The organism is Nocardioides sp. S5-5 (assembly GCF_054954065.1).
Map to the genome: position 1 here is coordinate 1,917,294 of NZ_CP199913.1, position 228,764 is coordinate 2,146,057.

The 228,764-nt window shown below is 70.2% G+C and carries 196 protein-coding genes, 1 other RNA gene, 6 pseudogenes and 5 riboswitches (2 of these 208 cut by a window edge); of the genes and pseudogenes, 101 read left to right on the forward strand and 102 right to left on the reverse strand.

What is annotated here, in order from left to right; translation table 11 throughout:
• The 4 genes from ACUP6Y_RS09070 to ACUP6Y_RS09085 form a co-directional block, all read left to right on the forward strand.
• On the forward strand, positions 1-159 hold the 3' end of the coding sequence (locus ACUP6Y_RS09070; protein WP_462555506.1) for an SAM-dependent methyltransferase. It extends 588 nt beyond the left edge of the window; only the last 159 of its 747 coding nucleotides appear in the window; the start codon falls outside the window, past its left edge; it ends in the stop codon at positions 157-159.
• A complete protein-coding gene (locus tag ACUP6Y_RS09075; RefSeq protein ID WP_462555507.1) occupies positions 146-508 on the forward strand; it encodes a hypothetical protein in 363 nt (120 codons plus the stop codon). The genes ACUP6Y_RS09070 and ACUP6Y_RS09075 overlap by 14 nt, the downstream gene beginning before the upstream one ends.
• 97 nt (positions 509-605) lie before the next feature.
• On the forward strand, positions 606-1,997 hold the full coding sequence (locus ACUP6Y_RS09080) for a cobyric acid synthase (protein ID WP_462555508.1): 1,392 nt from the start codon (positions 606-608) through the stop codon (positions 1,995-1,997).
• Complete coding sequence (locus ACUP6Y_RS09085) at positions 1,994-2,728, forward strand: cobalt-precorrin-6A reductase (protein WP_462555509.1); 735 nt, start codon at positions 1,994-1,996, stop codon at positions 2,726-2,728. The genes ACUP6Y_RS09080 and ACUP6Y_RS09085 overlap by 4 nt, the downstream gene beginning before the upstream one ends.
• Here the strand turns inward: ACUP6Y_RS09085 and ACUP6Y_RS09090 are convergent.
• The gene (locus tag ACUP6Y_RS09090) at positions 2,706-3,557 is read right to left on the reverse strand and encodes an NAD(P)H-binding protein (RefSeq protein ID WP_462555510.1); all 852 of its coding nucleotides are present in this window, start codon (positions 3,555-3,557) and stop codon (positions 2,706-2,708) included. The two genes, ACUP6Y_RS09085 and ACUP6Y_RS09090, sit on opposite strands and share 23 nt — an antisense overlap.
• Positions 3,558-3,663: 106 nt before the next feature.
• On the opposite strand from ACUP6Y_RS09090, the gene ACUP6Y_RS09095 reads away from it, so the two are divergent.
• Entirely contained in the window at positions 3,664-4,029 is a 366-nt protein-coding gene (locus ACUP6Y_RS09095) for a winged helix-turn-helix transcriptional regulator (protein WP_462555511.1), read from the forward strand.
• Here ACUP6Y_RS09095 and ACUP6Y_RS09100 read toward each other — a convergent pair.
• The 3 genes from ACUP6Y_RS09100 to ACUP6Y_RS09110 are packed head-to-tail and all read right to left on the reverse strand — an operon-like array spanning position 4,016 to position 5,975.
• Positions 4,016-4,921 carry a cobalamin biosynthesis protein gene (locus ACUP6Y_RS09100; RefSeq protein WP_462556675.1) on the reverse strand — a complete coding sequence of 302 codons (906 nt, stop codon included), beginning with the start codon at positions 4,919-4,921 and terminating at the stop codon, positions 4,016-4,018. The two genes, ACUP6Y_RS09095 and ACUP6Y_RS09100, sit on opposite strands and share 14 nt — an antisense overlap.
• Positions 4,918-5,739, reverse strand: coding sequence for a CbtA family protein (locus ACUP6Y_RS09105; RefSeq protein ID WP_462555512.1), 822 nt, complete (start codon positions 5,737-5,739; stop codon positions 4,918-4,920). Before ACUP6Y_RS09105 ends, ACUP6Y_RS09100 begins: the two co-directional genes overlap by 4 nt.
• Before the next feature lie 14 nt (positions 5,740-5,753).
• Positions 5,754-5,975, reverse strand: coding sequence for a CbtB domain-containing protein (locus ACUP6Y_RS09110; protein WP_462555513.1), 222 nt, complete (start codon positions 5,973-5,975; stop codon positions 5,754-5,756).
• Between the two features lie 304 nt (positions 5,976-6,279).
• Here ACUP6Y_RS09110 and ACUP6Y_RS09115 point away from each other — a divergent pair, with 304 nt between their 5' ends.
• A complete protein-coding gene (locus ACUP6Y_RS09115; RefSeq protein ID WP_462555514.1) occupies positions 6,280-6,897 on the forward strand; it encodes a hypothetical protein in 618 nt (205 codons plus the stop codon).
• Complete coding sequence (locus tag ACUP6Y_RS09120; protein WP_462555515.1) at positions 6,894-18,062, forward strand: carboxypeptidase regulatory-like domain-containing protein; 11,169 nt, start codon at positions 6,894-6,896, stop codon at positions 18,060-18,062. The genes ACUP6Y_RS09115 and ACUP6Y_RS09120 overlap by 4 nt, the downstream gene beginning before the upstream one ends.
• Here the strand turns inward: ACUP6Y_RS09120 and cobC are convergent.
• Genes cobC through ACUP6Y_RS09170 form a run of 10 tightly spaced genes read right to left on the reverse strand, consistent with a single transcriptional unit; the run spans position 18,055 to position 28,618 of the window.
• Complete coding sequence (cobC, locus tag ACUP6Y_RS09125; protein ID WP_462555516.1) at positions 18,055-19,074, reverse strand: Rv2231c family pyridoxal phosphate-dependent protein CobC; 1,020 nt, start codon at positions 19,072-19,074, stop codon at positions 18,055-18,057. The two genes, ACUP6Y_RS09120 and cobC, sit on opposite strands and share 8 nt — an antisense overlap.
• Positions 19,067-20,404, reverse strand: coding sequence for a cobyrinate a,c-diamide synthase (locus ACUP6Y_RS09130; RefSeq protein WP_462555517.1), 1,338 nt, complete (start codon positions 20,402-20,404; stop codon positions 19,067-19,069). Before ACUP6Y_RS09130 ends, cobC begins: the two co-directional genes overlap by 8 nt.
• On the reverse strand, positions 20,401-21,006 hold the full coding sequence (gene cobO / locus ACUP6Y_RS09135; protein ID WP_462555518.1) for a cob(I)yrinic acid a,c-diamide adenosyltransferase: 606 nt from the start codon (positions 21,004-21,006) through the stop codon (positions 20,401-20,403). Before cobO ends, ACUP6Y_RS09130 begins: the two co-directional genes overlap by 4 nt.
• Entirely contained in the window at positions 20,999-21,643 is a 645-nt protein-coding gene (bluB, locus tag ACUP6Y_RS09140; protein WP_462555519.1) for a 5,6-dimethylbenzimidazole synthase, read from the reverse strand. Before bluB ends, cobO begins: the two co-directional genes overlap by 8 nt.
• Positions 21,640-23,625: a VWA domain-containing protein gene (locus tag ACUP6Y_RS09145; protein ID WP_462555520.1), complete on the reverse strand. Its 1,986-nt coding sequence runs from the start codon at positions 23,623-23,625 to the stop codon at positions 21,640-21,642. Before ACUP6Y_RS09145 ends, bluB begins: the two co-directional genes overlap by 4 nt.
• Complete coding sequence (cobM, locus tag ACUP6Y_RS09150) at positions 23,622-24,380, reverse strand: precorrin-4 C(11)-methyltransferase (RefSeq protein WP_462555521.1); 759 nt, start codon at positions 24,378-24,380, stop codon at positions 23,622-23,624. Before cobM ends, ACUP6Y_RS09145 begins: the two co-directional genes overlap by 4 nt.
• Positions 24,377-25,570, reverse strand: coding sequence for a precorrin-6y C5,15-methyltransferase (decarboxylating) subunit CbiE (gene cbiE / locus ACUP6Y_RS09155; RefSeq protein ID WP_462555522.1), 1,194 nt, complete (start codon positions 25,568-25,570; stop codon positions 24,377-24,379). The genes cobM and cbiE overlap by 4 nt, the downstream gene beginning before the upstream one ends.
• Positions 25,570-27,123, reverse strand: a complete 1,554-nt coding sequence (cobJ, locus tag ACUP6Y_RS09160; RefSeq protein ID WP_462555523.1) for a precorrin-3B C(17)-methyltransferase — start codon at positions 27,121-27,123, stop codon at positions 25,570-25,572. Before cobJ ends, cbiE begins: the two co-directional genes overlap by 1 nt.
• Positions 27,120-27,785: a precorrin-8X methylmutase gene (locus ACUP6Y_RS09165; RefSeq protein ID WP_462555524.1), complete on the reverse strand. Its 666-nt coding sequence runs from the start codon at positions 27,783-27,785 to the stop codon at positions 27,120-27,122. The genes cobJ and ACUP6Y_RS09165 overlap by 4 nt, the downstream gene beginning before the upstream one ends.
• Positions 27,782-28,618, reverse strand: a complete 837-nt coding sequence (locus tag ACUP6Y_RS09170; RefSeq protein ID WP_462555525.1) for a nitrite reductase — start codon at positions 28,616-28,618, stop codon at positions 27,782-27,784. The genes ACUP6Y_RS09165 and ACUP6Y_RS09170 overlap by 4 nt, the downstream gene beginning before the upstream one ends.
• Positions 28,619-28,686: 68 nt before the next feature.
• Positions 28,687-28,855, reverse strand: a riboswitch (cobalamin riboswitch).
• Between the two features lie 36 nt (positions 28,856-28,891).
• Here ACUP6Y_RS09170 and ACUP6Y_RS09175 point away from each other — a divergent pair.
• Genes ACUP6Y_RS09175 through ACUP6Y_RS09185 form a run of 3 tightly spaced genes read left to right on the forward strand, consistent with a single transcriptional unit; the run spans position 28,892 to position 31,939 of the window.
• The gene (locus tag ACUP6Y_RS09175) at positions 28,892-30,013 is read left to right on the forward strand and encodes a Nif3-like dinuclear metal center hexameric protein (RefSeq protein ID WP_462555526.1); all 1,122 of its coding nucleotides are present in this window, start codon (positions 28,892-28,894) and stop codon (positions 30,011-30,013) included.
• A gap of 10 nt (positions 30,014-30,023) precedes the next feature.
• Positions 30,024-30,767: a zinc ribbon domain-containing protein gene (locus ACUP6Y_RS09180; RefSeq protein ID WP_462555527.1), complete on the forward strand. Its 744-nt coding sequence runs from the start codon at positions 30,024-30,026 to the stop codon at positions 30,765-30,767.
• Complete coding sequence (locus ACUP6Y_RS09185; protein WP_462555528.1) at positions 30,764-31,939, forward strand: bifunctional RNase H/acid phosphatase; 1,176 nt, start codon at positions 30,764-30,766, stop codon at positions 31,937-31,939. The genes ACUP6Y_RS09180 and ACUP6Y_RS09185 overlap by 4 nt, the downstream gene beginning before the upstream one ends.
• Before the next feature lie 3 nt (positions 31,940-31,942).
• Here ACUP6Y_RS09185 and yaaA read toward each other — a convergent pair whose 3' ends face one another.
• Positions 31,943-32,722 carry a peroxide stress protein YaaA gene (yaaA, locus tag ACUP6Y_RS09190; protein ID WP_462555529.1) on the reverse strand — a complete coding sequence of 260 codons (780 nt, stop codon included), beginning with the start codon at positions 32,720-32,722 and terminating at the stop codon, positions 31,943-31,945.
• A 24-nt stretch (positions 32,723-32,746) separates the two neighbouring features.
• Between yaaA and ACUP6Y_RS09195 the strand changes: the two genes are divergently transcribed.
• Together ACUP6Y_RS09195 and cobU are read left to right on the forward strand one after the other, a co-directional pair.
• Positions 32,747-34,180, forward strand: coding sequence for an RNB domain-containing ribonuclease (locus ACUP6Y_RS09195; RefSeq protein WP_462555530.1), 1,434 nt, complete (start codon positions 32,747-32,749; stop codon positions 34,178-34,180).
• Positions 34,177-34,698 carry a bifunctional adenosylcobinamide kinase/adenosylcobinamide-phosphate guanylyltransferase gene (gene cobU / locus ACUP6Y_RS09200; RefSeq protein WP_462555531.1) on the forward strand — a complete coding sequence of 174 codons (522 nt, stop codon included), beginning with the start codon at positions 34,177-34,179 and terminating at the stop codon, positions 34,696-34,698. Before ACUP6Y_RS09195 ends, cobU begins: the two co-directional genes overlap by 4 nt.
• Positions 34,699-34,731: 33 nt before the next feature.
• On the opposite strand, the gene ACUP6Y_RS09205 is transcribed toward cobU, so the two are convergent.
• Both ACUP6Y_RS09205 and cobT read right to left on the reverse strand, forming a co-directional pair.
• Complete coding sequence (locus ACUP6Y_RS09205; protein WP_462555532.1) at positions 34,732-35,499, reverse strand: adenosylcobinamide-GDP ribazoletransferase; 768 nt, start codon at positions 35,497-35,499, stop codon at positions 34,732-34,734.
• Positions 35,500-35,560: 61 nt separating this feature from the next.
• Entirely contained in the window at positions 35,561-36,604 is a 1,044-nt protein-coding gene (gene cobT / locus ACUP6Y_RS09210) for a nicotinate-nucleotide--dimethylbenzimidazole phosphoribosyltransferase (protein WP_462555533.1), read from the reverse strand.
• Positions 36,605-36,887: 283 nt separating this feature from the next.
• On the opposite strand from cobT, the gene ACUP6Y_RS09215 reads away from it, so the two are divergent.
• Positions 36,888-37,439, forward strand: a complete 552-nt coding sequence (locus ACUP6Y_RS09215) for a 2'-5' RNA ligase family protein (RefSeq protein ID WP_462555534.1) — start codon at positions 36,888-36,890, stop codon at positions 37,437-37,439.
• Here the strand turns inward: ACUP6Y_RS09215 and ACUP6Y_RS09220 are convergent.
• Positions 37,423-37,737: a DMT family transporter gene (locus ACUP6Y_RS09220; protein WP_462555535.1), complete on the reverse strand. Its 315-nt coding sequence runs from the start codon at positions 37,735-37,737 to the stop codon at positions 37,423-37,425. The genes ACUP6Y_RS09215 and ACUP6Y_RS09220 overlap by 17 nt on opposite strands.
• A 13-nt stretch (positions 37,738-37,750) precedes the next feature.
• Positions 37,751-37,815, reverse strand: a riboswitch (guanidine-III (ykkC-III) riboswitch).
• A 220-nt stretch (positions 37,816-38,035) separates the two neighbouring features.
• On the opposite strand from ACUP6Y_RS09220, the gene ACUP6Y_RS09225 reads away from it, so the two are divergent.
• Positions 38,036-38,239, forward strand: a complete 204-nt coding sequence (locus ACUP6Y_RS09225) for a cold-shock protein (protein ID WP_141799318.1) — start codon at positions 38,036-38,038, stop codon at positions 38,237-38,239.
• Positions 38,240-38,337: 98 nt separating this feature from the next.
• Here the strand turns inward: ACUP6Y_RS09225 and ACUP6Y_RS09230 are convergent, their stop codons facing one another.
• The 4 genes from ACUP6Y_RS09230 to ACUP6Y_RS09245 form a co-directional block, all read right to left on the reverse strand.
• Complete coding sequence (locus ACUP6Y_RS09230; RefSeq protein ID WP_462555536.1) at positions 38,338-39,762, reverse strand: carbohydrate-binding domain-containing protein; 1,425 nt, start codon at positions 39,760-39,762, stop codon at positions 38,338-38,340.
• 14 nt (positions 39,763-39,776) lie between these two features.
• The gene (locus tag ACUP6Y_RS09235; protein ID WP_462555538.1) at positions 39,777-40,538 is read right to left on the reverse strand and encodes a polyphosphate polymerase domain-containing protein; all 762 of its coding nucleotides are present in this window, start codon (positions 40,536-40,538) and stop codon (positions 39,777-39,779) included.
• Complete coding sequence (locus ACUP6Y_RS09240) at positions 40,535-41,143, reverse strand: DUF4956 domain-containing protein (RefSeq protein WP_462555539.1); 609 nt, start codon at positions 41,141-41,143, stop codon at positions 40,535-40,537. Before ACUP6Y_RS09240 ends, ACUP6Y_RS09235 begins: the two co-directional genes overlap by 4 nt.
• 395 nt (positions 41,144-41,538) lie before the next feature.
• Complete coding sequence (locus tag ACUP6Y_RS09245) at positions 41,539-42,303, reverse strand: hypothetical protein (protein WP_462555540.1); 765 nt, start codon at positions 42,301-42,303, stop codon at positions 41,539-41,541.
• Positions 42,304-42,535: 232 nt separating this feature from the next.
• Here ACUP6Y_RS09245 and ACUP6Y_RS09250 point away from each other — a divergent pair, with 232 nt between their 5' ends.
• Positions 42,536-43,054, forward strand: coding sequence for a glycine cleavage system transcriptional repressor (locus ACUP6Y_RS09250; RefSeq protein WP_462555542.1), 519 nt, complete (start codon positions 42,536-42,538; stop codon positions 43,052-43,054).
• Between the two features lie 117 nt (positions 43,055-43,171).
• Positions 43,172-43,266: riboswitch (glycine riboswitch) on the forward strand.
• 26 nt (positions 43,267-43,292) lie between these two features.
• Positions 43,293-44,573: a serine hydroxymethyltransferase gene (glyA, locus tag ACUP6Y_RS09255; RefSeq protein WP_462555544.1), complete on the forward strand. Its 1,281-nt coding sequence runs from the start codon at positions 43,293-43,295 to the stop codon at positions 44,571-44,573.
• 31 nt (positions 44,574-44,604) lie between these two features.
• On the opposite strand, the gene ACUP6Y_RS09260 is transcribed toward glyA, so the two are convergent.
• Positions 44,605-46,257, reverse strand: a complete 1,653-nt coding sequence (locus ACUP6Y_RS09260; protein ID WP_462555546.1) for an ABC-F family ATP-binding cassette domain-containing protein — start codon at positions 46,255-46,257, stop codon at positions 44,605-44,607.
• Between the two features lie 107 nt (positions 46,258-46,364).
• Between ACUP6Y_RS09260 and ACUP6Y_RS09265 the strand changes: the two genes are divergently transcribed.
• Positions 46,365-46,691, forward strand: a complete 327-nt coding sequence (locus ACUP6Y_RS09265) for a tyrosine-type recombinase/integrase (protein WP_462555547.1) — start codon at positions 46,365-46,367, stop codon at positions 46,689-46,691.
• 76 nt (positions 46,692-46,767) lie between these two features.
• Here ACUP6Y_RS09265 and rnpB read toward each other — a convergent pair.
• An RNA gene (rnpB, locus tag ACUP6Y_RS09270) (RNase P RNA component class A) lies at positions 46,768-47,140 on the reverse strand.
• A gap of 52 nt (positions 47,141-47,192) precedes the next feature.
• Here rnpB and ACUP6Y_RS09275 point away from each other — a divergent pair.
• The 6 genes from ACUP6Y_RS09275 (at position 47,193) to ACUP6Y_RS09300 (ending at position 50,903) form a co-directional block, all read left to right on the forward strand.
• On the forward strand, positions 47,193-47,615 hold the full coding sequence (locus ACUP6Y_RS09275; RefSeq protein ID WP_462555549.1) for a tetratricopeptide repeat protein: 423 nt from the start codon (positions 47,193-47,195) through the stop codon (positions 47,613-47,615).
• 43 nt (positions 47,616-47,658) lie between these two features.
• A complete protein-coding gene (locus ACUP6Y_RS09280) occupies positions 47,659-47,853 on the forward strand; it encodes a hypothetical protein (protein ID WP_462555551.1) in 195 nt (64 codons plus the stop codon).
• Between the two features lie 37 nt (positions 47,854-47,890).
• Entirely contained in the window at positions 47,891-48,169 is a 279-nt protein-coding gene (locus tag ACUP6Y_RS09285; protein WP_462555552.1) for a hypothetical protein, read from the forward strand.
• Position 48,170: 1 nt separating this feature from the next.
• A complete protein-coding gene (locus tag ACUP6Y_RS09290; RefSeq protein ID WP_462555553.1) occupies positions 48,171-48,578 on the forward strand; it encodes a hypothetical protein in 408 nt (135 codons plus the stop codon).
• Between the two features lie 92 nt (positions 48,579-48,670).
• On the forward strand, positions 48,671-49,273 hold the full coding sequence (locus tag ACUP6Y_RS09295; protein ID WP_462555554.1) for an HhH-GPD-type base excision DNA repair protein: 603 nt from the start codon (positions 48,671-48,673) through the stop codon (positions 49,271-49,273).
• A gap of 145 nt (positions 49,274-49,418) precedes the next feature.
• A complete protein-coding gene (locus ACUP6Y_RS09300) occupies positions 49,419-50,903 on the forward strand; it encodes an RNA polymerase sigma factor (RefSeq protein WP_462555555.1) in 1,485 nt (494 codons plus the stop codon).
• Positions 50,904-50,954: 51 nt separating this feature from the next.
• Here the strand turns inward: ACUP6Y_RS09300 and ACUP6Y_RS09305 are convergent, their stop codons facing one another.
• The 5 genes from ACUP6Y_RS09305 to ACUP6Y_RS09325 all read right to left on the reverse strand — a co-directional run bounded on the left by ACUP6Y_RS09305 (position 50,955) and on the right by ACUP6Y_RS09325 (position 55,137).
• Positions 50,955-51,737: an ABC transporter ATP-binding protein gene (locus tag ACUP6Y_RS09305; RefSeq protein WP_462555556.1), complete on the reverse strand. Its 783-nt coding sequence runs from the start codon at positions 51,735-51,737 to the stop codon at positions 50,955-50,957.
• The gene (locus ACUP6Y_RS09310; protein WP_462555557.1) at positions 51,734-52,792 is read right to left on the reverse strand and encodes a FecCD family ABC transporter permease; all 1,059 of its coding nucleotides are present in this window, start codon (positions 52,790-52,792) and stop codon (positions 51,734-51,736) included. Before ACUP6Y_RS09310 ends, ACUP6Y_RS09305 begins: the two co-directional genes overlap by 4 nt.
• Complete coding sequence (locus ACUP6Y_RS09315; RefSeq protein ID WP_462555560.1) at positions 52,789-53,796, reverse strand: FecCD family ABC transporter permease; 1,008 nt, start codon at positions 53,794-53,796, stop codon at positions 52,789-52,791. Before ACUP6Y_RS09315 ends, ACUP6Y_RS09310 begins: the two co-directional genes overlap by 4 nt.
• On the reverse strand, positions 53,789-54,817 hold the full coding sequence (locus ACUP6Y_RS09320; protein ID WP_462555562.1) for an ABC transporter substrate-binding protein: 1,029 nt from the start codon (positions 54,815-54,817) through the stop codon (positions 53,789-53,791). Before ACUP6Y_RS09320 ends, ACUP6Y_RS09315 begins: the two co-directional genes overlap by 8 nt.
• 98 nt (positions 54,818-54,915) lie before the next feature.
• Positions 54,916-55,137 carry a DUF7455 domain-containing protein gene (locus ACUP6Y_RS09325; protein WP_462555564.1) on the reverse strand — a complete coding sequence of 74 codons (222 nt, stop codon included), beginning with the start codon at positions 55,135-55,137 and terminating at the stop codon, positions 54,916-54,918.
• A 347-nt stretch (positions 55,138-55,484) separates the two neighbouring features.
• Here ACUP6Y_RS09325 and ACUP6Y_RS09330 point away from each other — a divergent pair, with 347 nt between their 5' ends.
• A complete protein-coding gene (locus ACUP6Y_RS09330; protein WP_462556677.1) occupies positions 55,485-57,482 on the forward strand; it encodes a DNA gyrase/topoisomerase IV subunit B in 1,998 nt (665 codons plus the stop codon).
• A complete protein-coding gene (locus ACUP6Y_RS09335) occupies positions 57,479-58,156 on the forward strand; it encodes a GNAT family N-acetyltransferase (protein WP_462555566.1) in 678 nt (225 codons plus the stop codon). Before ACUP6Y_RS09330 ends, ACUP6Y_RS09335 begins: the two co-directional genes overlap by 4 nt.
• Positions 58,157-58,272: 116 nt before the next feature.
• On the opposite strand, the gene ACUP6Y_RS09340 is transcribed toward ACUP6Y_RS09335, so the two are convergent.
• Entirely contained in the window at positions 58,273-58,497 is a 225-nt protein-coding gene (locus tag ACUP6Y_RS09340; protein WP_462555569.1) for a hypothetical protein, read from the reverse strand.
• A 220-nt stretch (positions 58,498-58,717) separates the two neighbouring features.
• Here ACUP6Y_RS09340 and ACUP6Y_RS09345 point away from each other — a divergent pair, with 220 nt between their 5' ends.
• The 4 genes from ACUP6Y_RS09345 to ACUP6Y_RS09360 all read left to right on the forward strand — a co-directional run bounded on the left by ACUP6Y_RS09345 (position 58,718) and on the right by ACUP6Y_RS09360 (position 60,842).
• Positions 58,718-59,113 (forward strand): hypothetical protein, encoded by a 396-nt coding sequence (locus tag ACUP6Y_RS09345; protein ID WP_462555571.1) that lies wholly within the window; start codon positions 58,718-58,720, stop codon positions 59,111-59,113.
• 20 nt (positions 59,114-59,133) lie between these two features.
• Positions 59,134-59,850, forward strand: coding sequence for an LLM class flavin-dependent oxidoreductase (locus ACUP6Y_RS09350; protein WP_462555573.1), 717 nt, complete (start codon positions 59,134-59,136; stop codon positions 59,848-59,850).
• Positions 59,847-60,341, forward strand: coding sequence for an NAD(P)H-dependent oxidoreductase (locus ACUP6Y_RS09355; protein WP_462555576.1), 495 nt, complete (start codon positions 59,847-59,849; stop codon positions 60,339-60,341). The genes ACUP6Y_RS09350 and ACUP6Y_RS09355 overlap by 4 nt, the downstream gene beginning before the upstream one ends.
• 129 nt (positions 60,342-60,470) lie before the next feature.
• Positions 60,471-60,842, forward strand: coding sequence for a hypothetical protein (locus tag ACUP6Y_RS09360; protein ID WP_462555578.1), 372 nt, complete (start codon positions 60,471-60,473; stop codon positions 60,840-60,842).
• Here ACUP6Y_RS09360 and ACUP6Y_RS09365 read toward each other — a convergent pair whose 3' ends face one another.
• From ACUP6Y_RS09365 to ACUP6Y_RS09380, 4 genes are read right to left on the reverse strand one after another with little or no spacing between them, the layout of a single operon-like run.
• Positions 60,843-61,337, reverse strand: a complete 495-nt coding sequence (locus tag ACUP6Y_RS09365) for a beta-class carbonic anhydrase (RefSeq protein WP_462555580.1) — start codon at positions 61,335-61,337, stop codon at positions 60,843-60,845.
• 9 nt (positions 61,338-61,346) lie between these two features.
• Positions 61,347-63,077, reverse strand: a complete 1,731-nt coding sequence (locus ACUP6Y_RS09370; protein WP_462555582.1) for an MFS transporter — start codon at positions 63,075-63,077, stop codon at positions 61,347-61,349.
• Positions 63,078-63,087: 10 nt separating this feature from the next.
• Complete coding sequence (locus tag ACUP6Y_RS09375) at positions 63,088-63,810, reverse strand: LppX_LprAFG lipoprotein (RefSeq protein ID WP_462555584.1); 723 nt, start codon at positions 63,808-63,810, stop codon at positions 63,088-63,090.
• Positions 63,811-63,814: 4 nt separating this feature from the next.
• Positions 63,815-66,295, reverse strand: a complete 2,481-nt coding sequence (locus ACUP6Y_RS09380; RefSeq protein WP_462555586.1) for a DNA gyrase/topoisomerase IV subunit A — start codon at positions 66,293-66,295, stop codon at positions 63,815-63,817.
• Positions 66,296-66,493: 198 nt separating this feature from the next.
• Here ACUP6Y_RS09380 and ACUP6Y_RS09385 point away from each other — a divergent pair, with 198 nt between their 5' ends.
• From ACUP6Y_RS09385 to ACUP6Y_RS09405, 5 genes are all read left to right on the forward strand, one after another.
• Positions 66,494-67,711, forward strand: coding sequence for a DUF222 domain-containing protein (locus tag ACUP6Y_RS09385; protein ID WP_462555588.1), 1,218 nt, complete (start codon positions 66,494-66,496; stop codon positions 67,709-67,711).
• A gap of 478 nt (positions 67,712-68,189) precedes the next feature.
• On the forward strand, positions 68,190-69,701 hold the full coding sequence (ltrA, locus tag ACUP6Y_RS09390) for a group II intron reverse transcriptase/maturase (protein WP_462555591.1): 1,512 nt from the start codon (positions 68,190-68,192) through the stop codon (positions 69,699-69,701).
• A gap of 301 nt (positions 69,702-70,002) precedes the next feature.
• Positions 70,003-72,726 carry a bifunctional acetate--CoA ligase family protein/GNAT family N-acetyltransferase gene (locus ACUP6Y_RS09395; RefSeq protein WP_462555594.1) on the forward strand — a complete coding sequence of 908 codons (2,724 nt, stop codon included), beginning with the start codon at positions 70,003-70,005 and terminating at the stop codon, positions 72,724-72,726.
• Positions 72,727-72,773: 47 nt separating this feature from the next.
• Positions 72,774-73,343, forward strand: a complete 570-nt coding sequence (locus tag ACUP6Y_RS09400) for a DUF5998 family protein (protein ID WP_462555596.1) — start codon at positions 72,774-72,776, stop codon at positions 73,341-73,343.
• A gap of 4 nt (positions 73,344-73,347) precedes the next feature.
• On the forward strand, positions 73,348-74,481 hold the full coding sequence (locus ACUP6Y_RS09405; protein ID WP_462555599.1) for an alkaline phosphatase family protein: 1,134 nt from the start codon (positions 73,348-73,350) through the stop codon (positions 74,479-74,481).
• Between the two features lie 14 nt (positions 74,482-74,495).
• Here ACUP6Y_RS09405 and ACUP6Y_RS09410 read toward each other — a convergent pair whose 3' ends face one another.
• On the reverse strand, positions 74,496-75,164 hold the full coding sequence (locus tag ACUP6Y_RS09410) for a thymidine kinase (RefSeq protein WP_462555602.1): 669 nt from the start codon (positions 75,162-75,164) through the stop codon (positions 74,496-74,498).
• 127 nt (positions 75,165-75,291) lie between these two features.
• On the opposite strand from ACUP6Y_RS09410, the gene ACUP6Y_RS09415 reads away from it, so the two are divergent.
• Positions 75,292-76,482: a lysozyme family protein gene (locus ACUP6Y_RS09415; protein ID WP_462555605.1), complete on the forward strand. Its 1,191-nt coding sequence runs from the start codon at positions 75,292-75,294 to the stop codon at positions 76,480-76,482.
• 50 nt (positions 76,483-76,532) lie between these two features.
• Positions 76,533-78,554 (forward strand): M3 family metallopeptidase, encoded by a 2,022-nt coding sequence (locus ACUP6Y_RS09420; RefSeq protein WP_462556680.1) that lies wholly within the window; start codon positions 76,533-76,535, stop codon positions 78,552-78,554.
• Between the two features lie 7 nt (positions 78,555-78,561).
• Here the strand turns inward: ACUP6Y_RS09420 and panB are convergent, their stop codons facing one another.
• Together panB and ACUP6Y_RS09430 are read right to left on the reverse strand one after the other, a co-directional pair.
• Complete coding sequence (gene panB / locus ACUP6Y_RS09425; RefSeq protein ID WP_462555607.1) at positions 78,562-79,428, reverse strand: 3-methyl-2-oxobutanoate hydroxymethyltransferase; 867 nt, start codon at positions 79,426-79,428, stop codon at positions 78,562-78,564.
• 111 nt (positions 79,429-79,539) lie between these two features.
• Positions 79,540-79,998: a VOC family protein gene (locus ACUP6Y_RS09430; protein WP_462555609.1), complete on the reverse strand. Its 459-nt coding sequence runs from the start codon at positions 79,996-79,998 to the stop codon at positions 79,540-79,542.
• Between the two features lie 75 nt (positions 79,999-80,073).
• On the opposite strand from ACUP6Y_RS09430, the gene ACUP6Y_RS09435 reads away from it, so the two are divergent.
• From ACUP6Y_RS09435 to ACUP6Y_RS09450, 4 genes are read left to right on the forward strand one after another with little or no spacing between them, the layout of a single operon-like run.
• Positions 80,074-82,086, forward strand: a complete 2,013-nt coding sequence (locus tag ACUP6Y_RS09435) for an NAD(+) synthase (RefSeq protein WP_462555612.1) — start codon at positions 80,074-80,076, stop codon at positions 82,084-82,086.
• 24 nt (positions 82,087-82,110) lie between these two features.
• On the forward strand, positions 82,111-83,508 hold the full coding sequence (locus ACUP6Y_RS09440) for a pyridoxal phosphate-dependent decarboxylase family protein (protein WP_462555614.1): 1,398 nt from the start codon (positions 82,111-82,113) through the stop codon (positions 83,506-83,508).
• Positions 83,509-83,515: 7 nt separating this feature from the next.
• Positions 83,516-85,813: a putative bifunctional diguanylate cyclase/phosphodiesterase gene (locus tag ACUP6Y_RS09445; RefSeq protein WP_462555617.1), complete on the forward strand. Its 2,298-nt coding sequence runs from the start codon at positions 83,516-83,518 to the stop codon at positions 85,811-85,813.
• The gene (locus tag ACUP6Y_RS09450) at positions 85,810-86,520 is read left to right on the forward strand and encodes a hypothetical protein (protein WP_462555620.1); all 711 of its coding nucleotides are present in this window, start codon (positions 85,810-85,812) and stop codon (positions 86,518-86,520) included. The genes ACUP6Y_RS09445 and ACUP6Y_RS09450 overlap by 4 nt, the downstream gene beginning before the upstream one ends.
• On the opposite strand, the gene ACUP6Y_RS09455 is transcribed toward ACUP6Y_RS09450, so the two are convergent.
• A complete protein-coding gene (locus ACUP6Y_RS09455) occupies positions 86,502-86,966 on the reverse strand; it encodes a hypothetical protein (protein ID WP_462555622.1) in 465 nt (154 codons plus the stop codon). The two genes, ACUP6Y_RS09450 and ACUP6Y_RS09455, sit on opposite strands and share 19 nt — an antisense overlap.
• Positions 86,967-87,079: 113 nt before the next feature.
• Here ACUP6Y_RS09455 and ACUP6Y_RS09460 point away from each other — a divergent pair, with 113 nt between their 5' ends.
• Positions 87,080-87,757 (forward strand): helix-turn-helix transcriptional regulator, encoded by a 678-nt coding sequence (locus ACUP6Y_RS09460; protein ID WP_462555625.1) that lies wholly within the window; start codon positions 87,080-87,082, stop codon positions 87,755-87,757.
• On the opposite strand, the gene ACUP6Y_RS09465 is transcribed toward ACUP6Y_RS09460, so the two are convergent.
• Positions 87,717-89,318, reverse strand: coding sequence for a thiamine pyrophosphate-binding protein (locus tag ACUP6Y_RS09465; RefSeq protein WP_462555628.1), 1,602 nt, complete (start codon positions 89,316-89,318; stop codon positions 87,717-87,719). The two genes, ACUP6Y_RS09460 and ACUP6Y_RS09465, sit on opposite strands and share 41 nt — an antisense overlap.
• A 22-nt stretch (positions 89,319-89,340) precedes the next feature.
• Between ACUP6Y_RS09465 and ACUP6Y_RS09470 the strand changes: the two genes are divergently transcribed.
• The 7 genes from ACUP6Y_RS09470 (at position 89,341) to ACUP6Y_RS09500 (ending at position 99,706) form a co-directional block, all read left to right on the forward strand.
• Positions 89,341-90,681, forward strand: coding sequence for a glutamine synthetase family protein (locus ACUP6Y_RS09470; RefSeq protein ID WP_462555630.1), 1,341 nt, complete (start codon positions 89,341-89,343; stop codon positions 90,679-90,681).
• A gap of 7 nt (positions 90,682-90,688) precedes the next feature.
• Positions 90,689-93,616, forward strand: a complete 2,928-nt coding sequence (locus ACUP6Y_RS09475; protein WP_462555633.1) for a bifunctional [glutamine synthetase] adenylyltransferase/[glutamine synthetase]-adenylyl-L-tyrosine phosphorylase — start codon at positions 90,689-90,691, stop codon at positions 93,614-93,616.
• Between the two features lie 212 nt (positions 93,617-93,828).
• The gene (locus tag ACUP6Y_RS09480) at positions 93,829-95,760 is read left to right on the forward strand and encodes a hypothetical protein (protein WP_462555636.1); all 1,932 of its coding nucleotides are present in this window, start codon (positions 93,829-93,831) and stop codon (positions 95,758-95,760) included.
• A 42-nt stretch (positions 95,761-95,802) separates the two neighbouring features.
• Positions 95,803-96,783 carry a FecCD family ABC transporter permease gene (locus tag ACUP6Y_RS09485; protein WP_462555639.1) on the forward strand — a complete coding sequence of 327 codons (981 nt, stop codon included), beginning with the start codon at positions 95,803-95,805 and terminating at the stop codon, positions 96,781-96,783.
• Positions 96,780-97,805, forward strand: coding sequence for a FecCD family ABC transporter permease (locus ACUP6Y_RS09490; RefSeq protein ID WP_462555642.1), 1,026 nt, complete (start codon positions 96,780-96,782; stop codon positions 97,803-97,805). The genes ACUP6Y_RS09485 and ACUP6Y_RS09490 overlap by 4 nt, the downstream gene beginning before the upstream one ends.
• Positions 97,802-98,611: an ABC transporter ATP-binding protein gene (locus ACUP6Y_RS09495; protein ID WP_462555645.1), complete on the forward strand. Its 810-nt coding sequence runs from the start codon at positions 97,802-97,804 to the stop codon at positions 98,609-98,611. The genes ACUP6Y_RS09490 and ACUP6Y_RS09495 overlap by 4 nt, the downstream gene beginning before the upstream one ends.
• A gap of 51 nt (positions 98,612-98,662) precedes the next feature.
• Positions 98,663-99,706, forward strand: coding sequence for an iron-siderophore ABC transporter substrate-binding protein (locus ACUP6Y_RS09500; RefSeq protein WP_462555648.1), 1,044 nt, complete (start codon positions 98,663-98,665; stop codon positions 99,704-99,706).
• 8 nt (positions 99,707-99,714) lie between these two features.
• Here the strand turns inward: ACUP6Y_RS09500 and ACUP6Y_RS09505 are convergent, their stop codons facing one another.
• On the reverse strand, positions 99,715-100,491 hold the full coding sequence (locus ACUP6Y_RS09505; protein WP_462555651.1) for a 2-keto-4-pentenoate hydratase: 777 nt from the start codon (positions 100,489-100,491) through the stop codon (positions 99,715-99,717).
• 119 nt (positions 100,492-100,610) lie between these two features.
• Between ACUP6Y_RS09505 and ACUP6Y_RS09510 the strand changes: the two genes are divergently transcribed.
• Complete coding sequence (locus tag ACUP6Y_RS09510; protein WP_462555654.1) at positions 100,611-102,668, forward strand: putative bifunctional diguanylate cyclase/phosphodiesterase; 2,058 nt, start codon at positions 100,611-100,613, stop codon at positions 102,666-102,668.
• A gap of 86 nt (positions 102,669-102,754) precedes the next feature.
• Here ACUP6Y_RS09510 and ACUP6Y_RS09515 read toward each other — a convergent pair whose 3' ends face one another.
• The 4 genes from ACUP6Y_RS09515 to gcvT form a co-directional block, all read right to left on the reverse strand.
• Entirely contained in the window at positions 102,755-104,200 is a 1,446-nt protein-coding gene (locus ACUP6Y_RS09515; protein ID WP_462555657.1) for a diguanylate cyclase domain-containing protein, read from the reverse strand.
• A 69-nt stretch (positions 104,201-104,269) separates the two neighbouring features.
• Positions 104,270-105,652: an L-serine ammonia-lyase gene (locus ACUP6Y_RS09520; RefSeq protein ID WP_462555661.1), complete on the reverse strand. Its 1,383-nt coding sequence runs from the start codon at positions 105,650-105,652 to the stop codon at positions 104,270-104,272.
• 61 nt (positions 105,653-105,713) lie between these two features.
• Positions 105,714-106,088, reverse strand: a complete 375-nt coding sequence (gene gcvH / locus ACUP6Y_RS09525; protein WP_462555664.1) for a glycine cleavage system protein GcvH — start codon at positions 106,086-106,088, stop codon at positions 105,714-105,716.
• 13 nt (positions 106,089-106,101) lie between these two features.
• Entirely contained in the window at positions 106,102-107,220 is a 1,119-nt protein-coding gene (gcvT, locus tag ACUP6Y_RS09530; RefSeq protein ID WP_462555666.1) for a glycine cleavage system aminomethyltransferase GcvT, read from the reverse strand.
• A gap of 53 nt (positions 107,221-107,273) precedes the next feature.
• A riboswitch (glycine riboswitch) is annotated at positions 107,274-107,375 on the reverse strand.
• A riboswitch (glycine riboswitch) is annotated at positions 107,376-107,471 on the reverse strand.
• Positions 107,472-107,556: 85 nt separating this feature from the next.
• Here gcvT and ACUP6Y_RS09535 point away from each other — a divergent pair.
• The gene (locus tag ACUP6Y_RS09535; protein WP_462555669.1) at positions 107,557-109,068 is read left to right on the forward strand and encodes an SDR family NAD(P)-dependent oxidoreductase; all 1,512 of its coding nucleotides are present in this window, start codon (positions 107,557-107,559) and stop codon (positions 109,066-109,068) included.
• A 94-nt stretch (positions 109,069-109,162) separates the two neighbouring features.
• Positions 109,163-110,389 carry an endonuclease/exonuclease/phosphatase family protein gene (locus tag ACUP6Y_RS09540; RefSeq protein WP_462555672.1) on the forward strand — a complete coding sequence of 409 codons (1,227 nt, stop codon included), beginning with the start codon at positions 109,163-109,165 and terminating at the stop codon, positions 110,387-110,389.
• Between the two features lie 65 nt (positions 110,390-110,454).
• On the opposite strand, the gene ACUP6Y_RS09545 is transcribed toward ACUP6Y_RS09540, so the two are convergent.
• The gene (locus ACUP6Y_RS09545; protein WP_462555674.1) at positions 110,455-111,459 is read right to left on the reverse strand and encodes a 5'-3' exonuclease; all 1,005 of its coding nucleotides are present in this window, start codon (positions 111,457-111,459) and stop codon (positions 110,455-110,457) included.
• Positions 111,460-111,668: 209 nt separating this feature from the next.
• On the opposite strand from ACUP6Y_RS09545, the gene ACUP6Y_RS09550 reads away from it, so the two are divergent.
• Positions 111,669-112,076 (forward strand): hypothetical protein, encoded by a 408-nt coding sequence (locus tag ACUP6Y_RS09550; protein WP_462555676.1) that lies wholly within the window; start codon positions 111,669-111,671, stop codon positions 112,074-112,076.
• Positions 112,077-112,084: 8 nt separating this feature from the next.
• Here ACUP6Y_RS09550 and ACUP6Y_RS09555 read toward each other — a convergent pair whose 3' ends face one another.
• A complete protein-coding gene (locus tag ACUP6Y_RS09555; protein ID WP_462555678.1) occupies positions 112,085-114,148 on the reverse strand; it encodes an RCC1 domain-containing protein in 2,064 nt (687 codons plus the stop codon).
• Positions 114,149-114,211: 63 nt separating this feature from the next.
• Between ACUP6Y_RS09555 and ACUP6Y_RS09560 the strand changes: the two genes are divergently transcribed.
• Complete coding sequence (locus ACUP6Y_RS09560; RefSeq protein WP_462555680.1) at positions 114,212-116,014, forward strand: acyl-CoA dehydrogenase; 1,803 nt, start codon at positions 114,212-114,214, stop codon at positions 116,012-116,014.
• Positions 116,015-116,042: 28 nt separating this feature from the next.
• Here ACUP6Y_RS09560 and ACUP6Y_RS09565 read toward each other — a convergent pair whose 3' ends face one another.
• From ACUP6Y_RS09565 to ACUP6Y_RS09575, 3 genes are all read right to left on the reverse strand, one after another.
• Complete coding sequence (locus ACUP6Y_RS09565; RefSeq protein WP_462555682.1) at positions 116,043-117,755, reverse strand: DEAD/DEAH box helicase; 1,713 nt, start codon at positions 117,753-117,755, stop codon at positions 116,043-116,045.
• Positions 117,756-117,764: 9 nt separating this feature from the next.
• The gene (locus ACUP6Y_RS09570) at positions 117,765-117,905 is read right to left on the reverse strand and encodes a hypothetical protein (protein ID WP_462556682.1); all 141 of its coding nucleotides are present in this window, start codon (positions 117,903-117,905) and stop codon (positions 117,765-117,767) included.
• Positions 117,906-117,988: 83 nt separating this feature from the next.
• On the reverse strand, positions 117,989-118,972 hold the full coding sequence (locus tag ACUP6Y_RS09575) for a glutathione S-transferase family protein (protein ID WP_462556684.1): 984 nt from the start codon (positions 118,970-118,972) through the stop codon (positions 117,989-117,991).
• Between the two features lie 271 nt (positions 118,973-119,243).
• On the opposite strand from ACUP6Y_RS09575, the gene ACUP6Y_RS09580 reads away from it, so the two are divergent.
• Genes ACUP6Y_RS09580 through ACUP6Y_RS09595 form a run of 4 tightly spaced genes read left to right on the forward strand, consistent with a single transcriptional unit; the run spans position 119,244 to position 126,074 of the window.
• Positions 119,244-120,734, forward strand: coding sequence for a DUF3375 domain-containing protein (locus ACUP6Y_RS09580; protein ID WP_462555684.1), 1,491 nt, complete (start codon positions 119,244-119,246; stop codon positions 120,732-120,734).
• Positions 120,731-121,450, forward strand: a complete 720-nt coding sequence (locus ACUP6Y_RS09585; RefSeq protein WP_462555686.1) for a DUF4194 domain-containing protein — start codon at positions 120,731-120,733, stop codon at positions 121,448-121,450. Before ACUP6Y_RS09580 ends, ACUP6Y_RS09585 begins: the two co-directional genes overlap by 4 nt.
• Positions 121,450-124,908: an ATP-binding protein gene (locus ACUP6Y_RS09590; protein WP_462555688.1), complete on the forward strand. Its 3,459-nt coding sequence runs from the start codon at positions 121,450-121,452 to the stop codon at positions 124,906-124,908. Before ACUP6Y_RS09585 ends, ACUP6Y_RS09590 begins: the two co-directional genes overlap by 1 nt.
• Positions 124,905-126,074, forward strand: a complete 1,170-nt coding sequence (locus tag ACUP6Y_RS09595; RefSeq protein WP_462555690.1) for a Wadjet anti-phage system protein JetD domain-containing protein — start codon at positions 124,905-124,907, stop codon at positions 126,072-126,074. Before ACUP6Y_RS09590 ends, ACUP6Y_RS09595 begins: the two co-directional genes overlap by 4 nt.
• 20 nt (positions 126,075-126,094) lie before the next feature.
• On the opposite strand, the gene ACUP6Y_RS09600 is transcribed toward ACUP6Y_RS09595, so the two are convergent.
• From ACUP6Y_RS09600 to ACUP6Y_RS09610, 3 genes are read right to left on the reverse strand one after another with little or no spacing between them, the layout of a single operon-like run.
• Positions 126,095-126,766 (reverse strand): hypothetical protein, encoded by a 672-nt coding sequence (locus ACUP6Y_RS09600; protein ID WP_462555692.1) that lies wholly within the window; start codon positions 126,764-126,766, stop codon positions 126,095-126,097.
• A 53-nt stretch (positions 126,767-126,819) separates the two neighbouring features.
• A complete protein-coding gene (locus ACUP6Y_RS09605) occupies positions 126,820-128,040 on the reverse strand; it encodes a saccharopine dehydrogenase family protein (protein ID WP_462555694.1) in 1,221 nt (406 codons plus the stop codon).
• A 4-nt stretch (positions 128,041-128,044) separates the two neighbouring features.
• Positions 128,045-129,484 (reverse strand): gamma-aminobutyraldehyde dehydrogenase, encoded by a 1,440-nt coding sequence (locus tag ACUP6Y_RS09610; protein ID WP_462555696.1) that lies wholly within the window; start codon positions 129,482-129,484, stop codon positions 128,045-128,047.
• Positions 129,485-129,608: 124 nt separating this feature from the next.
• Here ACUP6Y_RS09610 and ACUP6Y_RS09615 point away from each other — a divergent pair, with 124 nt between their 5' ends.
• Positions 129,609-131,012, forward strand: coding sequence for an aspartate aminotransferase family protein (locus ACUP6Y_RS09615; protein WP_462555698.1), 1,404 nt, complete (start codon positions 129,609-129,611; stop codon positions 131,010-131,012).
• A gap of 108 nt (positions 131,013-131,120) precedes the next feature.
• On the opposite strand, the gene ACUP6Y_RS09620 is transcribed toward ACUP6Y_RS09615, so the two are convergent.
• From ACUP6Y_RS09620 to ACUP6Y_RS09635, 4 genes are read right to left on the reverse strand one after another with little or no spacing between them, the layout of a single operon-like run.
• On the reverse strand, positions 131,121-131,936 hold the full coding sequence (locus ACUP6Y_RS09620; protein ID WP_462555700.1) for an ABC transporter permease: 816 nt from the start codon (positions 131,934-131,936) through the stop codon (positions 131,121-131,123).
• A 49-nt stretch (positions 131,937-131,985) separates the two neighbouring features.
• Complete coding sequence (locus ACUP6Y_RS09625) at positions 131,986-132,834, reverse strand: ABC transporter permease (protein ID WP_462555702.1); 849 nt, start codon at positions 132,832-132,834, stop codon at positions 131,986-131,988.
• Positions 132,834-133,967 (reverse strand): ABC transporter ATP-binding protein, encoded by a 1,134-nt coding sequence (locus ACUP6Y_RS09630; protein WP_462555704.1) that lies wholly within the window; start codon positions 133,965-133,967, stop codon positions 132,834-132,836. Before ACUP6Y_RS09630 ends, ACUP6Y_RS09625 begins: the two co-directional genes overlap by 1 nt.
• The gene (locus ACUP6Y_RS09635) at positions 133,951-135,117 is read right to left on the reverse strand and encodes a polyamine ABC transporter substrate-binding protein (protein WP_462555707.1); all 1,167 of its coding nucleotides are present in this window, start codon (positions 135,115-135,117) and stop codon (positions 133,951-133,953) included. The genes ACUP6Y_RS09630 and ACUP6Y_RS09635 overlap by 17 nt, the downstream gene beginning before the upstream one ends.
• Before the next feature lie 146 nt (positions 135,118-135,263).
• Between ACUP6Y_RS09635 and ACUP6Y_RS09640 the strand changes: the two genes are divergently transcribed.
• The 4 genes from ACUP6Y_RS09640 to ACUP6Y_RS09655 all read left to right on the forward strand — a co-directional run bounded on the left by ACUP6Y_RS09640 (position 135,264) and on the right by ACUP6Y_RS09655 (position 138,643).
• Positions 135,264-135,728, forward strand: coding sequence for an Lrp/AsnC family transcriptional regulator (locus tag ACUP6Y_RS09640; RefSeq protein ID WP_462555709.1), 465 nt, complete (start codon positions 135,264-135,266; stop codon positions 135,726-135,728).
• 116 nt (positions 135,729-135,844) lie between these two features.
• Positions 135,845-136,186: a DUF1801 domain-containing protein gene (locus tag ACUP6Y_RS09645; RefSeq protein ID WP_462555711.1), complete on the forward strand. Its 342-nt coding sequence runs from the start codon at positions 135,845-135,847 to the stop codon at positions 136,184-136,186.
• Entirely contained in the window at positions 136,186-137,943 is a 1,758-nt protein-coding gene (locus ACUP6Y_RS09650) for a DUF429 domain-containing protein (RefSeq protein ID WP_462555713.1), read from the forward strand. The genes ACUP6Y_RS09645 and ACUP6Y_RS09650 overlap by 1 nt, the downstream gene beginning before the upstream one ends.
• Position 137,944: 1 nt before the next feature.
• Complete coding sequence (locus ACUP6Y_RS09655) at positions 137,945-138,643, forward strand: spermidine synthase (protein ID WP_462555715.1); 699 nt, start codon at positions 137,945-137,947, stop codon at positions 138,641-138,643.
• Here ACUP6Y_RS09655 and ACUP6Y_RS09660 read toward each other — a convergent pair.
• Both ACUP6Y_RS09660 and ACUP6Y_RS09665 read right to left on the reverse strand, forming a co-directional pair.
• Positions 138,640-139,005, reverse strand: a complete 366-nt coding sequence (locus ACUP6Y_RS09660) for a DUF488 domain-containing protein (protein ID WP_462555717.1) — start codon at positions 139,003-139,005, stop codon at positions 138,640-138,642. The two genes, ACUP6Y_RS09655 and ACUP6Y_RS09660, sit on opposite strands and share 4 nt — an antisense overlap.
• Positions 139,006-139,039: 34 nt before the next feature.
• Positions 139,040-139,708 (reverse strand): lysophospholipid acyltransferase family protein, encoded by a 669-nt coding sequence (locus ACUP6Y_RS09665; RefSeq protein WP_462555719.1) that lies wholly within the window; start codon positions 139,706-139,708, stop codon positions 139,040-139,042.
• Positions 139,709-139,900: 192 nt separating this feature from the next.
• On the opposite strand from ACUP6Y_RS09665, the gene ACUP6Y_RS09670 reads away from it, so the two are divergent.
• Together ACUP6Y_RS09670 and ACUP6Y_RS09675 are read left to right on the forward strand one after the other, a co-directional pair.
• The gene (locus ACUP6Y_RS09670) at positions 139,901-140,866 is read left to right on the forward strand and encodes a polysaccharide deacetylase family protein (protein WP_462555721.1); all 966 of its coding nucleotides are present in this window, start codon (positions 139,901-139,903) and stop codon (positions 140,864-140,866) included.
• A 211-nt stretch (positions 140,867-141,077) separates the two neighbouring features.
• Positions 141,078-142,409: an IS4 family transposase gene (locus ACUP6Y_RS09675; protein ID WP_462553965.1), complete on the forward strand. Its 1,332-nt coding sequence runs from the start codon at positions 141,078-141,080 to the stop codon at positions 142,407-142,409.
• Between the two features lie 36 nt (positions 142,410-142,445).
• Here the strand turns inward: ACUP6Y_RS09675 and ACUP6Y_RS09680 are convergent, their stop codons facing one another.
• The 8 genes from ACUP6Y_RS09680 to ACUP6Y_RS09715 form a co-directional block, all read right to left on the reverse strand.
• Positions 142,446-145,277 carry a fibronectin type III domain-containing protein gene (locus tag ACUP6Y_RS09680; protein ID WP_462555723.1) on the reverse strand — a complete coding sequence of 944 codons (2,832 nt, stop codon included), beginning with the start codon at positions 145,275-145,277 and terminating at the stop codon, positions 142,446-142,448.
• A gap of 82 nt (positions 145,278-145,359) precedes the next feature.
• The gene (locus ACUP6Y_RS09685) at positions 145,360-147,885 is read right to left on the reverse strand and encodes a tyrosine-type recombinase/integrase (RefSeq protein ID WP_462555725.1); all 2,526 of its coding nucleotides are present in this window, start codon (positions 147,883-147,885) and stop codon (positions 145,360-145,362) included.
• On the reverse strand, positions 147,882-149,078 hold the full coding sequence (locus tag ACUP6Y_RS09690) for a tyrosine-type recombinase/integrase (protein ID WP_462555727.1): 1,197 nt from the start codon (positions 149,076-149,078) through the stop codon (positions 147,882-147,884). The genes ACUP6Y_RS09685 and ACUP6Y_RS09690 overlap by 4 nt, the downstream gene beginning before the upstream one ends.
• Positions 149,079-149,158: 80 nt before the next feature.
• A complete protein-coding gene (locus tag ACUP6Y_RS09695) occupies positions 149,159-149,779 on the reverse strand; it encodes an ArdC family protein (RefSeq protein ID WP_462555729.1) in 621 nt (206 codons plus the stop codon).
• Positions 149,780-149,862: 83 nt separating this feature from the next.
• The gene (locus ACUP6Y_RS09700; protein WP_462555731.1) at positions 149,863-151,464 is read right to left on the reverse strand and encodes an ATP-binding protein; all 1,602 of its coding nucleotides are present in this window, start codon (positions 151,462-151,464) and stop codon (positions 149,863-149,865) included.
• A 747-nt stretch (positions 151,465-152,211) separates the two neighbouring features.
• Entirely contained in the window at positions 152,212-152,430 is a 219-nt protein-coding gene (locus ACUP6Y_RS09705; protein WP_462555733.1) for a hypothetical protein, read from the reverse strand.
• Positions 152,388-152,906, reverse strand: a complete 519-nt coding sequence (locus ACUP6Y_RS09710; protein WP_462555735.1) for an MFS transporter — start codon at positions 152,904-152,906, stop codon at positions 152,388-152,390. Before ACUP6Y_RS09710 ends, ACUP6Y_RS09705 begins: the two co-directional genes overlap by 43 nt.
• A gap of 142 nt (positions 152,907-153,048) precedes the next feature.
• On the reverse strand, positions 153,049-154,050 hold the full coding sequence (locus tag ACUP6Y_RS09715) for a TIGR03560 family F420-dependent LLM class oxidoreductase (protein WP_462555737.1): 1,002 nt from the start codon (positions 154,048-154,050) through the stop codon (positions 153,049-153,051).
• Positions 154,051-154,211: 161 nt separating this feature from the next.
• Here ACUP6Y_RS09715 and ACUP6Y_RS09720 point away from each other — a divergent pair, with 161 nt between their 5' ends.
• The 5 genes from ACUP6Y_RS09720 (at position 154,212) to ACUP6Y_RS09740 (ending at position 159,456) form a co-directional block, all read left to right on the forward strand.
• Positions 154,212-155,414: an acyl-CoA dehydrogenase family protein gene (locus ACUP6Y_RS09720; RefSeq protein ID WP_462555740.1), complete on the forward strand. Its 1,203-nt coding sequence runs from the start codon at positions 154,212-154,214 to the stop codon at positions 155,412-155,414.
• On the forward strand, positions 155,411-156,463 hold the full coding sequence (locus ACUP6Y_RS09725) for a phosphotransferase family protein (protein ID WP_462555742.1): 1,053 nt from the start codon (positions 155,411-155,413) through the stop codon (positions 156,461-156,463). The genes ACUP6Y_RS09720 and ACUP6Y_RS09725 overlap by 4 nt, the downstream gene beginning before the upstream one ends.
• A complete protein-coding gene (locus ACUP6Y_RS09730; protein WP_462555744.1) occupies positions 156,460-157,191 on the forward strand; it encodes an SDR family NAD(P)-dependent oxidoreductase in 732 nt (243 codons plus the stop codon). The genes ACUP6Y_RS09725 and ACUP6Y_RS09730 overlap by 4 nt, the downstream gene beginning before the upstream one ends.
• A gap of 103 nt (positions 157,192-157,294) precedes the next feature.
• On the forward strand, positions 157,295-158,977 hold the full coding sequence (locus ACUP6Y_RS09735; RefSeq protein ID WP_462556686.1) for an MFS transporter: 1,683 nt from the start codon (positions 157,295-157,297) through the stop codon (positions 158,975-158,977).
• A gap of 11 nt (positions 158,978-158,988) precedes the next feature.
• On the forward strand, positions 158,989-159,456 hold the full coding sequence (locus ACUP6Y_RS09740; protein WP_462555746.1) for a TIGR03618 family F420-dependent PPOX class oxidoreductase: 468 nt from the start codon (positions 158,989-158,991) through the stop codon (positions 159,454-159,456).
• A gap of 67 nt (positions 159,457-159,523) precedes the next feature.
• On the opposite strand, the gene ACUP6Y_RS09745 is transcribed toward ACUP6Y_RS09740, so the two are convergent.
• Positions 159,524-160,681 carry a thiolase C-terminal domain-containing protein gene (locus tag ACUP6Y_RS09745; RefSeq protein ID WP_462555748.1) on the reverse strand — a complete coding sequence of 386 codons (1,158 nt, stop codon included), beginning with the start codon at positions 160,679-160,681 and terminating at the stop codon, positions 159,524-159,526.
• A 2-nt stretch (positions 160,682-160,683) separates the two neighbouring features.
• On the reverse strand, positions 160,684-161,118 hold the full coding sequence (locus ACUP6Y_RS09750) for a Zn-ribbon domain-containing OB-fold protein (RefSeq protein WP_462555750.1): 435 nt from the start codon (positions 161,116-161,118) through the stop codon (positions 160,684-160,686).
• Between the two features lie 195 nt (positions 161,119-161,313).
• Here ACUP6Y_RS09750 and ACUP6Y_RS09755 point away from each other — a divergent pair, with 195 nt between their 5' ends.
• Together ACUP6Y_RS09755 and ACUP6Y_RS09760 are read left to right on the forward strand one after the other, a co-directional pair.
• Positions 161,314-162,201 (forward strand): MaoC family dehydratase, encoded by an 888-nt coding sequence (locus ACUP6Y_RS09755; protein ID WP_462555752.1) that lies wholly within the window; start codon positions 161,314-161,316, stop codon positions 162,199-162,201.
• A 37-nt stretch (positions 162,202-162,238) separates the two neighbouring features.
• A complete protein-coding gene (locus ACUP6Y_RS09760) occupies positions 162,239-163,156 on the forward strand; it encodes an SDR family oxidoreductase (protein ID WP_462555754.1) in 918 nt (305 codons plus the stop codon).
• A gap of 619 nt (positions 163,157-163,775) precedes the next feature.
• Here ACUP6Y_RS09760 and ACUP6Y_RS09765 read toward each other — a convergent pair.
• Together ACUP6Y_RS09765 and ACUP6Y_RS09770 are read right to left on the reverse strand one after the other, a co-directional pair.
• A pseudogene (locus ACUP6Y_RS09765) lies at positions 163,776-164,015 on the reverse strand (LLM class flavin-dependent oxidoreductase); the annotation flags it as partial.
• A 145-nt stretch (positions 164,016-164,160) separates the two neighbouring features.
• Complete coding sequence (locus ACUP6Y_RS09770) at positions 164,161-165,306, reverse strand: serine hydrolase domain-containing protein (RefSeq protein ID WP_462555756.1); 1,146 nt, start codon at positions 165,304-165,306, stop codon at positions 164,161-164,163.
• Positions 165,307-165,492: 186 nt separating this feature from the next.
• On the opposite strand from ACUP6Y_RS09770, the gene ACUP6Y_RS09775 reads away from it, so the two are divergent.
• The 8 genes and pseudogenes from ACUP6Y_RS09775 to ACUP6Y_RS09810 form a co-directional block, all read left to right on the forward strand.
• A complete protein-coding gene (locus tag ACUP6Y_RS09775; protein ID WP_462555758.1) occupies positions 165,493-167,127 on the forward strand; it encodes a long-chain-fatty-acid--CoA ligase in 1,635 nt (544 codons plus the stop codon).
• 35 nt (positions 167,128-167,162) lie between these two features.
• Entirely contained in the window at positions 167,163-167,963 is an 801-nt protein-coding gene (locus ACUP6Y_RS09780; protein WP_462555760.1) for an SDR family NAD(P)-dependent oxidoreductase, read from the forward strand.
• Between the two features lie 20 nt (positions 167,964-167,983).
• A complete protein-coding gene (locus ACUP6Y_RS09785) occupies positions 167,984-169,159 on the forward strand; it encodes a saccharopine dehydrogenase family protein (RefSeq protein ID WP_462555762.1) in 1,176 nt (391 codons plus the stop codon).
• Positions 169,160-169,822: 663 nt separating this feature from the next.
• Positions 169,823-170,134 (forward strand): helix-turn-helix domain-containing protein, encoded by a 312-nt coding sequence (locus tag ACUP6Y_RS09790; RefSeq protein WP_462555764.1) that lies wholly within the window; start codon positions 169,823-169,825, stop codon positions 170,132-170,134.
• Between the two features lie 182 nt (positions 170,135-170,316).
• Positions 170,317-171,399, forward strand: coding sequence for an IS630 family transposase (locus ACUP6Y_RS09795; RefSeq protein WP_462553247.1), 1,083 nt, complete (start codon positions 170,317-170,319; stop codon positions 171,397-171,399).
• Between the two features lie 100 nt (positions 171,400-171,499).
• A pseudogene (locus tag ACUP6Y_RS09800) lies at positions 171,500-172,503 on the forward strand (IS5 family transposase).
• 268 nt (positions 172,504-172,771) lie between these two features.
• Entirely contained in the window at positions 172,772-174,070 is a 1,299-nt protein-coding gene (locus tag ACUP6Y_RS09805) for an ISL3 family transposase (protein ID WP_462551837.1), read from the forward strand.
• Between the two features lie 24 nt (positions 174,071-174,094).
• Positions 174,095-174,403: pseudogene (locus ACUP6Y_RS09810) on the forward strand (ISL3 family transposase); the annotation flags it as partial.
• A gap of 23 nt (positions 174,404-174,426) precedes the next feature.
• Here the strand turns inward: ACUP6Y_RS09810 and ACUP6Y_RS09815 are convergent.
• The 7 genes from ACUP6Y_RS09815 to ACUP6Y_RS09845 form a co-directional block, all read right to left on the reverse strand.
• Positions 174,427-174,720, reverse strand: coding sequence for a transposase (locus ACUP6Y_RS09815; protein WP_462555766.1), 294 nt, complete (start codon positions 174,718-174,720; stop codon positions 174,427-174,429).
• 46 nt (positions 174,721-174,766) lie between these two features.
• Positions 174,767-175,129, reverse strand: coding sequence for an alcohol dehydrogenase catalytic domain-containing protein (locus tag ACUP6Y_RS09820; protein ID WP_462555768.1), 363 nt, complete (start codon positions 175,127-175,129; stop codon positions 174,767-174,769).
• Positions 175,119-175,577: a (R)-mandelonitrile lyase gene (locus ACUP6Y_RS09825; protein WP_462555770.1), complete on the reverse strand. Its 459-nt coding sequence runs from the start codon at positions 175,575-175,577 to the stop codon at positions 175,119-175,121. The genes ACUP6Y_RS09820 and ACUP6Y_RS09825 overlap by 11 nt, the downstream gene beginning before the upstream one ends.
• Before the next feature lie 50 nt (positions 175,578-175,627).
• Positions 175,628-176,797, reverse strand: coding sequence for a saccharopine dehydrogenase family protein (locus ACUP6Y_RS09830; RefSeq protein WP_462555772.1), 1,170 nt, complete (start codon positions 176,795-176,797; stop codon positions 175,628-175,630).
• Between the two features lie 95 nt (positions 176,798-176,892).
• Positions 176,893-178,080, reverse strand: coding sequence for a saccharopine dehydrogenase family protein (locus ACUP6Y_RS09835; RefSeq protein ID WP_462555774.1), 1,188 nt, complete (start codon positions 178,078-178,080; stop codon positions 176,893-176,895).
• 147 nt (positions 178,081-178,227) lie between these two features.
• Positions 178,228-179,382, reverse strand: a complete 1,155-nt coding sequence (locus ACUP6Y_RS09840; protein WP_462555776.1) for an acetyl-CoA C-acetyltransferase — start codon at positions 179,380-179,382, stop codon at positions 178,228-178,230.
• Positions 179,383-179,476: 94 nt separating this feature from the next.
• The gene (locus ACUP6Y_RS09845) at positions 179,477-180,289 is read right to left on the reverse strand and encodes an enoyl-CoA hydratase/isomerase family protein (RefSeq protein ID WP_462555778.1); all 813 of its coding nucleotides are present in this window, start codon (positions 180,287-180,289) and stop codon (positions 179,477-179,479) included.
• An 89-nt stretch (positions 180,290-180,378) separates the two neighbouring features.
• On the opposite strand from ACUP6Y_RS09845, the gene ACUP6Y_RS09850 reads away from it, so the two are divergent.
• Together ACUP6Y_RS09850 and ACUP6Y_RS09855 are read left to right on the forward strand one after the other, a co-directional pair.
• Positions 180,379-181,056: a nitroreductase gene (locus ACUP6Y_RS09850; protein WP_462555780.1), complete on the forward strand. Its 678-nt coding sequence runs from the start codon at positions 180,379-180,381 to the stop codon at positions 181,054-181,056.
• The gene (locus tag ACUP6Y_RS09855) at positions 181,056-181,736 is read left to right on the forward strand and encodes an enoyl-CoA hydratase-related protein (protein ID WP_462555782.1); all 681 of its coding nucleotides are present in this window, start codon (positions 181,056-181,058) and stop codon (positions 181,734-181,736) included. The genes ACUP6Y_RS09850 and ACUP6Y_RS09855 overlap by 1 nt, the downstream gene beginning before the upstream one ends.
• Here the strand turns inward: ACUP6Y_RS09855 and ACUP6Y_RS09860 are convergent.
• Together ACUP6Y_RS09860 and ACUP6Y_RS09865 are read right to left on the reverse strand one after the other, a co-directional pair.
• Positions 181,727-183,265, reverse strand: coding sequence for an acyl-CoA synthetase (locus tag ACUP6Y_RS09860; RefSeq protein ID WP_462555784.1), 1,539 nt, complete (start codon positions 183,263-183,265; stop codon positions 181,727-181,729). The genes ACUP6Y_RS09855 and ACUP6Y_RS09860 overlap by 10 nt on opposite strands.
• Before the next feature lie 6 nt (positions 183,266-183,271).
• Complete coding sequence (locus tag ACUP6Y_RS09865; RefSeq protein WP_462555786.1) at positions 183,272-183,697, reverse strand: universal stress protein; 426 nt, start codon at positions 183,695-183,697, stop codon at positions 183,272-183,274.
• Between the two features lie 201 nt (positions 183,698-183,898).
• On the opposite strand from ACUP6Y_RS09865, the gene ACUP6Y_RS09870 reads away from it, so the two are divergent.
• Complete coding sequence (locus ACUP6Y_RS09870) at positions 183,899-184,732, forward strand: NUDIX hydrolase (protein WP_462555788.1); 834 nt, start codon at positions 183,899-183,901, stop codon at positions 184,730-184,732.
• Positions 184,733-184,825: 93 nt separating this feature from the next.
• Here the strand turns inward: ACUP6Y_RS09870 and ACUP6Y_RS09875 are convergent, their stop codons facing one another.
• Positions 184,826-185,566: an SDR family oxidoreductase gene (locus ACUP6Y_RS09875; RefSeq protein ID WP_462555790.1), complete on the reverse strand. Its 741-nt coding sequence runs from the start codon at positions 185,564-185,566 to the stop codon at positions 184,826-184,828.
• Between the two features lie 186 nt (positions 185,567-185,752).
• Here ACUP6Y_RS09875 and ACUP6Y_RS09880 point away from each other — a divergent pair, with 186 nt between their 5' ends.
• Positions 185,753-186,409, forward strand: a complete 657-nt coding sequence (locus ACUP6Y_RS09880) for a GntR family transcriptional regulator (RefSeq protein WP_462555792.1) — start codon at positions 185,753-185,755, stop codon at positions 186,407-186,409.
• On the opposite strand, the gene ACUP6Y_RS09885 is transcribed toward ACUP6Y_RS09880, so the two are convergent.
• The 14 genes and pseudogenes from ACUP6Y_RS09885 to ACUP6Y_RS09950 form a co-directional block, all read right to left on the reverse strand.
• Positions 186,406-187,302: an alpha/beta hydrolase gene (locus tag ACUP6Y_RS09885; RefSeq protein ID WP_462555794.1), complete on the reverse strand. Its 897-nt coding sequence runs from the start codon at positions 187,300-187,302 to the stop codon at positions 186,406-186,408. The genes ACUP6Y_RS09880 and ACUP6Y_RS09885 overlap by 4 nt on opposite strands.
• A gap of 264 nt (positions 187,303-187,566) precedes the next feature.
• Positions 187,567-188,577 (reverse strand): annotated as a pseudogene (locus ACUP6Y_RS09890) (IS4 family transposase); the annotation flags it as partial.
• A gap of 23 nt (positions 188,578-188,600) precedes the next feature.
• The gene (locus ACUP6Y_RS09895) at positions 188,601-189,863 is read right to left on the reverse strand and encodes an ISL3 family transposase (protein ID WP_462553224.1); all 1,263 of its coding nucleotides are present in this window, start codon (positions 189,861-189,863) and stop codon (positions 188,601-188,603) included.
• 99 nt (positions 189,864-189,962) lie between these two features.
• A pseudogene (locus ACUP6Y_RS09900) lies at positions 189,963-190,187 on the reverse strand (transposase domain-containing protein); the annotation flags it as partial.
• Between the two features lie 45 nt (positions 190,188-190,232).
• The gene (locus ACUP6Y_RS09905; protein ID WP_462555796.1) at positions 190,233-191,594 is read right to left on the reverse strand and encodes a phosphotransferase family protein; all 1,362 of its coding nucleotides are present in this window, start codon (positions 191,592-191,594) and stop codon (positions 190,233-190,235) included.
• An 8-nt stretch (positions 191,595-191,602) separates the two neighbouring features.
• Entirely contained in the window at positions 191,603-193,504 is a 1,902-nt protein-coding gene (locus ACUP6Y_RS09910) for a propionyl-CoA synthetase (protein WP_462555799.1), read from the reverse strand.
• 27 nt (positions 193,505-193,531) lie between these two features.
• Positions 193,532-194,716, reverse strand: a complete 1,185-nt coding sequence (locus tag ACUP6Y_RS09915) for an acyl-CoA dehydrogenase family protein (RefSeq protein ID WP_462555802.1) — start codon at positions 194,714-194,716, stop codon at positions 193,532-193,534.
• Between the two features lie 33 nt (positions 194,717-194,749).
• Entirely contained in the window at positions 194,750-195,532 is a 783-nt protein-coding gene (locus ACUP6Y_RS09920; protein ID WP_462555804.1) for an enoyl-CoA hydratase/isomerase family protein, read from the reverse strand.
• Positions 195,529-195,849, reverse strand: coding sequence for an AtuA-related protein (locus ACUP6Y_RS09925; protein WP_462555806.1), 321 nt, complete (start codon positions 195,847-195,849; stop codon positions 195,529-195,531). The genes ACUP6Y_RS09920 and ACUP6Y_RS09925 overlap by 4 nt, the downstream gene beginning before the upstream one ends.
• Before the next feature lie 71 nt (positions 195,850-195,920).
• Positions 195,921-197,258 carry an acyclic terpene utilization AtuA family protein gene (locus tag ACUP6Y_RS09930; protein WP_462555808.1) on the reverse strand — a complete coding sequence of 446 codons (1,338 nt, stop codon included), beginning with the start codon at positions 197,256-197,258 and terminating at the stop codon, positions 195,921-195,923.
• Positions 197,259-197,595: 337 nt separating this feature from the next.
• The gene (locus ACUP6Y_RS09935) at positions 197,596-198,765 is read right to left on the reverse strand and encodes an acetyl-CoA hydrolase/transferase family protein (protein ID WP_462555810.1); all 1,170 of its coding nucleotides are present in this window, start codon (positions 198,763-198,765) and stop codon (positions 197,596-197,598) included.
• Between the two features lie 83 nt (positions 198,766-198,848).
• A complete protein-coding gene (locus ACUP6Y_RS09940) occupies positions 198,849-199,496 on the reverse strand; it encodes a nitroreductase family protein (RefSeq protein ID WP_462555812.1) in 648 nt (215 codons plus the stop codon).
• A 34-nt stretch (positions 199,497-199,530) separates the two neighbouring features.
• Positions 199,531-200,379, reverse strand: a complete 849-nt coding sequence (locus ACUP6Y_RS09945) for an enoyl-CoA hydratase-related protein (RefSeq protein ID WP_462555814.1) — start codon at positions 200,377-200,379, stop codon at positions 199,531-199,533.
• 33 nt (positions 200,380-200,412) lie between these two features.
• On the reverse strand, positions 200,413-201,945 hold the full coding sequence (locus tag ACUP6Y_RS09950) for a class I adenylate-forming enzyme family protein (protein ID WP_462555816.1): 1,533 nt from the start codon (positions 201,943-201,945) through the stop codon (positions 200,413-200,415).
• A 1,584-nt stretch (positions 201,946-203,529) separates the two neighbouring features.
• Here ACUP6Y_RS09950 and ACUP6Y_RS09955 point away from each other — a divergent pair.
• The gene (locus ACUP6Y_RS09955) at positions 203,530-205,368 is read left to right on the forward strand and encodes a flavin-containing monooxygenase (protein ID WP_462555818.1); all 1,839 of its coding nucleotides are present in this window, start codon (positions 203,530-203,532) and stop codon (positions 205,366-205,368) included.
• Between the two features lie 236 nt (positions 205,369-205,604).
• Here ACUP6Y_RS09955 and ACUP6Y_RS09960 read toward each other — a convergent pair.
• Positions 205,605-206,099: pseudogene (locus tag ACUP6Y_RS09960) on the reverse strand (IS3 family transposase); the annotation flags it as partial.
• A 279-nt stretch (positions 206,100-206,378) separates the two neighbouring features.
• On the opposite strand from ACUP6Y_RS09960, the gene ACUP6Y_RS09965 reads away from it, so the two are divergent.
• The 3 genes from ACUP6Y_RS09965 to ACUP6Y_RS09975 are packed head-to-tail and all read left to right on the forward strand — an operon-like array spanning position 206,379 to position 209,436.
• Positions 206,379-207,473, forward strand: coding sequence for a tyrosine-type recombinase/integrase (locus ACUP6Y_RS09965; RefSeq protein WP_462555820.1), 1,095 nt, complete (start codon positions 206,379-206,381; stop codon positions 207,471-207,473).
• Complete coding sequence (locus ACUP6Y_RS09970; RefSeq protein ID WP_462555822.1) at positions 207,470-208,450, forward strand: tyrosine-type recombinase/integrase; 981 nt, start codon at positions 207,470-207,472, stop codon at positions 208,448-208,450. The genes ACUP6Y_RS09965 and ACUP6Y_RS09970 overlap by 4 nt, the downstream gene beginning before the upstream one ends.
• Positions 208,447-209,436 (forward strand): tyrosine-type recombinase/integrase, encoded by a 990-nt coding sequence (locus tag ACUP6Y_RS09975; RefSeq protein ID WP_462555824.1) that lies wholly within the window; start codon positions 208,447-208,449, stop codon positions 209,434-209,436. Before ACUP6Y_RS09970 ends, ACUP6Y_RS09975 begins: the two co-directional genes overlap by 4 nt.
• Here the strand turns inward: ACUP6Y_RS09975 and ACUP6Y_RS09980 are convergent, their stop codons facing one another.
• Positions 209,437-209,892, reverse strand: coding sequence for a hypothetical protein (locus ACUP6Y_RS09980; protein ID WP_462556843.1), 456 nt, complete (start codon positions 209,890-209,892; stop codon positions 209,437-209,439).
• Between the two features lie 161 nt (positions 209,893-210,053).
• On the opposite strand from ACUP6Y_RS09980, the gene ACUP6Y_RS09985 reads away from it, so the two are divergent.
• Positions 210,054-211,346, forward strand: a complete 1,293-nt coding sequence (locus ACUP6Y_RS09985; RefSeq protein WP_462555826.1) for an ISL3 family transposase — start codon at positions 210,054-210,056, stop codon at positions 211,344-211,346.
• A 23-nt stretch (positions 211,347-211,369) separates the two neighbouring features.
• Here ACUP6Y_RS09985 and ACUP6Y_RS09990 read toward each other — a convergent pair whose 3' ends face one another.
• From ACUP6Y_RS09990 to ACUP6Y_RS10010, 5 genes are all read right to left on the reverse strand, one after another.
• Positions 211,370-211,672, reverse strand: a complete 303-nt coding sequence (locus ACUP6Y_RS09990; protein ID WP_462555828.1) for a transposase — start codon at positions 211,670-211,672, stop codon at positions 211,370-211,372.
• A 128-nt stretch (positions 211,673-211,800) separates the two neighbouring features.
• Positions 211,801-212,841, reverse strand: a complete 1,041-nt coding sequence (locus ACUP6Y_RS09995) for an LLM class F420-dependent oxidoreductase (RefSeq protein WP_462555830.1) — start codon at positions 212,839-212,841, stop codon at positions 211,801-211,803.
• 28 nt (positions 212,842-212,869) lie between these two features.
• Complete coding sequence (locus tag ACUP6Y_RS10000; protein ID WP_462555832.1) at positions 212,870-214,030, reverse strand: CaiB/BaiF CoA transferase family protein; 1,161 nt, start codon at positions 214,028-214,030, stop codon at positions 212,870-212,872.
• Positions 214,030-214,794 (reverse strand): crotonase/enoyl-CoA hydratase family protein, encoded by a 765-nt coding sequence (locus ACUP6Y_RS10005; RefSeq protein WP_462555834.1) that lies wholly within the window; start codon positions 214,792-214,794, stop codon positions 214,030-214,032. The genes ACUP6Y_RS10000 and ACUP6Y_RS10005 overlap by 1 nt, the downstream gene beginning before the upstream one ends.
• A 46-nt stretch (positions 214,795-214,840) precedes the next feature.
• Positions 214,841-215,602 (reverse strand): 3-hydroxyacyl-CoA dehydrogenase, encoded by a 762-nt coding sequence (locus ACUP6Y_RS10010; RefSeq protein ID WP_462556688.1) that lies wholly within the window; start codon positions 215,600-215,602, stop codon positions 214,841-214,843.
• A gap of 253 nt (positions 215,603-215,855) precedes the next feature.
• Here ACUP6Y_RS10010 and ACUP6Y_RS10015 point away from each other — a divergent pair, with 253 nt between their 5' ends.
• The 7 genes from ACUP6Y_RS10015 (at position 215,856) to ACUP6Y_RS10045 (ending at position 222,286) form a co-directional block, all read left to right on the forward strand.
• Complete coding sequence (locus ACUP6Y_RS10015; RefSeq protein ID WP_462555836.1) at positions 215,856-216,347, forward strand: VOC family protein; 492 nt, start codon at positions 215,856-215,858, stop codon at positions 216,345-216,347.
• Between the two features lie 46 nt (positions 216,348-216,393).
• Positions 216,394-217,413, forward strand: coding sequence for a hypothetical protein (locus ACUP6Y_RS10020; RefSeq protein WP_462555838.1), 1,020 nt, complete (start codon positions 216,394-216,396; stop codon positions 217,411-217,413).
• A gap of 27 nt (positions 217,414-217,440) precedes the next feature.
• Positions 217,441-218,040, forward strand: a complete 600-nt coding sequence (locus tag ACUP6Y_RS10025; protein ID WP_462555840.1) for a UGSC family (seleno)protein — start codon at positions 217,441-217,443, stop codon at positions 218,038-218,040.
• A gap of 64 nt (positions 218,041-218,104) precedes the next feature.
• Positions 218,105-219,088 carry a hypothetical protein gene (locus ACUP6Y_RS10030; protein ID WP_462556691.1) on the forward strand — a complete coding sequence of 328 codons (984 nt, stop codon included), beginning with the start codon at positions 218,105-218,107 and terminating at the stop codon, positions 219,086-219,088.
• Positions 219,089-219,167: 79 nt separating this feature from the next.
• Positions 219,168-220,457, forward strand: a complete 1,290-nt coding sequence (locus ACUP6Y_RS10035) for an acyl-CoA dehydrogenase family protein (protein WP_462555842.1) — start codon at positions 219,168-219,170, stop codon at positions 220,455-220,457.
• A 142-nt stretch (positions 220,458-220,599) separates the two neighbouring features.
• Complete coding sequence (locus ACUP6Y_RS10040; protein WP_462555844.1) at positions 220,600-221,757, forward strand: acyl-CoA dehydrogenase family protein; 1,158 nt, start codon at positions 220,600-220,602, stop codon at positions 221,755-221,757.
• A gap of 34 nt (positions 221,758-221,791) precedes the next feature.
• Positions 221,792-222,286, forward strand: a complete 495-nt coding sequence (locus tag ACUP6Y_RS10045; RefSeq protein ID WP_462555846.1) for a nitroreductase family deazaflavin-dependent oxidoreductase — start codon at positions 221,792-221,794, stop codon at positions 222,284-222,286.
• Positions 222,287-222,348: 62 nt separating this feature from the next.
• On the opposite strand, the gene ACUP6Y_RS10050 is transcribed toward ACUP6Y_RS10045, so the two are convergent.
• Complete coding sequence (locus ACUP6Y_RS10050) at positions 222,349-223,038, reverse strand: TetR family transcriptional regulator (protein ID WP_462555848.1); 690 nt, start codon at positions 223,036-223,038, stop codon at positions 222,349-222,351.
• A 383-nt stretch (positions 223,039-223,421) separates the two neighbouring features.
• Between ACUP6Y_RS10050 and ACUP6Y_RS10055 the strand changes: the two genes are divergently transcribed.
• The 6 genes from ACUP6Y_RS10055 to ACUP6Y_RS10080 form a co-directional block, all read left to right on the forward strand.
• A complete protein-coding gene (locus ACUP6Y_RS10055) occupies positions 223,422-224,171 on the forward strand; it encodes an enoyl-CoA hydratase/isomerase family protein (RefSeq protein ID WP_462555850.1) in 750 nt (249 codons plus the stop codon).
• Complete coding sequence (locus ACUP6Y_RS10060) at positions 224,168-225,064, forward strand: crotonase/enoyl-CoA hydratase family protein (RefSeq protein ID WP_462555853.1); 897 nt, start codon at positions 224,168-224,170, stop codon at positions 225,062-225,064. Before ACUP6Y_RS10055 ends, ACUP6Y_RS10060 begins: the two co-directional genes overlap by 4 nt.
• A 72-nt stretch (positions 225,065-225,136) precedes the next feature.
• Complete coding sequence (locus ACUP6Y_RS10065; RefSeq protein ID WP_462555855.1) at positions 225,137-226,336, forward strand: acyl-CoA dehydrogenase family protein; 1,200 nt, start codon at positions 225,137-225,139, stop codon at positions 226,334-226,336.
• Positions 226,337-226,515: 179 nt separating this feature from the next.
• On the forward strand, positions 226,516-227,250 hold the full coding sequence (locus ACUP6Y_RS10070; protein WP_462556695.1) for an SDR family NAD(P)-dependent oxidoreductase: 735 nt from the start codon (positions 226,516-226,518) through the stop codon (positions 227,248-227,250).
• Entirely contained in the window at positions 227,247-228,410 is a 1,164-nt protein-coding gene (locus ACUP6Y_RS10075; protein ID WP_462555857.1) for an acyl-CoA dehydrogenase family protein, read from the forward strand. The genes ACUP6Y_RS10070 and ACUP6Y_RS10075 overlap by 4 nt, the downstream gene beginning before the upstream one ends.
• Positions 228,411-228,419: 9 nt before the next feature.
• On the forward strand, positions 228,420-228,764 hold the 5' portion of the coding sequence (locus ACUP6Y_RS10080) for a glucose 1-dehydrogenase (RefSeq protein ID WP_462555859.1). Its footprint extends 384 nt past the window's final position; 345 of the gene's 729 nt are visible here — the first part of the coding sequence; it begins with the start codon at positions 228,420-228,422; its stop codon lies off the right edge, out of view.

Here is a 228,764-nt window from a genome sequence, read left to right on the forward strand (position 1 = left end):
CTCGGCGGTGTGGGGGAGCGGCTGGTGTCCGGCCGGGTCGGTGACGTGGTGGGCTCGATCGAGGCGGCGCGGGACGCGGCCAAGGCGGAGGCCGGCTGGGTGATGGACCTGTTCCTGCTGCGCGGCCCTGTCGACGGGGGAACCGATGGCGCTGCCTGAGCGGGACGTGCTGCTGTGCCGCGACTGCTGCTGTGGCACCACGAAGAAGCACCCCGACGCCGACCACCGCGCCCAGCGCGACGAGATCGAGGCGCTCGACGACCCGGCCGGGCGCCGCGGGCCGCGGGTCCGGGTGCGTGTGGTCGACTGCCTCGACGAGTGCGATCGTTCGAACGTCGTCCTGGTCCGGGACTTCACCTGGTTCCCCGGTGGCCGGCGGCCGAGGGACACCTGGCTCGGCGGAGTCCTGTCGCCGGATGCCACGGATGCGGTCGTCGACTGGGTCCGCGAGGGTGGTCCGGTGCCCGGGGTGCTGCAGCGTCACGTGTTCCGCGGGAAGCGCGGATGACTTCTTGGCCGAAACCTGCACTTCTTGCCCGTTGCACCGGTCAAGAAGCGCAGGAATCACCGCTGAAGAGGCGATTCCTGCACCCCCGGAGCCCCCGATGACCGGGGCCGCCCTGCTGGTCGCGGGGATGACCTCCGACGCCGGCAAGAGCGTGCTGACGACCGGGCTGTGCCGGGCGTTCGCGCGGCGGGGGATCCGGGTGGCGCCGTACAAGGCGCAGAACATGTCCAACAACTCGATGGTCGTGCGCGGCCCCGACGGCGCGCCCGGCGAGATCGGGCGGGCGCAGTGGGTGCAGGCGGTCGCGGCGGGCGTCGAGCCCGAGGTCGCGATGAACCCGGTGCTGCTCAAGCCCGGCAGCGACCGGCGCAGCCACGTCGTGCTGATGGGGCAGCCGGCGGGCGAGGTGTCCTCCCGCGACTGGCACGACGGGCGCGCTCGGCTCGCGGCCACGGCCTTCGACGCCTTCGACGACCTGCGCGAGCGCTTCGACCTGGTCGTGGCCGAGGGCGCGGGCAGCCCGGCGGAGATCAACCTGCGCTCCACCGACTACGTCAACCTGGGGCTCGCCCGGCACGGGGACGTGCCGACGATCGTGGTCGGCGACATCGACCGCGGCGGTTGGTTCGCGTCCGCCTACGGCACGCTCATGCTGCTCGAGCCGGAGGACCAGGCGCTGATCGCGGGGTACGTCGTCAACAAGTTCCGCGGCGACGTCGATCTGCTGCGGCCGGGGCTCGCCGACCTCGAGCAGCGCACCGGCCGCCCGACGTACGGCGTGCTCCCGTGGCACCCCGACCTGTGGCTGGACTCCGAGGACGCGCTCGACCTCGCCGGGCGGCGGGCGGCGCCGGGCGCGACCACCCGCAAGGTCGCCGTCGTCCGGCTGCCGCGGATCAGCAACTTCACCGACGTCGACGCGCTCGGGCTGGAGCCGGCGCTGGACGTCGAGTTCGTGTCCGACGCGGCGCGGCTGGCCGACGCCGACCTGGTCGTGCTGCCGGGCACGCGGGCCACCCTGGCCGATCTGGTCTGGCTGCGCGAGCGGGGACTCGACACGGCGATCCAGCGGCACGCGAGGGCGGGGCGGCCGGTGCTCGGCATCTGTGGCGGCTGCCAGATGCTGGGTCGCCGGATCGAGGACCCCGACGGCACCGAGGGCACCGCGGGCGCGGCCGTCGACGGCCTCGGCCTGCTCGACCTGACCACCCGGTTCGCGCCGGAGAAGCGCCTCGCGCTGCACGAGCCCGCCGGCTACGAGATCCACCACGGCCGGATCACCGGCACCACCGTGAGCGGGACGGTGACCGGCACGATGGTGCACGGCAGCCTGGAGGACGACGCGACCCGCGCGGCGTACCTCGCCGCCGCGCTCGACGTCGCGTCCGCGGCGTCCTTCCCCGCGGCCCGAGCGGCTCGGCTGGACCTGCTCGGCGACCTGGTCGAGGAGCACGTCGACCTCGACGCGATCGTGGAGCTCACCCGATGAGGGTGCTGCTGCTCGGCGGCACCGGCGAGGCCCGTGACCTCGCCGCGCGCCTCGTCGCGGCCGGCATCCCCGTCGTCTCGTCGCTGGCCGGGCGGGTCGCGCGTCCGCGACTGCCCGTCGGCGAGGTGCGGATCGGCGGCTTCGGCGGGGTCCCGGGGTTGCGGGACGCCCTGGCCGACTTCGACGCGGTCGTCGACGCGACCCACCCGTTCGCCGCCGGCATCTCCCGCAACGCCGCGGCCGCCTGCGCTGCGAGCGGCGTGTCGCTGCTGCGGCTGGAGCGCCCCGGCTGGGCCGAGCGGGCCACCCCGTCGTGGATCTGGGTCGACACCCACGAGCAGGCCGCGACCGTCGCCGGCGAGCTCGGCAGCCGCCCGTTCCTCACGATCGGCCGCCAGGAGCTGGCCCGGTTCGTCCCCGCGCTGGCCGAGCGCCAGGTGCTCGCCCGCGTCGTCGACCCACCCGACCTCGTGGTCCCGCCGGACTGGGAGCTGCTGACCTCACGCGGTCCCTACCCGCTCGAACGGGAGCGGGAGCTGATGGCCGACCGCGACGTGCTGGTCACCAAGGACTCCGGCGGCGAGCTGACCTGGCCCAAGATGGAGGCGGCCGCCGAGCTGGGCATCCCCGTGGTCGTCGTACGACGGCCGCCGGCGCCGGACGGCGTCGACACCGTCACCGATGCCGACGCCGCCCTGGCCTGGGTGCTCAGGCGGCAGCAGCGGCCTTGAGTGCCTCGGCGAGCGTGGTCGCCGGCCGGCCGAGCAGCCCCTCGAGGTCGGCGGGCTCGACGTACAGCTCGCCGCGGCCCAGGCCGAGGTCCGCGTCGGTGAGGATGGCGGCGAACTGCTCCGGCACGCCGGCGCCGACGAGGACCTTCGTGAGCTCGTCGGCCGGGAGGTCGGTGTAGGTGACGTCCTTGCCGAGGACGTCCCCGACGGTGGCGGCGAGCTCCTCGAGGCTGAACGCCGCACCGCCGAGCTCGTAGACGGCCTTCGGCTGCTCGAGCAGGAGGGCGGCGGCCGCGGCCTCGGCGAGGTCGGCGCGGGTGGCGGCGCTGACCCGACCGTCACCCGCGGCGCCGAGGACGCCGTGCTCGGCGTAGGTCGCGAGCTGGTCGGTGTAGTTCTCGAGGTACCAGCCGTTGCGCAGGAAGGTGTGCGGCAGCCCGGAGGCGAGGATCGCCTCCTCGGTGGCGCGGTGCTCGGCGGCCAGTGCGATGCCGGAGGTGTCGGCGTGCGGGATGCTCGTGTACGCCAGCAGGGCGGTGCCGGCCGCCGACGCGGCGTCGATGACGTTCTGGTGCTGGGGGAGGCGCTGGCCGACCTCGCTGCCCGAGATGAGCAGCACCCGGTCGGCGTCGGTGAGCGCGGTGGCGAGGGCCGCGGTGTCGGCGTAGTCGACCCGCCGAGTGGTGACGCCGAGGGCGGCGAGACCGGAGAGCCGCTCCTCGTCGCGGCCCAGCGCGACGACCTGGTCGGCGGGGACGCCCTTGGCGAGGAGAGAGGCCACGACCTGGCGGCCGAGGTGGCCGGTGGCTCCGGTGACGACGAGGGACATGGGGTGGCCTTTCGAGCGGTGGGGTCGTGCCTGTCGACCCCTTCAACGGACCGTTCGGGGAGTTGCTTCCCATTGGTTAGTACGCACTTTGAAGTAAGGTACTTCCGTGGGGGAGAGTGCCGAGACGATCTTCGAGCAGTTCCCCGGCGGCGTGTTCCCCGCGGCCTGCTCGAGCCGGGTGCTGCTCGACCACGTGATGAGCAAGTGGGGCGTGCTGGTGCTGGTCTCGCTCACCGACGGGCCGCAGCGCTGGAGCGACCTGCGCCGCCGGGCACAGGGCATCAGCGAGAAGATGCTCGCCCAGACCCTCAAGACGCTGGAGGCCGACGGACTGGTGCATCGCGAGCAGCAGCCGGTGATGCCGCCGCGGGTCGACTACAGCCTGACCCCGCTCGGCGAGGAGCTGGCCGAGGTGATGGTGCCGCTGCTGCGCTGGGTCGGCCGCAACGCCGACACGATCATCGGGACCTGAGCCGCGCGGCCGCGGCGGCCGTCAGCACCGCGCCGACGCCGATCCGGCGGGCCAGGGTGCGGGCGCGGTCCAGCTCCGCCCGGTCGGGCGGGGGACCGTCGCCCATCACCGCGCGGTGCTCGATGCGGCCGCCGTAGTCGTTGGTGCCGCCGAGCCGGGTCCCGAGGGCGCCGGCGAAGGCCGCCTCGACCGGGCCGGCGTTCGGGCTGGGGTGGCCGGCGGCGTCACGGCGCCAGGTCCGCCAGGCCGTGGCCGGGTCCGGGCCGAGCACCGTGGCGAGCGCGGCGGTCAGCCGGGAGCCCGGCAGGTTGAGCAGGTCGTCGAACCGTGCGGCCGCCCACCCGAAGCGCTCGTAGCGGGCGCTGCGGTGTCCGACCATCGCGTCGAGGGTGTTCGCGGCGCGGTAGCCGAGCAGCCCGGGCACGCCGGCGACGGCACCCCACACGAGCGGCGCGACGACCGCGTCGCTCGTGTTCTCGGCCAGCGACTCCAGGGCCGCCCGGACCACCTCGGTCTCGTCGAGCCGGCGGGTGTCGCGGCCGACCAGATGGGTGAGCTGCTGCCTCGCCTCCGGGAGGCGGCCGGCGGCGAGGAGCCGGGAGACCTCGGCGGCCTCCCGGTCCAGGGACGTCCCGCCGAGCACTGCCCAGGTGGCGACCGCTGTGGCGAGCGTGCGGGGGAGGGCACGTTCGGCCACGATCCCGAGCACGACGGCGCCGCCGACCAGGGTGGCGACGTACCCGACACCGGTGGGGCGGTCGTCGCGCCAGATCCTCTTCTCGAGAGTGGCCGCCACGCGGCCGAAGCCGGCGACGGGATGACCACGCCGCGGATCGGCGAGGAGCCGATCCGCGGCGTAGCCGAGCAGCAGACCGGCGGCCCGAGCGTTCAGAGGCTGGCGGCGAGCTCGCGGCGCGCCGTGCTGGCCGCGGCCTGGTCCGACATCCGGCCGATCAGCGCGGTCAGGCCGATGCCGATCCCGGCCCACAGGGTGGCCAGGGTGGCCAGTGACGCGCGGCGGAAGTACCACAGCGTGTCGGCCGGGAAGTCGCCGAGCTCGTTGACGGTGGGCAGCAGCAGCCCGGCCACCACCACGACGACCAGGTACCCGCCCGCGACGATGAGACCCGCGGTCCAGCCGTCGAACCGGGCGAGCAGCCTGTTGGCCACGACCACCATCGCGATGGCGGCGAGGACCGAGATCAGCAGCAGCCCGAAGTACGACGCACTGCGGCCGCCGATCGTGTCGCCGCTGCCGACGGCGGGCGGCGTGGCGGGGTACTTGGTGAACGGCACCAGCGCGACGGCGACGAAGCCGACCAGCACCACCAGCGCGGTGGAGCCGCGCGCCGACAGGCCCCCGAGCCGGCCGAGCACGGCGGCCGCGGCCAGCGACACGAGGCCGCCGAGGGCGGCGCCGACGGCCAGCATGCCGGTCAGCAGGCCCCAGCTCTTCTGGTTGTCGCGGGAGATCTCGACCATGCCGGACTGGTCCTCGTCGGCAGCGGCGGCCTCCTCGGCGGCGACCTCCTGTGGCGTCATCTGGGCGGCGGCCGCCTCCTCGAGGCCGATCGCGTCGTCGACCTGCGGCTCACCGAAGGCGAACGCGACGACGAAGGCGATCAGGCCCGCCACCAGGCCGACGGCGAGGCCACGGATCAGGAAGGAGGCCGGGCTCAGGACAGAGCTCTCCTCGGAAACGGTGCTCATGCTCGCGCCCCCGCTCAGTGACAGGGGTAGCCGAGCAGGTGGCGGGCGTCATGCACCCACTCGTGGACCGCGTTGCCCGCCGGGAGCGAGATCGCGCCCTGGTCGGCGCTCACGAAGAAGATCGCCAGCATCGCGAGCAGGCCGAAGAAGACGACCCAGGTGCCGAGCTGGAGCAGCGGGACGACCGGGACCTGGACGACCGGCGCGGCGAGAGGGGTGGCAGAGGACTGCGACATGTGGTGCCTCCTCAGGGATTCAGCGTCCCTGGTCAATGGGTGTGAGGTGTGTGCAGGCACTCGTTCCTGACTTCACCGCACCCGACCCGGAGGGCGGAGCGGTGTCACAGTAGCGCGACTGTGCCGGAGTCCCACCGGCTTCCTCGTGCCTGCATGACGGACTCTAGGGCACGGGCTCGACTATTTCGGGGAGTGTCCTCCAAATGGACTATTGCCGTGGGGGACACGCGTCTGGGAGCGTCTCTCCGGCAAGTGGGCGGACACCATGGGGGACACGAACATGCGCGCGCGGAGACTCATCGCTGTGCTTTCCATCGGCCTGTCCTTGGGCGTGTCGTCCGGTTGCGGTCAGGCCGAGCATGACTCCGGGCCGACCACGGCGGCCGCGTCGGACGGACCTGTTGCGGGAGCACCGAACCCCGCGCCACCGGCTCCGAGCGCTGCGGACGGGGGAGCGACCAGCTCGGCGGACGCCGTCCCCGACGAGGTGCGTCTTCGTGCCCGCCCCGAGTCCCGTGCCGTCCAGGAGTGGGCTGCGGCGTACGCGAAGATCGTCAACGCGGGCGACGGGACGCAGTCGGCTGCCGCGAAGGTCATGACGCGTGACGGGCTGGACCGGATGAGGTTCTACACCCGGCAGGACTGGGGGCGGTACTTCCCGGGCCCGCTCCCGATCACGGTCACCAGGATCGGCAAGCCGTCGGGTGACGGCGTGACCTGGGTCCACGCCTGCGCCTGGATGCGCGGGTGGTCCCAGGCCTCCGCGACGGACCCGCAGCGCGAGGAGCGCGAGATCATGCCGGTCAAGCTCGGCCTGAAGAGGAAGGGCGACGCCTGGCTGGTCGACGGCATGAGCAACGGGAAGGACGGCTCCTGCGCGGGCGTGCGGGTCGAGGGACAGCCCGGAGGGCGGGCCGGATGATCAGGCCGGCCCGAGACCTCCGTTCTCTCAAGGCGGTCATCGCGCTCGCGATGGCCGTGGGCCTGCTGGTCGTCGCGCCCACTACCGAGGCGGTCGCGGCGGACCCGGACGGAGTCGTCACCGGCACCGTGACCGACGCCGGGACGGGCGCCCCTCTCAGCGACATCCGGGTGACCCTGGAGTGCGAGTACGTCGACGACGAGGGCACCCAGTACGAGTACTCGTACTGGGACTGGTGCTACGACGACTCGGACGAGCTCGTCGGCCAGACGACGACCGGCTCCGACGGCAGCTACTCGCTGACGGCCGCGCCGGGCAGCTACCGGGTGTGGTTCGACTCGGGCCGGCGCGACGCGGAGGGCAATGTCAGCAACGGGCCCTATGCCAGCGACGAGAGCGACACCTTCGTCGTCACGGCGGGGGGAACGACCGCCGGGATCGACGGGGTGCTGACCCGACGAGGCGCCATCTCGGGAACGGTCCGTGCGGCGGACGGCGCGCCCCTCGGCGGCGTCGAGATCTGTGCCTACCGCTCCTACGGCGAGGACTACTGGGAGTGCGACGAGTGGGCGTTCACGGGGCCCACCGGGGAGTACCACCTCTACGCCGGCGACGGTGAGTACCGGGTCGGCTTCTCGCACGCCATGTGGAAGAGCGTGTTCTACGACGGCGCCGACACGGTGCAGGAGGCGCAGACCCTCGCTCTCCCCGACGGCGGCAGCCTCACCGGGATCGACGCCACCCTCAGTGCCCGGGGCTCGATCCGCGGCCACGTGCAGGACTCGACCGGATCGCCCGTCGAAGGCGTCGCCGTGCGTGCCTATCGGGAGTATGTGGAGGAGTACGACGAGGAGACGTACTCCTACTGGGACGACTCCTTCAGCACCGTCACCGACGACGACGGGGACTACGTCGTCGGTGTCGATGCGGGGCAGTGGCGGGTCGGCTTCTCCGGCGACGACTGGAGGCCCGAGTACTACGACGACGCCGCCACGGTGGAGGACGGCCAGAGCCTGAGCGTCGCGGACGGTGTCGCGACCTCCGGGATCGACGCCGTCCTCGCGGAGCGGGGCGCGATCGAGGGAACCGTCACCGATGCCCAGGGCCAACCGGCCGAGGACATCTGGGTGGGCGCCTACGAGGAGTACGCCGACGAGGGCTACTCGGAGTGGGATGCCTCCTTCTCCACCTCCACCGACGGCGACGGTCACTATCGGCTCCCCGTCGACGACGGCACCTGGCGGGTGGGGTTCTCCGACTTCAGCGGCGGCTACGCCACGGAGTTCTTCGACGACGCGGCACTCGTGGAGCTGGGCACCGACGTCCCCGTCGCCGATGCGGCCACGGTCGTGGGCATCGATGCCGCGCTGGGGCCGGCGGCTCGGATCACCGGCACGGTCACCGACTACGCCGGGTCACCGGCGCGCTGGGCCGAGGTCGACGTCTACCAGCTGGGAACGGACGGCACGTGGCGTGCCCTCGACTCCTACGACTCCACCGACGCGACCGGCTCCTACTCGGTCGGCGGCCTCGCGCCGGGCACCTATCGCGTGCGGTTCTCCGACTACTCCACCTACCCGACGCAGATCCGTTGGTTCGAGGACGCCGCGACCCTGGAGAGCGCCACCGACATCGTGCTCGAGGCGGGGGAGACGTTCACGGCCGATGCGGCCTTCACGCTGGGTACCGGCATCGCGGGCACCGTCACGGGCCCCGACGGATCCCCGTTGAGCGGGGTGAGCGTCAACCTCTACGACCAGTACACCAGCGGGTCGTACTCCTACTGGTCCTTCACCACCTCGCGGACCACGGGCACCGACGGCAGCTACGCCTTCGCCGATCTCACCCCCGGCACCCCCTACCGGCTGCAGTACCAGCCGCAGGTCGGCAACGCCGTCTCCGAGTACTACGACGACGCGGCGAGCCTGGACACGGCCACCACGATCGTCCCGGTGCAGGACGAGGTCTGGACCGCCGACGCCGTGCTCGGCGCCGGCGGCTCGATCACCGGCACCGTCACCGGCGCGGACGGGCAGGCGCTCAGCGATGTCGACGTGACCGCCTACCGGCTGGACGCGAACGCGTCGTGGACCACCGAGCGGTGGGCGGTGAGCGACGACTCCGGCGGGTACACGGTGAGTGGACTGCGCGCGGGCACCTATCGTCTCCAGTTCCAGCCGGCCGGCGGCGACCACTACGCCAGCTACCTCGGCGGCACCACCGACTTCGAGCAGTCGACGAGCCTGACCGTGGTCGTCGGTGAGTCCACCACCGCCGACCAGCAGCTGGGGCGCGCCGGATCCATCTCCGGCACCGTCACCGACGACGACGGCGCGCCCCTGGACGAGGTGTACGTGTACGCGTATTCGGCCGCGTCCGGCACGTCGAGAGGCACCAGCACCGACGCCGAGGGCCGCTATACGGTCGACGGACTCGCCCCGGGCGACTACCTCCTCCAGTTCACGCCGCCCTACGGCACGGCGTACCTCGGGGAGTACTACGACAACGTCCGGTCCTACGGCGATGCCGCCCCGCTCACCGTGACCGCGGGGGCGTCGGTCACCGCCGATGCCGCGCTGGGGACAGGTGGGAGGATCGCCGGCACGGTCACCGACGGCGCGGGCGACCCGGCCACGAACGTCTGGGTCGCGGTCTACGACGAGAGCGGCACGCAGGTCGCGGACGCGTCGGTCGACGGCGACGGGACCTACTCGGTGAACGTGCTCCCCGGTACCTACCGCGTCCGCTTCTCAGGGGACGTCGGCGGTGCCTACCTGGACGAGTACCACGAGGCCGCCACGACGTTGGCCGCGGCGACCCCCGTCGAGGTCGCGGACGGCGCGGCGGTACAGGTCGACCACCAGTTCGGCCTCCCCGGCACGATCTCGGGCGTGGTGACCGGGGACGGTGGCCAGCCTTTGGCGGACGTGCGCGTACACGTGGGTTCGGGCTCCTCGGACGACTATCGCTCGCTCTTGGCGACGACCGGCGCCGACGGCGGCTACACCGTCCAGCTTCCTCCCGGCACCTACTGGCTGACCTTCGAGTCGACCGACGGGCGCTACGAGGACGGGACCGCCGACGAGGTGGCGGTGACCGCGGGCGACGACGTCACTGTCGACAGCACGCTGAGCCTGCAGTACGGCCGGATCACCGGCACGCTCACGGGTCTCGACGACGGGCCGGTCGCCGACGTCGGGGTGTACGCCTATCGCCAGACCGGTCCCGGCGACTGGTCGTACTCCACGTCGACCAGCACGGACAGCAGCGGGAGGTACCTCCTCGGCAAGCTGACGGCCGGCACCTACCGGGTCAGCTTCGAGACCAGCAACGAGGACTTCCACGCCGGGGAGTACTTCGACGACACCCAGGAGTGGAGCAGCGCCTCCCCGATCACCGTCGGCATCGGCGACTCGGCCACCGCCGACGCCGCTCTCGCCGCGACCGGCGGCGTCGTCGCCGGCACCATCACCCTGCCCGGCTCGCAGACCGCGACCTACACCTACGGGTACGCCTACCTGTATCGGGCCACGGGCGAGGGACAGTGGAGCCAGGCCTACGCGACGTCGTTCTACCGATCCACCGGCCAGAACACCGCGGCCTACCGCTTCCGGCATGTCGAGCCGGGCAGCTACCGGCTGCAGGTCGTCCCCGGCGACGGCCATCACGTCGCGCTCTACTATCCGGCGAGTGACGCCGTCGCCGACGCGGCCGACATCGCGGTCACCGTCGGCCACGTCACCACGGCGAACGTGACGGTGCCGGTCGGCGCGTCCGTCCACGGGTCGCTGACCGGCACCGACGGCGCACCCGCGGCGAACGTCTACGCCTCCGTCGACCGGATCGACCCCCAGACCGGGGCCGCCACATTCGCGGGCAGCGCCTACACCGACGCCCAGGGCTCCTACCGCATCGGCGGTCTCGTCGAAGGCACGTACGTCGTGCAGTTCGTCTCGTCGTCGACGTACGTCGGCGAGTACTTCGACGACGTCACGACGCAGGACGAGGCCCACCGCTTCGAGCTGGTCCTCGGCCAGTCGGTGATCGCGGACGCCGAGCTCGACCTCCAGCTCGCCAACACGTCGGCGCCGACGCTCACCGGCGAGCTGCGCGTCGGCGAGCTGCTGACCGCCGACCCGGGGACGTGGACCTATCCCGACGCGACGTTCAGCTACCAGTGGATCCGCGGATCCAGCCGGATCTCCGGGGCCACCTCCTCGACGTACGCGACCGTCGCCGCCGATCTGGGCCAGCAGGTCCGCGTCGAGGTCACCGCATCGAGGCCGCGACACAACGACAGCGTCGCCCAGTCCGCGGCGGTCGGACCGATCGACTACGGCGTCATCACCGGCCTGACCGCGCCGGCGACCTCGGGAACGGCGCGGGTGGGCGAGCAGCTCAGCGTCAGCGCCGGCACCTGGAAGCCGTCGAACCCCACGCGTGCCTACCAGTGGCTGCGCGACGGCGAGCCGATCGAGGGTGCCACCGCAAGCAGCTACCAGCTCGGCGCGGCCGACCTGGACGCGCGCATCTCGGTCCGCGTCGAGGCATCCCAGACCGCCTACCACCCGACCACCGTCACGACGGCGCAGACCGACCAGGTCGGGCTCGGCGTCATCGACAGCCTGGAGGGACCGAGCATCGAGGGCACGCCCCGCGCGGGCGAGACGCTCACCGCGAGCGGGGACCGCTGGCGGGCCGCCGGCTTCACCGAGCAGCAGACCCAGGTAGACGTGGCCTACCAGTGGCTGCGTGACGGGACGCCCATCGTCGGCGCGACGGAGTCGACCTACGCGCTGAGCGTCGACGACGCCACCCACCGGATCTCGGTGACGGCCACCGCGACGAAGGCCGCCTACGCGCCGGCCGAGGCGACGTCCGGGCAGACCGGGAAGGTCACCTACGGCGTGATCGCCAACACGGCCGCGGCCACGGTGGCCGGAACGCCGCAGGTCGGCCGGCAGCTGAGCGTCGAGCTGGGCGAATGGAACACCGCCGGGGTCGACTTCGGATACACCTGGCTGCGCGAGGATGGCGTCACGCTGGGCTCGGGTGCCAGCTACACGCCGGAACCCGACGACATCGACCACCGGATCTCGGTGCGGGTGCGGGGCACGAAGGCCGACTGGGAGCCGGGCGAGACGACGACCGCAGAGGTCGGACCGGTAGACATCGGGCAGTTCGCCAACCCCGTCGCCCCGGTCGTCTCGGGCACGCCGCGCGTGGGGGTGGAGCTCACGGTCTCCCCCGGAGACTGGGAGCCGAGCCCGACGAGCACCACCTATCAGTGGCTGCGCGACGGGAGCCCGATCCCCGGCGCGACGACCAGCCGACTCACCCCCGGTCCGGACGACGTCGATGCGTCGATCTCGGTCGAGGTGACCGTCTCGCGCACCGGCTACGCGTCCTCGACCGTCACGACCGTGCCGTCTGCGCCGGTGGCGTTGGGTGTGATCGTCAACGAGCAGCGCCCGGTCATCGAGGGCACCGCGCGGGTCGGGGAGACCCTGGCGACCGACGACGGCACCTGGGACGTCGACGACCTCGAGGTCGGCTACCAGTGGCAGCGTGACGGCGAGGCGATCGCCGATGCCACCGGCTCGACGTACCTCCTCGTCCCGGCGGACGCACAGGCCGCGATCTCCGTGGTGGTGACGGCCTCCAGGGCCGGCTACGCGCCCACCTCCCGCGCCTCCACGGCGACCGGTCCCGTCGCCTACGACGTCATCAACAACCTCAGCCCACCCGTCGTCAGCGGAACCGCGAAGGTGGGGGAGACCCTCGCGGCCACCGAGGGCGAATGGGACCAGGCGGAGGTCACGGTGACCTGGCAGTGGCTCCGTGACGGAGAGCCCATCGCCGGTTCCACCGGCCAGTCACGTGTCCTGAGCGCCGGCGACCTCGGGAAGCGGATCAGCGTGCGCGCCACGGCAGCCAAGCCGACCTACGACGCCGGCAGCGCCGATTCGGATGCGACGGACGTGGTCGTCGTGGGCGACCTCACCAACGAGACGCTCCCGTCCGTCTCGGGGGTCGTCCGGGTCGGCGAGACGGTGACCGCGATGCCCGGAGGCTGGGCTCCTGAGCCGACCGACTACCACTACCAGTGGCTGCGCGAGGGAGCGCAGATCGACGGGGCGACGTCGTCGACGTACACACCGACCGAGGGCGACCTCGACGCCCACCTCTCCGTGACGGTCACCGCCGACCGTGAGGGCTACGCACCGGCTCAGGCGACCTCGCCGGCCACCGCCGCGGTCGGTGCGGCCAACCACGCTCCCGTGCTGATGGTCGACATCTCACCCAGCGCCACCGGTGTCGCGCCGTTCGACCTCGGGCTGCTGTTCGGCGCGACCGACGAGGACGGCGACCCGCTGTCCTACAAGGTGGAGTTCGGCGACGGCTCTCCCGCCCTGACCGGCTCCGAGCCGCCCGTGACGCCGTTGGCCCACCGCTACGGCCAACCCGGCATCTACCAGCTGAAGGTGTCGGCCAGCGACGGCATCCGCACCGTTGCCAGGACGACCACGATCTCCGCCGTCCTCCCCGAGCCCGTGGCGGCCGACGCAGGCGACGACCTGGTCGTCGTCGAAGGCGAGGCGGTCGCCTTCGACGGATCCGGGTCGCGGCCCGTCGGCATGATCTCGTCGTACCAGTGGGACTTCGGCGACGGAACCACCGGAACCGGGCCGAGCCCCAGCCACACCTACGCCGAGCCGGGGCGGTACACGGTGACCCTGAGTGCCGGCGCCGCCGGCGAGACCAGCACCGACGAGGCGACCGTGACGGTCACCCCCGAGCCGCCGTTCGCGGGCATCCTCGCGACCGTCACGGACCCCGCCGGAACCGCACTGCCGGACGCCACGGTGCTCGTGATCCGGGGCGACGGATCGCGCATCACGGCGCGGACCGACGCCGCCGGCGAGGCCCGGCTCCGCGGTCTGGACGACGCCCAGTACACGGTGTTCGCCGTCGCGGACGGCTTCCGACCCGGTCAGGCGATCGCCGAGGTCGCGAACGGCAACGCAGCGGTCTCGATCACCCTGGAGGAGGGGCCGGTGGCCACCGCCGAGGTGGCCACCGAGCGGATGACCCCGGAGCAGATCGAGGCCGTGGGCATCGACCCCGACGACCCGGCCAACCAGAACGTCGTGGAGTTCGAGATCCACCTCCCCTTCACCTCGACCGGAGGCACTCCGCCACCGGTCACCGGCGTCGCCAACTCCTCCGGCTTCATCGGCTGCCCCTCCATCGACGGCGTCCCGGTCACCTGCGGCGGCGGCTGGGGTGGCGGCGGTGGCGGAGGTGCCTGCAGCTGCACCGGGTCCTTCTCCACCGGCGGCTACACCTACGAGTTCTGGGGCACCAGCGAGTACCTCGTCTGGCTGGTCATCCCGGGGCGTGCATCCTGGCTGAAGGAGTTCTTCGACGTCTCCCTCATGGTGACGAACCTCAGCGAGGGCGAGGACTTCGTGCTCACCGACGGCGTCGCGAGACTCGCGCTGCCGAGCGGTCTGACGCTCGCGCCGACGTCGTTCCCGCAGTCGCCGAAGGTCGACTTCCCCGACATTCCGGCGGGGGAGAGCCGCACGATCCACTGGTACCTGCGCGGTGACGTCGAGGGCGAGTACCCGATCGAGGCGTCGTACGCCGGGTTCCTCCAGCCCTTCGACATGCCGATCAACATCACGGCGCGCGCCGCGGACCCGATCAAGGTGTGGGGAGGCTCGGCCTTCAAGCTGAAGGTCCATGCCGACAAGTACGCGACCAAGGACCATCCGTACCACGTCAAGGTCGGCATCGAGAACGTCGCCGACGTCGCGATGTACAACGTCACGCTGGAGCTGCTCACCGGCGGCGCGCAGCTCAACTACATCTACCAGCCACGAGAGCAGCTCGCGCACACCCGGCCGGTGCTCGCGGCGGGCGAGACCCTGGAGTACGACTACATCCTGGTTCCCCAGATCACCGGAACCCTCGTGCTCGACCAGGCCTTCGTCGCCTACACGACCGGTCTCGAGTTCAGCGGCGCCGAGATCACCGAGAACGACACCGATCGCGTCCGGCCCGACATCGAGTCCGTCTCCTTGAACCACAAGGTCGGGCTGGTCTTCGAGGACGTGGCGGGCTCGTCGGACCGCCAGGTGTTCAGCACTCCCGACGAGGCCACCGAGTTCCCCGCGGAGCCGGACGCCGTGACCTGGGTGCGTGACACCGCCGACGGTCGCAAGCGCGGGTTCGTGTCGGACGTCGATCCCGCCGACGAGCAGTACTTCGCGCTCAGCCCCGTCATCGCCGGCAAGCCGGAGATGAGCCACCCCATGGTGCTCGCGCGCGCCAACTCGCTCTCCTCCTCCGTCCTGGCCGATGCCAGCTATGCGACGAAGAGCGGGAAGCCCCACACCTGCGGCGAGGTCGGGACCTTCACCGCCACCGTCAGCGCCTCGGACGACTTCGGGCTCGACTGGCTCGAGTACGAGGTCACCGACGCGAGCGGCACCCGGCCCGTCAAGCGGGTGTTGGTCCCGGAAGATGCCGACGACACCGCGTTCTCCGTGCCGGTCGAGGTGGTGCTGGCGACGGGCGGGACGGTCTCCATCAGGGTCCGCGCCCAGAACCTCGCCGGCGACCTGGGCGAGTGGACGACGCCGTACACGCTGGACGAGTCCTGCCCCGTGCATCGGGCCGTCGTCCTCGCCGCGGGTCTCACCTCGTCCCTCAACGACAGCTCCTCGGTGGTCACCGACTCCGACTGCGCCCGTGACGGCGACGAGCGCGACGCCTGGAACAAGACGTGGGCGGCCAACGCCTGCGACCAGGCCGGCAGCAAGGGGTACGGACCCGGCGCCGGTGTGAAGGGCAACGTCCTGGCGCAGCTGGAGCAGGCCGGCTACGACCCGGGCCAGTCCCGGGGCTCCTTCTTCCGCGACGTGCTGGAGTTCTCCTACACCGGCGCCATCAGCGACGGGCTGAACGGGCAATGCTGGTTCATTCCCCAGGACTACGCGGCGTGGAACACCGTCGTCGAGCTCGCCGAGGTGGGGACCCGCATGACCGAGGCCGCCAACGAGTTCTACGACGAGCTGGTCACGTACAGCAACTGCTGGCGGGAGAAGCGCGGAGAGATCCTCGACTTCTCCTTCATCGGTCACTCGGAGGGCGGCTACGAGTCCCTGGCCATGGCCAGGATCGCGGCAGGCAAGGCGATGAACGACGACCCCACGGACGACGTCCGCGTGTCCGGCGTCCTGACCGTCGACGGCGCCGTCCACGGGGCGACCATCCTCACCCAGCTCGCGCTCCAGGACTGCGCGCTGCCGCTCGTCGGGATCCCCCGGGAGGTCATCAAGGCCTCGATGGCGATCAACAGCGTCACCGTCCCCGCCGTGGCCGCGGTCGCGAGTCGTGGTCAGACACTGCAGCTCATGGCCGCCGAGCAGCTCGCGGCGGCAGCGGACATCGCCACCATCCGGGCCAACGGCACCTACGTCATGAACGTGACCAATGCGTACGACGGCTGCCTGAAGTCGCAGGCCACGATCAGCGGCGCCGCCAGCGACAGTCACATCTACGAGGTCTGGGGCGACGGCTGGAGCGGCACGAACGCCCACGGTGCCCTCAACAAGCATCGGGTGGATCCGGCCGGGCCGGATGCCGGATACCCGCTGGTCGAGGTGATCGGCGGCGTCTCCCCGGCACCGCTTCCGCGGATCCTCGACCAGGGGCCGGATCTCCTCGGGCCCGACGGACGCACGCCTGCCACGGCCCCGGCGAGTGCCGGACGCAAGGGCGCGAGCGCCCGCAGCAGGGTCGCCGCAGCCGCTGCCGCGGGTGGGGCGAGCATCCGGGTGCTGATCCGCGACGACGCCGGCCGAGAGCTGCCGCACACCCAGGCGGCGCTCGTCGACGGCCTCGGGAACGTCCGGAGCATCGCCGTGTCCGACGACACGGGGTGGCTGGACCTGGCCGCCGACCCCGGCCACTACTCGCTGGTCACCGCCGCGGACGGACACCTGGGCAAGGAGCAGCAGGTCACGCTCGTCGACGGAGTGAACGGCGACGTGACGGTGAGCCTCGCCGAGGGCGCCGTGATCACCTCCGTGCTCAAGGATGGCGCCGGTGCCGCGAAGGCGAACGCCATCGCCGCCCTCTACGACGGCGATACCCTCCTGGCCGCCACCATCACCGATGAGAACGGCCGCGCCGTGTTCGTCGTCCCGCCCGGCAGCTACGGGCTGCGCTACTTCGACGCCGAGGAGGACGACGAGCTGGGCCCGGGCGCACTCCCGGTGACGCCCGAGATCGGCAATCCGGACGCGGGCGAGATCACCTACCGGGTCGGCGCGCCGCTGCCGCCGACACTGACCTCGCCGGCGCCACCCGCGACGGCGACGGTCGGCACGGCCTACTCGTTCCAGGTCACGGCCACCGGCTCGCCGACGCTCTCGATCGTCGGCAGCCTGCCGCCCGGGCTCACGCTGTCGAGTGCGGGGACGCTGGGCGGGACTCCCACGACCGACGGGGTCTTCGAGTTCGCGATCCGTGCGACGAACGCCGGTGGCGTCGTCGACTCGCCCACCTACACCATCACCGTGTCGGCGTCGCCGGACACGGGCACTCCCGCGCCGACGATCACCTCGGGACCCCCGCCGGCCGCGGCACAGGTCGGCACGCCGTACTCGTTCCAGCTGACGGGGACCGGTGACCCGACATACTCCGTCCAGGGGAGCCTGCCGCCAGGACTGGCGCTGGCCGCCGACGGCCTGCTCAGCGGCACCCCGACCGTCGCCGGGACCTTCGCCTTCACCGTCCGTGCGGCCAACGCCGGCGGGTCCGTCGACTCGCCCGGCTACACGATCCTCGTCTCCGCGCCGACGGCGGACCCCGGTCCGCTGGCGTTCCCGACCGTGACGAAGCCGCGGCTCAAGGGCAAGGCGAAGATCGGGACGAAGGTGCGGGTGCGCCATCCGCTGGGGCTTCCGGCCGGGTGGACGGCCAGCTACGTCTGGCTGCGCAACGGGAAGGTCATCAAGCGCGCCAAGAAGCCGACGTACAAGGTCTCCCGCGCCGACCGGGGCAAGCGCCTGTCGGTGCGGATCACCTACAGCGCGCCGTCCTACACGCCGTGGACGGTCAAGACCGCGAAGTCGAAGAAGGTCAGATAGCGGCGCGTCCGAGGGCGCGCACGCGCTCGAGCTCGCCCAACATCCGATCCGTGGTGGACGGTGGCCGGACGGCGATCCGCACCCAGCCACCGTCCAGGCCGGGGAAGGTGTCGGCCCGTCGTACGGCGATCCCGCGCTCGCGCAGCGCCGCATGCACGCCCTCGCCGACCTGCGCGAGCACGAAGGACGCGGCGGAGGCGAGGTGGCGGATGCCGAGGTCGGCCAGGCCCTTCTCGAGGTGGTCGCGCCACTCGCGGATCCGCTCGGCCCTGCTCGTGGCCTCCTGGGCGGCCTCCGGGGTCGTGCAGGCGATCACCGCGGCGGCGGCGGTCGTGCCGACCGACCAGGGCGTCTGTGCTCGCGCGAGACCCGCGATCACCCGCGGCTCGCCGACGGCATAGCCGGCGCGGATGCCGGGGATGCCCCAGTGCTTGGTGAGGGAGCGGAGCACGACCAGCCCCTCGAGGGGTACGCCGGCCAGGGAGTCCGGCTCGCCGGGCACGCAGTCCATGAACGCCTCGTCCACCACGACCAGGCGTCCCGGGCGCCGCAGCGCCCCCAGCGTCGCGGCGCCATGCAGGACGCCCGTCGGGTTGGTCGGATTGCCCACGACGACCAGGTCGGCGTCCTCCGGAACCAGTGCCGGGTCGAGGGCGAACGGCTCGCGCAGCACCACCGGCGTCACCGCATGGCCCGCCTGCTCCAGAGCCGCATGCGGCTCGGTGAACTGCGGATGCACCACCACCGGCCGCCGCCAGTCCCGCAGCCGCGCCACCAGCGTGAACGCCTCCGCCGCCCCCGCGGTGACCAGTACGTCGTCCTCCGCGCGCCCGTGGTGCGCGGCCACGGCGGCCCGTGCGGCGCTCGGGTCGGGATAGGCGCCGACCTCGTCCAACGACGCGCGCAGGGCGTCGTCGAGCCAGGGCGGTCGCGCGCCGTCGTACACATTGACGGCGAGGTCCAGCATCCCGCGCGCCTCGACGTCGCCGTGGTGGCGCAGCGGGTCAGCCACGATGCACCGCCTCCGCGAACCGCTGCGCCAGCTGGGGATGACCGGCCCAGTGCGTGTGGAGGTACGACGCGTGCAGGGTCGGCGACGCGAAGCCGACGTCGTCGCCGTCGATCGTCCAGGCGGGGGTGCCGGTCGTCGCCGGAGTGATGGTCGTGCGGTGGAACTCGTGCCCGCTCACCTGCTCGCCGGCGCGGGTCAGCAGGGTGTCGGCGGGCGCGGTGGCGACGGGGTAGCGGAGCGTGAGCCGCTCGGTCATCGTGGCGTCGGCGTCGAGCACATCGGCCATGGGGGCGCCGTCGAGGCTGCGGCACAGGTAGAGCAGGCCCGCGCACTCGGCGACCGTCGGCAGCCCGTCGCGGACCGCGGTGCGGATCTCGGCGAGCAGCGGCGTGTTGGCGGCCAGGTCGGCGGCGTGGACCTCGGGGAAGCCGCCGCCGAGGTACAGGCCCGCGGTGCCGTCGGGGAGCGCGGGATCGCTCGCCGGGTCGAAGGGGACGACGTCGCAGCCGTGGGCGGCGAGGAGCTCGGCGGTCTCGGCGTACCGGAAGGTGAAGGCTCGGCCTGCTGCGACCGCCACTTTGCGCCGGGTCGACGCGATCGCGGTGTCAGTTCGCGCCGGGTCGGCGGTCCAGGGCGTCGCGGCGAGTGGGGGCGCGCTGCGGGCGAGGGCGAGGACGGCGTCGAGGTCGACGTGCTCGGTGACCACGTCGGCCAGCCGGGCGACGACCTCCTCGGACTCGCCGCGCTCGGCGGCGGTGACCAGGCCGAGGTGGCGCGACGGGGTGGCGATCGAGGGGTCGCGGGGGATCGCGCCCAGCACGGGCAGGGAGATCGAGGAGCGGACCTCGTCGGCGTGCCGGGGAGAGCCGGCCTGGTTGAGGATCACGCCGGCGACCTCGACCGACGGGTCCCAGGTCGCCATGCCGTGGACCACCGCGCCGACCGAGCGCGAGGAGCGGGAGATGTCGACGACGAGCACGACGGGGGTGCGGGTCAGCGCGGCGACATGAGCGGTGGAGGAGAAGCCGGCGCCGCCGATCCGGCCGTCGTACAGACCCATCACGCCCTCGACCACGGCGACGCCGGCGCCACGGGCACCGTGCAGCAGCAGGGGCGCGACGAGGTCCTCGCCGACGAGGTGCGGGTCGAGGTTGCGGCCGGGACGGCCGCAGGCGAGCGCGTGGTAGCCGGGGTCGATGTAGTCGGGGCCGACCTTGTGCCCGCTCACGACGTGCCCGGCCGCGGCCAGCGCGGCCATCAGGCCGGTCGCGACGGTCGTCTTGCCCTGCCCGGTCGCGGGGGCGGCGACGACGATCCGCGGCAGGGTCACCACTCGATGCCCTTCTGGCCCTTCTGGCCGGCATCCATCGGGTGCTTGACCTTGGTCATCTCGGTGACCAGGTCGGCGAGCTCGACGAGCTGGGGGTCTGCGCGCCGGCCGGTGATCACGACGTGCTGGTGGCCGGGGCGGCTCGCGAGCGTCTCGACCACGTCGTCGATGTCCACCCAGCCCCAGTTGACGGGATAGGTGAACTCGTCGAGCAGGTACAGGTCGTGCTGCTCGGCCGCGATCCGCCGCTTGATCTCCGCCCAGCCCTCGGCGGCGTCGGCGGCGTGGTCCTCCTCGGACCCGGCCTTGCGCGACCAGGACCAGCCGGAGCCCATCTTGTGCCACTCGATCCGGCCCTTGCCGGCGAGGTCGCCGGGCAGGTGCTCGAACGCGGTCTGCTCGCCCAGGCGCCACTTCGCCGACTTCACGAACTGGAACACCCCGATGTCCCAGCCCTGGTTCCAGCCGCGCAGCGCGAGCCCGAAGGCCGCGGTCGACTTCCCCTTGCCGTCGCCGGTGTGCACCATCACCAGCGGGCGGTTGCGGCGCTGGCGGGTGGTCAGCCCGTCGTTCGGTACGACGAGCGGCTGGCCCTCAGGCATCGTTGCTCTCCCTTGCTTGCCAGGTGTCCTCGTGGATGGCGTCGGCGAGCGGGCGGCGGGATCGCCAGCCGTGCCGCTCCAGGTCGGGCACGGACTCCAGGTGGCTGACCGTGCCGAGACAGAGCCAGGCGATCGGCCGCACGTCCTCGGGGATGCCCAGCAGGTCGCGCAGGAAGGGCTCGCGGTAGAAGGACACCCAGCCCAGGCCGAGTCCCTCCGCGGTCGCGGCCAGCCAGAGGTTCTGGATCGCGAGGACCGTGGAGTAGAGGCCGGCGTCGGCGATCGCGTGCCGTCCGAGCACGTGCGGGCCGCCGCGCGCCTGGCTGTGGGTGACGACCACACCGAGCGAGGACTCGCAGATGCCCTCGACCTTGATCCGGTCGAAGGTGGCCCGGCGCTCGGGCGGCAGGCTCGCCGCGAAGGTGTCGCGCTCGTGTGCGACGTGGTCGCGGAAGGCGCGCCGGGTGGCGGGATCGCGGACGACCACGAAGTCCCAGGGCTGGCTCATCCCGACGCTCGGCGCCCGGTGCGCGGCCTCCAGCACGCGGTGCAGCACGTCGCTGGGCACGGGGGAGCCGGTGAACTCGGCGCGGACGTCGCGCCGGAGGTCGATGACGTCGTACAGGCCGGCCGTCATGCCGCCCGCCGGGTGACGTCGACGAGTGCCTCGGCGCTGACCTCGCCGATCGGGAGGTGCTCGGCGCCGAGATGCTCGGCCAGGGTGGCGGCCAGGCCCATCCGCATCGGGCCCGACTCGCAGTCGACGACGACACTGGCGATGCCGGCCTCCGCCAGCAGGCCCGCGGCCATCCGGGACCGGACGACCGCGTCGGCGCCGGAGGTCGCGCGGCCGTCGGTGACGACCACGAGCAGCGCACGGCGCTGGGGGTCGCGGGTGCGCTCGACGGCGAGCAGGTGCGCGGCCTCGAGGAGTCCCTCGGCGAGCGGGGTGCGCCCGCCGGACGGCAGGTCCGCCAGACGCTGGGCGGCGGCGTCGACGGAGTGGGTCGGTGGCAGCGCCACCTCGGCGGCGGCGCCGCGGAAGGTGACCAGGCCGACCTTGTCGCGGCGCTGGTAGGCGTCGAGCAGCAGGCTCAGCACCGCCGTCTTCACCTGCGCCATCCGTCGCCGCGCGGCCATCGACCCCGAGGCATCGACGCAGAAGAGCACCAGGTTCGACTCCCGGCCCTCCCGTACGGCGACCCGGAGGTCGGCCGGCGCCAGCAGCAGCCGGCCCTCGGTCCGGCCGCGGGCGACCTGGTGGGGCACCGCCGCCCGGATGGTCTCGGTCAGGTGGATCGCGCCGCCCGCGCCGGTCGGGGTCGTCGCGCCGATCCGGCGGCCGTTGCTGGTGCGGGCCCGGCTACGCCGTCCCGCGGTGCCGGCGCCGACGCCGCGGACGGTCAGCAGCCGGGTGCGGTACGCCGACCCGGTCGGCGCGACACTGCTCGGCGCGCTGCCCGTGCCGTCGCCCCCGGTGGGCGGGGCGCGGTCAGGAGCGTGGACGTCGACCGGATCGCCGTCGCCGCCGTCGCCGGCAGCGCCGTCACCGTCGTCGGCAGCGCCGTCACCGTCGGGTGCGGGGCCCTGCGGTTCGGGCTCGGGCCCGTCGTCGGGCCCGTCGTCGGGCCCGACGTCGGGCCCGTCGGGCTCGGGCTCCGGCGGCAGGTCGTCGTCGCCGAGCACCTGGTCGAGCAGGTCCTCGTCCAGCCCGGGCGCGTCGAAGGGCTTGCGCCGGCGGCGGTGGGGCAGGGCGAGCCGGGCGGCGACCCGGATGTCGTCGAGGGTGACCTGGGAGCGGCCGGACCAGGCGGCGTGGGCGACGGCGGTACGGGCGGTGACGATGTCGGCGCGCAGGCCGTCGACGTCGAAGGCCGCGCAGACCTCGGCGATCTTGAGCAGCCCGGCGTCGGTGAGCCGGACCTCGCCGACCAGCGCGCGGGCGGCGGCGATCCGGCCGCGCAGGGCGGTCTCCGCGGCGTCGTAGCGGGCAGCGAAGGCGGCGGGGTCGGCGTCGTAGGCCATCCGGCGGCGGACCACCTCGGCCCGTAGTGCCGGGTCGCGCGGCGCGGCGACCTCGACGGTGAGGCCGAACCGGTCGAGCAGCTGGGGGCGCAGCTCGCCCTCCTCGGGGTTCATCGTGCCGACGAGCACGAAGCGGGCCTCGTGGGTCATCGAGACGCCGTCGCGCTCGACGGTCGCGCGGCCCATCGCCGCGGCGTCGAGGAGCAGGTCGACGAGGTGGTCGTGGAGCAGGTTGACCTCGTCGACGTACAAGATCCCGCGGTGCGCCTTGGCGAGCAGGCCGGGCTCGTACTCGGCCCTGCCCTCCGCGAGCGCGCTCTCCAGGTTGATCGAGCCGGTGACCCGGTCCTCGGTGGCGCCGATCGGCAGCTCCACCAGCGGGACCGGCCGGTCCTCGACGGGCGGGAGCACGGCGGCCAGGGCGCGCACGATCGTCGACTTGGCGGTGCCCTTCTCGCCGCGCACCAGCACGCCGCCGACCTCGGGTGCGATCGTGGTGAGGATCAGGGCCAGGGCCATCGGGTCCGGTCCGTCGGGGCCGTCGGCCCCGACCACGGCGCTGAACGGGAAGTGTCGGATGGTGGGGGAGCTCATCTCAGGCGCTCCTTCCGAGCGAGGCGTTCGGGTGAGTAGAGGTACGACTCGGCGTCCGACGCCGACGCCAGCGCCGGGCCGACCAGGATCACGGCGGCCTGCCGCAGTCCGGCGTCCTCGACGAGGCCGGCGATGGTGCCGACGGTGCCGCGCAGCACCAGCTCCTCGGGCTGGGACGCGCGCGAGACCACGGCGACCGGACAGTCCTCGCCGTAGTGCGGCGCCAGCTCGGCCATCAGCGCGGCGGTGCGGGTGATCGCGAGGTGCAGCACCAGGGTGGCGCCGGTCGCGGCGTACGCCGACAGCGACTCGCTCTCCGGCATCGCGGTCGAGCGGGCCTGGGTCCGGGTCAGCACCACCGACTGCGCGACCAGCGGCACGGTCAGCTCGCGGCCGACGATCGCGGCCGCGGCGGCGTACGCCGGCACGCCGGGGGTCACGTCCCACGGCACGCCGGCCGCGTCGAGGCGCCGGGTCTGCTCGTGCAGGGCGGAGTAGAGCGAGGGGTCGCCCGAGGTCAGCCGGACGACGTCGCGCCCGGCGACGTGCGCCTCGACCATCACGGCGGTGATCCGGTCCAGGTCGAGGTCCTGGGTGTCGACCCGGTCCGCGTCCTCGCGGCAGTGGGAGAGGACCTCGGCATCGATGTAGGTGCCGGGGTAGAGCACCACGTCGGCCTTGCTGAGCAGGGTCGCCGCGCGCAGGGTGATCAGGTCGGCCGCGCCCGGGCCGGCGCCGACGAAGTGCGCGGTCACTGGGGGCTCTCCTTGGTCCAGGCCCACTGCACGACGGCGCGGGCCGGCGTCCAGCCGGTGAACCGCCCGCCCAACGGGGTGACGTGCTCGACGGCGAGCCGGGTCAGCTCGCCGCCGTACGCATGGAAGGCGTCGACCAGCAGCCGCTCGGTCTCCAACGTGACCCCGTGCGCGACCAGCCGGCCGCCGGGAGCGAGTCGGTCGCGGCAGAGGTCGAGCAGCCCGTCGGCCGTCGCGCCGCCGCCGACGAAGACGGCGTCGGGGGTGGGCAGGTCGGCGAGGGCGCCGGGGGCGCGGCCGGTGACGACCTGGAGGCGGGGTACGCCGAGCCGGCCGGCGTTGCGGCCGATCCGCGCCGCTCGCTCCGCGTTGCCCTCGACGGCGGTGGCGGTGGTGAGCGGGTGCGCGCGCAGCCACTCGATCGCCACCGACCCGGCGCCGGCGCCGACGTCCCAGAGGTGGTCACCGGGGCGCGGGGCGAGCCGGGCGAGGGCGCTGGCGCGGACGTCGCGCTTGGTCAGCTGGCCGTCGTGCTCGAAGGCGTCGTCGGGCAGGCCGGTCGTCCAGGACGCGAGTCCGGGGCCGGCGACCGAGATCGCAAGGACGTGCAGACGGGGGACCGGACCGTCGCCCGGGTAGGGGGTGCGGCTCTCGTCGCCGCTGCCCAGGTCGCCGAGCACCTCGATCGTGCTGGCGCCGAAGCCCGCATCGGCCAGCAGGGCGGCGACCGCGGCGGGCGTGGTCTGGTCGGAGGACAGCACGAGCAGCCGGCGGCCGGGCGCGAGCTCGCGGCGCAGCGCGTCGACGTCACGGCCGACGAGCGTGACGACGGCGGACTCCTCGGCGGACCAGCCCATCCGGGCGCGGGCGAGGGAGACCGAGGAGACGGCCGGGACGACCTCGACGGCGTCGGCGCCGAGCAGCCGGACCAGCGTCGTACCGATGCCGGAGACGAGGGGATCGCCCGACGCCAGGGCGACGATGCTGCGGCCCTCGTGCTCCTTCAGCACGCCGGGCAGCGCGCTGAGCGGGCGCGGCCACGTGCGGCGTACCTGTCCGGGGACGGCGGGCACCAGGTCGAGGTGGCGCTCGCCGCCGAGCAGCACCTCGGCGTTGTCCACCAGGGTCCGGGATGCGGGCGGGAGGTGGCCGTCAGCGCCGATGCCGACGACGGTGATCAGTCGACCCATCACTCCACCCACCGCGGCGTCCAGACCGTGCCGTCGGGCTCCACGCGGGTGGCGGAGGCGCCGATGATGAGCAGGCATTTCATGTCGATGCGGTCGGTGTCGAGCTTCTCGAGTGTCGTGACGGTGAGCGACTCCTCGGCGCGGCCGACGTCGCGACCGACGACGACCACGGTGTCGGGGGAGCGGTGCTCCAGCAGGATCTTCTGCATCTCCACGACCTGGTCGCGGCGCGAGCGCGAGGCGGGGTTGTAGATCCCGAGCACCAGGTCGGCCTCGGCGATCGCCCGCAGCCGGCGCTCGACGACCGGCCACGGCTTGAGTCGGTCGGAGAGGCTGACCACCGCGAAGTCGGCGCCGATCGGCGCGCCCGCGCGGGCCGCGACCGCCTGGACCGCGCTCACCCCGGGGAGGACCCGGACCGGCACCGTCGCGTGCTCCGGGTGGGCCGGGTCGGCGGCCGCCTCGAAGACCGCGGCGGCCATGCCGAAGACGCCCGCGTCGCCGCCGGACACCACCGCCACCCGCTCGCCGCCCAGCGCCAGGTCGAGTGCGAACCGGGCCCGGTCGACCTCGACGGTGTTGCCGGAGGCGTGGCGCTGGAGGCCGGGGCGCTGCGGCACCCGGTTGACGTACGGCGCGTAGCCGACCACGTGGTCGACCTCGGCCAGCGCCGCGCCGGCCTCGGGGGTGAGCCAGTCGTCGGGGCCGGGACCGAGTCCGACGACCAGCAGCTCCGCGGGCGCCGGACGTCGAGGAGCCTGCGCAGCAGGCGTCTCGAGACGCTGCCCGGTGGTCTCGTGACGGCCGCGGGCGGCCGCCTCGACCTCCGAGCGGCGCGCGGCGTCGCCGGGCACCACGATCAACGAGAAGTAGGGCACCGAGTCGGCGTCCACCTCGGCCACCGGCAGCCAGCGCTCCTCGGGCTGGGAGGCGCGCTCGACGTACAGCGCACCGTCGAGCCGTCCGGCCGCCGCGAGCGCAGCGCGGACGGCGGGGAAGGTGCGCCCGAGCTTCATGATCACCGCGCCGTCGGTGTCGGCGAGGCGGCGGGCCAGCTCGGCCTCGGGGAGGGTGCCGGGGAGCACGGTGAGGACGTCGGTCTGCCGGACCAGGGGCGCCGGGACGGTGGCGGTGGCGGCGGCGAAGGCCGGGATGCCGGGCACCACCTCGACGGGGAACCGGTCGCGGAGCCGGTCGACGAGGTACATCGACGAGCCGTAGAACAGCGGGTCGCCCTCGGCGAGCAGGACGACGTCGCGGCCGGCGTCGAGATGGGCGGCGAGCCGGGCCTCGCACTCGTCGTAGAAGGCGGCCAGCGCGCCGACGTACCCGCCCGGGTGGTCGGTCGTCCCGGTGGTGACGGGGTAGCGCAGCTCCTCCTCGATCGCGTCGGCGGGGATGAGATCGGCGGCGATCCGGCGGGCGTGCGACTCCTTGCGCACCCCGGCGTGGAAGGCGACGACCGGGGCCGCGCCGATGAGGCGCTCGGCCTTGCGGGTGATCAGCTCGGGGTCGCCGGGGCCGATGCCGACGACGTGGAAGCGCCCGGTCACTCCTCCTCCTGGGCCAGCGCGTTGACCGCCGAGGACGCCATGGCCGAGCCGCCGCGGCGGCCCCGGACGGTGACGAACGGGATGTCGATGCCGTGGTCCACGGGGAACGACGCGAGCGCGTCCTTGGACTCGGCCGCGCCGATGAACCCGACGGGGCAGCCGACGATCGCGGCCGGACGGGGGCCACCGGCGAGGACCATCTCCAGCAGGTGGAAGAGCGCGGTGGGTGCGTTGCCGATCGCGACGACGGCGCCGTCGAGGAGCGGCTCCCACAGCGATACGGCGGCCGCGGTGCGGGTCGTCGACCACGCCCGCGCCAGCGCGGGGACCCGCTCGTCGGTGAGGAAGCAGTGCACCGGGTTGTCGGCGGGCAGCCGGCCGGCGGTGATGCCCATGGCGACCATCCGGGCGTCGCACAGGATCGGCGCGCCGGCGTTCAGCGCGGCCCGGGCGGCGGGCACCAGCCGCGGATGGACGACCAGATCTCGCACCAGGTCGGTCTGCCCGCTGCCGTGGATCATCCGGACCGCGACCCTCTCCGCCTCGGCGGGGACCCCGGACAGGTCCGACTCGCGGCGGATGGTCGCGAACGAGTCGACGTAGATCGCCGGCCCGTCGGCGATGTAGTCGTAGCGGCGCGGCGGAGCGGTGGGGTCGGTCATTCAGCTTCCTCGGGGACGAGTACGCCGTGCCACGGCGTGACGATCACGGTCGGTGCGGCCCAGGCCGCGATGGTCGGGGCGTCCAGCCCGTCGTCGGGTACGGCGACATGCCGACCGCCCGCGACCGGGCCGAACGGGAGCGGGCCGGTCGCGACGGTGGCGCCGGTGGCGGCGGGCGCGGGCGCGGTGAGCGGGACGGACAGCTCGGGGACGTGCCACGGCGCGTCGGGTCCGGTGCCGCGGGCGGCCAGGAACGCCCGGGCCAGCGTGACCAGGGCGGCGGGCGCGTCGGCCAGAGCCCCGATCTCGCCCCAGCACACGCCGACCCGCAGCTGCGCGGTGCCGGCGTCCAGCGCGACCAGGCCGAGGTCGAGGTGCTTGTCGGCGAGGTCGCCGCGGCCGTCGTCGAGGGTGAACAGGAAGCGGCCCGGCAGCCCGGCCAGCGCGGCGTCGGCGAGCAGCAGCGCGTCGAGCGCGGCGAGCACCGGGCGCAGGTCGGCGCGGCCGCCGGCCAGCCCGGTCTGCGGCGAGACCAGCACGTTGCGGACCCGGTCGTGGGAGCGGGACGGCAGCAGGCCGGTCCGCTCGAGGGCGGCCAGCGCGGGGCCGGCCAGCAGGCCGGACGAGGTCAGGGGCATGGCGCGGACCTGGAGGTTGGCGCGGCCGGTGACCCGGACCCGGCCGTCGCCGTACTCCTCGGCGACGGCGGCCAACGCCCTCAGCGCCGAGACCGGCACCCGGCCGCCGGGCACCCGGATCCGCACCAGGCCGCCGTCGTCGGCCGGCCACGGGTGGACCACGCCGGGGCACCGGTCGGGGCGGCTGCGGGCCATGTGCGCCAAGTGACGGAGTCCTTCGAGGCCGGGGCTCCTCGCGATCGCCCCACATCGACCTCGCGACGGTCGGGCCGCAAGGGCCAGCAGGTCTTCGGACTCGGGATCATCCGGTTCGGAGCGTCTTCCCAGACCCCGGGAGGTCCAGTGACATCGTGCTCCGGCCGTCACCCACACCGCTGCGCGTCAGTCCCGGACTCGCACCGGGTTCCCTTCGCTGGCACCGGCACCATAGCAACCGCCCGCCGCGGCCCTCTCGGTAGCCTGACCGCCATGCCCTCGCTCAAGGACGTCGTCGACCTGGTCCACGGCTGGTACCCGCCCGCGACGGCCGACAGCTGGGACGCCGTCGGGCTCGTGTACGGCGACCCCGAGCAGCCCGTGAAGAAGGTGCTGCTGGCGGTCGACCCCACTCCCGAGGTCGCGGCGGAGGCCGCGGACTGGAAGGCCGACCTGCTGCTGGTCCACCACCCGCTCTTCCTCAAGGGCGTCCACGGCGTCGCGGCGACCACCCCGAAGGGCCGCACCCTGCACACGCTGGCGAAGGCCGACTGCGCGCTGCTGACCGCCCACACCAACGCCGACCAGGCCGTCGGGGGCGTGTCCGAGGCGTTCGCGGTCGCCCTCGGCCTCAAGGACCTCGCGCCGATCATCCCCGCGTCGGGCGAGCCCTGCGACAAGCTCACGGTCTTCGTCCCGGCCGACGCGGCCGCACCGGTGCGGGCCGCCGTCGCCGAGGCCGGAGCGGGCCAGATCGGCGACTACGACTTCGCCTCCTTCACCAGCGCACCCGGCGAGGGCCGGTTCCGCCCGCTCGACGGCGCGACGCCGATGATCGGGACCGTCGGTGAGCTGGAGACGGTGGAGGAGGTGCGGATCGAGGTCGTCCTGCCGCGCGCCCGCCGGGCGGCCGTGGTCCGCGCGATGCTGGCGGCCCATCCCTACGAGGAGCCGGCGTACGACGTCGTGGAGCTCGCCGATCCCCAGCTCGCCGGCGTGGGCACCGGGCGGGTCGGCAGCGTCGAGCCGACCACCCTGGCCGGCTTCGCCGAGGCGGTGGCCGCGGCGCTGCCGCCGACCCAGCACGGCGTCCGGGTCGCCGGGGACCCGGAGCGCCCGGTGAGGCGGGTCGCGGTGTGCGGGGGCGCCGGCGACTTCCTGCTCGACCGGCTCGCCGGGTCGGGCGCCGACGTCTATGTGACCAGCGACCTGCGCCACCACCCGGCGGCGGAGTTCCTCGAGAAGGGTGGCCCGGCGCTGGTCGACGTGGCCCACTGGGCGGCCGAGTGGACCTGGCTCCCGGTGGTCGACCAGCTGCTTCGCGAGGCGCTCGGCGACGCGGTGGAGACCCGGGTGAGCGCGATCTGCACCGATCCTTGGACAATGCGCCTGTGAGGATGCATCTGTGAACGCCGACCCCGCCGCCCAGCTCCGCCTGCTCGACCTGCAGGCCCTCGACGCCCAGATCGACCAGCTGCGCCACCAGCGCGGCAACCCGGCGGAGGCCGCGGAGATCAAGGACCTGCTCGGCAAGCGGGTCGACGTCGACGGGCGGCTGCGCGACCAGCGCATCGTCGTCGACGACCTCGCGGTCGCCCAGGTGAAGGCCGACGCCGACGTGGAGCAGGTCAAGGCCCGGCGTACCCGCGACCGCGACCGGATGGACTCCGGCGCCATCGCCGACCCCAAGGCGCTCGAGCGGATGCAGCACGAGCTGGCGTCGCTGGAGCGCCGGATCTCGACGCTCGAGGACGAGGAGCTCGAGGTGATGGAGCAGCTCGAGGAGGCGCAGTCCGCGCTCGCCGAGCTCACCTCCGCGATCGAGGACCTCGACGGCCGGCTCGGCACCCTCACCACGGCACGCGACGAGAAGGTCGCCGCGCTGGACGCCGAGATCGAGTCCGTCTCCGGTGGCCGCGCCGCCATCGTCGCGGCGATCCCCGAGGACCTCCTCGCCCTCTACGAGAAGCTGCGCGCCAGCAAGGGCGGGATCGGTGTCGGCGCCCTGCGAGCCCGGCAGTGCAGCGGCTGCCAGCTCACCCTCGACGCCGGCGAGATCGCCGAGATCCGCGCGACGCCCGCCGAGACGGTGCTGCGCCACGAGGAGTGCCAGCGGATCCTGGTCCGCACCTCCGAGAGCGGCCTGTGAGCGCTGCGCCCGGGCGGGTCGTCGTCGAGGCCGACGGCGGCTCGCGCGGCAACCCCGGGCCGGCGGCGTACGGCGCGGTCCTGCGGGACGCGGCGACCGGCGCCGTGATCGCCGAGGACGCCCGCACGCTGGGGGTCGCGACCAACAACGTCGCGGAGTACTCCGGGCTGGTCGCCGGCCTCGCGCTCGCCGTCTCGCACGCGCCGGGCGCGGTCGTCGAGGTGCGGATGGACTCCAAGCTGGTCGTCGAGCAGATGTCCGGGCGTTGGCGGATCAAGCACGCCGACATGGCCGTGCTGGCGGCCGAGGCGCGCGAGCTCGCGCCCGCCGGTACGACGTACACCTGGGTGCCGCGCGCCCAGAACTCCCACGCCGACCGGCTCGCCAACGAGGCGCTCGACGGGAAGCGGTCGGGCGTCAGCGTCTCGAGCCTGCCCGGTGACGGCGTGCCCGACGAGCCGGAGTCGGCGGCCGAGGAGGCGTCCTCGCCGGCGACCGGGCCGGGCCAGCCGACCACGATCGTGCTGGTCCGCCACGGCGTCACCCCGCACACCACCGGTCGCCGCTTCTCCGGCGGGCTCGGCGGCGACAACCCGCCGCTCTCGGAGGAGGGCCGGGCCCAGGCCGCCGAGGTCGCCGCGTGGCTCACCGAGCTCAAGGACAGCGTCGACGTCGTCGTGGCCTCGCCGGTGCGGCGTACCCGGGAGACGGCCGACATCGTCGCGTCCGCGCTGGGACTCGGTGTCGAGGAGGAGCCGGCCTTCGCCGAGATGGAGTTCGGCGAGTGGGACGGGCTGAGCTTCACCGAGGTCGCCGAGCGGGACCGGGAGCGGCTGGACGCCTGGTTCGCCGACATGTCCGCCGCGCCGCCGGGCGGCGAGTCGTTCGTCGTGGTCCGGGAGCGGGTGCTGGCCGGGCTGAGGCGGCTGCTCGAGGCCCACGCCGGGCGCACCGTGGTCCTGGTCAGCCACGTCACACCGATCAAGACCCTGGTCGCGCACGCCCTCGACGCGCCGCTGGAGACGCTGTTCCGGATGGAGCTCGCACCCGCCGCGGTCTCGGTGCTCGCGTTCTACCCCGACCCGCGCACCGGTGAGCAGAAGGGCTCGATGAGGTTCTTCAACGCCCTGGCCCCCGGTCGCCGTACGCTGCGCGACACCGGGCGCTGGTGACGCTCAGAGCGCGCTGACGACCACGTCGAGCTGGGTGCCGGTCTTGCCCGGAGCACCCAGCTCGACGGTCCAGCCGAGGTCCCGGAGCGTGTCGGCGAAGGCAGCCGGCGTGCGCGGGTCGGCGCCGTCCTCGAGCAGGGCCCGGACGATCCGGCCCTTGGTGGCCTTGTTGAAGTGGCTGACCACCTTGCGGGTGCCGTCGTGCTCGTGCAGCACCCGCACCGTGGCGACCCGCTTGGCCAGGTCCGGGCCCGGCTTCCAGAAGCTCGCGTACATCCCCGAGCGCAGGTCCACCAGCAGCCCGCGACCCAGCGTCTCGGTCATCACGGCCGGCAGCGCCTCGCGCCACACCGCCGCGACCGGACCCAGCCCAGGCAGGGAGGCGTCGCCGGAGAGCCGGTACGACGGGATCCGGTCGCCCAGCCGCACCATGCCGAACAGGCTGGAGGCGACCGCGAGCCGCGAGGTCGCGCGCCGCTTCGCTCCGGCCGAGAGGGACCCGACGTCGAGGGCGTCGTACAGGACGCCGGTGTAGATCCGGTCCGCACGTGCCGTGGGTGCGGACGTCAGGTCCGCGTTGCGGTCGACGAGGTCCGCCTGGCCGGCCGAGAGGCCCAGCACCTCGGCCGCCTTGGCCGGATCCTCCCGGCACAGCGTGACCAGGGCGTCGAGCACCTCGCGGCGCGCGTCGGTGAGCGCGGGGGAGGACAGCGCGGCGAGGTCGAGCGGCCGGCCCCGCCGGGGGACCGCCTTGCCCTCGCTCGGCGGCAGCAGGATCAGCACGGGGCCAACGATAAGGTCACCGACATGCCGAGCAATCTCGTGGTCCGGGTCAAGGCGAGCTCTCCGGAGATCCAGGAGGGTCTCGCGGCGATCGCGAAGGAGCTCGACCTCCCGGGGGAGTTCCCGCCCGATGTCGTCGCCGCGGCCGAGCGCGCGGCGGCAGGCGTCGTGCTGCCCGAGCTGGACCGCACCGACCTGCCGTTCCTCACCATCGATCCGGCGGGCTCGATGGACCTCGACCAGGCGCTCCACCTCGAGCGCGAGGGCGACGGGTACGTCGTCCACTACGCCATCGCCGACGTCGCCGCCTTCGTGCGGCCGGGCGACCCGGTCGACATGGAGGCCAACGAGCGCGGCGAGACGCTGTACGGCGCCGGCACCCGGATCCCGCTCCACCCGCCCGCGCTGTCGGAGGCAGCGGCCTCGCTGTTGCCCGACCAGGTCCGCCCGGCGCTGCTGTGGACGATCCGCCTCGACGCGGACGGCGTGACCACCGACGTACGCGTCGAGCGGGCGCGGGTGCGCTCGAGTGCCCGGTGGTCGTACGTCGAGGCCCAGCAGGCGCTCGACGACGGCACCGCCGGGGAGGTGCTCGAGCTGCTCCGCGAGATCGGGAGACTGCGCGAGCAGCAGGAGGTGGCGCGCGGCGGGATCTCGCTGCCGTTGCCGGAGCAGGAGGTCGACGAGGCCGACGGCAGCTTCCGGCTGGTGTTCCGCGAGCAGCTGCCCGTCGAGCTGTGGAACGCCCAGATCTCCCTGCTGACCGGCATGGGCGCGGCCTCGCTCATGGTCGGCGCGAAGGTCGGCATGCTGCGCACCCTGCCGCCGGCCGACCCGCGCGACGTCGCCCGGCTGCGCCGGGTCGCGAAGGGTCTGCGGATCTCCTGGCCGCAGGAGATGGACTACCCGGACTTCGTCCGCTCGCTCGACCCGACGCTCTCCCAGCACCAGGCGATGGTCGTGGCCTGCACCCGACTGCTGCGCGGGAGCGGGTACGCCGCCTTCGACGGCGAGCTCCCCGAGCAGACCCGCCACTGCGCGATCGCCGCCGAGTACGCCCACGTCACCGCGCCGTTGCGCCGCCTCGGCGACCGGTACGCCGGTGAGGTCTGCCTCGCGATCTGCGCCGGCACCCCCGTCCCCGACTGGGTGGCGAGTGCGCTGCCCGGGCTGCCCAAGATCCTGCAGGACTCCGCGCGCCGGGCCGGCTCCTACGAGCGCGCGGTGCTCGACCTGATCGAGGCCGCGGTGCTGGCCGACCGGGTCGGCGAGACCTTCGACGGGGTCGTCACCAGCCTCCGCGACGACGAGCCGACCACCGGTGTGGTGATGCTCGCCGAGGTCGGTGTCGAGGCGCCGGTGACCTCGGCGCAGCCGCTGCCGCTCGGTGAGGACGTCACGGTCACCCTGGCCAGCGCCGATCTCGCGGCCCGCAAGGTCGCCTTCACGCTGCCGTGAGGGTCCTGGTCACCGGTGGGGTGAGGTCCGGCAAGTCCCGGCACGCCGAGTCCCTGCTCGCCGACGCCGCGAGCGTCATCTACGTCGCCGCCGGTCCGGTGTACGACGATGCCGACTGGGCCGCCCGCATCGCCGCCCACCGGGCCCGTCGGCCCCCCACCTGGTCGACCGAGGAGACCCGCGACGTGGCCGGGGTGCTCGGCGCCGCGGCCGAGCCGGTCCTGGTCGACTGCCTCGGCACCTGGCTCACCGGCGTCGTCGACGACGCCGGGCTGTGGGAGGCCCCGGTCGAGGACGTCGAGGCCCAGGTCCTCGGACACCTCGACGGGCTGCTCGCCGCGCTCAGCGGCACCGGCCAGCGGGTGGTGCTGGTGACCAACGAGGTCGGGCTGGGCGTCGTACCGGAGCACCGCTCGGCACGGGTCTTCCGCGACCTGCTCGGCACGGTCAACCAGCGGGTCGCCGCGGCCTGCGACGAGGTTCACCTGGTGGTCGCGGGGCGCGTGCTCCGCCTCTGACGCGGCGCGGGCACCAGCGTGTGACCGCGATGTCTAGGTGCCCGCCAGCCCGACCAGCAGCACGGCGAGCGCCAGCTCGATGCCCGCGCCGAAGACGTCGCCGGTGACCCCGCCGAACCTGCGGACGGCGTGCCAGGTCAGCACCGCGACCACCACGAAGGCGGCCGCGACCGTGACCGGACCCCGGACCGGGTCGACCACCAGCGACAGGGCGCCCAGCCCCGCCCAGCCCACGACCGCGACGACGACCGGCACCCGTCGGGTGAAGCTCACGCCCAGGCCGTCCGGCCGGGCCGGCGGAGCCAGGGTGCAGGCGGTGATCCACAGCGCGGCCCGGGAGGCGCACACCGCGGCACCGGCGACCACGGCCGAGCGCACCTGTCCGCCGAAGGACACGAACGCCGTCAGCGCGGCGGCCTGGGCCCCGAGGACGAGTACCAGCGCGGCGACGCCGGCCGGGCCCGCCGTACCGCTCTTCATGACGGCCAGCGACCGCTCGCGGTCGTACGACGACGTGAGCCCGTCCGCGACGTCGGAGAGCCCGTCGAGATGCAGCGCCCGGCTGCCGACCGCGAGCGCGGCGAGCGCGGCGAAGGCGACGGCCAGGGCAGGCAGGTCGAGGTGGCCGCCGGCCCACACGATCACGCCGACCACCGCGCCCAGCGGCAGCACGGCGAGCGGCGCGAGCAGCAGCGCGCCGGTCGCGACGCCGGGGGAGACCCGGAGCACCGCGGGGACCCGCAGCGCCGTCAGCATCCCGATCGAGAGCCGCAGGCTGCGGCCGACGACGGCGACGCTCACCCGGCGTCCCCGCGAAGCCGTTCGGGGGAGCGAAGCGGAGGAGAGGAGCGCCGTGGGGTGGTCATGCGTCCTCGGCGGGCGGCATCAGGTCGGCGAGGAGCGCGACGTCGCGCAGCAGCGCGACCGCGGAGCGCAGCACGGGTACGGCGGCCACCGCGCCGGAGCCCTCGCCCAGCCGCAGCCCGAGGTCGAGCACCGGCTCCAAGCCGAGCTTCTCCAGCGCCAGCGCCTGCGCCGGCTCGGTCGAGCGGTGGCCGGCGGCGAACCACGCGGCGGCGCCGGGCGCGATCCGGTCGGCGTACAGGGCGCAGGCGACGGACATCAGGCCGTCGAGCAGGACGGGCACACCGGCCTCGGCCGCCTCCACGAGGTAGCCGACCGTCGCGACCAGGTCGGCGCTGCTCAGCGCGGTGAGCGCGTCCATCGGGTCGTCGATCCGGGTGCCGGCCCGGTCCAGCGCCTGCTGGACGACGACCTGCTTGTGGGTGAGCGCGGCGTCGTCGACCCCGGTGCCGCGGCCGGTCACCTCGGCGGCCGGCAGCCCGAGGACGGCCGCCACCATGGCGGCGGCCGGGGTGGTGTTGCCGATGCCCATGTCCCCGGACAGCAGCAGCTGGGCGCCCGCGGCGATCTCCTCGCGGGCGACGGTGCGGCCGGCCGCGAACGCCTGCGCGGCCTCGGCCGCGCTCAGCGCGTCCTCGACGTGGATGGCGCCGCTGCCACGGCGCACCTTGTGCGCCCGGACCTCGTCGGGGACGCCGTCGAGGTCGTCGTCGACGCCCAGGTCGAGGACCCGGACGTGGACGCCGTGGGCGGCCGCGAGCGCGGAGACGCCGGCCTTGCCCAGGACGAAGGTGCGCACCATCGCGGGCGTGATGGCCGGCGGATAGGCGGAGACGCCGTGCTGCGCGACGCCGTGGTCGCCGGCGAAGATCACCAGCCGCACGTTCTCCAGCGGCCGCGGCGGTACGACGCCCTGGGCCGCGGCCAGCCACACGCCGAGCTCGCCCAGCCGGCCCAGCGCGCCGGCCGGGGTGGCCAGGCCGGAGAGGCGCTCGGCGGCGGCCGAGCGGATGTCGGGATCGGGCGCGGGGAGGGGGCTCATGGTGCCGAACGCTACCGGCGTCCGGGCGCGCGGCGGCGATCTGCCCAGCGCGGACTCAGGTGAAGAGCATCACCAGCACTCCGGCCAGGACGAGCAGCGCGAGGACGAGCGCGACGCCCGACCACTCGTGCTCGTCGCCGTCCTCCAGGTCAGGTGCGTTCGCGGTCATGGCTCCCCCAGGTGACGCGGTCCGAGTGACGCTACCGGTCCAACGAGTCGGCAGCGTGAACAGCACGCTTCCGTTCTCGGATCAGGGGCCACCAGTGGTCGCTAGGGTCCGGGCGTGGCCCACACCGTCCTCGTCGTCCCGGTCCCCGCGCTGGAGGGCTACGTCCGCGCCCGCTGGGAGCACTACGACGCCGCCTGGCTCTCCCCGGACCCGGCGTTCACCCACGCCCACGTCACCGCGCTGGCGCCGTTCCGGCCCGACCCGAGCGCGGCCGACCTGGCGCGGGTGGCGGCGATCGCCCGCGCCACTCCGGCCTTCGACTTCGTCCTCGACGAGGTCACCGCGTTCCCCGACGGCATCGTCCACGCCGTGCCCTCGCCCGCGGCGCCCTTCGCCGCGCTGACCGACCGGCTGTGGCGGGCCTTCCCGGACTGCCCGCCCTACGCGGGCGAGTTCGCCGACGTCGTCCCGCATCTCACCCTGGACCGCCTCGGCCCCGACGTCTCGATCGCCTCGGTGGCCGCCGACCTCGCCGGGCGGCTTCCGGTGCGGACGCGGGCGGACCGTCTCGAGCTACACCGCTACGCCGAAGGCGACTGCCGGGTGTGCGCGAGCTGGCCGCTCGGTGCGGTCGGTGCGGTCAGTGCGGTCACTGGGCCAGCTTGAGGCCGACCACGCAGCCGACCAGCCCGAGCAGCAGCAGGATCCGCGCCAGGCTGACCGGCTCCTCACCACTCACCATGGCGATGACCACCGTCAGCGCCGCGCCGATCCCGACCCACACGGCGTACGCCGTGCCCACCGGCAGCGTGCGCATGGCGTAGGCGAGGCCCGCCATGCTCGCGATCAGGGTGAGGACGAAGACCACCGACGGGACCAGCCGACTGAGCCCCTCGGAGCGCGACAGCGCCGTCGCCCACGCCGCCTCGAGAGTCCCGGAGACCACCAGGACGAACCACGCCATGACCACCACGTCCTTCGTGGCCGTCTTGTCGCGCTCCGGGTACGGCTCCCTCGTCCGGCAGCCGGTCACCGGCTGTCCATCGATTCTATGTCGCGCCGATCGACATCGCCCGCCCGGGCACTGCTAGGCTCATCGGCGTTGAAGAGTCTCCGCATGGAGGCTCCTGCTCTCTCGGTGGGGGCAGAACATCTTGTCGCTCTTGGTCTTCGGTTCAGCTGGGCATCAGGCAAGGGATGTCTTCAGCACCAACGGATCGGCAGCTCGCCGGTCCGGAACTCGAAAAACCAAGGAGAAAATCATGGCTCAGGGCACCGTCAAGTGGTTCAACAGCGAGAAGGGCTTCGGCTTCATCGCCCCGGCCGACGGCACCCCGGACGTCTTCGTCCACTTCTCGGCCATCCAGGGCAGCGGCTACAAGTCGCTCGACGAGAACCAGCAGGTCGAGTTCGACGTCACCCAGGGCCCGAAGGGCCCGCAGGCGGAGAACGTCCGCGCGATCTGACGTCCTACGTCTGACGCTTCGCGAGACCCCCGGCACCCGGTGCCGGGGGTCTTCGCATGTCCGAGCGCAGGTGCGCGACCGCCTGCGTTCGGTGCCCGTCACCGTCCCCAGCCGCGCTCGCCGTCGGCCGGCGGGCCGCCCGGGCCGCCGCCCATCTGGGTGCTCGGTGCCTCGGTGGCGGTCACGGAGCCGGCGTCGGTGCCGTCGACGGACACGGTGTAGGACTCGCCGGACGTGAGGCCCCGGGCCACCACGACGTACGACGAGGTGCCGGGCGCCGAGAAGGTGACGACCACCTCGCCGGAGCCGTCGGTCACGGTGACCTCCGCGCCGGCGGCCGCGTCGGAGTCGACGGTCACGACGTCGGGCGACTCGAGGGTGCCGTTGACGTCGATCGGACCGTTGCCGCCGCCCCCGCCGTTGTTCGGGGTGGTGATCGTGACGACGCCGCCCGACAGGGTGGCCGAGCCGTTGGAGTCGATGCCGTCGCTGCCGGCGTCGATATGGACCTCGCCGCCGCTGACCGTGAGCAGCACGCCCTCCTCGGCCGACTCGCTGCCGCCCTCGACCGTGCCGCTGGTGGCGTTGATGCCGTCGTCGCTGGCCACGATCGAGACCAGTCCGTCGGTGATGGTGATGACGGCGGCCTCCAACCCCTCCTCGGAGCGAGTGACGTCGATCGTGCCGCCGGCGACGGTGATCGAGCCCTCGGCGTCGGCGCCGTCGGAGCCGGCCGAGATGGTCGTCGTACCGCCGTCGACCTGGATCCAGCCGAGCTCGCCGGCGTTGTCGTTGTCGGACTTGAGCGCGTCGCCGCCGGCTGCGACCGCCACCTCGCCGTCCTCGACGACGAGGTAGTCCTTGCCGCGGATGCCGTCGTCCACGGCGTCGACGGTGATGGTGCCGGACAGGACGACCAGGCCGTCCTTGCTGGTGATGGCGTCGTTGCTGGCGCCGGTCACGCTCAGCGAGCCGGTGCCGGCGATGGTCAGGTCGGCCATCGAGAACAACGTCGCGGTCGGGGCGTCCTCCTCCTCGTCGTCCGTGGCCGAGGCGGCGGCGTCGGACAGCGTGTTGGTCGAGCCGTCCGCGAGGATCACGACCGCCTCGTCGGCCTCGGTGATCACCACCGGGGAGGTGGTGGCCGAGGCGATGTCGACGCCGTCGAGGACCAGGCGCACCTTGCCCTCGCCCGCGCTGTTCACGACCACCTGGCCGTCGCTGAGGCTGCCGGAGAGGAGATAGGTCCCGGCCTCGGTGATGGTCACGACGTCGCCGTCGACGCTCGCGCCGGAGCCGTCGACGCTGCTCGCGCCGTCGGCGAGCGCGATCGTCGTGGCCCCCGCGGCGTCGTACTCGCCATCGTCGGTGTCGGCATGGGTGTCGGCCAGGGTGTGTGCCGACGTGGTCGCACTGACGGCGGCCGTGTCGGCGGTGGTGCTCGCGGCTCCGCAGGCGGTGGTCGTGAGCAGGGCGAGGGTGGCGACCGCGGCACAGATGCGGCGGCGGGCGGTGAGCTTCATGGGGGTCTCCTGGGTCAGGCGGCGCGGGCGAGGTCGAGGTGGCGGTCCATCGCGTGGTGCCACTTAAGGCGGGGGAGCTCGGGGTGCAGCGCGGCCATGCCGACGCCGAACTTCGAGATCGCGACCGGTCGGTGGCCGCGGGACCAGAGCAGGCGGTCGACCGACGAGGGGGTCGACCCGGTCTTCGTCTCCACGATCGCCAGGTGCGGCCGGTCGAGGTCGTGCTGGGAGTGGATCGAGGTCCAGCCGAGGTCGACGTCGAGGGTCACCCGGCTCGCGGAGGCGGGCAGGAGGAGGGTGGTACGCCGATAGCCCGTCGTCAGCACCGGCCGCAGCGGCACGTCGGCCAGCGCGGGCACGGCCCCGGCCACGAACTCCCGGCCCTCCGGAGTCAGCCGGACCGCCTCCGGGTGCGGGATCCGCTGCTTCACGGTCAGTCCGCGTGGCCCGACCGTCTTGACCTCCAGCCAGCAGCCGCCGGTGCCCAGGTAGGCCCGGGTGCGGACCTTCCAACGGCCGCGACGCCGGCGCCCCGAGGTGAGGAAGCTGTCGTGGGCGTCGGTGTCGAAGTAGGTCGACCGGTAGCCGAAGGCGCGCTGCCCGTCGATCTGGAGGACCCGGGTGTCGTGGGGGACCAGCGCGAGCAGCGCGTCCGCCTCGTCGGTCGGCAGGACGTACTTGCGATCGACCCGGGCGAGCAGCTCGGCCTCCTCGACCAGGGCGTCGAGCGAGATCGGGGCGAGTACGTCGAGCGCGGTGGCGGCGAGCTCGCTCATCGCACCGACTCCAGGGTGCGCGCGTCGGTGGCCAGGTGCGCCGAGCGTGCCGGCGACCCGGACGCCGTGGCGCGGTGCCGGACGTCGACCAGCGTGGTGTCGTTGACCAGGTCGGCCCGCAGCACCTTCGCCGAGATCACCTCGGCGCCGAGCAGCGACTCCAGGTTCGCGAGGAGAGCCGACTCGTCGGTGTGCGCGCGGTCGAGCAGCAGCTGCTGGGTCCGGGTCCGCTGTGCCAGCGACGGGTGGTCGCCGATCGCCAGCGTGGCGAGGACCGCGGCCATCAGGGTCACGCCGACCCAGCCGGCCGTCGTACCCAGGCCACCGAGGAGACCCAGCGCCAGGGCCGCGAAGTAGTAGGCCACCTCATGCTGGGCCAGCTCCTCGGAGCGGAGCCGGATGATCGAGAGGATGCCGAACAGTCCCAGGCCCAGCCCGGCTCCGATGGTGGTCGAGGTCAGCGCCGCGGACACGGCCAGCACCCCCACGTTGACCGTCAGGTAGGCGACGATCAGCTCGGGGCGCCGGTGGCGCGGCAGGAACAGGGCGAAGACGAGGACGCAGATGGCGGCGGCGTCGGCGAGGTACAGCGAGTAGGCGGGCATCGGTGAACTCCAGGTGGTGTCGAGATGAACACCACCCAGTAGGCCGGGCCCGGTTGTCCGGGGCGTCAGCCGACCCTGTGCGTTGTCTGTGAGGACCGGGACCGGTGGCGGCGCCCTCGCCCGCCGCGCTGTGGGGAAGCTGTCCCAGGCCTGGACAGGGTTCTCTGCCACCGGATCCGGGACGGCCGGGTGATCGACAGCGTGTCGCCGGGGAAGTGACTCGGGCGAGCCCTCGCCCGCCGTACCCTCACCGGGTGGCCGACCTCACCGAACCCTGTCCCAACTGCGGAACCCTGATGCGCTGGGAGACCTCGCACGAGCGGTGCGACGGCTGCGGCTACATCCGGCCGTGCTGCGAGGGCGCGCCCTGCCACTGACGCCGGTTCGCAGCCGGGTCAGACGTGGCCGCTGAGCTGGGCCAGCCGGGTGGCGAGTCGGTCGACGAGGGCGCCCGCCTGCTTCGCACTCAGCCCCTCGCCGCTGCTGGTCGACACGGGGAGCACGTCGACCGAGAGCCGGGCGCCGCCGGCCAGCGCGCGCAGCTCGTCGACCTTGTCGCCGAACGGCGTGCCGCTGCCGGGGGAGTAGGAGCGGACCACCTCGTCGACGTCCTCGGCGAACAGGTCCGCCTTGGTCACCGCGATGACCAGCCAGATCGGCTGGGCGCTGCGTACGGCCATCGAGGCGATCCGGTGCGCGGTGATGGTCCAGTCCTCGAGCTCGGCGGCCAGCTGGTCGGCGCGTGTCGCGGTCGCCGCGCCCGTCGTACCGCCGGCGCGGCGCGGCGTGGCGTGGCCGTTGGCGACGACGTGGATCACCCCGTCGACCGGCTCGTCGTGGAACACCTCGTCGAGCGCGCCGAGCCGGGTGGCGGCGTTGTCGCCCGGCACGACCAGGAAGCGGAAGCCGCGGAGCCGGCGCGAGCGCCGGGTCCGCCGCTCCATCACCGCCGAGCCCACCTCGGCCGTGCCGTCGGCCGGGTTGCGCCGCGCGAGCCGGTCGGCCAGCTGGGACTTGCCCACGCCCGTCATCCCGGTCACCGCGACGGTGGGATAGCGGCGGCGCAGCACGTGCCTCATCCGCTCGGGCGCGGCGGCCAGGGCGCCGAGCATGCCGGTGGCGACGGTGGCGGTGACGGCCGCCAGGCCCGGCTTGGGCAACCCCGGCCTGGACAGGACCGCACGGGAACGACCACTCGGCGACACGAGGCCTCCTCCGGCTGCTGACGTTGGTGGGTCGAGCCTACGTTCCGCCGACCAGCGGCAGGCGCGCCGGCCGAGGTCTCGTGGCGAGACGACCCGGTATGGCTGCGCGCCGGCGCCTTTGCGTGTGTGCAGCTGGGCATCTCCCACCACCACGCTGTGGCCGCGACACGCTCGCTAGCCTCGACCCATGGCCACCTTCACGCTCACCTGCATCGGCGACGACCGCCCCGGACTGGTGTCGGACCTCTCGGCCCGCCTGCACGCCCACGACGCGAGCTGGAACCGCAGCCAGATGGCGCGGCTGGCCGGCAAGTTCGCCGGCATCCTGCTGCTGGAGGTCCCCGACGCGCGCGCCGACGCGCTCGTCGCCGAGCTGGCCGGGCTGGAGAGCATCGGCCTGCAGGTCACCGTGGCCCGTACCGACGTGCCTGGCGTGGAGCCGGCCGTGCTGGTCGACCTCGACCTGCTCGGCGCCGACCGCCCCGGCATCGTCGCCGAGATCTCCGCGGCGCTGGCCCGGGAGCGGGTGGGCATCCGCGACCTGATCACCGACGTGCGGGACGCGCCGATGGCCGGCGGCCGGCTGTTCGAGGCCCGGGCGGTGCTCGAGGCGCCGCCGACCACCCGGGTCGACGACCTGCGTGCCGTCTTGGAGGCGATCGCGGACGAGCTGATGGTGGAGATCACGCTTGCCGATAGGGTGTGACCCGCGACAACTGAACAGGCGCCGTTCGTAGCCGAAGCAGGAGAGACCTCGCCACCGTGCGGGGCGCCGTAGGAGCAACTCTCCCCGAGAAACTCTCAGGCACCGTCACTGCCCGTGCGAGGCGACTCTGGAAAGTCAGGACCCGTGTCCTGCGCCCAAGGTGCAAGCCGTTCGCGGTGAAGCTCTCAGGCACCCATGACAGAGCGGGGAGGCACACCTCGACGACGGGAGCCTCCGCATGACCACGAACGACGCCTTCGACCAGCACCTCGCCGACTACGACCCCGACGTGTACGCGGCCATCACCGCCGAGCTCGCCCGCCAGCAGGGGACCCTCGAGCTGATCGCCTCCGAGAACTTCGCGCCGGTCGCCGTCATGGAGGCCCAGGGCTCGGTGCTGACCAACAAGTACGCCGAGGGCTACCCGGGCCGCCGCTACTACGGCGGGTGCGAGCACGTCGACGTCGTCGAGCAGCTCGCCATCGACCGGGTCAAGGAGCTGTTCGGCGCCGAGGCGGCCAATGTGCAGCCGCACTCCGGCGCCCAGGCCAACGCCGCCGCCATGTTCGCGCTGCTGGACCCCGGCGACACCATCCTCGGCCTCGACCTCGCCCACGGCGGCCACCTCACCCACGGGATGCGGATCAACTTCTCCGGCAGGCTCTACGACGCCGTCGCCTACCACGTCGACCCCGACGACTTCCGGGTCGACCTGGCCGAGGTCGAGCGGCTCGCCCTGGAGCACCGGCCGAAGCTGATCGTGGCCGGGTGGTCGGCGTACCCGCGCCAGCTGGACTTCGCCGAGTTCCGCCGCATCGCCGACCTGGTCGGCGCCCGCCTCATGGTCGACATGGCGCACTTCGCCGGCCTGGTCGCCGCCGGCCTCCACCCGAGCCCGGTGCCGCACGCCGACATCGTCACCACGACCACCCACAAGACCCTCGGCGGCCCGCGTGGCGGCGTGATCCTGTCGACCGCGGAGCTCGCGAGGAAGATCAACAGCGCCGTCTTCCCCGGCCAGCAGGGCGGTCCGCTGGAGCACGTGATCGCCGCCAAGGCGGTCGCCTTCAAGATGGCGGCGTCCCCGTCGTTCCGGGAGCGTCAGGAGCGGACCCTGGAGGGTGCTCGTCTCCTCGCCGCGCGGCTCACCGAGCCCGACGTGGTCTCGGCCGGGGTCTCCGTCCTCACCGGCGGCACCGAGGTGCATCTGGTCCTCGTCGACCTGCGTGCCTCGGAGCTCGACGGTCAGCAGGCCGAGGACCGCCTCCACTCGATCGGCCTCACCGTCAACCGCAACGCCGTCCCCTTCGACCCACGCCCGCCGATGGTCACCTCCGGCCTGCGCATCGGCACGCCGGCGCTGGCGACCCGGGGCTTCGGCGCCGAGGCGTTCACCGAGGTCGCCGACATCATCGCGGAGGCGCTCCAGCCGTCGTACGACGAGGGCGTGGCGGCCGAGCTGCAGACCCGGGTCGCCGTGCTGGCGGCGGCACACCCGCTCTATCCGGGGCTGGGCTGAGGCACCGGGGCGACCCGATCCGCACCAGCGGTCAGGCCATCTCGACAGCCGCGACCCGACCGTCCTCCACCTGCCAGCGCTGGTCGAGCCGGACGGTGTCGAGCAGCCGGCGGTCGTGGGTGACCAGCAGCAGTGCGCCGTCGTACGACTCGAGGGCCTGCTCGAGCTGCTCGATCGCCGGCAGGTCGAGGTGGTTGGTGGGCTCGTCGAGGACGAGGAGGTTGACGCCGCGGGCCTGCAGCAGCGCCATGGCCGCGCGAGTGCGCTCGCCGGGGGAGAGGCGGGCGACCAGGCTGGTGACCTGGTCGGCCTTGAGGCCGAACTTCGCCAGCAGCGTGCGTACGTCGGCCGGCGTCAGGTCCGGCATCGCGGCCTCGAAGGCGGGGCCGAGGGGGAGGTCGTCGTCGAGGCCGGTGCGGGCCTGGTCGATCTCGCCGATGGCGACCGAGGCACCGAGGCCGGCGCGGCCGGCGTCCGGGGCGAGCCGGCCGAGGAGGAGACGCAGCAGGGTGGTCTTGCCGGCACCGTTGGGGCCGGTCACGCCGATCCGGTCGCCCGCGCTGATCTGGAGGGAGGCGGGGCCGAAGGTGAAGTCGCCGAGCCGCGCGACGGCCCGGTCGAGAGTGGCGACGACCGAGCTGGACCGGGGCGCGGCGGCGATCGAGAAGCGCAGCTCCCACTCCTTGCGGGGCTCCTCGACCTCCTCCAACCGCGCGATCCGGGACTCCATCTGGCGCACCTTCTGCGCCTGCTTCTCCGAGGACTCCGACTGCGCCCGGCGGCGGACCTTGTCGTTGTCGGGCGACTTCCGCATCGCGTTGCGCACGCCCTGCGAGCTCCACTCCCGCTGGACCCGGGCGCGGTTGACCAGGTCGGCCTTCTTCTCGGCGAACTCCTCGTACGCCTCGCGGGCATGGCGCCGCACGATCGCCCGCTCCTCGAGGAAGGCGTCGTAGCCGCCGTCGTACACGGCGACCTGGTGTTGCGCGAGGTCGAGCTCGACGACGCGGGTGACCACGCGCGAGAGGAACTCGCGGTCGTGGGACACCAGCACCACCCCGGCGCGCAGCCCGCGCACGAAGGTCTCCAGCTGCTCGAGCCCGGCGAGGTCGAGGTCGTTGGTCGGCTCGTCGAGGAGCACCAGGTCGAAGCGGCTGAGCATCAGTACGGCGAGCGCCGCCCGGGCCGCCTGGCCACCCGACAGGGCGGTCATCAGCGCGTCCGGGCCGACGTCGAGGCCGAGGTCGGCCAGCATCGGCGGCAGCCGCTCGTCGAGGTCGGGGGCGCCGCTGGCCAGCCAGTGGTCGAGGCTGTGGGCGTAGGCGTCCGCGACCGCCGGCGACTCGTCGCCGTCCGCCAGCGCCGCGGCGGCCTGCTCCATCGCGGCGGTCGCCGCCGCAGATCCCGTGCGCCGGGCGACGTACTGACCGACGCTCTCGCCCGCGATCCGCTCGTGCTCCTGGGGGAGCCACCCGACGAAGGCGTCGGAGGGAGCCGTCGAGACGCTGCCCTCCAGCGGGGCGAGGTCGCCGGCGAGGATTCGCAGCAGTGTGGTCTTGCCCGCGCCGTTGGCGCCGACCACGCCCACCACGTCGCCCGGCGCGACGGTCAGGTCGAGGGCCTCGAAGAGGGTGCGGTGAGCATGACCGCCGGCGAGGCTCTTGGCTACCAGGGTCGCGCTCATGGGGCGATCGTAGTTTCCGGGCGCTCAGGTCACGACGCAGGGCGAGCTGCCCAGCGCCCAGGGGAGCGCGGCGTGCTCGGCCATGCGCCGGTCCAGCGCCCAAGGCTGTGGTCGCTGCTCTCGATGAGCACTTCAGGCTGTACGACGTCGCGGCCGACGAGCTGGTGTTCACGCTGGCCGGGCAGCCGATCACCCGGCAGGCGTTCGGGCACGTCTGGAGGTCTGCGGCGAAGGCAGCCGGGCGGAGTGAAGCCACGGCCACCGGGATGCACGCACTGCGCCACTACTACGCCTCGCTGCTGATCCGGTTCGGCGAGAGCGTGAAGACGGTCCAGGTCCGGCTCGGGCAGGCGACCGCGGCCGAGACGCTCGACATCTACAGCACCTGTGGCCCGACTCTGACGACCGGACGCGGGAGGCGATCGACAGCGTGATCGCGAATCGTCTTGGGGACTCTGTGGGGACTGTGGACGGCTGATCTCAGAGTTTCGCAGGCCAAGCGGCATCTGGCGGACGGGCTGGCCTGTAAGCCGGGTTCTGTCCCCTGTCACCAAGGGGGCGACCATCCATCTAGGGCTGCCGTTGCCGACAGCCTCGAGCGACCTACCCGCACACTCGGACGAGCCGCCCTCGAACGTGTGCTGTCTGGTCTTGCTCCGGGTGGGGTTTGCCTAGCTGCGCCGGTCGCCCGGCGCACTGGTGGGCTCTTGCCCCGCCGTTTCACCCTTACCTCGCCAGGCGGCGAGGCGGTCTGCTCTCTGTGGCACTGTCCCGCGGGTCACCCCGGGTGGGTGTTACCCACCACCCTGCTCTGCGGAGCCCGGACTTTCCTCGGGATCCGACGCCTCACGGCGATGGATCACGCGGTCGCCCGGCCAGCCCGTCCGTCGCACACTCTAGGGAACAACCGGGTCCGCTGGACAGTTGAGGGCCACATGAACGAGATGCCCGAGATCACGGTGCTGCCGCCGGTCATCTTCCCGGGTACGACGGCACGACACGAGGCGGCGTACCGCACCGCCCACGACCTCCTGTCCCGCCGCGCGCCGCGCGAGGCCCTCCAGGTGCTGGAGCCCGCGCTGGAGCAGGAGCCGGAGAACCGGGGGCTGCGGTCGCTGCGGGCGTGGGCGTACCTGATGCGGGCCCAGCTGCAGAAGGCGGCCGACGAGCTGACCGGCCTGGTGGCCGAGGACCCGGCCGACGCCTGGAGTCGGCACGCGCTGGGGCGGGCGCTGGAGCGCCAGTCGAGGTACGACGACGCGCTGCCGCACCTACGACTGGCGGCGGCGATGACTGGTGACCCCGAGCACGAGTACGACGTGCTGCGGGTCGAGCGGCTGGCGGGTCGGATCTCCTGACGGTTGCTGCGCAACCTCCCCGATCTCCGGGTAGGTTCGGAGCATGGCGAGCGACGGTGAGTACTGGTTCTGCCTGACCCACCACCGGGTCGAGGGTGTCGAGGGCTGTCCCAACAAGGACCGGCTCGGTCCGTACCCCACCGAGGCCGAGGCCGCGCGGGCGTTGGAGAAGGCGGCCGAGCGCACCGAGGCGTGGGACGAGGACCCGGCCTGGAACGACGACGCCGAGGACAAGTAGTCCGTTGGCGTTCGCCCGCCGCCGCCGGATCCGCCCGGTGGCGATCGACCCTGCCACCGGACGGCGGATCTCGCCGTGGCCGTTCGTCGGCCTGGTGCTGCTGGTCTCGTCCTTCTTCCTGTACGCGGCCTCGGGCCTGCTCGCTCCGGCCTGGGCGGTCGTGGTCCTGCTGCTGACCTGGCTGGTCATGCTCGTGCTGTGCTTCGTGTGGTGGACGGCGCACCCGAAGCGCACCGTCGTCCTCGGGTTCCTCTCGTTCGTGTGGTGGTGGGTCGCCGTCACCGCCGGCGGCATCTTCTTGGACTGGACGGCCTGAGGTGGCCGAGCCGCGGCGCCGCCTCGCGCCGGAGGGGCGCCGCCTCGCGCCGGAGGCACGACGTGCGCAGCTGATCTCCGTCGCCGAGGACGTGTTCGTGCGGCACGGCCACCAGGGCACCGCCGTCGAGGACATCGCCGCCGCGACGAGCTCGACCGGGCGGTCGTCGCGGCTGCCGGGGGAGAGGCGGAGGTGGCGGGCCGGCTGCGGGCGGGCTTGCGCGCCTACTGCCGGTTCGTCCGCGACCGCGGCACGCCGGGGGAGGTGCTCTTCGGCGTACGCCCACGCCGTCTCGGGCGCCGCCGAGCAGCTCGCGAAGTGGTGGCGGCGCCACCCCGACGTCGACCTGGAGACCATGGTCGAGCGGACCATGGACGCGCTGTGGACCGGGCTCGCGGCGAACCGCTGAGGGTCGGCCCCGCTTCGCGCGGAAGGCTCCCGGCCCGTTGCGCAGCCCAGCCACAGCGCGGCTGACGCAGGGCGTTGGGGCAGGATGTCCCCATGGCCATCCACATCACCGACGACGCCGTCGCCGACGAGCTCCTGACGGACAACCCGTTCGCGCTGCTGGTCGGGATGATGCTCGACCAGCAGTACCCGATGGAGCACGCCTTCCTGGGTCCGCAGAAGGTCGTCAGCCGGTTCGGCAGCTTCGACCCCGCGGCGATCGCGGCGGCCGACCCGGAGGAGTTCGCGGCGCTGTGCTCGACGACGCCGGCGATCCACCGGTTCCCGGGGTCGATGGCGGCGCGGCTGCAGGAGCTGGCCCGCATCGTGGTGGACCAGTACGACGGCGACGCCTCCCGGCTGTGGACCGAGGCCGTGGACGGCAAGGATCTGCTCAAGCGGATCCAGGCGCTGCCCGGGTTCGGGGCGCAGAAGGCGAAGATCTTCACCGCGCTGGTGGCCAAGCAGCTCGAGGTCCGTCCGACCGGGTGGGAGAAGGCGGCGGGCGACTACGCGCTCGACGGCTTCCGCTCGGTGGCCGACGTCGTCGACCCGGTCTCGCTGCAGAAGGTGCGCGACTACAAGAAGGCGGCCAAGGCCGCGGCCAAGACCGCGACCAAGACCGCGACCAAGACCGCGACCAAGACCGCGGATTGAGGCGTTCCTGAACGCCTGCTGAGCCGGTGCTGAACAGGTCCTGAACGCCCCGATGCGCAGGGGGCTGGGAGCGCCGTGGCAGAATGGCAGAGCGGTCTTGACGCCTCCGGTCTTTGCCGCGCCCTTGAACCGTCAGCATCGAGAGGTGTTCGTGTCCTCGAACCATCGTTCGGTCCCGCCCGCCCTGCTCAGCCACCCGTCGATCGCCGCGCTCATCGAGCACGCTGCGCCGGCCGGCCGGGTCGGCGCGGAGGATCTCCGCCAGGCATTCGCCGCCGCTGAGGTCGCCCCGGCCCAGCTCAAGGGCCTGATGGCCCACCTGTCGGGCCTCGGCATCTCCGTCGAGCTCGGCGCGCCCGTCGAGCAGCGTGCTGTGGCCGCTGCCGCGCGCAAGGGTGCGTCGGCGACCGCGACCACGGCCAAGAAGCCGGTCCTCGCGCCGCCCGAGAAGGCGACGCCCGCCCCGCCGGCCCAGCCCGCGGCGACGAAGGCGGCGCCGGCCGAGGGCAGCGCCCCGGTCGACCTCGGCGACGTGGAGGTGGAGGCCGCCCCGGCGGTCGGCCCCGACGGCAAGAAGGTGCTGCCGGACATCCCCGACGACCAGTTCGAGAAGGATGTCGTCGCGGACCCGACGATCAAGGAGGACGAGAAGAACGCGTCCTTCATCGTCTCCTCCGCCGACGAGACCGACGAGCCGGCCCAGCAGGTCATGGTCGCCGGCGCGACCGCCGATCCGGTCAAGGACTACCTCAAGCAGATCGGCAAGGTGCCGCTCCTCAACGCCGAGATGGAGGTCGAGCTCGCCAAGCGGATCGAGGCCGGCCTGTTCTCGGAGGAGAAGCTCGGCAAGGGTGGCAAGCTCTCGCCGAAGGTGAGCGAGGAGCTCGAGTGGATCGCGGAGGACGGTCGCCGCGCCAAGAACCACCTGCTCGAGGCCAACCTGCGTCTCGTGGTGAGCCTCGCCAAGCGCTACACCGGCCGCGGCATGCTCTTCTTGGACCTGATCCAGGAGGGCAACCTCGGCCTGATCCGCGCGGTGGAGAAGTTCGACTACACCAAGGGCTACAAGTTCTCGACGTACGCCACCTGGTGGATCCGTCAGGCGATCACCCGCGCGATGGCCGACCAGGCCCGGACCATCCGGATCCCCGTCCACATGGTCGAGGTCATCAACAAGCTGGCCCGAGTCCAGCGGCAGATGCTGCAGGACCTGGGCCGCGAGCCCACCCCGGAGGAGCTCGCCAAGGAGCTCGACATGACTCCGGAGAAGGTCGTCGAGGTCCAGAAGTACGGCCGCGAGCCGATCTCGCTGCACACCCCGCTGGGCGAGGACGGCGACTCCGAGTTCGGTGACCTGATCGAGGACTCCGAGGCGATCGTCCCGGCCGACGCGGTGTCGTTCACGCTGCTCCAGGAGCAGCTGCACGCCGTCCTCGACACGCTCTCCGAGCGCGAGGCGGGCGTGGTCAGCATGCGCTTCGGCCTCACCGACGGCCAGCCCAAGACCCTCGACGAGATCGGCAAGGTCTACGGCGTGACCCGCGAGCGGATCCGCCAGATCGAGTCGAAGACGATGTCGAAGCTGCGGCACCCGTCGCGCTCGCAGGTCCTGCGCGACTACCTCGACTGATCCAGCATCACCCGATCGACGCCCCCGCCGGGTCTCCCGGCGGGGGCGTCGTCAGTCTCCGGCGGGCACGATCATCGGCGTCCCCGCCACCGGGTCCGGTACGACGACGCACGGCAGCCCGAACGCCGCCTCGACCACGTCCGCGGTGACCACCTCGGCCGGCGGCCCCTCGGCGAGGATCCGGCCGGAGGCCATCACGACCAGGTGGTCGCTGTAGCGGCAGGCCAGGTTGAGGTCGTGGAGCACCGTGACGATGGTGCGCCCGGTGGCGCGGTTGAGGGTGCGCAGCAGCCGCAGCAGGTCGACCTGGTGGCTGATGTCGAGGTAGGTGGTCGGCTCGTCGAGGAGCAGCAGGTCGGTCTCCTGGGCGAGCGCCATCGCGATCCAGACCCGCTGTCGCTGCCCGCCGGACAGCGCGTGCAGTGGCCGGTCCACCAGCTCGACGGTGTCGGTCGCGCTCAGCGCGTCGGCGACCGCGGTCTCGTCGCGGGCGCTCCAGTGGCGGAACCAGCCCTGGTGCGGATGCCGGCCGCGGGAGACCAGGTCGGCCACCGTGATGCCGTCGGGCGCCACGGGGGTCTGGGGGAGCAGGCCCAGGATCCGGGCGACCTCCCGCGAGCCGCGGTCCAGGATCGGGGTTCCGTCGAGCAGCACCTCGCCCGCCGATGGGCGCAGCAGCCGGGCCAGGCCGCGCAGCAGGGTGGACTTGCCGCAGGCGTTGGCTCCCACGATCGCGGTGACCCGGCCGTCGAGGACGTCGAGGTCGAGCGCGTCGACGACGGTCCGGTCGTCGTATCCGAGGGACAGCGAGCGTGCTGCCAGTCGTGGGGTCATCCGCCCATTCCTCTCCGGTTGGTCGTGGCGATCAGCCACAGCAGGTACGGCGCCCCGATCGCGCCGGTCACGACGCCGGTCGGCATCTCGACGGGGAGCACGGTGACCGCGACGTAGTCGGCGACCAGGCACAGCGCGGCGCCGGTGGCCGCGGCGGCGACGATGCCGCCGCGGGCGGGCCCGAGCAGCCGGTCGGCGACCGGCCCGGCGACGAGGGCGACGAAGGTGATCGGCCCGGCGACGGCGGTGGCGAGCGCGGTGAGCAGCACGCCCACGCCGATCAGCGCGAGCCGGGTCGGCTCGAGTCGGGTGCCGAGCCCGCGGGCGGTGTCGTCGCCCAGCCCGACGGTGCGCAGCATCCGCTGGAGCACCGGCACCAGCGGCACCAGCGCCAGCAGGCACCACAGCAGCACCTCGTTCTCTGCGTCGCCGGCCTGGCCGATCGAGCCGGTGAGCCAGTGCAGCGCCTCGCGCGCCTCGGTGAGCGAGGTCCGGGTCAGCAGGTAGCCGGTGATCCCGGTGGCGAAGGCGGACATGCCGATGCCGATCAGGATGAACCGGTAGCCGCTGATCCCGTCGCGCCAGGCCAGCAGATACATCGCCAGCGAGAACACCAGCGCGCCGGCCAGGGCCAGCGCCGGGATGCTCAGCCCCGACAGCGCCGGCACGGCGATCCCGGTGACCGCGAACATGCTGGCCCCGGCGGAGATGCCGACGAAGTCGGGGGAGGCGAGCGGGTTGCGCAGCAGCTGCTGGAAGATCGTGCCGGCCGCGCCGAGCGCGACGCCGACGCCGATGGCGGCCTTGACCTGCGGGAAGGTCAGGTCCCGCACGATGAAGTCGACGGCCGGGCTGTCACGGGTGCCGAGCAGCGAGCCGAGCACCTGGTCGAGGCTGAGTCGCACCGAGCCGAAGCACAGGGTGACGATGCCGAGGAGCACGACCACACCCCCCAGCAGAACCGGTACGACGAGCGCCCGCCCCGCGCGCCGGCGGCGGCTCCGGCGCAGGGCGGCCCGGGCCGGCTGGGTGGGAGCGGACTGGACGGCGCTCACAGCTCGGCCAGCCGGCGGTAGCGGACCAGCCCGATGAAGAACGGCGCGCCCAGCACGCCGAGCACGACGCCGACCTGCAGCTCGCCGGGGGAGCCGAGGATCCGGCCGGCGATGTCGGCGCCGAGCAGCAGCAGTGGCCCGAGCAGCAGGGAGTAGGGCAGGATCCACCGATAGTCGGGCCCGCAGATCGCCCGGGCCACGTGGGGCACGACCAGGCCGACGAACACGATCGGCCCGCAGGCCGCGGTGGCCGCGCCGCACAGCACCGCGACGACCGCGAACAGCCCGATCCGGGTCCGGGTCAGCGAGATGCCGAGGCCGCGGGCGGCGTCGTCGCCGAGGGCGAGCGCGTTGAGGGAGCGTCCGCAGAGCATCCCGGCGGCCACGACGACGACGATCACGGGGGCGACGCCGGTGACGATCGGCGCGTACCGGCCGGCCAGGGAGCCGACCTGCCAGAACCGGAACTCGTTCTGCGCCTGGAGGTCGGTCAGCAGCAGCCCGGTCGTGACGGCGCTGAGCCCGGCGGTGATCGCGGCCCCGGCGAGCGCCATCTTCACCGGGGTGGCGCCCTCGCGCCCGAGCGAGCCGACGGCGTACACCAGGACGGTCGCGGCCAGCGCCCCGGCGAACGCGAGCACGACGTGCGCACCGATGCCGGTGACGCCGAGCAGCACGATGCCGAGCACGACGGCGAGCGCGGCGCCGGCCTCGATCCCCATGATCGACGGGTCGGCGAGCGGGTTGCGGGTCAGGCCCTGGAGGATCGCGCCGGAGACGCCGAGGGCGGCGCCGACCAGGATGCCGAGCAGGGTGCGGGGCACCCGCAGCCGGACCGTCACGGTGTCGTCGGTCGTGACCGCGCTGAGGTGGCGCAGCGCGTCGATGACGTCCCCGAGGCCGATCGAGCGCGAGCCCTGGGTGATGCTGAGGAAGCCGACGACCAGCAGGAGCGCGGTCAGCGCGAGGAGGCCGAGCGCTCTGCCCGAGTGACCACTAGTCACCGATCGAGTCGTCGAGGTCGGCCAGCTGGTCGGTGAGCTTGGTCAGCGCCTCGGCGTAGTGCCCGTAGGTGTGCAGCCAAAAGCCCGGCCACTCCACGATCTGGCCGGCCTTCGCGGCGCGGATGGAGCTCCAGGTCGGCTGCGCCTCGACCGTCTTCTCGTCGGCGGCGAAGCTGCGGTTGTCGAACATGAGCACGTCGGGCTGGTACTTGTCGGCGTTCTCCCAGCTCAGGTTCTCCCAGTACGGGAAGTCCGGGTTGGGGGAGTCGGGCTCGATCACGTCGAGGCCCCACCGGTCGAAGTCGAGCAGCTCGGGCGCGTACTCCGGGTTGGCGACGTAGAGCAGGTCGCTGGCCGGCGAGACCGCGAGCGCGGTGAAGTCCTTCTCCTTCATGACGGCGACGAAGGTGTCGCGGGCCTCCTCGAAGGCGGCCTTGTCCTGGGCGCCCTGGGAGTCCTCGACGTCGGCGCCGAGACTCTCGGCGAGCTTCTCGTAGCCCTCGGTGAGGTCCAGGATCGAGTCGCCCTGGGTGGCGCCGACGACCGGCGCGAGATCGGCGAGCTTCTTGCTCTTGGCCTTCACGCCGTCCTCGAAGCCGGAGTGCGCCTTCTCCGCCGGCCACCAGTCCGCCACGATCAGGTCGGGCGCCAGCGTGGAGGCCTTCGCGACGTCGATCGAGCCCCATTCCTCGCCGAGGATCTCGATGCCGCTCAGGTCGAGGCCCTGCAGATTGGGGTCGGTCTTCACCGACTCGTCGCCGTAGATGCCGACCGGGCGGATGCCGTACGACATCAGCGCCGCGGCCTCCGCGGCGTGGGCGATGATCCGGGTCGGGACCTGGTCCAGCTCGACGACCTCGCCCGACCCGTCGGTGAAGGTCCACGGCCCGTCGGGCGTCGCGGAGGCGCCGGAGGCCGGCCTGGCGTCGTCGTCACCGTCGGCGACGTCGGAGGAGCAGGCGGACAGGGCCAGGGCGAGCCCGGCGGTCGCGGCCGCGAGGACGGTCAGGCGAGAGTGCATGAGGTAAGGCTAGCCTCATGTGCCGAGGCGGGTGACGGCGTACCAGAAAAGCACTGCGGCCCCGAGCCAGCTCGGGGCCGCAGGGATGCTGAGTGAGGTCAGTCGGCGACGGGCGCCGGCTTGTCGGTGAGCCTGTGGGTCTCGTCGTGGAAGGCGACGGCGATGTCCTTGAGGGCGTCGCCGTGCTCGCGGGCGTGGTGGGCACAGAAGAGCAACTCTCCGCCGGAGGCGAGCTCTACGCGAAGGTAGGCCTGGGCGCCACAACGGTCGCAGCGGTCCTCCGCGGTCAGCGGGGCTCTGGGAGCAACAGCAGTCGTCATCTCGGGCCTCTCTTTCGTGCGATCTCCACCCTCATCGGGCGGTCGTCCGGATCAACGTAGCGACTGGACCAAAGATTCCCGTCTCCATGTGGTCCATTCCACTTCGCGTTCCCCCATCATCCAAGCACCTGTCGGGCGACGTATCGGTGATTTTCCACTGCCTGAAACAAGCTTGTGACCATCCGATCGGCCAGGGCTGCCTAGCCCCCCGGCGTGTCGCGGGTAGATTCGTCTCCTTGGAAGTACCCGTGATCCACCGTGAGGAGCCGGTCATCGCCGACAACACCTACAACGCCGCCCACCTGCTGGTCCTCGAGGGCCTCGAAGCCGTGCGGAAGCGTCCCGGGATGTACATCGGCTCCACCGACACCCGGGGGCTGATGCACTGCCTCTGGGAGATCATCGACAACGGCGTCGACGAGGCCCTCGGCGGCAACGCCGGCCGGGTCGAGGTGATCCTCCACGCCGACGACTCCGTCGAGGTGTACGACGACGGACGCGGCATCCCCACCGACAAGGAGCCCAAGACCGGGCTCCCCGGCGTCGAGGTCGTGGCGACCAAGCTGCACGCCGGCGGCAAGTTCGGCGGCGGCTCGTACGTCGCCACCGGCGGTCTCCACGGCGTCGGCCTGTCGGTGGTCAACGCGCTGTCGAGCCGGATGGACATCGACGTCGACCGCTCGCCGGCCAGCCAGGGGCTGAGCTTCCAGCGCGGCGTGCCCGGCGTCTTCGACGGCGAGGGCCCGACGGCCGGCTTCACCCCGCAGTCGGGTCTGACCCGCAAGGGCGGCCGGGTCGCGAAGGGCCGGTCCGGCACCCGGATCCGGTTCTGGCCGGACCGCCAGATCTTCACCAAGGACGCCGAGTTCGTCCTCGACGGGCTGATCGGGCGCGCGCGCCAGACGTCGTTCATCGTCCCCGGTCTCGAGCTGGTCATCAACGACCAGCGCGCCGCCGACAAGGCCGCGTGGACCGAGGAGCGCTTCCGCCACGACGGGGGCATCGGCGAGTTCTGCGACTACCTCGCCACCGGCGAGCCGGTCACCGAGGTGCTCCGGCTGCAGGGCAGTGACGTCTTCACCGAGACCGTCCCGCTGCTCGACGACCAGGGCCACATGACCCCGCAGGACGTCGAGCGCGAGCTGACCGTCGACGTCGCGGTGCGCTGGGGTGCCGGCTACGACACCGAGCTGCGCTCCTTCGTCAACGTGATCGCCACCCCCAAGGGCGGCACCCACGTCTCCGGCTTCGAGAGCGCGCTCACCAAGACCTTCAACGACGCGATGCGCGCCACCAAGGCGCTCAAGGTCAACGACGACGACGTGATCAAGGACGACATCCTCGAGGGGATGACCGCGGTCGTCACGGTCCGGCTCGCGGAGCCGCAGTTCGAGGGCCAGACCAAGGAGATCCTCGGCACCCCGGCCGCGCGGACCGTCGTACGCAAGGTGGTGGCGGCCGAGCTCAAGGAGTTCCTGACCTCCACCAAGCGGGCCGAGAAGGCCCAGGCCAAGCTGCTCATGGAGAAGGTCGTCGCGGCCTCCAAGACCCGGATCGCGGCCCGCCAGCACAAGGAGACCCAGCGGCGCAAGAACGCGCTGGAGTCCTCGACGCTGCCCGCCAAGCTCGCCGACTGCCGCTCCGGCGACAACGAGCGCACCGAGCTGTTCATCGTCGAGGGCGACTCCGCGCTCGGCACCGCCAAGCTGGCCCGCAACGCCGAGTTCCAGGCGCTGCTGCCCATCCGCGGCAAGATCCTCAACGTCCAGAAGGCGTCCGTGGGCGACATGCTCAAGAACGCCGAGTGCGCCTCGATCATCCAGGTCGTCGGCGCCGGCTCCGGGCGCACCTTCGAGCTCGACGCCCGCCGCTACGGCCGGATCATCTTCATGGCCGACGCCGACTCCGACGGCGCCCACATCCGCACCCTGCTCGCGACCCTGTTCTTCAAGTACATGCCCGACCTGGTCAAGGCCGGGCGCGTCTACTCCGCCGTCCCGCCGCTGCACCGCATCGAGATATCCAGCCCGAAGAAGGGCCAGGAGAAGTACGTCTACACCTATTCCGACGACGAGCTGCAGCGCAAGCTCGCCGAGCTCAAGAAGAAGAACGTCCGCTGGAAGGACCCGGTCCAGCGCTACAAGGGCCTGGGCGAGATGGACGCCGACCAGCTGGCCGAGACCACGATGGACCCGCGTCGTCGTACCCTGCGACGGTTGACGGTCGACGAGCTCGAGGTCGCCTCGGAGGTGTTCGAGCTGCTCATGGGCAGCGACGTCGCGCCGAGGAAGGAGTTCATCATCCAGGGGGCCTACGAGGTGGACATGGAGACGCTCGACGCGTGAGCCTCGAGGACCCGGTGGGCGCCTCGCTACGGGGCGCCCACGCCCGGTTCGCGCGGGGAGCGGGCCGGGCGCTGCGATACGACGCCGCGGTGGCGTCGTTCGCGGCGGTGCCGCCCGACCCTGCGGCCGGGGACTGGGCCGACCTCGCGGAGCTGGTCGGGCCGGGTGGGCTCGCCGACCTGTTCAGCTCGCCGGCGACGCCGCCACCCGACTGGGCGCCGGTGTTCACGCTGGCGGGGCTGCAGCTCGTGGCGGGTGACCTGCCGGAGCCCGCGGCGACAGGAGTCGAGGTCGTGGAGCTCGGGCCGGGCGACGTACCGGACATGCTGGCCCTCGTCGAGCGCTCCCGCCCGGGGCCCTTCTGGCCGCGGACCCACGAGATGGGCACCTACCTCGGCGTGCGCGAGAGCGGCGTGCTGGTCGCGATGAGCGGCGAGCGGCTGCGGCCGCCCGGGTGGAGCGAGATCAGCGCGGTGACGACGGCGCCGCAGGCGCGCGGGCGCGGGCTGGCGGGGCTGCTGGTGACCGAGGTGACGCGGCGGATCCGGGCCCGCGGAGAGCGGGCGTTCCTCCATGTCGCTGCCGACAACGCGCCGGCCCTGCGGCTCTACGCGGCCCTCGGGTTCGAGGTCCGCCGCGAGGTGGTCTTCCGCGGGTTCCGGGTGCCGGGCTGACTCGCCGACGGATCCGCCGGGGGTGGCATGGGCGGAACCCATGATCGCCTGCATCGTCGTGCTGATCGCCCTGGTGCAGCTGATCCGGTGCACCGGCGCCCGCGCCGTCCGGGCGCTCAGGCGGCGAGCCTCCGCGCGTGCGCCACGAGCGCCGCGTGGAGGTCGCGGACCGCGGCGCGGCTCACGTTGTGCTGGTCGCCGGCAGTGGTGCGGAGCCGGTCGACGGCATCCAGCACGGCCACCATGCCGGCAGCAGGTCCAGTCCCTGGCGGCTGATCCGCGCGCCGCAGCGACCCGTGCCGCGTCACGGCGGCGACGTACTCCAGCTGCTCGATCCTCACGGCGACCCCTCATATACATTAATCTGAGTGAATTACTATAGAAAGTCTGGTGCGGCACCTCGGTGCCGCCTCCAGGCGGAGTGGAAGGCGCGGCCGATGGCTCCGTCGTCCATGGCGACGGCGAATCGGGCCGTTTCGCCTTGTCTGATCCGTCAAAGTCGAGCAATCTGATCCACATACCCGGATTGAGGAGCAGTGATGACCAGCAGCCCGACCCGGCATGGGCCAGCGGACGACGGCCAGCGGCACGGTCCGGCTCGACGGGGTCGCGGTGCGCACGGACCGGCTGACGCCGTACCACCTGACCTTCGAGGGGCCGCAGACCTACGGCGCCTTCGCGCAGCTGCTGCACGCCGCGCTGGACGCGGAGTCGGCCGGCGCGGCCAGTCTCGCCGTCGCCGCGGCCCGGGCGGCCACGACCAGCGCCAGCCTGGAGGCGGGCACGCGGCTGTTCGAGGTCGCCGGCACCCGGTCCGCGCTGGACTCGCTGAACCTGCACCGGCACTGGCGCAACGCCCGCACCCACACCCTGCACGACCCGGCCGCCTGGAAGGTGCGCCACCTCGGGCACTGGGCCCTCGACGGCCGGCTGCCCCCCAACCACGGCCAGCTCTGACCACGACACAGAAGGACGACATGACACAACAGCTCACGTTCCACTGGTTCCTGCCCACCCACGACGGCGTGTACTACCGGCTCGACGCGGTGCTGGCTCAGATCCCGGACCCGCAGCCGCAGATCTACTACGGCGGCTCCTCGGAGGCGGCGGGGCGGGTGGCCGCCCGGCACGTCGACGTGTACCTGACCTGGGGCGAGCCGCCGGCCGCCGTACGGGAGAAGATCGAGTGGGTGGCCAAGCTGGCCGCCGACGAGGGACGCGAGCTGCGCTTCGGCATCCGGCTGCACTCCATCGCCCGCGACACCTCCGCGGCTGCCTGGGCCGAGGCGGACCGGCTCCTCGACGGCATCAGCGACGAGCAGATCGCCCAGATGCAGGCCGGGCTGCGGCGCAGCGAGTCGGTCGGCCAGGCCCGGATGCTGGAGCTCAACGGCGGCACCAAGGACGCGCTGGAGATCCACCCGAGCCTGTGGGCCGGGGTCGGCCTGGTGCGGGGCGGCGCCGGGACCGCCATGGTCGGCAGCTTCACCGAGATCGCCGACCTGGTCGAGCAGTACGCCGAGGTGGGCATCTCCGAGTTCGTGATGTCCGGCTACCCCCACCTCGAGGAGGCCTACTGGTTCGGCGAAGGCGTCTTGCCCGAGCTCGCCCGGCGCGGCCTGTGGTCGCACCCGTCGCCGGCCGCCCCATCGGCCGGGGCGGTGCCCTTCGGCGCTCGGCAGGTGGTCGCGTGAGCACCGCGGTCGTCGTCGGCAACCCCAAGCCGGCCTCGCGCACCCTGAGCGCCGCCACCCTGCTCGCCACCGAGCTGACCGGCGCGGCGCCCGACCTGGTCGTCGACCTCGCCACCGCGGGAGCCGGGTTGCTGGCCTGGGACGACCCCGAGGCCCGCGACCTGGTCGAGCAGGTCGGGACGGCGGACGTCGTGGTCTTCGCGTGCCCGACCTACAAGGCGACGTACACCGGGCTGCTCAAGGTCTTCCTCGACCGGTTCGAGGCACGGCCGCGGCCCGCGGTCGCCGTACCCCTGATGCTCGGGGCCGGTCCGGGCCACGCCCTCGCCGCCGAGCTGACGCTGCGCCCGGTGCTGGCCGAGCTGGGCTTCGCCACCGTGCGGGGCCTCTACGTCCTCGACAGCCAGCACGACGACCCGGGCGCCTACGCCGCCTGGCTGGCCCAGGTCCGGCCGGTGGTCTCCGCCCTCGACCGATCGGGGGCCTCCTGATGAGCGTCACCGTGCTGACCACCAACCAGGATCTCGACCCGGCCCGGCTCCGGGAGGCCGTCGGCGTCTTCCCGAGCGGCGGGTCCGGGAGGCTCACGGCCGCCGCCTGACCTGTGCCAGCATGAGCCCATGAGCACCGCCGACCGCACCGCCGTCGTCAAGCTGCTCAAGGCCCGGGGAGCCAAGGCGCGCCGGGGACACCTGCGGATCCCGGTCGGCGAGCTGTTCTGGTACGTCGACGTGCTGGCCGACGGCGTCGGGCCCACCGCGCCGCTGCGGCTCGAGACCGGCTGCTGGACGAGCCGGCTGCCGCCGGAGCCCGACGGCGGCGCCGTCGACTGCCCACTGCTGATGGACGTGCCGCTCGGCACTGACCCGGTCGGCGCCACGACGGCCCTGCTGGACCGGATCACCGGGCTCGGCGACCTCGCCGCGCTCGGCGCCGGCCTGGGCGGGCTGCCCGGCGCGCTGGTGGACCAGCGGCTGCGCGACCTGCTGTGATCAGAGCACCTGGTCGAGCAGGCCCGTGTCCACGTCGTAGATGAACCCGCCGACCTTGACCGTGTCGGGGATCAGGGGATGGGCGCGGACCCGCTGGACGTCGGCGGACAGCGCGGCCGCCTGGCCGTCGGTGACCGGCAGCGTGAGCCAGGACGTGTCCTGGCCGGTCGACGCGTCGAGTCGCTCCCGCAGCGTGGCCTCGCTGTTGCTGGCCACCGCGCAGCGGGTGTGGGGGATGACCATGATCCGGTCGACGTTGAGCATGTGGACCGAGATCACGAGCGCGTCCAGGGTCAGGTCGTCGACCCGGCCACCGGGGTTGCGCAGCATCTTCGCGTCGCCGGGCTTCAGGCCGGTCAGACCCAGGGGGTCGATCCGGGAGTCCATGCAGGTCACCAGCGCGAGGCCGGCTCGTGCGATTCCGTCGAACCCGCCGTCGGCGAAGTCGGCGGCGTACTCCTGGTTGGCCTTCAGCAGATCATCGAAATCACCCATGACCGCAGATTATCCGCCCGCGCGCAGCACCTCGGCGGTGTCCACGTCGCGGGTGTGTGCTCTGGACAACACCGCCACGGCCAGCACGGCGGCGGCGAACGCCGCCACGGAGGCGCCCCGGAAGACCGCCTGCTCCTGCAGGATGCCGAGCTCGGTGAGGCCGAGGCTCGGGTCGGCGGCCTGGGCGGCGTAGAGGCGGCGCAGGCCGATCGTGGTCAGCGCCGAGATGCCGACCAGCATGCCGACCATCCGGGCGACGACCACGAGGGCGCTGGCCAGGCCGTGGGCGTCGTCGTCGGTGCTGGCCAGGATCGCGGCGTTGACGGGAGCCAGGGCGAGGCCGAAGCCGAGACCGCCCACGACCAGCGGGACGGTGGCGGTGAAGCCCTCCAGGCTGTGGGCGTCCCACCCGCCCATCACGACGAACGAGCCGCTGGCGGCGAGCATGCCGACGGCGGTGAGGACACCGGCGTTGGTACGCCGCAGCAGCCAGCCGCCCAGCACCGCGCCGATCGGCAGTGCGGCCAGGAAGCGCAGCAGCACCAGCGCCGCACCGAGCTGGGAGTCGCGCTCGGTGGTGGTGCGGGCGAAGAGCGGGATGTCGACGAGAGCGGCGATCAGGGCCCAGCCGACCAGGAAGCTGACCACGAGGGCGCCCCATGCGGGCATCGGCCGCAGCGCCCCACGGGGCACGATCGGCGCCGCCGCCCGGCGCAGATGGGCGACGAGCAGGACCAGCGCGATCGCCGACCCGGTCAGGAACCAGGGCCCCTGCGGGGAGAACACCGCCACCTCGGGGTCGGCGGTCGCGAAGGCCAGCACGATGCCGCCGAGGACGACCGCGAGCAGGCCGGCGCCGAGCAGGTCGGCCGCGAGCAGGTGCCGCAGCCAGTCGCGCAGGTCGACCAGCGCCCGCGGCCGGAGCCAGCACCAGGCCACGAGCAGCACGAAGGCCACGATGCTCGCGACGCCGACCGGGGTGACCCAGCGGCTGCCGCCGTCGACGTACGGGATGAACAGCCGGCCCCAAGTCAGGTCGCGCTGCAGGCCGCCCGGCTCGGCGAAGGTGAGGAGGCCGGAGACCAGGGTCGTCGCGAGCAGCAGCAGCGCGACGAGTCGGTCGAGGACGCGGCGGGGATCTCGGGACGGTCGCCGTGCGACCTCCTCGACCTGCGAAGCGGCGCGGGCGACCAGGCCGACCGCGACCACGAGCAGCGCGCCGACGGCCAGGTTGATCGCGAAGATGCCGCGCCAGGAGGTGAAGGACAGCACGAGGGCGCCGAAGAGCGGGCCGAGCACGCTGCCGAACTCCTGGACCGCGGAGACGATGCCGAGGGGGAGGCCGCGCCGCTCGACCGGGTACAGCGCGGCCACCAACGACATGGTCGCGGGGACCAGCCCGCCGCCGCCGACGCCCTGGAGGAACCGGCCGGCGACCATGCTCGGCAGGTCGTAGGAGATCGCGGTGACCAGCGAGCCGACCGAGAACACCACCAGCGACATCGCCAGCACCGGCACCTGTCCGCGCAGGTCCGCGATCCGGCCGATCAGCGGCAGGATCGCGACGTACCCCAGCAGGAAGCCCGACACGATCGGCGCCGCCCGCTGCAGCTCCTCGACCGGGATCCCGGCGCCCGCCATCATGTCCGGCAGCGCCAGGACGACGACATAGGTGTCGACCGCCGCGAACGCGACGGCGATCGCGCAGAAGGCCAGCAGCAGCCGGTTCGCCGCGCTCATTGGTGGCGGCTCACTTCGGAGCCGAGATGTCCTTCGTGACGTCGTAGGCGGTGACCTCGATGGTGTACGTCAGCGGCTCGGAGTCCTTGAAGAAGACGCCGGTGAGCCGGGCGGTGCGCAGGTGGCCCTCGTCGTCGAGGCGGTAGGTCGCCTCGAAGTCGTCACCCTCGGCGCAGGGCAGGATCGTGCGGATCGAGTCGCCCGTGGCCGTGCCGGCGTAGGTGTGGAAGATCTCCTTGTTGTCCTTGCCGCCGCGCTCGGACTTTCCGGCCTTCACGTCGGTGCTGCTGGTGAGCACCGTGGAGACGCCGGTCGTCGGGTCGAGCAGCTGGGCCGGGTCGGGGGCGCACAGGTCGGCCGGCTGGTACTGGTCGGTCCACCCCAGGATCGGGGCGTTGATCCACAGCGTGCCGTCGACCGACACGACGTCGATCGAGCTCGCGTCGAATCCGCTGACCCGGCCCGCGACGGTGCCCTCGAAGGCCGGCGGGTCGGCGACGATGGTGCCGCTCGCGGCCGAGAGGTAGTCGGTGCCGGGGTCGTCGTCGGTCGAGAGCGAGACCTCGATGCCGCTGGTGTCGTCGAGCAGCCTCTTGGCCTTGGCGCCGGCGTCGGACCACGACTCGGTCTTCGACGAGCCGCCGCCGTCGTCACCCGAGCAGGCGGTCAGGCCGCCGACGGCGACGAGGGCGGAGAGCAGGCCCGCGGCCACGCGGGTCGAGGTCGTCGTCATGCGCTCACCCTGACACACCCAGGGTCACGGCCAGCGGACCAGCCGCTGCGGCGAGCGCCTGGCTGCTCGGCACGCCGGAGCCGTCCCGGCGGCCGGTGGCCTCGGGCAGGTCGACGGGCGCGCCGCTCGCGGCGCCGGCCCGGGCCGGCGCGGGTCCGGCCCAGGCGAAGACGATGCCGTCCTCGCCCTTGAGGAAGCGGTGGCAGCGCACGCCGCCGGTCGCCCGGCCCTTGGCGGGGTACTCCCAGAAGTCGGTCACCTTGACCGAGCCGGGCTCGGTGCCGGGCAGAGCGGTCGAGGAGCCGGACGAGGTCACCAGGACCACGCCGCCGGGCGAGTTCAGGTCGAGCGCGCCGAACCAGACCACCCGCTCGCGGTCGGCGACCCGGACGCCGGCCATGCCGCCGCCCGAGCGGCCCTGGGGGCGAACCGAGTCGGCCGGGAAGTGGAGCAGCTGGGCGTCGGAGGTGACGAAGCAGAGCTCCTCCTGGCCGGTCCTCAGCTGGACCGCGCCGACCACCTCGTCGCCCTCCTTGAGGCCGATGACCTCCCACTCGTCCTTGCTCAGCACCTCGGGGTTGACCCGCTTGACGACGCCTTGTCGGGTGCCGAGCGCGAGGCCGGGGCCCTCGGCGCTCAGCGTGGTCAGCGCGAGCGCCCGCTCGCCGGCGGCCAGCTCGAGCACCTCGGACAGCGGCAGGCCGCCTTGGAGGTTGGGCTCGTTGGCCGACGGCGGGATCGCCGGGAGGTCGAGGACCGCCAGCCGGACCAGGCGCCCGGCGGAGGTGAGCACGCCGATGTCGGCGCGGGCCGTCGTACGGATGGCGGAGACGACCACGTCGTGGTTGGCCCGGTCGCCGCCGGTGCCGATCTCGTCGGCGTTGCTCGTGCGGGCCAGCAGGCCGGTGGAGGACAGCAGCGCGAAGCACGGGTCGTCGGCGACCTCGAGCGGCGCGGCCGCGGCGGCGACGGCGGTGGTGCCGGCCGACTCCAGCAAGACGGTGCGCCGCGGGGTGCCGAACGTCTTGGCGACCTCGGCCAGCTCGGTGGACACCAGCCTCTTGAGCAGCCCCTCGTCGGCGAGGATCGCGTCGAGCTCCTCGATCTCCTTGCGCAGCTCCTCCTGCTCCTTCTCCAGCTCGAGGCGGGAGAACCTGGTGAGCCGGCGCAGCTGCATCTCGAGGATGTACTCGGCCTGGACCTCGGACAGCTCGAAGACGCTCATCAGCCGCTCCTTGGCGGCCGCCGAGTTGTCGCTCGTGCGGATCACCTGGATGACCTCGTCGATGTCGAGCAGGGCCAGGAGCAGGCCGTCGACCAGGTGGAGCCGGGCGGCCTTCTTGTTGCGGCGGAACTGCGAGCGGCGGCGGACGACGTCGTAGCGGTGCTCGAGGAAGACCTCCAGCATCTCTTTGAGGCCCATGGTGCGCGGCTGGCCGTCGACGAGGGCGACGTTGTTGATGCCAAAGGAGTCCTCGAGCGGGGTCAGCTTGTAGAGCTGCTCGAGCAGCGCCTCGGGGACGAAGCCGTTCTTGACCTCGATGACCAGGCGCAGCCCGTTCTCGCGGTCGGTGAGGTCCTTGATGTCGGCGATGCCCTGCAGCTTCTTCGACTGCACGAGCACCTTGATCCGCTCGACGACCTTCTCGGTGCCGATGTTGTAGGGCAGCTCGGTGACCACGATGCCCTTGCGGCGCCCGATGCTCTCGATCCGGGCGGTGGCGCGCATCTTGAAGATGCCGCGACCGCTCTCGTAGGCGTCGCGGATGCCGTCGAGGCCGACGATCTTGCCGCCGGTGGGCAGGTCGGGCCCCGGGATGAACCTCATCAGGCCGTCGATGTCGGTCTTGGGGTGCTGGATGAGATGGCGCAGCGCCTGGACCACCTCGACCAGGTTGTGGGGCGCCATGTTGGTCGCCATGCCGACCGCGATGCCCGTCGTACCGTTGACCACCAGGTTGGGGATCGCCGAGGGGAGCACGGTGGGCTCGTACTCGCGGCTGTCGTAGTTGGGCTTGAAGTCGACGGTGTCCTCGTCGATCGACTCGGTCATCGCGACGGCGGGAGGCGCCATCCGGGCCTCGGTGTAGCGCATCGCCGCCGGCGGGTCCTCGCCGCCGGGAGAGCCGAAGTTGCCGTGACCGTCGACCATCGGCAGCCGCAGCGCCCACGGCTGCGCGGTGCGGACCAGGGCGTCGTAGATCGCGCCGTCGCCGTGGGGGTGCAGCCGGCCCATGACCTCACCGACGATGCGCGCGCACTTGGAGTGGCCGCGGTCGGGCCGCAGGCCCATGTCGTTCATCGTGTAGAGGATCCGGCGCTGCACCGGCTTCAGCCCGTCGCGCGCGTCGGGCAGGGCGCGGGAGTAGATGACGGAGTAGGCGTACTCCAGGAACGACGACTGCATCTCGTCGCGGATGTCGGTGTCGAGGATGTGCTCCTCGAAGTCCTCAGGGAGGGGATCTGCCTTCGTACGCCGTGCCATGGGCGGCATTCTTCCGGGTCGGTCCGACATGCGGGTCGGGGGCTCGCCGATCAGGTCGGGGTGATGTCGTCCGCGTGATCGGCGGCGTCCGCGGCGGTGTCCACAGGGGGGTTGTCCACAGCCACCACGTTGTTCGAGCGTATGTTCGAACCGAGGCGGTAGGATCGACGTACGTCGACTCTCGGGAAAGGCTGCACGATGACCGTCGCACCTTCGCTGGTCCAGCCGCTGCTGGCCGCGGTGGCCGACGCGCGCGCGGTGCTCGATCGAGTCGCCGACGTGCAGCCGCTCTACCTGTCCACGGCGGAGAAGGAGCGTCTGCTGCTGGAGTCCGTCGCGCTGGTGGCGCAGGCCGACGAGCTGCGGCTGCGCTGTCTTGCCGATGCGGGTGACGTCGCGGCCGAGCACGGCGCCCGCGATGCCGGTGCGTGGCTGGCGCATGCCGCCCGTCTCGACCCGGCGGCCACGAGCGCCGACCTGCGGCTGGCGAGCTCGCTGCAGGAGCGGCCGCTGGTGGCTGCCGGCCTGCGCGCCGGTGCCGTGAACGCGGCGCAGGCGCGTGCGATCGCCTCCACCGTCGCCGATCTGCCCGAGCGGCTCGGGACCGAGTTGCGAGCCGATGCCGAGGCCCGGCTGCTCGAGTACGCCGCCGAGTTCGGCCCGGTCGAGCTGCGCCGTCTTGGGCGCCGGATCCTCGACGTCGTGGCCCCGGAGATCGCCGAGGCCGAAGAGGCCCGCCGGCTGGAGGCCGAGGAGGCCGCGGCGCGTGATCGGGCGTCGTTGAAGTTCCGCAACCTGGGTGAGGGACGCTCCCGCCTGTCGGGCGTTCTGCCGACCGGGGCGGTGGAGCGACTCAAGGGGTACCTCGACGCCCACACCAACCCTGCCCGGCCCGATCATGACCGTTCGGCGCAGGCCAACGCGGAGGCGGCCCGCTCGCCGTTCCACCGTCGCCGGGCGTGGGCGTTGATGGACCTGCTCGAGCTCATCGACCCCGAGCGGCTTCCCGAGCACGGTGGGGACGCGACCACGGTCGCGGTGACCATCGACATCGACCAGCTCCGTGCTGACCTCGCCACCGCGGGCCTGCTCACCGGTGAGGGCCAGGAGGCCATCTCCGCGGCCGAGGCACGGCGTCTGGCCTGCCAGGCCCGGATCATCCCCGTGGTGCTCGACGGCCGGGGCCGTGTGCTCGACCTGGGGCGGTCGGCCCGGCTGTTCCAGCCTGCGCAGCGGGCGGCGATCCGGCTGCGCGACCACGTGTGCCGGGCCGAGGGCTGCTCGATCCCGGCCCGCTGGTGCCATATGCACCATCTCGACCCGGTGCGCCGTGAGGCGCCTGTTCTACCGAATGGAGGTGAGAGACCTCCGTCGCCGGTCTGTCGCAGCAGTCCGGTGAAGCTGAGGGCAGCCTGATCCGGGAGGTGCCGGGGAGGGTGGGAAGCAGCCCTGACAAAGCCGGGACGGTCCGGGATCACCAGACGGGCCGGGTCCGGCGAGCGTGATGAGAAGGAGTACGCGAGGAACCAGTGTCAGACGCCTCGTTATGTGGAGCCGGCTCAAACTTGGTGGATATGGGCCGGTGTACGGTGCGCGACGCCGAATGGGTCGGGTGCGTCGTCCGGCCAGCCGCAGCCAGTGGTCTGGTCAGCCCGTGGTGAAGGTCTGCGGCGTAGCCGCGGGGGCCGTCGGGGTAAAGCTGGGCTCCTCCCTCGTCGAGCGGTAGCAGGTGAACACGGGAACCATCCCGGTCGTGTCCCGGAACAGCACAACAGGCCCCGCAGCCAGCGGGTCCGGGTAGGCACACCGTCGGCCGAAGCGTCGGGATGGGGCGGAGCCGCCGTAGTAGTCCGAGGCCGGGAAAGCCGGTCACGCGACGTGCATCGCGGGCGTCATGGCGAAGGGCGGCAGCGAGTCAGGCAACGAAGGGACTGTCATGTCAGAAGACGCGTCGGTGAATATCGACGCCATGCTGGAGAGCCCCTATGGGGCCGAACGGCGGGTACTGGAGATTCAGACCAAGTTCCACCAATGGGCGGCGGCCGATCCTGGCCGCCGGTTCGATGATCTGTTCAACCTCGTGGTGGACCCGGCCTTTCTTGCTTTGGCATGGGAGCGGGTCCGGGGGAACAAGGGGGCACGTACTGCCGGGATCGACGGCAAGACAGCGGGTGAGATCGAGCGCTCTGAACGTGGAGTGAGCGGGTTCTTGTCCGAGTTGCGCGGCGATCTGAAGTCCCGCGCGTTCGAGCCGCTCCCGGTTCGGGAGAGGAAGATTCCGAAAGCGGGCGGCAAGGTCCGTCGGCTGGGGATTCCGACCGTGCGGGACCGGGTGGTGCAGGCGTCCTTGAAGTTGGTGTTGGAGCCGATCTTGGAAGCGGACTTCGATCCGTGCAGTTATGGTTTCCGTCCCCGACGCCGAGCCCAGGACGCGATCGAGGAGATCCGCCTGTACGCCCGCACCGGCTATGAGTGGGTGTTCGAGGGCGACATCGCGGCTTGTTTCGATGAGATCGACCACACGGTCTTGATGGACCGTCTACGTCGACGGGTCGGGGACAAGCGCGTCCTGGGGCTGGTCAAGGCGTTCTTGAAGGCGGGCCTGCTGGACGAAGAAGGACTCAACCGGGACACCCATACCGGCACCCCTCAGGGCGGCATCCTGTCGCCGCTGCTGGCCAACCTCGCCCTGAGCGTGCTCGATGAGCACTTCGCCGCAGTCGCGGCGCAACTGCCCAACGCCAGCGCCCGTTACCGACACCGCAACCGAGGAGGAGCGACCTATCGGCTGGTCCGGTATGCCGACGACTTCGTGGTCATGGTGTTCGGGACCGAGCGACACGCCCGGCAGTTGTGGGACGAGGTCGCGGACGTCTTGGACCGGATCGGGCTCCGGCTCGCGCCGGACAAAACCCAGGTCGTCCACATCGACGAGGGGTTCGACTTTCTCGGGTTCCGCATCCGGCGGCACCAGCAACGAGGAAGCGACCGGCGACACGTCTACACCTACCCGTCAGCGAAGTCGATGGCTTCGATCAAACGGAAGGTCAAGGCGGTCACCAGCACAATCACGACCAGCGACGTGAGCGAGGTGTTTCGACGTCTCAGCAGCATCACTCGCGGATGGGCCATCTACTTCCGGCACGGGGCATCAAGCGACGCCTACTCCAACCTCCACGACTACCTGTGGTGGAGCGTGTGGCGATGGCTACGCAAGCGACACCCCAAACGGCCCACGAAGTGGATCTTCCGGCGCTACTACAACCGCCAGCACGGCTGGTGGCCCCGAGCGCAGGACGGCGTGAACCTGTGGCAACCCGCCACGATGACGATCGTTCGTCACCGCTACCGGGGAGCCGCGATCCCCACGCCATGGACCCAACAGCCAGTAACAGCACCGTCCTGAGGGACTCGTGGAGAGCCGGATGCGGTGAAAGCCGCACGTCCGGTTCGGGCAGGCGGTCGGGGGAAACGGACCCGGAGCAATCCCGACACCGCGCCCCCGGCCGACCTCACTGGGCGGGCGGCGGATCGACCGACCTGGACCTGGGCATCAGCCTGTGTGGACACCACCACCAACGCATCCACGACCACCGCTACACCCACGAACGACTGCCCGACGGCGACATCCGCTTCCACCGACGCACGTAGACCGGCGGTCGCGATATCCGGCTGGGACCGCCCCACCGACCCGATAGATTCTCCCTGTGAGCCCCGGCGACCCGACCCCCACCGACGAGATCGAGGCGCCTCCGGCGCACTGGGAGGGTGACGTCCTGCTCCGTGACGGGCGGACGGCCCACATCCGGCCGATCCGTCCCGAAGACGACGAGCTGCTGGTCGAGTTCTACGCGCGCGTCTCCGACGAGTCGAAGTACTACCGCTTCTTCTCACCGATGCCGGTGCTGTCCGAGCGCGACGTGCGCCGGTTCACCCACGTCGACCACCGCGACCGGGTGGCGCTGGTGCTGCTCCTGCAGGAGCGGATGATCGCGGTCGGCCGGTACGACGTGGTGGCCAACCGCGAGGCCGAGGTCGCCTTCCTCGTGGAGGACGAGCACCAGGGCCGCGGCATCGCCCAGCTGCTCCTGGAGCACCTCGCCCAGGCGGGTCGGGAGCGCGGGGTGGAGCGGTTCACGGCGGAGGTGCTGCCCGACAACTCCCGGATGATCCAGACCTTCCGCGACGCCGGCTACAAGGTGGTCAGCGGCTACCACGACGGTGTGATCACCCTCGAGTTCCCGATCGACCCGACCGACACGGCGATCGGCGTGATGCACGGCCGGGAGCACGCCGCCGAAGCCGCCTCGATCCACCGCTTCTTCCACCCGCGCTCGGTCGCGATCATCGGTGCCAGCCGCCGGCAGGACACGATCGGCCAGGTGCTGGTGCGCAACCTGGTCAACGGCGACTTCACCGGCCGGGTCTACGTCGTCAACCCGAGCGCGCCCGCGGTGTCGGGCATCCCGGCGTACAAGAACGTCAACGAGATCCCCGACGACGTCGACGTCGCGATCGTCGCGGTCCCGGCCGACGCGGTCACCGACGTGGTGCTCGACTGCGCCAACAAGGGCGTCCACGGCCTGATCGTCATCTCGTCGGGCTTCGCCGAGACCGGCGAGGAGGGCCGCAAGCGGCAGCGACACCTGGCCGGGCTGTGCCGCTCCTACGGCCTGCGGCTGATCGGCCCCAACTGCCTGGGCGTGCTCAACACCGACCCGGTGGTGCAGGTCAACGCCTCGCTGTCGTCGGTGATGCCGGCCCGCGGTCGTGCGGGCTTCTTCTGCCAGTCCGGAGCGCTCGGCTCGGCCATCTTGGAGAAGGTCAAGAACCGGGGTCTCGGCATCTCCACCTTCGTCAGCGCCGGCAACCGTGCCGACGTGTCCGGCAACGACCTCCTGCAGTACTGGGAGGAGGACGACGCCACCGAGGTCGTGATGATGTACCTCGAGTCGATCGGCAATCCGCGCAAGTTCTCCCGGATCGCCCGCCGGGTCTCGGCGCGCAAGCCGATCGTCGCGGTCCGGTCGGGCCGCACGACGCAGGGCGTGCCGATGGGCCACACGGTCCGGCGGATCGGCGCCCCGCAGGCCGCCGTCGACGCGATGTTCCGCCAGGCCGGCGTGATCCAGGTCGACACTCTCGACGACATGTTCGACGTCGCCCAGCTCCTCGCCCACCAACCCCTGCCCCGGGGCAGAAGGGTCGCGATCGTCGGCAACTCCGACGCGCTCGGGCTGCTCGCCGCCGACGCCGCCTCGGCGGTCGGCCTGGTCGTCAACCGCTCGGTCGCGCTCGGTGCCGACGCCACCGCCGAGGACTTCGAGGACGCCCTCGACGACGCCATCGACGATCCCGACGTCGACTCGGTCATCGCGGTCTACATCCCGCCGCTCGACGTGTCCGGCGAAGAGGTCGCCAACGTCCTCGCGGCGGTCGGGGAGCAGTCCGACAAGCCGCTCGTGTCCTCCTTCCTCGGCGCCGAGGGCATCCCGGAGCTGTTGCGGGTCCCCGACGTCGCCGGCTCGTCGGCGGGACGCGGCTCGGTGCCGTCGTACCCGGCCGTGGAGGCGGCGGTCCGGGCCCTGGCCCGGGTCGTGGAGTACGCCGTGTGGCTGCACGCCCCCGACGGCCCGGTGGCCGACGCCGGCGAGGTCGACACGCACAGCGCCCGACGCCTCGTCGACCGGGTGCTCGCCGACCCCGAGGTGGTCGCCGCCGACCGCGAGGTCGAGCTCGACCAGGACCAGGTGACCGCGCTGCTGCGGGCCTACGGCATCGAGCTGTGGCCCTCCGAGGTGGTCGCCGACGTCGACGAGGCGGTCGCTGCCGGCGAGCGGCTCGGCTGGGACGTCGTGCTGAAGTCGACGCTGTCGTCGGTGCGCGAGCGGCCCGACCAGATCCACGTGTGGCGCAACATCCCCGACCCGCACGACATGACCGAGGCCTGGGACTACCTCGCCGGCCTCGTCGACCCCGCTGTCGGGCGCTTCGTCGTGCAGCGCAACGCGCCGACCGGCGTACCCATCTCCGTGCGCTCCTTCGAGGACCCGCTGTTCGGACCGGTCGTCTCGTTCGGCATCTCCGGTCCGGTCATCGATCTGCTGGGGGACTGGTCCTACCGGATCCCGCCGCTGAACGCCCACGAGGTGGCGTCGATGGTGCGCGAGGTGAAGAGCTCGCCGCTGCTGTTCGGCTACCGCGGCGCCGACCCGGTCGACGTGGCGGCGATCGAGGACCTGATCACCCGGGTCGCCGTGCTGCAGGGCGACCTGCCGCAGGTCAGCGCGCTGGAGCTGTCGCTCGTGCTGGCCGGTGTCGACACCGCCGCGGTGCTCACCGCCTCCGTCCGGGTCGCCGCGGTCAAGGACCCGCGGCCGGACTCGCTGGTGCGGCGGATGCCCGACCTGGTCACCACGATCCCGGAGTAGGAGTGGTCCTTCGTCGGCGTCGACGGCGGGCGTGCGAGGATGCCGCCATGACTGACCGGGACCGGAGCGCCGAGCTGAGCGCTGCGATCAACCGCACCGGCTACTACCCGGAGGTCGTCGCCGACGCGGTCGTCGACGCGGTCGCGGGCGAGAACGTGGTGTCCTACTACGTCCACCACGAGCCGACCTTCGAGCGCGACGAGGTGCGCCGCCACCAGACGGTGGTCGTGCTGACCCCGTCGCGGCTGATCCTGGCCCACACCGACGAGCACGCCGGCGACGACCTGCTGCCCGAGCCGTACACCTCCACCTCGACCGAGGCGGTCAGCCTGCGCTCGGTCGCCTCCGTGGTCGTCACCCGGATGACCACCAACCCGACCGCCGGCCCCCGCCCGCCCGCCGAGGCGGTGCTCACCATCGGCTGGGGCGCGGTCAACCGGGTCGACCTGGAGCCGGCGGACTGCAACGACCCGCAGTGCGAGGCCGACCACGGCTACACCGGGACCCTGTCCTCCGACGACTTCTCGCTGCGCGTCTCGGCCGCGGCCGACGGCACCGACGCGGTCGGCGGGCTGCTCTCGTTCGCCGCGTCGCTGTCGGCGCTGACGAGGGGCTGACCGGGTGGAGGTCGCGTCGTTCTGCGAGCCGGCGTACGGCGTGCGCTCCCTCGGCGACGTCGTCCCGGCCGCGGCCCATGCCCTGGGCAGCCCGCTCGGCCCGGCCCCGACCGGGTTGGTGCTGCCCGATGCGGCCTCGTACGTCGTCTTCCTGATCGACGGGCTCGGCGCCCGGCTGCTCGAGCGCTACGCCCACGCGGCGCCGTACCTCTCCGCGCTGCTGGAGACCTCCACCCCGGCGACCGCCAGCGTCCCGTCGACCACCTCGACCTCGCTGACCACGCTCGGCACCGGCCTCACCCCGGGCGCGCACGGCCTGGTCGGCTTCACCACCCGGATCCCCGGCACCAGCGAGCTGCTCAACGCACTGCTCTGGGACGGCGACGTCGACCCGATCCAGTGGCAGCCGCACCAGACCGCGTTCTCGTCGCTGCAGGCGGCCGGCGTGCGGGTGACGGTGGTCAACAAGCGCGAGTTCAACGGCAGCGGCCTGACCGTCGCCGCGCACCGGGGCGCGGAGTACGTCGGCGTCGACCGGGTCGGCGAACGGATCGCGGCCGTGGTCGGCGCCTCCGCTCCCGCCCCGCGACAGCCCGCGCTCACCTATGTCTACGACGGCGACCTCGACTGGACCGGCCACCGTTGGGGTGTCGCCTCCAGCCAGTGGCTCCAGCAGCTCGCCATGATCGACCACGAGGCCGAGCAGCTGCGCGAGGCGCTGCCCGCCGACCGACGCCTGGTCGTGATCGCGGACCACGGCATGGTCGACGTGCCCGCCACCTCACGGCTCGACGTGTCCGCCGATGCCGACCTGCGCTCCGGGGTGGCCCTGGTCGGCGGCGAGGCGCGCTTCCGCCACCTCTACTGCACCGGTGGCGCGGTGCCCGACGTGGTCGCCACCTGGCGCGAGCGGCTGGGGGAGCGGGCCGAGGTGCTCAGCCGCTCCGAGGCGATCGGCCGCGGCTGGTTCGGGCCGGTCGACCCGTCGGTGCTGCCGCGGATCGGTGACGTCGTGGTCGCCTGCCGCGGCGACTTCGCGGTGCTGTCGACCGACGGGTTCCCCTACGAGAACAAGCTGATCGGCATGCACGGCTCGCTTACCCCGGACGAGATGTTGATCCCCGTCCTCGTCGACTGAGCCGCCTCGCCTGATCAGGTGAACGGCAGCGGCTCCGGGGAGAGGCTGACCGCGCGGGCCCGGGCCGCGGTCATGCCGCGCCGGTGGTGCTGGCGGCACAGCACCTCGTAGGCGACGTCGACGTCGTCGACCTCGGCGGGCTCGTGCTCGGCGGGGTCGACGTCGCCGACCACGATCACCTCGCCCTCGGTGACCATCACGCCGTTCTCGGTGCGGGCGTTGTGAGTGGCGCGCTTGCCGCACCAGCACAGCGCCTCGACCTGGAGCACCTCGGTGCGGTCGGCGAGCTCGACCAGGCGCGCCGCCCCGGGGAACAGGCGGGTGCGGAAGTCGGTGAGGATGCCGAAGCAGAACACGTCGATCTGCAGCTCGTCGACGATCTTGGCCAGCTGGTCGATCTGCTCGGCGGTGTAGAACTGCGCCTCGTCGCAGATCAGGTAGTCGATCCGGGCGCCCTGGGTGAGGGCGTCGACGGTGTAGCGCCAGAAGTCGAGGCCGGGCGCGACCTCCTCGGCGTCGGCGACCAGGCCGAGGCGGGAGGACACCATGGCGGTGCCGGCGCGATCGTGGCTGGTGAACAGCCGGCCCCGCCGTCCGCGGGCCGCGTGGTTGTGATTGGTCTGCAGAGCCAGTGTCGACTTCCCGGCGTCCATCGTCCCGGTGCGGAAGATCAGCTCGGCCACCGGCGCATCCTCTCACCCATCTGGATGAAGAAATCCACCACATCCCGTGAAGTCCTGCTGAATCGGCTGCGTTGTGCCGATTCGAGGAGAACACTAGGGAGGTCACGGAACAGGAAGCAGGTGGACAGTGGAGGTCGCCGACTGGCTCGGCGGACGCCGGGTGCGTCGAGTCGTCACCATCATCTCGGTGCTTGCGGCCATAGCCGTCGTCCTCACGACGACCGGAGTCGTCGGTGGGCGTCCCTCGTCGCGCCCGAGCGCGGAGCCTGCCGATGCCGTCACCGGCGCCGAGAGCGCCGCGCTCGAGGCTCCCGCGAGTGCGCCGCCGGCGGCCGTCGAGCCTGCCGCGGAGAGCGCGCCGCAGGTGGTGATCCGCAACGTCTCCAGCGCGGCAGGAGCCGGCGACCGGCTGGCCGACGTACCCGCCGCGGCCGTGGCGGCCTACCAGCGGGCGGCGACGGTCATCAACGCGGCGGCTCCCTGCAACCTCGACTGGCTGGTGCTGGCGGCGATCGGCCGGCTCGCGTCGAACCACGGCCGGGGCGGCGACCTGAGTCACCAGATCACCGTCGAGGGGCGAGTCGAGCCGGCCCTGGTCGGCCGGGCGCTGAACGGCAGGGGCGGGCGCAGCCAGGTCTCCGACACCGACGCCGGGGACCTCGACGGCAACCCGCGCTGGGACGCGCCGCTCGGCCCGATGGCCCTGCTTCCCGAGACCTGGTCGCAGGTCGCGGTCGACGCCGACGCCGACGGGGTGCGCGACGTGCAGGACCTCGACGACGCCGCGCTGGGTGTCGCGGTGCTGCTGTGCTCCAGCGGCCAGGACCTCGCGCGCCCGAAGCCGCTGCGCAAGGCTCTGCACGGCTACGACGCCACGCCCCGCTTCGCGCGGACGGTGGGCCGCCTGGTCGAGGAGTACCGCGCCGAGGCCGCCGCCCAGGCCGCCGCCCAGGCCGCCGTCGCGACCGCCCTCGCGACCGCCCCGGTCACGGTGCCCGTCGGGGCGTCGCCCGCGTGCTGTGCCGAGTGGGTGACGGTGCTGGCCCGGACCCGCTCGGCCCTCGGCGTGCTGCCGATGGTGCCCACGCCGGCCGCGCCCGCCGTGCCGGCGGTGCCGCTGTCGACCGAGCCGCAGCCGACGCCCGGCCCGGGGCCCGAGCCGACGCCGGAGCCCACGCCGGACCCGGAGTCGCCCCTCGACGAGCTGCCCGTCGACGAGCTGCCGACCGAGGAGCTGCCGACCGAGGAGCTGCCGACCGAGGAGCTGCCGACCGAGGAGCCCACCGCCACGCTCGCCCCGGAGGCCGGCACGCCCTAGCTTTCCGCCGACGGTCCGGCTCGGAGAGCGTCTAGGGTGAGGTCGTGACGATGGACGCACTTCTCGGGACCAGCGACCTGCCGCACCAGCTGCCGCGGTTCGCCGACATCGACGATCACGACTACGCCCCGGCGATCGAGGCGGCGATGGCCGACCAGCTCGCCGCGGTCGCCGCCATCAGCGCCGATCCGGCGCCACCGACCTTCGCGAACACCCTCGTCCCGCTCGAGCTGAGCGGCACCACGCTGACGCGGGTGCTGCGGGTGTTCTGGAACAAGGCCGGCGCGGACGCGAACCCGGTGATCGACGGCGTGCGGGCGCAGTTCGCGCCCCGGCTCGCCGCCCACACCGACGCGATCCTGCTCGACCCGGCGCTGTGGGCCCGGCTCCAGGCGGTGTACGACGACCGGGCGGGTCTGGACCCGGAGGCGGTGTACCTCGTGGAGCGCTATGTCACCGAGTTCCGCCTGGCCGGCGCCGCGCTCGGCGAGGACGACAAGGCGCGGCTGCGCGAGCTCAACGAGCGGATCTCCAGCCAGGAGACGGCCTTCGAGCTGGCGCTGCAGGCCGACAGCAACGACCTCGCCGTCGTCGTCGACGACTCGGCGGCGCTCGACGGCCTGACGCCGGGGGAGGTGTCGGCGGCCGCCGCGGCCGCGGAAGCGCGCGGCCTGACCGGGAGCCACCTGCTCACCCTGGTCCTGCCGACCGCGCACCCGCACCTCGCCGCGCTCACCGACCGCGACCTGCGCCGCCGGCTCTCCGCTGCCCAGCGCAGCCGCGGCAGCCGCGGCGGCGACCACGACACCCGTGCCACGGCGCTCGACATCCTGCGGCTCCGTGCCGAGCGCGCCCGGCTGCTCGGGTTCGACAACCACGCGGCGGCGGTCACCGCCGACAACACCGCCGGTACGCCGCAGGCCGTGCGCTCGCTGCTCGAGCGGCTCGCCGTACCCGCGGCCCGCAACGCCCGCGCCGAGCAGGACGCGATGTCCGAGCTCGCCGGCTTCCCGGTCGAGCCGTGGGACTGGCCGTTCTACGCCGAGCGGGTCCGCAGCGCCCGGTACGACGTCGATCTGGCCGCGCTGCGCCCGTGGTTCGAGGCCGAGCGAGTCCTGCGCGACGGCGTCTTCTTCGCCGCCGGCCGGCTCTACGGCCTCACCTTCGAGGAGCGGCCCGACCTGCCGGGCTACCACCCCGACGTCCGGGTCTTCGAGGTCAGCCGCGACGGCACGCCGATCGGGCTCTACCTGCTCGACCTCTACACCCGCGACACCAAGCGGGGCGGCGCGTGGATGAGCAGCTTCGTCACCCAGTCCGGCCTGCTCGGCGTGGACTCGGCCGTGGTGGTCAACAACCTCAACGTGCCGAAGCCGGCGGCCGGTGAGGCGACCCTGCTGACCTGGGACGAGACCCGCACCCTGTTCCACGAGTTCGGCCACGCGCTGCACGGGCTCCTGGCCCGGGCGACCTACCCCAAGTTCGGCGGGACCGCCGTCTTCCGCGACTTCGTCGAGTACCCGTCCCAGGTCAACGAGATGTGGCTGCTGTGGCCCGAGGTGCTCGCCAGCTACGCCGTCCACCACGAGACCGGCGAGCCGATCCCCGCCGACGTCGTCGAGCGGCTCCGTGCCGCCGAGGCCTTCAACGAGGGCTTCGCGACGAGCGAGTATCTCGCGGCCGCGCTGGTCGACCTCGCCTGGCACGAGCTCGGGCCCGACGACGTCCCCACCGACGTCGCCGAGGTCGCCGCCTTCGAGCAGCGCGTCCTGGCCGCCTCCGGGCTCGACAACCCGGCGGTGCCGCCGCGCTACTCCACGCCGTACTTCGCCCACAGCTTCAGCTCCGGCTACGCCTCGGCGTACTACTCCTACATCTGGAGCGAGGTCCTCGACGCCGACACCGTCGCCTGGTTCGGCGACCACGGCGGGCTGACCCGCGAGAACGGCGAGGCGTACCTGCGCCACGTCATCGGCATCGGCGGCACCCGCGACCCGCTGGAGTCCTATGCGAGGTGGCGGGGCCGGCCCGCGCCGATCGAGCCGCTGCTCGCCCGGCGCGGGCTGACCTGAGCGCGGCTCAGAACGTGTGCTCAGGACCCGGGAACGCGCCCGACTTCACCTCGGTGTCGTAGGCGCGGGCGGCGTCGAGCAGCACCGAGCGCAGGTCGGCGTACTGCTTGACGAAGCGGGGCAGCTTTCCGGTGCGCAGGCCGAAGGCGTCCTGCCAGACCAGGACCTGGCCGTCGCACCGGTTGCCGGCGCCGATGCCGATGGTGGGGATGTCGAGCTTGGCGGTGACCTCGGCGGCGACGTCGCCGGGGACCATCTCCATCACGACCGAGAAGGCGCCGGCGTCCTGGACGGCGAGGGCGTCGCGCAGGATCCGTTCGGCGGCGTCGCCGCGGCCTTGGACCCGGTAGCCGCCGAGGGCGTGCTCGGACTGCGGGGTGAAGCCGATGTGGGCCATGACGGGGATGCCGCCGCGGGTCATCCTCTCGATCTGCGGGGCCATCTCGACGCCGCCCTCGAGCTTGACGCAGTGCGCGCCGCCCTCCTTCATGAACCGTACGGCGGTCAGGTAGCCCTGCTCGGGCGAGGCCTGGTAGGAGCCGAACGGGAGGTCGCCGACCACGAGGGCGCGCGACACGGAGCGGCTCACCGCGCGGGTGAGGGGGAGCAGCTCGTCGACCGTGACCGGCAGCGAGGTCGCGTTGCCGAGCACGTTGTTGGACGCGCTGTCGCCGACGAGGAGGACCTCGACGCCGGCCTCGTCGAAGACCTGCGCGGTCAGCTGGTCGTAGCTGGTGAGCATCGAGAAGCGCTCGCCGCGCTGCTTCATCTCATGCAGGTGGTGGGTGCGGATCCGCCTGATCGGCGCGGACCCGGAGGCCGGGGGGGTGCCGCCGCCGTACGGCGCGGTCTCTTCGGGGGTGGTGCTGCTCATCGTCGAGCTCCGTTTCTGGTGACTCGCGGCCCGCAGGTGCGGGTCCACGTTCGTTTGACGGGCACTGACGAGGCTAGTCCGGTACGACGGCCCGGCGCGCTGTGTGCTCGGTCACCCCGCAGCGGCCGCGTCGGCGGCGGCCTCGAGCTCGGCGACCACGATCCGGCGCATCCCGAGCAGCGCCCGGCTCGCGGCCTCGGCCCGCCGCGCGTCGGGGTCGGCGAGCAGGTCGTGCAGCCGGGCCGGGACGACCTGCCAGGACAGTCCGAACCGGTCCTTGAGCCACCCGCAGACCGACTCCTGCCCGCCGTCGGCGAGCGAGTCCCAGTAGTAGTCGACCTCCGACTGGTCGCGGCACACGATCGAGAAGGACACCGCCTCGGAGAACGCGATCTCGGGTCCGCCGTTGACCCCGCGGAAGGTGAGCCCGTCGAGGGTGAACTCGCCGGCGACCGGGCCGAGGTGCGTGATCGAGGAGTTCGGGAAGATCGCGGTGTAGAAGCGCGCCGCCTCCTCCAGTCGGTCGTCGAACCACAGGCAGGGCTGGATGTGGCTGCTCGCGAGGCTCATGCCGGGTCAGACCGGCGCCGCGCCGCCGACTCATCGGGGTGCCGCTCGCCGAGGCGCCCTCCCTAGACTCGCCCCGTGGACTTCTACTCGGCCTACGCCCACGGGTTCGCCCGGGTCGCGGCGGTGACCCTGCCCGTCGCCATCGCGGACCCCGCGACCAACGCCGCCCGGATCCTCGAGCAGGCCCGCGCGCTGCACGACGACGGGGTGGCGGTCGCGGTCTTCCCCGAGCTGGGCCTGACCGGGTACGCCGTCGACGACCTCTTCCTCCAGGACACCCTGCTCGACGCGGTGCGCGAGGCGGTCCTCGACCTCACCGTCGCCTCGGCGGACCTGCGGCCGGTCCTCGTGGTCGGGGCGCCGCTGGCGAGCGGCAACCGGGTCTTCAACTGCGCCGTGGTGATCCACGGCGGCCGGGTGCTCGGCGTCGCGCCGAAGTCCTACCTGCCGACCTACCGCGAGTTCTACGAGGCCCGCTGGTTCGCGGCCGGCGCGAGTCAGCGCGCGGCCGAGGGCCGCATCGAGCTCAACGGCGAGCAGGTCCCGTTCGGCAACGACCTGATCTTCTCCGCCTCCGACGTGCGCGGGCTCGACCTGCACGTCGAGGTCTGCGAGGACATGTGGGTGCCCATCTCGCCGAGCGCGAACGCCGCGCTCGCCGGCGCGACGGTGCTCGCGAACATCTCCGGCAGCCCGATCACGATCGCCCGCGCGGAGGACCGGCGGCTGCTGGTGCGCAGCGCGAGCGCCCGGTGCAACGCCGCGTACGTCTACGCCGCGGCCGGCCAGGGCGAGTCGACGACCGACCTGTCGTGGGACGGCCAGACCATGGTCTACGAGATGGGCGACCTGCTGGGGGAGAGCGAGCGGTTCCCCGACGGGCCGCGGGCGACGGTGGTCGACGTCGACCTCGACCGGCTGCGCCAGGAGCGGATGCGGCAGGGCACCTTCGACGACAACCGCGAGGCCGAGGGCGTCACCGCCCGGCACTTCACCCGGGTGGAGTTCGAGCTCGAGCCGCCGGTCGGCGACATCGGGCTGCGCCGCAAGGTCGCCCGGTTCCCGTTCGTGCCCGACGACCCGGCCCGGCTCGCCCAGGACTGCTACGAGGCCTACAACATCCAGGTCTCGGGCCTCGAGCAGCGCCTGCGCGCCATCGGCCAGCCGAAGATCGTGATCGGCGTGAGCGGCGGCCTCGACTCGACCCACGCGCTGATCGTCGCGGCCAAGGCGATGGACCGGCTCGGCCGCCCGCGCAGCGACATCCACGCGTTCACGATGCCGGGCTTCGCGACCGGCGAGACCACCAAGTCGTATGCCACCCGGCTCTCGCTGGCCTTGGGCTGCACCTTCGCCGAGCTCGACATCAAGCCGGCCGCGACCCAGATGCTGCACGACCTCGACCACCCGTTCAGCGACGGCGAGCCGGTCTACGACATCACCTTCGAGAACGTCCAGGCGGGCCTGCGCACCGACTACCTGTTCCGCCTCGCCAACCACCGCGGCGGGATCGTGCTCGGCACCGGCGACCTGTCCGAGCTCGCGCTCGGCTGGTGCACCTACGGCGTCGGCGACCAGATGTCCCACTACAACGTCAACGCCGGCGTGCCGAAGACGCTGATCCAGCACCTGATCCGCTGGGTGATCGACACCGACCAGCTCCACGACGGGCACTACGACGACGAGGCGGATCAGGTGCTTCAGGCCATCCTGGAGCAGGAGATCACCCCCGAGCTGATCCCCGGTGGCGAGCAGCGCACCGAGGACTCGGTGGGCCCCTACGCGCTGCAGGACTTCACCCTCTACCACGTGCTGCGCCGCGGCTACCGGCCGGGCAAGATCGCGTTCCTGGCCCACCACGCCTGGGGGAGCGGCGAGGCGTCGTACGACCTGGCGACGATCCGCAGGTGGCTCGAGGTGTTCGTCCGGCGCTTCTTCAGCAGCCAGTTCAAGCGCTCCGCGCTCCCGAACGGACCGAAGGTCAGCGCGGGGGGCACCATGTCGCCGCGCGGCGACTGGCGGATGCCGTCGGACGCCAGCCCGGCCGCGTGGCTGGCCGAGCTGGCGGCCGACGTCCCGGCCGAGTAGGCCCGGCCCCTACGATGGGTGGACGTGCATGACTTCGCGGCGCAGGACCAGCGGGCCCTCGACGACCTCGCCGCCTGGATCGCCGGCCGGCTGACCGATCCGGCGCGGTCCGCGCCGCTCGCCGCCGTCTCGCGGGTCCCGCTGCCGGCGGTGGGCGCGGCGGGCATCGGCATCGAGGCGACGTGGGCGGTGCTGCGCGACCGGATCCTGCCGACCGCCTTCCCGGCCGATCATCCGCGCTACCTCGCGTTCGTGGGCGGGGCGCCGACGCCCGCGGCGGTCCTTGCCGACGCGGCGCTGTCGGCGGCGTCGGTGTACGCCGGCAGCGAGCTCGAGGCGGGCGCCGTGGTCGCGGCGGAGCGGGCCGCCGTCCGGTGGCTGTGCGACGCGGTCGGCTACCCGTCCGAGGCCCACGGCACGTTCGTGAGCGGCGGGACGACGGCGAACCTCAGCGCGCTGGTGGCCGCGCGCCACGGTCGGGCCGGCGCCGTACCGACGACGATCGTGGCCGGCGCCGGAGCCCACGCCTCGATCGACGCCGCGGCCGCCATCATGGGCTGCACCGTGGTGCGGGCCGGGTCCCCGGACGCCCCGCTGCGCGGGGCGGACCTCGAACCGGTGCTGAGCGCGCTCGACCCGGCCACGGTGGTCGCCGTGGTGGCGAGCGCCGGCGCGACCAACACCGGCGCCGTCGACGCGCTCGACCAGATCGCCGAGTGCTGCGCCGGGCACGGCGCCTGGCTGCACGTCGACGCGGCGTACGGCGGCGCCGCGGTGCTGGCCCCGTCCGTGCGGGCGCTGTTCGACGGGATCGAGCGGGCCGACTCGATCACCATCGACCCGCACAAGTGGCTGTTCACGCCGTTCGACTGCGCGGGCGTGCTGTACCGCGACCCGGCCGTCGCGCGAGCCGCGCACCGCCAGCAGGCGGACTACCTCGACGCGGCGCACGACGACGGCGCGGACAACCCGGCCGACTACGCCGTCCACCTGACCCGGCGGGCCCGGGGCCTGCCGGTGTGGGCCTCCCTGGTCGCCAACGGAGCCGACGCCTACCGCCGCGCGGTCGAGACCTGCCTGGCGACGGCCCGGTACGCTGCCGACCGCGTCGTGGCCAGCCCGGTCCTGGAGCTCGCCGTCGAGCCCCGGCTGTCCGTCGTCCTGTTCCGGCGCCGGGGCTGGACGCGGAGCCGGTACGAGCAGTGGTCGAGGGAGGCGCGGGCGGCCGGGCTCGCGCTGGTGACGCCGACGGTGGTCGGCGGCGCGACCGCGCTGCGGCTGTGCTTCGTGAACCCCCACACGTCCACCGAGGACGTCGACCGGGTCCTGTCGGCACTCGAGCGGGAAACCGCTCAGGAACGCCGCGAGCCGGTCGACGGGAACCGTGGGCCGATCGCGGCCCTCCAACGGGCGAGGGGGTGAAGGGGGCGTGGGCCGCAGAGCCGGTGCCGAGCCGCGCGCACCCCGGGTCGCCCGGGCCGAGCGCGTGGTGGCCCTCCTGTCCTGGGGCTGGCTGATCGTCGGGCTGGGCGTCAACCAGGTGGCGCAGTCCGCCACCCACGCGACGAGCCAGGCGATCCTGCTCACAACGCTCACCATCTTCTTCCCGATGCTGCTGGTGCGGCTCGCGCTGGCCGCGCGGCTCTACCCGGGCCGCCGTACCGGGCTGCTCCTGCTGCTCGCCGCGGTGCTGGCGTGGTCGGTGGGCTCGATGTCGGTGAACGCCGCGAGCGCCGCGACCCGTGCGCACTTCCCGGCGCCGGGGGAGTGGCTCTTCCTCGTCTCCTACCTCGGCATGGCCGGGTACCTCATGCTCGACGTGGACCGGCGCCAGCTGCGCCCGACTCGCGGGTGGCTCGACATCGCCGTCATCTGCGGCGCCACCTCGTGCCTGGCCTCGCTGCTCCTGGTCACCCCGGTCCGGCTGGCCTCCGGGCAGGAGGGCGTGCCGCTGCTGCTGGCGCTGATCTACCCGCTGGCCGACACGGTCCTGGCGCTCGCGGTCCTCGGCCAGGCGCTGCTCCAGGCGCGCTCGGACCGCTGGAGGTCGGCGATGCTCGGCGTCGCGTTCGTCCTGCTGGCGTGCGCGGACTCCGGCTTCGCGCTGCAGGCCTCGGCGCGCACGTACGACTTCGCCAACGTCAGCAATGCGCTGTGGGGCGGCGCCTTCGCGCTCCTCGTCGCGGCTGCCTGCCGTCCGCCGCAGTCGGTCATCCGGACCGTCCCCAAGGCGGCCGGGACGACGGTCCTGGTCAGTGCCGGAGCCGTGGCCACGGCGGTGCTGACGGTCCGGCCCGACGAGTCGCTGGCCTACTACACGCTCCCGCCGGCGCTGCTGACGATGCTCACCGTGGCCTGGCGGATGGGCCTGGCGCTCAAGGACGCGAACCGCGCGACCGAGGCCTTCGCACTGTCGCAGACCGACGACCTCACCAAGCTGCCCAACCGCCGGGCGGTCCGGGTGCGGCTGGAGGACGCCCTCACCGACCGCAGGCCGCTGGCGCTGATGCTGCTGGACCTCGACGGCTTCAAGGAGATCAACGACGCCCTCGGACACCACGTCGGCGACACCGTGCTGCGTCTGGTCGCGGTGCGGATGCGCGAGGCGGTCGACCAGCACGCCATGGTCGCGCGCCTGGGCGGCGACGAGTTCGCGATCATCCTGGGGGCGGGCGACGAGATCGAGCTGCTGGAGACCGCGCACCAGGTGCTGCGCGACCTCGCCCAGCCGATCGCGGTCGACGGCATCGAGATCTGCCCGTCGGGGTCGATCGGCATCACTGTCGCCGCCTCCGACGACGTGGACAGCGGCGAGATGCTGCGGCGCGCGGACGTCGCGATGTACCAGGCCAAGAACGCGAGCATGGGGGCGGCGCTGTACGACGCCGAGCTGGACGAGTTCTCCCGCTCCCGGCTGCAGCTGGCCGAGGAGCTGCGCAAGGGGATCGCCGACGGCCAGATCGAGGTCTGGTACCAGCCACAGCTCGACGTCGCGGCCATGCGGATCTCCGGCATGGAGGCGCTGGTGCGCTGGCGCCATCCGGTGCAGGGTGTGATCAGCCCGGTGTCGTTCCTGCCGGCGGCGCGGCGGGCGGGGCTGATGCCGGTCCTGTCGACGGCCATCGCCCGGCAGGCCGTCGAGGACCACCGTCGCCGCCTGGCGGCCGGCCTGGACCTGCGCGTCGCCGTCAACTGCGCGCCGACCGAGCTTCTCGGCCAGGCGTTCCTCCCGCAGCTCTACGCCGCCGTCACGGAGAGCGGCATCCCGGCCGAGGGCCTGGTGCTCGAGGTCACCGAGGACTCCTTCCTCGCCGACCCCCAGCACACCCGCGAGGTGCTGCAGGACCTGCGCAGCCACGGAGTCCAGGTCTCGATCGACGACTACGGCACCGGCTTCTCCTCGCTCACCTACCTGCGCAACCTGCCGGTGCAGGAGCTCAAGATCGACCGCTCGCTGGTCCGCAACGTGGCCGTGGACGGCCGCAGCCGGATGATCGTGGCCTCCACGATCCAGCTCGCGCACGCGCTGGACATGCGCATCGTCGCCGAGGGCGTCGAGAACGCCGCGGACCTCGAGGTGCTGGTCGAGCTGGGCATCGACACGGTGCAGGGCTACCACCTGGCGCGGCCGATGCCGGCCTCCGAGGTCGAGCGCTGGGTACGAGGCTGGAGGAGCGAGGACCTCACCCGCGCGACGCACCTCGCGGCTGCCAGGATGGGATCGTGAACGCCGCCCCCCTGCGCTTCGTGCTCGACCCGGTCGGCGAGGAGCTGGCCGCCGCCTTGAGGTGCGAGGCCGACGTGTTCTTGGACCGCTACGGCAACACCGCGGAGGAGTTCGCGGTCGAGTACGGCCCCTATCTCGACTCCACCGGCTTCATGACCGTGCTCGACGAGCGCGACGAGGCGGTGGCGACGGCCCGGTTCATCGCCTCCGGTCCGGCCGGGCTGAAGACGCTCAACGACCTCGCGCGGGAGCCGTGGGGTGTCGACGGCGAGCGCTCGGCACGTGCCGCGGGCGTCGACCCCGAGCGGACCTGGGACATCGCGACGGTCGCGGTCCGGCCCGGTGCCGGACGCGAGGGCCTGTGCGCGGCCGCGCTCTACCACGGCATCGTCACGGCCGCCTTCGCCAACGACATCGACTTCGTCGTGATGATCATGGACTCGCAGCCGCGGCGCCTGCTCACCGCGCTGGGCATGCAGACCCAGGTGCTGCCCGGCACCGCGACGGGCGAGTACCTCGGCTCGGAGAGCAGTACGCCGCTGTGGGCGAGCCTGCGCCGGATGTTCGAGCGCCAGCGCCAGGAGGACCCCGACGCCTACCGGCTGATCTTCCAGGGGATCGGCCTCGACGGCATCGCGCTGCCGACGGACTGGGCGCGGCGCTCGCACCGGGCCACAGAGGTGAGCGCTCACGCCTCCCGGCGGTGATCACCCCGCATCATCCGCGCCATCGAGAAGCAGCACACGGCGAGCGCGAGCATGCCCAGGGCGAGGTAGGCCATCTGGTCCACGCTGAACAGGTTGACCGCGAGCAGCACGAACCAGACGCCGAGGACGTCCGCGCCGAGCTGCGGCATGGCGGCGACGAGCAGCCCGATCAGGAGCGTGATCGCGCCGACCCACATCACCGCGTCGGAGGCGTTGCCGGGCAGGAGGTTGTTGGCCCACGTCGAGATCGAGCCCGCCCACGTGGTGCTCTCGGTGACGGCGTTGGTCATCATGTCGAGTCCCCACAGGACGGGGAGCGCGACGAAGGTCGCCCAGAGGGCCACGCGGCTCTGGTGGGCGGCGTCGACGGTGGCGAAGTGCGTGAGGTCGTGCATCTCCTCGCGCATGTCGTGGGTGAGGTGGTCCCACGCGTGCGTGCTGGCCATGGTTGGCCCCTTTCTCGAGCGGCCCCTTTTGTAAGGGACATCACATTCGACGGTAGACCTGTGGCGATCTTTCGACAAGACTCGTGTCCGTTGGAAATCGGGGGGAGCAGGTCATGGACGAGGCGTTCGGGCAGCGGGTGACGCGTGTCGGCTCCCTCGCCGACCCGATACGACGGGCGCTGTACCGCTTCGTCGCCGAGCAGCCCGGCGCGGTGAGCCGGGACCAGGCGGCCCACGGGGTCGACGTACCCCGGCACACGGCGAAGTTCCACCTCGAGCGGCTGGTCGACGAGGGCCTGCTCGTCACCGAGTTCCGCCGGCTGACCGGACGGACCGGGCCCGGCGCGGGGCGGCCCGCGAAGCTCTACCGCCGCTCGCGCCGCGAGCTGAGCGTGAGCGTCCCGAGCCGGCGCTACGACCTCGCCGGCCAGGTGCTCGCCGACGCGGTGGAGCGCACCCTCGCCGGGATGCCGATGCCGGACGCGCTGGCCGCGGCCGCCGACGACGCCGCCGACGCGGTGACCGCCGCCGCCGACGGATCGCTCGTGGAGACCCTGACGCCGCTCGGCTACGAGCCGCGCGCCGAGGACGACGGCTCGCTGTGCCTGGCCAACTGTCCCTTCGACCGGCTCGCCGCCGACCACCGCGAGCTGGTCTGCGGCGTCAACCGGAGCTTCCTGACAGCGCTCGCGCGGCGCTTCGGCGCCGGCGTCGAGCCGGTCGCGGCGGAGCCGGGGTGCTGCGCGCTGATCAGACCGTCAGGTGGATCAGCGTCGGACCGGGCGCGGTGAGCGCCTCGGCGACCAGCGCGCCGAGGTCCGCGACGCTCGCTGCCCGCACCCCGCGGGCACCGCAGGCCCGGGCCAGCGCGGCGAAGTCGGGGGAGGCGAGGTCGACGCCCAGCGGCGCGATCGCCCGGTCGAGCATCTGCTCGCGGATCTCGGCGTACCCGCCGTTGTCGACGACCACGACGGGAAGCGCCAGGCCGAGCTCGACGGCGGTCATCAGCTCCGGCACGGTGAACATCGCCGCGCCGTCGCCGACCACCGCGATCACCGCGCGGTCCGGGGCGGCGACCTTGGCGCCGATCGCGGCGGGCAGGCCGTAGCCGAGGGTCGCGTAGCCGGTGGGGTAGAGCAGCCGGTGGGCCGGCGTCATCGGCCAGAAGTGGACCGTGCCGTAGTAGGTCACCTGCGAGCTGTCGCCCGCCACGACGGCGTCCGAGGGCAGCGCGGCCCGCAGCTCCCCCTGGATCCGGGCCCAGGGGCCGGCCTCGCGGTCCGCGCCGGCGAGGACCCGGGCCCTCAGGTCCGGGTCCGGCGGCCGGACGACGCCCGCCTCGCGCAGCCGCCCGACGAGCGCGGTCAGGAAGGCGGCGGCGTCGCTGTGGACGGGGACGTCGGCGGGGACGTTCTTGTGCAGCTGGCCGGGGTCGAGGTCGACCCGGACCACCATCCGTCCGGAGCCGCCGGGCGCGACCACGCCGCCCCACAGGTCGGAGTCGCCGAGCTCGCTGCCGACCACGAGCAGCACGTCGGCGTCGTCGATCACCGCGTGGGCCTCCGGCAGCCGCACCGACGCGCCGAGGGCGCCGGGGTGCTCCTCGTCGACGACGCCCTTGCCGTTGACGGTCGTGAGCACGGGGAGCCCGAGGTCGAGGAGGGCGGCGAGCGCGGGCGCGGCGCCACGGCTGCCGCCGCCGGCGACCACGAGCGGCCGGGCGGCCGCGGTGAGCAGCCGGGCCACCCGCGCGACGGCGTCGGCGCCGGCCGTGGGCGGCGCGCCGGGCGGGCGGACCGGGCAGGCGCGCCGGGTCCACGGTCCCTCCAGCACGTCGACCGGCACCTCGAGGTGGACCGGTCGCGGACGCGAGGTGCGCAAGCCGTCGAAGAGGTCCGCGACGGCCTCGGGGACCTCGTCGGCCGACTCGACCCGCACGCTGCGCGCGCAGACCGAGGCCAGCGTGGCCTGCTGGTCGCGCATCTCGTGGAGCCAGCCGATGTCGGCGCCGACCGTGCCCCGCACCGGGCCCGGGGAGACGGCGAGGACCGGCACCGAGTCGGCGTACGACGTGGCGAGGGCGGTGATCGCGTTGGTGATGCCGGGCCCGGAGGTCGTGATCACGACGCCGGGCCGGCCCGAGGTGCGGGCGTACCCGTCGGCGGCGTACCCCGCGCCCTGCTCGTGGCGCGGAAGGACGTGGCGGATGCCGGAGCCGGCCAGGTGCCGGTAGATCTCCAGGCTGTGGGTGCCGGGGATGCCGAAGACGTCGCGCACCCCCTGGGCGAGCAGCGCGTCGACGACGGCCGCGCCGCCGGTGCTTCGGTCCTGGTCCCGCAACACGTTCGTCACGGGTCGACACTAGGCTGCGGCCATGGGTAAGCAAGAGGACTTCGTCCTGCGGGCGCTCGAGGAGCGTGACGTCCGGTTCGTACGGCTGTGGTTCACCGACGTGCTGGGCTTCCTCAAGTCCGTGGCGGTCGCGCCGGCCGAGCTCGAGGGCGCCTTCTCCGAGGGCATCGGGTTCGACGGGTCGGCGATCGAGGGCTTCGCGCGGGTCTACGAGGCGGACATGCTGGCCCTGCCCGACCCGACCACCTTCCAGATCCTGCCGTGGCGCAGCGCCGAGGGTCCGGCGACGGCGCGGATGTTCTGCGACATCGTGATGCCCGACGGCTCGGCGTCGTACGCCGACCCGCGCAACGTGCTCAAGCGCACCCTCGGCAAGGCGGCCGAGCAGGGGTTCACGTTCTACACCCACCCCGAGATCGAGTTCTACCTGTTCAAGGACGAGCCGAGCGCGGGCGACGAGCCGGTCCCGATCGACCGCAGCGGCTACTTCGACCACGCCGCCCACTCCCACGGCTCGGACTTCCGCCGCGAGGCGATCACCATGCTCGAGGCGATGGGGATCTCGGTGGAGTTCAGCCACCACGAGGGCGGCCCCGGGCAGCAGGAGATCGACCTGCGCTACGCCGACGCGCTGACGACCGCCGACAACATCATGACCTTCCGCACGGTCATCCGGGAGGTCGCGCTCAACCAGGGGATCTGGGCGACCTTCATGCCCAAGCCGTTCACCACGCACCCCGGCTCGGGCATGCACACCCACCTGTCGCTGTTCGAGGGCGACCAGAACGCCTTCTACGAGGCGGGGGCGGAGTACCAGCTCTCCAGGACCGGCCGTCAGTTCATCGCCGGCATCCTGCGCCACGCCAGCGAGATCAGCGTCGTGACCAACCAGTGGGTCAACTCCTACAAGCGGATGATGTTCGGCGGCGAGGCGCCGTCGTACATCTGCTGGGGTCACAACAACCGCTCGGCCATGGTGCGGGTGCCGATGTACAAGCCGATGAAGGGCCAGTCGACCCGGGTCGAGCTGCGCACCATCGACTCGGCGTGCAACCCCTACCTCGCCTATGCCGCGGTGCTGGCCGCCGGTCTCAAGGGCATCGAGAACGACTACGAGCTGCCCCGCGAGGCCGAGGACGACGTGTGGGCGCTGACCGAGCGCGAGCGGCGCAGCCTCGGGATCGAGCCGCTGCCCAAGAGCCTGCACGACGCGATCGCGGTCGCCGAGCACTCCGAGCTGCTGGCCGAGACGCTGGGGGAGCAGGTCTTCGAGTTCTTCCTGCGCAACAAACGGGCGGAGTGGGACGAGTACCGCGGCCAGGTCTCGGCCTTCGAGCGCGACCGCATGCTGCCCGTGCTGTAGGGCTGGGATGAACCGGGCTTCGCAGCGCACCGAGCTGCTCCGGCTCGGGTTCGTCGATCTCGACCGGGCGCTCGCCGACCTCGAGCTGCTCGGGCCGGGCGCCACGGATCTGCTCGCGCTGCTGGGCCGCACCGCCGACCCGGACGCCGCGCTGCACGGGCTGGTCCGCCTCGCCGAGGCCGCCGAGCAGACGGCGGACCGGGCCGAGCTGCTCGCCGCCGTCCGCGACGACGAGGGTACGGCGATGCGGCTGCTGTGCGTGCTGGGCGCGAGCGCGGCGCTGGCCGACCACCTCGCCGTCCACCCCGCGCACTGGCGCGAGCTCGCCGACCCCTCCCTCGGCTCGACCCGCCCGGCCGCCTGGGCGGTGCGCGCCCGCCTCGTCGAGGCGGTCACCGGCAAGCCGGACCAGGAGGCCGTCGACGCGCTGCGGGTGGAGTACCGCCGCCATCTGCTGCGGCTCGCCGCCCGCGACCTGACCCACCACCTCGGGGTCGACGACGCGGCGGCGGAGCTGGCCGAGCTCGCCGCCGGGACCCTGGACGCTGCGCTGGTCGTGGCCCGGGCGCGGGTCGGGGAGCCGGCGTCCGGCGTACGGCTGGCGGTGGTGGCGATGGGCAAGTGCGGCGGGCACGAGCTCAACTACGTCTCCGACGTCGACGTGCTCTTCGTCCACCAGGGTGACGAGCGGGTCGCGGCCCGGCTGGCCGCGCAGCTGATGCAGGTCTGCGCGGACCACACCGCCGAGGGCACCATCTGGCCGGTCGACGCGGCGCTGCGCCCGGAGGGCAAGGCCGGGCCGCTGAGCCGGACCCTGGCCAGTCACCAGAGCTACTACGAGCGCTGGGCCGAGCCGTGGGAGTTCCAGGCATTGCTCAAGGCCCGACCGGTCGCGGGCGATCTCGCGCTGGGTCGCGAGTTCGTGGCGATGGTCGCGCCGCTGGTCTGGTCGGCCGCCGACCGCGACGGCTTCGTCGACGCCGCGCGGGCCATGCGCCGTCGGGTCCTCGACCACATCCCGGCCAGGGAGGCCGAGCGCCAGCTGAAGCTCGGTGCCGGCGGGCTGCGCGACGTCGAGTTCGCCGTCCAGCTGCTGCAGCTCGTCCACGGCCGCGCCGACGAGTCGATCCGCCCGCCGACGACGCTGAGCGCGCTGGCCCGGCTCACCGAGGGCGGGTACGTCGGCCGCGAGGACGGCGAGGCGCTGCACCGCGCGTACGCCTTCTTGCGCCAGCTCGAGCATCGCATCCAGCTGCACCGGCTCCAGCGCACCCATGTGGTGCCGTCCGACGAGGCGTCGCTGCGCCGGCTCGGGCGCAGCCTGGGCTTCTTCAAGGAGGCGCGAAAGCAGCTCGAGGAGACCTGGCAGGAGCACCGCCGCGAGGTCAGCCGGCTGCACCAGAAGATCTTCTACCGCCCGCTGCTCACCGCCGTGGCCCGGATCGGCGCCGACGAGGTGCGGCTGTCGTCCGAGGCCGCGGGCGCCCGCCTCGCCGCCCTCGGGTACGCCGACCCACAGGCCGCGCTGCGCAACCTGGAGGCCCTGACCAGCGGCGTGAGCCGCACCGCCGCGATCCAGCGCACGCTGCTGCCCGCGATGCTGCAGTGGTTCGCCGAGTGTCCCGACCCCGACGGCGGCCTGTTCGGCTTCCGCCGGATCAGCGAGGCCCTGGGCCGCACCCCGTGGTACCTCTCCACGCTGCGCGACGAGGGCGAGGCCGCCGAGCGGCTGGCCCACCTGCTCGCCACGTCCCGCTACTGCACCGACCTGCTCGAGCGCGAGCCGGCCGGCGTCCGGCTGCTCGGCGGCGACCTCCACCCGCTCGGGTCGGCCGCCCTCACCGACGAGATGCTGGCGACCGGCGGGCGCCAGGAGGGCTTCGAGAAGGGGGTGCGCGCCGTGCGCGCCGTACGCCGTCGTGAGCTGCTGCGCATCGCTGCCGGCGACGTGCTCGGTCTGGTCGACGTCGCCGACGTCGGCTTCGCGCTCACCCGGCTCACCGACGCCACGCTCGAGGCCACGCTGCACGGCGCGATCGAGTCGACCGCCCGCACCCGCGGCATCGAGGCGATCCCGACCCGGATGGCGCTCGTCGCGATGGGCCGCTACGGCGGCTTCGAGCTGTCCTACGGCAGCGACGCCGACGTGCTGTTCGTCCACGACCCCGTCGAGGGCGCCGACGCCCACGAGGCCACGACCTTCGCGCGGCTGGTCGCCGAGGAGGTGCGCCGGGTGCTCGCCGTGCCCGGTCCCGACCCGGCGCTGGTCGTCGACGCCGACCTGCGGCCCGAGGGCCGCCAGGGGCCGCTGGTCCGCACCCTCGACGCGTACGCCGCCTACTACGCCAAGTGGTCGCACGTCTGGGAGGCCCAGGCGCTGCTGCGCGCCGACGCCGTGGTCGGCGACCGCGACCTGCGCGAGCGGTTCACCGCGCTCATCGACCCGCTGCGCTACCCGGCTGGCGGGCTCACCGACGACGACGTGCTCGAGGTGCGCCGGATCAAGGGGCGCGTCGACAAGGAGCGGCTCCCGCGTGGCGCCGACCCCGCCCTGCACCTCAAGCTCGGCCGCGGGGGACTGGCCGACATCGAGTGGACCGTCCAGCTGCTGCAGCTGCGCCACGGCGCCGAGGTCCCCGGCCTGCGCACCACCCAGACCCTGGCCGCGCTCACCGCCGCGGCCGAGGCCGGGCTGATCACCCACGACGACGCGCAGACCCTCGGCACGTCCTGGCGACTGGCCACCCGGGTCCGCAACGCGGTCCTGCTCGCCCGCGGCCGCGCCGGCGACGAGTTCCCGCGCGCCGTGCTGGAGCGCCGCGCCGTCGCCGGGATCCTCGGCTACCAGCTCACCGAGACCGACCGGCTGCTCGACGACTACCTGCGGGTGACCCGGCACGCGCACGCCGTGGTGGACCGGGTCTTCTGGGAGTAGCCCGGTGGAAAAAAGGCGTCAGGCCGCGACCTCTGGGGGGGTCGGTCGCGGCCCGACACCGGACATCATAGACACATCACCGGATCGTTGGGGCGAGAAGGGCCGCGGTTGACCTGACAGGTGTCCACCCGCGGCGCCCGGTCGAGACGTCACGCTGTTCAGGTACCTGCGACGACCAGTAACGTCTGGCCCACCGATACCGGAGGTATGCCATGCTCCCCGCTGCTGCACCCACCGCGCCGGCCGGCGGCGCCGCGCTCGACCAGGTCCTGATCGCGGCGGGCGCCTTCGCCGCGATCTACGTCCCGTTGGGGATCTTCCTGCTGAGGGAGCGGGAGGGGAGGCCGACGCTGCTGGGCCGGCTCGCCGACCGGGTGGCGGCGCTCGACGGGCTGCCGCGGTGGGCCGGGCTGCCGGGCTATCTCGCGCTGGTCTCGCTGATCGCGTGCGCGTTCGGCGTCTACTGGGACGTGCCGATCCACATGCAGAACGGCCGTGACGAGGGGCCGCTGGCCAACCCGTCGCACTTCCCGATCATGTTCGGGATCTTCGGCTTCCTGGCCTCGGGCGTGATCTCGGCGGGACTCGCGAAGGCGCCGCTGCCGCGTCGTACGGTCCAGCTGACGCCGGGGTGGCGGGTGCCGATGGGCACCATGGTGCTGCTCGGCGCCGGCCTGATCGCGGCGGCGGGCTTCCCGGCCGACGACGTGTGGCACCGGCTGTTCGGGCAGGACGTCACCGAGTGGGGGCCGACCCACGTGATGATGATCGGCGGCGCGGTCACCTGCGTGCTCGCGCTGCCGCTGCTGTACGCCGAGGCGGCTCAGGTCGGCCGGCCACCGCTGCGGGGCCGGGCGACCCGGCTCGTGATGACCGCGGTCCTCGGGCTCTGCGTCATCCCGGTGGCCTTCTTGATGGAGTTCGACCTCGGCGTGCCGCAGTTCCCGGCGACCACGCTGTTCATCATCTCCGGGTTCTTGACCGGCTGGATCTTCGTCGCGGGCCGGATCTTCCTGGGCCGGGGCGGCGCGCTGGTCACCTGGGCGACCTACCTCGGCATCCGGGTGCTGATCTACGCGATCACGCTGCCGGTCCCCGACATCCACCGGGCGCACTGGCTGCTGTTCCTCGGCTCGGCACTGTGCATCGAGCTGCTCGCGCTGGCCTGGCGCGACCGCGGCCCGGTGTTCGCCGGCGTCGCCGGCCTGCTCGCCGGGACGCTCGGCCTGGCGACCGAGTGGTGGTGGATGGACCTGTTCCTGCCCTACCCGCTGCCGCCCGAGGGAGCGCAGCTGCCGTTGATGCTGGCGGTCGGCGGCGTGGCCGGGGTGGGCGGCGGCCTGCTCGGCTGGTCGTTCGCGCGCCACGTCGAGCGGATCGGCCGCTTCGGGCCGAGCGCCGAGCCGGGCAGTGCGGCGCCGCGGCCCGCTCGCTGGGTCGGTACGGCGGGCACGCTGGTGTTCATCGCCTCGATGGCCGTCTTCGCGGCCCCGGCCGGCGCCGGGGAGGTCGACGTGGTCAAGCAGTGCGACGGCGACGAGTGCCGCACGACGTACCAGCCGGTCGAGGGGACCGGCGTGATCATGGGCCACGTCTCCTACGACGACGACTGCATCGGCGAGCAGGGCTGCACCAGCGTGGTGACGGTGCGTGCCGATCCCGAGCGGGTCGACGACGCGATCTGGTTCTCCGCGCTGGCCTACCAGGGCAGGAAGGAGCCGGAGTCGCAGCGGCTCGGCGACGGCGTGCTCAGCGTCGCGATGGAGCCGACCGGGCGCGCGGGGGAGTACCGCAGCGCGGAGCCGCTGCCGCTCTACGGCCGCTGGAAGGTGCTGGTCCGGCTGCACCTGCCGCTGCGCACCCTGGTCTCGATCCCCGTCCACATGCCGGCCGACCCCGCGATCACCGGCCCGGCCGCCGGCCTGGTCCAGGTCGACGACGGCGCCGACGTCGCCTTCGTCCACGAGCCGTTCATGCTCCAGCGCGAGCGCAAGCCGGACGTGCCGGTGTGGCTGTGGACCACGATGTACGGCGTGGTCATCGCCTCGTGGCTGGGCCTGCTGGTCTTCTACGGCTGGCTGTTCGCCGCGGCCGCGGGGGCGGCCGGCACGCCTGCGCGCGAGGAGGTCGCGCCGGCTTCCTGAGCGCGCAGGCGCCTGTGGTTTGCTTAGGTTATGCAAACCTCAGTGTCGACGCGGCGGCCGGCCGTCGTCGTGGCGACGCTGCTGCTCGTGCTCGTCGCGGTGGCGCTCAGCCTGGCCCTCGGGGTGCGGGGGGTGGCGCTGCACGACACCTGGCGCGCCCTGGTCGACCCGGTCGCCGGGAACGTCGACCACGACGTGATCCGCGGCCAGCGGGTGCCGCGCACCATCATCGGCGTGCTCGCGGGCGCCGCGCTCGGCCTCGCCGGCGGACTGGCCCAGGCGATCACCCGCAACCCACTGGCCGACCCCGGCCTGCTCGGGCTCAACGCGGGTGCCTCGCTCGGCATCGTCGTGGCGGCGACCGCGTTCGGCGTGCTCAGCCCACTCGGCACCGTGTGGTTCGGCTTCGCCGGCGCCGCGCTCGCCGCGGCTGTCGTGTTCGCGATCGGACACGGTCGCCCGGTCCAGCTGGCGCTCGCCGGCGCGACCGTCACCGCGCTGCTCGCGCCGATCTCCAATCTGCTGCTGTTCCGCGACGTCGACGCGTTCAACGTGCTGCGCTTCTGGTCGGTCGGGGCGCTGACCGGGCGCGACGTCGACGCGGTCTCCGCGCTGTGGCCGTTCCTGGTGGTCGGCGCCGGCCTCGCGCTGTTCGTCGCCCATCGGCTCAACGGCCTCGCGCTGGGCGACGACGTCGCCACGGCGCTGGGCCAGAGCGTGACCACGACCCGGCTGCTGGCGGGCGCCGCGGTCGTCCTGCTCGCCGGCACGGCGACCGCGCTGGCCGGCCCGATCGCCCTGGTCGGCCTGGTCGTGCCCCACGCGGCGCGGCGGCTGATCGGCACCGACCACCGCTGGCTGATCCCGCTCTGCGCGCTGCTCGGTCCGGTGCTGCTCGTCGCGGCCGACATCATCGGCCGGCTGGTGCGCCAAGACGAGCTGGAGGCCGGCGTGGTCGCCGCGCTGATCGGGGCTCCCGTGCTGGTCGCGGTGGCCCGGGGCCGACGGGTGGCCGGCCTGTGAGCGCGCTGGCCGTGACCCGGCTGCGCCGACGTCAGCGCTCCCGAGCCGGCGCCGTCGTCCTCGTCGGCACCCTCGCCTGCCTGGTGCTGGTGCTGGTCAGCCTCGGCATGGGGGTGGCCGGCGTACCTCCGGACCGGGCGCTGCCCGCGATCTTCGGCGTCGGCGACCGGTTCGACCTGCTGGTCGTCCAGAAGCTCCAGCTCCCGCGCTCGCTCGCCGCGATCCTGGCCGGTACCGCCTTCGGCCTGGCCGGCGCGCTGTTCCAGTACACGCTGCGCAACAACCTCGCCAGTCCCGACCTGCTCGGCATCTCGGGCGGTGCCTCGCTCGGCGCGATCACCGCGATCCTCGGGTACGGCGCCACCGGGCTCGCGATCACGGGCTCGGCGCTGCTCGGCGGGCTCGGCACCGCGACCGCGATCTGGCTGCTGGCCTGGCGCGGAGGGCTGCACGGCCTGCGGTTCGTGCTGGTCGGCGTCGGCATCTCGTACGTGTGCGCGTCGCTGATCTCGTGGCGCCTCGCCGAGGCGGACCTGCGCGGGGGCGGCACCGTGCTGCTGTGGACGGTCGGCAGCGTCGCCGACATCCGGGACGGCATGCTGGGCCTGCTCGCGACCGGCGTCGGGGTGCTCGCGGTCCTCGCGTTCGTGGTCGGCCGCTGGCTGCGGCCGCTCGCCCTGGGCGACGATCACGCCCACGGCCTGGGCCTGGCCCCGAACCGGGCCCGCCTGCTGGCCCTGCTCGTCGGCGTCGGCCTGGTCGCCCTGGCGACCGCGGTGGCCGGGCCGATCGCGTTCGTCGCGCTGGTCGCCCCCGCGATCGCGCGCCGCCTGGTCGACGACGGCGGCCCCGCGCTGGCGGCCTCGGCCGCCGTCGGCGCCCTCCTCACCCTCGGCTCCGACGTGCTGGGCCAGGCCGCGCCCTTCGGGATCTCGGCTCCCGTCGGGGTCGTCACGGGCCTGGTCGGGGCGCCGTACCTCCTGTGGCTGCTGGCCCGCAGCGAACGAAAGGCAACCGGATGAGCACCGCCATCACCGCGACCGGCCTCACTCTCGGCTACCGCGGCCGCACCGTGATCGAGGGCCTCGACCTCACCCTGCCGCCGGGCCGGGTGACCGCGATCGTCGGCCCCAACGCGTGCGGCAAGTCCACCCTCCTGCGCGGCCTGGCCCGGCTGCACCCGCACACCGCCGGCACCGTGACCGTCGACGGCACCGACATCGGCCGGCTCTCGCGCAAGCAGCTGGCCCGGCTGGTCGGCGTGCTTCCGCAGTCCTCGATCGCGCCCGACGGTGTCCGGGTGGCCGAGCTGGTCGGCCGTGGCCGGTTCCCGCACCAGGGCTGGTTCGGCCGGCACAGCAGCGACGACGACGCGGTCGTGATGCGCTCGCTCGCCGCGACCGGCACCGCCGAGCTCGCCGAGCGGCGGCTCGAGGAGCTCTCCGGCGGTCAGCGACAGCGGGTCTGGATCGCGATGGTGCTGGCCCAGGAGACCAGCGCGGTGCTGCTCGACGAGCCGACGACCTACCTCGACGTCACCCACCAGCTCGAGCTGCTCGACCTGCTGGCCGACCTCAACGAGGAGCGGGGAACCACCGTCGTGATGGTGCTCCACGAGCTCAACCACGCAGCGCGGTACGCCGACCACATGGTCGTCATGTCCGCCGGACGGGTGGTCGCGCAGGGTGCGCCGGCCGACGTGCTCACCGTCGACTCGGTCCGTGACGCGTTCGGGCTGGACGCCCAGGTGATCGCCGACCCGGTGACCGGCGGGCCGCTCGTCGTACCGCGCGGACGTCCACGGAAGGGGGTCGTCGCGGCCCGCTGACCAGATTCGTTTAGGCTAGCCTGACCTAACCCCGAGAACGAGGAGACACGCGTGCGTACGACACGTGCCGTCCGCCGCGCGGCCGCCCTGGTCGCCGCTCTGGCTGCGCTCACCGCCCTGACCGCCTGCGGCCAGGAGAGCGACGACGACCGGGCCGAGGGTGGCGCCACCACCGGCGAGGCCACCGACAGCTTCCCGATCACGATCGAGAACACCTACGGCACCACCACCATCGAGAAGGCGCCCGAGCGCGTGGCCACGTGGGGCTGGGGCTCCACCGAGGCCGCGATCAAGGCCGGCGTCTACCCGGTCGCCGTCGCCGAGCAGCTGTGGACCGTCGGCGCCGGCAAGCTGCTGCCCTGGGTCGAGGAGGCGTACGACGCCGCCGGCGTCGACCACCCGAGGCTGCTCACCGACGACGGCTCCGGCACGGTGGTGCCCTACGACGAGTTCATCGCCGCGAAGCCGGACCTGATCCTCGCGCCGTACTCCGGGCTCACCGAGGAGCAGTACGACACCCTGAGCGACATCGCTCCCGTCGTCGCCTTCCCCGAGGGCCCCTGGACCACCCCGTGGGACGAGACCATCCGGATCACCGCGAAGGCCTTGGGCCGCAGCGAGCAGGGCGACGAGATCCTGTCCGACATCGACGCCTACTTCGCCGACGAGGCGAGCAAGCACCCCGAGTTCGCGGGCAAGACGATCGCCGGCATCTGGGCCAACCCCAACAACCTGTCGATCTACACCGGCCTCGACCCGCGGGTCGCGATCATGACCAAGCTCGGCTTCGAGGTGGCCCCCGGCGTCGCGAAGCTGGACACGTCCGACGGTGGCTTCTACTACGAGATGAGCTACGAGAAGGCCGACGAGATCGACGCCGACGTGATCATCAGCTACCACGAGACGGAGGCGGACGCCGAGACCCTGCTCGGCAACCCCAAGGCCCTCGCCGTGCCCGCCATCAAGTCCGGCTCGGTCGCCAAGGTCGTCGGTCGGGTGAATGTCTCGTCGGTCTCCCCGCCGACCGCGCTCAGCTACGACTGGAAGAACGGCCTGCCGACCCTGATCGACACGCTCGCGGGCGTCGTGAAGTAGCCCGCCCGTCAGGCGTCGACCGTGATCGTGCCGAGGGACTCGATGTCGAGCCGGTAGCCGCGCCCGGCGACCAGCGGCTCGGCGTCGGTGAGCGCGCCGGCGAGGACGAGCGAGCCGGCGGGCAGGGCCTCGCCGCGGGCCGCGAGATGGTGGGAGAGGTGGACCAGGGCGGCGTACGGGTCGCCGAGGACGGCGGCGCCCGTCGCCTCGTGCCGGACCTCGCCGTCGACGCTCACCGTGCAGCGCAGCGCGGCGAGGTCCGCGACCCCGGCCGCCGGGTGCAGGTCGCCGACGAGGAGGCCGGCCGCGCTGGTGTTGTCGGCGACGACGTCGGCGAACCGGAACCGGTACTCGGCGTAGCGCGAGTCGATGACCTCGGCGGCGATCCCGACCGACGCGACGGCGGCCCGCGCTACGGCGAGGGTGAGCGGGGAGGAGACCGGCTCGGCCAGGACGAAGACGATCTCGGGCTCGATCCGGGGCTGGATCCAGCCGGGCAGCGCGGCGGCGAGAGCGGCGGGCTCGAGCCGCATCGCGTCGGTGAGGAACCCGATGACCGGCTCGGCGACACCCATCCGGGCCTGCTTGGCCGGGCTGGTCAGGCCCAGCTTGGCGCCGATCGGCCGCTCGCCGGCGGCGAGCCGGAGCGCGCGGTCGTGGTCCTGGACGGCGTAGGCCCAGGTGGCGTCCAGGTCCGGTTCGGCCGCGGTGAAGGGCGGCAGCGGGCCGCGTGCCGCGCGGGCGTGGGCGAGGGTGGCCGCCGCGGCGGCGGGATCGAGACTCACCAGGCCATGGTGGCACTCGCCTCGTCGTACCCTCCGATCGACAGCCGCGCCTGGGACGAACGTCCCGATCCACTCTGATCGTCCGGTCCCGGGCCGAAGACACGGGCATGCTCCGCGACGTGACCGACGACGAGCGGCTCCGGCTCATCATCGAGGCGGCGCCGAGCGCGATGGTGCTCGTCGACGCGCGCGGGCGGATCGTCCTGGTCAACTCCGAGGCCGAGCGGGCCTTCGGCTACTCCCGCGACGAGCTGCTCCGGCTCGGGGTCGAGGACCTGATGCCCGAGCGGTTCCGGGCGCGGCACGGCCACGAGCGAGCGTCGTACGCCGTGCGCCCGGACCGGCGTGCGATGGGCGTGGGCCGCGAGCTCTTCGGCCTGCGCCGCGACGGCACCGAGATGCCGGTCGAGATCGGCCTCAACCCGATGAGCATGGGGGAGGAGCGCTACGTCCTCGCCTCGATCATCGACATCACCGAGCGTCGGCGCGGTCAGGAGGTGCTCGTCGCGGAGCGGGAGGACGTGCTGCTGCGCTCCATGCTCGACACCATGCCGTTCAGCATCATCGCGACCGACGCGAGCGGGCGGATCCGCACCGCCAACCCGGCCGCGGCCGACCTGGTGGGCTGGCCCCAGGACGAGCTGATCGGGTGCTCGCTGGTCCGGATCGACGGCGCCCGGCGCCAGCTCTACCCCGATGGCACGCCGGTGCTGGCCCACGCGCTGGGTGACGAGGCGGAGTGGACCTACCGGCGCAAGGACGGCACGCCGGTGCCGGTCCACGAGTGGATCGTGCCGCTCGCCCCGGAGGACGGCGCCCCGGGCGGCTTCCTCGTCGTGGCCCACGACATCACCCACCGGATCGAGGCGCGCGAGCGGATCGAGCACATCGTCACCCACGACAGCCTCACCAACCTCCCGAACCGCTCGCTGCTGGTCCGCCACCTCGACCAGGCGCTGGAGCGGGCCGAGTGCGGCACCACCGAGCTGGCGCTGGTGCTCATCGACCTCGACCAGTTCAAGCGGATCAACGACTCGCTGGGGCACCACATCGGTGACGAGCTGCTGATCGTCGTAGCCGAGCGGCTGCTGGCCTGGACCCGGTCCCACGACCTCGTCGCCCGACTGGGGGGCGACGAGTTCGTGATCGTGTTGGAGGACCTGGTCCCCGGCACCGACCTGGACCGGCGCCTGGCGGACCTGATGGCCGACGTGCTCGCGCCCGTCGTGCTCCACGGCTACGAGCTCGCGGTCACGGCCAGCGTCGGCGGGACGCGCTGCCCCGCCGACGGCCGTGACCCCGGGACGCTGCTGAAGAACGTCGACATCGCGATGTACCAGGCCAAGGCGGCCGGCCGCAACGAGATCCGCTGGTTCGAGCCGGCGATGCTGGCGGAGAACAACGACCGGCTCGCGTTGTCCGCGGCGCTGCGCCAGGCACTCGACCACGACGAGCTCTCGCTGGTCTACCAGCCCCAGGTGGACCTCCTCACCGGCGAGGTCGTCGGCGTCGAGGCGCTGGCCCGCTGGACCAGCCCGACCCTCGGTCCGGTCCCGCCGGACCGGTTCATCCCGGTCGCCGAGGACGGCGGCATGATCGCCCAGCTCGGCGGCTGGGTGCTCGCCACCGCCTGCTCCTCGCTCGCCCGGGTCCAAGAGCAGCTCGGCCGCCCGCTGCGGCTCGCCGTCAACGTCTCGCCTCGCCAGCTGCGGGGACGGGCCTGGCTCGACGACATCGCGACGGCCATCGAGCTCGCCGGCATCCAGCCCTCCCAGCTCGAGGTCGAGATCACCGAGGGCCTGCTCATCGAGGACCACGGCGACGTGGTCGCGATGCTGGAGTCGCTGCGCTCGCTCGGCGTGTCGATCGTGGTCGACGACTTCGGCTGCGGCTACAGCAGCCTCGCCTACCTGACCCGGTTCCCCATCGACAAGCTCAAGATCGACCGCTCGTTCGTCCAGGAGATCAGCACCGCCGAGAACGCCGCCATCGTCGACGCCATCATCGTGATGGCCCACGCCCTCGGCATGACCGTGGTCGCCGAGGGCGTCGAGACCCCCGCCCAGGAGCGGTACCTGCGGGAGCGGGGGTGCGACGAGGTGCAGGGCTACCTGTACAGCCCCGGCGTCCCCGCCGGCTCGCTGGAGATGGTGGCCCGGGCGCTGTCGCGTACCTAGATGACCAACTCTTGCCCTGGGGCGTCGCGGCCGGGTGCCGTCGGTCGTGGCCCGGCGGTAGACACGCCGGCCACGCAACCGCCGGCTCAGCCACGAGCAGGCGCGCCTGCTGCCGCGCGAGGCCCTGCCGGCCATCGCGCGGCCGGTGCTCCCCGGTCGCTGAGCCCCCGCCCGGCCGGCTTGGCGTCGTACATCGCCCGGTCGGCGGCGGCCAGCAGCGAGCGCGGCGTGCTGGTGCGCTCCGAGACGACGGCGCCGACGCTCGCCGTGATCCGGTCGTACGGCGCGTCCGCGGCCTGACCGTAGGGCAGTGCCACCCGCCGGCGGATCCGCTCGGCGCACAGCTCCAGCTCCGCCGGGTCGCCCAACCCGGGGCAGAGCACGACGAACTCGTCGCCGCCGAGCCGCGCCACCGTGTCGCCGGGCCGGGTCACGTCGGTGAGCCGGCCGGCGATCTCGACCAGCAGCAGGTCGCCCTCCTCGTGGCCCCACGCGTCGTTGACCGACTTGAAGCCGTCGAGGTCGAGCAGCAGCACGCCCACCGTCTCGGGCGGCTCCTGGCGCAGCAGCTCCTCGAGGCGCTGGTTGAGCAGAGCCCGGTTGGCCAGGCCGGTCAGCGGGTCGCGCAGGGCCAGGTCCCGCAGCTCGGCGATCAGCTCGTTGCGCGAGTCGCGGAACAGCGCGAGCGTCAGCACGACCACGGCGAGCGCGCCGACCATGCCCTGCGCCAGCAGCGCCTGCTCCTGCGGCGCCATGTCCTGCAGTGCGCCGCGGTCGAGCAGCGTGGCGCCCATGATCGTGGCGCCCGCGCCGGTCAGGAAGACCGTGCTCGTCGTGGTCGAGAACCGCAGCGAGACCCACATCGCGGGCAGCATCACCCCGAAGGCGTTGGGGTGGCCGGGGTTGAGCCAGAACACCCGGGCGAACACGACGCAGACCAGCGCGGCGCACGCGAGCGTCTCGGCCACCCGGGTCAGCGTCAGCGCCGGCGGCCGCCATCGGGCGTCGCGCAACCGCAGCACCACCGCCACCCCGGCCAGTGCGGTCACGCCGTTGCGGACCGCGAACAGCGCGAACGTGCGCAGCAGGTCGTCTTGGCCCTCGGCGGCGAACCAGAGCACGGCCAGCGCCGCCGCCACCAGGGTGCCGGCCACGATCGCCCCGACCAGCCGGCCGAGGTCGGCCGGCTCCCGCAGCCGGACCGGGCGGTCGCCGTACCGCAGGACGGCGGCCGTGACCGCGGCCAGCGCGACGTTGACCAGCACGAACCAGGCCGACAGGTCAGCCGCGGCGCCGGTCGTCAGGTTGACGCCGAAGGTGAGTGCGGCGAGCCCGGTCCAGTGGAGGGCCGCCGGCACCCGTGGGAGGCCGGATGCGTGCAGCCCCCAGAGCACGGCGACCGCGGCGGCGGGCCACACGAGCGACACCTCGCTGCCCTCCACCCGGGTCGCCCGCCCGGCGAGGATGGCCAGCGCGTACGCCACCGCGAACCCGGGCCCGGGCAGCATGGCCTTGGAGACGCGTCGTGCCACGGCTCGTGCTCCCCTCTCGTCGACGGCTCTCACGGGGCACATCGGCAGGAGGGACGACGACCCAAGCAGTCAGCATTCGATCACGTTGACGGCCAGGCCGCCGCGTGAGGTCTCCTTGTACTTCGTCTTCATGTCGCGCCCCGTCTCGCGCATCGTCTTGAGAGCCTTGTCGAGGCTGACCTTGTGGGCTCCGGAGCCGTGGATGGCGAGCCGGGCGGCGTTGATCGCCTTGACCGAGGCGATGGCGTTGCGCTCGATGCAGGGGATCTGGACCAGCCCGCCGACCGGGTCGCAGGTGAGACCGAGGTTGTGCTCGATGCCGATCTCGGCGGCGTTCTCGACCTGCTCGGGGGAGCCGCCGAGGACCTCGCACAGGGCGCCGGCGGCCATCGCGCAGGCCGAGCCGACCTCGCCCTGGCAGCCGACCTCCGCGCCGGAGATGGAGGCGTTCATCTTGGCCAGGATGCCGATCGCGGCGCCGGTCAGCAGGAACCGGACGATGCCGTCGTCGACCTGCTCGGGCGTCAGGTCCCTGGCGACGAAGCGCACCCAGTACTGCAGCACCGCGGGCACGATGCCGGCGGCGCCGTTGGTGGGCGCGGTCACGATCCGGCCGCCGGAGGCGTTCTGCTCGTTGACCGCGAGCGCGAACAGGTTGACCCAGTCGATGACGTCGAGCGGATCCTGACTGCCGGCCGCGCAGAGCTTCGCATGCAGCTCGGGTGCGCGACGGGGGACCTTGAGGCCGCCCGGGAGGACGCCCTCGCGGTGGCAGCCCTCCTCGATGCAGGCGGCCATCACCCGCCAGATCTCCAGCAGCCCGGTCCGCACCTCGGCCTCGGTGCGCCAGGTCAGCTCGTTGGCGAGCATCACGTCGGAGACGCTCATCTCGGCCTCGCGGCACACGGCGAGCAGCTCGCCGCCGGTCGTGAACGGGTGCGGCAGCACCGTGTCGTCCACGACCACCCGGTCCGCGCCGACCTGGGTCTCGTCGACCACGAAGCCGCCGCCCACCGAGTAGTAGGTGCGAGCGCGCAGCTCGGCGCCCTCGGCGTCGTACGCCGTGAACACCATGCCGTTCGGGTGCGCGGGCAGCGACTGGCGGCGGTGCATGACGACGTCGTCGGCCTCGAAGCGGACGGCCCGCTCGCCGGCGATCCGGAGCTGCTCGTGCTCGAGGATCGCGGCCACCCGGGCGTCGTACGTCGCGGTGTCGGTGGTCGCCGGGTCGTCACCCTCGAGCCCGAGGATCACGGCCTTGACCGAGCCGTGGCCGTGCCCGGTCGCGCCGAGCGAGCCGAACAGCTCCGCCCGCACCCGCGCGACCCGCGGCAGCTCCCCGTCGACCGCGAGGCCGGTGGCGAAGGTGCGCGCCGCCCGCATCGGGCCGACCGTGTGGGACGACGACGGCCCGATGCCGATGGAGTAGAGGTCGAAGACGCTCAGCGCCATCGGGTCACTCGCTCCTGCGTTCCATGATTCGACGGTACAGCCGCCCGCATGGACCCCGCTGTCACGTCGAGGCGATCAGGGAGTCGTAGGCCGCCGCGTCCATCAGCTCGCCGGTCGCGGTCACCTTGACGACGAACAGCCAGCCCTGGCCGAACGGGTCGCTGTTGACCAGGCTCGGGTCGGCGTCGACGGCGTCGTTGACCTCGACCACCTCGCCGGTGACCGGGGCGTACAGGTCGCTGACCGACTTGGTCGACTCGAGCTCGCCGCAGGACTCGCCGGCGGTGACGGCGGTGCCGACGGCGGGCAGGTCGACGTACACGACGTCGCCGAGGGCGTCCGCGGCATAGGCGGTCACGCCGACCTTGGCGGTGTCGCCGTCGACGGCGATCCACTCGTGCTCGGCGGTGTACCGGAGGTGGGTGGGGTTGCTCATGGGGTTCTCCTGCTCAGCGGCTGCGGGTGTAGAAGGGGAGCTCGACGACGTCGGCGTCCTCGAGGGTGCCGCGCAGCGACACCTGGAGTCGGGTGCCGACCGCCGACAGGGCGACCGGCACGTAGGCCATCGCGATCGGCCTCTCCAGCGTGGGGGAGGGCGACCCGCTGGTGATGACGCCGACCTCGGCACCGCCGGCCGGGTCGAGGACCGGGTAGCCGGCGCGCGGGGAGCGGCGACCGGTGGCGGCCAGGCCGACGAGGACCCGTTGGGGGCCCTCCGCCTTGCGCTTCGCGAGCGCTGCCTGGCCGACGAAGCCCTCGGGCTTGTCGAGGACGACGACCCGGCCCAGACCGGCCTCGTACGGCGTGGTGGCCCGGTCGAGCTCGTGGCCGTAGAGCGGCATCCCGGCCTCGAGGCGCAGCGTGTCGCGGCAGGCGAGTCCGGCGGGGACCAGGCCGTGTGCCTCGCCGGCCGTGCTGAGCGCCTCCCAGACGGCGGCGGCGTCACCCGGCTTGCAGTAGACCTCGAAGCCGTCCTCGCCGGTGTAGCCGGTGCGGGCGAGCAGCACGTCGATGCCGGCGACCGTGCCGGCGTCGATCGCGTAGTACCTCAGCGACGGCACGTCGAGCTCGGTCAGCCCGGACAGGATCTCCGCGGACGCGGGGCCCTGGACCGCCAGCAGCGCCCAGTGCGCCGACGTGTCCCGGACCGTGACGTCGTACCCCCCGGCGCGGGCGACCAGCTCGGGGGCGACGACCGCGACGTTGCCGGCGTTCGCGACGACGAGGTAGTGCTCCTCGGCGAGCCGGTAGACGACGAGGTCGTCGATGATCCCGCCGTCCTCGGCGCAGATCATCGAGTAGCGCGCCCGGCCCACGCCGATCGCGGACGGCCGGCCGACCAGCGCGTGGTCCAGCGCGTTGCCCGCGCCGGGGCCGGTCAGCTCGATCTCGCCCATGTGGGTGAGGTCGAACAGCCCGGCCGTCGTCCGCACGGCGCGGTGCTCGACGCTCTCCGAGCCGTAGCGGACCGGCATCTGCCAGCCCGCGAAGTCGGTGAACGACGCGCCGAGGGCGATATGGACGTCGTGGAGCGGAGTGAGCCGTGGGGTCACGGAAGGTGTGGTCATCGGGAGGCTTCCTCGTGGAGCGCACGGCGTGTGCCGCGCGCGTGGCTGGGCTGCCTCCCCGCTCTGTCATCGCTACCTGAGAGCTTCACCGCCCGTCGGGCGGCTTGCACCGTGGGTGCGGGCCGGTGGGTCCGGTCCGTCTTTCCAGAGTTCGCCTCGTCCCGGCGGTCAGGGGGCCTGAGAGATTCTTGGGGAGATTTGCTCCTTCGGCGCCCGTCCTCGTGGGACTGGGACTCTCCCGCCGGGGTTCGAACGGCGCGATGTTCAGTTGTGACGCCGGTCATGGCGTGGGGCGAGCATACGGCATCCGGCGGCCGGTCCCCGTACCATCGGGCGGTGCCTCGCCCCGACTCCGCCGAGCGGCTGACCGGGATCGACCCGGACGAGCTCGCGATCACCCTCAAGGTCCTCCGTCAGGTCCCGCTGCTCGACCCCGAGCACGAGGACGTGCGCACCATGAAGCGGGCGGCGTCGTACATGTACAAGCTGATCAAGAAGCAGCGGCGCGCCGAGATCCGGCTGGAGCGGCAGCGTCACGACCAGGACGTCATCGAGAGGACGGCGACCGGCTCGCCGATGCGGATCGACGACGAGACCGCCGGCATCCCGCTGGTCTCCACCGCGCAGGGCGCGTTCGCCGGTGAGCTGCTCACCGCGCGTGGGTGCTACATCTGCAAGGAGGACTTCACCCTGGTCGACGCGTTCTACCACTGGCTGTGCCCGCGCTGCGCCGCGATGAGCCACGCCAAGCGCGACCAGCGCACCGACCTCACCGGCAAGCGCGCGCTGCTCACGGGTGGTCGCGCCAAGATCGGCATGTACATCGCGCTGCGCCTGCTCCGCGACGGCGCGCACACCACGATCACCACCCGGTTCCCGAAGGACGCCGTCCGCCGGTTCGCCGCGATGGAGGACTCCGCCGAGTGGCTGCACCGGCTCAAGGTCGTCGGCATCGACCTGCGCGACCCCACCCAGGTCATCGCGCTGACCGACGACGTCGCCGCGGACGGCCCGCTCGACATCATCATCAACAACGCGTGCCAGACCGTACGACGCCTGCCGGGCGCCTACACGCACCTCACCGAGGGCGAGCTGGCGCCGCTGCCCACCGGGATCGAGCTGCCCGAGATGGTGGCCTTCGACCGGATCTCCGAGGCGCACCCGGCGGCGATCGCCGGCGCCCTGGCCGACCACGCCGTCGCCCACCACGAGGGGGAGTCGGCCGAGGCGGCGCTGGCGGCCCACAATGCCGCCTCGATGACCGCGCTCGCGCTGAAGGCCGGCGGCGCCTCGCTCGAGCAGCACCTGGCCGGCACCGCGATCGACGCCGGCGGGCTGATCCCCGACATCCAGGACAACAACTCCTGGACCCAGGTGCTCGACGAGGTCGACCCGTTGGAGCTGCTCGAGGTGCAGTTCTGCAACTCGATCGCGCCCTTCCTGATCAACTCCCGGCTGCGCCCGGCGCTGCGGGCCGCCGTCCAGAACGGCGCCCGCCGCGCGTACATCGTCAACGTCTCGGCGATGGAGGGCCAGTTCTCCCGTCGCTACAAGGGCGCCGGGCACCCGCACACCAACATGGCCAAGGCCGCGCTCAACATGATGACCCGCACCTCGTCGGGCGAGATGTTCGAGACCGACCGGATCCTGATGACGGCCGTCGACACCGGCTGGATCACCGACGAGCGACCGCACCACGAGAAGCTGCGGATCGCCGCCGAGGGCTGGCACGCGCCGCTCGACCTGGTCGACGGCGCGGCCCGGGTCTACGACCCGATCGTGCGTGGCGAGGCGGGGGAGGACCTGTACGGCTGCTTCGTGAAGGACTACGAGCCCTCGCCCTGGTGAGCTGCCGGTCCCGGATCCCGATCCGACCGGTATGTCATCACCCATTTTGGGGATCGACCTGCATGTGGCGTCCCTTTGCGAGAAAGTAGAGCCCATGCGTCGTCTGCTCTGCCTCCTGACCGTTCTCGCCGTCGCGCTCGGCGTGCTGTCCGCGCTCTCGCCCGCGGGCGCCGCCGCCCGCCCGAGCGCTCCCTGGGTCTCCGGGCAGGCGGTGCAGCCCGACGGCACCGTGACGATCACCCTCGACTGGGACGCCGCGCCCGGCGCGTCGGCCTACGACGTCTACGCGCTGAAGGGTGAGGGCGAGCCGATCCTGGCGGGCCAGATGGTCTACCGGGCGGTCTCCGGCACGCGCACCGCCGTGCCGGGCCTGGCCCCCGGCACGACGTACTGCTTCGCGCTGATGACCAACGCCGGTGGCGCGGGCAGTCCGCGGGCCTGCAAGGTGACGCCGCCGATGTCCCGCGCCGTCGTGCCGACCGCGCTGGCGACCACCGCGGCCACGTTCAACGTCGCCTGCGGATCGAAGAAGAACTGCAACGGCGGCTGGAAGTGGAAGAAGCGGCAGAAGAAGGTCGTCGCCGACATCGACCGGATGAACGCCGACATCATGGTGTTCGTCGAGGGCCACCTCGCCCACAAGTACGGCAAGAAGAAGCGCTGGATCGGCAAGGTCATGAAGAAGCGCGGCTACACGCTGGCCTGCCAGACCCAGAAGAGCAAGAAGCGCAAGCTGTTCAGCCAGACCGCCTACGTCCGCTCCAGCGCGTACGCCGTCGTCGACCCGAAGCACAACAGCAAGGGCACCCGCTTCACCAGGTTCGGCGACCGCAACCACGGGTTCTGCCACGCGCTGGTCCAGCACCGGGCGACCGGCAAGCAGGTCGCGGTCGCCGCGGTCCACCTGCGCGACGGCAAGTCCGACGGCACCCGCCAGCAGGAGACCGCCTACGTGCTCGGCCGGGTCAACGGCGCGTTCCCGGGGGTGCCGACGATCCTGCTCGGCGACTTCAACTCCCACCGCGGCCTGGACCGCCGCGGCCAGACCGACACCCCGCGCCTGGTCATGGAGGGTGCCGGGTACGCCGACTCGGTCGACGTCGCCGCCCACCTGACCTACCCGTACCTCAACTCCGCGCACGCCTTCAAGGCCGACCCGCCGCGCTCGACGACCTGGCCGACCCACGTCGACCGGATCTTCGTCTCGCCGGGCATCACCGTGCCGAGCTGGGAGAACATCGCGGTCCTGGCGGGCGGTCGCTACGCCACCCCGATGGCCTCCGACCACAACCCGGTCCGGGCGACCCTGTACCTGCCCTGATCCGCACCGCGCCCGGTGAGGCCCTGGACCGGGGCGTCCTGGGCGTCGGTCACCTCGCCAGCGTCTCAGCCGCGCGGCACCGACGCCGGGTCGCCCGTGAGCACCCGCAGCGCGAGTGCCGTGGTCGCCTCCATGTCGAGGTGGCCGACCACGCGCTCGACCCGGGCGATGTCGAGGGGGAGCAGGCCCGGCGTACCCGGGACGTCGGGGGTCAGGCCCAGGTCGAGGTCGGTGCGCCCGGCCATCATCCGCAGGTTGAACTCGTAGGTGTCGCGCGCGCCCGGCGCCGAGAGCCGCTTGAGCACCGTCGCGCCGGTACGCCGCGCGCCGGTCTCCTCGGCCCACGCGTCCAGCGCCGCGACGACCGAGCGGCCCTCGTCGTGCTCGATGTCGGCCCAGATCTCGCGCATCGAGCCGATGTGGGAGAGCAGGTAGGCGGCGGTCTTCTCGCCGATCCCGGGCACCCCGGGCAGGTTGTCGCTGGCATCGCCCCGCACCGCGGCGAACTCCAGGTAGCGCTCCGCCGGCACGCCGTACATCGAGCGCAGGTGGGCCGAGGTGAGCAGGGGAGAGCCGTTGATCCCGCCGTTGATCAGCCGCAGCACCCGGGTGTGCTCGCTGATGTGGGCGAACGAGTCGCGGTCGGAGGTGATGATCACGCAGTCCCAGCCGTTCTCGCCGGCCCAGGTCGCGGCCGACGCGTTGACGTCGTCGGCCTCCAGGCCGGGCGGGGTGAGCGTGGCCAGGCCGAGCGCGTCGAGCAGCGCCCCGGCCCGGTCCAGCTGGTCGACCAGGTCGGGGTCCTTCTCGGCCCGGCCCGCCTTGTAGTCGGGATAGGCGTCGCGGCGGTCCGACGCCACCCGGTCGTCGAGCCCGAAGATCACCGCGTCCGGCGCGAACTGGTCGATCGACTCGATGATCTGGCGCAGCATGCCGTGCAGCGCCCACGCCGGCCGCCCGCCGCGGTCGCGGTGCCGGGTGTGGGCGCGCGCGTGGTGGTTGCGGTGCAGCAGCGACGGTGCGTCGACGGCGAGCAGCAGTCTGCGGGGGCGGTCCGGGATGGGGTTCATGGCGATCGTCCCCGACCCTAGATGAGTAACTCCAAGCTCTCGCACGCCGAGCCCCACCCAGCATCCACGTCGGCTGCGTTGCCGACGCTCGACGTGCGCCCGGCATGCCCTCGCGCCGACGCCTTGCCGACGCGGCGCCGAGCGGCGCTCAACGCACGACCCCTTGGCGTTGCTCATCTAGTGGCTAGGCCTTCCGGTACGCTTCGAACATGCGTTCGGTCCGAGCTGGTGTGGCGGCGGCCCAGGAGTGCCTGCCGCTCGACCTGCCCCCGCCGGAGCCGCCCGTGGCTCGAGCCCGCCCGGCGGCGAAGGCCGGCGCGGACGGCGAGGACGTCCGGATCCGGCTGCGCAACGACGCGCTCGCCTCCCACGGCTGGCCGGCCGGGACCGAGCTGCTGGTCTCGACCGACCGGCGCCCGCGCCGCGGGGAGGTGGCGCTGGTGCGCGAGGGCGGTCGGCTGAAGATCGGCGTGCTCGAGATCCAGTTCGGGCGCTCGGCGCTGCGCACCGACCACGGCGCGACGCTGCTCGGGTCGTCGGCTCGGATGGTCGGGGTCGTGACCGTGGCAGGCGCCCCGCTGGCGGGGATGCCGGTGCTGCGTCCGGCGTCCGGGTGAGCGCTGTCTCAGTCGGGAGCGATCACGATCGTCCAGGCGATCGCCTTGCCGGAGGCCGCGCTGGCCGTGGCGGTGTGCGCGGGCCAGACGCCGGGGGTGGCCGGACCGCCGTCGGCGGTCAGGCTGCACACCTGACCGCTGCCGCTGCTCGTCGCGGTCCGGCGCACCGTCACGTCGGTGGGCACCGACCAGGTCGCGGCGGAGTTCACCTTGGTGACCCAGTGGTGGAGCACCCGTGACCCGGGCACGGTGACCGACGCCGCCGGCGCCAGGTGGCCGGTGCCGGTGCTCGTCTCGGCGCGGGAGGCCACGGCCGTGACACTCGCGCCGTCGTAGGCCAGCAGGGCGACGTCGACCTTGCTCGTCGCGTCGAGGCCGACCGTCACGCTGGAGCCCGCGGTGCCGGCCGCGGCGGCCCGGGTGAACACCCACGAGCGCAGGCCGTCGTCGGTGAGCGTGCCCGCCAGGGCCCAGCCGGCCGGCGTGGTCGTGGTGGCCAGCCGGTTGGTGGCGACGAGCAGGACGAGCACGTCGCCCGCCCGCACGGCCGCCGGTACGACGACCGTCGCCCCGGCCGCGTTGCGGCTCACGCCCGTCGCCGCCCGGAGCTCGACGCTGCCGCCCGTCGGCGGGTCCGTGGCGGTCACCGTGACGGTGTCGTCGTCGCTCGCGCCCGCGTCGTCGGTCACGGTCAGCGTGACGGGGTAGCTGCCCGCGCGGGCGTAGTCGTGCGTCGGCGATGCTCCCGTCCCGGTGGTGCCGTCGCCGAAGTCCCAGGCGTAGGAGGTGAGGGTGCCGTCGGGATCGGCGGACCCCGCGGCGGAGAACGTGCAGGAGAGCAGGTCGCAGCTGCCGCCGGCGTGCGCGGTCGGCGGCCGGTTGCCCGGCGGACCGGCCGGGGCGGAGAGGGCGACGGAGAGCTCCGCGCCGCCGCTGACCCGGCGTGCGCCGCTCACGCCGAGGACCGTGACGGCCGACGACCGGCTCGTCGTGGTGCCGTCGCCGAGCTGGCCCGAGGAGTTGTGGCCCCACGCGCGCACGGTCCCGTCGGCGAGGGCGGCCAGGCCGTGGTCGCGGCCCGACCCGATCGCGACCGCGCCGCTCACGCCGAGGACCGTGACGGGACGGGTCCGCTGGGTCGAGGTGCCGTCGCCGAGCTCGTTGCGGTAGTTGCGGCCCCACGCCAGGACCCGGCCGTCGGAGCCCAGCGCGTAGGAGTGGTGGGCGCCGGCGGCGACCGCGGCGGCGCCCGTGGTCACCTGGACCGGGGCCGGGCGGTCGACCAGGGTGCCGTCGCCGACCTGGCCGTAGGCGTTCCAGCCCCACGCCCACACGCTGCCGTCGGTGCGCAGCGCCAGGCCGTGATCCCGGCCGCCGGCGACGGCGGTGACGCCGGTGAGGCTCCCGACCCGCACGGGCGTGGAGCGGTTGGTCGTCGTACCGTCGCCGAGCTGGCCGTCGCCGTTGAGCCCCCAGGCCCACACCGTGCCGTCGGTCGCGACGGCGTAGCTCATGTCGCGACCGGCGGCGACGTACGCGTAGGTCCGGGTGCCGCTCACCCGGACCGGCCGGTTGCGGGTCGTGGTGGTGCCGTCGCCGAGCTGTCCGGCGTGGTTGTAGCCCCACGTCCAGACCGAGCCGTCGGAGCGCAGCGCCAGCGAGTGGTAGTGACCGGTCGACACCATGGTGACGCCGCTCAGCCCCGCGACCGGCGCGGGCGCGGCGCGGTTGCCGCCCGTGGTCGTGCTGCCCAGCTGCCCCATCTGGTTGCTGCCCCAGGTGAGCACCGTCCCGTCGGAGCGCAGCGCGACGGCGTGCTCGCGGCCGGTGTGGACGTCGACGATGTCGGTGAGGCCGGGCACGGCGCCGGCCGTGCGGTGCGGGGTGGTGGTGCCGTCGCCGAGCTCGCCGAAGGCGTTCCCGCCCCAGGCGTAGGGCGTGCCGGCGGTGGTCGGCGCGGCTGCGCCGGCCGGCGGGACGGTGCCGGCCGCGAGATGCGGGAGGTGGAGCAGGAGGCTCACCACCAGCCCGACGAGGATGCCGTCGAGCACGCGGGTGAGGAGGCGGGCCACGTCTCGACGCTAGGCCGGGTGGACGGTGGCCGGCCTCACCAGGATCGGGTAGAGACTGGGTGGGTGAACCCCGACCTGCTGCTGGCCCGCCGCGACCTCGCCTTCCTGCTCCACGAGTGGCTCGACGTGGCGGCGCTGTGCGCGCGGGAGCGGTACGCCGAGCACAGCCGCGACACCTTCGACGCGGTGCTGGACCTGTCCGCCGAGCTGGCAGCGGAGCACTTCGCGCCCCACAACGCGCTCAGCGACGCCCAGGAGCCGCGGTTCGACGGCGAGACGGTCACGATCATCCCCGAGGTGGGCGCCGCGGTGCGCGCCTTCGCCGAGGCCGGGCTGGTGTCGGCGGCGATGGACGAGTCGGTCGGCGGCGGACAGCTGCCGCGGGTGGTCCAGCAGGCCTGCTTCGCCTGGTTCCAGGCGGCCAACGTGGCGAGCTCGGGCTACCCGATGCTCACCATGGCCAACGCCAACCTGCTGCTCGCGCACGCCTCGCCCGAGCAGGTCGCGCGGTTCGTTCCGCCGATGCTGGACGGGCGCTGGTTCGGCACCATGTGCCTCTCCGAGCCGCAGGCCGGCTCCTCGCTGGCCGACGTCGCGACCCGCGCCGTACGTCAGGACGACGGGACTTTCCGGCTGTTCGGCAACAAGATGTGGATCTCGGGCGGCGATCACGAGCTGGGGGAGAACATCGTCCATCTGGTGCTCGCCCGGATCGAGGGCGCGCCGCCCGGTGTGCAGGGACTCTCGCTGTTCGCGACGCCGAAGTACGTCGTGGACGCCGACGGTGCCCGCGGCGAGCGCAACGACGTCACGCTGGCCGGCCTGAACCACAAGATGGGCTTCCGCGGCACCGTCAACACGGTCCTCAACTTCGGAGAGGGCCGGCACCGGCCGGGAGGCGCGCCCGGTGCCGTCGGCGAGCTGGTCGGCGAGGAGGGCCGCGGTCTCGCGGTCATGTTCCACATGATGAACGAGGCCCGGATCGGGGTCGGCGCGGGCGCCGTCGCCCTCGGCTACACCGGCTACCTCCGCGCCCTCGCCTACGCCCGCGGGCGGGTCCAGGGCCGCCCGCTCGCCGGCAAGGACCCCGCCGCGCCGCCGGTCCCGATCGTCGAGCACGCCGACGTGCGCCGCATGCTGCTCGCCTCGAAGTCCTACGTCGAGGGCGGGCTCGCTCTCGTCCTGCGCGCCGCGCTGCTCCTCGACGAGCAGCACACGCATCCCTCGACCGAGGCGCGCGAGCGGGCGGGCGCGCTGCTCGACGTACTGACCCCGATCGTGAAGAGCTGGCCCTCCCAGTGGTGCCTGACCGCCAACGACCTCGCCATCCAGGTCCACGGCGGCTACGGCTACACCCGGGAGTACGGCGTCGAGCAGCTCTACCGCGACAACCGCCTCAACCCGATCCACGAGGGCACCCACGGCATCCAGGCCCTCGACCTGCTCGGCCGCAAGCTGGTCCAGGCCCGGGGCACCGGCCTCCAGGTCCTGCTCGACGCCGTCCGCGCGACCGTCGGGCGGGCGCGGGAGTCGGGAGACGCCGTGCTCGCGGGCTACGCCGAGCGGGTCCTCGCCGCCGCCGACGGCCTCGCCACCGCGGTCGCCGCGGCCTGGGAGTCCGGCGACCCGTCGGCCGCGCTGGTCAACGCGACCACCGGCCTCGAGGCCGCCGGCCACCTCGTCGTCGCCTGGACCTGGCTCGACCAGCTGGTGGCGGTGGGCGAGCGGACCGGTGCCTTCTACGACGGCAAGCGCGCCGCCGGCCGCTACTTCCTCACCCACGAGCTGCCCAAGGTCGGCCCGATGCTCGACCTGCTCGGCAGCGGCGACCAGCTGTTCAACGAGGTGGACCCGGCCGCCCTCTGAGCATCGGGTCTCCTCGGGGCCGCTCCGGTCAGGAGCCGTCCTCGGTCAGGGTCGCGGCCGGCAGCCAGTCGGCCCCGAGGAGCTGGGCGAGGTCGGCGAGCCCGGTGGTGTCGCTCCCGACCGTGTCGGAGGCGGCGGCGATCCGCTCCACCATCACCTTGCCGACCTGCTCCTCGACGGTGCCCTCGGCGTACGCGATGTGCCAGGGCGAGACCTGGTGGTCGCGGTGCGTGCGGCCGGTGACCTGTCGTCCGGCGATGCCCGAGAACCGGGCCTGGTGGAAGACGCCGACCCGGGGCTCGGTGCTCGCCCGGCGGCCGTCGGCGAGCGTCTCGCCGGCGTGCAGGCTGATCGAGGCGACCGTGGTGAAGACGCAGACCTTCGCCTCCCCGGTCTGGAACCGGAGCCGCTCGCCCTCGGCGTCGAACCGGTCGCGACCATAGATGGTGGCGACCGCGATGCCCGCGTCGCGCAGCCGGTCGGCGATCGGGTCGGCGGCGGTCGCGACGAACTCCACCGAGCAGGCCACCTGTCGCTCGGCCTGGACCTGCTGGGCGATCCAGTCGACCGTCGAGTCGACCCGGATCAGGCCGGCCTTCTGCCGGAAGCGCAGCAGCGCCGCCCGGCCCTTCGCGACGTTGCGGCCGCGTCGCGCGATGTCCATCTCCCGGCAGAACTCGCCCCATTCGGCCTCGTACGCCGTCCGCTCCGCCGGCGTGAGCGTCACCGGCATGCCGGAGATCGGCACCGGGCCCCACGGCGCGGCGCGGTGCAGCATCGCCGGCGGTCGCTCCTCGGCGAGCCAGCCGCGCACCAGCTTGAGGTCGGCGGCGCGCCGCGCCGGATCGGTCGTCCACGTCGCGCCGTACCGTCCCTGCTCCACCCCGACGCCGTGGCGTTCGAGCGCTTCGGCGAACGTGGCGCCGGGCTGGGTCGCCGTCGTCCAGGCCTTCATCGACTCGCCGAGGACCTGGGCGTAGGCCGGAGCGAGGTAGGGCAGCTCCAGCGGCGTGTGTCCGGGCGTCGCGGTCGTCGCGATGACGAAGGGCGCCTTGTCGTGCGGCTTGGCGTGGCCCGAGATCCGGGCCCAGAGCCTCCACCGCTTGGTCGTCGTACGGCGCAGTGCGTGCGCCTCGTCCGCGATGATCACGTCCCAGGTGTGGTCCGTGACCTTGTCCAGCCGGTCCCACGTGATCACGACCCACTCGAGGCCGCCGTCGCCGAGCGCGGTGATGGTGCGGCACCAGTGGCCGATCGTGATCGCGGCCGGTCGATCGGCCACGACGAGCACCCGTCGCGCGCCGCGCAGGTCGCCGACCGCGCTCGCCCCGAGGACGGCGGAGATGGTCTTGCCGACACCGGGCTCGTCGGCGAGCAGGAACTGTCGTCCGCCCGCTTCGGCACGGGCCGCGATCGCGTCGGCAGCCTCGAACTGGATCCTGCGGGGCTCGAGGGTGTCGGTCGGCTGGGGGTTCGGGGTCGGGTCGTCGGGGTTGAGGCCGTTCTCGACGAACCGGCCGAGGGTGTGCGGGCCGGGTGCGTAGGGCCGCAGGTGCATGGGGAGCCTGCGGCCGACGTACAGGTGGGTTCTGACGGCCGGGTGCCAGGTGGCGCCGTCGACCTGCGTGCCGTACGGCACGTCGAGCACCCACACCCGCTCGCCCGGCCCGGCCGTCGGCAGCGGCCGCTGCTGGCGTGTGCCGCCGCGGCGACGGGTGCTGGATCGGCGGGAACTGGCCACCCCCGGACGCTACCGGGGTCGGCCTGTCGACGAGCCCGCCACGCCGTCGTAGTCGGGCAGCGCCAGCCCGGTCCCCGCCCCGGACATCGGCGACGCGCTGAACGCCGCATCCCCGAGGAGTCTCACCCGCCCGACGTGCCAGCGGTCCATCACCACCTGGGCGACCTGGTCGAGGTAGAGGTCCGGCGCGTCGTCGAGGTGAGCCAGGAGCCGATGCTGGTCTGACCGGACGATCAGCCGCCACTCATCGGTGCGGCCAGCCGTTCCCGACCGTGCGGCGCGTACCAGCCGTCGAGCTCGGGTCCCCGAGGCACGATCCCCGTCGGGTTGATGTCGCGATGCACGAGGTAGTAGTGCCGCTTGATCTGCTCGAAGTCGATCGTCTCCCCGAAGCCGGGCGTCTGGAACAGGTCACGGGCGTAGGCCCACAGCACCGGCATCTCGGACAGCTTGTTGCGGTTGCACTTGAAGTGACCGTGGTAGACGGCGTCGAAGCGCACCAGCGTGGTGAACAGCCGCACGTCGGCCTCGGTGAGCTGCTCGCCCATCAGGTAGCGGCGCTCGCGCAGCCGTTCCTCGAGCCAGTCCAGCGCCACCCACAGTCGGTCGTACGCCGCGTCGTACGCCTCCTGGGTACCGGCGAAGCCGCACCGATAGACGCCGTTGTTGACCTCGGTGAAGACCCGCTCCATCACCTCGTCCATCTCCTCGCGGCACGCCTCGGGCCACAGGTCCGGCGCGTCGGGGCGGTGGTGGTCGCGCCATTCGAAGAAGAGGTCGTGGGTGATCGAGGGGAAGTCGTTGGTCACCAGTGCCCTGGTCGGCACGTCGACCATCGCCGGCACGGTGATGCCGCGCGGGTACGACGGGTCGCGGGCGAAGTAGGCCTGCTGCAGGCGCTCGTAGCGCAGCACCGGGTCGACACCGCCCGGGTCGAGGTCGAAGGTCCAGCTGCGCTCGTCGTGCGTCGGGCCGGCGAGACCGAGGGAGAGCACATTCTCCAGGCCGAGCAGGAGGCGCACGATGATCGCCCGATTCGCCCACGGGCAGGCCCGCGCGGCGACCAGGCGGTAGCGCCCCGGCTCGACCGGCCAGGTCGGGACCTCGAGGTCACCGACGCGGGGGTCCTGGCTGCGTCCCGGCTCGCGGGTGATCCGGTCCGGGACGTAGGTCATGTCGCGTTCGAAGGACTCGCCCTTCGCGGCGTACACCGCCATCGCTCGGTCCTCGTCCTTCTTCGTGCTGAGCGCGCTCTGGTGAGTCACGTCGCTCTCCTCGGTGGTCGATCCCGGATGCACGCACGGTACCCGCTCCCGGTGACACGACCCGACCGCGTGGGGGCATCGGCGGCAAGGGCGGGCCGGACGGACCCGGCGCCACCCGCGATCCAGGCCGGCCGCCGGATGCAGGGGTGGAAATCGGTGGTGACGTACCCCTCTGGGACACTGGCTCCTCCCCAGGACGGCCGAGCGGAAGGGTGGGGACGACGTGAGCGACATCGCCGGGGAGCTGGCGCGGGTCAAGGGCGCCTTCGCGCAGCCCACGCTGACCCTGCTCCACCAGCGGCAGGCGCCGGTCGTGATCACGATCTTCCGGGCCGCGTTCGGGCGCAACAACAAGCCGATCCCGACCGCGCGGCTGCACACGCAGGTGGAGGAGCACCTCGCCGAGATCGCGTTGGCGGGGGAGGCGGAGGTCCCGTCCGGGAGCGGCCGCGACATCTGCCAGCGCTGGATGCGGGGGCAGTGGCTGGTGCGCTCGCTCGACGAGCAGGGCAACGAGGTCTACTCGCTGACCTCTCACGCGCAGCAGGCGCTGGAGCTGGTCAAGAACCTGGCGCGCGACCGGGCCACGCTCAGCGAGCACCGGATCGCGACCATCCTGGGCACCGTACGACGGTTCAACGCCGAGGCGAACCCGGACCGCGGCGCGCGCGTGAGCCTGCTCAACGAGGAGATCGCGCGGCTCAAGGCCGAGCGCGACCGGCTCGTCGACGGCGCGGAGATGATCAGCGCGACCGAGGACTACATGGTCGAGGGGTTCACCGAGCTGCTGTCGCTCATCTCCGCGCTGCCCAGTGACTTCGCCCGGGTCGAGGAGCGGTTCGCGACCATCCGGGCGGAGATCCTGGCGGCGTTCCGGGCGGAGGACCGTCCGGCGGGCGAGGTGATCGACGAGTATCTCGCGCGCGCCGACGCGCTGATGACGGCGACGCACGAGGGGCGGGCGTTCGAGGGGGCGTTCGCGCTGCTGCGCGACGACGCCCTCGTGACCCAGCTGCGCGAGGACCTCACGGCCCTGCTCGAGCACCCGCTGTCCGACGGGATCCTCGGCGATGCCGACCGGGCCGAGCTGCGGGGCACGGTGCGGCTGGTGCGCGACGGTCTCGACCGGGTGCTGGCCCAGCGCAGCCGGGTGACGGCGACGCTGAAGGAGTACATCGTCTCCCACGACGCAGCCCGCGACCGGGAGCTGGAGCAGACCCTGCGCCAGGTCGAGTCCGAGCTGATGACCTGGCTGGCCCAGACCGGACCGCGGGCCACGCACGAGGTGTCCCTGCTGCCGTCGAGGGTCAGCGTCGACCACCTCCGGGAGCGGTTCTACGATCCGGCCGACGACGCGCTGCCCGACCGGATCACCGCCGCCGACCCGACCGAGGCGCCGGTGCTCTCGCTTGCCGAGCTGATGGCCCAGGGCGGTCCCCAGCTCGGGTCGTTGCGGCAGCGTCTCGACGACGCGCTGCGCGACCTGCTGCCGGCCGGCTCTCTCGGCGAGCTGTTCGACACGCTCGAGCCGTCCTTGCGGCGGCCCGTGGAGATCTTCGGGCTGCTGCATCTGGCGGCCAACCGGCAGCTGGCCGCCGAGGAGGCGCTCGAGCCGTTCGCCGCCGTACGTCCCGACGGGTCGCACCGGACCTTCGCCGTGCCACGCACGCCGCTGCCCGACCCGGACCTCGACCGTCAGGAGTCCACCGCATGAGCATCGACGCCGATCCCGACCTCGGGTCCGGGTACGACGAGGTCGAGGACTTCGAGGTCGTCGACGAGCGCTCCGTGTCGCTCTTCGAGGGCGACGAGGGCGGCCTCGAGTACGCCCAGCGTCAGGCGCTGGTCGCGCTGCTCAAGCAGCGGTTCATCAGCGCCCGCACCCACCCGCGCGACTACCAGACGCTGATCGACGACGAGCGGGTGTTCCGCTCACGGCTCAACGACCTCTTCCTCGACCTGCAGATCGATCGCGACCGCGAGGTCGCGTGGAAGCGGCAGGCCGTGGCCGAGGGCGGGATCCGGTTCCCGACCCTGCTCCACGACACGGCCTGGTCGCGGGAGGAGACGCTGGTCCTGGTCCACCTGCGCGACCGGCTGCGCGCGGGCCTCGCCGGCGGCGATGCCCGGGTGTACGTCGACCGCGAGGACATCGTCGACTATGTCGCCAGCTACCGCCCGGCCCACGCCACTGACGAGTCCGGTGATGAGAAGCGCGCCCGCAACGCGGTCACGGCCGTGGCCAAGGCCGGGCTGCTGATCGCCACCGCCTCGGAGGAGAGGTTCGAGATCAGCGAGGCCGTCGAGCCGCTGCTGCCGCTGGAGCTGCTCCAGGAGCTGCTCGAGGCGCTGCAGCAGGCCAACGGGACGACCACCGAGCCGGAGGCGGCGGTCGAGGCCGATCTGTTCGACGAGGAAGAGGACGACTGATGTCCATCGACGAGGGTCTCGACACCACGGGGCTGTTCGAGGAGCAGACGGTCGCGGCGCCGGTCGACGACACCGTGCAGTGGCGCGCCTCGCTGCTGCAGCTGGTCAACTGGGGTGGCTTCGGCGGCCTGACCACGGTGCCGCTCGCCGGCGACGCGACGATGATCTCCGGCGCCTCCGGCGTCGGGAAGAGCACGATCCTCGACGCCTACACGGCGCTGATGATGCCCTCCGACACCAAGTTCAACGGCGCCTCCAACGACGCCGTGGCCGGCCGGGCCCGCAGCGTCGGCCAGCGCAACCTGCTGTCCTACCTGCGTGGCGCCGTCGACGTCATCGACGACCCGAAGACCGGGCGGCCGGTCGAGAAGCTGCTCCGCGGCCGGGGGGCCGACACCTGGGGTGCGGTGGCGATGACCTTCGTCAGCGACCAGGGCGGCCGGTTCACCGCGCTGCGCACCTACTACGTCCCCCGCCGGGCCTCCCGCTCGGGCGACGTCCTCATGCAGATGTGGACCCACGAGGGCACGCTGCCGCTCGACAAGCTCGAGGCGGCGGTCCCCGAGAAGTTCCACGCCAACACCATCAAGAAGCTGTTCCCCGGCATCCGCGTGCATCGCACCTACGCCGACCTCTCGGCCGTGCTCCACGCCCGGCTCGGCATCGGCGCCAACGGCGACGGATCCAAGGCGCTGCGGCTGCTGGCGCGGATCCAGGCCGGCAACCAGGTCCGCAGCGTCGACGAGCTCTACAAGGACATGGTGCTCGAGCGTCCGGCGACCTACGCCGCCGCCGACCGGGCGATCGAGCACTTCGACGACCTCGACGCCGCGCACGCCGCGATGCGGACCGAGCAGCAGAAGCTCGAGCTCCTCGAGCCGATCACCGAGATGCACGAGCGTCGTACGAACGCCGCCCGGCGCCTCGCGGAGCTCGACTCCTACGGCATCACCCTCGCGGGCGACCAGACGCCGCTGCGGTACTGGCTGTTGCGCACCCATCTGCGCCTGATCGAGACCGCGGTGGCCACCAATCGCGATGCCCGATCGGCCACCGTGCAGGCGCTGGCGGCCGCCCAGGCCGCCGAGCTCCAGCTCACCGGGGATCTCGACGCGGCCAAGGAGGCCCATCGGGCCGCCGGTGGCGGTGACCTCCAGGCCCTGGCCGCTCTCGCGGACGCGGAGCGGGTCCTGCGCGAGGAGCGTGGCAACCGGCTGGCCGAGCTCGAGGAGCGGGTCTACCCGCTCGTCGGGCTGACCGACGTCGATCCGCCCGACCTGGAGTCCGCGCTCGAGGACGCCGGTGCGTTCGCGATCTTGCAGGAGCAGGCTCGCGAGCGGGTCGGGGCCGGCGAGAAGGAGCAGAAGCGGCTGCAGGGCGAGCGGGAGACGGTGCTGCGCGAGCAGCAGTTCCCGCTGACCCAGGAGCAGGCGGTCCTCAAGCAGGAGCGGGCCTCGCTGGAGAGTCGGGCGGGCCGTGTGCCGTCCTACCTCCACGACCTGCGCACCGCCGTGGCCCGCGCCAGCGCGATGTCGGTCGAGGAGCTGCCGTTCGTGGCGGAGCTGATCGACGTCGCGCCCGAGGAGGTCCGCTGGCGCACGGCGGTCGAGACCGTGCTCGGCGGCAGTGCCCGGATGATGCTGGTTCCGCTCGACCGGCTCTCCGAGTTCTCCGCGGCGATCGACGATCTGCGCCTCCCGGCCCGGCTGACCTTCCAGGGGGTCGAGCTCGACCTCCCCGGCACCGGTCCGTCCGACCCCGAGCGGGTGGCCGGCAAGCTGCTGTTCAAGGACTCGCCCTTCGCGGGCTGGGTCCAGCAGCACGTCGAGGAGTCGGCTCGCAACGCGCTGTGCGTCGCCACCGCTGCCGAGCTCGACGGCCCCGGGTTCCGGGTGACCCTGGCGGGTCAGACCCGCAACGGGCGCCGCGGCGCCCACGGTCGCAACGACCAGCGCAACATCATCGGCTTCTCGAGCGAGGACGCGATCGCCGAGATCGACGCGCAGCTGGCCGAGATCGAGCAGCGGCTGGCTGAGATCGACGGCCGGCTCGCCGAGCTGGGGCGCCGGTCCGGCCTGGTCGACCTGCAGCGCAAGGCCTACGACGCCATCGTGATGGTCCGGTTCGACGACGTCGACGTCGCGGGCAGCGACCGCCGGATCGCCGACCTGGAGGAGCGCCGGGCCGCGATCCTCGCGTCCGACGACCGGCTGCAGGTGCTGCAGGCGCAGATCGACACACTGACCGAGCAGCTCGACACCGCTCGCCAGGAGCGCTTCGGGCTCGACCAGCGCCAGCGCGAGCTCAACGCCGACCACGGTGAGCTCGCCGACTCCGAGGACATGATCAAGGACCGCCTGATCGCGGTCGAGAGCGCCGGTGCCGTGGTCCTCGAGGAGGAGCAGGAGGCCGCGCTGACCGCGGACTTCGCGGCTGCGGCGGCTCCCGCCGACCCCGAGGACCTCGACCGGTTCCTGGAGAACTCCCAGCGACTCGGCGATCGGCTGCGCACCGCGCTGGCCGACGCGGAGGCCGAGATCCGGCGCTGCGAGGAGGACCTCGGCAACATCTTCCGCAGCTACAAGTTCACCTGGGACTCGCCCAACCTGGGAGCCACGGCCGACTCCTATCCCGACTATGCCCGCATCCTCGAGGAGATCCGGGGCAAGGGCCTGGCCGAGCGCCGCTCCGAGTGGCGCCGCCGGCTGACCGAGTGGAGCGGGCAGGACCTGGTGCCGCTGCTGGGGGCCATGTCGTCCTCGGTGGAGGAGATCGAGGACCGGCTGGAGCCGATCAACGCGATCCTGCGCCGCCTCGAGTTCGGCGCCTCCGCCGACCGGCTCCGGATCCGGCTGCGCCGCCTCGCGCCCGCCCACGTGCAGGTGTTCATGAAGGACCTGCGCACGCTCTCGTCCGGCGCTACGACCGAGCTGAAGGAGGAGGACCTCGAGCGGAGGTTCACCGAGCTCAGCCGGTTCATGCGCCAGCTCCGCCGGCCCGACCCGACGGCCGGCGACGGGCCGACCGACCGTGACCGCCTGCTCGACGTACGACGACACGTCGAGATCAGCGCCGAGCGCTACGACCACCTGACCGGCGAGCTGCGGGCGACGTACCGCACCCTGGGGGAGAAGTCCGGTGGCGAGAGCCAGGAGCTGGTGGCGTTCATCGTCGGGTCGGCGCTGCGCTTCCGGCTCGGCGACGAGATGCGCTCGCGGCCACGGTTCGCTCCGGTGTTCCTCGACGAGGGCTTCGTGAAGGCCGACTCCGAGTTCGCCGGCCGCGCGGTGCAGGCCTGGAAGGGCCTGGGCTTCCAGCTGATCATCGGTGTCCCGCTCGACAAGGTGACCGGTCTCGAGCCCCACATGGACGAGCTGCTGGCGATCACCAAGAACACCACGACCCACCAGTCCTGGATCACGCCGATCACCGACGTGGTGCAGCAGGGCGAGGCGTGAAGACTCCGGACGAGGTGCTGATCGAGATCGAACGGCGCCTCGATCGGACGTGGAGCCAGGTCGTCACGGGAACCCCGTGGGCGCCCGACCTCCGACTGGGCACCTCGGGGCTCACCGGGCGCCGCCTTGCCGAGGTGTGGAGCGAGGTCCAGCCTGTGGCGCTGCACTGGGAGGAGTGGGCAGCGCGGGCCGGGCTGTCGGACGCACTCGATCGCCGGACCGCCTCCCTGCACGGCACTCAGCAGTCGCTGCCGGCGTCGCTGTGCGTCGCCGACATCGAGACCGCCGCACGACTCGTCGGACGCGGTTGGACGCAATGGCTCGTGAGCGCACGTCAGCGCGCCGCAGCCCTCGCCACGATGTTCCCGTTCCACGCCGATCCGGCGGGAGTCCTGCGCGCGACACGCGACTACAGCGACGTCGACTTCGATCTCCTGCTCCGAACGGCCCGCTGGTTCGCACGACCGCACGAAGCCGGGCTGACGGCTCGCCAGGTGCCGGTCGACGGGCTCGGCACGAAGTGGTTGGCGGCTCGTGAGTCCCTGGTCCGCCGGGTCGCGGGTCTGGACAGCCTCGACCTCGAACGCGGCCGTCCGCCCCGCGTGCATCTGACCTACCTGGATCCTGCGCATCTCGCCCAGGACGGCGCGCGACGCCACGACATCGCGACCGTTGGCGACGTCGACGCGGTCGCATATCGCCCGCGCGTGGTCATCATCTCCGAGAACCGGGACACCGCCCAGCTGTTCTGGCCGGTCGAAGGAGGCATCGCCCTGGAGGGTGAGGGGCGGGGTGCCGGCGCCATCGCCGCCCTGCCCTGGGTCAGAGAGGCGCCGACCGTCTGGTACTGGGGGGACATGGACGCCGACGGGCTCGAGATCCTGCACAGCTTCCGGGCCGCCGGCCTGGTCGTGCGATCCCTGTTCATGGACCTGGCGTCCTATCAACTGTGGGAGCGGTACGGCGTCGGTCACGACCACAGCGGGAACCAGATCGGCCCGCGCACGCCACGCGACGTCAGCCTGCTGGAGCCCGGCGAACGAGAGCTCTACGAGGCACTGTGCTCCCCGGCCTGGGCTCGCCACCGGCGCATCGAGCAGGAGCGGATCCCACTCGGCGCGGCGGCAGAGGCGGTCCGTGCGGGTTCGGCGCATTCGTCGGGCTGACCTACGCAGGCCCGCGAGGCTCAGGGCTCGTTGCCCTGCAGGTCAGTGACGTGGGTGCCGTCCGGGGAGGCGATGGTGATCCACGCGCCGTTGTCGGCCGGCCCCGGCCGGCCGACGATCGCGGTGCACAGCAGGGCCTGGCTGCCGCACAGGCGTCGGACAGTGGCGCCGTCGAGGCCGCCGAGGTCGAACGGCTTGCGGCCCGACGCGCCCGGTCCGCCGTCGGTCATCGACGTCCCGTCCCACACGAGTGTCCGCGGGCCGTCCGCGCCGGGGACCGTGAGCACGGCCTGGCCCTGGAGCAGGATCACCTCATGGACCCGCGGTGAACCGTTCTCCTTCACCAGCGCCTCGGTCAGGGCCCTCGTGCCGGCCGTGGAGAACAGGTCGACGTCGCCGCTGCCGTAGCTGTGGACTTCGGTGCGTGTGGTCGTCGTGGTGGTCGTGGACGTCGTCGTCCGCTCGTCGTGGAGTGCGCTCACGGCGAGCGCGGCGATCCCCGCCCCGGCGCCGCCGAGCACCGCGACCACACCCGCCACGAGCAGGCCGACGCGGCGGTGCAGCCGCCGGCGCTCGCCGGCGGCGTCGTACGCCGGGTAGGTGGCGCTGTCGTACGGCGAGGGCGGCGGCGAGGGCGGCGGCGAGGCAGCGCTGCCCGCGGGTGCGTCGTACGGACGCCACTGGTCGCTCATGCGCCGATCCTAGGGAAGCCGGGCCCGGACCCGGATCGGCGCAGCCTCTGCCTTCACTGCTCGCGCTGCCCCCACGGGGCGCCGTACGCCGTGAGCAGGTCGAGGAAGGGCACCGCGTCGAAGGCCTCGGGACCGAGCACGCCGGCGCCCTGCCACACGCCCGTGGCGAGCAGCTCCAGCGCGACGACCGGGTTGACGGCGGTCTGCCACACGACGCACTGGTGGCCGTACTCCGCCATGGACCAGGCGTTGTCGACCACGTGGTAGAGGTATGTCGAGCGGGGCTGCCCGTCCTTGCCGGTGCCGGTGACCCACAGCCCGGCGCAGGTCTTGCCGGTCATCCGCGGCCCGACGGTGGCGGGGTCGGGGAGCACCGCGGCGACCACGTCGCGGGGCGACACCTCCACCCCCTTCACCCGCACCGGGTCGGTGCGGTCGAGGCCGAGGGTGTTGAGGACGCGCAGGATGGTGATGAACTCGGCGCCGAGCCCGTACTTGAAGCTCGCCCGCCGGCAGTCGACCCAGCGGGGCATGAGGAGCACCTCCTCGTGCTCGACGTTCACGCACTCGACCGGGCCGATCCCCTCGGGGAAGTCGAAGACCTCAGGCTCGGAGAACGGGGGAGTGGTGAACCAGCCGCGGTCCCTCTCCCAGATCACCGGCGGGTTGAGGCACTCCTCGATCGTGGTCCACATCGAGAAGGACGGCGCGAAGATCTCGTTGCCGTCGTCGTCCGTCACGACCAGGTTCGCGCCGTCGCGGGTGTCGAGCTCGTCGATCTCGGAGAACAGGTGGTCCGCGGCGTAGCGCGCGAACACGTCCGAGAGGCCGGGCTCCACGCCGATCCCGACCAGCGCCAGCCGCCCCGCGGCCTCCCAGTCCGAGGCGACGGCGAACTGCTCGTCGCCGAGCTTGACCCCCGTCTGCTCGTACGGCGCGGTGGGGTGCGGCCGCGAGAGCGACATCGCCATGTCGAGGTAGTCGGCGCCGGCGTCGAAGGCTCCCTGGAAGATCGACATGTTGAAGACGGGGTCCACCGCGTTCATCACGTGCGTGATGGCGTGGGCCCGGCACAGCTCGGTGACCGAGGCCGCCGACGAGGCGTCGACCTGCGCGGCGGCGTACCGGTCGTCGACGGCGGCCGCCCTCTCGGCCCGGGCGAGGTCGTAGTCGGCGACCACGAGCGCCTCGAAGAAGGCGCGTCGCGCGGCGATCGCGGTGAAGGCGCCGCCGACCCCGCCGGCGCCGACGAGGAGGATCCGCATCCCGGTCATCTGCTCACGCTCCCGTGTAGGACATGACGTGCTTGATCCGGGTGTAGTCCTCGAGCCCGTACAGGGACAGGTCCTTGCCGTAGCCGGAGTGCTTGAACCCGCCGTGCGGCATCTCGGACACGAACGGGATGTGGGTGTTGATCCAGACCACCCCGAAGTCGAGGCGCTTCGACATCCGCATCGCGCGGCCGTGGTCGCGGGTCCACACCGAGGAGGACAGGCCGTACTGCACGCCGTTGGCGAAGCGCACCGCCTCGGCCTCGTCGGCGAACCGCTGCACGGTGATGACCGGGCCGAAGATCTCGTTCTGGACCACCTCGTCGTCCTGGCGCAGGCCGGAGACCACGGTGGCGTCGTAGTAGTAGCCGCCCTCGCCGCCGGCGACGGTGGGCCGGGTGCCACCGGCCTCGACCCGCGCGTGGTCGGGGAGCCGGTCGACCAGGCCCGCGACCCGGGCGAGCTGGTCGGGGTTGTTGAGCGCGCCGTACGCCGTCTCGGGGTCGTCGGGCAGACCGGTAAGGGTGCCGCGGGCCTGCTCGGCGAGGGCGGCGACGAGCTCGTCGTGGATGCCCGCGCCGGCGAGCACCCTGGTGGCGGCGGTGCAATCCTGGCCGGCGTTGAAGTAGCCCGCGCCCGCGATCGCGACGGCCGCCGCCTCGACGTCGGCGTCGTCGAAGACCACGACCGGGGCCTTGCCGCCGAGCTCGAGGTGGACCCGCTTGAGGTCGGTGGCGGCCGATGCGGCGACCTCCATGCCGGCCTGCACCGAGCCGGTGATCGCCACCAGCCGGGGCGTCGGATGCTCGACGAGCGCGCGGCCCGTCGTACGGTCGCCGCACACGACGTTGAGCACGCCGGCCGGCAGGAACTCGGCGGCGACCTCGGCGAGCAGCACCGTGCTGGCCGGGGTGGTGTCGCTCGGCTTGAGGACGATGGTGTTGCCGGCGGCCAGAGCCGGCGCGATCTTCCAGATCGCCATCATCAGCGGGTAGTTCCACGGCGTCACCTGGCCCACGACGCCGATCGGCTCGCGGCGGACCCACGACGTGTGGTCCTTGAGGTACTCACCGGCGCTGCGGCCCTCCAGCACCCGCGCCGCGCCCGCGAAGAAGCGGAGCTCGTCCACGCTGGGCGGCAGCTCCTCGTCAGCGGTGACGCCGATCGGCTTGCCGGTGTTGCGGCACTCGGCCCGGACGAAGTCGTCGGCGCGGTCCTCGATCGCCTGCGCGATGCGAAGGAGCGCCTCCTGGCGCTCCTTCGGAGTCGTCTCGCCCCACGTCTCGAAGGCCCGCTCGGCCGCTCGCATCGCGCGGTCGACGTCCTCGGCGCCGCTGGCCGGTGCGGTGGCGTAGGGCTGGCCGGTCGAGGGGTCGACGACGTCGTACGTCGCTGCGGAGGCGGCGTCGACGCACGCGCCGTCGATGAGGTTGCGCAGGGCGGTCATGGGTGGCGAGCGTAGCCAGCATGTCCGTCACACGGAACCCCATGAGCAACGAAATCCGTTGCGAAGTCCACAAATCGCTACTGATTCACTTGCTGTTTCGGAGGTGGAGGGCCAAGATGGTCGGGTGGTAGACGCAACGGCGCACGACGCCCTCCAGAAGTCCGCGCGGGATCACCTGTGGATGCACTTCACCCGCATGTCGTCGTACGACACCGCCGAGGTGCCGATCATCGTCCGCGGTGACGGCGCCTACGTGTGGGACGCGCAGGGCCGCAAGTACCTCGACGCCCTCGGTGGGCTGTTCGTGAGCCAGCTCGGCCACGGCCGCACCGACCTCGCCGAGGTCGCGGCCAAGCAGGCGAGCGAGCTCGCCTTCTTCCCGCTGTGGTCCTACGCCCACCCCTCGGCGATCCAGCTCGCCGAGAAGATCGCCGGCTACGCCCCGGGCGACCTCAACCGGGTCTTCTTCACCTCCGGCGGCGGCGAGGCCGTCGAGTCGGCGTGGAAGCTCGCCAAGAACTACTTCAAGCTGGTCGGCAAGCCCGGCAAGCACAAGGTGATCAGCCGCGCCATCGCCTACCACGGCACCACCCAGGGCGCGCTCTCCATCACCGGCCTGCCCGGCCTCAAGGCGCCCTTCGAGCCGCTGGTGCCCTCGACCTTCCGGGTCCCGAACACCAACTCCTACCGGGCCTCCGAGATCACCGGCGGCTTCCACGACGCCTCCGACGCTGCGTCCTTGGAGGCCTTCGGCCGCTGGGCCGCCGACCAGATCGCCGTCGCCATCGAGAACGAGGGCGCCGACACCGTCGCCGCCGTCTTCCTCGAGCCGGTCCAGAACGCCGGCGGCTGCTTCCCGCCGCCGCCCGGCTACTTCCAGCGGGTCCGCGAGATCTGCGACCGGTACGACGTGCTCCTGGTCTCCGACGAGGTCATCTGCGCCTACGGCCGGCTCGGCCACATGTTCGGCGCCGAGCGCTACGGCTACCAGCCCGACATCATCACCTCCGCCAAGGGCCTCACCTCCGGCTACGCCCCGCTCGGCGCGATGATCGCCAGCGACCGGGTCTACGAGCCGTTCGCCCACGGCACCGAGACCTTCCTGCACGGCTACACCTTCGGCGGCCACCCGGTCTCGACCGCGGTCGCGCTGAAGAACATGGAGATCTTCGAGGACGAGAAGATCAACGAGGGCGTCCGCGAGCGCGAGGGCGCCTTCCGCGGCACCCTGGAGAAGCTGCTCGACCTGCCCATCGTCGGCGACGTGCGCGGCGACGGCTTCTTCTACGGCATCGAGCTGGTCAAGGACAAGGTCACCAAGGAGACCTTCGACGAGGACGAGTCCGAGCGGCTGCTGCGCGGCTTCCTCTCCAAGGCCCTCTACGACTCCGGCCTCTACTGCCGCGCCGACGACCGCGGCGACCCGGTCATCCAGCTCTCGCCGCCGCTGATCTGCGGCCAGGAGCACTTCGACGAGGTGGAGCAGAAGCTCCGTGCGGTCCTCACCGAGGCGGCGGGGCTGCTGTAGCCGCGGGGACGCGCAGCAGCACTGCCACCACGCAGCGGCGGTCAGGGACGGTGGGGTTCCCGGGCCGCCGCTTCGTCGTCGACTCGCCGCGTTGGGGGAGGCTCAACGTCAGGCAGCGGCCTTCTTGCGCGTCGCCAGCATGTTGCCGAGCACCAGGAACATCGAGATGAGGAACATGACGGTGCCGACGACGTTGACCTGCATCGGGATGCCACGCTGCGCGACGCCCCACACGAACATCGGGAAGGTGACGGTCTGGCCGGCGTTGAGGTTCGTGATGATGAAGTCGTCGAAGGACAGCGAGAAGCTCAGCAGGGCGGCGGCCGCGATGCCGGGGAAGACGAGCGGGAAGGTGACCCGCCAAAACGTCGTCCACTCGCTGGCATAGAGGTCCATCGCGGCCTGCTCGAGGTTCTCGTCGAGCCCGGAGAGGCGTGCCTTGACGGTGACGATGACGAAGGACAGGCAGAACATCACGTGGGCGATGAAGATCGTCACGAAGCCCAGCCGGCCGCCGAATCCGCCCGCGACGAACAGGGCGAGCAGCGAGGAGCCCATCACGATCTCGGGCGAGGCCATCGGCAAGAAGATCACCGTGTTGGCGACCGAGCGGCCGACGAAGGTGTGCCGGACCAGCGCGAAGGCCGCGAGGCTGCCGATGAGGGTGGCCACGATCGTGGCGAGCAGGCCGATCTCGATGCTGCGTACGACGGCCGAGCACATGCCGTCGGGACGGCACGGGTTGGCCCAGTTGTTCCAGGTGAAGTCGCGGAACGCGTAGACGTTGCGGGACTTGCTGTTGTCGTTGAAGCTCATCAGCATCACGACGGCGATCGGCACGAACATGTAGACCAGGACCAGCAGACCGGCCGCCAGCACCAGGTGCTCGCCGATCCACCGCCCGGCCCGCTGCAGCCCGTTCACCGGGGTCCCCACGAAGACGCGAGTGCAGCGAGCGGTGTGGTGGGGTGGTTCATACCAGGTCCTCCGTCCCCGCGGTGCGGATGTAGACCATGACCATCGCGACGATGATGGCCATCAGGATCACCGACAGTGCGCCGGCCGTGGCGTAGTCGCCGGTGCTGGTGAACAGGTTCTGGATGACGTTGCCGACCATGCGCTGGTTGGGACTGCCCAGCAGCGCGGCGTTGATGTAGTCGCCGGCGGCCGGGATGAAGGTCAGCAGGGTGCCGGCCACGACGCCCGGCTTCGACAGCGGCAGGGTCACCTTGAGGAAGCCGCGGGCGGGTGAGGCGTAGAGATCGCCCGCCGCCTCGATCAGCCGGCCGTCGATCTTCTCCAGGCTGGCGTAGAGCGGCAGCACCATGAACGGCAGGAAGTTGTAGACCAGGCCCGCGATCACCGCGACCGGGGTCGCCAGCAGCCGGCCGTCGTCGCCGAGCAGGTGCAGGAACTGCAGGGTGTCCACGACGAACCCGTCGTCGGCGAGGATCAGCTTCCAGGACAGGGTGCGCACCAGGAAGCTGGTGAAGAACGGCGCGATCACCAGCACCAGCAGCAGGTTGCGCCACCGCCCGGCCTTGAACGCGATCGCGTAGGCCAGCACGTAGCCGAGCACCAGACAGATCGCGGTCGCGGCGGCGGCGTACCACAGCGAGCGGAGCAACGGCTCCCAGAACTGGTCGAGCGCGTCGAGGAAGTTCGCGAACCGGTAGTCGACGCTGTAGCCGGTGAGGACCGAGCCCTTCGGGTCGAACAGGCTGGTCGCGAGCAGCGAGTAGAACGGGATGACGAAGAACAGCCCGAGCCACACCGCCGCCGGCAGCATCAGCCAGTAGCCGGTGAGCCGGCCCCGGCGCATCAGGACTCCTCGACGACGCCGGCGTTCACGTCCTGGCTGGCCGGCAGCAGGAACGCGAACTCGGGCCGCCACGACACGTCGACCTTGGTCCCCTTGTGGAGCACGGCGCGCCGGCCGGTGTTCTGCTCGAAGGACATCAGCTCCTGGCCCCAGGGCATCATCACGAGGTACTGCGTGCTGACCCCCACGAAGCTGACGTCGGTGATGATGCCGCCCGTCATGTGGTTGCCGGGGGCGTCGATCGGCTCCCCGGCCGGGGCGACGAGCACCTTCTCGGGCCGGATGCCGACCCAGCCGTCGCCGGCGCTGGTGTGGGCCCGGTCGGCGGCGATGGAGACCTGGGTGCCGTGCATGTCGACCCGGACCACGTCGCCGTCGGCGCTGACCACGCTGCCGGGAATCAGGTTCGACTGGCCGAGGAAGTTCGCGACGAAGGTGGTGCGCGGGTTCTCGTAGAGCTCGGCGGGGGAGCCCATCTGCTCGATGATGCCGCCGTTCATGACGGCGATGGTGTCGGCCATGGTCATCGCCTCCTCCTGGTCGTGCGTGACATGCACGAAGGTGAGGCCGACCTCGGTCTGGATCCGCTTGAGCTCGATCTGCATCGCCCGGCGCAGCTTGAGGTCGAGGGCGCCGAGCGGCTCGTCGAGCAGCAGGACCTCGGGCCGGTTGATCAGCGCCCGGGCCAGCGCGACGCGCTGCTGCTGGCCGCCCGACATCTGCGGCGGCTTCTTGCGTGCCTGCGACTCGAGCTCGACCAGCGCGAGCATCTCCTCGACCTGAGCGTCGACGTCCTTGACCTTGCGACGGCGCAGGCCGAAGGCGACGTTCTCGTGGATGTCGAGGTGCGGGAAGAGCGCGTAGTTCTGGAACACGGTGTTGACCGGCCGCCGGTAGGGCTTCTCGTAGGTGATCTCGTCGTCGCCGAGGTGGATCGTGCCCGACGTCGGGACCTCCAGGCCGGCGACCATCCGCAGCGTCGTGGTCTTGCCGCAGCCGGAGGGACCGAGCAGCGCGAAGAAGCTGCCGGCGGGGACCTCGAGGTCGAGGGAGCGCACGGCCGTGAAGGTCGCGAACTCCTTGGTGAGCGCGGTGAGCCGGAGACTCCGGCCGTTGTCAGCCGCCAATGACATCGGCGAAATCTCCTTCGTAGGCGCGGATCTGGAACTCCTCGAGGGCCATGAACGAGTGCATCGTCTTCAGCGACTCGGCGGACGGGAAGATCAGCTGGTTGTCGACGAGGCTCGGATCGATCTCCTCCATCGCCTCCTGGGCGCCCTTGACCGGGCAGATGTACCAGACGTACGCCGCGAGCTTCGCGGCCACCTCGGGCTCGTAGTAGTAGTTGATCCACTCCTCGGCGTTGCCCTGGTGGGTCGCGAGGTTGGGCACCAGCATGTTGTCGGACCAGATCATCTGGCCCTCCTCGGGCGAGACGAAGACGAGGTCGTCGTTCTCGGCGGCCGCGACGTCGCCGGACCATGCCTCGCAGGCGAGGATGTTGCCGGCGGAGAGGTCTTGGATGTAGTCGTTGCCGGTGAAGGCGCGCACCTGGCCGTCGCTCCGGGCCTTGCGGAGCCGGTCGATGGCGTTGTCCCAGTCGGTCTGGCTGAAGTCGGCCGGGTCGGTGCCCTGAGCCAGCATGATCAGGCCCATCGTGTCGCGCATCTCGGTCAGCAGCGAGATCCGCCCGCGCAGGTCGTCGCGGGAGAGCAGCTCCTCGAAGGAGCGCACCTCCTTGACCTTCGACTTGTTGTAGGCGATGCCGGTCAGGCCGCTCTGCCACGGTGCGGAGTAGGTGCGCTCGGGGTCCCAACCGACGCCCTGCAGTGAGTCGATCAGGTTGGCGTGCAGGTTGGGGACCTTGGCCACGTCGAGCGGCTGGATCCAGCCGACCTGGATCATCCGGGCCGCCATCCAGTCGGTCAGCATGAACAGGTCGCGCTTGGAGGACTGGCACGAGCCGAGCTGGTTGACGACCTTCGCGAAGAACTCGAGGTTGTCGTTGACGTCGGCGGTGTAGCTCACCGCGATGCCGGTCCGGTCCTCGAACTCGGTGAGCGTCGACTTGTCGTCTCCGTCGTCCTCGTCGATGTAGCCGGGCCAGTTCGACACGATCAGCTGCTTGTCGGACGACGACAGGTCACGCACCCGGCAGGTCGCGGGATCCTGCTTGCGGTCGGGCGTGCCGAACAGTGGCAGCACGCCGAGGCTGGCGCCTCCGAGCAGGATCCCGGCACCTCCGCGTAGCGCCGACCTGCGACTCAGACGGGCATTGACCACCGATTGCACCTCCCCAGTACGGAACTTGCTGATCGTGGCATGACCTAGGTCACATGACAAGCGATTCCGAAGCCGATTCACGAGATTGCAACGGATTCCGTACCTGGCTGTTGCATGGAGGGGGTCAACCCTGTGAGGATCAGCAGGTGCCCAAGCCCAAGTCGCCGCCCCTCGATGACGTCTCGAAGGCGATCATCGCCGAGCTCCAGGAGGACGGCCGCCGCTCGTACGCCGCCATCGGCAAGGCGGTCGGCCTCTCCGAGGCGGCGGTGCGCCAGCGGGTCCAGCGGCTGGTCGACGGTGGTGTGATGCAGGTCGTCGCGGTCACCGACCCCACGGAGATCGGCTTCGCCCGCCAGGCGATGATCGGGATCCGCGCCACCGGCGAGCTCGAGCCGATCGCCGACGCCCTCGCCGAGGTCGACGAGATCGACTACGTCGTGATCACCGCCGGATCGTTCGACCTGCTCGCCGAGGTCGTCTGCGAGAGCGACGAGCATCTGCTCGAGCTCATCTCCCGGCGGATCCGCACCATCCCCGGGGTGCTGAGCACCGAGACGCTGCTGTACCTCAAGCTGCGCAAGCAGACCTACTCGTGGGGCGTGCGCTGAGAGGCGCTCAGCCGAGCGCGACCCGGACGGCCAGGCCCAGCAAGCACAGGGCGACGGCCAGGTTGGCGAGCCGGGAGAGCGCGGTCGAGCGGACGGCGGATCGGTAGGGTCGCCCCATGAGCGCAGACTGGCGGGCCGACACCGTCGAGAAGATCCGGTCCCTGATCGTGGCGGCGGAGCCTGCCGTGGTCGAGGAGGCCAAGTGGAAGAAGGCCTCGAACCCCGCCGGCGTGCCGACCTTCTCGGCCGACGGGCTGATCTGTACGGTCGAGACCTACAAGGACAAGGTCAAGGCGACCTTCGCCAAGGGCGCCGCGTTGGCGGATCCGACCGGCATCTTCAACGCCAGCCTCGACGCCGGCACCCGCCGCGCGGTCGACGTACGTGAGGGCGAGGCACTCGACGACGACGCCTTCGTCGCGCTGGTCCGGGAGGCCGTCGCGCTCAACCGCGGCTGATGCGCTTCGTCGGGATCGACCTCGCCTGGGGCGACCGCCGGCCCACCGGGCTCGCGGTGGTCGACGGCTACGGCACCCTGGTGACGGTCAGCGCGGTGCAGGACGACGACGAGATCGTGGCCGCCCTGGCGCCCCACGTCGAGGGGGAGTGCCTGGTCGCGATCGACGCGCCGATCGTGGTCGCCAACGCCGCCGGCAATCGTCCCGCGGAGGCCGCGCTCAACAGGGACTTCGCCCGCTTCGACGCCGGCGCCCATCCGTCGAACACCGGCAAGCCGGAGTTCCGCGAGCAGCCGCGGGCGGCGCGGGTGGCGGCGCGGCTGGGACTCGACATCAACCCGCGCTCGCGCCGGCCGCGCCGGGCGATCGAGGTCTACCCGCACCCCGCGACGGTCGCGCTGTTCCGGCTCGGGCGGACCCTGAAGTACAAGGACAAGCCCGGTCGCGACCTCGAGCAGCTGCGTGCCGAGCTGGTCGTGCTGATCGGACTGGTCGAGGGCCTGGTCGCCGCCGAGCCGCCGCTGCACGTCGCGGCGCTGCCGGCCTGGCAGGAGCTGCGGGCCGCCGCCGAGACCGCGACCCGCAAGAGCGAGCTGCGTGTGGTCGAGGACCAGGTGGACGCGGTCGTGTGCGCCTACGTCGGGCTGTTCGCCGAGCGGCGGCCCGAGCACACCACGACGTACGGCGACCTGGCGTCCGGCTACATCGTGACCCCGACGCTGCCCGACGACCTCGAGCCCACCCCGCGCCCGCGCCGGGGCGCCGCGCCGCTCGACGTCGGCTCGGCGGTGCGCCGCTACGCCGAGCTCGAGCCCGGCCTGCGCCTGGTCACCGACGGCTTCGTGGCGCTGGTGACCTCGATCCTCGACGACGCCGGCATCAACTACCTGACCGTCACCGGCCGCACCAAGTCGGTCTCCTCGTTCGCGGCCAAGGCGGCGCGCACCGTCGAGGGCCGCCCGCTCTACACCGACCCGCTGCACGAGATCACCGACCAGGTCGGCGTCCGCGTGATCACCTACGTCCACAGCGACGTGCAGGCCGTGGTCGACCTCCTCGACGACCAGGTCGTCGTCCACGACGACCGCGACCTCGGGCAGGAGATCGCCAGCGAGGGCAGGTTCGGGTACTCCAGCCGACACCTGCTCGTCGGCCTCGAGCCGGGCTCCGACGGGCCGCTGCAGGGCCATCAGGCGGCGATCCAGATCCGCACCGTGCTCCAGCACGCGTGGGCGGAGTTCGAGCACGACATCCGCTACAAGGGCAGCGTCCCGGCCGAGCACGTCCTCGAGCTGGACCGCCGGTTCACCCTGGCCGCCGGCCTCCTCGAGCTCGCCGACCGCGAGTTCTCCACCATCCGCGACCTGCTGCAGGGTCCGGCCGGCGCGTCGGCGGACGCGGAGGAGGAGCCCCTCGACGAGGACGACCCGCGGATCAGCCCGCGCGAGCTGGCAGCCTTCCTCGCCGGTCAGTACGCCGACGCCGGCTGGTCGCGCACGGACCACTACACCTGGATGTCCGCGCTCGTCCTCGAGCTCGGCATCACCTCGCTCGCCGCGCTCGGCGAGACGCTGCGCTCGGTGGACGAGGACGCGCTGCGCGAGCGGATGGGCTACCGCTACCCGCCGGGCGCCGTACGCCGCCTCGACGACGCGCTGCTGTGGGTCCACGGGGACCGGTACGCCGACCTGCGCGGCAACGCCCACCGCGCCGCCGCGCTGCGGGCCCGCTGGGCGCGGATGCGCGGCGAGGACTGAGATGCCGGGCGAGCTGTACCTGCTCGAGCTGGACGGCATGCAGCAGTCGGCCGTCGACCTGGCCGACCCGACCCGGCTGGTCTTCGACTACGTGCGCCGGATCGGTGACCTGATCGACGCCCTGCCCGCCGGACCGCTGCGGGTGCTGCACGTCGGCGGCGCGGCGATGACGCTGCCACGCTACGTCGCCGCCACCCGGCCGCGCTCGGCGCAGATCGTGCTGGAGCCCGCGGCGGACGTCGTGGAGCGGGTGCGCGCGGAGGCGCCGCTGCCGCCGCGCAGCGGGATCAAGGTGCGCCCTGTCACCGGCGAGGCCGGCATCCTCGCGGTCCGCGACGACTCGCAGGACGTGGTCGTCCTGGACGCCTTCGCGGGCGGGCAGGTGCCGGAGTCGCTCACCTCGACCGGCTTCGTGGCACAGGTCGGCCGGGTGCTGGCGCCGGGCGGCATGTTCGTCGCGAACCTGGTCGACCGGCCGCCGTACCCACGGGTGCGGGGGTTCGTCGCCGCCGCCCGGAGCCTCGGCGAGGTGGTCGTCGGCGCCGAGCCCGCGACGCTCAAGGGCCGCCGGCCGGGCAACCTGATCATCGCCGCCGGCGGGGTTCCGGACGGTGCGTTCGGTGAGCCGTCGCCGCTGGAGTACCGGGTGTTCCGGGGGCGCGCGGTCGCCGACGCCTTCGGCGGCGGCGTCCCGCGCTAGGGACGCTGGTCGAGCAGGTCCGCCAGCACCCTGGCCTGGCTGAGGTCGAGCTGCTTCGACGCGGTCATCAGCGTCAGCGGCCCGGCGTTGTGCAGGTCCCGCAGGTGGTCGAGGGCCGCCGCCTGGTCCGGCTCGGCGAGCTCGGCGCGATAGCGGCGCGCGAACTCGTCGTGCCGCTCCGGGTCGTGGCCGTACCACCGCCGCAGCTCGGTCGACGGCGCGACCGCCGTGAGCCACTCGTCCCACGGGGCGTCGTCCTTGCGCTGCCCGCGCGGCCAGAGCCGGTCGACGAGCACGGCCGTCCCCTTCGCGGGGCGGCCGTCGCGGACGTGGGCGACGCTGACGGGCTGGCGGGCGACCATGACCCCGATGCTAGGCGTCGGCTCAGGCGTCGGCTCAGGCGTCGACGGGCCGCTCGTTGTAGGCGCCGGCGAGCTCCTGGCCGGTGAGCGCGTGGATCGCGTCCATGATCTCGTCGGTCGCCTCGCGCCGCGCGCGGCCGGGTGCCATGCCCTCGAACCGCCCGGCGAAGTCGATCGGCCTGCCGAACCGCACGCTCACCTTGGCCCGCCGCGGGAACCGCGCGTCGACCGGCTGCAGCTCGTCGGTGCCGCTGAGCCCGACCGGGACCACCGGTACGCCGGCCGTCAGGGCCAGCTGCGCGACCCCGGTCCGGCCCCGGTACAACCGTCCGTCGCGCGAGCGGGTGCCCTCCGGGTAGATGCCGAACGCCTCGCCCCTGCCGAGCACCTCGAGTGCCACGTCGAGCGAGTTGAGCGCCGCCCGGGTGTCGTTGCGGTCCACCGGCACCATGCCGAGGCCCTCGAACCAGGCCTTGCTGACCCGTCCTCTCACGCCCGTCCCGGTGAAGTACTCGGCCTTCGCCAGGAACACGACCTTGCGCGGCGCGACGATCGGGATCACCACGCTGTCGGCGAAGCTGAGGTGATTGCTGGCGAACAGCACCGGACCGGTCAGCGGCACGTTCGCGACGCCCTCGATCGTCGGCCGCCACACCGCACGCGCCAGGGGTGGGACCACGGAGTGGAGGACCTCGTACAGCACGGGAACAGCCTAGGCCGTGTCTCCCCGGGTCCGCGTCGTGGCGACCTCGATCATCAGGGGGAGAGCGACATCGAAGACGTGCGCGGACGAAAAGCCGAGCGGCGCGCATGCCCAAGACGTGACCGCGCTCACTTCCTACGGTGGCCGAAGCCGGGCTGCATCCGAGGAGCCCACCCAGCACACGGAGCCACCATGAGCGAACCCACCGAGCGCCCGCTGAAGATCGCCGTGACGGTCGACGATTTCGTCCTGTGGGACGGGGTGCCGATGCCGGCGGACACGAGCCCGGCCGCGATCACCCGCTCGGTGGCCACGACCCTCGCCGACTACGGGCTGTCGGGGACCTACGGCTTCTCCCACACCTTCCGGCTCGACCGGGAGCCCGAGCACATGGCCGCCTTCGACGCGTGGGTCGACGCGGGCCACCATCTCGGCAACCACACCCACGAGCACGCGCCCCTGCGCTGGCTGTCGGACGACGCGTTCCGGCGCGACTTCGAGACTGCCGAGAAGCACATCGGGCACCTGATCGAGGCTGCGCCCCGCAAGTACTTCCGCTACCCGATGGACATGTCGTCCGGCTCCGAGCGTCGTCGAGGACAGGTGCAGCAGCATCTGGTCGACAACGGGTACACGAACGCGCCCATCACCAGCTGGTTCAGCGACTTCGCGTTCATCGTCCCGCACTTCCGCGCCATCACCCTCGGGGACCGCGAGGCGCAGCGGCAGGTACGGGACCTGCACGTCGCGACCGCGGTGGAGATGCTGCACCGGCACGCCGACACCGCGCGGACGCTCTTCGGCGCGGACGCCCCGCTGATCTGGCTGGTGCATGGCACCACGGTCGCGCGGGACACGCTGCCGGCCATCTTGGAGGCGTTCCTCGAGCGGGGCGTCGAGTTCGTGTCGCTCGACGAGGCGATGACCCACCCCGTGAACTTCGCGATGCCGCCGTGCGTCGAGAGCTTCAGCAACCATCTCCAGCGGTTCGCCCTCGCCGGCGGCCTGCCCAAGCCGGACCTCGAGCCCGCGCTGCTCGGCGAGATCCTCGGTCTCGCGCCGATGCCGGGTCACGACACGATGGCCAGCTACGAGAACGGCGTGTTCAGGCCGATGGCGCGGCGGCTCGGCGTCACCTACGACTGGGACTGGTCCTAGGCCCAATGCCGTCAACTTAAGGACGGGGCGGGTGGGTCAAGGACCGAGTGCGGCGTGTCGGCGTGGGGTGCAACGGAGCCCGGGTTAGAGATGCAACGACCAAGAAGCTTCTCCTTCCCCGGGAGCTCCGTTGCCTGTTCATCATGTCATCCCCAACATCAGTTCCCGCGTCAGTTCCCACGCCGCTGGACGTGAGGAGCGCTCGCGAAGCGTGTACGCACCGGGTCATCTGGGCGAGTTGACCCAGATCGTGTCGTTCGAGATGGTCGACGCGGTCCTTGCCCAGACCCGCAGGGTCCAGCAACGCACCCGTGACCTTCCCTCCCGGGTCGTGGTCTACCTCCTCCTTGCCGGTGCACTGTTCGCCGAGTGCGGCTACCGGCAGGTATGGGCCCGGCTGGTCACGGGTCTGGATCCGGCGCTCGGGCCCCTCGCCAGGCCGTCCGCCGCGGCGCTGGCCGCAGCACGCCGCCGTGTCGGCCCGGCACCGTTGCGAGAGTTGTTCGCTCTGCTGACGACGTCGGCCGCGGCCCCTGGCACGAAGGGCACGTGGTGGCGCGGGCGGCTGGTGTGCGCGATCGACGGCACCATGATGTGCTGCCCCGACACCGAAGCGAACCTGAGGGTGCACCGCAAGGGCCGGGGCTATCACGGCGGCACCGGATACCCGATGATCCGGCTGCTCGCGTTGGTCGCGTGCGGCACCCGGACCCTGCTGGCCGCGACGTTCGGCCCGACCAGCCGTGGCGAGACCCGGTTCGCACTCGACCTGCTCGGTGCGATGGGCCCGGGGATGATCGTGCTGGGCGACCGCAACTTCGCGGCCGGCGACCTCATCACCCAGATCGCCGCAACCGGTGCCGACGTGCTCATGAGAGCCAAGAACGGCCGTGGTGCTCGCAAGCTCCCAGTGTGCCACCGTCTGGGCGACGGGTCCTACCTGTCGCGGATCGGTCCGGTCCAAGTCCGCGTGATCGATGCAACGATCACGATCACCACTCCCGCAGGCCAGCGCGAGGCGTCCTACCGGCTGATCACCACCGTCATCGATCAGTCCTGCAGGGCCGAGGAGATCGTGCGGCTCTACCACCAGCGGTGGGAGATCGAGACCACCTACTGCGAACTCAAGTCCACCATCCTGGGCGGGCGAGTGCTCCGCGCCCGCACCCCGACCGGTATCGAGCAAGAGGTCTACGCACTGTTGGTGGCCTACCAGGCCATCAGGATCGCGATCGCTGACACCGCGATCGCCCGCCCCGAGCTCGACCCTGACCGGGCCAGCTTCACCGTGGCGTTCAACGCCGCACGTGACCAGATCATCAAAGCGGCCGGGATCATCGCCGGCGCTGTCACCGACATCGTCGGCGCCATCGGACGCCAGATCCTGGCCGACCTTCTGCCCCAACGCCGAGCCCGTACCGCCCCACGGGTGGTGAAACGAGCGATCTCAAACTACGCCCCACACACCGCCAGCGGACGGCTCCGCGGCCCCAGCCACCACACCGACACCAGAATCAACATCCTCACCGGCGCGCCACCGTGACAACCACCATGTCGGCTTAAGTTGACGGCATTGCTGCTAGTCCGGGACGCACGTGCGGTAAGCGTCCGCAAGGCTCCTATACGTCGAGTACACGCCCAGAGCCTTCCCGAGGAAGCTAGTGGTGTTCCCGATCACACTCACGACGTAGTCCGAGGACCGAATAAGGAAGTCACTGCCCTTGTCGACGAACTCAGATGCAAGCGTCGTCGCCGTTGATTCAGCGTCCACCGGCACCGGGAAGTTGTCCTTAGCCAGTTGCACTGCCGCCGACAGACATGCCCGCGACTGCTCGATCACCTGGCAAGCTGAGTCGTCGCCTTGTCCGCACCAAACCTGATATCCATCGATAACGACGAAGTAATCGTGGGCTGCGTCGCTCAGCTTCTCGTCCGGGGTCTCGGTAGGAGAGGAGCCGGAACATCGGGGCGCGTAGTACACCGTGTCAGGATCTCCCACTTGACCGACCCAGGGGGCGACAAGTACGGAGCCGCAGGCCAAAGGATTGTCTGGATCGGCGATCGGTCCGTCCGCAGAGCCCCAATCGACGAATCGTGCATCCACGATGCAGCTGCCCTGCCAACTGTCGCAAGCCGAAATCTTGCCGCTCGTCCAGGCTCCCCGAACTGCTGCCGACCCTGACTCGACGTGGAGCCCAGACGTGTCGAATCGGATGTCGGCATTGTCAAGAACGAGCGGTCCGCCACGACCGATGAGGCCCTCCCAATCTTCAGCGGGACTCGTCGCCGCGCCGTCGCCGTTCGTGTCGCCACCAACGGAGTCGTCGAAGATTGAGGTGAACACGACGTAATCGTCCGGAGTGCCAGCGGCAACCAGCTGCCCTGTGACGGTGAGGCTTGCTCGTGTCCCGAAGTCGCAGCCGCCGACACTGCCATTGCGCCACTCAAGAAACTTCAAGCTCGATCCAGCCTCAAGCGTCAGCGTGGCGTCGTCCCCAACGTCAAGCCCATCGAAGGGTGCCTGGCCGCAGTCTGCTGCGTCGACGACGATGGCTGGGCCAGTCATGGCCGGCCCGATGGTGAGGTCACCTGTCAGGACCCCCGACAACGCCATGATGTTCGCGACGTTCGCTGATCCGGTGTTGCCCGAGATCTGCGCAGGCTTCAAATTGGCGCCGCGGATGCTGTAGGCATTCGCTGCGCTCTCCACGCTGTTCGACGTGACCGTTGGAGCAGGTGTCTCGGAATCGTCGCCCGTGTCCACGAGGAGGCCGTACTGCCGGCCTTTGCCGTTCGCGTAGAAGGTGTTCACACCATCGCCGCCGACGACGACGGCGTTGCTCGTCACTGTCGTGGTGCCGCGAGAGCCCTGCTCAACGCTGAGATACTCGCCGATCTCATTCTCAGCCACGGTCACCGCGCCCGAACCAGCCTGACCAGAGTTCCCCACGTACATGCCCCGCGAAGCGGCAGAGTTCCTTACTTCGACCGGAGCGCCCGTGGTGCTCGCACCCAACCAGGGTGCCGTCACATGGGAGAGGGACACGGCCCCCGCTGAGTTGTAGATCCCGAGATCACCGCCCCGAACATTCAGCCACCGGAGGTTGAGCCCGTCCTCCGACTGGTTGCTAGAAATGCCGCTCCAGTATCCGTCCGAAGCATCGGTGGCTGCACCATCTTCGTTGGTATCACCACCTACTGAGTCGTCTGTGATCGACGTGACCCAGATCGGTTCACCGCTTGTTCCGCTGGCGGCCAGCCCGCCCTCAACGATCAATCCCACGCTTCCGTTGTTGACCTTGACAACCACTCCAGGTTGCAGGGTCAACGTGAACTCTGCGGGGACGCTTACGCTACACGTGAGCCGATGGACGCTTTCGGAGGACCACGTCTCATTCGCAGTAGTCGGACCACAGTGCTCTATGACCGCGGGTGGCGCGATGGTTGGGGTCGCGCTGGCCTGCGCAGACTTCGCAGATTCGTTGCCGGTGGTGTCGATCGCGGTGACCGCGAACCAGTACTGGGTGCCATTCGACAGGCCCGTTGCGTCGTACTCCAGGCCGCTGATCGGCGAACCCGTCAACTTGGCCCAGGGCCCCCCCGAAGAGGTCGACCGATACACGTGATAGCCCGCCAGATCCCCAGCGGTCACTGACGACCACGACAGGTGCACGGTCGTGTCGCCCGGAGTCGCCCCGAGGCCAGTGGGCACGGGAAGCGAGGTCGTGTCGACGGGCGGAGCAGCGGTGATTGTGATCGACCTCGATCCCGTTGCTACCGCCGCGGCACCCTCGTGGCTGCGTCCAACAGCTCTGAGTGTGAGCGCCCCCGGCACGTCGGTTGGGACCGTCAATGCGACCGATCCGTTCGCTGACTGGATGCCGGTAGCTAGCTGAATCCAGCTACCACCGCTCTGCCGCTGCAACTCCACCGGGCGCCCGGCCCGGGCCGGCGTGAACGTCGCCGTCGCCTTCACCGACGAGTTCTGCTGCGCCGATCCCACCAACGACAACGTGCCCGACTGCTGCTGAGTAGTGATCCTCTTGCTGGAGGTGCTCGTCGCGGGGTACCGGTTGTTCCCGATCTTCATTGCCTTCGCATACACGCGATACGTGGTCGTCGACGCGCGAACCTGCGTGGAGAAGGAGAACTTGCCCTTGCTGTTGGTCTTGCCTGAGGCAACCTTGACCCAGTCCGACCCCTTCTTGCGTTGGAGGACGACCGCTCGGGATTTCCGTGGCGGAAGGCTTCCGGTGAAGGTCACGGATTCGCCGGCGATACCCGCCGAGATCGATGCCTTGATCGTGCCGGCGGCGTGGGCGGGCGGCACGAAGACGACCGCAAGGCTCAGCAGCAAGCCAAGGAGGGCAGCCACAATCAGCCCGCGCTCCAACCGGATTCGAGCAGTCATCAGACCCCCATGCACTCAACGACCGACCCCGAGTCGAAACGCCTACAGAACGGGCCGCAGCACCCCTGCCGCGGCCACCTGACTAGCAAGCTGGCCCCGATTCTGGCAGAGCACGGCCGGGGCCGCCACCGACCGGATCATCCTTGGACGCTGCCGGTCGTCGCGAGAAGACGGGCATGCCGAGGTTGGTGGCGGTGCGCCGCATCTGAGTGAGCTTCTGCTCGGCGGCGGCGAGGCTGGTACGCAGGCCGTCGACCTCGCCGAGCCAGCCACGCTGCTTCGCCTCGGCGATCCGCTCTTCGAGGCTACTGATGATGCCCCGGAGCCGGTCGTGCTGGTCGGGGTCGGGGCGGAGCATCGGGCAGCGGATGCAGGCATGTTCGTGCTGGCAGCCCGTGCCGTACGCACGCCCGCAGGTGCCAAGTTCGAGCTTGCGTTGGGCGAAGTGGCTGAGGAACTCGTCCCACTCGCTGTCGGTGGGTTCGCGGTACTCGTGAGACGGGCGGAGTGCTCGCCGGCGGGCGATGTATGCACGGTGGTGTTCGATCACGTTCTGGTCGTAGACCGCGACGTAGGTCTGGGTCGTCGCGATTGACTCGTGGCCCAAGATCTTGGCCGTGATGTGCACCGGCAGGCCGGACGCGACGGCCTCGGTGGCGAAGATTCTCCGGAAGTCATGTGGGCTGAACTTCGCTGGCGTGCCGTCGTTGTTGGTGATCTTCGCGCTGGTGACCAGGTCGTCGAGCAACCTGATCACGTAGGAGGAGCTCATGGCGGTTCTGCCCGTGCCGTAGGGCCGTTGGAACAGGTACGGGAGCTCGGGGCTGTGCATACGCTCGGCGCTGTCGTAGCGGCTGACCAGCGGCAACTGCTCGTTGTCGCCGCGGACGTGGGAGATGATCTCGGCGAACGCGACCGCGAGCTCCGGCCCGATGACCAGGAGTCGCTCCTTGTCGGTCTTCGACGGGGTGATCTGCAGCATCGGGATCACCTCACCGGTCGACGGCAGCCGATAGGACACGAACGAGCGGTGGGTGATCTCGAGGACCTCCTCGATGCGCGCCCCGGTATGCCGCAGGACCTCGACCAGAGCCCACGACCAGAACGCCCGGTCGGCCTCCAGGCTCAGGTTTCTCCGGTTGTCTTGCCGTCGGCCGCTTGTGCCGGCGCGGGGAGGCGTTTCGACGTACACGTGTCCCCGGTTGATGTTCCTTCCTCCGCTCTGGTCGTCGCTCAGCGCCACCCGTCGGAGCGTTTGGTCGGCGGAGCTGAACGGTTCGCCGGGAGGGGTCGCGGAGGCGGCCTCGAGGAGGGCCTTGGCCGCAAACCGGTGGTCGCGGGCTGCGTCGACGAGGCGGGGAAGCAGCGGCGCGAGTTCGCGGATGCGCTGGTGGGTGCGTGACCGGGAGTGCTTGAGCATCTTGGTCATCCCGGCGAGGTCGCGGGAGTCGACCGGGGATGGTGCGGCCCAGGTGGCCCACCGGGCGGGGTCTTCCAGCGCCCAGTGGGAGAGGTCGGCGTAGAAGGCGCGGACGGCCATGAGGATCGTGTAGGGGTCTTCGCGCTTCTTGCCGACGCGGTTGCTGCCGTAGAGCACGGGGCCGCTGAGTCTGGTCTTCCAGCGACGGGCGACGTCGTCGGTCAGGTGGAGCGAGTCGATGCCGGGCTCGTGGATTTCCAGGTCGCGCCAGAACAGCAGCACGAGCTTGGCTGCCAGGTAGCGGATGGAGTTGTAGTCCATCGCGGCCCGCCGTTCGTAGAGGTAGGCGACGAACAGGTCCCTGATCGGGCGGCATACGACGTCGTAGCGGTCGACCATCTCCTCGATGGTCAGCTGCCCTCGCCGGGACGCCGCGACGATGGTCGGTGGGCTGTCCGCAGGCAGGATGGCGGCTTCCCGGAGCAGCGTGTACCAGCGGGGGTGGGACCGGCCATGGTAGCCGTCCTGTGCGCGGTGGGCCTCGATGCAGTCCAAGAGGGTGATGTCGGCCAGCGTGCCGCCGTTGTGGACCAGCATCCTGGTGAGCTGGTTCATCGCCTTGCGCCGGTCGCTCGGCAACATCCGCGCATCGGCGTCGCACAGGCGCCCGATGGTGGCGAACCCGTTGTGGTCACGAAGTTCACGTAACCGTTCGTAGAGCCTGGGTGTGGCCTGGGTGGCGTAGAGCCAGGCGTAGTCGGGCCGGATCACGTCCAGCATCAGGAGCCTGCCCACCGCGGTGACGAGGCGCTTGTGCTTGTCGGGCTCGGCGGCCAAAGCGGTCCAGTCCCTTCCGGCAGCGTCCGCACCGGAGGCATGCCACCTTTGCTGCCACGACTCCCCAGGGAACCTCAGCAGCCACCCGAGAAGAGCTTCCGCGAACAGAACCTGGCTGCCGACCTGCTTCGGCGATGGCGTGCCGTTCGCGAACTCCAGGTCACGGACGGCGAGAATGACCTCCTCGTAGCTCATCTGGGAGGCGGCCCACACGGTCGTTCGGGCGATCGCCGGCGTGGGCAGCGCCGGGGTCGGTGCCTTGGGGCGTAGGCCGCCGTTGCTGGCCGGAACGTTGCGAGATGGACGCGCGGCCTTCTGCAGGTGGGCGACCGCGTCGACGTGATCGCTCATGACCGTGTCCCGCCGAACAGCACCGCGAGCACCTCGGCGGAGTAACCCGCCGAGTCGACCGGCGGCGCCGGAGGTGTGGGCGGACGTTCGGCACGGCCGCGGTGATGGGCCAGCACCCGTGCGACGACTTTCTCCTCCCGCGGTCGCAGATAGACCTGAGTCGTGGTGATGTGCGCGTGCCCCAGCACCCACTGCACATCGGTCAAGGACATGGCTGGGTCGTCGACCATCCGCTGAGCGGCCGTATGCCTCAGATCGTGAAGAGTCCACGCCGTGCCCAACGACTCGTTCGCGCGCTGCAGCATCCGCCGCACCGCGGAATACGTCAGTGGACGCACCGGCTTTCGGCGGGTCAGCCACAACGCCTGCTCGCCGTCCGGTCGCTGAGTCTGCTGCTCATAGAGTCGAAGCCAGACGAACGCATCGGCGGAGGCCGGTAGCCACTGCAACCGGCCCGATCCCTTCCGGTGGACCCCGATGCGCTGGTCGCCGGGGTTCACTCGGTCCACGGTGACGCCGAGGAGCTCCGAGGCACGGGCGCCGGTCGAGACGTAGAACGCGAGCAGTGCCCGGTCACGGTCGGAGCGGAGCGTCGCGAACAGCTCGTCGAAGAGCCGGTCAGGCAGGTGGCGTGGGATCCGCTCGGGCATCTTCTGCCGCAGTGGGGCGCGCGGCCCCGGAGCGAAGGGCTGCATCGGATTGTGGTGCGCTCGCGACCTCCGTCCGGCTCGGTGGTCGGCGTCCGGGACCGGGTTCAGCAGCGTCCCCTCACCGGCGCGGAGCCGGTCGGCGTAGAACATCTTGATGACCGCCAGGGCGTGGTTGATCGTCGCGGGCGCGTACCCGCCCGGCCGAGCGGCTGGGCCGACGAGTCGCATCCAGAGCACGAAGTCGCGTGCCTCGATTCGACTGGCGCGCTGCCAGGGCACGTTGATCGCGGCCAGGAAGCGCCACCATCGCAGCAGCGCCATGCCGTAGGAGCGCAGCGAGCTGGGGCTCGCGCCGCAGGCCAGCATCGTGGCGAAGAACTCGCTGACCTCCTCGACTGGCTCGCCGCTGGCATCAAGCAGCACCGTTCCCGGTGCCGTTTCGATGGTTGCCACTGCTCCGATGGCCGGGATCACCAGGCCCGTTACCTCGCGTTCCATGCACGCGTCCTTCCGCTTCTCTTTCATTGCGAGGAAGGGCAGCACGCACAGGCTCGGAGACGGTGGAGCACCGAAGCCATCGGCGAGTCGTGCCGCACGGCTCGCCCGGCGACGGCTCAGGACGCTCAAGTTGGTGCGGTCAATAGGTCGTGCGCGAGCGTCTTCACCTGGGCCGCTTCGTCCATGTCCATGCGGACCGAGACCTCGCGAGAGAGGAAGTCAGTAAGCCCGTTGGCGCCGCCAATCGCCGCGGCCGATGAGACAAGGCGGAGCTCGAAGCCAGCGGCGGTGATCTGGTCAGCGAGTCCGTCCCACAGCCCGGCCGGTGCCTGACCCTGGAGCAGGGAGGGACGGGGGAGCTCCGGCACGGGGTCGCCTGTGGTCTGAGAGATGTCCCAGACATAGGTCGGCTTGACGCCGATCATGCGGGTGCGGGCGTACTCGCCAGACATCGGCTTCTCGTTGCGCGCCAGACGACGCCAGGAGCTCGGGTCGTCCGGAGTGAACGACGCAAACCGGCCGGTCACCGGCGCGAGGATGCCGTAGCCGTGCTGGCCCTTCGCAACGCTGCGTCCGAGCGAGAGCCATTGGTGGAAGCCGGCAACGTACGTCGGCGTCGGCTCGGGCACCCGACCCTCGTTGTACGCCGCGAAGTGCTGTGCCGCGATCAGCATCGAGTTCCCGAAGCTGCGCCCACGGAACTGTGCGGCGAAGGTCAGGGCGCGCTTCCAGTCCTCACCGGTCACCAAGGCAGCGACGGACTCCGACAGTTGCTCCTGGAGGGCTTCCAACTTGGCTTCGCGGGCCGCTCGGCCCCGAACTTGAGCGGTCATGACGCTGCTCCTGTCATGCGGCCGGTGGTGTCGAAGAGCTCGAGCTCGGCGGGGTGCATCTGGTGTTGGATGACGAAGGAGCGGTTCTTGATCCGCCACAGGCCCTGGCCGGTGCCGAGCGTGGGGATCAGGGACTGCTCGGTGCCGGTGAGTCCGAGTGCTGCCGAGGTTGCGCCGAGTTGGTCGGACTCCTGGCGATAGACGATGCGGGTTTCGGCGTTCGCGAGAAGCGATGAGGCGAGGGCGCGCATGGCGGAGCCGGAGTCGCCGACGTTGTCGAGGTCGGTGAGCTTGTGGAAGATCAGCATGTTCGCGATCCCGTAGTGCCGCGCGAGCCTCCAGTGGGCGTCCATCCGCCGCAGCAGTGCGGGGTGGGACATCAGCCGCCACGCCTCGTCGTACACGACCCAACGCTGCCCGCCGTTGGGATCGAGCAGGGCGGACTCCATCCACGCCGAAGCGCAGGTCATCAGCACGGAGATGAGCGTGGCGTTCTCGGTGACGCGGGAAAGGTCGAGGGAGACCATCGGGAGGCTCGGGTCGAACGCCACGGTCGAGGGGCCGTCGAAGAGGCCGGCGAGGTCGCCCGCCACGAGGCGCCGGAGAGCGTGACCGACCAGTCGTCCGTCCTCCGTGAGTCGGCCGTCGGGATCGTCAGCCGGATCCGGGGTGAGGAGCCGGTCGACGACCATCGGCAGGACTGGGATGTCGGCCCCGCGCACGGTGCGGTCGATGGCGATGTCGACGGCCGTGTGCTCGAGAGGACTCAGACGCCGGTCGAGGACGGTCTCAGCCAGGGCTCCGACGAGGTCGCGGCGACGCGATGCGATCTGACTCGCCCACTGGGCATCGTCGTACCCGGTCGGACGGTGGCCCTCGTCGAGGGGATTCAGACGGTTGGCCATCCCATGGCCCAACGCAATGGCCCGCCCGCCGACCGCCTCAGCGACAGCGGTGTGCTCCCCTTTCGGGTCGCCAGGGACATAGACGCGTCGGCCGAACGGGATGGACCGCGTGTAGAGGCTCTTGGCGAGGCAGGATTTGCCGGAGCCGACGATGCCTGCGAGGACGAGGTTGGGTGCGGTGATCAGGCCGCGGGCGTAGAGGATCCACGGGTCGTAGACGAACGAGCTGCCGGAGTAGAGATCCTGCCCGACGAAGACACCTTCGCTGCCGAGCCCGCCTTCGGCGAGGAAGGGGTAGGCGCCCGCGAGCGTGGCCGAGGTGTCCTGATGGCGTGGCACGCGGAATCTGCCGGGCGTCCGCAATGTGGCGGCGCCGGATTCACCGGCACGGGGGAGTGTCACGGTCGCCCGCTTCTCCGCAGACAGTTGCTCGGCCTTGCGCCTCGCTTCGGCACGCCGAGCCTCGCGGTCGGCGGACAGGAGTTCGCGCGCGGCCGCCTTGCGGAGCTTGCGATCGTTCCGCCGTTCTCGTCCCGGCGAGACGAGGATGGCTGAGTGGAGGCGCCCGTCCTGCCAACCGGTCACAGCGACAGCCCTGGCTGGTGCGGTGAGCGCTGGGCCGGTGCGAACGATGGGTAGTCGTGGATGTCGTAGGCGATCGTGGACTCGATCTCGTGCGCCCGATCTACGCATTCGGCGATCTGGTGGATCATCTCGGCTGCCCGATGAAGCTCCAAGGACTCCCTGTACGACGCTGCGCGCCCGGCGTTGGCATCGCCGTTCATCCATGCTTGCTTGCGTGTCGGCTCGTCGTGGAACTCCCCGAGCTGGTGCAACGACTGTCTCAGGGACGCGAGGGCGGAGCTGATGGAACCCAGGACTGCGTAGATCGAGGTCGGGTCGTCGATAGTGCGCGTCGCGTGAGCGAGGCCGCGGACAGGAAGTTGTCATCTGTAGCGAATCGGCGCGACAGCTCCTCGCGATTCGCCGCCGACGCGCTTATTGCGGCGAGGTGACCAACAACATTGCCCACCGCGGCGGCCGCCGCGACGTCGACTCGAGCAGCCATCAGTTCGGCCTTCCAAACCGGATGTTCGCCCGGCTCTAGGAACTCCATGGCAAATAGTCCGGCCACCGGGTCGTGAGCCAGAACGGCGGGCGCCGACCCTGGCACTTGTTCAGCGGCGAAACGTAACCAAGAGACTTCCACGGCGTTGCGATCCACGGGCGCGTGCCAAGCGTCAGCCACGCGGAGGGTCGGCAGCGCTGCCTTAACGCAGATGCTCCTCACGCCAGGCACATCCGCACGCCACAGATCCGAGGAGACGCCTCCCGTGAGTGGCGTCCAGCGAACGGTTTGCCCCTGGTCGACGAGATCTGCATGCGACAGAAAGGTCAGCATGGCCTCCGGTGGCGACGTGGCTGGCGTTGGCGTGCCGCTCAAAGCTCTCCCGCTCCGATCGGACGCAATGCAAGGCCAGCGCCGGCCAGACCCGCGAACGGGATCGTCTCGTCCTCCGCAATGCGAAGCAGCTGGTTGTACTTGGCGAGGCGATCGGACGTTCGAAGAGATCCGATTTTGATCTGACCCGCCCCTGTCCCCACAGCGAGGTCGGCTAGAAAGTCGTCCTCAGTCTCGCCTGACCGGGCGGATACCACCGCCTGATAACCGGACTTCCGAGCTGCGTCTCGGCCACTGGGCCCGACAGCACGATCCCGCCGGCGAAGCCCACCGCAAGCAGGGACGAGGTGAGCGAGAGCGCCACTGCCGTTCGATCTTCGGGCAGTTCGTCGCGGATGATCGCAAACGCAAGCGGCAAAGTGCCACCGCCCAGTCCTTGGACGACCCGTGCCGCGATCATCACCTCGATTGTCGGAGCGACACTGGCCATCACAGCTCCGAGTGACATGGCAATCAGGCTGATGACAAGGAGGCGACGCTTGCCGTAGGAGTCGCCGAGCCGCCCGATGATCGGCGTTGCGACGGAGGCCGATAGCAGGAAGGCGGTCAGTATCCACGATGCTGTTGCCTGGTCAGTGTCGAGCTTGGCCTGCACTAGGGGCATCGTCGGAACTGAGACCGATTGGAGCAGTGAGTACGCCATCGCTCCGGCGGCCAGGACCGCGAAGGTCACTCGTCCCTGTCTGCTTCTTGAGCGGTCTGCTGACCAGCGTTGATCGGTCCGGGTTCGACCAGGCCTGTCCTTGGGGGGCGTTTCGGGTGGGCGCGGCATTCCTACAAGTCTCTGCTCGGGGATGAGAAGGGGTATAAGGTCGTCACGCCAGCACGGGGACCACGTCGCGGGCGAACAGGTCGACGCCGGAGGTGTCGAAGGCAATCTCGGGGAAGAACATGATCGCGTACCGCATCCCCAAAGTTGCGAACTCGCGGAGCTTGGCGGCGACCTCGTCCGAGCTGCCTACCAGCGCCGATGCGGAGGTGCGTTTGACGTACTCATCGGCGTTGCGATCGCCGATGGACCTCGCTATCTGGGCGCGGTGCCACTCGACACGATCAAGTGCCTCGGCTGCGGTGTCGGCGATGTAGACGGTGAAGTTCGACGTGCGTGCGATGGAGTCGTAGTCCCGTCCGATCTGGCTGCAGTGGTCCCTCAAGACATCGGACTTCCGGGCGAAGATCTCGGCCGATCCGAGGAAGTTGGCATAGTCCGCGAACCGGGCGGTCAGCCGGAGCGTGACCTGTTCTCCTCCGCCTGCGACCCAGATGGGAATGTTGTTGTCGGGTGATGTGCGCTGGAGTGGAAGTGGGCGCACGACAGCCCCGTCCACCTGGTAGTGCGTGCCCACCTGAGTGACAACGCCTGAGGTCCAGGCATCCCGGAGGATCTGGAGCCCTTCACGCAGGCGTCCCAGTCGCTCTTTCACCTCAGGGAAGCCGTAGCCGTAGGCACGCCACTCGTGCTCATACCAGCCACCGCCGACGCCCATCTCCAGACGGCCGCCCGAGACGTGATCAACGGTGGCGGCAACCTTGGCGAGGTAGGCCGGGTTGCGATACCCGATGCAGGTACACATCTGGCCGAGCCGGATGCGGCCCGTCGACGCTCCGAGCGCGGACATCAGTGTCCAGGCTTCGTGGGTGGCCTCGGAGGTGACCTCGGGGAAGGTGTGGAAGTGGTCATAGACCCACAGGGACTCCCACGCCGGATCGGCGTCGAGATGCTTGGCGACGGCGAGGATGGTGCTCCACTGGGCATGGTCGGGGACACCGACCAAGTCCAGGCGCCAACCTTGTGGGACGAAGACACCGAATCGCATCTGGGACCTTCCGACGCCGATGGGGTCGCTCGATGCGACTCCGCACACCTACGATACTTATCGATCGTTCGAGAGTCCTAGTCGCTGGCGAAGTCTTGACGGACCCGGGTTCGATCGGGTCTAGTGAGGCAGGTTTTAACGATCGATCAGTGAGGCGGCTCATGACTGCGACAGAGGTGCTACGCCTCGATGATCTTGTGGAGCGCACCCGCGGGTTCATCGCAAGCGACGTCTTGCCGGTGGACGACGAGTACGACGGTGACGCCGAGGCCGCAGGCGGCGACGACCTTCGGGTCCGGCTTCAGTCTCGAGCGCGGGCACTGGGCCTGCTGTCACCCAACGGTCCGACCGAGTACGGCGGACTCGGGCTGAACATGTCTGAGCGCGCCCGCGTGTTCGAGGAGGCCGGCTACTCGCTGTTCGGGCCGTTGGCGCTCAACATCAACGCACCCGACGAGGGGAACATCCACTTGCTGGATCACGTCGCCGTCGACGGGCAGCGCGATCGCTATCTCAAGCCGCTGGTGACCGGCGAGCTCAGGTCGGCCTTCGCGATGACCGAGCCCGCGCCCGGCGCCGGCGCCGACCCCGCCGCGCTGCGAACGCGCGCAACGGCGGTCTCGGGAGGATGGGTCATCGACGGCTTCAAGCGGTTCATCACTGGCGCCGACGGCGCCGGGATCTTCATCATCATGGCTCGCACCAGCGGCGAGCCCGGCGACAACGCCGGGGCGACGATGTTCCTCGCCTCAGGTAAGGCCGAGGGGATCAGGGTCGAACGGCACGTCCAGACGATCGACCGCGCCATGATCGGAGGCCACTGCGAAGTGAGGTTCGAGCGCCTGTTCGTGCCCGACGAAGACGTGCTCGGTGAGGTCGACGAAGGCTTCAGGTACGCCCAGGTGCGACTTGGCCCAGCCCGGATGACCCACGTCATGCGCTGGACCGGCGCGGCCAGGCGGGCACACGAAGCCGCGATCTCCTACGCGGCGGACCGCCAAGCGTTCGGGGCCGTCCTGGCCGACCTCGGTCAGGCCCAGCAGATGATCGGCGACAACGAGATCGACCTGGCGGCGACCCGCGCCCTGCTGCGCGAAGCGTGCGCGGAGTTGGACACGGGAGGACGGGCAGCCAAGGCCACCTCGATCGCCAAGACCTTTGCCGCCGAGGCGCTGTGTCGTGTCGCGGATCGCTCGATGCAGCTCTGCGGCGGGCTGGGCATGTCACGTGACCTCCCGGTTGCCAAGATCGCACGCGAGCTGCGGCCCTTCCGTGTCTATGACGGACCCTCGGAGGTGCATCGCTGGTCGCTTGCACGCCGCGCGGTCCGTGAGGTCACGGCTCTCAGAGCCGGTCGGCCATGACCGCGGGCGCCGCAGCGGCGGGGACTCTGCTCTCGGTTGGTGAGCTCGCTTCGGTTGCCCGGGTCATGACAGAGGCGGGAGAGCTGGTCGAGGGCGAGTTGACCGCGCAGCTGATCGCGGGGGGCCGGTCGAACCTGACCTACCGACTGGTGTCAGGCGATCGCGCCTGGGTCATGAGGATGCCGCCAAGGGTGGGGCGAACGCCATCAGCGCATGATGTTGTCCGCGAGTTCCGGGTCACGTCGGCACTAGCGGCAACTGGGGTGCCTCTAGCGCGGGCTGTGGCGGTCTGCGAGGACGAGGGGATCCTCGGGGGGGCGTTCGCAGTCTGGGAGTACGTCCCGGGACACACGATTCAGACCTCAGCTCAGCTCGACGAGTTGAGCGAGAACACCGTTGCCGGGATCTGCCACTCGTTGGTCGAGGCACTCGCAGGGCTGCATCGGGTCGACTACCTTGCGGTCGGGTTGGACGGCTTCGGCCGACCTGATGGCTACGCCGAGCGCCAGCTACGACGCTGGGCCGGGCAGTGGGAGATCGTGGGGGCAGCCCGCCTGCGCCCCGCGGCCGCAAGCCTGATCGACCAACTGTCGATGGCCGTACCGAAGCAGCGGAATGCGACGATCGTGCACGGCGACTTCCGTATCGACAACACTATCCTCGACCTCCGGGACGCAGCGCCGACCGTCGCGGCGATCGTCGACTGGGAGCTCAGCACCATCGGAGACCCCATCGCAGACGTGGCGATGATGTGTGCCTACCGGAATCCGGTCTTCGACCTGATCGTCGGCGCACCGAGCGCCTGGACCAACCCGCGCCTCCCCTCGGTCTCGGAGCTGGCCAGCGCGTACCAAACCGCCGGCGGATTCGAGCTGGCCGACTGGGAGTTCCACCTTGCCCTCGCCTACTTCAAGATAGGCGTCATCGCGGCCGGCATCGACCACAGGTACAGGGCCGGCGCCGCCTCGGGTGCTGGCTTCGACACCGCGGGCGAGGCAGTTGCCACCTATCTCGACCTCGCACATGCGACCCCGCGGGCTACAACATGAAGACGGCGCTGATCACGGGCGCATCCCGTGGCATCGGGCGGGGGATCGCACTCGAACTGGCTCGGCAGGGTTACGGGCTCACCGTCAGCTCTCGGAACGAGTCGGACCTGGCCGAGCTGCGCTCTGCCTTGTTGCAGGCGGGCGCACACGGAGTGGCGTACCGGGCGACGGACCTCGCGAACCGTGACGAACTCCCGGCCCTGGTCGACCTGCACAGCGACACCTTCGCGACCATGGACGCGCTCATCCTCAGCGGCGGCGTCGGGACCGCAGGACCGATCCAACAGCTCCAACCCGGCCGCGTCGACAAGACGATGGCGGTCAACTTCCTCTCCGCGCTCGCGCTCCTCCAAGCATCGCTACCTCTCCTGCGCGCGGCGGCGGAGACAGCCCCACACGGTGCTCGAGTGATCCTGCTGTCCTCGATCACCGGCGTGTACGCCGAACCTGGGCTGGCCGTCTACGGGGCATCAAAGGCCGCACTCGTCTCGCTCGCAGAGACGTTGAACGCCGAGGAGTCGGGCAACGGCGTCATGGCGACAGCCGTGGCACCTGGGTATGTGGCCACCGACATGTCGGCGTGGACCACTGACACCATCCCTGCCCACCATATGATCCCCGTCGAAGATGTCGCAGCCGCTGTCAGCATGATCCTCAGCCTGCATCGCACCACCTCGATCCCGCGACTCGTGCTCTCGCGAAGCGGGACCTCGGGCTACCGTGCCTAGCTCGCGGCCCATCGACGAGACAGAGCCCGGTGGAGCAGGTCAGCCCACCGGCACGGTCGCTTCACTGTCCAGCGGCGCGCACCCGCACTACGGCTGGGTCGCGCTGTCCAACACGACACTCGGCATGCTGATGGTCTCGATCAACATGTCCATCGTGATCATCGCCCTGCCGGCGATCTTCCGTGGCATCGAGCTCGACCCGCTCCAGCCGGGCAACGTGAGCTACCTGCTCTGGCTCCTGATGGGCTTCCTCGTCGTCTCGGCCGTACTCGTGGTCACCTTCGGACGCCTGGGCGACATGTTCGGCCGAGTGCGGATGTACAACCTCGGCTTCCTGGTCTTCTCCGTCTTCTCGGTGCTGCTGGCGATCGACCCGTTCACCGGCGAGAGCGGGGCACTGTGGCTCATTGTCATGCGGGTCTGCCAGGGACTGGGCGGCGCCATGATCTTCGCCAACGCAACGGCAATCGTCGCCGATGCCTTTCCCGCTGAGCGACGCGGCTTCGCCCTCGGGATCAACCAAGTCGCCGCCATCGCCGGCTCCTTCCTGGGGCTCGTCATCGGCGGCCTCCTGGCTGAGTGGCACTGGCGCGCCGTCTTCTGGGTCAGCGTCCCCATCAGTGTCATCGCGACGGCCTGGGCCTACCGCTCGCTCCACGAGCTCGGCGAGCGCCGCCCGGCCCGGCTGGACATCCCGGGCAACCTCACCCTGGCAGTCGGCCTCACCTCGCTCCTAGTGGCCATCACCTACGGCGTCCAGCCCTACGGTGACCACAGCACCGGCTGGACAAACCCCTGGGTGATCGGCGGACTGGTCCTCGGCGCGCTGGTACTGGTGGGCTTCGTGATCGTCGAGCAGCACGTTGACCAGCCGATGCTGTCCATCGAACTCTTCTCCATCCGGGCCTTCAGCATGGCCAATCTCGCCGGACTGATGGCATCGATCGCACGAGGCGGCCTGCAGTTCATGCTCGTCATCTGGCTGCAGGGCATCTGGCTCCCACTCCACGGCTACAGCTACGAGTCGACACCGCTGTGGGCCGGCATCTACCTCCTACCGCTCACCGTCGGATTCCTCGCCGCGGGCCCGCTCTCAGGCTGGCTCTCGGACCGATACGGCGCCCGCCTGTTCGCAACCTCGGGCGCCCTCTTGGTCGGAGCAACCTTCCTGATGCTGGTCGTCTTGCCGACCGATTTTGCCTACCCGTGGTTCGCAGTCATCATCTTCCTCAACGGCCTCGGCTCGGGAGCCTTCGTGACACCGAACGCGACAGCGGTCATGAACTCGGTATCACCTGGAGACAGGGGCGCCGCGGCAGGGCTGCGTGGCACCGTCTACAACACCGGCTCAGCGATGTCGATCGGGATCTTCTTCTCCCTCATGATCGTCGGCCTGGCCGCAGCCCTTCCGCGCTCGCTGTTCGACGGCCTTGTCGCCTACGGGGTCTCGGAGCAGGTGGCTGCTGACGTCAGCGAGGCTTCCCCGGTCGGCTCGCTGTTCGCCTCGTTCCTCGGCTACAACCCGATCAGTTCCCTACTCGGCCCTTCAGGTGCTCTCGACGACGTCACCGGACACGACGCCCAGATCCTCACGGGCCAGACGTTCTTCCCCCACCTGATGGCCGAGCCCTTCCACCAGGGCCTGATTGTCGTCTTCGGCAGCGCCGCCGTGATGATGCTGATCGCCGCCCTCGCCTCGTGGGCAGCGGGCGGAAGGTACGTGCACGAGGACGCGGTCGCGGCTGTCCCAGCCAACGCCGAAGCCGGCGGCAAACCATACGCTTGAAAGGAGCTCCGATGCGACTGCCTCAGTCCGTCATCGACATCATCGAAACAGGACCGCTAGCACATCTGGTCACCCTCAACGTCGATGGAAGCCCTCAAGTGTCGGTCGTCTGGATCGGCCTCGAGGGCGACGATCTGGTCAGCGGACACACCGACCACCACCTCAAGATCCGCAACATCGAGCGCGACCCCCGGATCGTCTTGTCGTTCCTGGCGCCAGCGGCTGACGGTGCGCAAGGGATGGCACCGTACGTGGTGCTGAAAGGCACAGCCAGCGTCGAACAGGGCACCGCGGTGAACCTCCTGGATCGCCTCAGCAGGGTCTACGTCTCTGCCGAGTCCTCCTTCCTCGACGCCGAACGCAAGGGTGGGACCGGCAAGCATCGAGGATGGCAAGAGTCAGGGGGCTACGTCCTGCGCTACCGCATCGACAAGGTCGGGGGTTTCGGTCCCTGGGCCGATCCCACGTCCAGACCCTGAGGTTGTGCTCGCCGAACGTCCGAGCGCCCGAGAGTGGGTCGGTCCCAGCCCACCCCCTGGCGGGAGGTCAGGGCTTGGGATGGCGACCGAAGACGACCGTCTGGGCGCTCATGAAGAAGCCCCCGACGCCCTGGACCATGCTGACCTCGACCCCGGGCACCTGGGCATCGGCAACGCCCCGGACCTGCCGGATCGCCTCCTGCATCGCGAACATGCCGTAGTGGCCGGTGTGGGTGTAGGACAGGCCCCCGCCGTTGGTGTTCAGCGGCAGCCGTCCCCCGGGCAGTGTGTTGCCTTCGGCGATGAAGGCGCCCGCCTCGCCCCGGCCGACGAAGCCGGTGTCTTCAAGCGCCATCAGCGGCAGGTGCGCGAACGCGTCGTAGATCATGAGGTGGTCGACGTCGGCGGGGGTGATCCCGGCAGCTTCGAACGCCTTGCGTGATGAGGTCCGGTAGCCCTCCGAGGAGGACAGGTCATACATCCCGGAGATCATCGGAGCGTCCATCGCCTCACCCGTTCCCCACAGGTAGACGAGCTTGCCAGGGTCAGCATGCTCAAGCGCGCGGTCCTCTGTGGTGACCACGACCGCGCCGCCGCCGTCGCTGACCAGGCACACCTCAGGGCTATGGAACGGATAGGCGATGACGCGTGAAGCCAGCACATCCTCGACCGTGAGCGGGTCGCGTCGCGCCGCGCGTGTGTTCAGCGCTGCCCACTTCCGCTGGGCGACGGCGACCCCGGCGAGCTGCTCGTGGGTCGTCCCGGTGTCCTTCATGAAGCGCAGTGCCGGAAGTGTGAAGCGGTGGGCAGCGATGCCATTGCCGTAGGGGTTCTCGAACTGGCCTTCGACCGAGGCAGGATCTGCCGCCCGGGGAGCCATGCCGATGCGCGAGCGTCCCGCCTCGCCGTGGATGACCAGGGCCGCAGTGCACAGACCGGCCCGAATCGCGGCGGCGGCGTGAGCCACGAACATCAGGAAGGTCCCGCCGCCCAAGGGGGTGCCGTCCAGCCAGGTCGGGTGGATGCCCATGTGGTGTGCGTAGCCGACCGGGCCGGGGCTGAAGTAGGCACCGGGTGCAGCAACGCCGTCGATGTCGTGGATGGTCAGGCCGGCGTCTGCGATCGCGCGGTGTGCTGCATCCACGCCCAGTTCGAGATTGGACATGTCGGGGACTTTGCCCAGCCGTTCGGACTCGGACGCACCGCTGATGACGATGTTCTGCATGTTCACGCTTCCTGGCTTGGAACGAAGACGGGGATCATCCAGTCGCCGCGCGGTTCGAAGCGAACTGTCAGCGGCATGTCGAGCTGGAGTGCGTCAGGATCGGATGCGACCTCGCGGACCGTCGACATCATCAAGGGCCCTTCTGCCAACTTGACGATCGCGATCACGAACGGACCCTCATCGGCGAAGCCCGGGACGGGGATGTGGCTGATCGTGTAGGAGTGCAACGTCGCCCGACCTGTAACCGTCACCCACTCGACAGCGTCGGAGGCGCAGTGCGGGCAGCGGTTTCGCGGGTAGAAGTAGTGCTTGTCGCAGGTGGTGCACTTCTGGATCTTGAGGTAGCCCTCCTTTGCTGCCGCCCAGTAGGGCATGGTCTCGGGAGTGGGCAGGGGTGCAGGGCGCGCGTCGGGTGCCACGCTTGCCGACTGACTCATCCGGGTCTCCTGTTCGCTGAGGTGCCTCCGCGCCTGTTGCCCAGGAAAGATGGGCAAACCGCAATGCATCGGCGACAAGATAGTAGCCAATCTGCTTGAGTGCTGATATGACTGGGGGGTCGTTCCAGGTGGCCGATGGTGCCGTCGGGCCAAACAGCAAGCGCGATCTCCTAGTCCGCCGTCGGAACTGGGACGGTGGCGGAGAACGAGACCTACCCTGAAGGAGTTGCGGTGCTGCGTCATGAGTTGGTGGGCGAGGTCGGTTCGCCGGTCGAGCAGGAATGGAGCCAAGACGACGCCATGTTGTACGCCTTGGCGGTTGGCGCTGGCCAGACGGACCCTGCCACCGAGCTCGACTTCACCACCGAGAACACCGAGGGAACACCGCTGAAGGTGTTGCCCACCTTCGTCAACACCCGCGTTCGTGGGGGGATGGTGGCCCTGGGTGACTTCCACCCGAGCGCCGTGGTCCACGGTGAGCAACGGTTTGAGCTTCACGCTGACATCCCCGTGAGCGGTCGGCTGTCCTACACGGCCGAGATCGTCTCGATCTATGACAAGAAGAGCGCCGCGGTGGTTAACCGACGCTGTCTTCTCACCGACCTGGAGACCGGAGGACTGCTCGCCACCGTCGAACAGGCACTGTTTATCAGAGGCGAGGGAGGGTTCGGCGGTGACGCCGGGCCCCGGGCAAGCTGGACGATGCCCGAGACTGCGCCCGACCTCGTGGTGGAGTACCAGACACGCATCGACCAGGCTCTGCTCTACCGGCTCACTGGTGATCGCAACCCACTCCACAGCGATCCCGCCTTCGCGCAGAAGGGGGGCTTCGATCGGCCGATCCTGCACGGCATGTGCACCTACGGCTACGCGGGGAGGGCCATCCTGCACTCGGTGTTCGGCTCTGATCCGTCGCGCTTCGGTGGGATGGAGGCGCGCTTCTCCAGTCCGGTGCTGCCGGGTGACCCGCTGCGCGTGGAGATCTGGACCGATGGCGCCGCCGGCTTCTTCCGTGCCCGGTCGGGGGAGCGGACCGTGCTCGACCGCGGCCGGTTTACTCCGCGTGCCGAGCCGAACCAGTAGCCAGCCGAGCACACGTCAACGTCACTGAGAGGACATCATGGGACTGCTTGAGGGCAAGGTCGCCGTCGTCACGGGGGGAGCCAACGGCATCGGTGCCGCGATCGTGCGTCGGTTCGCGCGGGAAGGTGCCAGTGTGGTCGTCAACGACTACGGCGTCGCTCCGGACGGCACAGGCCAGGACAACGGAGCCGCGGCGGCGATCGTCGACGAGATCGTGGCCGCTGGAGGTGCGGCTGTGTCGGACTTCGGCGACATCGGTGAACCTGCGACCGGGGCACGCCTGGTGGATCGTGCCCTCAGCGAGTTCGGTCGCCTCGACATCGTGGCCAACCCAGCTGGCTTCTTGCGCGATCGCATGATCTTCAACATGGAGGAGGCTGACTGGGACGCAGTCGTCCGGGTCCACCTGAAGGGGCACTTCAACACCGCCAAGCCCGCTGCGGCCTACTGGCGAGGCGTGCGTGACCCGGAGGCGAACTTCCGCTACATCGCCTTCACCTCACGCTCTGGGCTCGAAGGCTCACCTGGCCAGTCGAACTACGGGTCGGCGAAGATGGGGGTCGTCGGCCTTACCTACGCGCTCGCTCAAGGGCTTGCGCGGTACGGCGTCACGGCGAACGCGATCTCGCCATCTGCCGCGACTCGGCTCATCGCCACCGTGCCCGATGACCGCAAGCTCGACAAGCCCGCGGACGACGACCCGCGTCGTTCGGCCGACAACATCGCCACCGTGGCGACCTACCTCGCCTCCGAGGGGTCACGGTGGCTGACAGGCCGCGTGCTGCACTCCGGTGGCTTTGACGTCGGTCTCTACAACAACCCGGAGATCGTTCGGCAGGTCACCTCGACCGCGCCGTGGAGTGTCGAGCAGCTCGGTGCGCAGATGGAAGCCGTCTTCAGGCCCGAGGCTGATGGGCTACCACCGAGCGTCTTCCAGGCTCAGACCAAGTCGTGAAGCCAGGAGTGACCCGACACTCTAGGTGAGGTGGGGTCATGACCTCAGTTGCGATCAGCTCCCATTGCTCAAGATCACCAATGTCGTGCAGCGCAAGGTAGAGCCGCGAGCATCCCGCTTCGGCGAAACCCGAGATCCGGTCTACCGCCTGTGCTGGCGAGCCGATCACACCCTTGTCGTCGAAGTAGAGGGCAGCCCCCGGCCTGTTCTCAGGGCACGGCGCTAGGACTCAGCGCGAGTGGAACCAACGGCGGCCAGCTGTAGCGCGGAACGCTCGATCGAGGTTTGATCGCGATCGAGTGACATCATCAAGGGTGGAGAAGGACAGGTTGAACTCGTTGGCATATGTCGCCGCAAGCGCAGGAGTTGCGGCGATGGCCGAGTCCACCGATGGCGACTCGAGGATGCGGCCGTTGGAGGGGCCAGGACTGTTCTTGACGGTGTGACGAGTCCTCGCATGGGAGAAAGGGTGCGTCTGGGGCCGGCATTCCAGAGTCCGGTGATGATGGCGAGTTGCTCCTCGAGGTCGTCGAAGCGTTCGCGGAGCGATGGGACGGGGATCCCGTAGGCGTCGTGCTCTGCTTGGAGCCGGCCGGCGCCCACACCGAAGTCGACGCGCTCACCGCTCATCCTGGCCCACGCTCGCCACGGCGATCGCCAGCGGTCCTGGTCGTCGAAAGGTCACGCTGGTCATGAGAGTGCCCAAGCGGACCCGGTTGGTCTCGCGGGCGAGTGCCCCGAGGAGGGCCCACGCATCGGAGGGTCCAGGCGGGCCTCCGGAGACTGCAGGGTCGGTGGTCGGGTAGTGATCTTCGCAGAAGGCGCCCGAATAGCCGAGCCTCTCGGCCAACTGTGCTGCTGCAAGGAGGTCTTCCTAGTCCGCTCCCTGATGGGGAGAACATGCAACTCGATGGTCATTGCCACCTCATGCGTCTTGGTGTGGGACCAGGGCCGTTCGCGAGGTCGGTGTTGGTCGGTGTTTGCAGACTCGGTTGACCTGCGGGTCAGCCGTTCAGAGCGGAGTAGATCGCATCGAGGTAGGCGCGCGAACTCTCCGACCCGACCAGCATCGCTGGTTGCAGCTGGTTCATGACGTAGCCGATACTCACACCGCGAGCGACGTCGTTGATAGCGAGCGAACCCCCATAGCCGCCCCAGAAGCAGACGTCGTTGTCCGGGAGATGGTCGGTCAAGCTCGACAGCCCAAGCGCGTAGCCGATTCCGAAACGGACACCAAGCGCAGTCACGAGGTCGAGGCCGTCGGACTGCTGCTCGAAGATGCGCCGGATGGTTTGCTCTGACAGGAGCCGTACTCCATTGAGCTCACCGCCGTTGCTCACGACTGCCTGCGCAACGGCAACACCCCGGCCAGTTCCGTGGCCGTTGGCAGCACCGAGCTCTGCGCGTCGCCAAGAAGTCGTGTTGACGGCGGGCATGGTGACCATGCCGCTGGCGAACGACCTGGCCGCGACACTGCCCGGCTCCGGGACATGGCGAGGTGGCGGCGGGCTCTGCAGGTGGACGATCTCTGCCACGCGGTGGTCGTCCTCCTCGGACAGACCGATGTGGAAATCGGCCCCGAGTGGACCGGCGATCTCTTCAGCGAAGAACGCGCCCAAGGTGCGTCCGTCGACCCGACGGACCAGCTCGGCGAGCAGCGTGCCATAGCTGACCAGGTGGTAGCCCGACGCTGTGCCCGGCTCCCACCAGGGAGCTTGCTCGGCCAGCAGACTCGCCGCCTTGTCCTGGTCGTAGAGATCCTCCAGCGTGACCGGATAGTCCCACCCAGAGAGCCCGGAGGTGTGCGACATCAGGTGACGCACCCGGATGCTGTCCTTGCCGTTCGCGGCGAACTCGGACCAGTAATCGGACACAGGGGCGTCGAGGTCGACCTTGCCCCGATCCGACAACACCAGGACGCAGAGCGCGCTCATCGTCTTGGTGGTCGAGAACGTGTTCGCGATGGTGTCGGACTCCCACAGCTGCGTCCTGGCGGCATCCTTGTAGCCGCCCCAGATATCGACGACGACCTTGCCGTGCTCGACGACACAGATCGAGGCGCCCACCTCGACCTCGGAATCGATTCGCTTCTCCAACTCATCGCGGAGCGAACTGAAACGCTGGTCAAAGGTGCCTTCGACGGTCGCCATGGCGCCTCCTCGTCAATCATCTCTCGAGCGGGTGATCTAGGGGTCGAACGAACGATAAGTTAGTCTGCGAGTGTGACGAGAGCAACCCCTCGTTGTGACGCTTGACACGAACGTGGGTTCCCGACGAGATTGGCTCCAATCATGTCTGCTTTCGCCCCTCTGGCATGTCGCGCGAGTTGCGCGCGCATGCTCAACCCGGTGAACCCAAGTGGGAGTCTTATGTCTGAGTTGAACGATATCGATGCTGTTGCCCAGGCGCGTCGGATGTCCTATGGAGCGCAGCTGGCCCGCCATGCCCGCAAGTTTCCCGACCGTGTCGCCTACCGGTACGGGGAGCGGAGCATCACGTTCGCGGGGATGGACCGGCGGGTCAACCAGGTCGCCAACGCGCTGAGTTCTCGAGGCGTGCGCCGCGGCGATCGTGTGGCGGTGGTGATGCGCAACTGCATGGAGGTCATCGAGACCTACTTCGCAACCCTCCGGCTGGGCGCGATCGTCGTTCCGGTGAACTTCCGGTTGGTCGCACAGGAGGTCGGGTACATCCTCGACAACTGCGGCGCCAGCGCGCTCGTGGCAGGGGAGGACCTGGCCGACCTGTGCGCCGAAGCACTGACCGAGGCGACGCCGCCTCGTTGCGTGCTGGTGGTCGGCGACGTGCCGGCCTCCCTGGCAGCGGTCGCGGAGTCCTACGAGGCCGTCGTCTCTGGCGCGTCGACAGAGGACCCGCTCGTGGAGGTGGAGGAGCACTCGCCGTCCTTCATCATCTACACCTCGGGTACGACCGGGCGGCCGAAGGGCGCGGTTCTGAGCCACTTCGGAATGGTGGTCAACGCGTTCAACCTGCTGGCTGCGATGGGAGGCTCACGCCGTGATCCCGACATCGTGATGTTGGCGGTCCCGATGTTCCACATCGCAGGGGTTAACGGGAGCCTGCGCCCGGTGCTGGACGGGGCAACCGTGGTCGTCGATACGGCCACCACCTTCGATCCTGAGGCGGTGCTGGATCTGGTGGAACGGGAGCGGGTGACGAACTGGTTCCTGGTGCCCAGCCAGTGGGAGCTGGTGTGCAACGTTCCTGGGGTGAAGGAGCGGGACCTGGCGCTGCGGGTGCTGTCGTGGGGTGCGGCGCCGGCGACCCCGGCGCTGTTGACGAAGCTGCAGGAGTGCTTCCCCCAGTCGCCGGCTTTCAGCGGATTCGGCCAGACCGAGATGAGCCCGACCACGGCCATGCTGCGCGATGTGGATGCGGTCCGGAAGATGGGGTCGGTCGGTACCCCCTTGACCGGAATCGAGGTCCGGATCGTCGACGACAACATGAAGGACGTCCCCGTGGGTGAGGTGGGCGAGATCGTCTACCGAGGCCCGACGGTGATGCTGGGGTACTGGAACAACCCCGCGGCGACCGCTGAGGCGTTCGAGGGTGGCTGGTTCCACTCCGGCGATCTATGCCGGATGGACGAGGAAGGGTTCATCTACGTCGTCGACCGCAAGAAGGACATGATCATCTCCGGTGGCGAGAACATCTACTGCGCGGAGGTCGAGAACGCGATCTCTCTGCATCCGGGCGTGGCGCAGGTCGCGGTGATCGGCGTCGACGACCCGAAGTGGGGGCAGACGCCGTGCGCGATCGTGGTTGCCGTCGATCCGGCGAATCCGCCCACGGAGGAGGACATCATCGACCACTGCCGGACCCGGCTGGCCTCCTACAAGAAGCCGACCTCGGTCGTCTTCGTCGACGGGCTGCCGCTCAATGCCAGCGGGAAGGTGCAGAAGTTTCGGCTGCGCGACCAGTTCGCCGGCAACAAGAGCGCGGTGGGCTGAGCGCGCGCACGGGCCGGGGGAGATGCGATCGACCGATGACAGAGCGGCTTGCAGGCCGACGTGCCTTGGTCACCGGTGGCGCGTCGGGAATCGGGCTGGCGGCGGCGGAGCGACTCCACATGGCCGGAGCGCGCGTGCTCCTGCTGGATACCAATGAGGAGGCGGGTCACGCGGCGGTCCAGCGACTGGGTGCGCTGGTTGAGTTCCGTGCCCTGGACGTCGCCGATCCGCAGACGTGGCGCCGACTGGAGTCCGATGGTCTCGCGCGCTTCGACATTGCGATCCTCAACGCCGGTGTGCCCACGCGCATTCGTGACGTGGATCAGATCGACGACGAGCTCTACCGCAGCGTCTCGGGCGTCAACATCGACGGGGTCTTCTTCGGAGCCCGTGCCGTGGTTCCCTTCATGCGGCAGCGCGGGCGGGGGGCCATCGTCGCCACCGCTTCGCTGGCGGGCCTGATCGCGCTCCCTCAGGACCCGGTGTACGCCATGGCCAAGCACGCGGTGGTCGGACTAGGACGGGCGCTCGCCGCCCAACTGGAGCCCGTAGGGGTCACCGTCAATGTTGTGTGTCCAGGCATCACGGACACCCCCATTGTCAGCGACTCAGGTCGCGCCACGATGACGGAGAACGGCTTTCCTCTCATCCCTGTCGGCAGAGTGGCCGACGCGATAGTTGGGTGCGCCACCGGCACGGCGACCGGCCAGGTTCTGGTGGTTCAGGCGGGTCGCGATCCCGTTCCGCACTCCTTCCGGCGTGTGCCCGGTCCACGTCAGGAGGGTGCTGAGGGCCCGATTCGACCGCCGGAGGAGTTCGTCGGCGCCGACCAGTAGTTGACGGAAGGAGCGCCAGCATGGGCGTGGACACAGAGTTCGACGTTGTCGTCTTCGGCGCAACGGGCTACACGGGCAGGATCGTCACCGAACACCTTGCGCGCCGCTATAGCACGCAAGGTGACCTGAGGTGGGCGGTCGCTGGACGCTCACAGGAGCGCCTCGCCCAGGTCCTCGCGGAGATCGGAGCGACCGGCACGCCCATCATCGTGGCCGACGCGCAGAGTCGAGACGAGCTGATCGAGATGGCTACCCGGGCAAGGGCTGTCATCTCCACCGCTGGCCCTTACCTCGCCCATGGCTCGGAACTGGTCGCCGCGTGCGCGGAGACCGGCACCGACTATCTCGACCTGGCCGGCGAGTCCTATTGGGTCTACCAGATGCTCACCGCTCACGAGGTAACGGCGAAGCGGAGCGGCGCCCGGCTCCTGTTTTCCAGCGGTTTCGACTCGATCCCCTCCGAGCTCGGAGTCTGGTACTGCCAACAGGTTGCGATCGACGAGCTCGGCGCCCCGGTGCCGCTGGTCAAGTGCCGACACCGTGCGTGGGTCGGCGTGCCGCCCTCGGGCGGTTCACTGGCCACCGCGGCCATCATGCTCGACACAATGCGGGAAGACCCCAGCGTTCGTGAACTCCTGACCGATCCGTTCCTCCTCACCTCCGGGTTCCGGGGCCCCGAGCAGCCATCGCTGACGGTCGAGGAAGACGATCCCGACGTCGGGCCGGTGATGCCGTTCAGTATGGCGCCCATCAACGTCAAGGCCGTCCACCGCAGCAATCTCCTCATGGGATTCCCCTACGGCCGGGACTTCGTCTACGACGAGAAGAGGCTCGCCGGCATGGCCGGCCAGGCCGGTGGCCTCCTCCTGAAGGCCGCGCAGAATGGTCCGGGTGTGCATCGGTTCCGGCCGAGCTTGGCGCCGGGCGAAGGCCCGGCCGAGGAAGATCGGGTCGGGGGGTACTTCGATGCGTTGTTCATCGGCGTCGCTGCCGATGGAAGCCAGGTTCGAATCGGGGTGTCTGGGGACGAGGACCCTGGATATGGAGGGACCGCCAAGATGATCGCCGAGACTGCGCTGTGTCTCCTGGACTCTCCTGATGTCGCGGGCGGGGCTTGGACCCCTGTGGCGGCTCTTGGAGGGAGGTTGTCCGAACGGTTGCAGCGGCACGGCGGTATCTCGATTCAGCGCGAATAGCCGCCTGCTCGACCACCTGTAGGTGTCGTTGGGCGACGGTCGCCTGAGTGGCGCTCACCCGAACCCGACCCTTAATCTGTTCGAACCCGGAGCTAGTGGTCATGACCGTTGATTCGTCGGGGGTCTGGCTGCCAGGCGGTGGGGTCGGCGAGGTAGAGGCCGCAGGCGGTGTCGAGAGCTTCTTCGGGGGTTCCTGAGGGCCAGCCCGTCGGGAAGGGCTGCCTGCTGGTAGTCGTCGTGGCTCGCGCGGTAGATCGCGAAGGCCCCAACGGCTGGCCGAGCCGGCGTAGCGCAGCCGGAACAGCTTGAGGTGGTCACCATCGCTCGAGGTCGCGTCGACGTAGGCGAACCCACCGCGGTAGCGGGTGTGGGCCTCGGCGATCTGGGGCCAGCGCTCGCGGGCCCTGGCCAGGACCCTTCTGCCGCATCTAGATCTGGGTCGACTCGGGAATCTTCGCCACACGCTGATCCTCCCCGATATCCGCCACAGGCGGGGGCCGGCACGGCGTGGCACCACGGCGGGTACCGGGGTGCGTCAGAGATGGATATGCACCTGACTTCCCCCTACGTGGTGAACCTGACAGACCCCGACCCGGGCGGTGCTGCAGGCCAGACTGCGGGCGGCCACCGCCGCCCAGCGCGACGTGCTGCGGGGCGCGGATCGTGCTCGCTTCGGCCGCCGGCATCGCGAACGCCAAGATCGCCCGCGACCTGGGCGTTCACGTCGACACCGTGCGCAAGTGGCGGTGCCGCTACTGCAGCGACGGGCTCGACGGGCTGCGGGACCGGCCACGGCCAGGACGACCACCGTGCTTCACCGCCCTCGAGGTCGCCGGCGTGAAGGCGCTGGCATGCAGCGAACCGGCCGAGCAGGGCCTGCCCCTGGCGCGCTGGTCGATCACCGAACTGGCCGCCCAGGCCACCGCCCAGGGACTGGTCCGGCCCACGGTCTCAGCGGCGTCGTCGGCGGCGTAGGGGCGGGGCGGTGGGTGTCTCGACCGTGCGGCGCCGGCTGGCCGCCGACGCGATCAAGCCCTGGCAACACCGGTCCTAGTGTCCCGTCCGGTTGTTCCGCTAAGAAATATCGGGGATTCGGGAATTTCGTAGGCTGGGCCGGGTTCTGAAGAGGCAAGAGCCTCGACAGGATGGAGCCGGTGATGCGACGAGCAGGACGACCGACGGTCACGATCGAGTTGACCGACGACGAGCAGGAGACACTGCAACGGTGGGCTCGGCGCCACTCGTCGTCGCAGGCGTTGGCTCTGCGTTCGCGGATCGTGCTGGCCTGCGGCGAGGGAAAGACCAACACCGCGATCGCCGAAGAGTTGGGCTGCAACCAGGTCACGGTCGCCAAGTGGCGCCACCGGTTCGCCGCTGATCGCCTCGAAGGCCTCGGAGACGCGCCCCGTCCGGGTGCGCGACGCAGGGTCAGTGACGAGGTCGTCGAAGCGATCGTGGTCGACACGCTTGAGGAGACCCCGAAGGACGCCACTCACTGGTCGACCCGGGAGCTGGCCCAGCGGCACGGCATCGGCCGGCAGACCGTGTCGGAGATCTGGCGGGCGTTCGGGCTCAAGCCCTGGCGTCAAGACGAGTTCAAGGTCTCCCCGGACCCCGACCTGATCGAGAAGATCCGCGACCTCGTGGGCCTGTACATGTCTCCTCCCGTCGCGGCAGCCGTGTACGCCGTGGACGAGAAACCCCAGATCCAGGCCCTGGACCGCTCGGCCCCGATCCTGCCGATGCTGCCCACCACCCCGCAGAAGGCGACTCACGACTACCTCCGCAACGGCACCCTGGACCTGTTCGCCGCACTGAACATCGCGACCGGCACAGTGATCACCGACCTGCGCAAGTCCCACAAGGCCGCCGACTTCATCGCGTTCCTGGACAAGATCGACACCGAGGTCCCCGACGAGCTCGACGTCCACGTCATCCTCGACAACCTCTCCACCCACAAGACCCCAGCAGTCCACGACTGGCTGCTGCGCCACCCGAGGTTCCACTTCCACTTCACCCCGACCTACGGCTCCTGGATGAACCTCGTCGAGCGGTGGTTCTCCGCACTGACCACCAAGAAGCTCCAACGCTCGGCCCACCGCAGCATCAAGGCCCTCGCCGACGACATCACCGCCTGGGTCGAGGCCTGGAACGAGAACCCCAAACCCTTCGTATGGCACAAGACCGCCGACGAGATCCTCGAACGCCTCGCGGGCTACTGCCGCGCGATCAACAAATAGCTACCGGAACAACCGGACAGGACACTAGGGATGCACTGATCTTTGAGGTAGACCGGCCCGTCGTGTGACCGGGCGGCGGTGATGGCGAAATCATGGGGTCGTGGACAGCGACCAGCCTTCCTTCACTGACGTCGAGTACGGCAACCGTCGACGTGTCTCCAAGCGTGAGCAGTTCCTGGAGACGATGGACGCCACGATCCCGTGGGAATCGTGGGTCGGGGTGATCGAGCCGCACTACTACACCGACAGGCCCGGCAAGACCGGCCGGAAGGCCAAGCCCATCGAGACCATGCTGCGGATGTATCTGCTCCAGGCGTGGTTCTCGCTGTCCGATGAGGGCGTGGAGGACGCGATCTACGACTCCTATGCGATGCGCAGGTTCATGCGTCTGGACTTCGCTGTGGAGCAGGTCCCCGACGCGACCACGTTGCTGCACTTCCGCCACCTGTTGGAGGAGCACAAGCTCGGCGAGAAGTTGTTCGCGGCGCAGAACGAGATCTTCGAGCGTGAGGGCTGGATCATGCGCGGCGGGTCCATCGTGGATGCCACGATCATCGCCGCCCCGTCCTCGACCAAGAACGCCACCGGCACCCGGGACCCGGAGATGCACCAGACGAAGAAGGGCAACCAGTGGTACTTCGGGATGAAGGCCCACATCGGCGCCGACGCAGGTAACTGACTGGGGAAACTGGGTACGTCCACTCTGTGTCTACGACCGCGGCGAACGTGCACGACCTCGATGAGGCACACCATCTGGTGCGTGACGATGACGAGGTCGGCTATGTCGACGCGGGATACCAGGGAGCCGAGCGGCGGCCGGAGATCGCCGACGATCCGCATCGTTCGAAGATCGAGTGGCGCATGGCCGCCCGCAAAGGGCGGCTCAAGACGATGGCCGAGCCCGACCGTGCCGAGCAGTCACGCCAAGCGGGTGTGCGGGCCAAGGTCGAGCATCCGTTCCTCATCGTGAAGAGGGACTTCGGGTTCGCCAAGACCCGCTACCGCGGGATCGCGAAGAACCTCAACCACCTGCACGTGTTGTTCGCATCGGCGAACTGGCTGATGAGGGCCCGTGCCGTCGCCCTGACCCCGGCGACGGCGTAGCGCCAGCCTGCCCGTAACCGCCCTTGCGGCCCGGTGTAGTGGCCGCCAGGGCCGGGCAGGGCCCACGTCGAGCCGCTCTTGGGGCCGGCCGACCCTGACAGCCGCCGGTCGCTCTGAGAATGGCGCGTTGATCAGCGCATCCCTAGATCTTTTTGGCTCTCCTGACGTACCTGTGGGTGTCTGAGCGCGCCTGAACGAGCCGCACGCCGCTTCCTGTCTAGGTTTCTGAGCTGTCTAGGAACAGGAACCAGGTGCACAGGAGAGCGGCGTGCGTGATGTCAGCCTATGGCGAGGCGTGTTCGGGGTCGAGAAGACGGTGATCGAGAAGGTCGAGTACGACGAGGACGCCCAGGTCCTGATCGCTCATGTCCGACCCACCAGCAGGCAACAGGGCCGGTGCGGGATCTGTCGGCGTCGGTGTCCTGGCTACGACACCGGGCCGGGACGGCGTCGCTGGCGGTCGCTCGACCTGGGCACGACGGTCGCGATGCTCGAGGCAGACACCCCTCGGGTCCGCTGCCGCGACCACGGTGTCGTGGTCGCGCATGTCCCGTGGGCTCGGCACGACGCCGGTCACACGCTGGCCTTCGATGATCAGGTCGCCTGGCTGGCGACGCGGGCCTCGAAGACCACCGCGACCGAGTTGATGCGAATCGCGTGGCGCACTGTCGGGGCGATCATCACCCGGGTCTGGGCTGACATCGATGCCCAGCATGATCGTCTGGCCGGCCTACGGCGGATCGGGATCGACGAGATCTCCTACAAGAAGGGCCACAAGTACTTGATGGTCGTGGTCGACCACGACACCCGACGCCTCGTATGGGCCGCCCCGGGACGCAACTCAGCGACCGTGCGGGAGTTCTTCGACCTCCTCGGCCCCGAACGCTGCAAGCTGATCACCCACGTGAGCGCGGATGGAGCCGACTTCATCGACGCCATCGTCGCCCAGATGTGCCCGGCCGCGGTCCGGGTCGCTGACCCGTTCCACATCGTGAAGTGGGCCACCGACGCCCTCGACGAGGTCCGCCGCGAGGCATGGAACGACGCCCGCAAGCAGGCCAGGAAGGAGCCGAAGCGTGGTCGTGGACGCCCACCCGCGGACGCGCCGCCCCGGCCCGGCAACGAGCGGGCCAAGACGCTCAAGGGTGCCCGGTACTCGTTGTGGAAGAACCCCGAAGACCTCACCGAGAACCAGCAGACGATGCTGGCCTGGATCGCTGCGACCGACCCGAGGCTGTATCGGGCCTACCTGCTCAAGGAAGGGCTCCGGATGGTGTTCCGGGTGCCCTACAAGGCCGCCGTCGCTGCGCTGGACCGCTGGGTCAGCTGGGCCCGTCGCTGCCGGATCCCAGCGTTCGTGAAGCTGCAGAAGAGCATCGTCAAACACCGCGCCCGGATCCTCGCAGCGATCGAGCACGGCCTGTCCAACGGGCTCATCGAGTCGACCAACACCAAGATCCGCCTCATCACCCGCATGGCCTACGGATTCCACTCCGCCCACGCTCTGATCGCCCTCGCGATGCTCAACCTCGGCGGCTACCGCCCAGCACTCCCCGGCCGAAACTGACCCACAGATGCGTCAGGAGAGCCCAAAGAAGGCCTGCGCACCGTGTTCCGACTGCCGCCCGACGAAGCAGCCGACGCGCTCGATCGATGGATCGCGTGGGCGCGACGATGCCGCATCGAGGCCTTCGTCAAGATCCAGCAGCGCATCGCCAAGCACCGCGCCGAGATCCTCGCTTCGATCGAACACAGCCTGTCCAACGGGCTGATCGAGTCGGTCAACACCAAGATCCGACTCATCACGAGGATGGCCTTCGGGTTCCGATCACCCGACGCCCTGATCGCGCTCGCGATGCTCAACCTCGGCGGCCACCGGCCCGTGCTGCCCGGCCGATGACCCACGGATCAGTCAGAAGAGCCTCATTTTCCCGGAAGGTTCGCCTGCGACAAGTAGGCGGCCGCTCTGCGGAGGACCTCGACTTCTTGCTCGAGCAGCCGGTTGCGGCGCTTGAGCTCACGCAGTTCGGTGTTCTGGTCCTCGGTCATCCCGGGCTTCACGCCGTCCTCGACATCGGCACGGCGCATCCACGAGTTCAGCGTGGTCTGGTGGATCCCGAAGTCCTTCGCAATCTGCTCCAACGGGGTCTTCGGATCCCGGCTCCTGGCGACGCGCACGACGTCGTCACGGAACTCGCGGGGGTAGGGCTTGGGCACAGCGACATCCTCTCAAGCCTGCCCATCAGGCAAGCCAGGTCAGTTGTCACCTATCCGTGCAGCAGTCCCGCACGTGCTTGAGGTCGCATGCCTCTGGTTGTCCGCCGGTGCATCGGGCGCACATCCCGCACAGCTGCATGCCGCCCGACACGACGGTGTCGCCGACCTTCACCTGGCTGACTCCGGGCCCCACGGCTTCCACGATGCCGGCTCCCTCGTGGCCCAGGAGCAGGGGGAGTGGGAAGAAGTCGAACTCCTGCGTGCGGATCGTGCCGTCGGTGTGGCATACCCCGGCGGCCTTCCAGCGCACCATGACCTGGCCGGGCCCGGGGTCGGCGACCTCGAGCACGTCGACGGTGAGCGGGGCCCCGGGGGTGACCGCAAAGGCGGCGAGAGTGCTACGTGGCATGGTGGTTGTCTCCTACTTCCGGTGGCGAGTCTGTGCTGGCGATGGCGCGCCAGCTGGTGGTGTAGGCGTGCTCGGTTACATGCTCGTGCCACGCCGCGGCGTCGCCGTTGTCTGGGTCCTCGTAGATGGCGAGGTGCGACATGAAGCGCTCGGGTGTCGCGCCGTGCCAGTGCTCTTCGCCAGGCGGGGTGTAGACGACGTCGCCCGGTCTGGCGACGAGCACGGTTCCGTCACGAGCGCCGACTAGTGCCACACCCTGCTGGATGTAGAGCGTCTGCCCGACCGCGTGCGAGTGCCAGGCAGTGCGAGCGCCGGGCGCGAAGTGGACCGAACCGATGTTCACTCTCGACTGCTTGCCCCTCGCGGAGACGATCGGATCCATGAAGACGTCGCCTGTAAACCACTGCGCCGGGCCCTTCACGCTCGGCCGTCTTGGTTCGATGTTCACTCGACTCACTCTCGCTTGGCCGGGGCCCGAAGATGCCCGCTCATTCGGCGCTAGCTCTCACGCTCGGTGGAGATGCCGGCATGCGTGCGCAACCGCTCGTGCAAGCGTGCTTGCAGCGCTGATAGCGGAGTCCATATCCCGGAGGCGACATCGGGGGAGTCCAGGAGACACAGCGCAGTCTCGGCGATCATCTTGGCAGTGCTGCCGTACCCGGGGTCCTCGTCGCCGGTCACCGCGATCCGGACCTGGCGGCCGTCCTCTGCCACGCCGATGTACAGGGAATCGAAGTAGCCGCCTGCTCGCTCCTCGACGGTCGGCCCTCCTCCCGGTTTCGGCTGGTCAGGCACGTGCCCTCGTGCTTTGGCCTCTGCTTCTTGAAGGCTGTTGGTTGCCCTGCCTGCCATAGCCGTCAGGCGTCGCTCGTCGTAGAGGAAGTCTTGTCCGTAGGGGAATCCCATGAGCATGTTCCCGCGGTGCACGGCCTTGGAGTTGACCGGCGCCATGCCGAAGGGCATCACCGGACCGATGTCGGGGTCGTGCTCCTCGGCTGCTTCGGGCTGTTCGGGGCCGCGGAAGCCCGGAGTTAGGAGGAAGGGATCTGCGAGCCGGTCATAGAGTGTCGGGTCGTCCCTGACGGCCTCGAGAATGCCTGCCCCGGTGACGAGTGATCCGCCCGAGGGGCCTCCGCCGACGTAGGCGCGATGCCGGCACTTGACCAGTGGTACGGGCGCTCCGAACTCCTCGCGGGCAATCTCCTGGCACAGCCACACACCGAGCTCTGAGGGGATGGAGTCGTAGCCGCAGGAAAAGAGGATTCGGGCACCGCTCATGCGTGCGTCGTACTCGTAGGCGTCGATCATCTGGCGCACCCAGTCGGACTCGCCGGCAAGGTCGACGTAGTCGACACCTGCCTGCACACACGCAGCCACGAGCGCCTCGCCGTGGGGTTGATAGGGGCCCGCCGTGGTGATGACGACGCGGGCGCGCGCCACCAGGGCGTCGACCGATGCGTCGTCTTGGAGGTCGGCAACGATCACGGGAGTGTCGAGTGGTGCTCCCACCCTGTCGCGCACTGCCGTCAGCCGCTCTGCGGAGCGGCCCGCGAGCGCCCAACGGGGACTCCCCGCGGTGTAGCGACGGCTGAGGTACTCGGCCACCAGCCCGCCGGTGTAGCCGGTTGCGCCATAGAGGACGATGTCAAAGTCTGGCTCCGAACCCACGGTCAGCCCCCTCCTTCTCGATTCCTGTCATCCACCACATCCCACGGCCAACCAATCGCGGCCAACCAATCGGTTGCACAGCGACTCGTGGGGGTCTACTGCGACTCTGGCCGCACAGAGACGCCTGCATGAGCTTCCAGCCGATCACGAAGGCGCCCCTGAAGAGCCGAGACCGGGGTCCATACCCCGCCGGCCACCTCCGGAGAGTCCAACAGACACAGGGCCGTCTCGACGAGCATCTTGGAAGTGCTGCCGTGTCCGGGGTCCTCGTCCCCGGACAACGCAACACGGACCTGTCGGCCATCGGGGGCGACGCCGATGAAGAGCGCTTCGAAGTGCCCTCCGGCACGCTCTTCACGCGAGGGACCCTCGCCCGACCCACGATGGCCAGGTGCGTCTCTCCGGGCCTTGGCATTGGCTTCCCGCATGTTTCCTGCGCGTCCGATCATGTCGGCCAGCCGCTTCTCGTCGTAGACGAAGTCCCGGCCGTAGGGGAAGCCCATCAACATGTTGCTGCGGTGGACCGCCTTGACGTTGATGGGTGCCACCCCGAACGGCAGCACGCGGCCCACGTCTGGATCGTCAGCCTCGACCATAGGCGAGGGCTGCTCAGGGCCACGGAAGCCCGGAGTGAGGAGGAACGGATCGGTTAGCAGTCCACGGGCGTTGGGGTCGGTCCGCAGTAGATCGACGATGCCCGACGCGGATGCCAGCGAGCCACCGGATTGTCCGCCGCCGACGAAGGCTCGGTGGCGACACTTGACCAGCGGCACCGGGGTACCGAGTTCCTGCTGGGCAAGCTGCTGGCAGTACCAGACTCCGAGCTCGGAGGGGATTGAGTCGAACCCGCTGGAGAAGAGGATCCGGGCGCCGCCGACTTGGGCCGCCGCCTCGTGAGCACCGATCATTTGGTGGATCCAGTACGACTCGCCGGTGATGTCGAGGTAGTCGGTGCCGGTCGCCACGCATGCAGCCACCAGCTCCGAGCCGTGGGCGAGATAGGGACCCGCGGTGGACACGACGGTCCTGGTGCGCGACGCCATCGCGACGAGGGAGTCGGGGTCGTGAGCGTCCGCCACCACCAGCGGAGTGTCAGCCGGTGCCCCCGCAGCTTGCAGGGCTTCCTCCAGGCGGTCGCGTGATCGTCCGGCCAAGGCCCACTTCAGCTCTGGCCGTGACCCATGACGACGCACGAGATGCTCGACCACCAGCCGCCCGGTGTAGCCCGTGGCTCCGAACACGACGATGTCGAGCTCGGCGTCTACCTTCGCGTTCGCACGCATTTCCTACCGATTCCTTTCGCGGCCGCAACCCGAGCCGCCGCCCGCGCGCCGACAACCGGGGTGCACCGGATGCTTCCTCGTTCAAGCCCCATGCGGAACATGCGGACGGGGTCCTCGGTGCGACCCGAGAACCCCGTCGACGTGGTCCTAGACGCGCTCGTAGATGGTGGCGTTGGCCTGCCCGCCGCCTTCGCACATGCTCTGGAGTGCGTAGCGGCCCCCGGTGCGCTGAAGCTCGTGCACCAGCTTGGTGGCCAGGATCGCGCCCGTGGCGCCCAGTGGGTGCCCGTGGGCGATCGCTCCGCCGTTGACGTTGGTGCGATCCAGGGAGGCGCCGGTCTCCTGCGCCCAGGCGAGAACGACGGGGGCGAAGGCCTCGTTGATCTCGAACAGGTCGATGTCGTCGATGGACAGACCCGACTTCTCCAGCGCCTTCTGCGTCGCCGGGATGGGACCGGTCAGCATGTAGATGGGATCGCTGCCGGCGAGCGCGAGAGTGTGCACGCGCGCCAGCGGCGTCAGGTTGTGGGTCTTGACAGCGCGCTCTGAGGCAATGAGCAGGGCGCTTGCTCCCACAGAGGTCTGGCTGGACACGGCGGCAGTGATCACGCCGCCTTCGCGGACGGTCTTGAGGCCGGCCATTGCTTCGAGGGTCGTGTTGCGACGCACGCCCTCGTCGTCGGTCAGCCCGCCGATCGCGGCGATCTGCGTCTTGAAGACGCCCTCGTCGATCGCGCGCGCCGCGCGCTGGTGGCTCTCGACCGCGAATCGCTCGAGGTCCTCGCGCGTGTGGCCCCACTTCTCGGCGATGAGCTCGGCGCCTCTGAACTGCGAGATCTCCTCGCCGGGGTAGCGCTTCTGGAAGCCCTCGCCGAGGAAGGGCACTCCCAGTTCCTTCAGCACGATGTGGTTGGCGACGCCCATCTTGAGCATGCCCATGTTCTCGACACCCGCGGCGACCACGAGGTCCTGGGTTCCCGACAGGACACCCTGCGCTGCAAAGTGCACCGCCTGCTGGGACGACCCGCACTGTCGGTCGATCGTGACGCCTGGCACGTTCTCGGGGAGGCCGGCCGAGAGCCACGCCAGCCGCCCGATGTCGCCCCCCTGGGGGCCATGCTGCTGGACGCAGCCCATGATCACGTCTTCGACCGCTGCGGGGTCCACGCCGGTGCGCTCCACCAGCTCCTTGAGCACGTGTGCGGCCAGGTCGGCCGGGTGGATGCCAATCAGGGCACCCTTGCTCGTGCCGATGGGGGTGCGGACCGCTCCGACGATGTAGGCGGCATTCGACTCAGCCACGGATCTTTCCCTTCTTAGCGAACGAATCTGATAGATCGTACGATAAGTGGATGAGAATGGGAAGACGGCGAACGCGCCGAGTAGGCAGCGGCCGTCAGCGGTGCCGGAAGTGTGGGCGCCTCTTCTCAAGGAAGGCGCGGGTGGCCTCTTGACGGTCCTCAGTGAAGGCAGTGATGAGCTGCTGACGATTCTCGAACTCGACCTGCGCTCTGAAGCTCGGGTTCTCCAGAGCGATCCACATCCCTTCCTTGGTCAGCTCCACCTGGGCAGGCCCGTTGAGCATGATCTCGTCTGCCTTGATCATCGCGGCATCGAGGAGTTCCGCCTGTTCGGCCAGCTCGACCACGAGCCCGATCCGATGCGCCTCCGTAGCGGTGAAGCGTCGCCCAGTGAGCATGAGTTCGTGTGCGTTGCCGGCGCCGACGATACGGGGCAGCAACCACGAGACTCCCATGTCACAGGCGGAGAAGCCTGCGCGGATGAACGAGGCTGCGAAGAGGGCATCGGGGGTCGCGATGCGGATGTCGCTTGCGCACACCCAAGCCAGGCCGCCTCCGGCCGCCGCGCCATTGACCGCGGCGATGATGGGCTGGCGCAGATAGTGCAGCTTCTCGCTGATCTGGGCGATCTCCTTCTGCCTGGCCAGACTGGCCAGCGTGCGGCCACGCTGCTCGACCAGATCCTCGCCTCCATAGGCCTTGAGGTCGAGTCCCGCGCAGAAGGCCCGTCCGGCACCGGTCAGCACGACGACGCGGCAGGACCCGTCGCCGTCGATGTCATCGAGCGCGGCGTGCATCGCCTTGACCATCTCGTCGGTGATGGCGTTGAGGCTGTCGGGCCGGTTGAGCGTGATGAGCTTGACCCCAGGTCGCGGGGTGGTGACCAAGAGGGCGTCGGGCATTGTCATGGGCATGGACCATAGCGGGCCGCAACAATGGATGAGGGCCGTGACGGGGACGAGGAATCGTGAGTGGACATAGAGAGAGTGGAGGCGGCATGGAGTTCAAGGACCTGATGGCAAGCAGGTGGAGTTGCCGCGGCTTCCGCGCCGATCCGGTGCCTGACGACGTCCTCACCCACATCTTCGAGGTTGCCCGACGGACCGCGTCGTGGTGCAACACCCAGCCGTGGTCGGTCTATCTCTTGCGGGGCCAAGCGCTTGAGCGCACCACTCGCGAGTTGCTCGCGCATGTCCTGAACAGTGCGGTCCGATCATCGGGTGTGAGTCCGGACTACGATCTTCCTGCTGAGTATCGCGGCGTCTACCTAGAACGCCGGCGTGAGGCAGGGTATGCGCTCTACAACAGCCTGGGCATCGAGAGGACCGACCACGATGCGCGACGTGCCGCGATGCTTGACAACTACTCGTTCTTCGGAGCGCCAGCGGTCGCCATCGTGACCGCCGATCGGGGCCAGGGCACCTACGCAGTGGCCGATACCGGTGCCTATGTCGCCAACCTGATGAACGCCGCATGGGACGAGGGAGTCGCCTCGATCGCGCAGGGTGCGATCGCGGTGTACGCCGACAAGGTGCGCGACCTCCTGGATATACCCGACGAGCGCGGGATCCTGTGCGCGGTCGCCTTGGGGTACCCCCACGTCGAGCATCCGGTCAATGGCTTCCGGACCTCACGCGCCGACCTGTCAGAGATGGTGGAAGAGGTGCACTGGTGATGACGTCGTCACTGGTCAGGATCTCGAACGAGAGAGGTGTCTCGACGATCACGTTGAACCGTCCCGATCGTCGCAACGCCATCGATCAGGCAATGGCGGACGCGATCGGCGCGGCACTCGACGAACTCGATGACAATCCCCGACTGCGGGTCGGTATCCTCGCTGCGGAGGGATCGGTCTTCTCGGCTGGCACCGATCTGAGCCAGCGGGTCAGCCCGGCAACGACCAGGGGTGGCGAGTACGGGATCATCCGCAGGATGCGCACCAAGCCGCTCATCGCAGCGGTGGACGGACCGGCCCTTCGGCGGAGGCTTCGAGATCGTTTTTGTCGTGTGACCTTGTCGTGGCCAGTTCCGCCGCGGTGTTCGCCTTCCGGAGGTTGCCCTGGGGTGGTTGCCGCGTGCGGCGGACTTCTCCGCGCTCCAGATCGGCTGCCACCCAATATCGCCGAGCTCGTCCGCCAAGAACTCTCCGGCCGCGGTCCAGGCGTCGGTGCGCGCGCTGCAGGAGGCCCGCTGGCCGATGGAAGGCGCCGGATGGCCGGCGACACGAGAAGCCGCCACCACTATCCGGCATCACTCCGATCGCGAGGAGGGGATCGCGGCGTCCTTCGAGACGTGCCCGCCCGCCTGGGCAGTGGGAAACGTGATGGGTCCTCGCGTCGGCGAGGCTACAGGTAGCGGTCCTTGAGCTTGTTTTTGACGAGTTTGCCTGTCGGCGTCCTGGGGAGTTCGTCGGTGAAGTCGACCGACCGCGGAGCCTTGAAGTGGGCAATGCGGCCACGCACGTAGTCGATGAGCTCCTGCTCGAGGCCGGGGGAGCCTTCGACTCCATCAGCCAGCTGCACGACCGCCTTGACCTGCTCGCCCATGTCAGGATCCGGCACGCCGATGACGGCCACGTCGTACACCGCGGGATGCAAGGCGAGCACGTTCTCCGCCTCCTGAGGGTAGATGTTCGCGCCGCCGGAGATGATCATGAACGCCCTACGGTCCGTCAGGTACAGGTAGCCGTCCTCATCGAGGTGGCCGACGTCACCGGTGGTGCTCCAGTGCTGATGCACCGGATGCTGTGCGTTGCGAGTCTTGTCCGGGTCGTTGTGATATTCGAACGGCATCTCCTGGCGCTCGAAGTAGACCAGACCGTCGGTGCCTACAGAGACCTCGGGATGCTCCTCGCGCGAGTCGTCGCAGATGTGGAGCGTGCCCAGGACCGCCCTACCCACCGAACCACGCTTGGCCAGCCAGTGCGTCGAATCGATCACGGTAATGCCGTGACCTTCGGTCGCGGAGTAGAACTCCTCGAGCACGGGCCCCCACCACTCGATCATCTTCTCCTTGACCTCGACCGGACACGGTGCCGCCGCGTGGATCGCGAACTTCATGCTGGAGATGTCGTACTTCTTGCGTGTGTCCTCTGGCAGTTTGAGCATGCGCACGAACATCGTGGGCACCCACTGGCTGCGATTGGCTCGGTACTTCTCGATGGCGGCCAGGGCATCCTCAGGATCGAACCTAGGCATCACGATGGTGGTGCCGCCGAGCTGGTGGATCATGGCGCAGAAGCGCAACGGCGCCGCGTGGTAGAGCGGCGCAGGGGAAAGGTACACACTGTCGGCGTCCAGTTGGAAGCGAGGCGCGAACGCAGACAGCAGGTGGTCGCCCGGATCCGAGACCTGGCGGCCGGGTAACGGGATGCGGATACCCTTGGGCTTGCCGGTCGTGCCCGAGGAGTAGAGCATCATCTGGCCCTGAGGTTGAGCGTCCGGGACTTCGGGAGCGGCGGTCGCAAGGAGCTCTTCCAGGGCGGTGTAGCCCTCGATCGGCCCCCCGATGCCAATGTGCCGAACGCTCGGCGTCTGAGCCCGCAGGGCGGCAGCCATCTCGGCCTTGGTATCACCCGACACGAACAAGGCCTTGACGCCGGCATCGTCGATGATGTGGAGATGCTCGTCGCGGCTGAGCGAGGAGTTCAGCGCGGTGAAGTACAAGCCGCTGCGCATCGCGGCCCAGTAGACGTCGAAGTACCCGGGCGTGTTCTCGGCCAGGATGGCAACGCCGTCTCCCTCACGCAGCCCCAGCGTTCGAAGTGCGTTCGCGAGCCTCGCGGACCGCTCGTCCAACTGTGCGTAGGTGATGGTCTCGCCGGTATCGGCCATGACGATGGCCGGCTTGTCGGGCGTGGATCGTGCATGGGTGCCTGGATACATGGGGCCTCAGTGTGTGTGGGCGATATAGACGTCGCACGGGGCATGGTGGGCGACGTCGGTCGCGATGCTTCCGAGCACCCTTGCCAGGCCCTGCACCCGCTTGTTGCCGACGACGACGATGCTGGCCTCGATCGCCTCAGCCACAGTCACCAGCGCTTCGGCAGGTTTGCCCAGCTCCGCGTGCGGGGTGGCCTTCAGGTTCGGGTGCCTGCCCATCAGGTCCTCGATCGCCTGCTTGGCGACGGTGAGCGCGACGTCGCTCGCCGAGAGTGACAATGCGTCTCCAGGAGAGCCCGCACGAAGCTCATCTGGGCTGCTGAACGCGCTGACGACCACGAGCTGGGCGCCCAGCCCGGAGGCTAGACGCGCGGCGCGGTCGGCAGCCTTGCGTGCTGTGTCGCTTCCATCGACGCCGACGATGATCTTTTGCATTGGGCCACCCTCGAATCACTGCTCGTAGCGGGGGCGCGTCCCGCTGGTTCTATTGAACATTCGATCAACACGGAGCATCCTGCGCATGTGCGGTCCAGTCAACTGGCTGCCCGCGCCTCGGAGCGCTGTCCTCGGATCGGGGCCACCGAGTCGAGGGGGATGCCAGGTCGATGAGGCAGGGATATGAGGAAGGACGTTCGCATGGGCGGACAGGCAAGGCAGCGGATCAGCGACGAGCTTCTCGTGCGCTGGAAGCGGCTTCTCGCCCACGATGAGGCTCCGGCGGAACCTCGAAACGCCTCGACGGTCATCCTGGTGCGTGACAGCCTGCGCGGCCCGGAGGTGTTTCTGCTCCGACGTGTAACCCAGATGGCGTTCGCGGGCGGGATGCACGTGTTCCCAGGCGGGGGCGTCGATCCTGGCGACTATGACACCTCCATCCCGTGGGCTGGCCCCTCCCCAGTTGAGTGGGCGCAGCGACTTGGATGCGATGAGTCGGTGGCACAAGCCTTGGTGTGCGCGGGCGTGCGCGAGACCTTCGAGGAGTCCGGAGTCTTGCTGGCCGGTGCGTCGGCCCAGGCCACTGTGGCCGACACCTCGAGTGAGGGCTGGGAGAAGGACCGTGCTGCCCTTGAGGCGCGCGAGCTCTCGTTCGCGGACTTCCTGGCGCGCCGCCGGCTCGTGCTTCGCTCCGACCTCCTGGCCTTCTGGGCGCACTGGGTCACGCCAACTTTCGAGCCGCGCCGCTTCGACACCCGGTTCTTCGTAGCGACCCTGCCGGAGGGCCAGGCCACCCACGCCGCCTCGACCGAAGCCGATCGAGCCCGATGGATCGCCGCGCGTGACGTGGTCGCGCAACCCAATGACCGAGCAATCGCGATGCTGCCGCCGACCTACGTCAACTGTCGCGACATTGCCGCCCACCCTAGTTCTGAGGCAGTCATGGCCGCAGCCGGCCGACGTGAGTTGCGAACGGTCCTCCCAGAGCTGGTGGTGGACGAGGAGGGCGGCGGATGGCTCGTCACACAGCAGTAGTCGCTGCCCGAGGACTCCCCATCGCATCGCGTGACTCTTGTGGTTCGTCTGCACGGGGCGCCCGGGCGGTCGGCTTAGGGTCTGTCCAGAGTCCTAACGGGCGGCGGAGTAGATCCCGCCGTCGATGAGGATCTCTTGGCCGGTCACCATCGCCACGTCGTCGCGTGAGAGGTGGAGGATGAGCGCTCCGACGTCCGCGGGGGTGACGTTGCGACCGCTCGGGTTCCTGGCCGCCATCTTGGCGGCGTATTCCTCGGCGTCAGGGCGAACGCTCTTGATGGCCTCGGTCAGTACCGTGCTGACCGAGATGGTGTTGACACGCACGCCAGCCTGCGCCAAGTCAGCCGCGAGGTACTTCACCAGGCTCTCTGCGAGCGCCTTCGGCGCGCCAACCGCGATGTAGTCGGGGACTGCCACCTTCGAGCCACGGCTTGAGACGAAGTACACCGAGGAGCCGCGTACCAGCAGCGGACGCAACCGCTGGACCAGCGACAAGATCATGGACCCGTTCATCCACACGGCACGGGCAAATTCTTCTTCGGAGATCTCCAGGGTGGCCGCGCGATGAGGCCACACAGCGCAGTGCACGATCTGATCCAGTTGGTCAGTCACTTGTCCGACGCGGTCCACCAGGGCGCTGAGTCCATCAGGTGTGGAGAGGTCGGCCTTGACCAACTCGACACGCACGCCCAGCGCGCTGACCTCGGTGCGCGCACGCTCGGCGGCGGCGTCGTCGGCTGCGTAACTGAGGAGGACATCGGCTCCGTCCTCAGCAAACCGCAGAGCCACCCCCAAGCCAATGCCTCGGGTTCCGCCAGTGATCAGTATTGTCATCGTTGGCTTCCTTCGCGGGGATCGCATGGAACTGCTTGGCTCCACGATTGGAGCCTATCCTGCGGGGTCGTTGATGGCTACCAGCAGTGGGAGCCGCACGTAGCCTTACGACATTGGCGACGCTGGCGGTGCCTCCGATTGGCACCAGTTGTGGATCCCATCGGTTGAGGGCGCTAGAGTCTGATCGTGCGCGCGACACCCGACCCGACGCAGCCAGCCGCAGACGGTGCCGTGGCTGCGGCTGCCTCCGCGCTTCGCGAGATGGTGATGACCCGGCGGCTCCTGCCCGGCCAGCAGTTGCGCCAAGAGGTTCTCTCGCAGTCGATCGGGATAAGTCGAGGCCCCATTCGCGAGGCCCTCCAGGTGCTCGATGCGGAGGGCTTGGTCGTCTACGAGCGCAACCGCGGTTACTTCGTCGCGATGTTCAGCGCCGATGAGATGGCTCAGTTGTACCGCGCTCGTGACCTGCTCGAGACTGAGGTGTTGAGCGCCCTGGGACGGCCTACGGAACGGGAACTAGTTCGCATCGGACGAATCAACAAGAAGCTGCGAGCATCTGGTGCGAACGTTGATGAGCGCATCAGGCTCAACGATGCCTTCCATGAAGCCATCCTCGAGCTTTCGCCGTTGGGGATCCTGGTTGCAGAGATAGCCAGGATCACACGCATGTCTGGCGCCTACCGGGCCCTGTCGTTGAGCTTCCTGCCCGATGTCGGCACGGTGGCCGATGACCACGACCGGATGCTCGATGCCCTAGTGAGCGGCGATGGTGCCCTGCTGGCGGATCTGTGGCGCGCCCACAGGCAGGTGTCGCTGGATCGACTTCTGCCGATCCTGCGCTAGCCGTCTGGGAAGAGCGCGATCCTCCTGCCGATGAAGGCGCCGATTCGGGCGATGGCCTCGTCGGACTCGGGCACCTTGCCGGCGGCGCGCTGGAACACATGGGTCATCTCGTCGAAGATGTCGATCGCGACATCGACACCCGCGTCGCTGAGGCGCTCTGCCAGTCGGGTGGCGTCGTCGAGCAGCACCTCGTGGTCGCCGACTTGGATGCAGGTCGGCGGGAGCCCGCCGAGATCTGCGAGCAGGGGCGCGACCTTGGGATCGCGTCTGTCGTGATCGCGGAAGAAGGCGTCGACCGAGGCCAACGCGCTGGCTCGGGTGATGGTGGGATCCACTTCTGCTCGCGTCGTCATCGAGTCCCCGTCGCATCCGAGGTCGACGAACGGCGAGAGAAGCACCGTGGCGCGGGGGAGTGCGACGCCTGCCTCACGAAGCGCAAGCAGTGTCTGCATGACGAGGCCACCTCCGGCTGAGTCGCCGCCGATCGCGATGCGAGAGGGCGCGATGCCGGTGTCCAACAGCCACTGGTAGGCGGCGAGGGAGTCCTCGACCGCCGCTGGGTAGGGGTGCTCGGGTGCCAGGCGATAGTCGATCGCCAGGCACCGGACTCCGCTGCTCGCTGCGATGTGCCCGATCATGGTTCGGTGGCTGGCCACCGAACACACCATGTACCCCCCGCCGTGAAGGAAGAGCAGGACGGCGTCGCCGTCGGCGGCCGAGCTCGGGACGATCCACTCCCCGGGGACACCCGCGACGTCGACCGGCGTGTGCCGAACCTCGTCGAGGGGCGCTCCCCACGAGCCGAACTGCTCGGCGAGCTCCCGGATCTGTTCCAGCGTCGGCGCTTGGCCGCTTGGCAGTCCCGCGCCTCGGTCTCGCAGCGCGGCATTCATGGCCCGGGCTTGAGTGCTCAGCATCTGATCCTCCTCGGACTAGCTGTGGACTAGTCGCAATACCGTTCAGTTAGCCGCGCGACGGAGATGGTTGTGGTGTTGCCGGGTTGGGGCCAGGTGGCGTGGGCGGCGCGTTTGACGTGCCACTTGGTGTACTTCCTCTTCACGACGCGCGGTGCTGCCCGTCGTCGCCGCTCTGGGTTGAGTCGTCGCAGCAGCCGGCGTAGGAAGTCCAGCCAGCCGGGACTGTCTCGCCCATGCTGGTCAGGGGGGAAAGGCGCCCGGGTGGGCGAGGGTCTGGCGGGTGATCCGTAGCGCGGCAACGAAGCTGACCCGGTCGGGATCATGCCCGGAGTGTGCGGCGGCTTCGGCCATCAGCGAGCGGATCGCGAAGTGGCAGCACAGGTGGCCCCAGATCTCCTGGAGCACCAGGTCCGGCGACTTGGATCGCAGCACAGTCCTCGGGCCGCGTTGGTGGGTCTTGAGCTCGTCGAAGGTCGACTCGATCTCCCACCGTTGCGCGTAGGCCGCGGCCAGATCGGTCGCGCTCGCCTCGCCCGGGTCCACGATGGTGGTGAAGAGCCGATACGACGTGGTGTTCTCGCGGCCGTCGTCGAGGGTGTAGTCGATGACGCGCACTCGCATCGGCTCCGCAGCCCGCGCGGCCTTGGAGTGGGTCTGTTGTAGGTCGGCCAGCCAGGAGCCGTCGGGCAGGTCTTCGACATGGACCGGCTTGGGGGCGGATTTGTCGGTGCGGATCCGCCACAGCAGGTCCGCCCCGGTCGCGATTGCCTTGCGCCACAGGGCGTAGGAGAAGAACCCGCGATCCGCGGTCAGCAGCATCCCTGGCGCCAACCGGTCCACGAGACGATCAGCAAAGACGGCCTCGGATGTCGAGTAGGTGCCGACCTCGGCGGCGAACACCGCGTGCGTGCCACACTCGGCCAACGCGACCACGCGAGCCTGGGGGAAGGCTGCCTGCTCGCCCTTGTTCACCCCCGGCCGGCCGAAGTGCTCGGCATTGACTGCCGTGTCGGCGACATCGAGACACGTGCCGTCGATCGCAACCAGCCGCCGACCGGCGAGCCAGACTCCTGGCATCTCATCGGTGCCGATCGGCTTGGCAACCCGCTCGAACAACTCCTTCAGCGGTTCAGCGCCCAGCCTGGCCCGGGCCTGGAAGATCGCGGACTTGCTCGGCGGGGAGTACTCCTCGGTCCAGCCCGAGGCCCACGAAAGACCATCGGTCAACTGAGCCAGCACGTCCTCATAAGAGGCTCTCCTGACCCTTCCGTGGGTCATTTGCGGCCGGGGAGCACTGGTGGGTGGCCGCCGAGGTTGAGCATGGCCAAGGCGATCAGGGCTTCGGGTGAGCGGAAGCCGAAGGCGACCCGGGTGATCAGTCGGATCTTGGTGTTTACCGACTCGATGCGTCCATTGGACAGGCCGTGCTCGATCGCGGCGAGGATAGAGGCTCGGTGCTTGACGATCCGGCGTTGCAGATCGACGAAGGCCGAGATCCGACAGCGACGGGCCCAGCCGATCCAGACGTCGAGGGCCTCTTCGGCCTCGTCGTGCGGGAGCTGGAACACCAGCCGGAGGCCTTCCTTGAGCAGGTAGGCGCGGTGCAGGCGCGGATCGGTCTTGGCGACCCAGGCGAGCTTGGCCCGCTGCCGGAGGGTGAGGTTCTCGGGGTTCTTCCACAACGCGAACCTGGCGTGTTTGAGTGCCTTCGCCTGGCCGCTGGCTCGTCCGGCGCGGCGCTGGGTGACGGCGCCACGGGCCTCGTTCCAGGCCTGCCGGCGGACCTCGTCCAGCGCGTCGGTGGCCCAGCGGACAACGTGGAACGGATCAGCGCAGCGCACCGCGTTCGGACACCGCTGTGCGACCACCGTGCTGATCCAGTCCGCCCCGTCTGCAGAGATGTGGGTGATCTGGGCGCTGCGCTCGGGGCCGAGGGCGTCGAAGAACTTCTCCAGGGTTGCCTTGTCACGGCCCGGTGCGGCCCACACCAGCCGACCACTGTCGTGGTCGACGACCACGGTCAGATATCGGTGCCCGCGCTTGTACGAAATCTCATCGATCCCCAGCCGTCGCAGGTCCGCGAACCGGTCGTGCAGGGCTTCGACGTCGGCCCAGACCCGGGTGATGATCGCGCCGACGGTGCGCCAGGCGATCCGCATCAGCTCGACCACCGCGCTCTTCGAGCACTGGGTGGCCAACCAGGCCACCTGCTCGTCGAACACGACTGTGTGGCCGGCCGCGTGCCGTGCCCAGGGCACCGCGACGACCGTCGGGCCATGTTCGAGACACCTCACCCGCGGTGCGTCCGCCTCGAGCACGACCTGGATCGTGCCTAGGTCCAGTGCCCGCCACCGTCGCCGGCCTTCTCCGGCGTCGTAGCCAGGCGAAGGTCGCCCGCACCGTCCACAACGACCGCGAGCACGCTTCCGCGGCCGCACATGGGCCACCAACAGCTCTTCGTCCTCGTCGAACTCGATGTCCTCCACGACCGTCTTCTCGACCCCCAACAGGGCGCGCCATAAGGTGGCGTTCTGCACGCCGTTCTCCGCTCACTGGTTTCGGTTCCTCAACAGCTCAGAAACCTAGACAGGGAACGGCGTGCTCACGCTTCAGGCGCGCTCAAGCACCCACGGATGCGTCACAAGAGCCTCATAAGAGCCCTCCGAGTACAGCGCCATCCCGATCGAGAAGTACGCCATCACCCGCGCCGGCAACGACCGATGCCGACGCTCGGTCCGCCCCACTTTGGCGATCACATCGTCGACCAACTCCGGCGGGAACACCCGCGTCAGCACCCCCACCGACACCAGATCAGACAAGCGTCGCTCGGTCTCCGGCTTCCTCCATCCAGCACGCGGCATGCCACCAAACTACACCGTCGTAACCTTAACTGAACGGTATTGGGACTAGTCGGGTTTGTCCACGTGGGCGGGGTTGCTCACGGCGAGGCGGTCTCTGACTGCTTGGCGTACGGTCGCGACGACCTCGTCCCACTGGTCATCAAGTGAGCCGTCGAGGATTGCGGCAGTCAGGGCGTCGTCGTTGGCAAGCTGCAGGGTGCTGAGTCGGTCGTGGTGAGCGATCCGGGCTGCCGGGCCCAGCAGTGACTCTCGATGGAGCATGTCCATCACATTGTTGGCGACGCGCGCATTGAAACCTGCGGCTCCACCGGTGGCACGCACCTCGTCGAGGAACGCCTGAACCCCGCGTGCCAGGTCGCCCGCATCGGGTCGGCCGTAGAGGTCTGGGGTCGTCTGCTGCTCGGATTGCAGGACGTCGGTCCCGCCGCCGGGCCGGTCGTGCCCCAGGGCGAGCAGGACGTCGAACTCCTGCTCGCATGCTCGCCGGCCGATGGCGGCCAGCTCGACCGATGGGCGTTCACCGGTCAGGTGCTGGTCGGCCATGATCCGACACATCAGCCCCCATTTCAGGGTCGAGTAGAGCTCCCACCACGCCAGCTGGTCCGGCGACGGCCGCCAGCCTGCGATCGCTTCATAGCCATCCAGGAGGTCAGCGCGGCTTCCCAATCCACCAACAGGGAGCGGTGAGCCGAAGCGCCAGACCTTCGCGCAGAGCCAGCCGAGGTCCTCGACCGGGTCGCCGAAGTGGACCAGCTCCCAGTCCAGCACGGCTCGTAGACCGTCGGGTCCGATCAGGAGATTGCCGAGACGGAAGTCTCCATGGACCAGTGTCGTTCGTGAGCGCTGCACTGGATGGTCGCGAAGGTGCCGCAGGGCGAGCGCCAGCCCGGGCGGCAGCGCGCCACGGAGGTAGCGCTGCTCGATCTCCTCGAGCGGATCGGTGACGGTCCTGAGCAGTTCGGGCCGCTCAAGCCGCGCGGAGTGCAGCCGGGCGAGTGTCTCACCCAGATGTCGGGCGAGGTCTTGACGCGCGTCGGCGAAGGTCTCGTCTCGGAGGATCTTGCGAGGGATGGTCTCGCCTTCGACGAACTCCAGCACGAGATAGCTCCCGCCGATCACGTCGTCGCTGCCTGAGGCGTAGACCTCGGGGGCGGATACATCGACCGTGCGGGCCGCGGCGAGACCAGCTGTCTCCAGCAGCAGAGTCGGGTTGCCTCGCGAGCTCGGCTCGATACGAAGGACCGCTCTACAGGGGCTGCCCTCGCGAAGGAGGTCGATCGCCCACGTCTCCCGGCTCGCCCCACCAGTCAGCCGGGTCAGGTCCAGGATCTGGACAGGGCCTGCCCATGCCTCCGCCAAGATGGCGGTCAACCTTGCCGACAGGCCCGCCCGTCGTTCGTCTCCCATCGTGTTCCTCACTTGCGGTCGGCCTGGTCCCCGCGCAGGATCGGGCGCAAGACGTCCAGCACATCGACGCTCTCGATCGTGGGCGGGACCTGCACCTGCTTGCCGTCAGCGATCTCGCGCATGGGCTTGCGCAGGATCTTGCCGCTGCGGGTCTTGGGAAGCCCGTCGACAACGGAGACGCTCTTGAGCGCGGCGATGGGACCGATCCCGTCGCGAACCATGGCGTTCAACTCTGCGCCGAGCTGGGCAGGGTCGATCGAGATGCCCGCCTTGAGGACGACGAAGGCTCGGGGAACCTGTCCTTTGAGCTGGTCTTCGACGCCGATGACTGCGCACTCCGCGACTGCCGGGTGGCCGGCGACGACCGCCTCCATGGGGCCGGTAGCCAGGCGGTGTCCAGCGACGTTGATGACGTCGTCGGTGCGTCCCAGGACGAACAAGTAGCCTTGCTCGTCCAGGAACCCGCCATCGCCTGAGAGGTAGTAGCCGTCGAACTGCGAGAGGTAGGACGCGATGTAGCGGTCGTCGTCCTTCCACAAGGTCGGGAGGGTGCCGGGAGGCATGGGGAGCCGGATGCAGATGGCTCCCTCCTCGCCGGAACCGAGGTCGACGCCATCTTGATCGAGGATGCGCACGTCGTACCCGGGCACCGGGACAGAGGGCGATCCAGGCTTGATGGGCATCGACTCCAGGCCACGTAGGTTGGCGGCGATCGGCCAGCCCGTCTCGGTCTGCCACCAGTTGTCGACGACCGGTACTCCGAGCCTCGCGGAGGCCCAGTGGTAAGTGTCGGGGTCGAGTCGTTCGCCGGCGAGGAACAACGTACGCAGCGACGACAGGTCGTGTGCCGCCATGTGTCGACCGTCCGGGTCCTCCTTCTTGATGGCCCGGATGGCGGTGGGCGCGGTGAACAGTGCCCCCACCGAGTATTCCTCGACCACCCTCCAGAAGGCTCCGGCATCCGGTGTCCCCACGGGCTTGCCTTCGTACAAGACGGTCGTCGCACCGCTGATGAGGGGCGCATAGACGATGTAGGAATGACCGACGACCCAGCCGACATCGGATGCCGCCCACCACACGTCGCCCTCGTGGATGTCGTAGACGTTCGCCAGGGACCACGCCATTGCGACGGCATGTCCGCCATTGTCTCTGACGATGCCTTTCGGGCTCCCGGTCGTTCCCGAGGTGTAGAGGATGTAGAGAGGGTCGGTGGCCGCGACGGCGACGCATTCGGCTGGCGCGGTGCGACCAGCGGCCATCGCCGCGTCCCAGTCGGTGTCGCGCGGTGAGCTGAGCTCGGCGCGGGCTTGGGGACGCTGTTTGATGACCACGCCGCTGGGTTGGTGGCGCGCGAGTGCGAGCGCCGCGTCGAGCAGTGGCTTGTACTCCACGACCCGGGAGGGCTCGATGCCGCAGGACGCGGAGACGATGACCACAGGCACGGCGTCGTCGATGCGTGCGGCCAGCTCCTTGGGCGCGAAGCCACCGAAGACGACGGAGTGGACGGCGCCGATGCGTGAGCAGGCCAGCATCGCGATGACCGCCTCCGGGATCATCGGCATGTAGATCACCACGCGGTCGCCGGGGGTCACGCCCAAGTTGAGGAGAGCACGTCCGAACGTGGCGACCTCGTCACGCAACTCACGGTAGGTGTAGGTCTTCTTCGTGTCGGTGATGGGGCTGTCGTAGACGAGGGCAGCGCGTTCGCCGTTCCCGCGGTCGACATGGCGGTCAACGGCGTTCCAACACGTGTTCAAGGTCGCGTCGGGGAACCACCTGTAGAACGGCGGCGTGGAAGCGTCGAGGACTTCGACGGGGGGCGTGACCCAGTCGATGGCTCGGGCGGCATCGCCCCAGAAGCCAGGAGGATCTTCCAGACTTCGGCGGTGTGCTTGTGCGTACTTGCCCACGACTTGTCCTCTCGGCTCGCGGTTCGTTCAGTAGCTGCGCGGCAGGCCCAGGGCCCGCTCGGCCACGTAGTTGAGCACCATCTGGTTGTTGACCGGCGCGATGCGCTGCAGCCGTGACTCCGTCCAGTACCGGCCGACGTGGTACTCGCGTGCGAAGGAGTAGCCACCGAAGGTCTGCATCGCGTCGTCGTTGCACATGAAGGATGCTTCGGTGGCGAGGTACTTCGCGGCGTTGGCCAGCGTCCCGATGTTGGCGGCGCCCTCGTGTTGGTAGGCGGTCAATGCGGTGTGGACGATCGACGCGGCTGCCATGAGGTGCAGGTAGCCCCGGGCGAGCGGGTGCTGGACTGCCTGGTTCTTGCCGATCGGCCGGTTGAAGACCACTCGGTCGTTGGCGTAGCGAATCGCTTGGCCGAGTGACCAGCGGCCCATCCCGAGTGCTTCGGAGGCGAGTAGGAGGCGTTCGCCGTTCAGACTGCCGAGGAGGTGGTAAAAGCCTTGTCCGACCGAGCCGATCACGTCAGAGTCGGCGGCGAAGTGGTCGGTGATGAACAGCTCCGCGGAGGCGACTGCGTTGCGGCCGAGCTTGGGAATCGGCTTGACCTCGATGGTGTCCGGATTGAAGTCGGTGAGGATCAGGGTTAGCCCTTCGCCGGACTTCTGCGACTCCTCGGGGTGGGAGGTGCGGGTTAGCAGCAGCACTTTGTCGGCGCGCAGCGCGCCAGAGTTCCAGACCTTGGTCCCGGTGATCGAGAAGCCACCCTCGACCTTCTTGGCGAAGGTCCTCGTCTTGGTGGTGTCTGTCCCCGCGTCGGGTTCGGTGACACCGAAGCTGACGAAGAGCTCACCGGCGGCCACTCGCGGCAGGATGTCGGCCTTCTGTTGCTCGGTGCCGTGCGCCAGCAGCGTGGGGACGAGCAGCAGGGGAATGTGGACGGCGCTGCAGGCGTTCAGGCCGCCCCCGGATGCGGCGACTTCCTCGAGGATCACTGCCAGGTCGGTCAGCGTGCCGCCGCCCCCGCCGTACTCCTCGGGGATCACCACGCCGAGGAAGCCGGCCTTGGCGAAGGCCTGGAAGAACTCCTCGGGGAACCTCTTCTGCTGGTCGTGCTCCTCCCAGTAGTCGAGAGAGAACCGGCTCGCCAGCCCAGCTGCGGCCTCCCGCAACTCACGGTGGGTCTGGTGGTGAGGGAAACTGATGGCGGCGTTCATGAGGACTCCAGTGCGGTGGGTGGGTGGCGGTGTCTAGCGGCCCTGCCAGACCGGTGGCCTCTTCTCGGCGAACGCACGTGGGCCTTCTTGTGCGTCCTCGCTGAGGTAGACCTCGCGATAGATGACGTCAGCCAGATGTCGTGCCTCCTGCTGCCCGACTCGCGAACAGAGCGCGATGACCTCGCGCGCTGCACGAACGCTGAGCGGTGCGTTGGCCGCGATCTGCTGAGCCATTCCCATCGCCGTGGCGACAACATCTTCGGCCGACGCCACGGCGTTCACGAGGCCAGCTGATAGAGCGCGGTCAGCCGAGATCGGCGCACCGGTGAGGAGGAGCTCGGACATGACGCGTTGGGACACCATTGTGCTCAGCGGCACCGCCCACGGTGAGCCCCGTCCCCGACGCGCCTCGGAGACCTCGAACCAGGCACTGTCGCTTGCCACCACGAGGTCACAGTCGAGCAGGAGCTTGAATCCGCCTGCGGCTGCGGGGCCGTTGACGGCCGCGACCACGGGCTTGGTGGTACGTCCCGAGGACCCCAGCAGCAGTGTCATCTCCTGCGGCGGGACGCCCATCGACTCCGCGGCAAGCTCGACCAGGTCCGCGCCAGCGCAAAAGACTGTGCCCTGCCCGGTCAGCACCGCACAGGCGAGCGTCGGGTCGGCGTCGAGAAGGTCGAATGCCGCACGTAGGCCCCTGCGCATCTCCAGGTTCAGGGCATTGCGCTTCTCCGGCCGTGCGAGTGTGACCACGAGGATCTTGTCGTCGCGTCGGGTCTGGACCAAGTCGGTGACGAAACTCGGTTCGAGGGTCATGACTCCGGCCACTCCACAGGCATCTGCATGATCGACTCCCCAAGGGTCTTTCCCTGCGGGTCCAGGCGCAGCGACCTGGCGGCGCCGCCGTCCAAGGCGTTGCGGAGGATGAAGTTGACCGCCCACAGGTTCGGCATCTCGTAGCGCTCGATCGCCGTGACCGGCAGGTCGGCGAAGTAAGTACCCACCGCCTCGATGGTGAGGACCTGGAGCAGCTTCGGGTAGTCGTCGGCGGAGCGGCAGGCCACTCCGATGTTGGCGTTCGCGCCCTTGTCGCCGGAGCGGGCGTAGGCACGTTCGCCGAGACGTATCTTCACAGGCTTCGACTCCTCTCCGAGTGTGCCGGCTGGGCCAGCGGGGGTTCTGAGACGATGACGCGGATCATCGGTTAGGACACCGTCGTGGTGACGTTGACGAGTTCGCGCGGGATCAGGGCTGGCCAGTGGCTGACAACCTGGCTGACGCGCCCGCGACCACCTCCCACGAATCCAGCGAGGCCGGGTGCCCCGATGTAGGCGGGGGCGAGCTCGATCGCGAGTCGATCGACGTCCTCTCGGAAGCGCCCTCGTACGGCGAAGCGGGCGAGGACCTCCCGCGGCTCGTAGTCGGGCAGTGCGGTTCGAGACCCAACGATTGCCCCCGTGCCGAAGATGTCGCCGCGAGTCTCTTCGAGCCGCAGCCCGAGTCGCTCCACAGTCTTCTCCATGCGGTTCAACGTCGACTGGGCCTTCTCGACCGCGTCGGGCTCGGCATAGGGCCACAGCAGGGTAGTCGTCCAGCCGTCGGCGTATGTCATCGAGACTTTCAGCGTGGGTGGCGGCGGAGCTCCTCGCACTCCGGTCACCCGGACCCGGTCATTGCCGAGGTCTTCGAGAGTCAGGCTGGTGAAGTCCACCGTCACGTCCGGTGTCTCAAACCGGCGGGGGTGCTGGATCTCGTACATCAGCTGCTCGGTGACGGTGGCGATGTTGACCAAGCCCCCAGTTCCCTCGGGCTTGGTGACGACGAAGGTGCCGTCCTCCTCAACCTCCACGAGTGGGTAGCCGACAAGCTCGATACCGGGCACTGACTTCCAGTCGTCTTGGTGGAAGCCGCCGGTGACCTGTCCAGTGCACTCGATGAGGTGACCGGCGACGATCCCGGCCGCGAGGCGGTCCCAGTCGTCCTCGGCCCATCCGTACTCCGCGATGAGCGGTGCGAGCACGAGTGCTGTGTCCGTGGTGCGACCGGCGACAACAACGCGGGCACCGGCCTCAAGTCCCTCGGCGAGCCCACGAGCACCGAGGTAGACGTTCGCCGAGAGCACGGACTCGGCGATGTCGGCGAACGCCCGGCCGTCATCGATGTTGACCAGCGTCGCCTGTCCCCGGACGCGGTCGATGTCGGCGAGGATGTCGTCTCCGCTGACAGCTGCGACGGCGTATTGCTCGCCCACGGCGGCTTTGACCGCCGCGGCGAAACCTCTCGGATTCACGCCGCCGGCATTGGTGACCACCTTCAAGTCGGTGGTGCGAAGCTGGTCCTCTAGGGAGGCGATGACGTTGACGGCGTCGGTCGCGAAGCCCTTCGCGGGGTCGCGTAGGTGCTGCTTCTTCAGGATCGACATCGTGACCTCGGCCAGGAAGTCCATCACGAGGTAGTCGAGAGGTCCCTGTTCTGCGAGGCGCAGCGGAGCGTCGATGTCGTCGCCCCAGAACCCGATACCGCAGCCGATCCGGACTGGCATGAAGTGTGCACCCCTCAAGGACGTGGTGATGGCGTACCGGGGTCAACGTGCGCCGCTGTGTTTGAGCGGCTACGGAGCGACCCCCGATCATGTTCCGATGACACTATAGCCATATTGGCTCCAATATGGGAGACGGTTTCGCGTGGCTTGGCTAATGGCTGGCCTCAAGTCACCCGGGCTCGAAGCATGGACTCGACGCGCAGGGTGCGCGAACTTCTGCGGGCCGAGATCCTCAGCGGCGGCTTCGGTGAGGCCTGTCGCCCTCCCAGATCTTGATAGGCCGCTTCCTCTTGTCCTCTTGCGTGGGAATGTGACCGGTCTCTGCACCTTCGCCGAGTTAGGGCGAGTGCCTAGATGCCGTGCGGAGAGCGGTTCGATGATCCGGATGCGCAATGGAGGCCAGACGGGCTGCGCGCTCGTCGACGCTGCAGTCGCGCAGATCCGCGACGCCGTGTTCAGTGGCGACGAGCTGGACGAGGGCGCGTGGCACCGCCACCGGCGACCCCAGTCGCGACACGATCCGGCTCTGGCCACCCTTGGCGATCGAGGGCATCACAAGGATCGAGAGATTCCGCGGATCGGACTGAGCGATAAGGTGGAAGTCGAGGATGCCGCCGATCAAACCGGTAGGCCGACCGTCGACGTACTCGGTGTTGACCTGGCCGAACATGTCCACCTCGATGGCGCTGTTGACGCTGATGAACGGTGGGCGGTGCACGTCAGTGGTGAGCTGGTGGGTCACCCGGGCGTCCGTCATCCGAATCGCGGGATGGTGGTCGGACCAGGCGTACAGCTCCGCCGAGCCGCCAATCTCGCCGATCGTCGCGCGGGCGCCTTCGGTGGCCTCGAGTAGCCGGCGCGCCGCGTCGCTGAGCTGACCTACCAGGTGCAGCCCGCGTGCGCCGCGGGCCAAGAGCGCTTCGAGGACTGCCGTAGGGGCACTCCCGACGCCCAGTTGGAGCGCTGCTCCGTCCGGGATGAGATCGATGACCTGCAGCGCGATCTCCTTGTCCAGCTGCGTTGGATCCCGACGGGGAAAGGTCAGGAGAGGCTCGCTGGCGGGCACGAGGATGTCCAGCTCGGACTCATGGATCAGTGAGTCGCCGAGGGTGAAGGGCATGTGCTCGTTCACCTGGGCGATCACGAGGTCGGCGGACTTGGCCATGCTCGTAGCGAAGCTCGTGCTGATACCGAAGCTGTGGAAGCCGCGGCTATCTGGTGGGCTGACATGGAGCAGAGCGACGTCGAAGCGGGTGCGGTCGATGAGGTCTGGGACCTGCCGCCAGGTGAGGGGAAGGTACGCCAGTCGCGTAGCGTCGACTGCCGTCTTCGTGAGCGTGCCCGGTGGGAACCAAGTTCGGAGGCTCAGCGAGGAGCCCGCCCGCGTGATCGCGTCGTAGCCACCGAGCAGGACCCCGGTGGTGAGCACCGCGCCGCCTAGGCGCGTCGCCTGTTCGGCCAACTCGCGAGTCAGGGTGGTCGGCTCGGCAGCTCCGCTCTGGATCACGATGTGCGCGCCTGCGGGTACGCGTCCGATAGCTTCAGTGGAGGTGAGGGGGAGGGGGCCACTGTGGGCTCCCGGTCGTGCCGTCACAGCGTGTTCCACGCCAGTACGTCGCTGACTGGGAGGCGGGCAGCGGTGTTGAAGTCTGTGCCCGTGTAGCGCGCGACGGGAATCAGGCCAGTCTGGGTGTACTTGTCGAACGGCACACCGAGGATCTCTGCGGCCTCGGCTTCGTAGCGCAGGTGCATGGTGGTCAGCGTCGTGCCCAGGCCATGTAGGCGGGCCGCCAGCATGAACGACCACACCGCGGGGAAGATCGAGCCATAGAAGGTCGCCGCTTGGTGTGCTGTGAAGGTGTTGTCGTATCGACCGCGCAGCAGAGGTATCACAAGGACCGGCACGTCTTGCAGCATCTCGGCAAGGTGATCGACTGAGGTGTTGACCTGCGTTGCCCGGACGCTTCTTGGGTCATCGGGTGTCAGCCGACTGACGTCGATGCCACCGTATCCTCCTTTCGACCGGCGGTAGAGTTCGGCGAAGGCCACCTTCGCTGCTGGGTCATCGACCGCGATGAACCGCCACCCCTGTCGGTTGGTGCCCGTCGGAGCTTGAAGCGCGATCTCCACACAGGCCGAGATCTCCTCACGTGATACGGGAATGCCAAGGTCGAGCCGTTTCCTGACCGACCGAGTCGTGGTGAGCAGGTCGCGCGCGCTGATCGCGATGGGATTCACCTGGGTGCTCCGCGTGTGTGGTCTTGATCCGCCGCTACTGATCGCTCTGGCCCTTGAACTCGCGTAGCGCGGCGGCGAGCCCCTCGTCGCGCAGCAACGCCCACCAGTACTCGGTCTCGACCGTGGTGTGAAGCAGCGCGTCGGTCTGGGCTCCCAGCATCGCGGCGGCGCGATACCCCTGCAGGTCGGCGAGACGGTTGATCGCCAGCTTCTTCATCTGCAGTGTTCCAGCTGGAGTGCGGGCGATGCGGTGCGCGAGGGCGGTGACATCGGACACGAGCTCGTCGGCGGGAACGGAGTAGTTGGCCCAGCCCCACTCAGCCGCCGTGACCCCCGAGATGTGTTCGCCGGGTTGGAAGGCAACCTGCTTGGCTCGCTTGGGTCCGATCAGTGGCAGCCACATCGGTGTGATGTAGCCACCGCCGATGGGAAGTGAGGAGATTCCGACCTTGGCGTCGTCGGCGATGATGGTGAGGTCGCACAGGGTTGCGAGCTGGGTTCCGCCCGCGAGGCAGTGTCCGTGGACGGCCGCGATAATCGGCTTGGGGTGATCCCAGATACGGAAGAACCGCTCGATGTTGCGACGCAGGCGGTCGTGATCCTGGATCGGTTGGCGACCATTTGATTCACCCACCGCCTCGTCGTCGCCGGCGAGGTCGAACCCGGCGCAGAAGTTCTTGCCCTCGCCACGGATGGCGACCACCCGCGTCGCGTCGTCGTCTGCGAGCCAGTCGAGCGCGGCGAGCAACTCGCCGACTGCCTGCTGGCTGAGCGCATTGGCGCGGTGTGGGCGATTGAGGATCAGCCAGGTCAGAGGGCCGTCTCTACGCAACTCGATGGTTGCATAGGAAGGCAGGTCGTTGGCTGTAGAGCTGTCGGTCATGCCGCTCACCATGTCTCGGTCACCATGTCTCGGTCACAATGCCTGGGTCGTGGTCTCGCTCGTGGCGAGGTCTCGCACCCGCTCACGCAGGATCTTGCCACTCGGGTTCCGGGGGAAGTCGTCTGTGAAAAGCACTTTGGTCGGCTTCTTGTAGTCCGCCAGATGGGCACGGCAGTACGCGAGGATCTCTGCGTCGGTGAGCACAGATCCCGGGGATCGAACCACGACAGCCGTCACGGATTGCCCCCAACGCTCGTGGGGAGTCCCGACCACCACAGACTCGGCGACTCCGTCGATCTCCTCGAGCACGCGCTCGACCTCGCTGGGGTACACGTTGGCACCGCCGCTAACGATCAGGTCGAGCCGGCGGTCGCTGACAGTGATGAACCCCTCGGCGTCCTTAGTGCCGATGTCACCGGAGTGGTACCAGCCATCGCGGAATGCCCCTCGTGATGCCTCGTCGCGGTTCCAATACCCTGAGGCCGCGGCCCGCGACTGGAGGAGGAGTTCACCTTCGTCGCTCACGGCCACTGAGACTCCGGTTGTCGCTCGTCCTACCGTGGCTAGGATGTGCGTCTCACCTGCGAGCGCTCGGAGCATGTCTGCCTTTGTAGTCGCCGCGCCCGCCGCGCCCGATACCTCCGTCATCCCCCAGGCCAGTATCAATCGGCCGGACAACCGCTCGTTCAGCTCCGCGAGCACAGGGGGCTTGGCCTTGCCTCCGCTTTGAAGAAGCGTGGTCAGTGACGGAAGGGTCGTGCCCATGGCTGCACAGGTCTCGGCGAACGCGGGTATCAGCGGGACGGGAACATTGGCGAAGTCGGCGGCACGGTCCAGAATCGTCCGCACGATCCGTTCCGGGTCTGGTTGCCCGGGCATGACGACGGTGCAACCGGACATCAATTGCGGCAGCAGATGGCCAAGGACGGTGCCGGTGAATGACATCGACGCGTTGAACAGCGCGACGCCGTAGCGAGGCAGCCTGTAGGAAATGCAGTTGGATACGTTGGAGGCATAGACGTTGTCGTGGGTCAGTAGCGCGCCCTTGGGAAAGCCGGTCGTGCCGCTGGTATAGGCGACTGCCAGAGGCGCTGACCACGACACAGGCGCCAGTTTCGCCCGGGCAGAGGCGGCGCCCGCGAGGTCGGAGATCGTGGTCTGTGCTGAGCCTCGATCTCGGGCTGCGACGAGGATGAGCTCTCCGCGCATGGTGAGGGCATCGACCTTGTCGCGTAGCGCGTCGGCGAAGATCAGGGCGCGCGGAGCAGCATCGGAGATGATGAACTCTGCCTCATGGGGCTGGTAGCGCTCGTTGATCGGTACCACGACCAGCCCGGCCTTGGCAATGGCCAGATACGCGAGCGCGTAGTCGATCCCGGTCGTCATCCAGCATGCCACTCGATCGCCGGGCGCCAAGCCCAGACCGAGCAACCCGATGGCCGTCGCGGTGGTCTGTCGGTCGAGTTCCGCATACGTCAACTGTTCGGCAGCCGGAACGTCAACGAGCGCTACCTGGTTCGGATACGCACGCGCAATGTTCGAGACGTAGCCTCCAACGCCCAGCAACCTGCGCTCCTTCTTGGTTGGTCCCGCGACACGCCCCGGTTGGAGCCAATATTGGCGAACATACCGGCGCCCCTCCCGTGGGGTCAATTAGCTGTGGTCGGTCCAGATACCGGGCGAGGGCCCCTCGGCGAGACGTGACGTGACGTGCACCAAGCGCAACCAGGGGTGATCGATCGTTCAATGCGCGGAGGCCACTATGTCTCGTTTCCCGCCGCTGGTCCAACGGGACCAGCGGTCGATCAAGTGCCTCTTCTCCATCTGCGAACGAGGTCTGCCAGATGGCACACGCAACACGAGGGTCTTCTCCTCGAGAATGCCTCTGCGGACCAGTAGCTACCAGACTCATGGTGCAGGGAGTCCAATCGGTTGTCGCTGCAGACCCTGGTCTTGGTGGCAAGCTCGGCAAGTTGAGGGACGGCCCTGATGCGGAGGTGCTCATTAGCGCCGACCCGCCGGTCCATGTGCGTCAACGGCGGCAGGCCAACCGTGGACTCACGCCTGAGCGGATCAAGGCCACCGTGGGCATTGTCCCGACTGTCGGCGATGAGTTGGTCGACCAGATCACGCGCGAACCGCCAGTGGCGTTCGTGACGGCCTTCGCAGTGCCGGTCCCCTCCAAGTGCCGAACTGCTGGGCTTGCCGCGCGAGGACCTCCTCCGCCTTCAAGCGATGGTCGATCGACGTCGCGATGACCGCCGTGAACGGGTGCCTCCTTGGGGGACACGCGCGACAACATGCTGGCGATGTATGAGATGTTCCAGTGCCTGCAAGTCAAGCTCGATGAGCGTCGCGAAGCGTCGAGCGATAACCTCCTGGTAGCGGTCACATACCTCGTCGAAGTGGTCCTGCGTCTGGGGCCGCCGGCCCAAGGTCCTGCGCCGTCAGGCGAACGGGGACGTGCCCGTAGTGCCTCCGAATGCAAGTGCCCGTGAGTGATTGGTCCGTGCCTCAGAAGGGATTGCCCGCGGCCCCGCGTGGGTGGGTCAGTTGAGGGATGCCCGTCAACTGGCCTTGACCCGGACTCCCTTGCGGACGTTGGGAAGCGGGTGCGGCAGTGGTGCGAGGTAGAGCCGGTCGGTCTCTTCCCCAGCCAGGTTCAGCAGGCTCTGTTGCAGCACGGCGATGCGATGTCCGGGCGATCTGGGCCGGGTTGAGCGAGTCCCGGTAGGTGATCAGCTCGGCGACCTGTCCCGGGGCGAGCACGCCCGCGAGGACGAGCCGGTCCAGGGGTGTTTGCGGCTAGTCCTAGATGTGATGCCCAGCCAGGTTGTTCAACCTGGCTGGGCATCACGCCGAGCTAGCCGGTCTTGGACGCCCTCGCGTACTCCGCGGCGTACCGGTGCGTGATCTCTGCCCGCGAGCCCATCGACAACCCCTTGCCCATTCCCGCTGAGCATCGCGACCTTCGCGGGCATTCTCATCTGAGGCACCGATGAGGTTTCGCGAGTACTTCAGCTGAGGCTCGTCGGTGCCTTGACTTGGCATGATGGGCACCACATACTCAATGGTGACCGCAAATCGATCGATCGTTCAGCGCGCCACGGTCCTTTCGCGGTAGTCGATCTCGATCCGTTCGGAGGGTAGATGTCCAGTTCAACCACGTCGTCTGACAGCATCGACAAGGATGCCCTGCGTGCGAAGTACGCGCAGGAGCGCGACAAGCGGCTTCAGGCTGGGGGGCGTGACAACTACGTCCAGCTCCCCTCGGAGCTGGCGCTGGACCCCTGGACCTCAGTGGCGCCGCGTGAGCCGGTCACCGATCACGTGACGTTCACGTTCATCGGTGGCGGGTTCTCTGGCCTCTCGGCCGCCGCGGAGGCGCGGAAGCAGGGCATCGAGGACACGCGGATCGTCGAGGTGGCCGGCGACTTCGGCGGCACCTGGTACTGGAACCGCTATCCCGGCGTGTGCTGCGACACGCCGTCGCTGGTCTACCTGCCGCTGCTGGAGGAGACTGGCTACGTACCGACGCGAAAGTACGTGTCGGGAGCCGAGATCTTCGAGCACTGCCAGCGAATCGGCAGGCACTTCGGGCTGTACGACAACGCCCTGTTCCACACCAAGACGCAGGAGATCATCTGGGAGGAGGAGAACTCCCGATGGTTGGTGATCACCGACCGAGGTGACCGCTTCACCACGACCTACCTCGGCATCGCCCCCGGTGGGTTCCCCACTCCGAAACTGCCCGGCATTCCGGGAATCGAATCGTTCGCCGGCAAGCAGTTCCACACCAGCCGCTGGGACTACGCCTACACCGGCGGCGCCCCGGTCGGCGACCCGATGGCTGGCCCGACCCTGACCAATCTGGCGGACAAGAAGGTCGCCGTCGTCGGCACCGGCGCGACGGCGATCCAGGTAGTTCCCGAGGTCGCCCGCGATGCCGCCGAGGTCTACCTCTTCCAGCGGACACCCTCTTCCGTCGACATCAGAGGCAACGGACCTCTGGACCCCGATCAGGTGCGGGCAATCGCATCGGAGCCCGGCTGGCAGGACCGCCTTCACGAGAACTTGATGGTCAACTTCGACGGCCTCTTCGGACGCCCGCCGGCAGGCGTGGACGTGCCCAACCCCCTCGACGACCACGGCTTCATCGGGTTCTACCGCCGGGTCCGGGCCGCGCTCAACGCGGTCCCGGCCGACGAGGCAACGCCCGAGCGGATGGGTACGGCGTACGAGGATGCCGACTTCACGAAGATGGAGGAACTTCGGGAGCGTATCTCCTCGATCGTCGAGGATGGAGATACGGCCGAGAAGTTGAAGCCGTGGTATCCGCGCATGTGCAAGCGACCAACCTTCAGCGACTTCTATCTCCAAGCGTTCAACCGTCCGTCGATGCACCTGGTTGACACCGACGGAAAGGGCGTGGAGCGCGTGACGGAGCGTGGCCTCGTGGCCAATGGCGTCGAGTACGACGTCGACTGCATCGTGTGGGCCTCCGGCTTCCAGGGGGGTGTGATCGACCCCGACTGGATCATCGGCTATAAGGTGATCGGTCGAGGCGGCCAGTCACTGCGGGACGCCTGGGCGGACGAGATGCGTACCCTGCACGGCCTGCAGGTACACGGGTTCCCCAACCTCTTCATCGTCCAGATCGCGCAGGGATCGATGTTCGGCATCAACTTCCCGACCGTGATCGTCGACCACGTGAAGACGATCGGGACCATCCTGAAGCACGCCCGCGACCACGGCTTCAAGACGGTCGACGTGACTGAGGAGGCCCAGAACGCCTGGCTCGAGGTTCTGCGTGACGGCATCTTCGCCTTCCCCAACAACGGTTGCACTCCCGGGTACTACAACAACGAGGGCGGAGAGCCGCTCAGCGACCGGATGATCGTGGGCTACCCGAAGGGCGCCAGGGCGTTCTTCGGCCACATGGACGAGTGGCGCGACTCCGGAGCGTTCGAAGGCTTGGCGTTCGCCTGAGCGCACGAGACGAGCTAACCAGGAGCGGCGCCCGTGCGAGGTTGGGCCTCGTTTCGAGCGACGTCGACAGGCTCTACGACGGGCCCCTCTCGACAGTCGTTCAACAACAGGATCAAGGAATCCGAGACACTCGTTCGGCTGTCAATACGAGCTGAGGGCCAAGGAGAGCGAACTAGAAGGGTCCTTCTCCGGCATCCGACGCCGGGGTCTGCTGCACGGACGGGTGACAGTCGGGGTTAGGCCGCCTGGATGGCGGCGGGCTTCATGATCAACTCGTATTCGACTGGGGTCAACCGCCCGAGAGCGGCCTGCCGACGGCGTCGGTGGTAGGTCCTCTCGATCCAGGTCACGATCGCGATCCGCAGCTCCTCGCGGGTGTTCCAGGACCGACGGTCGAGGACGTTCTTCTGCAGCAGCGAGAAGAACGACTCCATCGCCGCGTTGTCGCCGGCCGCGCCGACCCGTCCCATGGAGCCGACCATGTCGTGGCGGTTGAGCTGGTGGACCAGCTTCCTGGAGCGAAATTGCGACCCGCGGTCGGTGTGCAGGACGCAACCGGCCACATCGACGCCTTCGGCGTTGCGGCGCGCGACGGCGTTGTCGAGCGCAGAGACCGCGATCCTGGACTTCATCCGTGAGTCGATCGAGTAGCCGACGATCCGGTTGGAGTAGACGTCCTTGATCGCGCAGAGGTAGAGCTTGCCTTCACGGGTCCAGTGCTCGGTGATGTCCTATGCCGACCTCCGGACTATGCCGACGTCGGCCATGATCGTGCATGTCGGCGACGGGCAGCCGACGGGAAGGTCGGCATAGTCCTGGCGTCGTGATCACGCTTCAGACACACGGAGTGTCTGGAGGTGAGGTTCGTGACGAAGAGATCGGCGACGGCCCGGCCGTATCCGGTTCGGATCCCGCAAGTGTCGGCGGGTCCACTGGCACCGACGGTGCTGGACGAGTGTCGGCAGTGGTTCGGGGCGAAAGGGTACTCGCCGGGTTCCACAGCAGGGGCCGTGAACCTGGCGCAGCGGCTCAGCGCCTGGATGCAGGAGATCGGCGCGGGCGTCGGTGAAATCAGCGAGGAGCTCCTCGAACGGTTCGTGGCAGCGGAACGTTCCCGCGATCGGCCATGCTCCTCGGTGAAACGCTGGATCGGTGCACTGCGCCGGTTCCTGACAGATGCCGGCTACCTGCGGGCAGCCGAGGTCATCGAAGCGCAACTCACGCCGGCCCAGGCCGCGGTGACCGAGTGGCACGCGTGGATGCAGATCCAGCGCGGGCTGACCGTGAAGTCCATCGCGGCCTACTGCTACTACGCGGCCGGTCTCCTCGACACGGTGACCGACACCAACGGGTCGGTGCAGTGGGACCAGCTCAGCGCGTCGATGGTCAACGCGTACGTCGTTGACCGTGGCCGTCCCTACGGTGTCGTCGCTCGGGCTCACATCGTGGGCTCGGTCCGTTGCTTGCTGCGGTGGGCGCTGAGCACCGGCCGCCTTGACCGCGACCTGACCGCTGGGATCCTCAAGCCCCCCGGGACGAAACGATCGGTTCCGCGGGGTGTGGCCGCCGAGCAGGTCGCGGCGTTGCTGGCCGTCTGTGATCCGGCCACGGCGATCGGGGCACGCGACCGTGCACTCGTCTTGATGCTGGTCCGGCTTGGACTCCGGGCCGGCGAAGCCAGCCGTCTGATGCTCCACGACATCGACTGGGCCAGCGGACACGTGTGCGTCACCGGCAAGGGCCGCGAGCACGTGCTGCCACTGCCCGTCGACGTGGGACAGGCCCTGGAAGCCTGGCTGCGGCTCCGACCGGACGCCCTGGATCGGGCCGTGTTCGTACGCCTGCGGGCGCCACGTCAGATGATGACGACTTCGGGAATCTCGGGAGTCATCGCTCGCCTGTCGGCCTTGGCCGGCATGGAACCCATCTACGCTCACCGGCTTCGCCACACCGCGGCGATGGGCGTTCTGGCCGCAGGCGGCACGCTGACGGAAGCCAAAGAACTGTTGGGTCACGTCTACACCGTCACCACGATGACCTACGCCAAGGTCGACCTCGCCTCGCTACGCGAACTGGTCGTCCCGTTCGGCCAAGTGCCGCGATGACCACCCCCGCGAAGAAGAAAGCGCCGGCGCCGACCCCCACAACATTGCGTGATCGGCTTGATGAATACCTCACGATGCGCCGTGCGTTGGGGTTCCAGCTCAAGGACGTCGAGCGGCAGGTCGGCCTGTTCTGCACCTGGCTCGAAGCCCGCGGTCAGACGGCGACCTTCACTGTCGATGAGGCCGTGGCCTGGGCCCGGCTCAACCCTGACGCGCACCCCTCGTGGTGGTCCACACGACTGGCGTTGGTGCGGCGCTTCGCCGGCTACCTGAACGCGAACGGTGTCGATGTCCCGGTCATCCCGAGCGGACTGTTGCCGGCACGGAAGCCCCGAGCCGTGCCGTTCATCTACAGCCAGGACGAGCTCGATGCGCTGCTCGCCGCCTGCGACACCGTGTTCAGCGACGAGCGGATCGCCGCGACGGTCCGAACTGTCATTGGGCTGCTCGCTGCCACGGGGCTACGGATCGGGGAAGCGCTGAGCCTGTGCGTCGACGACATCGACCACCGCAACGACCTGCTGGTCATCAAAGCGGCGAAGTCTGCTGAACGGCTGGTGCCGATCCACCCGTCGACAACCACGGCCCTGGAGCAGTACATCGCTCTGCCGTCCCGCGTAGCCACCAACCCAGATCCCCACGGTCCGGTCTTCGTGACCGCCAAGGGGACCGGGTACGTCTACGTGACCTTCCAGTCGAGGTTCAAACGAGTACGAGAAGCGGCCGGTCTCGTTCCTCGGGGCAAAGCACGTCCCCGCCTGCACGACCTGAGACACACCTTCGCCACCGCGCACATGACCGCGGCCTACGCCCATGACGGTGACCCTGACCGGGTGCTGTCGCTGCTCGCAACCTGGCTCGGGCACTCCGATGCGGCCCACACGTACTGGTACCTGAGCGCGACCGGGGAGCTCATAGCCCTGGCCGCCGGTCGCCTCGAACTCAACGCCGGCACCGCTGAAGGAGAACCCTCATGAACGCGCTGGCCACCAGTTTGCAGACCTACTTCACGACCTTCGCCCGCAGCCAGCGGGACCTGTCGAGTCACACGATCGGCTCCTACCGCGACACGTGGCGGATGCTGCTGAAGTACCTGACCACGACACTCGGGGTCACCGCCGACGCGATCGACTTCGACGCCATCACCGCGACGAACATCACCGGGTTCCTCGACTACCTCGAACACGAACGCGGCAACAGCGCCAAGACCCGCAACGTCCGCCTGACCGCGATCCGCGCCGTGCTCAGCCGCGCACTGCCCGACCATCCCGAACACGCAGCGACGATCACCCAGGTCCTGGCGATCCCACCCAAACGCACAACCAGACCGGTCATCGAGTTCCTCACCCCTGACGAAGTCGTCGCCCTGCTCGCCGCACCAGACGGGACGACCTGGACCGGACGACGCGATCACGCTCTGCTGGCCACGACCGTGCAGACCGGCCTTCGCATCAGCGAGGTCTGCTCCCTCACGATCGACGACGTCCACCTCGGCACCGGTCCTCACGTCACGTGCACCGGCAAGGGGCGGCGACAGCGCATCACCCCCTTGACCAGTGCGACCGTAGGCGTGATGACGGCCTACCTGACAGAGCGGTCCGCCCGGCCCGGAGCCGCGCTGTTCTGCGGTCCCCGCGGACAGTCCCTGTCCCGCGACGCGCTCGAGCATCGCCTTGCCACCCACGTCGCGGCCGCGGTGATCGCCTGCCCAGGCCTGGCCGGCAAGCACGTCACGATGCACACCCTGCGGCACACCGCAGCGATGAACCTGCTCGCCGCAGGAGTCGACGTCGCCGTCATCGCGTTGTGGCTCGGCCACGCCGACACCCACAGCACCGACGCCTACCTCCACGCCGACATGGCCATCAAACAAGCGGCCCTCGACCGAACTCGGCCACCCGACGTGGAACCCGGGATCTACCGCCCCGAGCCCGACATCCTCGCCTGGCTCGCGTCCCTGTGACTATGCCGACCGCTCGGCACCGAAGGCCCCACCAACACAACCGTTCGTGAGCAACGTCGGCATAATCCGGAGGTCGGCATAGGACCTGCAATGCCGACGTCGGCATTGGATGTCGGAGAGCCACAGCGTGTTCGGGGCGTCGGCGGTGAAGTTCCGTTCCACCAGGTCGTCATGAACCGGCGGTCCCGGTTTCTTGCCGTTGCGCCCGCGTTTCTTCCCGAATGCAGACCACCAGCCCAGGTCGGAGCAGTACTTCCATGCGGTCCGCTCAGCCATCGGCTCGCCGGCATCGCGTGCCTCATCGACCAGGAATCGGTAGCCGAACTCGGGGTCGTCGCGGTGGGCGTCGAACAACGCGTTGGCACGGTAGGCCGCCGTCAGGTCGGCGTCAGTGACCGGGTTCGCGAGCCAGCGGTAGTAGGGCTGACGAGCGATTCTCAGGACCCGGCACGTCACCGCGACAGGAATCCCGTCGGCGGCCAGCTCGCGGACGAGCGGGTATTTTCGGCTCTTGTGACACTTCCGTGGGTGGTTGATCGCGCCTGAACGGCCACACGCCGTTCTCCGCTCTAGGTTTCTGGCTTGTCTAGAACCGAAACTGCAGAGCGGAGAACGGCGTGCGAAATGCCAGCCTATGGCGCGGCCTCTTGGGCGTCGAGGACGCCGTCATCGAGGACATCGAGTTCGACGAAGTAGGCGAGGTAGTCGTCGCGCATGTGCGACCACGACGAGCCGGCCGCGGCCGCTGCGGGCGGTGCGGGACGAGGGCAGCCTGGTACGACCCCGGCGAAGGGCGTCGGCGCTGGCGCGGCCTGGACCTCGGCACCATCGAGGTGTTCCTCGAGGCAGACGCACCCCGGGTGAGTTGCCCGAAGCACGGGCCCACCGTGCGTCAGGTGCCGTGGGCCCGTCACGCCGCCGGCCACACGCTCGCGTTCGACCAGCAGGTCGCGTGGCTGGCGACCCAGTGCTCGAAGTCCGCGATCACCCAACTGATGCGGATCGCGTGGCGCACCGTCGGGGCGATCATCACCCGCGTCTGGGCCGACACCGCCGAAGGGATCGATGCGTTCGCCGGGCTGCGGCGCATCGGGATCGACGAGATCTCCTACAAGCGCAAGCACAAGTACCTGACCGTCGTGGTCGATCACGACACCGGCCGACTCGTATGGGCCAAGGCCGGACGCGACCGCGCCACGATGGAGGAGTTCTTCGACACCCTGGAAGCCTCCGGCGAAGGCCGGTGCGCGCAGATCAGCCACGTCACAGCTGATGGCGCAGAGTGGATCGCGAACGTCGTCCGCGAGCGATGTCCCCAGCCAGTGCGGTGTGCTGACCCGTTCCACGTCGTCGGCTGGGCCACTGACGCCCTCGACGTCGTGCGGCGCGACGCCTGGAACCAGGCCCGTCGCGCGGGAAACACCAAGGTCTATGGGTGGGCTGCTGGTCGTCGACTTGTCGTGTCCACCGGACATGCTCGAGCCCTCAAGAACGCCCGTTACGCGCTGTGGAAGAACCCCGAGAACCTCACCGAGAATCAGCAGGCCAAGCTCGCCTGGATCGCGAAGACCGACCCGAGGCTCTACCGCGCCTACCTCCTCAAGGAGGGCCTGCGCACCGTGTTTCGGTTGCCGCCCGAGGAAGCAGCTGATGCCCTCGATCGCTGGACCGCGTGGGCTCGACGATGTCGGATCGAGTCCTTCGTCAAGATCCAGCAGCGAATCGCCAAGCACCGCGAGGAGATCCTCGCCGCGATCGAGCACGGCCTGTCCAACGGCCTGGTTGAGTCGGTCAACACCAAGATCCGGCTCATCACCCGCATGGCTTTCGGGTTCAGATCACCCGACGCCCTCATCGCGCTGGCCATGCTCAACCTCGGCGGCCACCGACCCGCTCTGCCCGGCCGATGACCCACGGATCAGTCAGAAGAGCCTCATTTTCCCGGCAGGTGCGCCTGGGACAGGTAGGCAGCAGCGCGGCGCAGGACTTCGACTTCTTGCTCGAGGAGCTTGATCCGCTTGTTCGCCTCACGCAGCGCGTCGGACTCATTCGCAGCACGGCCAGCCGGCGACGGGTTGGCAGAGTTGCGGTCGTCGATCGTGAGCCAGCGCTTCAAGCACGACGGCGAGACGCCGAAGTCCTTCGCGACCTGGGCGACCGAGGCATCGGACTCCCGGTAGACCCGGATCACGTCCTCGCGGAACTCCGTGGGAAACGCCTTCGGCATGGTGCACATCCTTCCAGCGTCGACACACATCGACGCAGATCAGATGTCACCTATCCGTGCAGCAGACCCCCGGGCCCGTCCGCCAGCGGCTGTGCCGGGTCAGTGAAGGCAAGCGCCGACCGGTCGATACGGTCCATCTAGGAGACCGTGTTCTTGATGGCCTCCAGGTCGGCAAGACGCCGAGCCGGGTCAGGGGCGACCAGTTTCACCTGAAGGGTGGTGACGCCGGCTGCCCGGTAAGCATCTAGGCGCTCTTTCACGTGGGACAGGGGACCTATGAGCGAGATATCGCGTAGGAGGCTGGTGGGGACGGCCGCTTCTGCATCCTGTTTGCGGCCTGCGAGGTAGTGCTGTTGGATTGCCGTGGCCGCGGCTTCGTAACCGTAGCTTCGGGCCAGGTCGTTGTAGAAGTTGCGCCCGCGCGCTCCCATGCCGCCGAGGTATAGGGCGAGCGAGGGGCGCGCGAGGTCGACCAGGCCGTCGACGTCCTCGCCGATAGCCAGTGGTACCTGCGCGACGATGTCTAACGGTCCGACCGCGGCGCTGCGCCTTGTTCTTCCTCGCTCTAGCGGGCTTCTCCATAGTGCGGGGGACTTCTCGGGGTGGAAGAGAACCGGGAGCCAGCCCTCGGCGAGCTCCGCGGTCATCTCTACACTCTTTGGCCCGATGGCGGCCACCATGATCGGGATCCGCTCTCTCATGGGTTGGTTGATGAGTTTGAGGGGCTTGCCCAACCCAGTGCCGGCGTCCGGAGAGAGGGGTAGCGTATAGTACTTGCCCTCGTGAACCAGCCGCTCGCGACGCCACACCTGTCGACAGATCTGTATCGCCTCGCGCATCCGGCCCAGGGGAGCGTCGTACGGGATGCCATGGAAACCTTCCATGACCTGTGGCCCGGATGCGCCGATGCCCAGCGTGAAACGCCCGCCGGAGACGTAGTCGAGCCCTGCTGCAGTCATGGCGAGCAGGCTTGGCGTCCGCGTGAACACCGGCAGGATGCCTGCGGCGATCTCGACATGGTGCGTGCGAGCAGCAATGTAGCCGAGCTGGCTGACCGCGTCGAAGGAGTAGGCCTCCGGCACGAAGACGATGTCCAGCCCGGCCTTTTCGTAGTCGGCGAGTAGCTCGACCGTTTCGAGGAAGCCCCCGCTGTAGTCGAGCATCATTCCTATGCGCATGGGGCATCGGGTTCTCGGCGCGAGCTCGCTACGGCCAAGCGATGACTCCGTGGTCGACGAGATTGTTCAGCTCGTCGTCGCTGAAGCCCGCGGCCGCCAGAACCTCGCGTGTGTCCGCTCCAGGTCGGCGAGTGGGGCCGGGTGCCTGGGCTGTCGTGTGGGAGAAGCGCGGGGCGGCGGTCGGGAAGACCTTGCCGTCTTGGTGAAGGAAGGTCCCGCGAGCAACGTTGTGTTCGTGGGTTGCCGCTTCGCCGATGGACAGCACAGGTGTCACGCAAGCTTGGGTTCCGGTGAAGTGTTCGGTCCACTCGTCTCGGGAGCGTTGGGAGAAGACCTCGGAGAATCGCTTGCGTGTGATGGGCCAAGTCTCGCGGTCGTTCTGGATCGTGCGGTCGATCTCGTCGTCCAGTCCCAATCCATGCACGAGGGCGGCGTAGAACTGCGGCTCGATGGCTCCCACCGCGACATGGTTGTCGTCGGCGCAGCGGTAGGTAGTGTAGTAGGGCGCGCATCCGCTGAAGATGTTCACGCCACGTTCGTCGCGCCAGGTGCCACCGTTGTACATCCCCAGCGTCATGCCGAGCAGCATGGCCGTGCCGTCGGTCATGGCGGCATCCACTACCTGGCCTTGGCCAGTTGCGCGGGCATGAAGTACAGCGCTGACGATCCCGAGGGCGAGCAACATGCCACCCCCGCCGAAGTCGCCAAGGAGGTTGAGAGGCGGGACGGGGTCGCCGTCCGCTGGGCCGATCGCGTGGAGTGCGCCCGTTAGGCCGATGTAGTTGATGTCGTGTCCGGGCGCGTCTGCCAGTGGGCCGTCTTGTCCCCATCCGGTCATGCGTCCGTACACCAGGCGGGGGTTCCGCCTGAGGCAGTCGTCAGGTCCGAGGCCCAGCCGCTCGGCGACTCCGGGTCGGAAGCCCTCATAGACCGCGTCGACTGAGTCCATTAGCCGGAGCATGGCTTCGGGTGCTCCGGGCTGCTTGAGGTCCACAACCACCGACTTTCGTCCGCGAAGCAAGCAGAGATCGGCCGGGTTCACGCCCCCTCCTGGCCTTTCGATGCGAACGACCTCCGCGCCGAGTCCGGCAAGCACCATTCCTGTGAACGGGCCGGGGCCGATACCTCCGAGCTCGAGTACACGCATGCCCGTCAAGGGCCCTCCAGGGGGCTCAACCATGGTTGACATCAGCGCCCCGTCCACTCGGGCGCGCGCTTCTCGGCGAAGGCACGCGCGCCCTCCTTGGCGTCTTGGGACGAGAAAACGGGCGTGATCAGGCTTCGCTGACGCTCGTTTGCCTCGCCCGGTGGCCAGCTGCGTGCTCCCACGATGACCTCCTTGCTGATTCGGACCGCTAGCGGGCCGTTTGCTGCGATTGCCTTGGCCAGATCAAGGGCGCGCACGAGCGCCTCACCTGGCGCAGCGAGGTGGTTGACCAGCCCGAAGTGGTGTGCTCGCGTCCCGTCGACGAAAGCGCCCGTCAACACAAGCTCCATCGCGATCTGATACGGCACTCGCTCAGGCAGCCGCAGAAGTCCGCCAGCTGCGGCGACGAGGCCCCGCTTGACCTCGGGGAGTCCGAACTGCGCATTCTCTGCCGCCACGACGAGGTCGCAGGCGAGGACGGCTTCGCAGCCACCTGCCAGGGCGTATCCCTCGACCGCGGCGATGAGCGGCTTGCGCGGCGGGGAGTCAGTGAGGCCTAGAAAGCCACGACCGGCGATCGTCGGTGTCTCGCCGGAGAGGAATCCCTTGAGGTCCATTCCGGCGCAGAAGGTGCCGCCGGCGCCGGTGATGATTCCCACGGACAAGTCGTCGCGGGCGTCGAGCTCATCGATGGCTGCCGCGACTCCCTCTGCCATGGCGCGGTTTGCGGCGTTCTTGGCGTCGGGCCGGTTGAGCGTGATGATGGCGGTGCTGTCGATGATCTCGGTGAGAACGGTGTCAGACATCTTGGTACTCCAGGTGCTCGCGTGCTAATCGGACGAGTCTGGAGGCCTATTTCGGTGCCATCCGGATGGCTCCGTCGAGCCGGATCGTCTCGCCGTTCAGCATCGGGTTCTCAATGATGTGTGCGGCCAGGGCCGCGTACTCGTCGGGGTATCCCAAGCGCGACGGATGGGGCACCTGGGCACCCAACGCATCGCGCATCTCCTGGGGCGCTCGCCCAAACAGCGGAGTGTCGAACAGGCCCGGGGCGATGGTGACCACCCGGATCTGTCGGCTGGCCAGGTCGCGTGCGATCGGCAGCGTCATGCCCACGATGCCGCCCTTGGACGCGGAGTACGCCACCTGCCCGATCTGTCCCTCAAAGGCGGCGACGGAGGCGGTGTTGATGATCACGCCTCGGTCTCCGTCGAGAGGCTCGTTGTCACCCATCGCGGCGGCGGCAAGTCGGATCACGTTGAAGTGGCCGACCAGGTTCACGGCGATGGTCCGGTAGAACTTGTCCAACGGATAGGGACCGTCCTTCCCGACAGTGCGTCCTGAGCCGCCCACGCCGGCGCAGTTGACGACCGCGCGCAGCGGTGCGATTGCCACTGCGGTCTGGACTGCTGCTGCAACGTCGGCCTCTTCCGACACGTCGCCGGGGGCGAAAGCGGCGCGCTCGCCCAGTTCCTTTGCCACAGCCTCGCCATCCGAGGACGGGAGATCGAGTAGAACGACGTGTGCCCCAGAGGCGTGCAGCCTCTTGGCTGTGGCCAACCCGAGACCAGAGGCCCCGCCGGAGATCAGGGCCGACACCCCATCCGTACGCATTTGGTTCCCAACTTTCTTCTGGAGGCCGACTAGCAAGGCGGGAGCGCCTGGCGCGCTGTGTGCGCTCAGGCCGCTCCCGCCGTTGTATGCTCGACGAGACTTATCGATCGTTCAGCGAACTGGATGATCACGACACCACAGCGCCGTGCGGCTTGTCAATGAACCGAGCTTCCGCATTAGCCGAGCCTTGCGTGAAGATCGATCGATCGTTAGATTAGCGGGTGACGGCGGTCACACCTAGCGAGGAGCGCTCATGCCTTCGGCCTACACCACGGGGAAGATCAATCAGGTTGCTTGGGTCACTCGGGACCTGGACGCCACCGAGGAGGCGCTGACGAAGCAACTCGGCGTCAAGAAGTGGTATCGCATGCCCCGCCACACCACGGAAGCGAGCGCTACCAACGGCGGCGAGCGCGTCACCGACGTGTCGCTGAGTTACCTCGGTGACATGCAGTTGGAGATCATCGCGCTGGTGTCGGGTGAGAACAACATGTTCGCCGACTTCCTCGACGAGCATGGGGCGGGGATGCACCACGTGTGCTTCGAGGTCAACGATATCGACATCGCTGTGGACGAGGCGGTCGCCAACGGCGCGGAGCTCCTCATGAAGGGCGGCGCGCCGGAGATCGCGGACTTCGCCTACGTGCGGATGCCCGAGGCGACCGGGCCGTCATGTGTCGAGTTCATCCGCTACTACCCCAAGCTGCTTGCGCTGTACGAAGACATCAAAGCAGAGGTTCTGTGAACAACTCCAGAAACACGACGACGGGACGGACCGCATGACCACAGGAATGGAAGTCCTCGACGACATCGAGGCATGCTTCGCGGGAGGCTGGTCGGATGGCCTGCCGGTCATCCCGCCCTACGGCTCCCTGGTCGACAAGATGCTTGAGGCATGCGGCTGGTCGGCCACGGAGTTGGTCGGGCGGATCGAGTCCCAGCACATCGAGATCCGCGGTGAGCACCTCGCGGCCGCAGCCGTGATGGCCGGCTGCAAGCCCGAGTACGGCCGCTTCCTCCGCGCCGTGGGTGAGGCCTTGGTGGAACCGGCGCTCAACCTCTCCGGTGCGGAGGTGACCACCGGCGGCGTGTCGATGACCGTGATCGCCAGTGGCCCCATCGTCGAAGAGCTCGGCTTCGAGCACCGTGCGAACGCCCTGGGCGCAAACAACCGCGTCAACGCCACCGTCGGCCGGTTCGCACAGCTGGTCCGGCTGTTCTGCGGTCGGATGGGCGGCACGCTCGAGACGCACGGCACGATCGGCCACCCCGGGCGCCTGTCGTTCTGCATCGCCGAGCACCCCGTCACCACCTGGCCCAGCTTCCACACCCAGATGGGCCTACCTGCCGACGTGTCCGCTGCCACCGTGTTCAGCACCGAGGGGCCAGTGAGCATCAACAACCACTACGCGGAAACCGGCGAACACATCCTTGAGACGATCGCCGACACTCTCGCACACTACGGCTCGACCAGCCTCTACTACCAGGCCAGCGGCTACGTCATCGTGCTAGCGCCCGACCACATGGAGCTCGTCGCCAAGGACTTCAGTCGCGAGGAGGCCCACCGTTACCTGATCGAGCACGCGGTGCGCCCGACCGACGAGCTCTCCCGGATCGGCCGCATCCCCCACAAGCCCGAAGACCTCTACAAGGTCGTCCCGGGCAGCATGCGCGGGCCCATGCGTGAAGACCTCGGCTCGCACGAACTGACCTTCCTGGAGGCTGGCAAGGAAGGCGGCAAGTTCTCGGCGATGATCCCGCGCTGGGTCGCCGACCTCAAGGGTGCTTCCAAGATCGTTACAGAGGCCTGAAGGCCCGACCAAGAGGAGTTGAGTGAGATGACGGCGACATACACACTGCCCGAGCAGCAGATCGTCAGCTGCGGCGACATCAGCTGCGAGTTCCTTGTGAACCCCATCGCCCGGCCGGCACCCCCGCCGATCAAGGTGAACGTCGCGCCCGAGAAGCGCGAGGTCGTGTTCTGCGACAACTTCAAGCCCAACTCGATGGAGATCATCAAGGGCGCGCAGCAGATCCTCCGCGAACGAGGCATCGCCGTCCGCGACGAGGTCACGGTCAAGACCAACGCGAGCCTGCCGTTCTCCGACAAGGTGCTCGACGAACTCGCCGCCTATGGTGGCCTCATCCTGGTCGGCGTGTCCGACTGCGGCAGTTGCTCGGCCTCGAGCGCTCGGGACTCGCTGCTCTTGCAGCAGCGTGGCGCGGCGGGTATCGCAGTCCTGACCGAGCCCTTCGGGACTCAGACCGATCGCATTTCAGCGGCCTTCGACCTCGACCGCCCGGTTCCGACAGTGGTGCTCGATCACCCGATGCAGAACCTGCTTCCCGAGGAGCTTCACGCCCGTTCCACACAGCTGGCCGACGCCGCACAGAGCCTACTCAAGCTCGCGGACGCCGAGGCTGTCAGTGCCCCGTGAGTAACGCACATCAGTCGACCGACTCCCTCCGATACCGCCGCAGCCCGGCAGGAGGCTGGTGACGATGGCCAGATTGGCAGTCCATTCCGTGGGTGTCGTGCTCCCAAAGCCGCACGACGTGCGGCGCCTCGTCGAAGAGGCTGGCGGCGACCTCTCCGCCTTCAAGGGGTGGCCGCAGGTCAGGATCGGCGGCAAGGACGACCATCCGGCCACTCTTGCATCGGGCGCGCTCGACGTCGCCCTCAAGTCCGCGGGAATCACTAGCGCGGACCTCAAGGCTGTGATCTCGACCGGGATGTCGCGCGAGTATCTTGGGTCCTGGTCGGTGTCCGCTGAGGTGATGCGCCTGCAGCAGGCCGCGAGCAGTTGTCTGCCGATCGACATCTCCTGTGGCTGTTTGGCGACGCTGACGGCGCTATCGATGATCGAGGGGTGGCTTGCAGCCCAAGGTGGCGGGTACGCCGCGATCGTGGCGGGGGAGAGGCTGAGCGGCACGATCGACCGCTCCGATGCGACCAATCCCCACCTCTGGGGTTATGGCGACGGGGGGTCTGCCATCGTGGTCGGTGTCGGTGTTGACGCGCCTGCTTACTGGACTGTCGCATCGACAGGGTTCGCCAGCCACGCCGAGTTCAATGGGCTTGTGCGCGTTGAGTACGGCGGCACCCGCAATCCGATCGTGCCACCAGGCGATAGCAACAGCCGGCGATGGGGCGATGTCCCGCCGGCGCACGTCCGCGAGGTCTACGTCGCGGGCTACCAGGAGGCGTTCGCGGCCGCGCAGCGCGGGACCGACCTCATCCCCGAGTTGGTCGTCTGCAACCAGACGTCGCCGGGCTTTCTGCCCACCGTCGCGGAGAGTGCCGGGTTGACTCCCGACGATGTCGTGGTGACCGGTACCGACTCGGGACACGTTGGCTCCGTCGATATCGGCATCGGCCTCGCTCGGCTGATCGAGGCAGGGGACCTCCAACGTCCGCTGGCACTGTGCGCGAGCACGCCGTTCGCCTACGGCACGGCGATCCTGGCGCCAACCACAGGACGCTGAGGACACCGGCACGTTCGCGCCGCCCCGCACCTGGGGCGGCGCTCATCGCGCCGTCAGGCGCTCACGGAAGGACATGTACATGTGGGACTTCGAGACCGACCCCGACTTCCAGGCTGAACTCGACTGGGTCAAGGACTTCGTCAAGGAGAAGGTCGAGCCGGTTGATGCTCTCGTTGGCCATCCCACCGACACCGAGGACCCCCTCCGGCAGAGGCTGATTCCCCCCCTTCAGGCGGAGGTCAAGTCCAGAGGGCTGTGGGCCTGCCACCTGAAGCCCGAGCAGGGCGGCCAGGGCTACGGCCAGGTGAAGCTCGCCCTGCTCAACGAGGTGCTCGGCGCTTCTCGATGCGCCCCGACGATCTTCGGCTGCCAGGCACCGGACTCGGGCAACTCCGAAATCTTGGCGATGTTCGGGACCAAGGAACAGAAGGCGAAGTATCTCGAGCCGCTCATCGCCGGAGACGTCTACAGCTGCTTCTCGCTGACCGAACCGACAGGAGGGGCCGATCCGACGACCGCCATCAAGTCGACTGCCAAGCTCGTCGACGGAAGCTGGCACCTCAACGGCGAGAAATGGTTCGCCTCCAACGCACGTCACGCCGCCTTCATCATCGCCGCGGTCGTCACCGAGCCCGACGCAGCCCCTCACCAGCGCTCCTCGATGTTCCTGATCCCTCGCGGAACCCCTGGACTGGAGATTCTGCGCAACTACGCAAGCACCGGCCAGCCGGAGGAGTACGGCACCCACGCACACCTACGCTTCAACAACCTGACGCTTCCTCCAGAGAGCCTTCTCGGCGAGCGGGGCGCCGCTTTCCGGATCGCCCAAGAGCGTCTAGGCGGCGGCCGGATCCACCACGCGATGAGAACCATCGGCGCAGCGCGTCAGGCCTTCGACATGATGTGCGAAAGGGCGCTGTCGCGCTCGACCCGCAGCCGACGGCTCGCGGAGTTCCAGCTCGTCCAGCAGGCCATCGCCGACTCCTGGATCGACCTCGAGCAATTCCGGCTCCTCGTCTTGCGGACCGCCTGGCGCATCGACAAGCTGGGCGACTACGAGGCTGTCCGAGGTGAGATCGCAGCCGTGAAGGCGGCGATGCCGCGCGTCCTCCACGACGTCGCCTCGCGCGCCCTCCAGATCCATGGATCCCTGGGAACCACCGACGAGCTGCCCCTGGCACGCAACGTCATCGAGTCCTACCTCATGGGTCTGGCCGATGGCCCCACCGAGGTTCACAAGGTCACCCTCGCGCGCCAGGTACTCAAGGGCTACTCCGGCTCCGACGAAGTCTTTCCCGAGTACACCCGCTCGAACCTCGAAGCGTCGGCCCGAACCAAGCTCGCAGACCTCCTCGCCGACCTCGCCTAGTCCCAAAAAATCCCAGGCCGATCGTCCGCGGGATAGACAAACGACGACGCGCGGCTAGACTTATCGATCGTTCGACGACCCATTGTTCCGCCGCCTTCTGGCCACGGACAACGACGGAAAAACCCAGGAGTGAGGATCGGCCATGCGGCTCGCGGAGTTCAACGCCGAGCATGACGCCTTCCGCAAGATGCTGCGGGAGTTCATCGAGAAGGAGGTCGTGGACGTCTTCCATGACTGGGAAGAGCAGGGACATCCACCCCGCGACTTCTACCGACGCCTCGGCGAACTCGGCGTACTCGGAGTCCAGGTGCCGGAAGAGCACGGCGGCGGTGGAGAGCAGAGTTTCAAGTTCGCCGCGATCGTGATGGAAGAGACCGCTCGTGCCGGCGTGACCTTCGGCAACTACTCGGTCCACACCCACCTCATCTTGCCCTACCTCACCAAGTTCGGGACCGACGAGCAGAAGAAGCGGTGGCTCCCGGCCTTCGCAACCGGCGACATCATGACCGCGCTCGCTATGACCGAGCCCGGCACCGGATCAGATCTCGCGGGAATCCAGACCAAGGCCGTGCTGTCCGATGATGGCTCGCACTACGTGCTCAATGGTGCGAAGACGTTCATTACCGGGGGAGCGCTGGCGGACCTGATCCTCGTCGTTGCCCGGACGTCCTCGCCCGAGTCCGACAATCGGCGCGCGGGGCTCTCCATCCTCTGCGTCGAGACGGCCTCGGACGGCTTCTCGGTCGGGCGGAAGCTCGACAAGATCGGCCGGAAGGCATCCGACACCGCTGAACTGTCGTTCGTCGATGTCAAGGTCCCAGTCGACAACCTTCTCGGCAAGGAAGGCGAGGGCTTCTCCTACCTCTCCCACAACCTCGCCCAGGAGCGCCTAGCGGTCGCCCTTGAGGCCGCGGCCGCGGCCGCGGCGGCGCTGCGGTTCGGGACCGCCTACGCCAAGGACCGCCTCGTGTTCGGAAAGCCGCTGACCTCCTTCCAGAACACCAAGTTCGTGCTCGCCGAATGCGCGACCGAGACCGATGCCGCCCAGCTGTTCGCTGACCGCGCGCTGGAGCTGCATGATCGGGGCGAATTGACGCCTGCCTTCGCCGCAGAAGCCAAGTTGTTCTGTACCGAGGCCGCCAGCCGAGTGGTCGACAAGTGCCTCCAGCTCCACGGTGGATACGGCTACATCACCGAGTTCCCCATCGCCCGCCTCTACGCCGACACCCGTGTGTCACGCATCTTCGGCGGCACGAACGAGGTCATGAAGTCGATCATCTCCAAGTCGATCGGGCTCTGAGGTCGACGTCGCGAATGGGACGGAAGGGAACAACGTGACAGGTGCCGAGACCTCGCCGATCACACGCGGCGACCAGATCCGCCAGCACCTCCATGACTACGTCGCCACAGATGGCGAAGTCGGGTACGTCCTGGACCTGACCGAGCTCGACGGAAGTCCTGTCGCCCTCCACCTCCTCTTGCGCACCTTGGGCCGTCGAACATCCCAGGAGCGTCTCGTCCCGCTCTTGTACACGCCTTGGGTCGACGAGCACCTGCTCGTCGCGTCGAAAGCAGGCGCGGCGCAGCATCCGGACTGGTATCGGAACCTGATCAGCCGGCCCGAGGTGGAGTTCCAGATCCGTCATAAGCGGTTTGCGGGCACCTGGCGACTTGTGCAGGGCGAGGAACGGGCACGCCTGTGGGATCACCTGTGTGCTTCCAATAGGAGCTATGCGCTGTACCAGACACGGACTGACCGGGAGATACCGGTGGTCGCGCTGAAGGTAGTACGCGAACTTGGCCCTGGCTGGCTGCCCTCGCCAAACTAGGCAGGCAGGGAGCCAGGCAGGGGGTAGACCCGTTTGGGTGGGCGCCGGGGGCGCAGGCCCGACTAGGCCGTGCCCGCGGCGCTCTCGGGATCGGCAGACCGCCGCCGGCGCGCCGGCCTGCGCGTCCCGTGATCTGCGACGGAGGCCGCAGCCGGCTTGGCCGAACGCCGAGGTGCCCGCGGGCGATACTCCACGATCGTCAGTGCGATGGCGACGTACCGCTCCACCAGGTTGTCCTCGGATAGATCGCCGGAGGCCTGGTACCACTCGGCAACTGCGTTGCACATCGCGATGATTGCTCGCCGTGCGTCATCGGGGTATGGGGTCTGGAACTTGCCCTCTTCGATCCCCTGCTCGATGACATCGCGGAACTGGCGTGTCGCACGGTCCGCGTTCACGCGGAACTGCTCAACGTGCTCCGGATCCAGGTTGCGGGCCTCGTTGAGCAGGATGCTGCTCTTGACAGGATGATTGATCCGATACCGCACGGAAGCGGCTACCAAGGCCTCAAGCTGCTCGGCGACGTCGTCGCCGACCTGTTCAAGGTTCTCTGCGCAGGCTCTGAAGTAGGATTCGTTGGCCTCGTCCAGGATCGCGGCGAACAGGTGCTGCTTGCTGGGGTAGTAGTAGTACAGCGCGGACAGGCTCAGCCCTGCGTGGCGCGCGATGTCGCGAATCGAGGTCGATCCGTAACCGCGCGAAGCGAACTCGGCGCTGGCTGCTTCAAGAATCGACGCGTGACCGTCTGTCAACGGAGCCGACTGTGCGGCCGGCTGTGGCTTAGACATATCACTCCCAGATGCGGCCCGCCGCGAGGCGAACCGTCGTGCGAACGTTCGACAAGACCTATCGAGCGGCGATCTTACACCTCACCGAGCGGTGCAGACGCCTCTAACTCGCTCGACGCAGTTGGTTGTTCGAGCTCGGGCGGGAAACATGGTCGTAACTGTGCCCTTGTGGGGAGCGTCACGGTCCACTAGCTTATCGAATGTTCGATGATGGCTCGACGTGAGGTTGCCAGCCGATGGAGGCCGGGGCGCGCGGTGCGGAAAGGTGGAGGCCTGTGACGGCAAGCCGCAAGGACTCTGACGCTGCCTCGGAGGCGGCTCCCGTTCTTCTGTCGCGAGATGGTGCGGTGGCGAGCATCACGCTGAATCGACCGCATCGCAAGAACGCGATGGATGTCGATGCCTGGACTGCCCTCAAAGGTGCACTGGAGGAGGTCCGCGACGACGACTCGATCCGGGTCGTAGTGATCGGCGGGGCTGGCGGCAACTTCTGCGCTGGCGCAGACCTGGGGCACGGTGGCCGTGCCACGCGGCACCCGGTCAAGCGCATGGAGTGGATCGGCGACATCGCTGCCACGCTTGTCGAGTTGCCGAAGCCTGTGATCGCGAAGGTCGAGGGCGTTGCGGTCGGCGCGGGCTGGAACATTGCCCTTAGCTGCGACCTCGTGGTAGCGACCCCGGATGCTCGCTTCTCACAGATCTTCGCTCGGCGCGGCTTGTCGCTGGACTTCGGAGGCTCGTGGCTGCTTCCGCGGCTTGTTGGTCTCCAACAGGCCAAGCGGATCGCGCTTCTCGCCGACTTCGTCGGTGCCGATGAGGCACTCGCCCTCGGCCTTGTCACTTGGATCGAGGCGCCGGAGAAGATCGACGAGTTCGTCGCCCTGACGGCAAGCAGGCTCGCCGATGGCCCGCCCGTTGCGCTGGCACAGACGAAGGCGCTCTTGAACACAGCTTCGACGCAGACGCACCGGCAAGCGCTGGCAAGCGAGGCGACCGTGCAGTGCGTCAACTTCGCCACCGAGGATTCGCCGGCCGCAGCCAAGGCGTTCATGGAGAAGACGGAGCCGGTCTTCACCGGTAGATGGGCGACGACGTGAGCGACTACGAACACATCTCGCTTGAGATTTCCGACCGGATCGCCACGATCACTCTCGACCGGCCCGAACGTCTCAACGCGTTCACCAGCATCATGCGCGCCGACCTGATTGCCGCGTTCGACCGAACCGATGCCGACGACGAGGTGCGGGCGGTCATCGTCACCGGTGCAGGCCGGGGCTTCTGTGCCGGTGCTGACCTCAGCGCAGGCAGTGAGACGTTCAACTACGAGGCCACCGACGAGCAGGCGAGCGCCATTCGTCGAAAGGTCGGAGAGGTCGACGGCGTTGCTCGCGACGGCGGGGGATTGGTGTCGCTACGGGTTGCTGCCTCGCGCAAGCCCGTCATCGCGGCCTTCAACGGCCCGGCGGTCGGTGTTGGCGTCACGATGACCTTGCCGATGGACATCCGCATCGCCGCCGCCTCAGCGAGGTTCGGACTGGTGTTTGCTCGTCGCGGGCTGGTTCCCGAGGCGGCGTCGAGCTGGTTCCTCCCACGAGTCGTCGGGATCTCCCAAGCCATGGAGTGGGTGGCCACTGGGCGCGTGTTCGACGCCGAAGAAGCACTGCGGGGGCGTCTGGTCTCGCGTGTCGTCCCGGACGAGGAGTTGCTCCCCACCGCCCGCGCCATCGCGACCGAGATCGCCGAGAACACCTCGGCTGTCTCGGTTGCGGTGTCACGCCACATGCTCTGGGCAATGCTCGGACCGAATGGCTCGCCGTGGGCGGCACACGCACTTGACTCGAAGGGGATCAATCGACTCGGAGGTGGCGGCGACGCAGCCGAGGGCGTCGTGGCCTTCCTGGAGAAGAGGCCGGCGAACTTCCAGATGCGCGTGAGCGAGGAGTTCCCCGAGTTCGTGCCCCAATGGCCGGAGGTCCCGAATGCCTACTAGAACGAGTTATGACGTACGGCGACGCCCGGTCCTTCATCGGAATCCGCGCCGTCGGACATGGAGGAGGAAGCAATGACAACTGAGGTGCAGGTCGAAGCAGACGAGCAACTCGTCCTCAAGGTCGCGCGCCGGGTGGTCACCGAACACGATCCTCGGTCCACGCCAGACGATGAGCTTTACGGGGCATGGTTTGACGCCGGTTTGGCATGGGTTCACTTTCCGGTCGGACTGGGTGGTATGGCGGTATCTCGTGGCCTTCAGGCTGTGGCCGACCAGGTGCTCCTGGACGCCGGCGGCCCGGAGATCTTCCGCAAAAATCCCATCGGCCACGGAATGGCGGCACCGACCATCGTCGAGCACGCCTCAGAGGGGCTTGCCGCCACATTGTTGCGACCGCTGTTCACGGGTGAGGAGATGTGGTGCCAGCTCTTCAGCGAGCCCGGAGCCGGCTCGGATCTGGCTGGCCTCGCCACCTCAGCCCGACTCGACGGCGACACCTGGGTGGCCAACGGACAGAAGGTCTGGACCACCCTTGCCCACAAAGCACGGTGGGCACTGCTGTTGGCCCGCACCGATCCGGACGCCCCCAAGCACCGAGGTCTGTCCTATTTCGTCGTGGACATGAAGGACCCTGGAGTTGAGGTACGCCCGCTACGACAAATGACTGGTCAGGCGCAGTTCAACGAGGTCTACCTGACCGACGTGAAGATTCCTGACAGCCACCGGCTCGGCGCGGTCGGGGATGGCTGGAAGGTCGCGATCACCACACTCATGAACGAGCGCACGGCGATCGGCGGCAACGCTCCCGCGCGTGGCTCGGGGGCGATCGGCGAGGCGCTTCGGCTGTGGGCACAGCACCCTGACCTCCAGACACCCGTTCTGCGGGATCGGCTGGCCGGTCTGTGGGCGCGCGCCGAAGCTCACCGCCTCACCGCCAGTCGTGGCGCTGTGGCAGCGAGCACTGGGTCACCCGGCTCCGAGAGCGCGATCGCGAAACTGGTGGCAGCTGAGCTGGCTCAGGAGATCTACGAGTTCAGCGTCGAGCTGATCGGCCTCGACGGCACCTTGTACGGCTCGTGGGACGTGGACCGTCCGCGCGAGCCGGAAGACACCGAGGGCTGGGTGCAGCAACGACTCCTCCGCTCGCGGGCACAAACCATCGAAGGCGGGACCTCGGAGGTCCTTCGCAACATCCTCGGCGAACGGGTGCTCGGCCTTCCCGGGGACATCCGCGCCGACACCGGCCCGTGGCGAGACATCCCCCGTGGCTGAGCCGACGACCACCGCTGCAGCAAGGCCGGGTCCGGCGCCGGATGTCATGCGACTCATGGCTGCCGCGCACAAGTTGATCTTCGCCCACAGCCCGCGTCGAGTGCTGCCGCTCGGAACGTGGACGGAGGCAAGACGTGCCTGAATCAAGCTCGTTGCCCCTCGCGGGCCGCACTGCCCTTGTGACCGGAGGGGGCCGTGGCATTGGGCGATCAGTTGTGCTGGCGCTTGCCTCCGCCGGTGCAGACGTTGGCCTGACCTACGTGCGCGATGCAGAGTCTGCCCTCGCCTGCGCGGCCGAGGTCGCGGCGATCGGGCGTCGTGCGTTCGCCTATCGGGGTGCGGTCGAGTCCGTGGAGGACAACCGAGCAGTGGTCGGCCAGGTAGTTCAAGACCTCGGGGGCCTCGACATCTTGGTGAGCAACGGTGGCATCGCAAGCCGCGGGAACCGTGTCGCCGACACGGACCCGGCCGAGCTCGAGCGGGTGGTCAAGATCCATGCCATCGGGCCCCACCATCTGGTTCAGGCGGCGATTCCGCACCTGCGCAAGGCGCCACGGTCCGATGTCGTCTTCATCTCGAGCGCGGCGTCCAGCGTGTTTCCCAAAGGCGGTGCGCCCTACAACATGGGCAAGGCTGCAGTGGAGGCTCTGGCCCGCACGTTGGCGCGAGAAGAGCGTGCTAGCGGAATGCACGTGAACATCGTGGCCCCGGGGCTGGTGGCGACGGAGATGGGTGCGCGCTTGATGCGTGCGCGTGCTGGCGTGACGGATCTTGAGGCGCTGGCCGCTGCGTCGCCCTACGGACATGTCTGCCAGCCGGAAGACATCGCCGCGGCGGTGCTCTATCTGGTCGGCCCGGGCGCCAGCTACATCACCGATCAGCGAGTTGTGGTAGACGGAGGAACCTTTCAATGACAGTGCACCACGAGCAGGAGTCCGGTCTCGAGCGCGAGTTCGTATTCTCGGCCGAGCAAGGCGAACTCAGGGACGCGATTCGCAGGTTCTGCGTTGACGTGATGCCCGAGTCCAAGGTCCGGGAGTGGATGGCGAGCCCGGCGGGCTTCGACCCATCGGTCTGGTCACGGCTCGGAGCAGAACTCGGCGTCCTCGGCCTGAATGTGCCGGAGGAATTCGGAGGATCTGCCGCCGGTCTAGTCACCCAGGCCGTGGCGGTCGAGGAACTCGGCGCCGCACTGGTGCCGGGACCCGTGCTCGGGACCGTAGCGCTCGCGCTACCTGCCCTGGTCGCGTTGCGCGACAAGCCGAACGCGGCCGAGTTGATCCCGTCCTTGGTCGAAGGCGCGACCTCGGCGGCGTTCGCGATCCCCGACCGCGCCGGGGCCTTCGACCACTCAGCCATCACCGTCGAGGCGACGGAGTCGGGACAGGAGTGGGTCCTGGACGGCCAGGTGAGCCACGTCGTCGACGCACTCGCCGCTGACATCCTTCTGGTAGCTGCTCGAGTGAAGGACGGGATCGCCCTGTTCTGGGTCGCGGCCGACGCCTCGGGCCTGACCAGGGATGCGATGTCGACCATGGATCTCACCAGGCGCCAGGCGGTCGTCCGGTTACAGGGCGCACCCGCCACTCTGCTCGCCGGAGCGCAGGAGGCTCCCGAGGTGATCGAGGCAGCGTTCCGAACCGCAGCGGTGCTCTTGGCCGCCGAGCAGCTGGGCGGAGCCCAGCACCTGCTCGACCTCACTGTTGACTACGCGCGCACGCGCTTGCAGTTCGGGCGCCCGATCGGCTCGTTCCAGGCGGTCAAGCACCGGTGCGCAGACATGCTCGTGCGGGTCGAGCACGCCCGCTCGGTCGCCTACCACGCCGCCTGGGCCATTGAGTATGGGCTCGACGACGCGCGACTGGCATCGAGCCTTGCCAAGACAGTGTGCTCTGATGCATACCAGGAGGTCGCGGCCGCCGCGATTCAGCTCCATGGCGGCATCGGCTTCACCTGGGAGTACCAGGCTCACCTCTACTACAAGCGCGCCGTCACCGACGCCGCGCTTCTGGGTTCGGCCACTCAGCACCGTGAACACGTCGCCCAACGGGCTCTGGACGGCCAGATCGCCTAGGTGATGGGTGTGGGCCGTCTGGCTGGGAAGGTCGCGATCGTCACGGGCGCAGCTCGCGGACTGGAGGCTGAGCATGCTCGTCGCTTCGTGATGGAGGGCGCTCGGGTTGTCCTGACCGACCTGCTGGAGACCGAAGGCGCTGCCTTGGCCGACGAGCTGGGCGCGAAGGCTGTCTTCCTGACCCACAACGTGACCGACGAGGTGCGTTGGGTTCAGGTGGTCGCGACGGCCGAGGAGGCTTTCGGGCCGGTGAACGTGCTGGTGAACAACGCGGGCGTCGGCTACTGGAGTCCGCTCGGCGACATGACCGAGTCCGCGTACAGGCGCGTGATCGACGTCAACCAGGTGTCGGTG

What these genes read in the sequence shown, in the direction of transcription:
- ACUP6Y_RS09075 (WP_462555507.1), top strand. Translation starts at nt 146, where the DNA reads ATGGCGCTGCCTGAGCGGGACGTGCTGCTGTGCCGCGACTGCTGCTGT.
- ACUP6Y_RS09080 (WP_462555508.1), top strand. Translation starts at nt 606, where the DNA reads ATGACCGGGGCCGCCCTGCTGGTCGCGGGGATGACCTCCGACGCCGGC.
- ACUP6Y_RS09085 (WP_462555509.1), top strand. Translation starts at nt 1,994, where the DNA reads ATGAGGGTGCTGCTGCTCGGCGGCACCGGCGAGGCCCGTGACCTCGCC.
- ACUP6Y_RS09090 (WP_462555510.1), bottom strand. Translation starts at nt 3,557, where the DNA reads ATGTCCCTCGTCGTCACCGGAGCCACCGGCCACCTCGGCCGCCAGGTC.
- ACUP6Y_RS09105 (WP_462555512.1), bottom strand. Translation starts at nt 5,739, where the DNA reads ATGAGCACCGTTTCCGAGGAGAGCTCTGTCCTGAGCCCGGCCTCCTTC.
- ACUP6Y_RS09110 (WP_462555513.1), bottom strand. Translation starts at nt 5,975, where the DNA reads ATGTCGCAGTCCTCTGCCACCCCTCTCGCCGCGCCGGTCGTCCAGGTC.
- ACUP6Y_RS09120 (WP_462555515.1), top strand. Translation starts at nt 6,894, where the DNA reads ATGATCAGGCCGGCCCGAGACCTCCGTTCTCTCAAGGCGGTCATCGCG.
- cobO (WP_462555518.1), bottom strand. Translation starts at nt 21,006, where the DNA reads ATGCCTGAGGGCCAGCCGCTCGTCGTACCGAACGACGGGCTGACCACC.
- bluB (WP_462555519.1), bottom strand. Translation starts at nt 21,643, where the DNA reads ATGACGGCCGGCCTGTACGACGTCATCGACCTCCGGCGCGACGTCCGC.
- ACUP6Y_RS09145 (WP_462555520.1), bottom strand. Translation starts at nt 23,625, where the DNA reads ATGAGCTCCCCCACCATCCGACACTTCCCGTTCAGCGCCGTGGTCGGG.
- cbiE (WP_462555522.1), bottom strand. Translation starts at nt 25,570, where the DNA reads ATGGGTCGACTGATCACCGTCGTCGGCATCGGCGCTGACGGCCACCTC.
- ACUP6Y_RS09165 (WP_462555524.1), bottom strand. Translation starts at nt 27,785, where the DNA reads ATGACCGACCCCACCGCTCCGCCGCGCCGCTACGACTACATCGCCGAC.
- ACUP6Y_RS09170 (WP_462555525.1), bottom strand. Translation starts at nt 28,618, where the DNA reads ATGGCCCGCAGCCGCCCCGACCGGTGCCCCGGCGTGGTCCACCCGTGG.
- ACUP6Y_RS09175 (WP_462555526.1), top strand. Translation starts at nt 28,892, where the DNA reads ATGCCCTCGCTCAAGGACGTCGTCGACCTGGTCCACGGCTGGTACCCG.
- ACUP6Y_RS09195 (WP_462555530.1), top strand. Translation starts at nt 32,747, where the DNA reads ATGCCGAGCAATCTCGTGGTCCGGGTCAAGGCGAGCTCTCCGGAGATC.
- cobT (WP_462555533.1), bottom strand. Translation starts at nt 36,604, where the DNA reads ATGAGCCCCCTCCCCGCGCCCGATCCCGACATCCGCTCGGCCGCCGCC.
- ACUP6Y_RS09220 (WP_462555535.1), bottom strand. Translation starts at nt 37,737, where the DNA reads ATGGCGTGGTTCGTCCTGGTGGTCTCCGGGACTCTCGAGGCGGCGTGG.
- ACUP6Y_RS09225 (WP_141799318.1), top strand. Translation starts at nt 38,036, where the DNA reads ATGGCTCAGGGCACCGTCAAGTGGTTCAACAGCGAGAAGGGCTTCGGC.
- ACUP6Y_RS09230 (WP_462555536.1), bottom strand. Translation starts at nt 39,762, where the DNA reads ATGAAGCTCACCGCCCGCCGCCGCATCTGTGCCGCGGTCGCCACCCTC.
- ACUP6Y_RS09235 (WP_462555538.1), bottom strand. Translation starts at nt 40,538, where the DNA reads ATGAGCGAGCTCGCCGCCACCGCGCTCGACGTACTCGCCCCGATCTCG.
- ACUP6Y_RS09240 (WP_462555539.1), bottom strand. Translation starts at nt 41,143, where the DNA reads ATGCCCGCCTACTCGCTGTACCTCGCCGACGCCGCCGCCATCTGCGTC.
- ACUP6Y_RS09250 (WP_462555542.1), top strand. Translation starts at nt 42,536, where the DNA reads ATGGCCACCTTCACGCTCACCTGCATCGGCGACGACCGCCCCGGACTG.
- glyA (WP_462555544.1), top strand. Translation starts at nt 43,293, where the DNA reads ATGACCACGAACGACGCCTTCGACCAGCACCTCGCCGACTACGACCCC.
- ACUP6Y_RS09260 (WP_462555546.1), bottom strand. Translation starts at nt 46,257, where the DNA reads ATGAGCGCGACCCTGGTAGCCAAGAGCCTCGCCGGCGGTCATGCTCAC.
- ACUP6Y_RS09275 (WP_462555549.1), top strand. Translation starts at nt 47,193, where the DNA reads ATGAACGAGATGCCCGAGATCACGGTGCTGCCGCCGGTCATCTTCCCG.
- ACUP6Y_RS09280 (WP_462555551.1), top strand. Translation starts at nt 47,659, where the DNA reads ATGGCGAGCGACGGTGAGTACTGGTTCTGCCTGACCCACCACCGGGTC.
- ACUP6Y_RS09295 (WP_462555554.1), top strand. Translation starts at nt 48,671, where the DNA reads ATGGCCATCCACATCACCGACGACGCCGTCGCCGACGAGCTCCTGACG.
- ACUP6Y_RS09305 (WP_462555556.1), bottom strand. Translation starts at nt 51,737, where the DNA reads ATGACCCCACGACTGGCAGCACGCTCGCTGTCCCTCGGATACGACGAC.
- ACUP6Y_RS09320 (WP_462555562.1), bottom strand. Translation starts at nt 54,817, where the DNA reads ATGCACTCTCGCCTGACCGTCCTCGCGGCCGCGACCGCCGGGCTCGCC.
- ACUP6Y_RS09325 (WP_462555564.1), bottom strand. Translation starts at nt 55,137, where the DNA reads ATGACGACTGCTGTTGCTCCCAGAGCCCCGCTGACCGCGGAGGACCGC.
- ACUP6Y_RS09330 (WP_462556677.1), top strand. Translation starts at nt 55,485, where the DNA reads ATGTACATCGGCTCCACCGACACCCGGGGGCTGATGCACTGCCTCTGG.
- ACUP6Y_RS09345 (WP_462555571.1), top strand. Translation starts at nt 58,718, where the DNA reads ATGGGCCAGCGGACGACGGCCAGCGGCACGGTCCGGCTCGACGGGGTC.
- ACUP6Y_RS09350 (WP_462555573.1), top strand. Translation starts at nt 59,134, where the DNA reads ATGACACAACAGCTCACGTTCCACTGGTTCCTGCCCACCCACGACGGC.
- ACUP6Y_RS09360 (WP_462555578.1), top strand. Translation starts at nt 60,471, where the DNA reads ATGAGCACCGCCGACCGCACCGCCGTCGTCAAGCTGCTCAAGGCCCGG.
- ACUP6Y_RS09365 (WP_462555580.1), bottom strand. Translation starts at nt 61,337, where the DNA reads ATGGGTGATTTCGATGATCTGCTGAAGGCCAACCAGGAGTACGCCGCC.
- ACUP6Y_RS09370 (WP_462555582.1), bottom strand. Translation starts at nt 63,077, where the DNA reads ATGAGCGCGGCGAACCGGCTGCTGCTGGCCTTCTGCGCGATCGCCGTC.
- ACUP6Y_RS09375 (WP_462555584.1), bottom strand. Translation starts at nt 63,810, where the DNA reads ATGACGACGACCTCGACCCGCGTGGCCGCGGGCCTGCTCTCCGCCCTC.
- ACUP6Y_RS09380 (WP_462555586.1), bottom strand. Translation starts at nt 66,295, where the DNA reads ATGGCACGGCGTACGAAGGCAGATCCCCTCCCTGAGGACTTCGAGGAG.
- ACUP6Y_RS09385 (WP_462555588.1), top strand. Translation starts at nt 66,494, where the DNA reads ATGACCGTCGCACCTTCGCTGGTCCAGCCGCTGCTGGCCGCGGTGGCC.
- ltrA (WP_462555591.1), top strand. Translation starts at nt 68,190, where the DNA reads ATGGCGAAGGGCGGCAGCGAGTCAGGCAACGAAGGGACTGTCATGTCA.
- ACUP6Y_RS09400 (WP_462555596.1), top strand. Translation starts at nt 72,774, where the DNA reads ATGACTGACCGGGACCGGAGCGCCGAGCTGAGCGCTGCGATCAACCGC.
- ACUP6Y_RS09420 (WP_462556680.1), top strand. Translation starts at nt 76,533, where the DNA reads ATGGACGCACTTCTCGGGACCAGCGACCTGCCGCACCAGCTGCCGCGG.
- panB (WP_462555607.1), bottom strand. Translation starts at nt 79,428, where the DNA reads ATGAGCAGCACCACCCCCGAAGAGACCGCGCCGTACGGCGGCGGCACC.
- ACUP6Y_RS09430 (WP_462555609.1), bottom strand. Translation starts at nt 79,998, where the DNA reads ATGAGCCTCGCGAGCAGCCACATCCAGCCCTGCCTGTGGTTCGACGAC.
- ACUP6Y_RS09455 (WP_462555622.1), bottom strand. Translation starts at nt 86,966, where the DNA reads ATGGCCAGCACGCACGCGTGGGACCACCTCACCCACGACATGCGCGAG.
- ACUP6Y_RS09460 (WP_462555625.1), top strand. Translation starts at nt 87,080, where the DNA reads ATGGACGAGGCGTTCGGGCAGCGGGTGACGCGTGTCGGCTCCCTCGCC.
- ACUP6Y_RS09470 (WP_462555630.1), top strand. Translation starts at nt 89,341, where the DNA reads ATGGGTAAGCAAGAGGACTTCGTCCTGCGGGCGCTCGAGGAGCGTGAC.
- ACUP6Y_RS09475 (WP_462555633.1), top strand. Translation starts at nt 90,689, where the DNA reads ATGAACCGGGCTTCGCAGCGCACCGAGCTGCTCCGGCTCGGGTTCGTC.
- ACUP6Y_RS09480 (WP_462555636.1), top strand. Translation starts at nt 93,829, where the DNA reads ATGCTCCCCGCTGCTGCACCCACCGCGCCGGCCGGCGGCGCCGCGCTC.
- ACUP6Y_RS09495 (WP_462555645.1), top strand. Translation starts at nt 97,802, where the DNA reads ATGAGCACCGCCATCACCGCGACCGGCCTCACTCTCGGCTACCGCGGC.
- ACUP6Y_RS09520 (WP_462555661.1), bottom strand. Translation starts at nt 105,652, where the DNA reads ATGGCGCTGAGCGTCTTCGACCTCTACTCCATCGGCATCGGGCCGTCG.
- gcvH (WP_462555664.1), bottom strand. Translation starts at nt 106,088, where the DNA reads ATGAGCAACCCCACCCACCTCCGGTACACCGCCGAGCACGAGTGGATC.
- gcvT (WP_462555666.1), bottom strand. Translation starts at nt 107,220, where the DNA reads ATGACCACACCTTCCGTGACCCCACGGCTCACTCCGCTCCACGACGTC.
- ACUP6Y_RS09540 (WP_462555672.1), top strand. Translation starts at nt 109,163, where the DNA reads ATGCGTCGTCTGCTCTGCCTCCTGACCGTTCTCGCCGTCGCGCTCGGC.
- ACUP6Y_RS09545 (WP_462555674.1), bottom strand. Translation starts at nt 111,459, where the DNA reads ATGAACCCCATCCCGGACCGCCCCCGCAGACTGCTGCTCGCCGTCGAC.
- ACUP6Y_RS09550 (WP_462555676.1), top strand. Translation starts at nt 111,669, where the DNA reads ATGCGTTCGGTCCGAGCTGGTGTGGCGGCGGCCCAGGAGTGCCTGCCG.
- ACUP6Y_RS09570 (WP_462556682.1), bottom strand. Translation starts at nt 117,905, where the DNA reads ATGGACCGCTGGCACGTCGGGCGGGTGAGACTCCTCGGGGATGCGGCG.
- ACUP6Y_RS09575 (WP_462556684.1), bottom strand. Translation starts at nt 118,972, where the DNA reads ATGGCGGTGTACGCCGCGAAGGGCGAGTCCTTCGAACGCGACATGACC.
- ACUP6Y_RS09585 (WP_462555686.1), top strand. Translation starts at nt 120,731, where the DNA reads ATGAGCATCGACGCCGATCCCGACCTCGGGTCCGGGTACGACGAGGTC.
- ACUP6Y_RS09590 (WP_462555688.1), top strand. Translation starts at nt 121,450, where the DNA reads ATGTCCATCGACGAGGGTCTCGACACCACGGGGCTGTTCGAGGAGCAG.
- ACUP6Y_RS09600 (WP_462555692.1), bottom strand. Translation starts at nt 126,766, where the DNA reads ATGAGCGACCAGTGGCGTCCGTACGACGCACCCGCGGGCAGCGCTGCC.
- ACUP6Y_RS09605 (WP_462555694.1), bottom strand. Translation starts at nt 128,040, where the DNA reads ATGACCGGGATGCGGATCCTCCTCGTCGGCGCCGGCGGGGTCGGCGGC.
- ACUP6Y_RS09610 (WP_462555696.1), bottom strand. Translation starts at nt 129,484, where the DNA reads ATGACCGCCCTGCGCAACCTCATCGACGGCGCGTGCGTCGACGCCGCC.
- ACUP6Y_RS09625 (WP_462555702.1), bottom strand. Translation starts at nt 132,834, where the DNA reads ATGCGCCGGGGCCGGCTCACCGGCTACTGGCTGATGCTGCCGGCGGCG.
- ACUP6Y_RS09630 (WP_462555704.1), bottom strand. Translation starts at nt 133,967, where the DNA reads ATGTCATTGGCGGCTGACAACGGCCGGAGTCTCCGGCTCACCGCGCTC.
- ACUP6Y_RS09645 (WP_462555711.1), top strand. Translation starts at nt 135,845, where the DNA reads ATGAGCGCAGACTGGCGGGCCGACACCGTCGAGAAGATCCGGTCCCTG.
- ACUP6Y_RS09650 (WP_462555713.1), top strand. Translation starts at nt 136,186, where the DNA reads ATGCGCTTCGTCGGGATCGACCTCGCCTGGGGCGACCGCCGGCCCACC.
- ACUP6Y_RS09655 (WP_462555715.1), top strand. Translation starts at nt 137,945, where the DNA reads ATGCCGGGCGAGCTGTACCTGCTCGAGCTGGACGGCATGCAGCAGTCG.
- ACUP6Y_RS09660 (WP_462555717.1), bottom strand. Translation starts at nt 139,005, where the DNA reads ATGGTCGCCCGCCAGCCCGTCAGCGTCGCCCACGTCCGCGACGGCCGC.
- ACUP6Y_RS09670 (WP_462555721.1), top strand. Translation starts at nt 139,901, where the DNA reads ATGAGCGAACCCACCGAGCGCCCGCTGAAGATCGCCGTGACGGTCGAC.
- ACUP6Y_RS09680 (WP_462555723.1), bottom strand. Translation starts at nt 145,277, where the DNA reads ATGACTGCTCGAATCCGGTTGGAGCGCGGGCTGATTGTGGCTGCCCTC.
- ACUP6Y_RS09685 (WP_462555725.1), bottom strand. Translation starts at nt 147,885, where the DNA reads ATGAGCGATCACGTCGACGCGGTCGCCCACCTGCAGAAGGCCGCGCGT.
- ACUP6Y_RS09700 (WP_462555731.1), bottom strand. Translation starts at nt 151,464, where the DNA reads ATGCGTAGATCGGGCGCACGAGATCGAGTCCACGATCGCCTACGACAT.
- ACUP6Y_RS09715 (WP_462555737.1), bottom strand. Translation starts at nt 154,050, where the DNA reads ATGCGATTCGGTGTCTTCGTCCCACAAGGTTGGCGCCTGGACTTGGTC.
- ACUP6Y_RS09720 (WP_462555740.1), top strand. Translation starts at nt 154,212, where the DNA reads ATGACTGCGACAGAGGTGCTACGCCTCGATGATCTTGTGGAGCGCACC.
- ACUP6Y_RS09725 (WP_462555742.1), top strand. Translation starts at nt 155,411, where the DNA reads ATGACCGCGGGCGCCGCAGCGGCGGGGACTCTGCTCTCGGTTGGTGAG.
- ACUP6Y_RS09730 (WP_462555744.1), top strand. Translation starts at nt 156,460, where the DNA reads ATGAAGACGGCGCTGATCACGGGCGCATCCCGTGGCATCGGGCGGGGG.
- ACUP6Y_RS09740 (WP_462555746.1), top strand. Translation starts at nt 158,989, where the DNA reads ATGCGACTGCCTCAGTCCGTCATCGACATCATCGAAACAGGACCGCTA.
- ACUP6Y_RS09745 (WP_462555748.1), bottom strand. Translation starts at nt 160,681, where the DNA reads ATGCAGAACATCGTCATCAGCGGTGCGTCCGAGTCCGAACGGCTGGGC.
- ACUP6Y_RS09750 (WP_462555750.1), bottom strand. Translation starts at nt 161,118, where the DNA reads ATGAGTCAGTCGGCAAGCGTGGCACCCGACGCGCGCCCTGCACCCCTG.
- ACUP6Y_RS09760 (WP_462555754.1), top strand. Translation starts at nt 162,239, where the DNA reads ATGGGACTGCTTGAGGGCAAGGTCGCCGTCGTCACGGGGGGAGCCAAC.
- ACUP6Y_RS09770 (WP_462555756.1), bottom strand. Translation starts at nt 165,306, where the DNA reads ATGGCGACCGTCGAAGGCACCTTTGACCAGCGTTTCAGTTCGCTCCGC.
- ACUP6Y_RS09775 (WP_462555758.1), top strand. Translation starts at nt 165,493, where the DNA reads ATGCTCAACCCGGTGAACCCAAGTGGGAGTCTTATGTCTGAGTTGAAC.
- ACUP6Y_RS09780 (WP_462555760.1), top strand. Translation starts at nt 167,163, where the DNA reads ATGACAGAGCGGCTTGCAGGCCGACGTGCCTTGGTCACCGGTGGCGCG.
- ACUP6Y_RS09785 (WP_462555762.1), top strand. Translation starts at nt 167,984, where the DNA reads ATGGGCGTGGACACAGAGTTCGACGTTGTCGTCTTCGGCGCAACGGGC.
- ACUP6Y_RS09795 (WP_462553247.1), top strand. Translation starts at nt 170,317, where the DNA reads ATGCGACGAGCAGGACGACCGACGGTCACGATCGAGTTGACCGACGAC.
- ACUP6Y_RS09820 (WP_462555768.1), bottom strand. Translation starts at nt 175,129, where the DNA reads ATGCCACGTAGCACTCTCGCCGCCTTTGCGGTCACCCCCGGGGCCCCG.
- ACUP6Y_RS09835 (WP_462555774.1), bottom strand. Translation starts at nt 178,080, where the DNA reads ATGCGTGCGAACGCGAAGGTAGACGCCGAGCTCGACATCGTCGTGTTC.
- ACUP6Y_RS09845 (WP_462555778.1), bottom strand. Translation starts at nt 180,289, where the DNA reads ATGACAATGCCCGACGCCCTCTTGGTCACCACCCCGCGACCTGGGGTC.
- ACUP6Y_RS09850 (WP_462555780.1), top strand. Translation starts at nt 180,379, where the DNA reads ATGGAGTTCAAGGACCTGATGGCAAGCAGGTGGAGTTGCCGCGGCTTC.
- ACUP6Y_RS09855 (WP_462555782.1), top strand. Translation starts at nt 181,056, where the DNA reads ATGACGTCGTCACTGGTCAGGATCTCGAACGAGAGAGGTGTCTCGACG.
- ACUP6Y_RS09860 (WP_462555784.1), bottom strand. Translation starts at nt 183,265, where the DNA reads ATGTATCCAGGCACCCATGCACGATCCACGCCCGACAAGCCGGCCATC.
- ACUP6Y_RS09865 (WP_462555786.1), bottom strand. Translation starts at nt 183,697, where the DNA reads ATGCAAAAGATCATCGTCGGCGTCGATGGAAGCGACACAGCACGCAAG.
- ACUP6Y_RS09870 (WP_462555788.1), top strand. Translation starts at nt 183,899, where the DNA reads ATGGGCGGACAGGCAAGGCAGCGGATCAGCGACGAGCTTCTCGTGCGC.
- ACUP6Y_RS09875 (WP_462555790.1), bottom strand. Translation starts at nt 185,566, where the DNA reads ATGACAATACTGATCACTGGCGGAACCCGAGGCATTGGCTTGGGGGTG.
- ACUP6Y_RS09885 (WP_462555794.1), bottom strand. Translation starts at nt 187,302, where the DNA reads ATGAATGCCGCGCTGCGAGACCGAGGCGCGGGACTGCCAAGCGGCCAA.
- ACUP6Y_RS09905 (WP_462555796.1), bottom strand. Translation starts at nt 191,594, where the DNA reads ATGGGAGACGAACGACGGGCGGGCCTGTCGGCAAGGTTGACCGCCATC.
- ACUP6Y_RS09915 (WP_462555802.1), bottom strand. Translation starts at nt 194,716, where the DNA reads ATGAACGCCGCCATCAGTTTCCCTCACCACCAGACCCACCGTGAGTTG.
- ACUP6Y_RS09920 (WP_462555804.1), bottom strand. Translation starts at nt 195,532, where the DNA reads ATGACCCTCGAACCGAGTTTCGTCACCGACTTGGTCCAGACCCGACGC.
- ACUP6Y_RS09930 (WP_462555808.1), bottom strand. Translation starts at nt 197,258, where the DNA reads ATGCCAGTCCGGATCGGCTGCGGTATCGGGTTCTGGGGCGACGACATC.
- ACUP6Y_RS09945 (WP_462555814.1), bottom strand. Translation starts at nt 200,379, where the DNA reads ATGACCGACAGCTCTACAGCCAACGACCTGCCTTCCTATGCAACCATC.
- ACUP6Y_RS09955 (WP_462555818.1), top strand. Translation starts at nt 203,530, where the DNA reads ATGTCCAGTTCAACCACGTCGTCTGACAGCATCGACAAGGATGCCCTG.
- ACUP6Y_RS09970 (WP_462555822.1), top strand. Translation starts at nt 207,470, where the DNA reads ATGACCACCCCCGCGAAGAAGAAAGCGCCGGCGCCGACCCCCACAACA.
- ACUP6Y_RS09975 (WP_462555824.1), top strand. Translation starts at nt 208,447, where the DNA reads ATGAACGCGCTGGCCACCAGTTTGCAGACCTACTTCACGACCTTCGCC.
- ACUP6Y_RS09990 (WP_462555828.1), bottom strand. Translation starts at nt 211,672, where the DNA reads ATGTGCACCATGCCGAAGGCGTTTCCCACGGAGTTCCGCGAGGACGTG.
- ACUP6Y_RS09995 (WP_462555830.1), bottom strand. Translation starts at nt 212,841, where the DNA reads ATGCGCATAGGAATGATGCTCGACTACAGCGGGGGCTTCCTCGAAACG.
- ACUP6Y_RS10000 (WP_462555832.1), bottom strand. Translation starts at nt 214,030, where the DNA reads ATGTCAACCATGGTTGAGCCCCCTGGAGGGCCCTTGACGGGCATGCGT.
- ACUP6Y_RS10005 (WP_462555834.1), bottom strand. Translation starts at nt 214,794, where the DNA reads ATGTCTGACACCGTTCTCACCGAGATCATCGACAGCACCGCCATCATC.
- ACUP6Y_RS10010 (WP_462556688.1), bottom strand. Translation starts at nt 215,602, where the DNA reads ATGCGTACGGATGGGGTGTCGGCCCTGATCTCCGGCGGGGCCTCTGGT.
- ACUP6Y_RS10015 (WP_462555836.1), top strand. Translation starts at nt 215,856, where the DNA reads ATGCCTTCGGCCTACACCACGGGGAAGATCAATCAGGTTGCTTGGGTC.
- ACUP6Y_RS10020 (WP_462555838.1), top strand. Translation starts at nt 216,394, where the DNA reads ATGGAAGTCCTCGACGACATCGAGGCATGCTTCGCGGGAGGCTGGTCG.
- ACUP6Y_RS10025 (WP_462555840.1), top strand. Translation starts at nt 217,441, where the DNA reads ATGACGGCGACATACACACTGCCCGAGCAGCAGATCGTCAGCTGCGGC.
- ACUP6Y_RS10030 (WP_462556691.1), top strand. Translation starts at nt 218,105, where the DNA reads ATGGCCAGATTGGCAGTCCATTCCGTGGGTGTCGTGCTCCCAAAGCCG.
- ACUP6Y_RS10035 (WP_462555842.1), top strand. Translation starts at nt 219,168, where the DNA reads ATGTGGGACTTCGAGACCGACCCCGACTTCCAGGCTGAACTCGACTGG.
- ACUP6Y_RS10040 (WP_462555844.1), top strand. Translation starts at nt 220,600, where the DNA reads ATGCGGCTCGCGGAGTTCAACGCCGAGCATGACGCCTTCCGCAAGATG.
- ACUP6Y_RS10065 (WP_462555855.1), top strand. Translation starts at nt 225,137, where the DNA reads ATGACAACTGAGGTGCAGGTCGAAGCAGACGAGCAACTCGTCCTCAAG.
- ACUP6Y_RS10075 (WP_462555857.1), top strand. Translation starts at nt 227,247, where the DNA reads ATGACAGTGCACCACGAGCAGGAGTCCGGTCTCGAGCGCGAGTTCGTA.